This window comes from Micromonospora polyrhachis (assembly GCF_014203835.1).
Taxonomy (GTDB): domain Bacteria; phylum Actinomycetota; class Actinomycetes; order Mycobacteriales; family Micromonosporaceae; genus Micromonospora_H; species Micromonospora_H polyrhachis.
Window position 1 is genome coordinate 1 of sequence record NZ_JACHJW010000001.1, and the last position, 230,686, is coordinate 230,686.

A 230,686-nucleotide genomic window follows, 5' to 3' on the forward strand; every position below is an offset into this window, starting at 1 on the left:
TCCGGGACCGGATCCGGCTGCATCTGCTGCTGCCCGGTACCGGCGCGGAAGCGCTCGCCAGCCAGGCCACGGCGGCGGTCGCGGACGGCTTCACCGCAGTCAAGTTCGACCCGCTACCCGCCGACTACGGCGACGTCTCGCTGGCCCGGCTGGTGGCCGAGACCGAGGCCGCCACGGCGGCCGTACGCGACACCGTCGGCCGGGACGTCGACCTGCTCGTCGAACTGCACCGCAAGCTCACCCCGTTGCAGGCCGAGGCGGTCATTCCCGCCCTGGGTCGACACCATCCCCTGCTGGTCGAGGACCCGATCCAGATCGACAGCATCAGCAGCCAGGCGGAGGTCGCCCGCCGGGCCCTCGGCGTGCCGGTCGCCAACGGCGAACGGCTACACACCATCTGGGAGTTCAAGGAACTACTGGCCCAGGGCGGTGCGCAGTATGTCCGACCGGACATCGGGCTGGCCGGCGGGCTCAGCCACTGCCGGAAGATCGCCGCGCTGGCCGAGGCACACCACAGCGCGGTGGTCACCCACAACTGCCTCGGCCCACTGCTCACCATGGCCTCGGTCCACCTCGACGCAACCATCCCCAACTTCGTGGTGCAGGGGTACTCGCCGCTGGACGACCAACTCGCCGACGGGCCAGCCCGCGCCTGTGGCCGGCGCGAGGGGGGCTTCCTGCCGCTGCCGCAGGAGCCGGGCCTGGGCGTCACCCTCGACCTCGACGGGGCGGCACCGCTGGACCTGACCGGCCGGCCGCTGACCCGGATCCCGCTGCGCGCCGACGGGTCCGTGGCGTACGCCGTCTAGCGGCGCGACCAACCGACGACTGCCGGATTGACGACATTCCCTCGCCGCGCCCCGCACGGCAGGATGAGCGGGTGCGGACAGGCGCGGGTCGTCGATGGGTGTGGACGCTGGTCGCGGTGGGAGCACTGACCGCGGTGGCCGGCTTTCTCTACCTGGCCTTCCATCCATCGGCGCGACTGGACAGCGCGGACAAGGCCGCGAGCGTGATGTTCGGCTCTGCCGGCTTCCTCGTGGCCACCGTGTCGTTGTACCTGGCCCTGCGCCCCGTCCAGGTCGACCCCGAGACCGGCCTGGTCCGGGCCCAGGAGGCCCTCGCCCGTCAGGTCGCCCGGCAGTGGGAACGCGAATCCGCCGCACGCGGGCTGACCCGTCCGGACCCGCTGCCGGTCCGCTGGGCGATCACCAGCCGCCCCGTAACCGCCCGTCAGGCCACGACCGGCCGCACCACCCGTCGGCGGCCCGGCCCACCGACGCGGGGTGACGTGACCACCCTGGCCGCCACCTGGCGTCGGATGCCCGCCGGCCAACTGGTGGTCCTGGGCGCACCGGGGTCCGGCAAGACCTCGAGCGCGGCGCTGCTCGTCCGCGACCTGCTGACCGACCGGCATGCCGGGGAACCGGTCCCGGTGCTGGTGCCGCTGGCCGGCTGGACTCCGGCCGAGCACCTCGACACCTGGTTGGCCCGCCGACTGGCCACCGATTACCCCGTCCTCACCGACACCGCCGCATACGCTCCGCGAGCCCCCGGCCGCCTGGTCGAACGCCGCCTCGTGCTCCCGGTGCTCGACGGACTCGACGAACTTCCGACCGAATTGCACTCGTCAGCGCTGGCCGCCATCAACGCCACGTTTGCCGACCGGCCCTGGGTGCTCACCTGCCGGTCCACCGAGTACGCGGCCGCGGTGACCGCCGTCGGCGCTCCACTGGCCCGCGCGGCGGTGATCGAGCTGTCCCCGTTGACCGCCACCGAACTGGCTGACTACCTTCCCGCCGCCCAACTCGACGGCCCGGCCCGATGGGCACCCGTACTCGCCGCACTACGGGCATCCCCGGCCGGTCCACTGGCCGCCGTACTCTCCACCCCGCTGAACGCCTACCTGGCCCGCACCGCGTACGCCGTACCCGGCTCCGACCCCACGGCGCTGCTGTCCCCGGCCGAGCCCGCCGAGCTGGAAGCTCACCTGCTGGCCAGTTACCTGCCGGCCCTCTATCCGGCCGTACCACCGCCGACCGCTCCCGGTGATCGGCCCACCCCGGCCTACGCCGCCTCACAGGCCGCCCGCTGGTTCCGGTATCTCGCCCGCCACCTGGACCAACGCGGCACGCGCAACCTGGCCTGGTGGGACCTGATCACCGCACTGCCCAGCCGGACACTTGCGACGCTGGTGGGGCTGACCGTCGGGCTGGCCTGCCTACTGTTGTTCGCACTCTCCGACACCCCCACGCTCGGCCCGAGGATGGGGGCAGTCCTGGCGGTGATCGTCTACCTGGACGTATCACTCACCGTGGCCCGCCCGCACCACCTCGCCCTCCGGCTCAAAAGCTTCACCCCGGTGCTGGCCACGGCGGTCGCCGCTGGCGTCGCCTGTGGAGCCGCCGCCAGTCAGATCCCCGGCATGGGCCGGGGCAGCGCGCTCTCCCTCGGACTGGGTCTGGCCATCGGCCTGGGTGTCCGATGGGGTAAGCCCGCTCCGACATCCGCGCTCATCGACCCGACGGAGTCGATGCGGATGGAACGCGGGCTACTGCTCACCTCGGCGCTGGTCGGCGGAGCAGTCGGCGCCGTCCTCTATGGCCTGCTCGGCGGGCTGCCGGCCCTCCAGCGGGCCGTCGGGCCGCTCGGCCCGGGCGGACGGCTCCTCGCCGGGTTCGCGATAGGGGTCATGCTCGGCACGACCGTGGCACTCATGGCACGCATCGGACGCCTCTGGGTGGGATTCGTGGTGGCCCGGGGCTGGCTGACCGTCCGACGGCGGCTGCCATGGCGGCTGATGCCGTTCCTGCACGACGCGCACCGACGCGGTGTACTGCGGCAGGTGGGCGCGCAGTACCAGTTCCGGCACGCCCGGCTCCAGCAGTATCTGGCGGGTACGGACGGTACGACCGGGCCGACGTAGTCATCCCGACCCTGCTGCCCGCCCCGAGCCCGAAGAAGCTCCACAGGGTCACGGCGACCAGTGAGTAGAGCGCGCTGTAGCGTCCGTTGAGCCATTCGATCGCCAGCGGTTCGAGGCCCACTCCGCGCAGCATCGCGTTGAGCGGTCCGTCCGGGGCGAGGATCTGCCGAAACATGATGCCGACCACGATCGGCGCGATGGTGTACGGGATGAAGTAGACCGCCCGGAACAGCTTCCAGCCGGGGTCCGCTGGTGGATGAGCAGTGCCAGTACCAGCGGCAGCACGATCCACAGGGGCAGGGTGGCGACCACCAGCAACGCGTTGCGGAAGCTCGCCAGCACCATCGAGTCGTCGAGCATCCGGGTGTAGTTGTCGGCGCCCGCAAACGACGAGCCGTCGAAGCCGTTGGACGACTCCAGGCTGGTGACCACGCCCCGGCCGAGCGGCACCAGTTTGAAGGTGACGGCGAGTGCGACGGTCGGTAGCACCAGCGCGGCACCGAGCCACCATTCCCGTACCCGGTGGGCGCGGGCCGCCGGGTGGCCCGGACGCTCGCGTGGCGTCGCCCGGACGGTTTCAACCGCCGGCTCGGTCACCGGCGGGTTGAAATCGACATGGGGTTCCCTCCGGCCGTTGCCGGGTGGGGCGGCATCGTCGGCGCCCCACCCGGCAGGCTCACTTGCCCTGCTTCTTGGTCGGGCTACGCTCCAGCGCCTGCTGCATCTGCTCGGCCCACTTCTCGACGGTGAGCTGGCCGAGGGTGACCTGCTGCCAGCCCCGGGCCAGGGCGTCGGTCTCCGGGCCGGAGAGCATCACACCGGAGTGCAGGGTGGGCTGGGCGACCAGTTCCTGGATCTTCTGGAACGACGGCGAGGTGGGCAGCAGCGCCTTGTCGACGTTCTTGTTCAACGGCTGGCCCTTGCCGTACCTGACCCAGAGTTCGCCGTTCTCCTTACCGGCCAGCCAGGTGATGAACTCCAGCCCGGCCTGCTTCTTCTTGCTCCACTTGGTCACGCCGTAGACGGCACCCTCGATGCCGGAGAACTTCTGGGCCAGCGGCGCGTTCGGGTTGATGGCCGGCCACCGGGTCACGCCCAGGTTCTCGTCACCGATCGCCTTGCCGAACGCCTCCCAGTTCACCCCTGCCGCACGTCGGGGTGAAGATCTCCGGCCTGTACGCGGTCAGCCAACCCGCGCACGCCTATCCGCACGACTCGGCGGTGCCGTTCCTGGCGGTACTGCTGGACCGGTTCGGGCCGAATCGGCTTTACTGGGGGTCGGACTTCGCGCCCAGCCTGGACGAGGTCTCCTTCCGACAGACCCTCGACCTCCCCACCCTGGCTGGGCTGGGCTGGCCGAACCCGAGCGGGCCGCGATCCTCGGCGGCAACCTGCAGCGCGTCCTCGGCCCCAGGCCCGACCCGGTCCGACGGGTAGCATCGGCGGGTGACCTCTGATGCCACCCCGCCCGCGGGCGACCCGCACCGGGAGAGCCCGTCCCTCGGGCTGACCCCGCTGTCCCGGGTACGGCTCGACGAACTCCTGCAGGAGATGCTCGACCGCGTCGGCCAGGTGATGGCCAGCCGGGAACGGCTCCGCGCGCTGCTGGACGCCGTCGTCGGCATCGGCACCGACCTCGACCTGCACAGCACACTGCGTCGGATCGTCGAGGCCGCATGCGACCTGGCCGGCGCCCGCTACGGCGCGCTGGGGGTCATCGGTCCAGACCGGCAGCTCACCGAGTTCATCACCCACGGCATCCCGCCCGAGGCCCATGCCGCCATCGGTGACCCGCCGCACGGTCGTGGGGTGCTCGGCCTGCTGATCGCCGATCCCCGCCCCGTCCGGATGCCGGACATCACCCAGCATCCGCAGTCCTACGGATTCCCGCCGAACCACCCACCGATGCACAGCTTCCTCGGGGTGCCGCTACGCATCCGGGAGCACGTCTTCGGCAACCTCTATCTCGCCGACAAACAGGGCGCACGGGAATTCACCGAGGACGACGAGGAGATCGTGGTGGCGCTCGCCGCCGCGGCCGGGGTGGCGATCGAGAACGCCCGGCTCTACGCCGTCGCCCACCGGCGGGAACGCTGGCTCGCCGCCGCCGCCGAGATCACGGGCGTGCTGCTCGGCGAGGTACGCCGTACCGACGCGCTCACCCTGATCGCCCGCCGGGCCCGCCAGGTGGCCGAGGCCGACCTGGCGCTGGTGCTGCTCTACGACGAGGACGCCGAACAGCTCACCGTCGAGGTGGTCGACTCCGCCGAGGGCCGCTCACCCCGCCTGCTCGGCACCGTCCTGCCCGCCGAGGAGACCGCCTTCGCCGACTCGGTGACCCACCAACGCCACACGGTGATCGAGAGCCTCGCCAAGGCGGCGCCCTGGCCGGTGTCGGTGACCGCCGGACCGGCCGTGGTCTCGCCACTGGCCGCCGGCGACCAGCTCTCCGGCATCCTGGTGGTGGCACACGCCGACGGTAAGGCCCTGCCCAGCGACGACGACGTACCGCTGCTGGCCAGCTTCGCCGGTCAGGCCGCCCTAGCCCTGGAGCGGGCCCGGGCTCAGGAGGAACGCGAGTTGCTCGCCGTCCTGGAGGACCGGGAGCGAATCGCCCGGGACCTGCACGACGTCGTCATCCAGCGGCTCTTCGCCACCGGTCTGCAGTTGCAGAGCGCCGTCCCGCTGGGCAACCGACCCGAGGTGGTGACCAAGCGGATCAACGCCGCCGTGGACGACCTCGACTCCACCATCCGCGACATCCGCCGGGCCATTTTCGAACTGCGTACGCCGATGAGCGCCGCGCTGCGCACCGAGATCCGTGACGCCGTCGACGCGGCGGCCGGGGCCCTGGGCTTCCGTCCCGTCCTGGAACTGGTCGGTCCGATCGACAGCGCGGTGCCCGACACGGTCCGCCCCGATCTGCTCGCCGTGCTCCGGGAGGCGCTGTCCAACGCCGTCCGGCATGCCCAGGCGGAGAAGGTCACGGTGGGTGTGCAGGTCGACGGTGGTCGGCTGACCCTGACGGTGACCGACGACGGGATCGGCACCGACCCCCACCAGGCACGGGGTGGCCTGGTCAACCTACGGGAACGCGCGGCCGGGCACGACGGGACGTTCGAGATCCGCCGGGCCGAGCCGCGCGGGACGGCACTGTGCTGGAGCGTGCCGCTGCGCGACTGATCCGGGCGTCGGACCGCCCGGCCGCTCGCCGATCAGTGCCGCTCGCCGAGCAGCCGACTGCGTGCCGATCAGTGCCGCTCGCCGAGCAGCCGACTGCGTGCCGATCAGTGCCGATCGCCGAGCAGCCGGGTGGCCAACACCGCCGCCTGGGTACGCCGTTCCAGGCCGAGCTTGGCCAGCAGGCTGGAGACGTAGTTCTTCACCGTCTTCTCGGCCAGGAACATCTTGCCGGCGATCTCCCGGTTGGTCAGCCCTTCGGCGACATACTCCAGGATCCGCCGCTCCTGCTCGGTGAGCGACTTCAGCTCGCGGGGCTCCTCCACGCCGCTGCGGATGCGTTCGAGGACCCGCCGGGTGACCGCCGGGTCGAGCATCGACTGCCCGGAGGCGACCCGGCGCACCGCGTCGACCAGGTCCGTGCCCCGGATCTGCTTCAACACATAGCCGGCGGCCCCGGCCATGATCGCGGCGAAGAGCGCCTCGTCGTCCTCGTATGAGGTGAGGATCAGGCCGGCTATCGACGAGTCGACCGCGCGGATGTCCCGGCACACGTCGATTCCGTTGCCGTCGGGCAGCCGCGCGTCGAGGATCGCCACGTCCGGACGGAGCGCGGGGATGAGCCGGGTCGCCTCCTGCGCGGAGCCCGACTCGCCGACCACCTCGATGTCGCCGGCGCTCTGCAGCAGGTCGGCCAGGCCACGGCGGACCACCTCATGGTCGTCGAGCAGGAAGACGCGGATCATGCCATTGTTTCTACCTGACAACGGCCACGATCGCACAGGGCCGAAGGTCCCGGCCCCTCGATCCGCCGCCGCGAGGGCATGCCGGCAGAGCCGCGAGACGTGGTCAACCGGCCGCAGCTGCACCATAGGGGTAGGTATGCCCCACCGGTTCGGGACGTCCGGCCCTGTCAGGCTGGTCACATCTTGGGCAACCTGGAGTCCTGAGCATCGAGGAGGCGTCCGATGACTGGTAACACCGTACCGCCCTCCGCCGACGTCCCTGCGGCGCTGGCGGAGGCGGCGCGCCAGGCGCTGCGCGCACCGTCGGTGTTCAACTCGCAGCCATGGCGCTGGTGGGTTGGGCGGGACGCGCTGGAACTGTTCGCCGACCGGAGCCGGCAGTTGGCCGTGACCGATCCGGAGGGGCGACTGTTCATGGTCAGCTGCGGAGCTGCCCTGCACCATGCGCGGGTCGCGCTGGGTGCCGCCGGGTTCCGGGTCGAGGTGGCCCGCTTCCCCGACCCGGCCGACCCCGACCTGCTCGCCACCCTCCGGATCGTCGACCGGCAGCCCCCACTCGACGGGGAGGTACGGCTGCGCGAGGCCATCCCTCGGCGACGCACCGACCGGCGCGCCTTCGACACGCAACCGGTGCCGGCCGAGATGCTCGACCGACTACACCGCGTGGTCGAGGAGAACGAAGCCCACCTGCACGTCGTACGGCCGGACCAGATGCCGATGCTCGCCGTGGCGACCGCCCAGGCGGCAGCCAGTGAACTGGTCGACCCGGCCTACCGGGCCGAACTGATCCGGTGGACCAATCGACCGCCGTGGAGCGGCGACGGGGTACCCGCCAGCACCGCCGTGCGGCAGGGCCCGCGTCGGGTTCCGGTGCGCGACTACGCCCTCGACGGCCGGGCCGGGCTGGAGGTGGGCGAGGGCACCGACCGGGGTGCGACGTACGCCGTGCTGTTCGGCGCCACCGACGAGCCGGCGTCCTGGCTCCGGGCGGGTGAGGCGCTCTCCGCGCTGCTGCTGACCGCGACGGCCGAGGGGCTGTCGGCGGCACCGCTCAGTGATCCGATCGAGTTGGACTGGCCCCGGCAACTGATGCGGGACCTGCTCGCCGGCCTCGGCGAGCCGTACCTGGTTCTCCGGGTGGGACTGCCCGCCATCACAGACGAACTGCCTCCGGTGCCGCGTCGCGACCCGGACGAGGTCATCGGGTTTTCCGGCTAGGAGGTGGCCGAGTGCGACCGATCATCACGGTGGGGGTCGGCGGTAGCGGCGGATGGTCGGCGCTGGCCTGGGCGACCGAGCAGGCCGCCGCCACCCGCGCCAAACTGGTCCTGTGCCATGTCTGCCCGCCCGGTTCGGCGTTGGCCGACCGGCGTTCGGGCACCCCGATCCGACTGTTGGAACTCTTCGACCCGGCGTTGGCTCGGGCGGTGGCGAGCACCCGTACCCGGCTGGGTGATGCCCGAGTCCGGTTGCGTCTGTTGCCCGGCGACCCTGGTGACGTGCTGCTGGCCAACGCCCGCGACGCGGACCTACTGGTGATCGGCCCGTCCGGACGAACAAGCGTCGATGGCACGGCAGGCCTGGCCCACCGGGTGGCCACCCGGGCACCCTGCACGGTGGTGGTCGCGCGGCCGGTCAGCCCCGGGACGGATGCCCCCTTCGCCGGTCACGTGGTGGTAGGCGTGGACCCGACCATCGCCGGTCACGCGGCGTTGGAATTCGGCTTCCGCTACGCCGACACACATCGGCTGCCCCTGGCTGCGGTCCGGGTCACGCCGGTCGGGCAGCAGCCCACCGACCCGGCCGACCTGGCGCTGCTCGCCACCGAGGTCGATCCATGGCTGCACAAGTTTCCAGACGTACCGGTGCGATCGACGGAGTACGTCGGTGACCCCGGACCCGACCTGCTACGCGTGGCCACCGGGGCACGGCTGCTGGTCGTCGGCGACCACGGTCGGGAAGTACCGCCCCCGGTCGGATCCCCGTGGGCTCCGGTCACCCCGTTGGGCGAGGTCAGCGGCAGCGTCATCGAGCGCGCCGGCTGTCCCGTCGCCGTCGTACCCGGGTGGGAGCGACCAGGAGGCAGAAAATGAGCGACTCCGCCTACACCATCGCCGACCTGCGCGCCGCCGTTTCCGCCGCGGGTCGGGCGCCGTCGGTACACAACACCCAGCCGTGGCGGTTCCGGCTCCGGGATGGTGGCATCGAGGTGCTGGTCGACCCGCAGCGACGGCTGCCGGTGACCGACCCCACCGGCTGGGCCGCCCGTCTCAGTTGCGGCGCGGCGGTGTTCAACCTCCGGCTCGCGCTGGCGGTCGCCGGCACCCCCGCACAGGTACGGGTCCGGCCGTATCCCGAGGAGCCCGATGTGGTGGCCCGGCTGACCCCCGACCGGCCCCGGCCGCCCACCCCGGTCGACCAGAAGCTGTACGCGGCCATCGCGCGGCGGCACAGCAACCGGGCACCGTTCTGGGCGAATCCGGTACCCGCCGAGGCCCGTTGGCGGTTGATCGAGGCTGCCCGGGACGAGGGCGCCTGGCTGGACCTGATCATCGGTACGCCAGCCGTGAACGCCTTCGCCGAGATCGCCAACAGCGCCAACCGGGTGCTCAACCGCGACCCCCGCTACCGGGCGGAGATGGCCCGCTGGGTCCGGTACGAGCACGCTGTCGACGGGGTGCCGGTCACCTCGGGCGGGCCGATCGCCGAGTCTCAGGACCTGCTGCCCCAGCGGCCGTTCGGAGTGCACACCCGGGCACCCGGCCGGGACTTCGAGCCGGAACCGCTGGTCGCCGTGCTCGGCTCCCCCGGTGACTCGGCCGGTGACCAGATCACCGCCGGCCAGGCGATGCAACGGGTGCTGCTCACCGCCACCGACGCGGGACTGGCGGTGTCCCTGCTGTCCCAACCGGTGGAGGTGCCCGCCGCCCGGGAACAGTTGCGCCTGGCCTTGGGCCGGTTCGGCGCACCGCAGATCGTCATGCGGATCGGGTACGGCCAGCCTGGCTGGCCCACGCCGCGCCGGGACATCGACGAGCTGATCGACGAGGCGGAGTCCACTGCGGAGGAGCCTGTTCTGGCATCGACTGTGGAGGCCGACAGTGCGCGTCGATCTCGCCCCGAAGGGTGTGTCGCCGGTGGACCTGACGGGTACGGGTCCAAGGTCCCAACCGACCATTGACCGCCGACCCTAGAGCCGGACCTGGTCGAACACGTTAACTAGAGATAGCTCCTCCCAGGGAGCACCCCGATAATCCCGGGAAAGGACGTGGAGACGATGACCGCGCTGACCGAGCGGCCCACCACCCGGACGACAACCACCCCGACCCCCGCCGAGACCACTCGGCAGAAGGCCACCCGCTACGTCTGGGCCGCCGTCCGGCTGGCCCTGGGCTGGACCTTCGTGTGGGCGTTCCTGGACAAGACGTTCGGACTCGGCCACAGCACCGAAGCCAAGGCGGCCTGGATCAACGGTGGTCACCCCACCGAGGGCTTCCTCAAGTTCGGTGCCGAAGGCCCGTTCAAGGGCTTCTACAACGGCATCGCCGGCGCCGCCTGGGCCGACTGGCTGTTCATGCTCGGCCTCGCCGCCATCGGCACGGCCCTGCTGCTCGGCATCGGTCTCCGCGTCGCGGCGGTCGCCGGTGGCCTGCTCTACGTGATGATGTGGACCGCCGTCCTGCCCCCGGAGAACAACCCCTTCCTGGACGACCACCTCATCAACGCGATGGTGCTCGCGGGCCTGGCCCTGGTGGGCGCGGGCAACACCCTGGGCCTGGGTCGGCTCTGGGCACGCCTGCCACTGGTGCAGCGGATGCCCTGGCTGAAGTAGTCGCCGCACCATCGGGCGGGTCGGGCGAATACGCCCGACCCGCCCCTTTCGTTGTGCGAGGGCCCCGGGGCCGATAGCGATGTCTCAACCACCCCTCCCCCCGGCGGCATGGTGGTACGCGTCACAGTTCGCCACCCCGCCCCCGGTTGACGACTTGAAGACATCTTCAATTCATCAAATGATGGTTCCGCTGTACCAGGCCAAGGCAGAGTTCTTCCGGATGCTGGGCCACCCGGTACGAATCCGGGTGCTGGAGCTGCTGGGTGAGGGGCCGAAGCAGGTCCGGGAGTTGCTCGCCGAGATAGACATCGAGGCATCGAGCCTGTCCCAGCAGCTGGCGGTGCTGCGCCGGGCCGGCATCGTCCACTCCACCCGGGACGGCGCCACCGTCACCTACACGCTGGCCGGGCCAGACGTGGCCGATCTCATGCGGGCGGCCCGGCGCATCCTGACCGAGATGCTGACCGGCCAGGCCGAACTCCTCGGCGCGCTGCGTGACACCGCCGAGCCCGCCCCCGTCGACCGGCTGCCGGCCGAACGATGACACCCGCGCTGACCGCCGTACGCCGGCTCATGCCCACCCGGGCAGACTGGTTGGCGATGCGTCGCCAGCCCGGCCGGAACCTGCTCGCCGGATTGACGGTGGCGATCGTCGCGCTGCCGCTGGCGCTCGGGTTCGGCGTCGCGTCCGGCCTCGGGGCGGCTGCGGGACTGGCTACCGCGATCGTCGCCGGCGGCCTCGCCGCCCTCTTCGGCGGGTCAAATCTTCAGGTCTCCGGCCCGACCGGGGCGATGACCGTGGTGCTCGTGCCGATCGTCGCCGCGTACGGCCCCGGCGGTGTGCTGACCGTGGGCCTGCTCGCGGGAGTGATCCTGGTGGTGCTGGCCTTCGCCAAGGCCGGCCGATACGTGCGCTACGTGCCCGCTCCGGTGATCGAGGGGTTCACCGCCGGCATCGCGGCGGTGATCCTGCTCCAGCAGGTGCCCGCCGCCCTCGGAGTGACCGCACAGGGCGAGCGGGTAACAGCGGGTGCCTGGCACGCCGTGGTCGAATTCGTCCACCAGCCGCGCTGGCCCGCCCTGCTGCTCACCATCGCCGTCACGGTGATCATGCTGATCGGGGCGCGGTGGCGCCCTGCGGTTCCGTTCTCCCTGCTGGCCGTGGCCGCAGCCACCATCGCGACCGTCGTCTTCCGACTGCCGGTGGCCCCGATCGGCGCGCTGCCCGCAACACTGCCCAGCCCGTCGCTGGACTTCCTGGAACTGGCCGCCGTGCCGATGCTGGCCACCTCCGCGGTGGCGGTGGCCGCCCTGGCGGCGTTGGAGAGCCTGCTGTCGGCCACAGTCGCCGACGGTATGACCGTCGGGCAGCGCCACGACCCGGACCGGGAACTGTTCGGGCAGGGAGTGGCGAACCTGGTCACCCCGCTCTTCGGCGGGGTGCCGGCGACCGCGGCGATCGCCCGCACCGCGGTCAACGTACGGTCCGGTGCCGGTTCCCGCCTGGCCGCACTGACCCACTCGCTCGTCCTCGCCCTGGTCCTGCTGGTTGCCGCGCCCCTGGTCGCCAAGATCCCGCTTGCCGCGCTCGCGGGCGTGCTGGTCGCTACCGCGATCCGGATGGTCGAGGTCGGCTCGCTCACCGCGCTGGCCCGCGCTTCCCGCTCCGACGCGGTGGTCATCGCGCTCACCATGATCGCCACCCTGCTGCTGGACCTGGTGGCCGCCGTCCTCATCGGAATGGCCGTCGCCGGCGCGCTCGCCCTCCGCAAGATCGCCAATTCGGTACGGCTGGACCAGGTGCCGCTGGACGAAGGCGACCACCACCTGGAGGAACTGGACCTGCTGGCCGACCACATCGTGGCCTACCGGCTGGACGGTCCGTTGTTCTTCGCCGCCGCGCACCGCTTCCTGCTCGAACTGTCCGAGGTCGCGGACGTGCGGGTGGTGATCCTTCGAATGTCCCGGGTATCCGCCATCGACTCGTCCGGCGCGATCGTGTTACGGGACGCGATCGAGCGGCTGCAGCGGCGGGGCATCGTCGTCCACCTCTCCGGGATCCGGTCCGAACACCGCCGGACTCTCGACGTGCTCGGTGTCCTGGAGCCGCTCGACGCCCAGGACAGGATCTTCACCGACACCCCTGCGGCAATCGCCGCAGCCCGCCTACATCTGCGCGGCGCCGGCATCCTGGCAGCCGCCCAAGAATGAACCGGGCAGCTGCGGGTAACGGTCAGCAATGCCAGACCGCAGGTCAGCCGAGTCCCGCCCCTCGGACGGTGTCAAGGTCGTGGTGGTGGGTGCCACCGGCAACGTCGGGACCAGCGTGGTCCATGCGCTCAGCCAGGACCCCGAGGTGAGGTCGATAGTCGGGGTGGCCCGTCGACGACCGCGCTGGAGCGCTCCCCGCACCCAGTGGGTGGCCGCCGACATCGTCGACGCGGATCTGGTCGGGCTCTTCCAAGGAGCGGATGTCGTCATCCACCTGGCCTGGCTCTTCCAGCCCACCCACCGACCGCTGACGACGTGGCGCACCAATGTCGAGGGCGGTAGCCGGGTCTTCGAGGCGGTCGTCCGGGCTGGCGTGCCAGCCCTCGTCTACGCCTCCTCGGTAGGCGCCTACTCCCCCGGCCCCAAGGACCGCGCGGTCGACGAGAGTTGGCCGACGAACGGCTGGCCGACCGCGTCCTACACCCGAGAGAAGGCGTATCTGGAACGGGCCCTCGACGCCGTCGAGTACGCCAACCCGCAGGTACGGGTGGTACGACTACGTCCGGGTTTCATCTTCAAACAGGAGTCCGCCAGCCAGCAGCGGCGGCTGTTCGTCGGGCCGCTGCTGCCGAACCGGCTCGTCCGGCCCGGCATGGTGCCGATCATGCCGGACCTGCCCGGTCTGCGGTTCCAGGCGGTGCACTCAGCCGACGCCGCCGAGGCGTACCGGCTGGCCGCGCTGCGCGACGTGCGGGGCGCGTTCAACGTCGCCGCCGAACCGGTGGTGGACGCGCACCTGCTCGCCGACTGCCTGCGCGCTCGCACTGTACGGATGCCCAGCGGACCGGTACGGGCGGCGCTGGCCGCCGCCTGGCACCTGCGGCTGGTCCCCGCGTCACCGCACCTGCTCGACGCCGTGCTGCGGGTACCGATCATGGATGTCAGCCGCGCCCGGAACGAGTTGGGCTGGACGCCTCGGCACAGTGCCCGCGAGGCGATCGAGGAGTTCCTACGCGGCCTACGCGAGGGGTCGGGCATGTCGACGCCGCCCCTGGCAGCGCGCCTGCCCGGCGGCCGGGTGCACGAACTCGGCACCGGTACCGGCATCCATCCGTGACCGGTCCTCCGCCCCTAGCGCTCGGGCACTCCCAGCATCGTGCGAAAGCCGAGAATTTTTCGCCGCTCGTGTGACAACCGGTGTCCCTGACGCGGGGTGCCACGCCCCGGTCGGCGCGACCGGCCAACCTGTTCGCCAGCGCTGCTGCCAGGAACCTGACTATCGCTTGTAGCACCGCCGCTGCGCAGGTCATCGTCGTCGACATAACACCCGGCACGCCACCCGTTAGTCCATATAGGACCTCCAAGTTCGACGAGCGAACGGGTGAGTGCTCTTGACGCTCAGGAGAAGACCATGGAAACGACGATCGACATCGTCGAGGCGGACGTCACCCACTTCGGTGAGGACGACGATCCGGAGACCTTCATCGGCGATGAGATCGAATACGACCTCGGGATCGGCGAGGATCCGCCCGGAGAGGAAATTCCGGAGGGGCCGCCCACTCCCCCGGAACCGCCCAGCCTGCTTCCCGCCGTACACCTCGCGCCGACCCTGAAGGTGCTGCGCGACGAGATCAACGCCCGATGGCCCAAGCGCGACCGGGCCTCGGACGGCTGGATCGGTGACGCCGCCCACCAGAAAAGCAAATCGGACCACAATCCGGACGCGGACAACCGATCGGTCAACGCACTGGACGTCGACAAGGACGGGATCGACCCGTCACTGGTGATCCGCAAATGCATCGCCCACCCGTCGACCGAGTACGTGATCTACAACCGGACCATCTGGAGCCGCAGCCGAAGCTTCAAGTCAGCCCGCTACACCGGCTCCAACCCGCACGACAAGCACCTACATGTCAGCGTCGGACACTCGGCAACCCGCGAGCGCAGCACCCGGGGCTGGGGCATCGCCAACGCGGCCGTACCGAAGCTGGGCGACCGGACCCTGACCAAGGGCTGCACCGGCAGCGATGTGCGGGAACTGCAGAATCTGGCCAACAAGCTCGGCGCGAAACTCGTCGTCGACGGCGACCTCGGCGCCAAGACCGATGCCTGGATCCGAAGCTTCCAGAAGTCCAAGAAGCTCGCGGTCGACGGCGTGGTGGGCTTGAAGACCATCGCCGCCCTCCGCGCCGCCACGACCCCAGCCGTACCCATCTCCCAGCCGGCAAAGGCGAAGCCTGGCTCCCGCACCCTCCGCCGCGGCATGACCGGCGAGGACGTCTCCTTCGTCCAACGCTGGATCGGTGAGCGGCGGTGCGGCAAGCCGAACGGTGAGTTCAACCCTCAGACCGAGGCAGGGGTCCGCTGGTATCAGCGGATGCAGGGGCTCGCCGACGACGGAATCGTCGGCCCACTCACCTGGGGCAAGATGCGGGTGAAAGTCACGTACTGATTTGTGAGCAAATGTCCGGCCCGCTCCGCGCCGCACAGCGCTTAGGCGAGGCAGCGGGCCGGCGATTTCCCATGATCCACGATCGCCGTGTACAGTAAGCCCCCGAGCGACCCACCAGGGCCCAGCCGATGAGAAAGCGTTGGGCGGGCCAGGTAAGGTTGCCGGGTAAGTCCGGGTGGCGGAATGGCAGACGCGCTAGCTTGAGGTGCTAGTGCCCGTATAGGGCGTGGGGGTTCAAGTCCCCCCTCGGACACGTATTGTTACCCCACAGTAATCAGCGTCAGGCTCAGCCTCGACGCTGATTTTGTTTTGACCTGGGTCGTACGCGAGGGCGAGTCGTAGCTCGCGGTAGACGCTGCTTTTGGCCTTGCCGTCGGCGTCCCGCAGGGTGTCACGGATGTCATCGAAGCTGCCAATGATGCGTCGGATGTCGTCCGCGGCGAGGCGGCGGGGTGCCTGGTCTTGCGCTGCTGCTTTGTTGCGTTGCGCGACGGCAGTAGCTCATTGGGCGTTGACCTCGGCCGGCGCCGCGAAGATCGCCCAGGTCTTACGGCACTGGGGATATCGCGTCCACGTCGCGTCGGGCTCTACAGACGTCGGCTATCTCGACGGCCCCGCGTGAGCTGACCAGCTCGAACGCGGCCGCCCGACAGCCGTCACACTCGGACGGCGGCATGTGCGTGCACGTGATCTCGTATGTCTGCGAGGGCGCATCCGGAGGTACGTTCCGCTATCAGGAAGATTGGTTTCCGATTGCTGGGGGCAGCGGTTGGTTGCGTCCCACGGCCTTGACCCGTGCCCGATCGCCGTTGAAGTCCGGGTCGAGGCGGTCGGCCAGACAGGACCGGTGCGCGGCGAACGACGCACACCCTGGTCCCTCACTGCTGCGCACATCGACGGTGACGCCGTCGCCGCCGGGGCTGAGGATCGTGAGCTGGCCGCAGTATCCGCACGGCCAGCCGAACTTACGCAGGTCCGCAGCATGCATCGTAAGGCGGATCCAGACAGGCGGGTGGCACCGGCTGATCTCCTGGACGACCGCGTCGACCTGCTCGCCGACTGGCGGGTACTCCGCAGGCAGTGCCCGGGCGAGCCCGACGGGCTGTCGATGACGCTGGTGTCGACCGACGCCTGGTACTGCTCGTACCTTCGCGTCGCGGCAGCGACGGCGAGGACGATCCGTGCACCGACCTGCGGGACGACTTCCAGGAAACCGGTCTGCACATATTCCTGACCAACGAGGACCTAGGGGTCACTGCCGCATCATCTCGTCGCTGGACCTTCGCGCCGACAGAAACCCGCCAGAGCTGCGCCCTCTGGCTTCCGAGGTGCTCCGCATCGCCCACGCTCCCCCCGACGACACCATCGTCGCCCAGATCCGGAGCGGTGTCTGACCATGCCGGATTCGCTCGCTCGTCGACAGTCTCGCGCTGTGAGCAGCTGGCATCGCTGTCACGCCGTGTGACGCTCCGATCGCGGCATGAGCGAGCACCTGATCAAGCGCGCGTTCACACGGTCCCTCGGTGCGAGCCTGGCGTGCTTGAGAAGATGTTCGAGATCCCTACTCGGGTCAGGTATCAGGCGTCCTTCGCGATCTCGGCATGTAGTTCGAGCGCGAGGACATCGGTCTCCTCGCAGTAGTCGGCGGAGTTGTTGGTGACGAGGAAAGTCATCATGCGGAGCATGCCCCTACTACCCAGGCCTGCCGGTGCCCGGGAAGGCAACCACGGCGTGAGCCGGGATCTGCTCAACGGAGCCATCGGCCAACTGGCGGAACTGCTGACCGCCGGCTCGGCACCCTACCGCCGTACGCGGATCCGGTCGACTGACCGCCGGCCACCGGCGCCCGTCCTGGACCGTGCGGACAGCCGGAAATGCGTTTCTCCGATTGCAGGCACTCCATAGGATCTCCAGTGATCAAGGAGGATGACACAGTGGGCGATTTCCAGCAGTTCGTAACGGATGTAACTATACGTCTGTCCACGATGTCCAAGGGCGAGTTGTACGTCGTCGGCGACGGACTCGACCGGGACTCACTCTGGCTCATCTTTCTCGATTCCTTCCCCGCCGGCACCAATCTCCGGTTCCGCGAGCGGTCCGAGTACGACTGCTCGACCTGCCGCGGGTTCATCAAGAGCTTCGGTAACATCGTCGAGATCCACAACGGACAGGTTCGCTCCGTCTGGTCCGGGGTGTCTGCATCCGACCCGGTCTTCTCCGTCGTCGCCGCCGCAATGGACGAATTCGTCAGTGCGTTGCCCTTGTCCACCATTTTCCGGTCCACCGAGGCGCAGTACGGGACGAGGACAACCCGGACGCTGCGCGACGGCCAGGTCGAGGTGTGGCACCACCTGCACGGCCGGGTGGAAAATCGGCATCGCATCAAAGACGTCGGCGCGGCACGGGGCACCTTCGACGCCGCGGTGCAGGTGTTCCAGCGTGGCCTGGCCGAGCTGACCCAGCACGCTCTGGACACCGTCGTCGACCTCATCGACGACAACGCCCTCTACCGCGGCACGGAGCATCGTCGGGCGGTGACCGAGTTCCGGTCACTGCAGAACCGGTGGACGAAGGCAACCGACGGACAGTCCTTCATTTTCGCCAACGCCATGAACCCGGCGGCCCGGTTCCGCAACACGGTGATCGGCACCCTCGTCCAGGATCTGTCCGCAGGCGTCGACCTGGAGCAGGCGGTCCGGTCGTTCGAGACGAAGGTGGCACCGCAGAATTACCAGCGCCCCACGGCGTTGATCACCCCGGCCATGGTCAAGGCTGCCATGAAGACCATCGACGAGTTGGGCATCGAGGAGTCGTTGCAGCGACGGTTCGCCCGGCTGTCCGACGTGTCGGTCACCAACGTGCTATGGGTCGACAACGACACACAGTCGCGAATGAAGGACGGCATCGAAGGGCTGCTCATGCAGGCGGCCACCACGAAGTCGGCAGGTGCGCGCCTTCGTGACGCGAAGCCGGAGGAGATTCCCGTGGTCACCTTCATGAAAGACATCCTGCCTGGCGCCGCGACCATCGACCTGTGGGTCGCCAACAGCCACGAACCGCACTTCGTCAGTCTCACCACCGGCCGGCACCCGGCCGCCCCGCGGCTGTTCACCTGGGACAACGATTTCGGCTGGTCCTACAACGGCAACGTCACCGACTCGATCAGGGAGAAGGTCAAGCGGGCCGGCGGCAACGTCACCGGCAAGCTGCGGGTGAGCCTGTCCTGGTTCAACCACGACGACCTCGACCTGCACGTGTTCGAACCCAACGGTGACCACATCTGGTACAAGGACAAACGCAACAAGCTGGACGTCGACATGAACGCGGGCGGGACGTTCTCGCGCGAGCCGGTGGAGAACGTCACCTGGACCGACAACGTCCCCAACGGCGAGTACCGGATCGAGGTGAACCAGTTCAACAAGCGGGAAAGCACCGAGGTCGGCTTCGTGATCGAGACCGAGAGCAACGGGAAAATCGAGCATTACAGCCACGAGCGGGCGGTCGGCCACAAGGAGACCGTCGACGTGGGCCGGATGACGGTCGCCGACGAGGTGATCACCGCTTTCCGGCCGGGTAAGGACATGCAGCCGGGCACCGCAGGCAAGGACCTGTGGGGAATCACCACCGAACACTTCGTGCCGGTGTCCACCATCATGTACTCGCCGAACTACTTCGACGACGGCGAGGTCGGCAACCGCCACTACCTCTTCATCCTGAAAGGGTGCGTGAACGACCAGCCGACCCGGGGAATCTACAACGAGTTCCTCCGCGGCGACCTGCAACCGCACCGCAAGGTGTTCGAGGTTCTCGGCGATCGCACCAAGTGCGAGCCGTCCCCGGATCAGTTGTCCGGCCTCGGCTTCAGCTCCACGGTCCGCAGCTCTGTGGTCGCCAAGGTGACCATGACCGACGGCCGGCGCCACCTCATCAGTATCCAGTTCTGATTCCCTACCCAGAAAATCTGAGAGAGGCCATCGTGACCATTTTCGAAAAGGCCACGCGGGAGAAATTCCGCTACCCGTCGGCCAAGGGACTGCTGACCACGGAACAGCTGTGGGAGCTTCCGCTGACCGCCAAGTCCGGCTTCAGCCTCGACGACGTGGCCAAGGCGGTCAACGCCGAACTCAAGGCCATCGACACCGAGTCGTTCGTGGCCACCGAGACCAATCCGGCCAAGGCAACCTTGGAGACCAAGTTGGAGGTCGTCAAGCACGTCATCGCCACCCGCCTCGCGGAGGACCAGTCGGCGAAGGCAGCGGCAGCCAGGAAACTGGAGAAGGAAAAGCTGCTGGCAGTCCTGGGCCGCAAGCAGGACGCGGTCCTGGAAAACCTGACCGAGGCAGAGCTGCTGGCCCGAATCAACAACCTGTAGCCCGCTGACAATCAGCGCCTGCCAGCAGGCCCGCACATCGCCGAGAAGTACGGTCGCCATGCAAGACATGCGCGACCAGGCCGGCGCACACGGCCACTTCTCGGCGAACTCACATCGGTACAACAGCGAGCGCGACGCCCTCTCATCGGCGGTTCCGAACGTCCGATCGGCGGCAGCGATGCCGACGACAGCGCGTGCGGGCCGTGGGGCACCCGGTCGCCGGGCTCACCCTCGTGGCACCATGTTGCGCTATGGATCATCAGGGGCAGCTTCGTCGTGCAGCGCTCGCGTTGGGCATCCCGGCCGACGAGGTCAGCCGGTTCATCCAGCACCTCCGTTTGTCGATCCGGTTGAGCGGAGGATCCAGCGGTGTTCCGGTCGGGCAGTTCGGTGGGTTGCCCCGGCTGCCGGTGGGCATGGACTGGCCGTCCGACGGGGTCAGTCCGTTGCCGTTCATCTTCTCGGTCGACTGTGCGGCACTGCCAAGAGTCGACGGCTTCGGCCTGCCGGCAGACGGCTCGCTGCTGTTCTTCCTGGACCACGAGCAGGCCGCTGCCACCGGGGAGCGGAGGTACGGGCAAGTGGTGTATGTGCCGGCCGGTGCCGATACCGAGGTGGCGGCAGGATCCACCGGCCACGCGTTCGTCGACAGGCAGTACGACGTCGGCGCCACGCTGCGCGCGGAGTTCCCCGATTGGTTCGGGGCGGACGAGGACGACGAGGACGAGGAGGACGACCTGTCGCCCTTCCGGCAGCAGTTGGCCCGTGACCTCGAGCATGACCTGCCGCACCTTGACGAACTCTGTGCTCTGGCCAACGATCTCTGGCCGCCTGACAACGGGTACGCCAGCGCCTATATCGGCGGGTATGCCGACAAGGAGGTAATCAAGAGTATTGCGGAGCAAACCCTCGCGTGGCGTGAGAAGACCGGCGAGATCGTCATCCCGGTCGCGAAATGGTATTCCCATGTGGAGAAGGAGACGCACCGGCTGACGATTGAGTGGGTGTCGCTCGCCCGCTTTCCCGTAGATAACGAGTTCTACTACCGGAGCGATGGGAGTTTCGTGATCCGTCACGACGACCTGACCGCTGGTCGGCTGGACAAGGCGCTTTCCGTGGCTGAGTTGATCCCATAGAACACCGGCGGCGGATACGGCCACCATCTGCGTTGCCGGCGATGGCGACGCCAGATGCTGGGCCACTATTGCCGAAGTGTCGGCTCTTTACACACCGGTGCCGACCGCTGCGGTACTCAGATTGTCGAGATCCGCGTGGTACCAGGTGGATCGGATGAAGGCGTGCAACTCCTCGCCTCGGACGATGTACTCTATTCCGGCGGACGTGGACGTGGCCAATTCGGTATCGCTGACCAGCCTGCTGCTCTCACGTGGGTTGCAGGTCCCACACGGTGCCTCATACGAATGCTGATGAAGCGATTCAATGCGGTCAGGTCTGCCTCGGATCACCGGCGGAACCGCGAATGGGGTTCGGTCGGGCGGGGTGGCTCGGGCAGAATGTCGTGGTGATTTGGAGCAGACACAACAACGGGGCTACACCACCTTTGATGGTGGGAAAGGACAGGCTACTCGAGGCAGTGCAGGTTGCGGTCGACGAGGCTTGGGCGGGCCGGTGGGAGTCGTTGAACCGTCTGGTTGAGGTGCTGCTGGAGGTCGATGACGCGGGTGATGAGGTGGTGGGACGGTCGGCGTTGGCATTGGTGGCCAGGGCTCCGGGGTTGGTGGTCCGTCTGGACGAGCACGCGCGGTCGGGGCCGTGGTACGGCCCGTACCGGGAGCCCGCGTTGCGACGAATCTCGGAGCGGTTCGTAGACGTGTCGTCGGGGCACGTGGCGATGGCGCTGGCAAGCATGCATGGTGACGGGCGGATCCGACAGCGGGCGGTCGAGGCAATGGTTGGTCGTCCCTGCGTGGAAATAATGCCGTTCCTGGTGCTGCGTACCGCTGATTGGGTCAAGGTGGTACGGGATCAGGGTCGGGCCGGACTCGCGGTGCTGCTCGCCGATGAGCCTGCCGCATACTTGCCGGTCGTCTTGCCGATGGCGCTGCGCCTTGAGGCACGCGCGTGCTGGCTTCGCCGTCAACCAGGTACACGCAACCGTGCTGGCGGCGACAGAGCAGGTGTGGCGTGCCTTGCTCGGCTCGGGTGGTTGCCGAGAGCGACGGTTTATGTTCGACATCGTGATGGCGCTGGGACCGCTGCGTATCACAGATTTCGTAACCTTTGCTGAGTCGGATCCGGATGTGGGGATACGGACGCGGGCGGCGGAGGCGGCGTGCCGTGAGGCGGTCTGGACCCGCCGGCCCGACGTCCTGCAGCGTTTGGCTCGGTCTGCGCGGGCCGAGGTGCGGGTGGTGGCGTTGACCGGGCTGGTACGGGTCGGCCAGGACGCCTACGTTGCCGGGTATCTGGACGATGATGCGCCGTTGGTGCGGGCGGTAGCCCGGGACGCTACCCGTCGCCTCGGTGTCGACGTCCGGGAGCACTATCGGACCGCAGTCAACACCGATGTGCCTGCGTTGGGGGCGATAGCCGGGCTCGCCGAGACCGGCTCGGCCGCAGACGCGCCGCTCTTGCGACGAATGCTCGACCATCCAAGTTCGAGGGTCCGCGTCCAGGCGGTACGGGGGCTGCGTCTGCTGGACGAGATTCGGGCGGCCGACGTGGTGTTGGTGCGGGATCCGTCACCGGCCGTGGTGCGGGAGGCAACCCTGGCCCTGCGCCCACTGGTCAGCGCTCTGCCATCAGGCCTGCCATGGGAACTACTCGCAAACGATCGAATGGAGTTACGCCGGGCAGGCTACCGACTCCTACGCGGCTGCGGTATCGACATCGAGTTGTGTGCGGCTTTGATTCTGGCCGTCGACGCGGAGCCGCGCCTGGCCGAACGGGGCAGGGCTGATGCCACCCGCATCACTCGTGACGTGACGCGAACTGCCTGGCACTACGCCTCTGGGCCCGAGCTGCCTGTCACCGCGGCGAAGCACGCTGAGCTCGTGGCCTTGGCGTCCCGAGCCGCCGAGGCGATCGGAGAGGAAACCAGCCGGCAGCTCATCGGCTGGTTGGCTAACAGCCGCCCGGGCGAGTAAGACTTTTCCACACGGCCTTCCTTGGCAAGTTGCGACGGTACAAGCTCGGGTAAGGCCTTGTAGAGGGTGCTACGGGAGACACCGTTTAGCGTGGCGCTCGACGACATCGACCGGGTCCGGCTCGGCGAGCAGTTGCATCGCGTGCGCGACTTCTTCGGGGTCATAGCCGTGGGGTGGCCCAGTCGTTGGCCTTGGGCACGTCGCCGGGTCCGGTCGGCGCATCGCCCGCAATGGGCCTGCACGCCGACGATGCTGGCCAGGCCAGTGACCACCACTAAGCCCCCGCCTCCCCGCCGTTCAAATCGTCGGTCTATCAGGCCGATGGGGTGGATCAGCGGCTACGTCGGCATATGTATCGCGCGCGGGTCGCATGCTGGTTCACCGTAACGTCCGACGTCCGGCTCCAAGTAGCCGAGTAGCCGGGAGATTGGTCTCCCTCCGGCTACTCGGCCATCGGCAGGCCCTGATGCTGTGGACTTCAGTTGTCGCCGCCGAGGATGCTAACCCGGCGCCGACCTCGTGGCAGCGGAACCTGGCAAGTAGGCGTCGGCTCCGTCCGAACCACCACACGGCGGCGACAGCGAGTTCGCACGATCGCTGCCGACCGAAGAGGCCGGGTCATGCGAGTTCAGAGCGGCTGACACCGAAGATTCGTGCCAGAAGAACGTCATGTTCCTGGTAGATTGTGATCGTTTCGGCAGTGAACGCACGGAGCGGCTCACCTTCGCGCAGCCTGGGCCAGGGTGTAACCGGCGGGTGATGTAGAGCCTCGGAGGCGGTGTCGTCGTCCATCGCGATCAAATCGGCACCATAGGTCGATGCGACGACCGCCGCGATCTGTCTGCCTGCGGTGTCGATGTCACCGGCATACCGCAGACGCACGCCTTGCGAGACAACGAGTTGGAATAGGACATGCATCGATCGCGCGCAACTGGCCACTGGTGCAAGCAATCGGTTGTCGCACCCTGGCAGTAAAAGCGATCTCCAGGACCGACGGGTTCTCCACAACCGTCAGGGTTTGCGGCGCGAGAACGGGCGGATGTTGTACGAGGTCGAGCAGAGTAAGCGCCACCGGTGCTGGTGAATCACGCAGTCGCCGGTCGATAGGTCCGTCGCCGACAACCTTGACGTTGAAGAGAAGGACGGTCGCGGAGAGCCGGTCGGCAATGACACCGACGGTGGACAGCAGCGCACGCACAAAATCCGGCCGAGCCGGCTCGGTTTGGCCGACGCGCTCGGCGACCGCAGCCACGAAGAGAACGCCGTTACGGGTGGCCAAATCGAAGTAGTGCGGATCACCGGTGATGTCGTGGGCGAGCTTCGCCAGTGGTATCGGCGGCTGGGCCGGAATGCGTCGCAGGGCTGCGGCGAGCGCGGCGATGCTGTACCGGATCTCGGTGTCGTCCTCACCGACGCCGGTGGCCCGCATGCGGGCGACGAGCTGCGGCAAATCGGGAAGCTCCTCAGTTGCGTACTGCCACAGCTGTAGCGGTGGGGTCGGCCGCTTGTCGTCGGCGAGCCCGCAGCCCTTTCTGGCGGCGGAGTCTGGTCACATGACGAAGGCGGCCGGTTGCCGCTGTTTGGTGAGGCGGACACTGCCATGCGGAACGTCTTCATCATGGGTGAGGACGTAGCCGGCGCGTTCGTACCGCTTGATGTTGTGGATGCTGCGATGGCCGGTGAACAGTTCGTAGTACGCGGTCTCCTCCTGGGGGGCCTGCTGTTCGACGTATGAGAGGAGCCAGCTACCGATGCCGTTCCCGGCCTGGTCGGGGGCCACCATGAGGCGACCGATCAGCCACGCGCGCTCATGTGCCCGGGCTCTGACCGCTGCGACGAGGCGCCCTTGTCGGCGTACGCACCACACCTGCCAGGTTGACATCGATTCGCGCAGTTCGTCGAGTGTTTCCCGTAGCGGCGACAGGTCGAGCGTGTCGTTCGCGAGGGCCTCCTGCACCCAGCAGCACCGCTGGAGCACGAGCAACTCGGCGAGGTCGTCAGGCTGGGCCATGGTCAGCCTGAGTCCGTCGACCGGCCCGGCCACGCCGGCGACCTCGCCGTCGGGCTCGGTGCGCAAGGGCCTCATCGCGGAGGCCACTCGACTCAGTTCAAGCAGCATTCGGCGAGCGGATTCATCGAGTCCTGCGGATTGCAGTACCTGCCCGTCGTTAATGCTCTCGGCGATGCGTAGGGCAACGGTGGCGCCGATAGGCAACATTCTCAGGGTGGTGACGACCTGCTTGGTCATCTGTACCGAGCGGGTGCCGGCCGAGGTGTTGCCGTAGCTGACGAAACCTACCGGCTTCCACGCCCACTCGTGGTAGAGAACATCGAAGGCGTTCTTCAATGCCGCCGGCATGCCGTAGTTGTACTCGGGTGTCACCACAACGAATGCGTCAGCTGCGGCAACCTGTCGGCTCCACGAGCGGGTGTGCTCGTGTACATAGGTACCGCTGGAGGGATGCTCGGGCTCGTCGAGCAGCGGCAGTCCGATGTCGGCCAGGTCCGCGATGTCGAGGGTGACCCCACTGGCCGTGGCCGCCGGAAGGGCTGCCTGGACGAACCAGTCGGCGATTGCCGGTCCCAGCCGTCCGGGGCGGGTGCTCGCGACGATGACCAGCACGTGCCGTGGTGTCCTCGATAGATTTGATGACATGTCACAGACCTTAGCCAGGGTATCTATGACATGTCAATGAGGTGTAGGGTAACCGGGTGGACGCTGCCTGGCTGAGCGAGGACGAGGAACATGCGTGGCGCGCTTTTCGGCGTCTGCTGATAGCGCTGCCCGAACGACTCAGCCGGGACCTGGCTCGCGACTCAGGGCTGTCACCGGCTGACTACGAGGTGCTGAGCACCCTGTCGGAGAAGCCAAACCGGCGGTGGGCGCTCAAGGACCTCGCCGCCAAAATGGAGTGGTCACGCAGTCGACTGTCCCACCACGCGACCCGCATGCAGGCGCGGAGACTCATCGACAAGGAGCCCGATCCGCAGGACGCGCGAGGCTGCATCCTGCACCTGACCGACGATGGCTTCAGGGTGCTGGATGAAGCCGCCCCGCACCATGTCGTTTCCGTACGAGCGCGCTTCCTCGATCATCTAAATCCGGACGAACTCGCGGTGCTGCGCAAACTATCGACCCGGATCGCCGACCTGCCTGACTGATGCTGCGTGAATCCATACGCCGCGTTCAACCCTTACGGGCCGGTCGCTGCCGTAACCGTCTTCGGCAAATGGCCAGAACGGCGAGGACAGGCCACTGATCCGAGGTAACGGAGCGGGGGCAGCCAAGCGGCGAGGATGCTGACCGCGCCGTCGTGAGCGAGAAGTACCCGATTCAGGCCGAGCGCGGCGATGCGGAGCCTGTCCCGTTCGAAAACTCGGTTCGGCTACCCGGCCTTCCCCTCCTCGCTGGTCAGCTCGGGCAGCACTTTCCCGCGCTGCACCCACGCTGCACCCACGCTGCACCCCAGTTCCAGTATCAGGCTGCGAGCCTGTCGAGCCACCCGGTCACCGGTCGGGTTGGCCGCAGTGCCCAGCAGGTGGGGCCGCCGGGTCACCAACTCCATCAACAACACCGCATAGATGCCTATCAGGTCAATCGGCTACCGCTCCGCGTGGTGAGCAGCGCGCCAGGGCATCTTCGCCATCTATTTGAGTCTTGACTTAGTTAAGTCAAGGCTGACCCAGTGACCGGGTGGACGCGTTCGATGTCCTCGGCGACCCGGTGCGACGCCGAATACTGGAGTTGCTCGCCGATGGGGAGCAGGCCGTCGGTTCCGTCAGCGCGGTCATCCGAATCGAGTTCGGCATCTCGTCACCTGCGGTGTCGCAACACCTGTGAGTGCTGAGGGAGTCGGGTTTCGTCACCGTCCGTCCGGACGGTACGCGACGTCTCTACGCAGTGGAGGCAGCGCCTCTGCAGGAGGTCGACATCTGGCTGGAGCGCTTCCGGCAGTTCTGGGGCCAGCGCCTCGACGCGTAGGCCACCAAACTCGTCCGTGGCAAACGGGCCACCGAACTCGTCCGTGGCAAACGCCAACGCCGCGAGCGGCTAACCAACCATGACAACGCTGTCGGGACACCAGATCGTCGTCAGGAAGCTAAGTCCGATAGCGAGGGCGAAACATGTTCGACATCGTCAACCAGATCAATGCCACCCAGCGAGAGATCGGCAATCAGGCGGTGACCACCGGCGAAGGGCGATCGGTGCTGCTGAGCCGGGTCTACGACGCTCCTAGGAGGACGTCTGGAACGCCTGCACCGACCCGAAGCGGCTCAGCCGATGGCTGGGCCCGATCGAGGGCGACCTGCGGGTCGGCGGTACCTTCCAGCTCAAGGACAACGCTGGTGGCGAGATCCTGCGCTGTGAGAAACCCACCTGATCAAGGTGACCTGGGTCTTGGGCGAAGGCATGCCGACCGAGGTCGAGGTGCGCCTGGCGGCCGGCGACGACGGCGACACCGTCTTCGAGTTGGAGCACGCCTCACCCACCCAGATCGTTGACGAGCTCGTGCGTACGTACGGTCCCGGTGGCACGATCGGAATCGGCTGTGGCTGGGACCTCACGCTGCTCTGCCTCGACTTCTTCCTGCACGGCGTGCAGTTTGATCCCGCCACGTGGCTGGACACCCCTGAGGGAAGAAACTTCGCCATCCGCAGCTGCCACGTCTGGGGGCCCGTGATCCAGGCTGCCTGGGCAACCGGTGACGACGACATCGCTGCGGCCATCGCGTTCGCGGTGCAGCACTTCGCCCCCGAGACCAACGGTGACCGCTGATGACCCACAACATCACCTCCGCCGCCGGCGGAATCCCGGGGTAATCGCCGGATCAACGAGGACGGTGCTGACCTGTGGCATGGTCGCCGGACCGCTCTACATCGTCGTGGTCGTCCTGCAGATGCTCAGCAGGGACGGATTCGACATCGGCGGATGCGGGCCCACAGCGCGTCGTCGCCGGCACCCGGCCAGCATGCTAAGCAACGGCGACCAAGGGTGGATCCAGATCGTCAACTTCGCGACCAGCGGTCGTTGTTCCTGGTGTGTGCGATCGGGCTGCGCCGAGTCCTCGGCCTCGGCGGCGAATCCCGGAGGTACGTGGGAACCACGGTTGATCAGCGTCCTCGGTGCCGGGATGCTCGGCGCGGCCGCATTTCTCCACCGACTCCGTGGAGGGCTTGCCACTCGGCACCCCGAGGGGCACACCCACCACGATGAGCTGGCACGCAACGGTGTACCTCCTGGTCGCCGGCATCGCCTTCCTCACGCTCATCGCCGCATGCTTCGTCTTCGCCCGGCTGTTCGCCGCAGCCGGCCGGCGCGAAACCTGTAAAGACGAGTCGAAAGCGGAGTTCCCGGTTCCCGCCAGTGTCGTCGCACCGAGCAGCAGGCCGACGCCAGACCGAAGGTCCGCTGCGGTCCGCAGGGAAGGCCAAATCAGTCGAACTGTCGCGAGATGATCTCCACCTGGGACAGGGCGTGGTGAGCGCGTACCGTATCGAGACCCAGCCGGTCGATCTCCCGGATCGCGTCGGTCTCCTCTGGCTGAAACACCCGCAATGCCACGAGAGGGTCACCCGGACGCAGCTTCACATCATTACTCAGAACGGCATCCAGCAGAGCATTCGCCGCCTCCGGTGCAGATGCGTCCACGTCCATGTGAACCATGAGCTGCTCACTGTCGGATCCGCCCCAGCGGGCGTGAGCGAGCCAAACCGTTCGGACGGCGGGAAACGACAGTATCCGTTCGGCGAACGCTTGCCGCAGTGCCAGCGCCAGCGGATGCGTCGACCAGATCAGCTCGACGGTCTGCTCACCCTGCGTGCGCATGCCCCGGTCACGTAGCGTACGGGCCACCAGGCCGAGCGGTACCTTGGCCCATTGCTCGGTCGAGAAGACCGCCAGCGTGTGCACACCGGTGTGCTCGGCGATGTCGATCAGACGCAACGCGTCGCAGAGCACCGCGTCGGCTGATGACGGCAGCCACTGTCTAAGGCAGGTGTCGCTCACGTACCCCGGTAGGACCGGGCCGGAGTCATCGACGCCGACAAAGATGACCGAACCTTGCCCATCAACTGGGATGTACACGCCGCCGTCGATGATCGCGGCCAGCAGCACCTCCCCCTCTTCCTCGGGCCGTCCACGGTCGAGAATGGCGGCGAGGGTCGCGTGAAGATCGGACACGTCCCAAAGCCTAGACACAGCACCCGCACATGCCACCAAGCGGGCATCAGGGGCCGCACCAGCGGGACCGGCAAGTCAGCCGGCCGCACGTGCTGAAATGAATGCGTTGGCCGGGACCGCGTATGGTCGTCGCGCACCCGGGTCGCGGATCGCTCGGCACTGGACAGCGTTCCGGTCGTCCTGATGAAAGGCGAGCTGGCGTGGGCACCGATATCGCAGGCGGCTTAGAAATTCGGCCCTCCGGGCCGGGCTCACCGTGGCTACTTGCCGACCTCAGTCTGGATGCCCTACCTCGTCACTACGATGCCTTCGGACTGCTGTTCGGTGTGCGGAACTACGCCGGGTTCGCACCTGTTGCGTCCGGCCGTGGCCTACCGGAAGACGCAAGCTCCGACCTACTCGGTCTCCAACTCACGGACGGCGAACACGATCACACCTGGGTGGCGTGGGCGGAGTTGGCCCGCGTCGACTGGACGACGCAGGCGCCCCGCGTGGACGACCGGATCCACGAGTACGAGCTGACAGGCGAAGGCCCACGCTTCGTCGGCAAGTCCGCCCGCCATGGGAATGCCTGGCGGACGGTGGCCGGCGAGGACGCCGACCCTCGGGGTAGCAGCTACCCCGAGGGGACCGCATGGCGTACGCACGATCGATTGTGGCGTGTGGAGCGCCTATCCCACGGCGACGTGTTGCGCGTCGACCCGCAGTTGCGCGCGCTGTTCGACACCATGCGCAACCTTGCCGAGCGGCATGGCGACGACAATGTGCGGCTGGTTGTTTGGTTCGACAGCTGAGCAGGTGGCTGCCGGGCCCTGACGATGCGGCCACACCCCAACGTCCACTCATGCCGCCGAGCAGACGCCAGGGACCGCACCTGCGAGACCGGCCACTCACCCGACTACTCGTCCCGCTGACAGTGTGGTGGCCGGCTCAGCCACTTCGCTTGGCCGATGGCGGGAAATGGCTTGCGCAGCAGCTCACCGTTCTTCCCTAATCATCTGATGATCGCTGAAGACGTCCGACGCGTAGTGGGACTTGCCCGTCGAACTCTCGCGACAGCGACCCACCTCGACTGGCACACGCCGGCCGGCGGACTTGGCTGGAGTTGCTGGGAGACCGTCGAGCACATGAGCGACGACCTCTTCGTATATGCCGCTCAGCTCGGTCCGGCGAGCCCGTCCACGACCACCCACGTCCCGTTCGGCTGGTGCCGACGTCGCGAGGGCGCCCCGGCGTTGACGGTCTTCGTGGACCCGGCCGAGGGCCCGGCCGGGTTGGTGCAGGTGTTCGAGACCTGCGGGGCAATGCTGGCGGCCATAATCGAAACCGTGCCACCGGATCGGCAGTCATTTCACATGTACGGCCCGTCCGACGTATCCGGGTTTGCCGCGATGGGTGTGGTCGAGGTCCTAGTGCACATGTACGACGTGGCCGCCGGGTTGAATCTCACCTGGTCTCCACCTGCCGATCTTTGTACGGGGGCGTTGCGCCGGCTATTCCCCTCCGCGCCCACGGACAGCGAACCTTGGCCGACACTCTTGTGGGCCACAGGACGAGTAGCTCTCCCCGGCTTACCGGCGCCAGCCTCTTGGACGTGGAACGGCGCTCCCAGGCCCCTGCACACCGACCCGGCCTGACCAGAGTTGGGTACATTGGTCTGCCGCAATCAACGCGTCATCCGTCACCCGTCATCCGTCATCCGTCACCCGTCACCCGTCATTCGTCACTCGTCACCCGTCAGGCGTGACGGCTCGGATCGTCGTTCGGTGACGGCCCACGAGTGGGCGGTGTCGGAGATGAATCCCGGCCCCTGCCGGTGATCCCAACCGCCTGTTCACGCGCCCGGTTCAGGATCGCATCCGCCTCCCGCCGGGCGGCGGTCACGATCCTTTCGGATTCAAGCCGCGCCTCGGCGCAGTGGTCACCGGCCTGCTCCTCAGCTAGTTCGAGGATTTGTTCCACCCGGGTGCCCAGGCCGCCGAGTGTGGGGCTTTCGAATCCGCCGGCGTCGTTCCGCGGCGACCGCTGTTCCCGCAGTCGTCTCGTCGCCGGCCACCCCGGCATCCTCGTCGCGGTCGACCAGGTCATCCCCACGAGATCAGATTCCGTCGTACCGATTAGGGAGAGTCCGATGCCAAGCGCGGTAATCGCGACGCCGGACCGGACGGCGGCCGGCCCGAGGGACGGACCGACCGTGGCACCGACGCCCAGGCCGAAAAGGACCGCAGCAGTCCTGGCCGGCTTCCGATGCCAGTTCATGAACTGGATGCATCGCGCGGCGTGTCACGCCATGGGATGGAGGACCAGCTCCGCGATTTCCTGCACTCGTTCCACCGTGATGCCGGTGCGCTGTTCCACCGCCAGAGGATGATCAGTCGGTTCGAGGATCACATGCGGCCGGGTGCCGACCTCATCGGTGTGCACCTCGGTCTTGAGATTCAGCGTTTCCGCCGGATAGACAGGAAGCTGGGTGGACAGCCAGCCGAAGTACGCCGACTCCTGTTCCCGGCCGGGAGTCGTCCATAGATCCACTGTTCGGCGGAAGTTGTCCCTACTCAGCGACACCCAGACGCCCCATTCGAAGTCTGTGCCGACATCAAGGACGGGGATGACCAGGCGCGCCCGGACGAAGTAGTGCCGTGCCTGGATGATGCAAATCTCCTCCTCAAGAACGCTGCTCTCGTCCCCGGCAAGCTCGTCTTGCCAGTACGCCGGCGCCTGCGCACCGTACGAGAACGGAACACCTTCATGGCGCTGCCCGCAGCCCCGGCACACAAACCCTTGATCAATCACGACGTGACGGTACAGCCCTGTCGGTTCCCCATACCCGATACCGCCCGCTGCCGTTTCCGGATCTGCCTTGCCCTGACCATCTCCTCTGCGAAACAGTTCGGGACAGCCTGCTCGAGGTCCGGTCCTCGCCGCGGGCTGGCGCAGGCCGCGTGCGTTCGGCTAGCCGCTTGACGACGGGCGGCGCTTCATCTGGCCTCCCACCTGCAACACCAGCCCGCCTGTGTGAGCTGACGCGGTTCGGGGTTCGTCCATCAACTGGGCAGCTTTGTACCGAGGTGACGGCACCAAGCTGCCCAGTCGGACCGTAGGTACTGCCGGACTTTGTGCCGCTTACTTGCAGTCGATGCGACCCGACGCATTGGGGTCGGCTGCCAGTGCATCGCGAGCGACTTGCCAGGCGGGATCGCCGGGGTAGAGATGGCTGCGGAGATACGCGCTGGTGAGCAGGGCGATCGTCGCGACCCGGGCGGGGTTCTCGTCGGTGGTCTCGGCGACGTCGTATCCGGAAATTCCGCCCAGGCAATGTTCTGCACCGTAGAGGGTGAGCAGGGCTTTCGGGCCTGGGGCGAGGTGGTACGGGTCGGCGTGCCAGTCCGGGCCCGCGACCGTGAGGAAGGCGGAGTCATCCTTGTCTCCGGCCACCACGAGGGCAGGTGTGGCCATGGCGGAGAAATCAGTGGTCGTCAGGAACGGATAGTTCTCGGTCACGAATGCGGTGACGGCGTCGCCGCCCCGGCCGGTGGCTGCGAGCAGCACCCCTGCCTTGATCCGGTGGTCGGCTAGGTCCACGACCGTTGCGTCACGGGGATCAGTGAGGCGTGCGCCCAGCAGCAGGCTGGCAGTGTGCCCGCCCATCGAGTGCCCGGCCACCGCTACCTTGCCACGGTCGAGGCGCCCGGCCAGTTGCGGGACCGCGGCTTCGACAACGTCGAGTTGGTCGAGGATCTGGCTCATGTCCTCGGCGCGGGTTCGCCAGTGCTGCGGGTCGTGGCCGCTGGGGTTCACGGCGGGATTCTGGCTGAGCGTCTTCGAATCCAGGTGGGTGGGCTGGATCACGGCGAAGCCTTGCGCGGCCCAGAAGCCGGAAAGGGGGGCGTAGCCGTTGAGTGAGGACAGGTGGTGGGAAGAGCCCAGTCCGTGCGAGAGCAGGATGATCGGCAGGCCACTTCCGGTCATTGGGGCGGAGACCCGCACCTGCAGGTCCACGGCACGGCCGGGGGCGGGTAGCACTACGGGGTTGACTGAGAAGACGGGAGTGGGCGCCGATATTTTCATGGACGTGGATTCCTTTTCGTAGATCCGCTGTCCGCCACCGGTGGTCGTCTGCACGGCCGGGGCGACCGGAACGCTTCCGCTAGACTCGAAGCGGAACGTCGTTCCACAACGATACGGAACCTCGTTCCGTTTAGTCAAGTGTGATGCAGAGGAGACATGGTGGCCGCGAGTCAGCCTGCGCAAGTCCCGGCCCGAGGCAGGCGGGCTGATGCCGTACGAAACGAGCAGGCGCTTCTTGACGCCGCCGCCGCGGTATTCGTCACCTCCGGCGTCGACGCGCCGATACGTGAGATCGCCACCCGAGCGGGCGTCGGCATCGGGACGATCTACCGCCACTTCCCGTCCCGAGCCGATCTCGTCATTGCCGTCTACCGTCACCAGGTGGAAGTCTGCGCCGAAGCAGGCCCAGCCCTACTGGAAGCAGCCGAGTCACCGTTCGCGGCGCTGCGCCAATGGGTCGATCTGTTCGCTGACTTCCTGGTCACCAAGCATGGGCTGGCCAACGCCCTGCAATCGGGCGATAGCGGCTTTCAGGCTCTGCACACGTACTTCCTCGACCGGCTGCTTCCTGTCTGCGCACAGCTACTGCAAGCCTCAGCCGACGCCGGTGAGATCACCTCCGGCATCCAGCCTTACGAACTCATGCGCGGCGTCGGAAACCTGTGCATCGGGCACGACAGCGACCCCCGTTACGACCCCCGCCGCCTGATCGAACTGCTCCTGCAGGGAATACAGCGATCGCAGCGATAGTCACCCCGGTCACGCCTGACAGTCTGCCGCCTCCCGACGGACGACGCTCCTAGGCATCCCGCCTCGGTGCCCGCATCCCGCCGGCCAGCCGGGCAAGCCGATGACCCCGACGACGCAGCAACGTACGGCGGGGAAGCGAACCGGGTAGTTCACAGGCGTACGCGGAGTGCCGACGAAGTATTCGTCACACGTTGTGGCGGTCGTCGCCCGACGGATGCGGCGGCTCCGTAGACCGGTCGGGCTACCTAGCTACGCGATGTGGGTCGGGTCGAGGACCCGGGACAGGAACGAGCGGGTGCGCTCATGCTGCGGCGCGCCGAGCACCTCCTGCGGCGGCCCCTGCTCGACCACCACGCCACCGTCCATGAACACGACCCGGTCAGCGACTTCCCGGGCGAACGCCATCTCGTGGGTGACCACCATCATCGTCATGCCATCCTCGGCCAGCTTCCGCATGACGGTGAGCACGTCGCCGACCAGTTCCGGGTCGAGGGCGGAGGTCGGCTCGTCGAAGAGCATCAGCTTGGGGTCCATCGACAGCGATCGGGCGATCGCCGCCCGTTGCTGCTGCCCGCCGGAGAGCTGCGCCGGGAACGCCTCTGCCTTGTCGGCCAGACCGACCCGCTCCAGGTTGTCCCGCGCGGTCCGTTCAGCCTCGGCACGTCCACGGCGGAGTACTCGGCGCTGGGCGATGGTGAGGTTGGCCAGCACGGTCAGGTGCGGAAAGAGGTTGAACGACTGGAAGACCATGCCGATGCCGCGCCGTACGGAGTCGATCTCGACATCCGGGTCGGTCATCTCGATGCCGTTCACCCAGATCCGACCAGCGGTCGGCTCCTCCAGCAGGTTGACGCAGCGCAGCAGGGTCGACTTGCCCGACCCGGAGGGTCCGATGACGCAGACCACCTCGCCGTGGCCGACCTCGAAGTCGATGCCCTTGAGCACTTCGAGCGCTCCGAAGGACTTGTGCAGGTCGCGAATCTCGACTGCGGGTCGGGGTTGGGCCGTCGTCATGTGGGTCACCGAGCCTTCGCGTAGCGGAGTTCGAGGCGTCGTACCACCTGGGACAGGGGCAGCGTGATGACCAGGTAGGCGAGGCCCGCCACCAGCAGCGGGGTGGCGTTCACCCGGTCGTTGAGCATGTCCCGACCGAACTTGGTGACCTCGATGGTCTGCGCTGTCACGCCGAGCACGTAGGCGAGCGACGAGTCCTTGGTGAGCAGGATGAGTTCGTTCGTCAGCGGCGGGATCACGATCCGGAACGCCTGCGGGATGACGATGGTGCGCATCGCGGTGAAGTGCGACATGCCGAGTGTGCGGGCCGCCTCCATCTGCCCCTTCGGTACGGCCTGGATGCCGGCGCGAATGGTCTCGGCCATGTAGGCCGCGGCGGTCAGCCCGAGACCGATCGCAATCGAACCGAACACGCCACCCGGAATTTCCCGCTCCGGGAAGGCGATGGGGATGCCGTACCCGACGAGGAAGAGCACCAGCAGGGCGGGCAGACCCCGGAAGAGCTCGATGTACGCCGTCGCCACCCAGCGGTACGGGGCCACCCGGGACAGCCGCATCAGCGCGAGGATGGTGCCGAACACGAGGCCGAAGGCGAAGGCGCCCAGCGTGTAGAGGATCGTGTTACGCAGCGCGACGGTGATGATCTCCGGAAACATCGACTCGATGATGTCGACGCGGAAGAACGCCTCTTTCAGCCTGCCCCAGTCCGCGGCGAAGGCCACCACCGCGATGACGGCGAGGAAGGCCAGGTACTGGAGCCAGAGAGACAGCCGCTCTCGTTGGCGGCGTCGCAGCTTCACGGTTCGATGCTCCTTGCTACCCGAGGTTGCCGATCCGGAGGGCGCGCGGCGCGCGCCCTCCGGTCATGCGACTTCAAATCAAGCGGCCGGCCGCTTGCCGATCCACTTCTCGTAGATCGTGTCGTAGGTGCCGTCCTGCTTGGCCTTGGCCAGCACGTCGTTGATTTTCTTGAGCAGCTCCGGGTTGCCGTCCTTCTTCACCGAGAACCCGTACTGCTCGCCGGTGTCGAACTCGGCCGCGACCACGAAGCCGCCCGGGTTCTCCTTGAGGTACTCGGTCCAGACCGGCAGGTCGTTGATGCCGGCCTCCACCTGGCCGCTGGCGACGGCCTGCTGAAGAGCCGCGAGGTCCTCGAACTCCACGAGCTGGAGGCCCTTCTCCTTCTCGAACTTGCGGGCGTAGTCGCGGCCGGTGGTCGCCGCCTGGACGCCGAGCTTCTTGCCCCGCAGGTCGTCGAACGACTTGTACGGCTTGCCGGCCTTGACCAGCATTGCCTGCGTCGCGTCGAAGTAGGGATCGGAGAAGTCCATTACCTTCTTCCGTTCCTCGGTGATCGTCATACCGGCGGCGGCTGCATCGCACTTGCCCGTGTTGAGATCCTGGCCGGACTTGATGCCCTCGAACGGCGTGTCGACGATCGTCTGCTCGACGCCCAACTCCTTGGCGACCAGGTCCAGCAGGTCGACGTCGAATCCGACCACCTTGCCACCGGCGTCCTTCGACTGGAACGGCGGGTACGGCAGGTGGGTGCAGACGGTCAGCTTGCCCGCCGCGACCAGCTTGACCCCGCTCGCCTGGACCTCGCCCTCATCCTTCTTGGCGCATCCCGCGCTTAACGACAGGGCGGCGATCGCCACGACGAGGCCAGCCTTGCGGGCTGCGCTATGGAACCTCACGGCTGTGTCCCTCCGGTTCGGCTTCCCTCGTGCCGGGCAGCCAGGGTTGGCTCTAAGACAGTTGTGTCAGGGGACGCTACATCATCCGATCAGTCGTACCTAGACGTGCTGTCCAGGGAGTTGGTCATGGTGCTGTCTCTGCTGCTGGCCGGCGATCCGGACGGTAATCTACGGACCTGATTACGGCGGCCGAGTCGGACCCTGATGTGCGGATCCGCGTGCAGGCCGCGGAGGCGGCCTGCCGGCAAGCCGTGTGGACCCGTCGGGTCGACCTGCTGCACCGGCGGCCGACAGTCGCCACGCCGAGGTACGGGCGTACGCGGTGACCGGTCTACTCCGCACCGGTCTCGACGAGAAGGCAGCCGGCTATCTGGACGACGAGTCCCCGCCGGTACGGGCAATCGCCCGCGACGCCGCCCGCCGCCACGGCACGGACATCCTCGGGCACTACCGCACCGCCGTAACCGACGTGGCACCAACCGGGCCCGGCAGTATCGACGGGCTGGCCGAAACCGGGGCAGCAGCCGATGTCGCATTACTACGGCCGCTGTTAAGCCATCCCTCGGGGAAGATCAGATCCCACACCGTGCGAGCGCTACGAAAGTTGGACGGCGTCGAAATCGACGTGCTGACACCGCTGCTGCACGACCCGTCACCAGCCGTGATACGCGAAGCGACGGCAGCGCTACTCCCCCAGCATCACAGACTGCCCACCGCCTTGCCGTGGCAGCTACTGGCCGACCCACGAACCGAACTACGCCGACCCACGAACCGAACTACGCCGACGCACGAACCGAACTACGCAGAGCCGGCTACCGACTGCTTCGCCCGCAGGCGACCGCCGCGTGGCTACGCGCCGCACTGACCCTGGCCGTCGACCCCGACCCCCAGCTTGCCCGCCGCGGGCTGGCCGACGCCACACGACTGGCTCGCGACACCGCCCGGACCGGATGGCGGCGGACCACGACGCCCGAACTGGCCGTCACCACCACCGAGCACGCCGATCTGACCACCCTGATCGATCGTGCGGCGCCGATGCTCGGCGTGGACACCACGCGCCTGTTGACCGACTGGCTCGCGGCGCGAACCGATATCGACGGCACCGACCCAGGGTTGACGCCGCTGTTGCTCCACCCGCGACAGCGGATTCCGGTTCCACAACCACTGAATCGTCGACTCCGCCCCGATCCCGTGCGGCATGCCCCGCCCCACGAAGATTCAAAGGCGGATTGGCCGAGTTCAGTGCCGATCCTGGGCCAGCCGGGTGGGCTCTCTGGGAGCCCACCCGGCGGCGGACTGGTCAGTTCTGCCGAACCTCGGCGGCGGCCGCGACCAGGTGACGCAGCGACGTCTCGACCTCGGGGTAACCACGGGTTTTCAGGCCACAGTCCGGGTTTACCCACAACCGCGGGGCTGGAACGACTGCGCCGGCCCGCACCAGCGCCTCGACCACCTCGTCACGTGAGGGCACCCGGGGAGAGTGGATGTCCCACACCCCTGGGCCGACGCCCCGGCAATAGCCGATGGCGGCGAGGTCGTCGAGGACCTCCATCTTCGACCGGGACGCCTCGATGCTGGTGACGTCGGCGTCGAGGGCGGCGATCGCGTTGATCACCTCACCGAACTCGCTGTAGCACAGGTGGGTATGAATCTGGGTATCGTCGGCGACACCACTGGTGGCGAGCCGGAATGCACCGACCGCCCAGTCCAGGTACGCATTCTGGTCGGCCCGGCGCAGTGGCAGAGTCTCCCGCAGGGCCGGCTCGTCGACCTGGATCACTCGGATCCCGGCGGCTTCCAGATCGTGACACTCGTCGCGTAGGGCGAGCGCGACCTGGTCCGCGGTGTCGGACAAGGGCTGGTCGGTGCGGACGAACGACCAGGCCAGGATGGTGACCGGACCGGTGAGCATGCCCTTGACCGGCTTGCTGGTCAGCGACTGTGCGTAGATGGACCATTCGACCGTCATCGGTGCCTTGCGCGCCACGTCGCCGTAGATGATGGGCGGGCGGACGCAGCGGGAGCCATACGACTGGACCCAGCCGTGCTCGGTGGCGGCGAATCCGTCGAGTTGCTCGCCGAAGTACTGGACCATGTCGTTGCGTTCCGGTTCGCCGTGCACGAGCACGTCCAGGCCCAGTTCCTCCTGCAGCCGGATGACGTGCTCTACCTCGGCTCGCATCCGAGACCTGTAGTCGGCGTCGTCGAGGGTGCCGGCCCGGTACGCGGCGCGAACCTTGCGCAGTTCGGCCGTCTGCGGGAACGAACCGATCGTGGTGGTCGGTAGCTCCGGCAGTTCCAGCCTCTGCTGCTGGGCAGCGGCCCGGTTGGCGTAGTCGCCGCGCTGCCGGTCCGCCGGGCGCAGCGCGGCGAGTCGACCCCGTACGTCGTCGTGCCGCCACTTCGTCGGGGCGGGTGGCAGCGGTGCGGGCAGGTGGGCGGTGCGGTCGCGCAGCGCACGGCCGAGCAGGACGACCTCGTCGACCTTCTGCCGGGCGAACGCGAGCCGTGCATGCAGGTCGGGATCGAGGTGGGTCTCGACAGCGAGGTCGACCGGGAGATGCAGCAGCGAGCATGAGGTGGAAACGGCGATGTGGTCGGCCAACGCGGTGACCGTTGCCCCGGCGGCGACGGCGGCCCGCAGGTCGCTACGCCAGATGTTGCGGCCGTCGACCAGGCCGGCGACGATCGTCTTGCCCCGTAGCGGACCGGCGGCGGCGAGCCGGTCGAGGTTGCCGGGCCCGGCAACCAGGTCCAGGCCGATCGCCTCGACGGGGGTGTCCAGCAGCGCCGGCAGGGCGTCACCGAGCTCGCCGAAGTAGGTGGCGACGAAGATCCGTGGCCGGGGCGCGATCTCACCGAGTCGGGTGTAGGCGCGGTGCAGGGCGTCGATCTCGGCCGGGCTGCGGTCGACGACGTACGCAGGCTCGTCGAGCTGCACCCAGGCCACGCCCACCTGGGCCAGGGCGGTGAGGATCCCGGCGTACGCCTCGACGAGGTCGTCGAGGCGGGCAAACGGGTCATTGCCCTTGGCCAGTAGCAGGAACGTGCCTGGCCCGACCAGCACCGGTCGGGTGGTGATACCCAGTTCGCGGGCTTCGGTGTACTCGCGCAGTGCCTTGGTCGGGTTCGCGGTGAAGACGGTGTCCGGACCGATCTCCGGCACCAGGTAGTGGTAGTTGGTGTCGAACCACTTCGTCAGTTCCAGCGCGGGCTCGGCGTCGACGCCACGGGCCATCGCGAAGTAGGTGTCCAGTGGGGAAAGCCCGAGCCGGGCGAAGCGACCGGGGATCGCGCCGACGGCGACGGCGGTGTCGAGCATGTGGTCGTAGTAGGAGAACGTGTTCGACGGGATCGCGTCGAGGCGGGCATTGGCCAGCGTTCGCCACACCTCGGCGCGTAGCCCGGCGGCAGTCTTCTCCAGGTGGTCGGCGTCGATTCTGCCGGCCCAGTACGCCTCGACGGCGTTCTTCAGCTCCCGGTTGGCGCCGATGCGCGGATAGCCGAGCACGGTGCTCTGGCCGAATGCGGTACTGGTACTCATCAAAGGGGGTCCTTCCCTCGAGGTGCCCGGCGGGCACGGGAGGGGAAGGCAGGGTACGGCGAGGTACCGGCTTCCGCCCTGACCCTCCCGAGAGGCCGCCGGCGGCGCACACCGGGTGGTGTGCGCAGCGCTGGCAGGTCTTCGGACTCGCGGGCATGACACCAGGTCGCCTACTGGCCGTCGCTTCCCAGACCTTCCGGTCCAGTGCTTCGTTGACGGCGGTCGTTCCCACTCACCGCTGCGGGGCAGTCCCGGTCTCTCACCGGGTTCCCTCTTGCGACGCCCCACCCTGCGGGGTGGGGCGAACCAGCACCGTCCGCCATCGTACGGGCCTGATGGTGGGATCGGCGCCAGACTGTCCGATGTTCGGGACGGTGTCTGGGCGGTGTCGGGTTGACCTGTCGTTCGACGTCCGTGGCATCAGACGGTGCCACCTGGACCGGAAGGTCGATATGGGCGTCGTGACGTCCGGGCCTGTCCTGCGGAGATTCGCGCCATGGCCGATGTGTTCCGACCGGTGGCGGATGGCTGTGACCGGGTGGTTGCTGTCCTGGGCGGCAGCGCCGCCCAGGACAGCAGACCGGCCTCTCCGGTCAGCGGACATCGTCGAATCAGAGGATGCCGGCGAATCAGAACTCGTCGTCGAAGCTGACCGAGCCGGTCACGCCGACCTGGTAGGCGGACACCCGCCGCTCAAAGAAGTTCGACAGTTCCTGGACGTCCTGGAGTTCCATGAACGCGAACGGGTTGCGGCTGCCGTAGATCGGTTCGATGCCGAGCATGGCCAGGCGCCGGTCGGCGACGTGCTGTAGATATTCCCGCATGTCGGGCAGTGACATCCCGGATACGCCCTGTTCGAGCAGGTCGGCGGCGAACTGCACCTCGCATTCGACGGCTTCGGCCAGCATGTCCTTGACCTGCTGTTCCATGTCGGCGTCGAAGAGGTCCGGTTCTTCGGCGCGTACGGTGTCCACGACGTCGAAGGCGAAGGCCATGTGCATGGACTCGTCGCGGAACACCCAGTTGGTGCCCGACGCGAGGCCGTGTAGCACTCCCCGGGAACGCAGGAAGTAGACGTAGGCGAACGCGCCGTAGAAGAACAGTCCTTCGATGCAGGCGGCGAAGCAGATCAGGTTGAGCAGGAACGCCCGCCGGTCCTCGCGAGTCCTCAGCTCACGCAGTTCGGAGAGGGAATCGATCCATTTGAAGCAGAACTCGGCCTTGCGGGCGATCGAGGGGATGTTCTCCACCGCTGCGAACGCCGCGAACCGTTCCTTCTCGTCGGGCACGTACGTGTCGAGCAGGTTCAGGTAGAACTGGACGTGCACGGCCTCCTCGTACAGCTGACGGGAGAGATAGAGGCGGCCTTCCGGGGAGTTGACGTGCTGGTAGAGGTTGAGCACCAGGTTGTTGGCGACGATGGTGTCGCCGGTGGCGAAGAACGCCACCAGCCGGGACACCAGGTGCTGCTCGGCCGGGGACAGCTTGGCCAGGTCGGCGAGGTCGGAGTGCAGGTCGACCTCCTCGACGGTCCAGGTGTTCTTGATGGCGTCCTTGAACCGGTCGAAGAACCGCGGATAGCGCATCGGCCGGAGGGTCAGATCCATGCCAGGGTCGAGCAGCATGTGCCGCTCCCCCATCGTGGTGCTGGTGCTGGTGCGGGATTCGGGAATGGTGGTCACTGGCAGGCCTCACAGCTTTCGGGGTTTTCCAGGGAGCAGGCCAGCGCCTCCTCGTCGCTCACCGCGACGATCGGCTTGGCGGCCGGGGTGACGGCGACGGTGGCCTGCTGGATGCGGGTCGCGGGACGGGACCGCAGGTAGTAGGTGGTCTTCAGTCCCGATTTCCAGGCGTACAGGTACATCGACGAGAGTTTGCCGATGGTCGGCGCACTCATGAACAGGTTCAGCGACTGGGACTGGTCGATGAACGGTGCGCGGGCGGCAGCCAGGTCGATCAGGGCCCGTTGCGGCAGTTCCCACGCGGTGCGGAACAGTTCCCGTACCTCGACGGGGAGGTCGGAGATTCCCTGCACCGATCCATCCGCCCGTTTGATCTGGTCCCGGATCGCCGCCGTCCACAGCCCTCGCTGCTTCAGCTCATTGACGAGGTACGTGTTGATCTGGAGAAACTCTCCGGACATCGTCTCGCGCTTGAACAGGTTGGACACCTGCGGTTCGATGCACTCGTAGCAGCCGGCGATCGAGGCGATCGTGGCGGTCGGCGCGATCGCCACCAGCAGCGAGTTCCGCAGGCCGTGCGCCGCGATCGACGATCGCAACGCGGCCCACCGGTCGACCTGGGCTGGCTCGGCACCCCACAGGTCGGGGTGCAGTTCACCGCGGGCCGCACGGGTCTCGGCGTAGGCCGGATGGGGGCCGAACCGCTCGGCAAGCCCGGCTGAGGTCTCCAGGGCGGTCAGGAGGATCTCCTCCTGCACCCTGGTCGACAGTTCCCGGGCCTGCGGAGAGTCGAACGGCAGGCGCAGGGCGAAGAACGCGTCCTGCAGGCCCATCAGTCCGAGCCCGACCGGCCGCCAACGCGGATTGGACGCCGCCGCCTGCGCGGCCGGGTAGTAGTTGATGTCGATCACCCGGTCGAGGAACACCACGGCGGTGCGTACCGTTGCCCGTAGTTTCTCCCAGTCGATGCCCTCGGCGGTGAGGTGGGCACCGAGGTTGACCGAGCCCAGGTTGCAGACCGCGGTCTCGGTGTCGTTGTTCACCTCCAGGATCTCGGTGCACAGATTGGACAGGTGGATCGTGTTGCCCGGCGCTCCGGTCTGGTTGGACAGCCGGTTGGACGCGTCCTTGAACGTCATCCACCCGTTGCCGGTCTGCGCCAGGGTGCGCATCATCCGCCCATACAGGTCCCGGGCCTTGACCGTCCGGACAGCCTTCTTCTCAGCCGCCCGGTACGCCTCGTCGAAGGCGTCGCCGAAAAGGTCGGGCAGCTCGGGCGCGTCGGTGGGATCGATCAGCGACCAGTCGTCGTCTGCCTCGACCCGGCGCATGAACTCGTCCGGGATCCAGTTGGCCAGGTTCAGGTTGTGCGTACGCCGGGAGTCCTCGCCGGTGTTGTCACGTAACTCCAGGAACTCCTCGACGTCCGGATGCCACGGCTCCAGGTAGACGCAGGCCGCGCCCTTGCGCCGGCCGCCCTGGTTCACGGCCGCCACTCCGGCGTCGAGCGTCTTGAGGAACGGCACGATGCCGTTCGACTTGCCGTTGGTCCCGCGGATGAGGGCACCGCGGCTACGGACGCGGGACCAGGCGATGCCGATGCCACCGGAGAACTTCGACAGCTTGGCGACCTGGTGGTAGCGCTCGTAGATCGAGTCGAGTTCGTCGCGGGGAGAGTCCACCAGGAAGCAGGAGGACATCTGGGTGTGCCGGGTGCCGGAGTTGAACAAGGTCGGCGAACTGGGCAGATACGCCAGGCTGGACATCAGACGGTAGAAGTCGATCGCCTCACCCGGCGTCTGCGACAGCCCGCACGCGACCCGCAACAGCCAGTACTGGGACGTCTCTACCACCAGACGAGACTCCGGGTGCCGCAGCAGGTACCGATCCGCGACCGTACGCAGTCCGAAGTACTCAAACCGCAGATCGCCATCCGGGTCGACGGCGTCGTCCAGCTTGCGCGCGTTACGGGCGACGAAAGCGGCGGTCGCATCCCCGATCAGGCCAAGACCGTGCGCGTACCGGATGGACTGGCTGAAACTCGCCACCCCCTGACCGCGGACCTCCTTGTCCACGAACGCCGCGAGCAGCCGCGCCGCCAGCCTGGAATACTGCGGCTCCTCACCGATCAGCTCGGCCGCCGTCTGGATTGACAGCTTGTCCAGCTCCGCTGTGGTAGCCCCGTCGTACAGGCCGCTGATCGTCTTGGTCGCGACCCGCAGCGGGTCGACCTCTTCCAGGTCGGCGACCCAGCGTTCCACCGCCTTGACGATCTTGTTGACGTCGACCGACTCCAGGTCGCCATTACGTTTACGGACCTGCATCACCCGCCGACGCTGCTCCGACACTGTCTGATCGGACGCGGCATCATCCCGTGTCACCGTCATTCCCCCTCCTCACGCCTGTCCACAAGGTCGACGGACGCGCAGGAGGACGCCACCGGGTTCCCTACGGCACACGTACCGTGCCGGCCCGGCTGAAGGCGTCGGCCGTCCCACGCGGCCTTCGACCGCCACACGTACCCACGCGTGGCGCGCTGGCAGGTCTTCGGACTCGTGGGCGTCGTGCTCATGCCTACTGACCGTCGCTTCCCAGACCCTGCGGGTCCAGTGCTTCGTTGACGGCGGTCGTTCCCACTCACCGCTGCGGGGCAGCCCCGGAATCACACCGGGTTCCCTCTTGCCTCGGCCACCGAACCGGTAGTCGAACCAGCTACGGGTAGCACTATATATGGGCACACCCAAGGAATGACAACACCAGATGCTGTGCCGGGCGTGTCGTAGCGCTGCGGCACTTGAGCATCGAGGAATGCCGTCGCCCACCGTCGGTCATGTTCAATTCCAGCCACGGCGGCGACAACCCATCACGAACTCGCTGAGTCCATCAACCACCCGAGCATCCAGCTCCCAACGACCAGCGAAGGGCTATGGTCGGGGCTGTCCGAGCAGGTCCGCGATGCCGTCCTCCCAGAACCCACGCCAACACGCCATGTCGTGCCCGCCCTGGAACTCGCGGTACGTCACGGTGTGCGGGCTGGTCGCGAGTACCTCCCGTAGCCGGCGGTGCGGTTCCAGAAGCGTCCCCTCGAACGCGCCCACCGTGAGGAACAGGTGCACCGGGGCTGCGGTTGCGGCACGCCCGAGCATGTCGTGCTGCCACAGCGACGCCGACTGGCTGAGCGCCGATCCCACCGCCGCCGGATGGTCGAACACGGTCTTCAGCGCCGTCAGTCCGCCCAGGCTTTCCCCGGTCACCACGACGTCGCGCGGATCGGCACTCACCGGCATCTGATCGCGCAACCACGGCAGCAGGCTCAGGGCTATCTCGTCGCTCATGGTGCCGTCGATGCTGAGGTCGGACATCCGTCGCGGCGATGTCGCACCGGTCTCCACCATCGCGACGAACGGCGTACGGATCGTCCCTGCCGCGACGAGCCGGTCGGTGGCAGCCACGGCGTAGCCGGACGCCTGCCACACCTCCCCGTCCAACACGATGACCAGCGGATGGGAAGCGCCGTCGTCGCCGATCGGCGGGGAGAGCCACACCGTACGACCGGAGGGCGCGACCAGCTGCCGCATGCGGGGAGACGGTCCATCCGCAGGTGCGGCCTGCCGCGGCGCGGCGTCGAGTTCCGCCACGGACGCGGTCGAGCCGCCGTGGGTACGGGTACGCGCCGGGTTACGGGGATCGACGACGCCCTCCTCGCGGATGGTACGCATCGCCCACCGGGGTTCGTGCTCGTGCAGGGCGCGGTCCCCCGCCACGTCGGTTTCGAGCACCGTGTACGACCCGCGCCAGTCGGCGGGGAGCCGGAACGTGGCGTGCCAGACGTCCGTGCCCGGTATTCGCTGCATGCGACTGTCGTCGAGGTCGTGCGTCACCCGGTTGATGGTCACGTAGACGGCTGCCGCTTCGGTGGAGCGCCACAGGAACGTCACCCGGCACCCGCCGCCGGCGGCATCCTCGACGATCGGCGTGCGTCGCCCGATGGTCTCCCAGAACTCCGCCGTCGAACCGGCCGCCGTAAGGCGGCTGGCGAGCGTGCTTACGGTACGGCGGGACGGCGGTCTCGGCGGCGAGGGCGGCGCTGGACGCATCACGGGTGACGTCGGGCGCATCAGATCCCCTCCGCGAGGTGCCCGCGCAGCGTCGTGCCGGAATATGCGGTACGGAACCGTCCGGCGGCCGCGAGGGCGGGGACCACCTCCGAGGTGAACAGGTGCAGCGAGCCCCACGACGCCGCAGGCAGGGCGATCACGCCGTCGATCGCACCGGCGTCGGCGCGGCGGAGGATCTCGTCCACAGCATCCTGCGGGGTGCCGACGATCGTCCAGTGCCGCACGTGCGCCGGTGACGTCGGGCCCGGCTGGTTTTCGTTCGCCAGTTCCTCGGCCTGTGCACGGGTCGGCGCGAGGCACAGCGAGACGCCGGGCAACACCAGTGGGGCGCGTTTCCGGCCGGCGGCCCCGGCCCCGGCGTGCAGTCGCCCGCGTAGGGCGACGCCGTCCGACGTCTCGGCGGTCATGGCGAACACGGCGTCAGCGAAGCGCGCCGCGAAGTCCACCGACGCCGGTGAGCCGCCCGCGTGCAGCAGCGGCAGCGGCTCGTCCGAGAGCGCCGGCACGCTGAGCGGACCGGCCGAGGCGTACCGGCCGTGTGGCGGCACCTGCGACAGTGCCGCCGGGTCGGCGAACACGCCTGCCGTCCGGTCGTGGTGCAGCGCCCGGGCGGGAAACGACTGCCGCAGGCCCTCGACAACGGTCACGAAGTCGACCGCGTTCACGTAAGGGTCCGCCGGCACATCCCGGTCGGCGAAGTTCTCTCCGCCGCCGAGCGAGGTGACGACGTTCCAGCCGGCCCGTCCCGCGCTGAGCCGATCCAGCGACTGCAACTGCCGAGCGGTGGTGAACGGGTGCGCGAAGGTCGAGGACAGGGTCGGTACCAGCCCGATGCGCGTCGTCTCGGCCACGAGCGCGGCCATGAGCATCGTCGGGTCCAGGGCGCTGAACCCGAGGCCGTGCTCCACCGATGCCGGATCGAGGGTGAGCGCATCCGGCTTGAACAGGAAGTCCAGGTGCGCTGCTTCCGCCGACCGGGCGGCTTCGACGAAGAAGTCGGCGGTGAACAGCTCCTCGACCCGGCTGTCCGGCCGCCGCCACGAGCCGGCCCGCAGCCAGGTAGGTGACAGCGACAGTCCGATGTGCAGCAGGGTCACGCGTCCCCATCCCGGGCGGCGATCGGGATGACCAGGGGCGTGCCGAAGACCGGGTCGGCGATGACGCGCGCCTCCAGCCGGAACACGTCGCGCAGCAGCTGCTCGGTGAGCACCTCGCTCGGGGCACCGGCAGCGGCCACCGCGCCTTCGCGCATGACGATGAGATGGTCGGCGAAGCGCGCCGCCTGGTTGAGGTCGTGCAGGACCAGCACCAGCGTGCGGCCCTCCTCGCGGTTGAGCCGCCGGCACAGCTCCAGCACCTCGAGCTGGTGCGAGATGTCAAGGTAGGTGGTGGGCTCGTCCAGGAGCATCACCGGCGTGTCCTGGGCGAGCAGCATCGCGATCCACACCCGCTGCCGTTGACCGCCGGACAGTTCCTCGACGGCGCGGTCGGCCAGTTCTGTCACGCCTGTCGCCACCATCGCCCGCTTCACCGCCTCCTCGTCGGCCAGGCTCCACTGCTGGAGCATCCGCTGGTGCGGGAACCGGCCGCGTCCGACAAGGTCTGCGACGGTGATGCCGAACGGCGCGACAGACGACTGTGGCAGCAGCCCCAGCCGGCGGGCCAGCTCCTTCGGGGCCAGGCGCTGCACGTCCTGGCCGTGCAACAGCACGCGTCCGGCGCTGGGGCGCAGCAGCCGCGCGAGTGCGCGCAGGAGAGTGGACTTGCCGCACGCGTTCGGGCCGAGGATCACGGTCACCGCGCCGTCCGGGACCGGCACGTCGAGGTCGTGCGCGACCTGGCGCGACTCGTACGCGAGCGTCAGGTGTGACGCTTCGAGGGCTGGGGTGGGCAACTTGGGGTCCTTCACGGGTCAGACCTGCTTGGAGCGGGTCAGCATCCAGATGAGGTAGAGGCCGCCGATGATGCCGGTCATCCGCCCGATCGGAACGGCGGCGGTGATGGGCAGCAGCCGCGTGACCACGTCGGCGAGCACCAGCAGGCAGGCACCCATCGCGGCGGCGCTGAGTACCGGCATGGTGCGCCAGCGGGTGAGTCGTGCCACGAGTTGGGGGGCGGCCAGCGCGATGAACGCGATCGGCCCGGCCGCTGCGGTGGCGAGCCCGGCGAGGGCCACGGCAGCGAGCATCAGCAGCACTCGGGTGCGCTCCACCCGTACGCCGAGTTGCTGCGCCACGTCGTCGCCCATCTCCATCAGTGACGCCTGACGGGCCAGTGGCAGGACCAGCGGGACGAGTACGAGCGTGCCGACCGCTACCGGCAGGGCGTGCGTCCAGGTGCGTGCGTCGAGTGACCCTGACCGCCACAGGTTGGCCGAGATCGCCTGGTCCAGGTCTCCGACCACGAGCAGCAGGTCGTTGACAGCGGCGAGCACGGCGCCCACGCCGATGCCCACGAGGATCAGTCGGTACCCGCCGGAGGTGCCGCCCTTGCGGGAAAGCAGGTACACGACCGCCGCGGTGAGCAGGCCACCTGATACCGCACCCAACGCCACCTGCACAGCGTCGGCGTCGAACACCACGATCTGCATGATCGCACCGGTGGCGGCACCGGTGGTGAAGCCGATGACGTCGGGCGAGCCGAGTGCGTTGCGCGAGACCGATTGGAAGATCGCGCCGGAGACGCCCAGTGCCGCACCGGCGAAGATCGCGGTGACCACCCGCGGCAGCCGTAGGTTCTGCACGATCCGGTCGTACTGTGGGTTGCCGGACGTGCCGAACAGCGCCGCAGCCACCTCGCTGAACGACAGGCGCAGCGTGCCGACTGTCATCGCCACGATCCCCAGGGCCACGGTGGCCGCCAGCAGGACGACGGTGACCGTCACCAGCCGCGGCGAGATCACCAGCGAGAGTCTGCCCACCCGCCACACCTGTTGTTTCCGGGGCAGCCGACGTTGCGCGTTCACAGCCGCACCATCCGGCGTCGGCGTACCAGCATCACGAAGAACGGTCCGCCCAGGATCGCGACCATGATTCCGACCCCCACTTCGCCGTTCTGCGGGATGATGCGGCCGAGGGCGTCGGCGACGACGATGAGCACGGCGGCGAGCAGGCCCGCGTAGGGCAGCACCCAGCGGTGGTCGACGCCGACGAGGAGCCGTGCGAGGTGCGGCGCGGCCAGGCCCAGGAAGGTAATGGGCCCGGCTGCCGCCGTCGCGGCACCGGCGAGCACGATGACGACCAGTCCGGCCAGTGCCCATATCCGGGTGGGGTTTGCGCCCAGCGACCGGCTGAGGTCCTCGCCGAGCATCGCGGAGTCGAGTGGCCGGGCGAGTGCATAGGCGGCGACGAGTCCGACTGCGGTGAGTACGCCGACGGCGAGGAGCACGTCGGCGCCACGTCCGGCGAGCGAGCCGACCATCCAGTGCCGGTAGCGGTCGAACACGTTGTCGAGGCTGTTGACGAGCATGATCTGGGTGAGCGCCATGAGTACGACGGTGAGTGCGGCCCCGGCGAGCACCAGCCGCACCGGGTTGGTGCCGGTGCGTACGCCGCCGAGCAGGTAGACGACGGCTCCGGCGATCCCCGCACCGAGGATGCCGAGCCACATGTAGCCGGACGGATTGGTGATGCCGAAGAACGCGATGCCGGCGGCAATGGCGGTCATCGCTCCGGCGTTGACGCCCAGCAGGCCCGGTTCGGCGAGCGGGTTCCGGGTGAGGGCCTGCATGATGGTGCCGGCGACACCGAGGGCTATGCCGACCACGACGCCCAGTAGGGCGCGTGGGATGCGTTGGTGGACGACGAGCAGGTGCTCCGAGTTGGTCGGGTCGAACGCGAACACGGCCTGCCACGTGGTGGCGAGGGAGATGTCGCGAGTGCCGACGGCGATGCTGACGAACACGCCGATCACGAGTACGACCGTCAGCACGACCAGTCCGGTGCTCCGGTGACGCAGGCGCGGGGTGGGGGTGGTCTTCATCACGTGAGGGTGGCTTTCCTGAAGGTGACGGGGTGGGGGCGTCGCCGCCCCACCCCGCTACTGGACGGTCACTTGGCGAAGTTCGCCACGACGCCGTCGACGATCTCCGTCGCGCTGTACTTGTCCATCCGGAACGAGTTCAGGCCGAGACCGTGTACCTGGCTCTTCTTCACGGACGGGAGGTTCGCCAGCACCGGGTCCTTGGCGAACGCCTGCGCGCCCGCGTCGTCCTTGCTGAGGATGAAGGTGGTGTCGGCGGTGAGCTTGGTGAGGTTCTCGTACGCGGTGAACACAAAGTCCTCGCGCAGCTTGGCCTGCGTGTGCCACGCGGTGTTCGGGTCCTCGACGGTGAAGCCGAGGTCGGTGAGCAGGCGCCCCTGGGCGGAGCCGACGCGAGCGATCGGGTTGTCCTCACCTGCACCGTTGTAGGAGACGATGTTCACGGCCCCGCTGGGCACGGTGATCTTCGCTGCGGCGGTGCGGACGTAGTCGTCGAACGCGGTAACCGTCTTCTTGGCCTCCGCCTCCCGACCGGTGGCCTCGCCCAACTTCGCCGCAAGCTCCTGCCAGGTCTGCCCCCCGTAGTCGACGACGATGGTCGGGGCGATCGCCCGCAGCTCGCCGAGCTGGTCGGTCACCGAGTCGGCCCCGCTGGAGGAGACGACGATGAGGTCGGGCTTGTGGGCGTACACGGCTTCCAGCTCAACCTTGCCCGCCGGCCACAGGTTCGCGACGTTGCGCTCCGTTGCGACGTTGGCCCACTGGGCGAAGAACTTGCCGTTGCCGGCGGAGCCCGACGCGACCACCGGAGCGTCGAAGGCGAGCAGGGTGCCCGATACCGACACCGAGGTGGAGACGATGGCCGCCGGCTTCTTGGGAATCTCGGTGGTGGTGCCGTCGGCGTTCTTGAAGGTGCGCGGCCAGCCCGCCGTGGCTGTCGTGGTGGTGTCCTGCGACGTGGCCGCGGTATCAGCGGAGTCGGCGCAGCCGACCATCGTCAGGGCACCGATGGCGGCGACGGCGATGCCGGCTAGCGTTCGGGTACGCGCGGAAAGGGTGTGAGACATAGCAATCCTTGTCAATCGGAACGAAAGCCGCTCCGGCAGATACTAAGGTAAGGCTAACCTAGGGCGAGAACGCCCTGGTAGCAGCCCTCGCACACCCGGATTTCGCAGCCGCGCAGGGCGATACGCACGCAGCCGCGCAGGGCGATACGCACGCAGCCGCGCAGGGCGATACGCACGCAGCCGCGCAGGGCGATACGCACGCAGCCGCGCAGGGCGATACGCACGCAGCCGCGCAGGGCGATACGCACGCAGCCGCGCAGGGCGATACGCACGCAGCCGCGCAGGGCGATACGCACGCAGCCGCGAGGCTTGCGTGGCAGGGTTTCCACAGCGATGACCACCACTCGGTCACCCCACCGAAAAGCGGTCGCTGTCAACCTCTCGGTGCCGCCGAGGTGGAAATATCCATGACGGTCAGCTCATGTCGACGCCGTACGCCTCCTCGCGTACGTCGGCGTCAGGATGTTGACGCAACCGGAGCAGCAGGTCACGCCATGGGGACGACCAGCCGAAGGTCGCACCGGGCCGGACCAGCGCCATCGCGAACAGCCCACCCGCGAGGTCACCCCGCCCGATCAACCGGTCGATCATGTCCGGCAGGGTCGCCGGATCGATCGATTCCGGCAGCTCGCGTAGGCGGCTGCCGACGTGCTCGGCGGTCCGTACCGCGAGGACCGGACGTCTCGCGCAGAGGTCGGCGATCTCGTCAAGATTGTCCAGCTGCCCGAGGCCGACCAGCATCGCCGCAGCCGCGCCGGTGTATCCGGGCTGGCCCGCGAGCCAGCGCGCTGCGGCGATCGGCCCCGACCGGTCGGTCCCGGCCGGGCTGATCCTCGACCAGACGACGGTGGCAAGTGCGATCGCCTCGACACGTCGCCGGGCCGGGCGATCCGCCGCCGCGTCGCTCCGCAGATCGTCGGCCGGCAGTTCGTCACCCGGCAGTTCGTCGCCCGTGTCTCGTTCGACGAGACGGACGAGCGCACTGCGGATCCCGGCGTCGCCCAGGGCGCGCAGCAGCTGGGTGATCTCGATCGCCTGGGACTGCTCGCCAAGGTCGGTGAGCCGATCCAGGATCAGCTCGCTGACGTCGGCGGCCCAGTACGACCAGGCCGGCAACTGGGCGAACGCGGCACGGCGCACCTCCCGGTCGACGACACGGCAGGCGGCGACGATCAGCGCGGCGTATCGGGGACGGTGGCGTTCGGGAACCAGATGCGGATCGCCAGCCAGCACCGCGCGACGTTCTTCCCGGCTACCGTTGCCGGCCGCATCGAGGATCGTCCAGCTCGGCTCGGCATCGAGCCGTTGCCGGGCGGCGGCGACGACCGCCGCGCGCACGTCCCGGTGGGTGTCCGGCTGCGTGTACACCTGCAGCAGCGTCGCCATCACCTCGGACGAGCCATACCGGGCCAGCAGCCGGACAGCGGCCTTACGGCTGGTGATCTTGGCGGGACCGAACAGCACCCCACCGAGCAGTACGGGCAGCTGAGCCGGCGGGACGTGCCGGGCGGCCCGGCCGGCGGCGTAGAGGGCGACCCGGGCTCGGTCGCCGCCGGCGTACTCCAGCAGCACCGGCAGCGCCTCGTCCGGCCGGTCGCCCCAGACGAGCGCACCGAGCGCCGCCTCGGCGATCACCACCTCGGACGCGTCGACGTGACGCAGCACCACCGCACGGCCCAGGCCGGGCATCCGCGCTGCGGCGTGGATCGCAGCAGCCCGCTGCCACACCGTCGCATCGGCGTCCACGATGATCCGTTCCTGCAACGCCACGAACGCCGCGTGCTGCCGAGGCAGCCACCGCTCGGGGTGTCGCGCCGACCCCGGCACCCACCGCGTCCCCGCCTCGATGAACCGACCCCGCAGGTGCCGGTTGAACACCCGGTCGAGCAGATGCCGGTTGAACACCCGGTCGAGCAGGTCGGTACGAGACGAGCAGATCGTCTCCCACACCACCGGGATCGTCACGGTGCTCGGGTCGGTCGCGAGCACCTCGGCGACCCGTTCGCCACGGCTGCGCGGATCGTCGAGCCAGAGCCGAATCGCAACCTCGGCCACCCCGGCCGAGGTCCGCGGATGGATCGCCCGACGCAACATCTCCTGCAGCTGCGGCACCCGCCAGGCCCGCCGCCCGAGGGCGTGGGTAAGCGCGAACAGCGGACCATATTCGCCCCGGCCAGCGGCAGTCTCCACCCAGTCGTGCAGCCGCCGGACGACCATCGTCTCCTGTCCACGGCGCAGCACCCCGTCGAAGCGGCGCAACAGCGGCACGCGCGCACTGGTGCCCATCATGTCGATGGTGGCCAACGCCCATTCACGCAGCTCCGGTACGTCGACGTGGTGTTGCAGGGTGTCGACGGCGAGCGTACTCAGCGCCGCCGTGGTGGCGGCGGAGGCGTCGCGCGCCTCGACGGCGTCACTGGTCAGCTGCGCCAAGCCAGCTGCGGCGCCGGGGGTCAGTAGCCGAGCGACCTTGGCCAGGGCGGTGAGCGCGGCGACGCGAACCGGGTCCTGCTCGTTGCGCAGCCGGCCGAGCCGGGTCACCACCTCGGCCACCGCCTGCGGGTCACGCGAGCGGCGGGCGGCCTCCACCAGCAACACGTACGTCTGTGCCCGCTCGTCGGCGTCGCCGGAGCCTACCGCCGCATCCAGTGCGGCAGCCGCGTCCGGCCAGGCCAGGTAGGCACTCCATAGGAGCACCTGCGCCTCCCGCTCGCGGATCTTCGCCAGGCCCAGCACGCGACTCGCCTCCCGGATGCGGACCGCGACTGGCAACACCTCCATGACCTCGCGGGCCGGCACCAGCAGGGCCGTCTCCACGTCGGCCAGCGCCCGGTCGTACAGGTCGCCACGGCGGGCCGGTGGGACGGCATCGAGCAACGCCGCCAGCGACCAGGTGCACTCCCGTACCTGACGGGCGAGTGGGGCGAGCTGCTCGACGGAGAGTACGGCGAGGCGACGCAGCAGCGCCCTCGGCAGCGAGATGCGCCGCAGCCAGCCACTCCGGCTGGGCGCGCTGAGCAGAGTGACGACGCGGCCCGGATCGTACGCGGCGAGGACGCCGTACGCGGTGAGGTTGCCCGGCAACCACTTCTCCGGTGCGTACCGCTCCAGCAGTTCGAGCGCGCGGGCCGGGTCGCACCGCAGGACCGCCCGGCCTACCTCGGCCCAGATCCGGTCGCGAAGCTCAGGCGTGGCCTGGGCCAGCCGTTCACCCGCCCGGTCGAGCACCAGTCCGGGATGCCGGTTGACCAGCCTCTCAAGGTTGAGCGCATGCTCCAGCTCAGGTAGCAGCGCGCGGATGGTAGCCGGGCTGCAGGCGGGCAGCAGGGCAGCGGCCTCCTCGTCGCCGTAGTGCGACCGGACCTCGGACAGCAGTGCGTCCGCGATCTCCGGCGCGTTCAGCCGGCGCAGCGTGCGGTAGATCCGCCGCCGCTCCATTGCGGACAGCTCCAGGATGCTCCAGTTCAGGCTGCCGATACGCAGCGCCGCGTTGAGCGCGCTGGCCCGGATCGACGCGTACGGGTCCCGGGTGGCAGCCTCGACGCCCTCCACGTCCCTGGTCACCACGGCGGCGACCAGGGCGAGGTGTCGTTCGTAACTGCCTCGGCTGCGCAGGTCGGCGCAGACCTCTGCGCGGTCTGGCGCGGTCCGCGCCCACGCGACAAGATGTTTCATCCGCTGCGGGTACGACAACGGGTCGAGCGACACGAGCAGATCTCGGGTGGCAGCGAGCACGGCGATCATTGTGCCCACTCGGCCACTGCGGCGATACCCCATTCCGTCCACGGTCGCTGGCCACCACGTCCCGCCCGCGCGGGGGTTGCCGGCAAGGCCCTACCGGAGGAGGTCGCGCCACTGGACACCCGGACCGTCGCTGCCAGCGCAGATGGGTCAGTGGGACAGACGTGGCCGGAGTCGTTCGAGGTAGTCCGCTGTCAGCGACTCCGCCTCGGACTCGGTGAGCTGGTCGGCCATCAGGAGCGTTCCCAGGCCGTGCGCGAGACCCATGACCTCCAGGGCGAGCAGCCGGGCGGCTGCCGCACTGAGGTGCGTGTCGGAGCGGAGAGCGCGGACGAGGTGGTCCGCAAGCGCCCGAAGGTGCACCTGGTACGCCTGCCCCGCCACCCCGGGGTGGGTAATGGCAAGCGCTTCCAGTGAGACACCGACCCGGTGGAAGCCCCGGCTCGCCGCATCGGTGGGTAGCGCCTCGTCGAGGAACGCTTTGACCTGGTCGATCGCTGACCCGCTTGCGCCTTGGCGCTCGGAGCGGCTGCGCCACCGTTCGATGCTCCTGTCAGCGAGGCGGTCGAGGGTGGCGGTCAGGAGCGCGTCCTTGTTCTTGCCGTAGTACTGGACGAGCCGGAGCGACACACCCGCTTCGCTGGCGACTGCCCGCATGGTCACTGCGTTCACGCCGCCCCGTCCGAGGAGGCGTTCCACGGCATCCATGATTTCGGCTCTGCGCTCGTTCTCGGGCACTCCGCGAATCTCCTTTCCCCAACCTGATGATACGGTCGTACCACGTGATACACGTGTATCAAGGAGGGTGATGTCGCCTTCGTTGCAGCGGCTCGGGCTGTGGGCGTCCTGTCTGGCTCAACTGATGGTGGTGCTGGACATCTCCGTGGTGAACGTCGCACTGCCGTCGATTCAGACCGATCTAGATGATTGAGTCCTAAATCTTTGCTGGTGGGAGGTGCCGGCGTACTGGTACAGGGAAGGGTGTCGTTGTCTGCTCGTGACAGCTGACATCAACACCCTTCTGACCGCACTGTACGTGTTCGTAGACGATCACCTGGTACCGCGTCGCCGCCGTCCCGGCCGGCCCCAGCGGTTGTCCGACGCCGAACTGGTCTGCCTGATGATCACCCAGGTCCTGTTCGACTTCCCTCGTGAACGGCACTGGATCCGCTGGGCCGGCACCCACCTGCGCGACATGTTCCCGTACCTGCCGACCGCGTCCGGCTACGGCAAACGGGTCCGCGGCAGCGGTCAGCTCATCGCCACCGTGCTCCGGGCCCTGGCCCATGTCACCCCGACCAGTGCCCCGATCCTCAGGTTGATCGACTCCACCCCGGTACCGTGCGGCACCTCGCGGGAGACCACGAAACGTTCGGACCTGGCCGGGGACGCCGGCTACGGCTACAGCGCCTCACACTCCCGCTACTTCTGGGGCATGCGCCTGTATCTACTGGCCACAGCCGAGGGCATGCCCGTGCTGTGGTGCCTGGCCAACCCGAAACTCGACGAACGGGAGGTGATGGCCGCCCTCATCGAGGCCGACCACCACCTAATCGCCGACGGGCAGGTCATCCTGGCCGACCGTGGCTTCGCCAGCCCGGAGTTCGACCAGTTCTGCGACCTGCGGAGCATCCACCTGGTCCGCCCGAAACGCGCCAACGCCAAGGCCGACGCCCCACGCACCCCGGCCGAGAAAGCCCTGCTCCGCGCCCGCCAATGGATCGAGTCGATCTTCCAGAGCCTGAAAGGCCAACTCTCCCTGGAACGACACGGAGCCCGCCGACACGACGGCCTGTTCGCCCGCGTCGGTCAACGCCTACTCGCCCTGGCCGCCGTGATCTGGCACAACACCAACATCGGCGCACCCAACCCAAGATCACTCATCGCATACGACCATTGACCAGCAGGGATTTAGGACTCAATCATCTAGGACTCGGACGAGTCGCGGCATCGTGGGTGGCGTTGGCATACAGCCTCGGCTTCGCCGGGCTACTCCTGGTGGGAGCGAGGCTGGCCGATGTCGTCGGCATCGCACGGCTGCTCGCCTGGGGCATCGGGGCGTTCACCATCGCAAGCGCCATCGGCGGTTTCGCGACCGAAGGCTGGACACTCATCGCCGCACGGGCAGTGCAGGGCCTCTCCGCTGCGGTCGTGTCTCCCGCGACATTCACCCTGCTGACGACTACGCACGCAGAAGGGCCGACTCGGACGAGGGCGATAGCCATCTGGACGGCGGTCAGCCTGGCCGGGGGCGGCCTCGGCAACATCGCCAGTGGGACGCTCACCGACCTCATCTCCTGGCGCGCCACCCTGTTGATCAATCTGCCCATCGGCGCTGGCATCGCCATGACCGCCGCTGCCCTGCACCGGCGGCTCGTCGCAGGCCAACGCGGCGTACGCATCAGCCTCGTCGGTGCCGGACTGGCCACGGGCGCCTTCGCGTGCGCCACCTACGCGCTCTCGGTGGCCGGCGGATCGGCTGCTGAGGCGGCACCCGCCCTGGTCGGCGGAGTCACAGGTGTGCTGCTGTTCGCCCTACTCGTCGTCCAACAACGACACACAGCGCACCCGCTCGTGCCGAGCAGTCTGACGCGGAGCCGACTCATCCTCCTCGGCAACACCGCCACCGCGCTGACAGCGGCCTGCTTCCAAATCGGTCTGTGGTACTTCCTCACCTACCTGATGCAGGAGCAGCTGGGATACACGCCGCTCCAAGCCGGGCTGGCCTTCCTCCCGCTCACCGCCAGCATGCTCACCGTGAACCTCTGGGTCACCCCACAACTGATGAAGCGGCTCCCATCCCGGGCACTCGTCGTGGCCGGCGTTGCGATATCCGCTCCCGGGCTGATCTGGCTGGCGGTCGTCGACCAGGGGCCATTCGTACTCACGATCCTGCTGCCCAGCATCGCGATCGGTATCGGCGGTGGGCTCATGAACACGCCGCTGGCCACCATCGTGACCACCGGTGTCCCATCCGACCACGCCGGCGCAGCTTCCGGCCTGATGAACACGGCCAAACAGTTCGGCGGCGCCATCGGCCTCGCTGCGGCAACCACCGCAGGCGCCGTGGCGGGCACCGACAAGGCAGCCTTCGCTTTCATGGCGCTCGCGCTCGTCATGGCCGCCGCAATCACAACCGGGATTCCCAGGAGTCGCGACCGATCGAAGTCCGCCACAGCGGCGGAGAGCAGCTAGGTTCGGTCCTGCGGACCGCTCGGCATTTCCCGGCCGGCATCGGGCCCGACGGGCCCCTCCCCGGTGGCACCGTCCGACTGTCCACCGGCCGTTCCGAAGGTCAACTGGAAGTCACGCAATGCCAACGTGATCATCGGGCGGCGATGGGCCAGTCGTCCCATCGGTCCGCCCGGCTCGATCGTCCATCGTGCGGTGGCCGTCGTCAGTCCCGCTCTGCCTCGGACCGGAGTACTGCGAACGTCCGAGATGAGCAGTTGCGTCACGGTGAATCGGAACGGCCAGCGCCCGGGGAGTCGCATTCCTCGCTGAACTCGACCCTGGGCGATCATGCGTGACGCCGTATGGGCCGCTGCCTCGATCACGTCACGACCGGTAGGCACCGTTTCCGCCGCGATCTCCAGGTCGGCCATCTCCTTGGGGATGCCCCACAGCTCGCGCCCACCGTCACGGGAGACTGGGCTGTCCACCCAGATGTCGGTGATGGTCACCCCCGTCCGGGCCCTGGCCCGGACGAGCACTGCAGTCAGCAGTTCGCGGTACTGCAACACTCCGCCGGGTTGGTACTCGATCCAGGCGGTACCGACCAGCCCCCGGCCGCCGAGCGTCACGGGACGTACGACGTGACTCAGCCCTTCGGGGAGCGGCGGCAGCTCGGAGCGGGGAACCGACCAGACCGACAGGTACATCTGGCCGCGCAGGTGCCACGGCTCCGGCGGGTACGACACAGCTCCCCCTCCCAACTGCCTGGCTGACGCAGGCAAGGAAAGTTGATAGGGCCCTACCTTCGTACCACGACGAGACTGCCGCTCACCCCAGGTTGACCGGGCCGTAGCGGGTCTGGTCAGCCCCGGTGCTCAGCGCCCAGTAACGGTCACCGAACGACCAGTGCCACCACTCCGTCGGGTAGTTGACCATGCCGGCTGACCGCAGTGCCGCGCCGAGGAGGTCGCGGTTACGCCGAGCCTCCGCAGAGATGTCGGGTGATCCGGTGAAACAGGCATTGGCACTTTCCACGGGATTGGCGTTGACCGGCGTACCCATGTCGAGTTCGTACCCCTCCTCGGTACACAGCGTGAGGTCGACGGTGCCGCCGGTGCTGTGCGGAGCCACCTCGGGCGGCGAAACGTACTTGCTGGCCTCGACGTGCAGCCGCTCGGCATCCCAGTCCGGATAGTGCACACGCAGTTCGTCGCGATAGTCCTCGAAGTACTTCGTCTGCAGCCACAGAGGCCGGTAGCCCTCGACGACCAGCAGCCGCAGTCCATCCGGTAGGGAGCGCTGGGCGGCCAGCAACTTCTCGATCGTGGCTTCCCGTAGGTGTGCGTACGCCCCGGCCGCGTCCGCCAACCGGTCGTCCACCCGGAACTCCGGGATCTCCCGCAGATCGAGCAGAGCCTCCCCATTGTCACCGAGCGGGATGGCGGAAATTCGCTGGTCGGAGAGGAGGATCACGGGGCGGCTCCTATCAGGTCGTCGCCGGGCAGTGCCACCAGCGGGGTCGTTGTCGAGTTGTCCCCCGGACCGAACCCGGCTGCGGTCGGCCAACCGATAAAGACAAGGATCGTCGAGTGGTGGGAAAGTATCCCACCACAAGCACTCGAACCTGCCTGGCGGTTACTGATTTCAGCTCAGCAGGGCTGGTCGCAGCTCCGCACCCAGGTTGATCCCGCCCACCACCCGGGTACGGCTGAGGTCGTACACGTCGATGGTGTTGTTGCGGCGCATCAGTTCCCGGGTCGGGGGTGGCAGCGGCGGCGGCTTCTCCATCTCCGCTCGGATCTGTCGAGCGGTGGCGATCAGCCGATGTGCCAGGGCGGCTGCGTCGACGTCCACCGGGACCCGGCCGTACTCCCAGCCGCTGGCAGTGAGGTCGAGCACCTCGAACACGTGGGTCAGCAGCGGGTTCGGGTCTGTCATGCGCACGTATTGGGCGGCCTGGTTGCCGAGCGCCGTGACGGCGGCGGCCACCTGGACGTACGGGTGGAAGCCGCACGGCAGTGCGAACAGTGGCCACCGCAGTTGCGGCCCGGCCGCCTTCCACAGCGGCCGGTAGTTGCGGCGGTCGACGATGAACCGACGACCGGTTTGCCGGTAGAGGTCGGCAACCTGGGCGAGCAGCGCCGTGTTGGCCTCGTCGGCGAACTCATGAATGATCCTGGCCGCCACCACCATGCCGTCCGCACCGTCCAGCAGCCGCGTCACCGCGTCGACCTGGTCGGAGAACCGGACCTGGACGCTGGGGCCGAACCGATGCCGGACGTCCTGGAGCAGCGACTCCTGCCGGACTGGATCGTGCTGGACCTGCTTCCTGCCCAGCACAAACCGCAACCACCGCATGTCGCCTCGTTTCAACAGCCTCCTCAGGACCCGGCAATGCTACAAGACCACCCCTGACGGATCAGGACTCGGCGATCGTCCGACGCAGCTCCCGCTTGAGCACCTTGTGGCTCGGGCCGAGCGGTAACTCGGACACGAACCGGATCCGCCGCGGATACTTGTGCCGGCCGAGCCGCTCCCGCGCCCAGCCGACGAGTTCCTGGGCGTCCGGCAGGTCGGCCGAGGGGTCCGGCACCACCACCGCGCAGATCTCCTCCCCGTGCACCGGATCGGGTACGCCGATCACCGCGACCTGGGCGACCGCCGGGTGCCGGGCCAGCACCTCCTCCACCTCGCGCGGGTAGACGTTGAAGCCGCCCCGGATCACCACGTCCTTGGTCCGGTCCACGATGGTGACGAAGCCGTCGGCGTCCCGGGTCCCGAGGTCGCCGGTACGGAACCAGCCGTCGACGATCGCCTCATCGGTCGCCTCGGGACGGTTGAGGTATCGGGCGAAGACGTTGTGTCCACGGATCACGATCTCGCCCAGCTGGCCGGTGCCCAACAGCTCGATCCGCTCCGGCACCTCGGGGCGGGCGATCTCCACATCGACACCCCAGACCGGGTGGCCGACCGTACCGGCCCGGGTGCCGAAGTGCGGCTGGTTGGTGGTCGCGGTCGGTGAGGTCTCCGAGAGTCCGTACCCCTCGAAGATCGTGGTGTCGAAGGCCGCGTTGAAGCGTTCGAGTACGGCGACCGGCAGCGACGCGCCACCGGAGATGCAGAGTCGCAGCCGGGGCAGCCCGGTACGTCCGGCGGCGGCCGTCAGCAGCGCGACGTACATCGTCGGTACGCCGTGGAAGACGTCCACCCGTTCTTTGACCATCAACTCCAGTGCGGCAGGGCCGGTGAACCGGGTGAGCAGTACCAGGGTGCCGCCGATGCGGAAGGTGCCGTTCATCGCCACCGTCTGCCCGAAGCTGTGGAACAGTGGCAGACAGCCGAGCACCACGTCGGTGGTGCGGCTCTCGTTGGCGTCGAAGACGTTCACCATCGTGTTCATCACCAGGTTGAGGTGGGTCAGTACCGCGCCCTTCGGCTCCCCGGTGGTGCCGCTGGTGTAGAGGATCACGGCCGGATCCTCCGCGCTGCGCGAGGCGTACGACGGCAGCGGTTCCAGCCCGGCGCAGAGCTCCGTGAGCTGCTGGACCGACGACTGCGGCGGCGCTGCCGGATCCGACGGCACCTTTCCGACGGTGACCAGCGGGATGCCGGCCCGCTCGGCTGCCGCCGCGCCCATCGCGAGTTGGCTACCGTGACAGATCAGCAGGTCGGCCCGGCTGTCCCGGAGCACGTAGGCGGCCTCGTCGGCAGTGAGCAGGAGGTGGACCGGGACCAGCGTCGCGCCGACCGCGAGCGCCGCATAGTAGGCGCGCGGGAAGTCGACCACGTTCGGCGCGAGCAGTGCGACCGTGCCGCCGGGGCGGATGCCCAGCTCACGCAGTCCGGCCGCGTACGACCGGGCCTCCTGCCACAGGTCGGCGTAGGTAACCCGGATGTCGCCGTCCACGACGGCGGTCTTGGTCGGATACCGCCGGGCGGATTCGGCGAGTACGGCGGCGAGCGACAGGCTGGTCATCACGCCTCCCGGGCGAAGTAGAGTCGGCTCACCGTCTCGGCCACGCAGACCGGCTTGCCACTGTCACTGTCGCTGTCCACGGTGACCGTGTTGACCAGTTGGATTCCGTCGGCCACCTCGGTCACCTCGTCGATCCGGACGGTGGCCCGGATCCGGCTGCCGGTACGCAGTGGGGCGGGGAACCGTACCCGGTTCAGCCCGTAGTTGACCCCCAACCGGAGTCCCTCGACCCGGTAGACGTCCCGGACCAGGGCCGGCAGCAGCGACAGGGTGAGGTAGCCGTGCGCGACGGTGCCGCCAAAGGGGCCGGACGCGGCCCGCTCCGCGTCGACGTGGATCCACTGGTGGTCGTCGGTGGCGTCGGCGAAGAGGTCCACCCGGCCCTGCTCCACTGGATGCCACTGCCCCGGGCCGAGGATCTGCCCGGTCGCAGCGACGAGTTCGCTGGGGGTGGCGAACATCCGCACGCCGAATTCGAACGTCGTCATCGGATTCCTTCCGTGGATGCTCCGGCCTTCAGGCCGGACTCGAATACAAAGCCGACTGGTACGGCCGGAACCTGGTCGTGGTGGACCGATGGTTCCCGTCGTCCAAACTGTGCTCGACGTGTGGTGCGCGCGCTGAACGGATGCCGCTGGACGTGCGGACGTGGACCTGCCGATGCAGTCGGTGTCGAAGCAGGAAAACCCAAGGGCGACCAAGGGAATCCCCGCCCGTCAGGGCAGTGGAGGATGTCAAGCCAGGTGCCCTCCGAGCTTCGTGTAGCCGCGCAGCAGGTCGCGGGAGATGATCAGTCGTTGCATCTCGTCGGTGCCCTCGAAGATGCGCAGCAGTCGGACCTGCCGGTACCACCGTTCGATCGGCAGTTCCCGGGTGTAGCCCATGCCGCCGTGGATCTGCATCACCCGGTCCACCACCCGGTTGATCATCCCGGCGCCGTAGAGCTTCGCCATCGACGAGGCATGCCTCGGGTCGAGCCCGGCGTCGATGGTCCAGGCCGCCCGGAGCACCAGCCAGCGAGCCGCCTCCAGCTCGGTCTCCGAGTCGGCCAGCATCCAGCCGATCGCCTGGTTCTCGCCGATCGGTCGACCGAAGGTGTGCCGGGTGTTCGCGTGCTCGATCGCCATGCCCAGCGCCCGTTCGGCGATACCGAGCGCGTGCGACGGGATGACGTACCGCCCCTTGCCGATCCACTGCATGGCGAGCGCGAAGCCCTGCCCGACCTCACCGAGGACGTTCCGCTGCGGTACCCGGACGTCTTCGAAGATCAGCGACGCCGGCCCGCCCTCCCCCATGGTCTGGATGAACTCCGAGCGCCAGCCCATCGTCCGGTCCACGAGGAAGGCGGTGCTGCCGCCCTTGCGGACGTCCTTGTCCCGGTCGGTGACGGCGATGACGATGGCGAAGTCGGCCTCGTTGCCGCCGGTAATGAAGGTCTTCTCACCGTTGAGCACCCAGTCGTCGCCGTCCCGGCGGGCGACGAGCCGGATGTTGGCCGCGTCCGAGCCCGCACCGGGCTCGGTGATGGCGAAGCAGGAGCGACGTTCGCCCTCGATGGTCGGCAGCAGGTATTCGCGCTGCTGCTCGTCGTTGGCGTGGAAGAGGATGTTGTCCGCCTCCCCGCCAAACCGGAACGGCACGAAGCTGCGCCCCACCTCGGTCCAGATCAGTGACTGGGTCACGGCCGGCAGGCCCATTCCGCCGTACTCGTCCGGGGTGTCCAGGCCCCAGAAGCCGAACTTGCGGGCCTTGAGTTGCAGCTCGCGTAGCTGGTCGGGTTCCAGGCCGGGCTGGTGGGCGCGCTCGCGGCGGAGCACCTCCGGCTCCAGGGGTACGACCTCCCGGGTGATGAACTCCCGGGCGGTGTCCCGGATCGCCCGCTCCTCATCACTCAGTGCGAAGTCCACGATCTCCTCCTCCTGCTGCTCTGGTCGTCGAGCCGGTCACCCGGCGTGCCGAAAGTCGGGTGCCGGGTGCCGCCCGACGGTTCAGCGGGCACCGCCGTTGACGTAGAGGGTCTGGCCACTGACGTACGAGGCGTCGTCGCTGGCCAGGAAGGCGACCACCGAGGCGATCTCCGCTGGCTGGCCGACCCGACGCAGCGGGGTCAGCTCGGCGACCATCTTCTGGTGCTCCTCCGGGTTGGACCCGACCCGGACGGCGGTGGCGGCGGTCATCGCGGTGGCCACGTAGCCGGGGGCGACCGCGTTGACGGTGACGTTGTACGGACCCAGTTCGATGGCGAGGGTGGCGGTGAGTCCCTGCACACCGGCCTTGGCCGCGGCGTAGTTGACCTGCCCCCGGTTGCCGAGGGCGGAGCGGCTGCTCAGGTTGACGATCCGGCCGTAACGGGCGGCGACCATCCGCTTCTGCGCCGCCTGGCAGCAGTGGAACATGCTGGTCAGGTTGGTGTTCAGCACCGCGTTCCACTCGGCGGCCGTCATCTTGAACAGCAGGTTGTCCCGGGTGATGCCGGCGTTGTTGACCAGGATGTGCAGTCCACCGAGTTCGGTGACCACCTGTTCGGTCATCGCCTCCACCGCGTCGGCGTCGGTGACGTCGCAGCCGACGCCGATCGCGCGGCCCCCGGCGGCGGTGAGTTCGTCGGCGACGAGTTTGCTCCGCTCGCCATCGAGGTCGACGACCGCGACGGCGGCTCCCTCTGCGGCGAGCCGGCGGGCGGTGGCGGCACCGATGCCCTGGGCCGCGCCGGTGACGATGGCGACCCGGTCGGCGAATCTGTCCATGCTCTCTCCCCTGGTGCTGGTCAGTTGAAGGCGTTGACGCCGGTCAGCGCCCGCCCGATGAGTAGCTGTTGGATCTGGCTGGTGCCCTCGTAGAGGGTGGCGACCCGGGCGTCGCGCAAGTACCTTCCGACCGGATACTCGTCGATGTAGCCGTATCCACCGAAGACCTGTAGCGCGTTGTTCGCGGCCCGGACGGCGGCCTCGGTGGCGAAGAGCTTCGCCGCCGACGATTCGAGGGCGAAGGGCTGCCCCCGGTCGATCAGGTCGGCGGCCTGCCAGACGAGCAGCCGGGCGGCGGCGGTGTCGACGGCGATCTCGGCGAGCAGCTGCTGCACCAGTTGGTGTCCGGCGATCGGCCTACCGAACTGTTCCCGCTCGGCGGCATAGCCCAGCGCGGCGTTCAGGCTGCCCTGGGCGATGCCGACACAGCCGGCGGCGACCGACACCCGCCCCTTGGCCAGTGCGCCGAGGGCCAGTTGGAAGCCCGCACCTTCGTCACCGAGCCGCGCGCTGTCGGGCACCCGTACCCGGTCGAGGACCAGTTCGGCGGTGTCCTGGCCCCGGAGCCCGAGCTTGCCGTGGATCCTGCGGCGGGTCAGCCCGGCGCTCCCGGTGGGGATCAGGAAGGCGGTGATGCCCCGGGGGCCGGGATCACCGGTACGGGCGAAGAGCAGCAGCACGTCGGCGACGGTGCCGTTGGTGATGAACACCTTCGCCCCGCTGATCAGCCAGTCGTCACCGTCACGGGCCGCCTGGGTCCGCAGCGCGGCGGCGTCGGATCCGCTGTCGGGTTCGGTGAGCGCGAAGCTGCCGAGGAGTTCACCGGCGCAGAGTCCGGGCAGCCAGCGGGTCTTCTGCTCGGGCGTGCCGTGGGTCGCGATCGACTTGGCGACGAGACCGAGGGAGACCGAGACGATGCCGCGTACCGACGAGTCGCCCCGGCCGAGTTCCTCCAGCACCAGGCAGTACGTCAGGTGGTCGCCGCCGGAACCGCCGTCGGCTTCGGCGATGGTCAGACCGAGGAAGCCGAGGTCGCCGAGTTTCCGGACGATGTCCGGGTCGAGTGCTTCGGCGCGGTCGGCGGCAGCGGCGTGCGGTGCCACTTCGCGGTCGACGAACTCGGCCGCGAGCTGGCGCACGGCGGTCTGCTCAGCCGAGAGACTCAGATCCATGGCCATTAAACTAGCGGTGCAAGTTTTAACTCGTCCAGACCCCGATGTGAAAGAGTTCCGATCGCACCCATCCGGAGGGAATCCACCAATGCCACGGCCCAGTAAGGCCCTGCTCAGCCGGGAGCGAATCGTGACCACCGCCGCCGCGCTCATCGACGCCGAGGGGCTGGCCGCACTCTCCACCCGCCGGCTCGCCACCGAACTCGGGGTCCGTGGACCGTCGCTCTACAACCACTTCGCCACCAAGGACGAGATCCTGGAGGCGGTCGCCGACACGATCGTCGCCCAGGTCGACGTCTCGTTCTTCCACACCCACGACTGGCGGGAGGCACTGCGACTCTGGGCACTCTCCTACCGGTCGGCACTGGCCGCGCACCCGAACATCGTGCCGTACCTCGCCCAGGGGCCGGGCCGACGGCCGGCGTCACTGCGGATGGCCGACGCCGTCTACGGCGGCCTGGTCGACGCCGGCTGGCCGCCAGCGAGAGCCACCCACATCGGCGCCCTGATGCGCTATCTGGTCACCGGCTCCACCCTCGGCTCCTTTGCCAAGGGATTCGTCGAGGATCCGGCCCTCTACGACGCGCACCCGCATCTGGGGCAGGCGCACCGACTCGCCGAGCACCAGCACAGCGTCGACGATGGAGCGTTCGCGCTCGGGTTGGACGCACTCATCGACGGCCTCTCCCACAGTTACGAGAAACTCGCCCAACCTATGGATCGATGAAGCGGCGGGCATTACAGTCGAGAAAACTTGCAGCGCTAGTTATTGCGCCTCAAGCACACCGCTGCCCCCTGTAGCCCCTGTCATCCGCTGACCCGCTCACCTGATGTGAGAGGTACCCCGATGCAGCTCAGCCGTACCGAAATCCATCTCGATGGCCGATGGGCGCGGCCGGACGGGACCGAGAAGATCCCGGTGGAGAACCCGTTCACCGAAGAGATCATCGCCGAGATTCCCGCCTGTACCGCCACCGACGTCGACCGGGCGGTCACCGCCGCCCGCGCCGCCTTCGACGGTTGGGCCGACACCGACCCGCTCGATCGGGCCGCCGCGCTGGACCGGCTCTACGCCGCACTCGCCTCCCGCGCCAGCACCCTCGCCGAGACCATCAGCCTCGAACTCGGCACTCCACAGAAGTTCGCCACCCGGGTCCAGGTCGGCCTCCCGCTGACGGTCCTGAAGAGCTACGTGGACCTGGCCCGACAGCCCGATGCGGCGGAGACCATCGGCAACTCGCTGGTGCTCCGCGAACCGGTCGGCGTCGTCGGTGCCATCACCCCGTGGAACTACCCACTGCACCAGGTGATCGCCAAACTGGCCCCCGCGCTCGCCGCCGGCTGCACCGTGGTGCTGAAACCGAGCGAGCTGACCCCGCTGGTGGCCTACCAACTCTTCGACGCGATCGACGAGGCCCGGCTGCCGCCCGGGGTGGTCAACCTGGTCACCGGGACCGGCCCGGTCGTCGGGGAGGCCCTCGCCGGGCATCCGGACGTGGACATGGTCTCCTTCACCGGCTCCACCGCCGTCGGCCGGCGGATCTCCCACCTGGCCGCCGACCGGATCGCCCGGGTAGCGCTCGAACTCGGCGGCAAGTCGGCGAACATCATCCTCGACGACGCCGACCTCCCCACCGCGGTCCGGGCCGGCATCGCCAACTGCTTCATCAACTCCGGCCAGACCTGCACCGCCTGGACCCGGATGCTGGTGCACCGTAGCCGATACGCCGAAGCCCTCGAACTCGCCGCCCAATTCGCCGCCGGATACCAGCTCGGCGGCCCCTTCGAACCAGCCACCCGACTCGGGCCGCTGGTCTCCGCCACCCAACGTGACCGGGTACGCGCACACATCGAGCGCGGCCTCGCCGACGGCGGTCGCCTGGTCACCGGCGGACTGGACGCACCGGTCCCCGAACGGGGGCATTTCGTCGCACCCACCATCGTCGCCGACGTCGACCCGGACAGTGCGCTGGCCCAGGAGGAGATCTTCGGGCCGGTCCTGTCGGTCATCGCCTTCGACGACCTCGACCAGGCCGTGGCGATCGCGAACAACTCCCGGTACGGCCTCGCCGGTGCGGTCTTCGCCGGTGACGACGAACGGGCCCTCGCGGTCGCCCGCCGGATCCGCACCGGCTCGGTGGAGATCAACGGCGGCTCGTTCAACCCGCTCGCCCCGTTCGGTGGCTACAAACAGTCCGGCATCGGCCGGGAATTGGGTGGGCACGGCCTCGCCGAGTTCACCCAGCTCAAGGCAATCCAGCACAGGACAGTCCAACAAGAGGCGGGCCAACGAGAGGCGGTCCAGCGATGAGGGCGCTGGTCGTTACTGGCGTCGGTACCGAGCCAGCCGTCACCGACATCGAACTCCCCGCCCCCGGACCTGACGAGGTGCGGGTCCGGATCCGCGCCGCCGGGGTCTGCCACTCCGACCTGTCCATGATGAACGGAACGGTCGCGGCGGCGTACCCCCTGGTACTCGGACATGAGGCCGCCGGCGTGGTGACCGAGGTGGGCGACGACGTACGTCGAGTCGGTGTCGGCGACCACGTGGTGCTGAACTGGGCACCCCCGTGCCGGCAGTGCTGGTCCTGCCAGCACGGTGAACCATGGCTCTGCGCCCAGGCCGGCGCGCCAGCGGTGCCCCGGGGTCACACCACCGGTGGCGATCCGCTGCACGTCACGCTCGGTCTCGGTGCACTCGCTGAGGAAGTCGTCGTCAGCGAACGGGCGGTGATCGGTGTCCCGGCCGGACTGCCGTTCGAATCGGCCGCCCTGCTCGGCTGCGCGGTACTGACCGGGGTTGGTGCGGTCACCCGGACCGCCGCCGTCGCACCTGGCGAATCGGTGCTGGTTCTCGGGCTGGGCGGGGTGGGGTTGGCAACAGTGATCGCCGCCCGGGCCGCCGGTGCCGGGCGGATCATCGCCGCCGACCTCGCCGAAGCCAAGAGCGAGTTGGCCCGGGCCGCCGGGGCCACCGACTTCCTGACCTCCGACGACACGCTCGGTAAACAGATCCGGGCACTGACCGACGGGCGCGGGGTCGACCACGCCTTCGAATGCGTCGGACGGGCCACCACGATCCGTACCGCCTGGCGGGCCACCCGGCGTGGCGGCCAGGTGACCGTGGTGGGGATGGGTGCGAAGGACGATCTGGTCGCACTCAGCGCGCTGGAGATCTTCCACTCCGCCCGTACCCTGCGCTCCTCGGTCTACGGCTCCTCCGACCCGGACCGGGACGTACCGGAGCTGGCCGCCTCGGTGCTCGACGGGTCACTCGACCTCGGCCCGCTGATCACCGACCGGTGTGAACTTTCCGAGGCTCCGGCCGCCTTCGCCAGGATGGCGCGGGGCGAAGGTGCCCGTACCGTCGTGCACTTCGACTGATCGCCGACTCCCCTGGCAACTGCTCACCCCACCGGGGTGCCGTGTTCACCGCAGGACACGGGCCAGCTCCATCCGGGAGCGGAGGCCGAGCCGGTGGAAGATGTTGCGCATGTGATGGTCGATGGTGCGCGGGCTGAGGTGCAGGCGGGCGGCCACCTCCCGGTTGGTCGCTCCCTCCACCACCAGCCGGGCGATCCGCAACTGCTGGGCGGTCAACGTCCGCACATCCACTGTGGGGGCCGGGACGGTCGCACCGGCAGCCCGCAGCTCCGCCATCGCCTGCTGGGTCCAGACCGGGACGCCGAGCCGCTGGAACGTCTCCGCCGCCCGATGGAGATGTTCCCGGGCGGCACGGGGTCGGCGCGAGCGACGCAGTTCCTGGCCGAAGAGGAGTTCGGTACGGGCCCAGTCGAAGTCCGCCCCACCCGCCGCGTGCAGATGTAACGCCTCCCGGAAGTAGTCCTCGGCCACCCCGCCTCCCCGGGGTGCCAGCAGCGCATGACAGCGGGCCGAAACGGCCCGACGACCGGGATTTCCGGTGCCGCTGGCCCAGCGGTCGAAGACTGCCAACGCCCGTACTGCCCGCGCCCGCACCGCCGTCGGGGATCCCGGGGTCAGCCCGGACACCGCCGCTACCGACGGTGCCACCGCTGCGGCGGCACCGCTGTGGGCAACCGCCTCGATCAGGTACGGCGTGGCCATCACCTGTACGACGAGTTGCCCGCTGCCGGTGCCGGGCTGGGCCAGGGAATGCAGTCGGGCAGCGGCGTCCGGGCTGCGGCCGTCGATGAGGTCGAGCACCGCCAGCGCCCACTGGCGTAACGCCCACGGCCGCTGCCGTTCCGGTTGCGTTCCGGCTGGGAACTGGCCGTGCCGCAACGCCCCAGCCCGGTCGCCCCGGATCGCGGCCAGGACCGCGAGCATGCCTCGGTGGTTGTCGGCGCTGTTCTCCTGCCCACTCTCCCAGGCTGCTGTCAAACCTTCCTGGGCTGCTGCCACAGCTGTCGTCCCGGTCGGATCGCACCAGTAGTGGGCGTAACTGAGCAGTTCCAACGCCCTCGGCAGCATCGAGACATCTCCGCTGGCCCGTGCCCGCGCCACCGCCCGGGAAGCAAGGTTGCGGGCCGCGACGTCGTCGGCAGCGAGCAGGCTGGCGACGCTCGCCACGGTGAGCCCGGCCGGATCGGTCGACCGGGTCGCGATGGTGACCGCCCGCCGCAGGTGCGCCGCTGCGGCGTGGTGGTGCCCCTGGAAGGCCGCGGCGGAACCGGCGATGTGCTCCTGGGCCAACAGGACGGCATCCGGGGCGCCGGGCTGGCGTAGCCCGGCCGCCCGACGAGCGATCTCGGCGTACCGGTGGTATTCACCGGAGAAGCTGACCGCCTCCCCGGCCCGCAGCAGTGCCTCCAGGGCCAATTGACGGTCAGTCGGAGCCAATGATTCAGCGGCGGTCAGCAGACAGTCCAGTGCCTCGCCAGCCGCGCCCGCACGCAGTGCCATCTCTCCGCTGAGCAGCCAGGCCCGTCCCTGCACCGCCCGGTCCGTGCCGCCCGCCCGGACCCGGAAGAGCAACCGGTGGGCCCGCTGCGGGTTGCCGGCCAACCAGGCGTAGCGGGCTGCGGTCATCAACCGGTTCGCCGCGTTACCTCGCCCAGCACTGGTACGGGCGTCGCTGAGCTGGGCGGCGCGTTCCAGCGCCGCTGAGGCGGTCGCATAGGTCCCCGTCGGGGCTGCGGCGGCCTGCTCCAGTTCGGTGGCGAGCGGTTCGTCCGGCCCATCGGCGGCAGCGGCCAGGTGCACGGCGCGGCGTAGTCGTTGCTCCGGACCGGTGTCGATGATCCGGGCAAGCAGTAGATGCGCGGTGCGTCGGCGCGCCAGCGGTGCCTGCCGATAGACCAGGGCCCGGAGCAGTTGTGGCGAGAAGTTCACGCCCTGGTCATCGACTCGGATCAGGCCGGCGAGTTCCGCTGGCGCGAGGGCGGAGAGTGCCGTACCGGAGGCAACTGCGGCTCGGACGAGTCCGGGCTGGTCCAGTACGTCGTCGGCGGCGGCGAGCAGGAGCAGCCAGCGGGTCTCGGTGGGGAGCCGGCGCAACCGGTCCCGGTACGACCGGCCGAGCACCCCGTCGAGCGGCAGGGCTGTGGGCAGTGGCTCCTCGCCGTACCGTTGGGCGGGGGTGAGCGCCACGGCCAGGTCGGTGAGGGCCTGCGGGTTGCCCCGCGCGAGCCGGGCCAGGGTGGTGGCCGCGTCGCCTGGCAGGCCGTCGGGGATCAGGTCGGCCAACCGGGCCAGGCTGTCGGCCGGGTCGAGCGGAGTCAGTTGGAGCGCCGGTACGTCGGAGATGGTGGCCGACACCTCGCTGGTGAACAGCATGGCGACCCGGTATGGGCGCAGCCGACGGGCGGCGAAGGCGAGCACGTCGAGCGACGGAGGGTCGGCGGCGGGTACGTCGTCGAGACGGCAGAACAGGGGCTGCTCGGCGCTGGCCGTACCGAGCAGCCCGAGCACCGCCTGGCAGAGGACCAGCTGGTCCGGCTCGGGGCAGCCTTCTCCGGTGAGTGCCCGGGTGAGCACCTGGGTTTGCCGGGTGGGGAGGAGGGGGAGCTGCCCGACGAGCGGTTCGAGGAGCCGGTGCAGTACGGCGTACGGCAGGGTGGCCTCGTCGGGCAGACCTTTGGCGGCGAGGACGGTGAACCCGGCGGGATGGGCGGTGGCCGTCGCGCTGCCCTGATCCAGCAGTGTGGTCTTGCCCAGGCCGAGTTCACCGTGCAGCAGTAGGGCCCCGCCGGTGCCGCTGGCGGCCTCGTCGATCAGGTTGATGATCGCCCGGCATTGCGTGGCCCGTCCACGCAGGCCAGCTTTTTGCACTAATGATGCATCAATCATGCATCGAGTGTTACCTATTGGTGACGAGATCGGAAGGGGGCGATGACTGGGCTCGCGGCCGCGTGGCAGCTGCTCCGCGCCAACCGGCCGGTCACGCTGGCCCTCTTCGAGTCCGCCATGGCGGCCGGGCCGGCCAGCGGGCAGATGTGGCAACGGCTCGTTGCCGATACCGCCATGCTGCGCGACCACCTCGAGTACTCGCGGGATCGCGGAGGGCAGCTGCCGGGTGAGCCGACACTGGTGGCCGCCACGATGGGGGCGGTGCTGGTGACGCTGGCGTACGCACTGCCCACCGACGGGTCAGCCACCCCGGACGACGAGGTGGTCGACACACTTACGCGACTGTTCCTGCACGGGCTCGCTGGACAGGCCTAATCAGACCGATCATGGAGCTTCACCACACCCGGGCATCGAGTTCCACGAACTAGAACGGCACTAGCTGGGTCAACCCGTCCGGGTGGCCCGACTCGCTCAGTCGGATGCGGCGAGCAGCGCCAGGATGGTACGGGTCATCGTCCGACGGGCCTCGTCGACGCCGAGGCCCAGCCCGTCGCGCAGCATCGACCAGGCCGGCCACATGCTCGCCGCAATCAACGCGTTGAGCAGTTGTGTCCGGTCCTGCCCCGCGGCGTCGAGTTCGACGGCGAACAACTCGGTCAGCTCGTTCCGGAGCAACTCGATGTGCTTGGCCCGGTTGCGGCGCAGTTGTGCCGAGGTCGGCTCCCGCAACTGGGCTGCCCGCGCCGAGGGTGCGATCAACTGGAGCAGCCGGGCACGTTGCCGGCAGAAGGCGTCCACCCGCTTGACCAGTGGCAGATTGACCGGGATCGGCTGGTAGGCCGCCTTCTGCTCGGCGAGGACCCGCTCACCGCTGGCCTCGAAGAGGGTCTCCATGTCCTTGAAGTTGGTCCAGAGTGCCCGAAGCGAGACCCCGGCCCGCTCGGCGATCCGCTCGCCGGTCGGCCGCAGATCGCCCTCACCGATCAGCGCCAGGTGCGCGTCGACGATGGCTGTCCGGGTGCGTTCGGCCCGCGCGGTGCGGCCATCCACCCGCACCGGTACGTCGGTGTCGCTCATCGCCTGGTGCTCCCTGCTGACCGTCGGAATGTGCATCAGCAGTGTAGTAGCGATCAGCCGTCCGTTGGCTGGTGCCGGCGGAGTTCGCGCCGAGCCAGGGACCGACGGTGCACCTCGTCCGGACCATCGGCCAGTCGAATGGTCCGGGCCGCCACCCAGAGCCGAGCCAGCGGGGTGTCCTGGCTGACGCCAGCGGCACCGTGCGCCTGGATGGCCCGGTCCACCACCCACTGGGCCATCTCCGGCACCACGATCTTGATTGCCTGGATCTCGGTCCGGGCCCCCTTGTTACCCACCGTGTCCATCAGCCAGGCGGTCTTGAGCGCCAGCAGCCGGGCCTGTTCGATCCGGACCCGGGATTCGGCGATCCAGTCCTGGATCACCCCCTGGTCGGCCAACGGACCGCCGAACGCCTGCCGGTTACTGACCCGACGGCACATCAGTTCCAGGGCTCGTTCGGCCATGCCGATCAGCCGCATGCAGTGGTGGATCCGCCCTGGACCGAGCCGCGCCTGGGCGATGGCGAACCCGGATCCCTCGGTGGAGATCAGGTTCTTCGCCGGAACCCGTACGTCGACGAAGTCGATCTCGGCGTGTCCACCATGGTCGGCGTCGTCGAAGCCGAATGTCTCCATGCCCCGGCGGACGGTGACCCCCGGGGTGTCCCGGGGCACCAGGATCTGGCTCTGTTGCCGGTGCTGGGGCGCATCCGGGTCGGTCTTGCCCATCACAATGAAGATCTGACAGAGCGGGCTCATCGCCCCGGTGATGAACCACTTCCGACCGTTGATCACGTAGTCGTCGCCGTCGCGTTCGATCCGGGTCGCGATGTTGGATGCGTCCGAGGAGGCAACCTCCGGCTCGGTCATCGCGAACGCCGACCGGATCCGCCCGTCGAGCAGCGGCTCCAGCCACTCCTTACGCTGCTCCTCGGTGCCGAACTCCGCCAGCACCTCCATGTTCCCGGTGTCCGGAGCCGCGCAGTTCAACGCCGCCGGTGCCACGCTGGGACTGTGCCCGGTGATCTCCGCGAGCGGGGCGTACTGCAGGTTGGTCAGGCCGGCGCCGTACACGCCAGGCAGGAAGAGGTTCCAGAGCCCGCGACGGCGGGCCTCGGCCCGCAGGTCGTCAAGGATCGGTGGGTGCGACCAGCCCGACTCCCGGGCCTGATCGGCGAAGACCGGCTCGGCCGGGTAGACCCACTCGGTCATGAAGTCGAGCAACTGCGCACGCAGCTCCTCGGTGCGACCGTCGAATTCGAAGTCCATACGCCTACTCGCTCCGCTCGCTCATGCCGTCCACTCGTTTCGCTCGCTCATGCCGCTGCGCCCAGATTTCGCGCACTCATACCGCTGCGTCCAATGTTTCGTGCGCCTGCTGGACCAGTGGAGCTACCTGCGCCCCGATCCGGTCGAAGCCGGGGCCGACCGTCTGACCGTGTACGTACCGGTAGTGCACGCCTTCGAGGATCACCGCGAGCTTGAAGGCGGCGAACGCGACGTACCACCGCATGTTGCTGGTGTCGCGGCCGGAGCGTCGGGCGTAGTGCGCGGTGATCTCGGCGGTGTCGGGATGGCCGGAGACCGCGAGCGCCGAACGCGCCGGGCCGGCGACGGCGAGCATCGGGCGGCCGGCGTAGACCAGCATCAACGCGAGGTCGCTCAGCGGATCACCGAGGGTGGACATCTCCCAGTCGAGCACCGCGCGGATCTCGCCGGCCGGGCCGACCAGCACGTTGTCCAACCGGAAGTCGCCGTGCACGATCGTGCCGTCCGGACAATCGGGTACGGCCGTGGCCAACCGGTCGTGGAGTTGCTCGATCCCGGGTACGTCCCGGCTACGGGAGGCGTCCAGTTGCCGCTTCCAGCGCCGGACCTGCCGGTCGTTGTAACCCTCCACGCGACCGAAGTCGGCCAGCCCGACCCCTGCCGGCCGGACCTCGTGCAGGTCGGCGAGGGTCTCCACCAGGGATAGCACAAGGGCACGCACCCGGTCCGGGCCGAGCTGTTCCAACTCGTCCGGGTCCCGGTGGACCACGCCGTCGACCTGCTCCATCAGGTAGAAGGGGGCACCGAGCACCGCCGGGGCCGAGCAGAACAGCAAGGTCGTCGGCACGGGGAAGCCGACCGGGCCGAGCGCCCTCAGCACGCGAAACTCCCGAGCCATGTCGTGTGCGGTGGCGAGGACATGGCCCAGCGGTGGGCGGCGCAACACCCAGCGAGACGTCCCATCGGTCACCGCATAGGTCAGGTTGGATCGGCCGCCGACCATCAGGTCGGCCCGAAGTTCACCGTCGACCAGGTCCGGGGCGTGCTGGTCGAGGTAGCACCGGAGCCGGTCGAGGTCCAGACCGGGCAGGCTGACTGCGTCTCGCGCGCTCATGACGACTCCCTCTGCGGCGGTGCCGGTGCCGCCTGGGAGCGGGACCGATCCCGCGCTGTCTCGTGTCGCTGCTGCAGGCGGTTCATCGCGCGCAGCCACCGGTCCGGGTCGGCGGCCCGCCGAAGATAGAAGTCTGCCACTTCGGTGTGCGGCAGCACCAGGAACCGGTCGTCGGTCAGCGCCTCCAGCACCGCGTCGGCGACCTCGTCGGCGCTGAGGGCCCCATCGTCGAGCAGTGCGCTGCCCATCGTCCCGGACCGGGCGAGCATCGGAGTCCGTACGCCCTGCGGGCAGAGTGCCTGCACAGTGATGCCCCGGTGTTCGTAGCTGGCCCGAAGCCACTCGGCCAAACTGAGCGCGGCGTGTTTGGTGACCGAGTACGGTGCGTTGCCGAGCATGGTCAGCAGCCCGGCGGCGGAGACGGTGACCAGCAGTCGGCCCTGCCCGTCGGCGAGCCAGTTGGGCAGCAGGGCGCGGGCGGCGTAGACCTGGGAGAGGACGTTGACCTGCCACGCCCGCGCCCACGTCTCGTCCGACGCGTCGAGGCCACCGGCCGGGGCGATGCCGATGTTGGCGCAGAAGAGGTCCAGTGCACCGTATTCGGTCCAGACCCGTTCGACCAGCCGGTCGACGAAGTCGGCGTCTGCGGCGTCACCCGCGATGGCCAGGGCACCGATCCGGGCTGCGACGCGTTCGGCGGCGACCACGTCCAGGTCGTTGACGACGACCCGCGCCCCGGCAGCGACGAAGCGTTCCGCGAGGGCGGCCCCGATACCCGACGCGCCGCCGGTGACCACCACCACCGCGTCGTCGAGGTCGAGCCCGACGGGGGTCATTCGGCGACCCGGCCGGCGATGGTGAGTCCACCGTCGACGATCAGGCTCTGTCCGGTGATCCAGGCGGCGTCCGGGCTGGCGAGGAAGGCGACAGCGGCGGCGACGTCGGCCGGGTCGCCGAGCCGGGCAAGCGGATAACCTGCGGCGACCTCGGATTCCCGCCCGGCGTAGAGGGCGGCGGCGAAGCGGGTCTTCACCACCGCCGGGGCGACCGCGTTGACCCGGATCCGCGGGGCGAGTTCGACGGCGAGCGCGGCGGTCAGTTGGTGCAGTGCGGCCTTGCTGACGCCGTAGAAGGCGATGTTGGCGGCTGGCCGCGACGCCGAGACCGAGGAGATGTTGACTACGGCGGCGTCGCGGTCGCCGAAGCCGGTCGCGCAGGCCTGTTGGACCCAGCCGAGTGCCGCCAGGGTGTTGATCTCCATGATCTTCCGGGCCGCGTCCAGGTCCAGACCGGTGAGCGGCCCGTATACCGGGTTGATGCCGGCATTGTTGACCAGGATGTCGAGTGGGCCGAAGGTCCTGGTCGCCTCGGTGACAGCCCGCGCTCGGTGCTCGGGGTCGTCGGCTGCCCCTGGGACGCCATGGGCCACCGACGGGCCGCCGAGGGCGGTCACCGCCTCGGCGAGCGGCACCGGCTTGCGGCCGGTGATCACCACTCGGGCTCCTTCGTCGACGAACCGCTGGGCAATGGCCAGGCCGATGCCGCGACTGGCACCGGTCACCAGGGCCACCCGACCGGCAAGACGACCAACACACGGTCGCGCAGTTTTTGCAGTCACGGTGCGTATTTTAGGGACGGGTTGTCATGCCCGTCAATCACCGTGAGAAGTACCACCGAGGATTCAATGGACAGCCACGCCACAGTAAGCGCACCCTTAGTGCATATTGATCCTGAAGAGAGGACATCAGGAGCCATGCCCGAAGCTGTCATCGTCGCCGCTACCCGCTCCCCCATCGGCCGCGCCAACAAGGGCTCCCTGACCGACGTACGCCCCGACGATCTCGCGGCGACGATCGTGCGGGCCGCACTGGACGCGGTACCGCAGCTCGATCCACACCAGATCGACGACCTCATGCTCGGCACCGGTCAACCCGCCGGCGAGCAGGGTTACAACCTGGCCCGGGTGGTCGCCACCCTGCTCGGCTTCGACCACCTGCCCGGCACCACGGTCAACCGGTACTGCTCCTCCTCGCTACAGACCACCCGGATGGCGTTCCACGCCATCCGGGCCGGCGAGGGAGACATCTTCGTCTCCGCCGGGGTCGAATCCGTCTCCCGATACGCCCACGGCCGCAGTGACGGGCTACCCGAGACCACCAACCCGCGCTTCGCCACGGCCCGGGATCGCAGCGCACGCCGCGCCAGCGTCCCGGGTGCGGAGTCGTGGCAGGATCCCCGGGAGTACGGCGAGTTGCCCGACGTCTACCTCGCGATGGGACAGACCGCGGAGAACGTCGCTCAGCTCCGAGGCGTGAGTCGGGCCCGGCAGGACGCGTTCGCGGTCCGCTCGCAGAACCGCGCCGAGCAGGCGATCGCCAACGGCTTCTGGGCCCGGGAGATCACCCCGATCTCCCGACCGGACGGCACGGTCGTCACCGCCGACGACGGCCCACGGCCGGGGGTCACCCTGCCGGCGGTGGCCGCACTGAAGCCGGTCTTCCGCCCGGACGGTACGGTGACCGCCGGCAATGCCTGCCCCCTGAACGACGGCGCGGCCGCCCTGGTGATCATGTCCGACGTTCGGGCCCGCGAACTGGGCATCGACCCGCTGGCCCGGATCGTCGCCACCGGGCTCTCCGCCCTCTCTCCGGAGATCATGGGCCTCGGCCCGGTCGAGGCGTCCCGCCGGGCACTGAACCGAGCCGGCATGTCCATATCAGACATCGATCTAGTGGAGATCAACGAAGCGTTCGCGGTGCAGGTGGTGGCAAGCGCGGACGAGTTGGGCGTCGATTTCGACCGGTTGAACGTCAACGGCGGGGCGATCGCCGTCGGCCACCCGTTCGGGATGACCGGCGCCCGGATCACCACCACCCTGCTCAACTCGCTGCACTGGCACGACAAGACGATCGGGCTGGAAACCATGTGCGTCGGCGGCGGCCAGGGCATGGCGATGATCGTCGAGCGACTGGGCTGAGGTAGCAGATCGCCGCACTCATCGACGAGCGACCGGTGACCTGGACCGGGTGCCCTCGGCGGAAACGCGCCGGGGGCACCCGAGCAGCCGTTGCAACCAACTCAGGAGGTCGGGATCCCGTTCGCCGGGGGTGCCGGCGGCGCTTCCGGATACTCGTTGACCGGCCCGCCGGCCGAGTCGGTCTCGTAGGTGGGCCCGAAGTAGTCCTGCTTCCCCTGCTCCACCTTGATCATGCGCATTCCGCCATATCCGGAATGGTTCTCCTTGGAGAACCGGAGCGGAGCCAGACCAGGGCCTTTGAAGCCGCCCCGCTCGATCGCGTCGATCAGGCCCTGCCGGGTCAGGTTCTTGCCGGCGGCAAGCAGCGCCTGTACGAAGAGATAGCCGACCGCCATGCCGTAGACGATGTTGCCGTCGAAGGCAGCACCCCCGTTCCGCTCATCATTGATCTTGCGGAAGAGCGCAGTCCACTGGTCGTCACTGGCTGCCGCCGAGGGAAGGTAGTTGACCCCGAGCATCCCCTCCAGGAGGCCCTTGTTCTCCCCGAGCTGCGCGGCGAGCGTCGGGTAGTCACCGCCCACCCCGGAGACCAGCCACGTCGGCTTGAACCCGAGCCGGGCCGCGGTGCCGATCGCCAGCGAGGTGAAGCCTGGGACGGTGGCCAGTACGACCACCTGGCAACCGCCGGCCTTCAACTCACCGAGCTGCGGGGCCACGTTGGTGTTGCTGGTGACGTAGGTCTTCTTGACCGCCACAGTGGATGCGCCCAATACCTGCTCCACCCCGGCCAGGCTGTCCTCACCGAAATCGTCGCCCTGACCGAAGAAGCAGACCTTCTGACCAGCAAGGTTGCTCTTGATGTAGGTAGCAAGGATCTTGCCCTCGACGGTGTAGTCGGTGTTGAACCCGAAGGTGTACGGGTATCGCGTCGGCGCGTTCCAGGCCCGGCTACCGGAGGCGACGAAGAGATCCGGCACCTTGCTGTTGTTCAGGAAGTCGAGCACACCGCTGTGTGGTGGCGTGCCCAGCCCGTTGAGGATGGCGAAGACCTTGTCCTGCAGGACCAGCTCGCGGACCACCTGCTGGGTGGTGGCCGGGTTGTACCCGTCATCCATGATCTTGTAGTTGATCTTGCGACCGTGGACGCCACCGTTGGCGTTGACGTGGTCGAAGTACGCCTTGGTCGCCGGTGCGATCTTCGAGTAGCCGGCCGAGGCCGGGCCGGTCAGCGGCATGTGCGTGCCGACCAGGATCTCGGTGTCGGTGACGCCGGGGACGTTGCCTCCGGCCGGGCCGCCTTCGTCGCTCCCACAGGCCGCCAGGGCCGTGACCAGTACGGCGGAGGTGGCGATCGCGAGTGCGCGGTGCGCGATGCGCTGCATCGTCCGACCTTTCTCGGTCCGGCGGCGAGCCGCAGGACCGGTGACGAGGGATATGTGGTGGTAGTGGTGGAGCGGGTGCGGTGGCGCATCGGATCACCGCCCGGTCGGCACCCGCCACCGGGCTCCGACGAACCGGCCGACGCGGCGCAGCAGACCCTGCACACCGCCCGGCGCGGCGATCACCACGACGATCAACGTGACTCCGAAGATCGCCAGGGAGAGGTTTCCGTCCAGCCGCTGCGCGACCGCTGCCGACGGATCGGCCAGATCGGTGATCGTGCTGGTCAACGCCGGCAGGGCCACCAGAAGCAGGGCACCCCAGAGCGCGCCGGCCAGGCTGCCGAGCCCACCTATCACGATGGCCATCAGCAGATAGAGCGAGAGGGTCAGGGAGAAGGCACCGGGCGAGACACTCTGCGCCAGCACGGCCAGCAGCCCACCACCGAGTCCGGCACAGCCGGCGCTGACCACGAAGGCCAGGACCTGGGTACGTCCGACGTGGATGCCGGCCAGCCGAGCGGCGACCTCGTCGTCGCGGACCGCCCGAAGGTGACGACCGAACCGGCTGTGGATCAAATTCCCGAGCAGCAGCAGGGTCAGCAGAGCACCGATGATCGCGATCCAGGCCTGCCACCGTTCGTACGGAAAGTAGAGCCCAAGCGACTCCGGTGCCGGCGCCAGATAGACCGACAGCCCCTGCTCGCTGTTGAAGACGCCCCGGAAGGTGGTGGTCAGCGCCGGCACGACAACCGCGACGGCGAGGGTGACCCCGGCCAGGTAGGGGCCGCGGAGCCGGGCGGCGGCGGCACCGATCACCGTGCCGGCGACGACCGTCACCAGCACGCCGAGGGCAAGTGAGAGAAGCAGATATCCCCCGCTGACCCGCCCGGTGTCGGCCAGCGCGTTCTGGGTCAGGGCGACGGTGTACGCACCGGTGGCCATCAACGCACCGTGCCCGAGGGAGAGTTGACCGTTGAGCCCGGTCAACACGGTGAGCCCGGCAGTCGCACAGAGGTAGGCGGCGACAGTCGCCAACTGGTAGTTACGGAACGGCCCCAAGGCCCCGGTAAGCGCGAAGAGCCCGGCTCCGGCCACGACGGCGAAGAGCAGATGCCGCAGCAGGGTGGAGCGAATCAGCGGGTTCGCGTACCGCATCGGCCCTGGCATCGACAACCTGGCCCGCAGCTGGGAAGTGGTCATACCTGCCTCGCTTTGCCGATGGTGAAGAGGCCAGCCGGGCGGAGCAGCAGCACGGCGAGCAGCAGTACCAGGACCGCGAGCGGGGTGATGTCGCTGCCGACGTACCCGCTGACGTAGGAGAGGATCAGACCGACCGCGAGGCCCCCGACTACCGCGCCCGGAGGGCTGTCCAGGCCACCGACCACCGCGGCGGTGAAGGCCGAGACGAAGACCAGGTCCATCGCGTGTGGGTGCAGACCCAACTCGGTCGGGAAGACCAGCAGCCCGGCCAGCGCACCCACCGCAGCGGCGAGCGCCCAGCCGAGGGTGAGCATCCCGGCGACGTTGACGCCGAGTAGCCGGGAGACCTCGGGAGCGAAGGCCGAGGCACGCATCCGCAGGCCAACCGGGGTGTGCGTGAACAGCAGGGCCAGGCCGAGCACCATGACGCCGACCGCGCCGAAGACGAAGAGGTCGTAGCGGGACAGCAGGGCCAGGTCGCCGAGGGTAAGCGGGTCACGGGAGAACGGGGTGGCGACCGGGCGGAACTCGTTGCCGTAGAGCATTCCGAGGACAGCCTGGATGAGCAGGATCAGACCGAGCGCGACGATGACCGCGTTCAGCGGGGCCCGGTGGTCGACGAACCGCATCACCCCCCGTTCGACGATCGCACCGAGAAGCAGCCCACCGCCGAGGGCGGCGAGGAAACCGAGCCAGTACGACCCGGTCGCGGCGGTGACGCTGTACGCGACGTAGCCGGTGGCGACCGCCATCGCCCCCTGGGCGAAGTTGACCACCCGGGCGGCCCGCCAGATCAGCACCAGGGCGAGCGCGAAGGCGGCGTAGACCGCGCCCCGGCTGAGCCCGTCGACGGTGAGGAAGAGGAAGCGTTCCATCGGTGTGGCCCTTCCTAGAAGCCCAGGTACGCGTGTCGTAGGTCTTCGTCGTCGTGGAGCCGGGCGGCATCGGCGGTGACCACCACCCGACCGAGCGAGAGGACGACACCGGTGTCCGCGACGGAGAGCGCGCTGCGTACGTTCTGTTCCACCAGGAGCACGGTCAGACCGCTGCGGTCACGTAGGTCCCGCAGCAACGCCATGATCTGACCGGTGACTCGCGGCGCGAGGCCGAGCGAGGGTTCGTCGAGCAGCAGCAGTTTGGGCCGGGCGACCAGGGCCCGTCCCAGGGCCAGCATCTGCCGCTCGCCGCCGGATAGCTGATGACCGTTGGCCCGTCGCCGCCGAGCCAGCGGTTCGAAGAGTTGGTAGACCTCGTCGAGGGCACGTTTCGCGTCGGCCCGGTCGCGGCGCCAGAGCCCGCCGAGGCGCAGGTTCTCCTCGACGGTCAGCTCGGTGACCACGCCCCGGCCTTCGGGGACGTGGGCCATCCCCCGGCGGACCAGTCGCTCGACCGGCGTACCACCGATCTCCTCGCCGGCGAGCATGATCCGGCCGCTGGTGGGGGGAACAAGCCCGGAAAGGGCACGCAGCAAAGTGGTCTTTCCGGCACCGTTGGCACCGAGCACGGCGGTGATGGTGCCGGCGGGGATCGTCAGGTCGATGCCGTGCAGCACCGGTGCGGCACCGTATCCGGCGGTCACGCCCTGCACCTGGAGCAGCGGAATATCAGTCGCCTCGCTCCGCTCGCTCATGCCGCCGCCTCGCACCGCTCACCGTCGGCATGAGCCAACCCTGAGCCACCGATTCGCTCGCTCCGCTCACTCATGCCGTCGCCTCGCACCGCTCACCGTCGGCATGAGCCAACCCTGAGCCACCGATTCGCTCGCTCCGCTCGCTCATGCCGCCGCCTCGCACCGCTCACCGTCGGCATGAGCCAACCCTGAGCCACCGATTCGCTCGCTCCGCTCGCTCATGCCGCCGCCTCCGCGCTGGTGTGCTCGATGTCGTCGACGCCGAGGTACGCCTCGGCGACGGCCGGGTCGTCGCGGATCTGCTCCGGAGTACCGGTGGCGATGACGCGGCCGAAGTCGAGCACCACGATCTGGTCGCAGACCGACATCACCAGGTCCATGTGGTGCTCGACCAGGAGCACCGAGCAGGGCTCGTCTCCTCCGGCCCCACCGGCCCCACCCACCCGATCCGCGCGTCGGGGCAGGTTGACGATGAGTTCACCGAGTTCGGTGATCTCCTCTACGCCGAGGCCACCGGCCGGCTCGTCGAGGAGGAGCAGCTGCGGCCGGGCTGCCAGGGCTCGGGCCAGGGCGACCCGTTTGCGCACCCCGTACGGGAGGGTCGCTGGCGACGCGTCGGCGTGCTCGGCGATGCCGAGTTCGTCGAGCAGGCCGAGCGCCTCGGCGCGCAGCCGGCGCTCGTCGCGGTCGCTGCGGCCGAGGCCGAACAGGGCGGACAGGAAGCCGGCTCGGGCGGAGTTGGTGGCACCGGCCATCACGTTCTCGGCGACGGTGAGGCCGGTGAAGAGTCCGACGCCCTGCAGGGTGCGGGCGATGCCGAGTCGGGTGAGCTGATCAGGCCGGGGACGCAGTGGTCGCCCGTCCAGGGTCAGCGATCCGGTGGCGGGGCGGACGAAGCCGCAGATCACGTTGAAGAGGGTGGTCTTGCCGGCACCGTTCGGCCCGATGACGCCGACGACCTGGCCGGGTGACACCCGCAGGGAGACGTCGTCGAGGGCGACGAGGCCGCCGAAGCGTACTCCGATGCCGTCCAGTATCAGGCCCCCGCCGGGGACCGGCTGTGTCGTCGCTGCGGTTCCGGCCATCGGCCCTCCTTCACACAGCTCGTGCACCGTTCGCGGCGCAGACCGCGACCTCGCCTCGGTAAACTATTTGCACTCCCACTGCTATTTACACTGGGAGTGTACTTTTCAAGCGCCCTTCGTCAATACCTCGTTACGAACCGGTGACCTCTCCGGATCAGGCCGGTGGCAGATCGACCAGTCCGGCCAACGCACTCCGGTGCCGGTCAGCCGCGCCAAAGGCGACCGCCGCCGTCCGGGCCCGCTTCAGATAGAGGTGGGCGGGGTGTTCCCAGGTGAACCCGATCCCGCCGTACAACTGCACGCACTCCTCCGCGAGGCGTACCGCGATCGGGCCGCAATGCGCCTGGGCCAGCGCCGCCGCCACCTGCGCCTCCGTACTCGGACCCGCGCTCGGATCCGCGTCGGCAAGCACCCCGACGGCGTACCGGCTCACCGCCCTGGCCTGGGTGACCTCGACCCAGGCATCGGCGAGCCGGTGCTTGAGCGCCTGGAACGCGCCGATCGGCCGCCCGAACTGGTATCGGCTCTTCAGCTGGTCGACAGCCGCCTCCAGACACCACTGGGCAAGGCCGTACTGCTCGGCGGCGAGCAGCACCGCACCGGCGGTCAACCCCCAGTGCAGTGCGGCGCCCGCCGGTCGTCCGGCCGCGATCCGGTACGCGGGCGCGGCGTCGAAGGTGAGGTCGACCAAGGGCCTGGTCTGATCCAGCGAGACCACCGGTGACCGGCTGACCCCGACGGCGGTGGCCTCGACGATCCAGAGTTCGTCCCGGGTCGGGACCAGCAGCAGATCGGCGGTGGCGGCATCGGCGACGCCGGGCACCGTACCGGTGAGCCGGTGCTCGTCGGCCCGGACACCGACCCCGCCAGCGATTCCCGGATGGCTGCCCGTTGCTGCGGGACGGACGCCACTCGGCCCCGGCGGGGTGTCGATCGGCACCACCAGTGCCGCCCGGCGCGACCCGTCAGCGAGCTGCGTCAGCCAACGCTGCGCAGTGCAGGCAAGCAGGGTCTGGGTAGCCACCACCGCACTGGCCAGATACGGCACGGGGGCCACCGTTCGCCCCAACTCCTCGCAGACGATCGCGTTCTCCCGCAGCCCGGCACCGCCCCCGCCGAGGCGTTCGGGGACCGCCAGTCCGGCCAGCCCCATCTCGGTGGCGAGCAGTGACCAGAGCGCCGGGTCCGGGTCGGGGTTGGCCAGCACCGTCGGCCATGGACAACGCGCGGCGAGCATCGCCCGTACGTTGTCGCGAAGCTCTCCCTCCACCTCGCTGTAGCGCAGGTCGACGCTCATCGGGGCAGGTCCTTCCAGGCGGTGTGCCGGTCGGCACGGGGCTCGGCGGGCAGGCCGAGGACGCGCTCGGCGATGATGTTGCGCAGGATCTCGGAAGTGCCGCCCTCGATGGAGTTGCCCCGGGCCCGCAGGTAGCGGTAGCCCGGCGTACGACCGAGCATGTCGACCCGGTCCGGGCGCCGCAGGCTCCAGTCGTCGTAGCGCAGCCCGTCCGCGCCAAGCAGTTCGAGTTCCAGACTGGAGGCCGCCTGGGTGAGGGTGGCATACGCGAGCTTCACCACCGACCCTTCCGGACCGGGATCACCGGCGGCCAACTGTTGTCGCACCAACATCCCGGTCAACCGGACCGCCTCGGCCCGGACCCAGAGGCGGAGCAGTTCGTCGTGCAGGCCCGGGGTACGCCGGTCCGGCCGGTGTCGCCAGGCCTCGGCGAGTACGCCGATCATGCCGCCTTCGCGCGGCATCGGCCGGCCGCCAATGGTGATCCGCTCGTTCATCAACGTGGTCCGGGCCACCTGCCAGCCCTGGCCGACCTCGCCGAGGCGCAGTTCGTCGGAGAGTCGTACGTCGGTCAGGAAGACCTCGTTGAACTCGGCCTCGCCGGTCAGCTGGCGCAGCGGTCGAACCTCCACGCCGGGGGCGGTCATGTCACAGACGAAGTAGCTCAACCCCTGATGTTTGGGCAGATCCGGGTCGGTACGCACGAGCAGCAGCCCCCAGCGGGCCTGATGCGCCAGCGAGGTCCAGACCTTCTGCCCATTGATGATCCAGCTGGCAGCGTGGGCGGTATTCCCGCCGTCGGCATCGGCACCGTCGCCGCCGTCAGGCTCGCGGACCGCGCGGGTGGCCACCCCGGCGAGGTCGGAGCCGGCGCCGGGCTCGCTGAAGAGCTGGCACCAGATCTCCTCCCCGGTCCAGAGCGGACGCAGGAGTCGCTTCCGGAGGGCAGGGGTGCCGTATCGGAGGATGGTGGGCGCTGCCATGCCGAGGCCGATCCCGTTACGGTGCGGCGAGTTGTCGGGGGCACCGGCTGCGGCAAACGCCTCGTTGACCAGGGGCTGTAGCTCGCGGAGTGCGTCGAGGCCACCGAGGCCGACCGGGTAGTGGACCCAGGCCAGGCCGGCATCGAACCGGGCTCGGAGGAATTGGGTACGGTCGATCACCTCGGGGTCGTGCCCGGCCAGGAACTCAGCAACCAGGCTGGACAACCGGTCCTCCCACACGCCTACCTCCCGCGAAATAGTTGCACTGTCGGTGCAATATAGGCCGCCCGTCGTGCCGCGTCCAGCGCCCGGCACGACCGACCGGCGGGAGGAGAATGCTCCCGCCGGTCGGTCGTCATCAGGTCGTTGCCGGCACCAGCGTGGTCACCGCCGGGAGCCGGCGGGCGTCACTTCACGCCGCCCATCAGGTCGGGCAGGTGTTGCGATATTCCTCGATCGCCGAGCCGCCTGGACCCGGGCAGAGGAACTGCGAATAGCGGGTGTCGTTGTCCACGAATCGCTTCAACCAGGAGATCATCTGCTTGGCCATGGGTGTGTTCGAGGTCTGTGGGAAGAAATGGCTGGCGTTGTTCAACTCCAGGTACGCCTTCTCCGGCGCTGCCGAGATGCTGTTGTAGAAGGGCTCGGAGTGGGTAGCGACCGCCGCCACGCTGTCCGACTCGCCACCGATGATCAGCGTCGGCACCTGCAAGCTGGACCAGCTCTTGGTGGTGTGCCACGGTGCCAGCGGAATGGCCGCCTTCAGCGCAGGACGGGTTCGTGCCGCTTCCAGCGTGCCGCCGCCACCCATCGAGTGACCGGCGACCGCCAGCCGGGAGGCGTCCACTCGGCTCCGCACAGAGCTGCGGTTGACCAGGTAGTCGAGAGCAGCGAGCAACTGCCGCCCCCGGCTGTCCGGCTGGTCCAGGGTCGTGTTGGTCTCGATGCCGAAGACCACGAAACCGTGCGAGGCCAGCCGAGGCCCGAGCCAGTCCAGACTCGACCAGTACGCGGTGAAGCCAGGTGAGATGGCGACCGCGCCGAACGTACCGTCGCTGGTGGTGGTCGGGTAGTAGATCACGCCGCCGCCGAAACCGGTGACGACCAACGAGGAGACGTTGGTCGACGAGGTCGCGTACGGACCACGGGCCGCTTCGACGCTGGAGTCGGTCGGGTCCGGGCCCCGCTCGTACGGGTTGTCGGCGGCCTGTGCCGCCGGCCCGACAACGACCGCGCTGACGACCAGACCGGTGGCCATGGCCAGGCCGAGCAGGGCCCGCATCGGGCGGCGGGGCCGGGTGGGACTGGTGGTTGCTGACACGTCTGTACTCCCTCCGCGAGGAGTTATATCGACGTTCAACAGTTTCTGGCCTGGGATCGGCTGCCCGCATCGGCGAAACCACCGGCCTCTGACCGAAGCACACCCCCGGCGATCATCCGCACTCGGGCGCACATCCGTCAGGTCGGGCAGTACGGTGCCCGGTGCGGGCGGCAGACGGGCAACCCACCCACGTATCTGGTCATGCACCGTGGCACGCTATGTCCGAAAAGCAGCGACATACCCGCCGAAAACCGCGCGCCCGCTCGGGCAAATCCGGGCTCGACTTTCACGGATGCGAGTCGGACCACCCTGCTTCGGCGGTGTTACAAATTCAGGACAGATATTCACGATCCTCAGCGGCCGCAGAGGAGGTGTCAGGTGAGCGCAGCGGGACGGCAGCATCGGATTCTGGCGCTGGCCAGGCACCAGGGCGAGGTGAGCGTCGCCAAGCTCGCCGTCGACCTGGTTGTCTCGCCGGAGACCATCCGCCGCGACCTGCGCCAACTCGAACACCACGGGCTGGTTCGGCGTACCCATGGCGGGGCGCACCCGGTCGAGACCGCACAGTTCGAAACCAGCCTCGCGGCCCGGACGAGTCGGCGGGTACCGGAAAAGCGGCGGATCGCCGCAGCCGCCGTCGGGTTGCTGGGTGACGCCGAGACTGTCTTCATCGACGAGGGGTTCACCCCACAGTTGATCGCGGAGGCGCTGCCGATCGACCGGTCGCTCACCGTGGTGACCGCATCGCTGAACACCGCCGCAGCGCTGTCCGCCTCCACCGCGGCCACCGTACTGCTGCTCGGTGGCCGGGTGCGTGGCCACACCCTGGCCGCCGTCGGCCACTGGACCACCCAGATGCTGGATGGCTTCGTCCTGGACCTCGCCTTCATCGGGGCCAACGGCATCTCCCGGGAGCATGGCCTCACCACACCCGACCCCGCCGTCGCCGACGTCAAAGCCCAAGCGATGCGGGTCGCCCGCCGTAAGGTGTTCGTCGGCGTGCACACGAAGTTCGGCGTGAGCAGCTTCTGCCGGTTCGCCGACGTTGCCGACGTCGAAACGATCGTCACCGACTCGGGCCTGTCGGCTACCGAGGCACATCGCTATTCGCTGCTCGGCCCGGTGGTCCTGCGCACCTGAGCCCCCTCCGCCTGAACTCCAGGGCCCGAAAACACAAGCTCTACACCTATTACGCCCGCTATTGGAGGTTTACCATGCCTGTTTCCAGAAATACTCGGCGGGCCGCACCCGTGCTGGCAGCCGCCACTACCGCAGCGTTGCTGTTGACCGGCTGCTCTGGAGCTGGTGGGTCCGGCTCGGGAGACTCCGACGACGGCAAAATCATCACGGTGCTGATGGTGGGCAACCCGCAGATGGAGGACATCGCCAAGCTGACGGAGGAGCACTTCACGAAAACCACCGGGATAACGGTGAAGTTCACGATCCTGCCCGAGAACGAACTGCGGGACAAGGTGACCCAGGACGTCGCCACCCGGGGTGGCCAGTACGACGTGGCGACCATCGGCGCGTACGAGGCACCGATCTGGGCAAAGAACGGCTGGCTACACGAACTGGACAGTTTTACCGCCAGGGACCCGGAGTACGACGCGGACGACCTGCTCGATCCGATCGTAAAGTCGCTCTCCGGCGAGGACGGAAAGCTCTACGCGGCACCGTTCTATGGCGAGTCCTCGTTCCTGATGTACAACAAGGAGCTCTTCGCCGCCAAGGGCCTGACCATGCCGGAGCGCCCCACCTGGCAGCAGGTAGCCGACTTCGCCGCCAAGCTGGACGACGATGCCACGGGAACCGCCGGGATCTGCCTGCGCGGGCTGCCCGGCTGGGGTGAGCTGTTCGCTCCGCTGACCACCGTGGTCAACACCTTCGGCGGCACCTGGTTCGAGAAGGACTGGACGCCAAAGGTGAATTCTCCGGAGTTCACCGAGGCGGTCAAGTTCTACGTCGACCTGCTCCGCACACACGGCCAGGCCGGAGCGTCCCAGGCCGGCTATACCGAGTGCCTCAACCTGTTCGGCCAGGGCAAGGCCGCGATGTGGTACGACGCCACCGCTGCCGCCGGCACCCTGGAGGACACCTCCGCCAGCGCCGTGGCCGGCAAGGTCGGCTATGTGCACGCGCCCGTGACGAAGACGAAGACCTCCGGCTGGCTGTGGGCCTGGGCCTGGGCGATGCCGACCACCACCAAGCAGGCCGACGCGGCCTGGGAGTTCATTTCCTGGGCGACCAGCAAGGAGTACGAGAAGCTGGTCGGTGAGAAGCTCGGCTGGTCCCGCCTACCGGCCGGTAAGCGCACCTCGACCTACGCGATCCCGCAGTACCAGCAGTCGGCCAAGGCCTTTGCCGAAGTGACGCTGCGGTCCATCGAAGAGGCCGACCCGCAGAACCCGGGCGTGCAGCCACGGCCGGCCGTCGGTGTCCAGTTCGTAGGCATCCCGGAGTTCGCCGACCTCGGTACGAAGGTCTCCCAGGAGGTTGCCGCCGCGATAGCTGGCGGCACCACCGTGGAAAAGGCCCTCGCCAACGGGCAGAAACTCGCCGAAGAGGTCGCCAAGAAGTACCGGAAGTAGCCGAGCGGACGAGTGCCGTCGACGGAGGTACAGGCCAGATGACGCAAGTACTGACCGCGGATGCCCAGGCCACATCGCGCCGACCACGATCGGGCGGACCGGTCCCGGGTAGCGCCCGGGACCGATGGTCCCGACGAGGGCCACTGCTTCCCGCGCTGATCTTCGCGATCGTGGTGACCCAGGTGCCGTTCCTGGTCACGCTCTACCTTTCGACGCAGGGCTGGAACGCGCTACGCCCCGGCGAGCGCCGCTTCGTCGGACTGGACAACTACGGGACCGTACTCACCGACGGTCGGCTACGCGCCGCGCTGGTCAACACGGTGGTGCTGACCGCCAGCGCCGTGCTGCTGTCCGTACTGCTGGGGCTTGGCCTGGCCATTCTGCTGGACCGGAAGTTCCCTGGCCGGGGCATCGTGCGGACGCTGCTGATCACGCCGTTCCTGGTGATGCCGATGGCCGCCGCGCTGCTCTGGAAGCACGCCATCTACAACCCGGCGTACGGCCTGGTCAACGGCGTGTTGGGCGGCGAGACGGACTGGGTGTCGCAGTATCCGATGACTGCCGTGGTGGCTGCGCTGGTCTGGCAGTGGACTCCGTTCATGATGCTGATCATCCTGGCCGGGTTGCAGGCCCAGTCCACCGAGACGTTGGAGGCGGCCCGGGTCGACGGGGCGGGGCCTGGGCAGACCTTCACCCGGATCACCCTGCCGCACCTGCGGCCGTACCTCGAACTGGGTGCCCTACTCGGGTCGATCTACCTGGTGCAGACCTTCGACGCGGTCTTCACCATCACCCAGGGCGGCCCCGGTACGGCGACCACCAACCTCCCGTACGAGATCTACCTGACCACGTTCCGCAAGTTCGAGTACGGCGAGGCAGCGGCGGCCGGCGTCGTCGTGGTGATCGCCACCATGGTGGTCGCCACCTTCGCACTGAGGGTGCTCTCCGGCCTGTTCCGAATGGAGGAGTCGTCCCGGTGAGCGCGAGGAGTGAGCCGATCTTGCGAGCCCCGCAGCCGCGAACGAAAAGCGGCCCGGTGAGCGCGAGGAGTGAGCCGATCTTGCGAGCCCCGCAGCCGCGAACGAAAGGTCAAATCGAGTGAGCGCGAGGAGTGAGCCGATCTTGCGAGCCCCGCGAGCCCCGCGAGTCCCGCGAGTCCCGCGAGCCCAGCGAGTCCCACGAGCCCCGAGTCTCGCCCGGCGTCGGGGTGGGCAGGTGGTCTGGACGTCTGCTGCCTGGCTGGCCGGACTGGTCTTCTTCCTTCCGGTCCTCTGGATGGTGCTGACCGGCTTCAAACGGGAGGTCGATGCGGCCAGCAACCCGCCGAGCTGGTTGTTCAGCCCGACGCTGGACGGCTATCGACAGGTGTTCGACCGGGACATCGTGCCTTACCTGCTCAACTCGCTGATGGCCAGTGGCTTCGCCACCATCCTGGTGCTGCTGCTGGCGATGCCGGCCGCGTACGCGTTGTCACTGCGCCCGGTGGAGAAGTGGCGGGATGTGCTGTTCTTCTTCATCAGCACCAAGATGCTGCCGGCGGTCGCCGCGCTGTTGCCCATCTACCTGGTCGTGCAGCAACTGGGCATGTTGGACAACATCTGGACGATGGTCCTGCTCTACACCGCGATGAACCTACCGCTGGCGATCTGGATGATGCGGTCGTTTCTCCTGGAGGTGCCCCGGGAGGTGATCGAGGCGGCGGCCATGGACGGTGCCGGACTGCTGACGACCATCCGGCGGGTGATCCTGCCGATGGTCTCGCCCGGGGTCGCCGCGACCGCGTTGATCTGCTTCATCTTCAGTTGGAATGAGTTCTTCTTCGCGGTCAATCTGACCGCGACCCGGGCCGGTACCGCGCCGATCTTCCTGGTCGGCTTCATCTCCTCCGAAGGGTTGTTCCTGGCCCGACTCTGCGCCGCCGCCACGCTCGTGTCCCTGCCGGTGGTGCTGGCCGGCTGGCTGGCGCAGAACAAGCTCGTGCGAGGTCTATCGATGGGAGCAGTCAAGTGAAAGCCGCCGTTATCGTGCAGCCCGGCGAGGTCTCGCTGGAGTCCGTACCCGATCCGACCCCGGGGCCTCGCGACGTGGTGGTACGGGTCGCGGGCTGCGGTATCTGCGGCACCGACCTGCACATCATGGATGGCGAGTTCGCTCCCACCTTTCCGATCGTCCCTGGGCACGAGTTCGCCGGCGAGGTGGTCGAGGTCGGCCGGGACGTGACCGACGTACGGGTCGGCGACCAGGTGGCGGTGGACCCGTCGCTGCACTGCGGTGAGTGCTACTACTGCCGGCGAGCCCGGGGCAATCTCTGCGAGAACTGGAACGCGATCGGCGTCACCCGCTCCGGTGGTGCCGCCGAGTTCGCCCTCGCACCAGCGAAGAACTGTTTCCGGCTGCCGGAGGGCATCAACTTGGTCGACGCGGCACTGATCGAACCGCTCTCCTGCGCGGTGCGCGGCTTCGACGTACTGCCGCGCCGACTCGGCGACCACTACCTCATCTACGGTGCCGGCACGATGGGGTTGATGATGATGGAACTGGCCAAGCGCGCCGGTGCCGCGAGCATATCCATGGTGGACGTCAACGTGGAACGACTGTCGACGGCCGATCTGCTGGGCTGTTCGGCGGCGGTGGGCTCGGCCGACGAGTTGACCGCGCCGCGCGGCTGGGACGTCGTCATCGACTGCACCGGGGTGGAGGCGGCGATCACCGACGGGCTGGGTCGGGTCGGGCGCGGGGGAACCTTCCTCCAGTTCGGCGTCGCCGAGTACGCCGCCCGGGCCACCATCGAGCCGTACAGGATCTACAACCAGGAGATCACGATCACCGGGTCGATGGCGGTACTGCACAGTTTCGAGCGCGCCGGGGAGTTGTTTGCCGCCGGGATACTCCAGCCGGGGGTACTCATCAGTCACCGGTTCCCGTTGGCCTCGTACGCCGAGGCGCTGACGCAGTTCCGGGCCGGCGTCGGCCGCAAGATCCAAATCACCGCCTGACTCAACTCGCCGGTCGAGTTCGACCAGTCGGGCGATAGCAGCAGCAGTGGCGAGGGCTTGGAGCGCCAGCGTTGATTGTGGCCGGACGGGCGCCAGCCGCCGGAGCGCCTTCCGCGCTCCGGCGGCACTGACGTCTGTCAGCCGTTGTCGATCAGGCTGCTGATCTCGTTGTAGATGAGGTGGGCCTTGGCACCCTGGTTCGACGGACAGCCGCCGAGGTGGTGCAGGGCAATCACCCGGTGACTGCCGTTCAGCACCGGTGAGCCCGAGTTACCACCCGAGGTGTCACAGCTGTAGCTGATGTTATAGGTGTTGTAGTTGGCGTTCTTCACGGTGCACAGCGTGCCGCCCTGGGTGTCTTCGTAGATCGACAGCCGCTTCGGGCTGCCGTCGCCGTGACCCGGGATGTACATCCGCGTGCCGGTGGTGGTGGCGGTCGTCGCCAGGTACAGCGTGCCGAATCCCTGGATGCTGGCGAAGTTGTTCACCGAGTACAGGGTGTAGTCCAGCTGGCTGGACCCGCCGGTGCTCACCTTGTACAGCGTGGCACCGCTGACCTTGGTGCCCGCGCCCGGGTTGTTGCCACCGCAGGTGGCGCACTGGTAGTTGAACTGCATCTCGCTGCCGCTGACCTGGGCCTGGGTGGAGAAGCAGTGCTTGTTGGTCAGCATCCGGTTGGTGTTGCCGACCCGCCAGGTGGTGCACATCCCGCCACCGCTGATCAGCAGCCGGGCCACGGCGTTGCCCTTGGCGAACTCGGTGGGGTGGCTGCTCTGGTAGCACACCACGTCGCGGCGGGCGTCGGTGCTGCAGACCGACTGCGTGGAGAAGTTGTGCTGGCTGATCTCCGCCTTGTCGTAGCCGCGCCAGAGCCGGTCGATGGTCGCGGCTGTCCCACCCCAGCGGCGGCTGCTGTGCAGCGTCACCACCGCCGTGTCGCCGTCCACCGACATGGCCCAGAAGCCCGACTGTCCGTCGGTGGTGTAGTCGGACCCGGTCGACCGGCTCATCAAACCGTCGTACCGGTAGCTCTCCCGACCGTCCTGGCCGGACACGGTGACGTAGTCACCATTAGCCAGTCGCAGCGCGCTGAAGTGCACCTTCACGTAGGTCGCGCCGGGGTGCCGGATGATTTGCGTACGGCCGTCGCGAGCGTACGTCAGTGAGCTGTCGACCGTACGGAGTTCACCGACCGTGGTGACGCCCTCCGCCGAGAACTGCTCCGACTCGGGTGCCCGCTCGGACTGCGGCGCGAGCGGCTGATCCGATTCCGCCGCGACGGCGGGCGCTGACACCAGGCTCAGCCCGAGCGTGCAGGCGGCGAGCGCGACTGCCGCCGTTCGTAGGCGGCGTCGGGATTGGTTCATCGTCGCTCCTCCCCAAGCGGGCGGCACTGCGCCGCCCTTTCAGCCTTCATACACGACTCAATCGATACATACAAGATTATCAATATTGAACCCCGGCGACAGTTGCCCCACCGCAACTACCACATCCGAACAAAACCTTCAGGATGCGCAGGTATCGTCGTCAGAATCTTTCGCGTGGCATCGACATTCGTTATAGTCTCGGCCATGATCCAACCGCAGACCACCTGCGCTCTGCCTGCGGCGGCGGCCAGAACCGCGTCGCTGCCACGGCGTCCGCCGTGCTCCTCTCCCGGCAAGCGCGCGCCTCGCTCCGCTCCGGCAGACCGCCAGTAGCCTGTCGTCCCGCCCCGCCAGGACTGTGACAACGACGTCCCACGCCTGATCGGATCTCTGCCGCCGGCGCACCCACGCCCCATCCGTGCGCCGGCGCCCTCCCGCACAACGCCGTGAGTGCGCCAACCTTCGCGTACGACACACGGCGCGGCACCCCCGTACCGGCGAAATCCGACCGCGGCTGCGGTCGACCCGTATTACCCCCACCCACCCCCCACCCCATGAGGTGTTCATGCTCAGCAACCCGACCGCACGACGTCGTACCCTGCTGGCTGCCGCCGCCGCTGCGGCCGGTGCCATGGTGGCGCCGCTCTCCCTCGCAGGCCGGGCGCTTGCCGCGACTCCCAAGGTCTACCTCGACCCGGGTCACGGCGGCACGGACCCCGGTGCCGTGGGCAACGGCCTGCAGGAGAAGGCCCTCACCCTGGCCATCGCCCTGCAGACCCGCGACATCCTGCTGGCCAACTACAGCGTCGACATCCGGATGTCACGTACGACGGACATCACCCGCGAACTCGCCTACCGCACAAGTGACGCCAACGCCTGGGGCGCCAACCTGTTCGTAAGCATCCACATCAACTCCGGCGGCGGCACCGGATTCGAGAGCTACCGCTACACCACCGCGAGCAGCGGAAGTGTCAACCTGCACAATGCGCTGCATCCGCAGGTCCTGTCCGCGATGCGAACAGTCGGCACGGTCACCGACCGAGGCAAGAAAACAGCCAACTTCTACGTGCTGCGCGAAACCAACATGCCGGCCGTTCTCACCGAGAACCTGTTCATCGACACCCTCGCCGATGCCAACCTGCTCAAGCGGGCCGACTTCATCACCGCCGTCGCCCGGGGACACGCCCAGGGCATCGCCAACTACCTCGGGCTCACCAGCACGCCGCCGACATACAGCACCATCGTGGACAACGCTACCGCTGGCCGCTTCACCGCGAGCGGCAACTGGGGTACGTCGTCGTACTCCAGCCAACGCTACGGTGCCGACTACCGGTTCGCCGACCCGGTGCTCGCCAGCGACGCAGCCTGGTTCAAGGTGAGCATCCCGCAGACCGGCAACTACCGCGTCGAGGTGCGCTACCCCGCCGACGCGGGATACAACAGCTCGACGCCGCACGTCATCGTCACCGCCTCCGGAAACCAGACGGTGAACGTGGACCAGCGCAGCAACGGTGGCACCTGGCGCTCCCTCGGCACCTTCAACCTCGCCGCCGGTGACCGCGACCTGGTCGGGGTGAGCCGCTGGACCAGTGCCGCCGGATACGTGGTGGCAGACGCGGTACGCGTCACCCGGGTCTGAGCCGTCGGCCAACGCACGTCGTAGACAGGTGCGGAGAGTGGCGACCAGCCGACCCGCACCTGCCACGTCCTAGCATTCCCGAGCGTCCGACGACGGGGCAGAATGCCGTCAGCGAACGCCTGCCAGCAGCGCCGTGATGAGGGTACGGGGGTCGATGGTGGCGGGACGGTCGCTGACCTGACCGTCGCCCATCTCGATGACGCGCCACCGGCCGTCGGCCCGTTGGGCGAGGTCCACGGTCACAAACGGTAGGTCCAGGGCGGCGACCAACGGTGCGATCTCGGTGAGGTCGACATCCACCGGCGGCAGGTCGGTGGGGGTGTCTGGATGTGCCCCGACCATCGCGCACGTCCCGTCGATCCACCACGTGCGTATCTCGGCGGTAGTGAAGTGTTCGAAACAGCGCAGGACGATCCCACCGGTGAAGTCTTCTGCGCGCAGCTCCAGAAATCGGCTGGCCACCTGCCATGCGGCTGCGGCGTCGGTGAGGTCGGGGATGAATGCCGCCTCCTGCCAGTAATGCTTCATCGACTTGGTGTAGTCACGTAGGACGGCGGATCCCGTACCGAGTTCGGCGCAGGCCTGGTCAAACGCGGCACGGTCGCTGCCGATGGTCCAACTCGATGTTGGGGTGACCGTTGCCAGAGCTTGGTACCAACCGGGTAGCTCGTGGGCCTGCTGATACTGCTCGGCGCTGGTTCTGAGGATCACGTCGCGGGCCGACAATGCCGCGGCGAAGGAGTCATACTGCACGCTGTTCAACATCCAGCCGCGGTAGAGCGCCCTGTCTCCACCCGGAACCGCGGCGACAGCGCGGAGCGCGTCACCTCGTGCCAGAGCATCATGGTCGACCAACGCGACCTCCAGCCCGATCGCGTGAGCCGCTTCCGCCTCAGCCGCGAAGTGGTCGTCGGGGCGGCGGGGTCGTAGGGGGTTGGCCGGGACCAGCAGGATCATTCGGCGCAGCGTAGCCGGTGACGGATTCAGGGCTGATGCTGGCCGGAGGGCAGGACACCGCTTGCTGCTGGCGGCTACCTGCACGATGATCACTAACGGCTGTGCGATGTTCCAACAGGCGAGCGGTTGGGGGCGGTGGTGGTCGACGAGGTCGCTCCCCAAACCGGTATGGCGGGACCAGACGTCGACGGAGTTTCCGTCCCGCTGCTGATCGGTCGCGAGGACGAGCTGACGCGCCTGGGACAGGTCCTCACGAACACCTCGGCACTGGTGCTGATCGAAGGGGAGGCCGGCGTCGGCAAGAGCCGTCTGCTGGACGAGTTCCTGTCCTCCCCCACCGGCTCCGTACATTCCGCGCTGACGGCGGTCTGTCCGCCCCTTCGGGAGCCGTACACATTGGGACCGATCGTCGACGCGGTGCTGACCACTGGCGTCGACGCGCTTGCGAACCTGCGTCTCAGCGGCCTGGCTGGCGCTCTACGGCCGCTGTTTCCCGAGTGGGCCGAGCACCTTCCGCCGGCTCCCGAGCCGGCCGAGGACGCGAGCGCCTCGCGCCACCGGGTGCTCCGGGCGCTGGCCGAACTGCTCGACAAGCTCGGTGTGGACCTGCTCGTCGTCGACGACGCACAGTGGTCCGACGACGCGACCCGCGAATTCCTGCTGTTCCTGGCCGAACGGGACGGACCGGGCCCCAGCCTGGTCGTCGCCTACCGCCCGGAGGATCTGGTCGGGGATCCATGGCTGCTGCGCCTGTCGGGACGCCGCAGACCGCGCCGCGCGCTGCTACGGCTCGTCCTCGACCCGCTCGACCTGTCCGAGACCGCGGCGCTTGCCTCGTCGATGTTGGCCAACCAGCAGGTCTCCGACGAGTTCGCCCAGCACCTGCACGCACGCACCGAAGGGTTACCGCTCGCCGTCGAGGAGTGCGTGCGGCTGATGGCCCGTCGTGGCGATCTCATCCGCCGCGACCATGGCTGGAAGCGACTGCCGCTAGACGAGATCGTGGTGCCACCGACGGTGCGCGACACCGTGCTGGAGCACGCCAGCCGCCTCGACGTGGGTACTCGATCGGTGTTGCGAGCTGCCGCAGTCGTCGCCGACCCCATCGCTGAACGCCTTCTGCTGCAGGTCAGCGAACTGTCGCCGGCCGAGTTCGACGCCGGTCTGGCTGAAGCCGTCGCGCACCGCCTGCTCCACCAACGCGACGGGATACGGGTCTCCTTCCGGCACGTGCTGGCCGGTCGGGCCATCTACGACGCCATTCCGGAGCGGGAGCGTCGTGCGCTGCACGAGCGCGCCGGACAGGTTCTCGAAACCGTCGTGCCCAGGCCGTTGGCGCAGCTTGCGAACCATTTCCGCCTCGCCGGTGACGGCGAGAAGTGGGGCAGGTACGCGGAGCTGTCCGCAAACGTGGCGTTGGAGACCGGCGACGAGGCGACAGCGGGCGCGCTTCTGCACGACGTGTTGACCAACGGTCACGTACCGGCCGAACAAATGTGCGCGCTGGTGGACAAGATGCCGTTCGGCTCGTTTACCGGGCCAGGTCACCTGCGGGACCTCGCTGCCGCCGTGCGTCGGGTACTCGATGAGGGCACTCCCGATTCGGGGGTGGCGGCGAACCTGCGGTTCCAGCTCGCCCGGATCCTCAACGACATGGAGGAGTTCGACGAGGCACACGCCGAGTTGGAACGGGCACTACCGCATCTCGATCGTCGACGCGCCTCCCCCGCTGTCGCCATGATGGTGCTCGGCTGGCCACGCGGACGCACTCCAGCAGCTCGACACCTGACCTGGCTGGACCGGGCGGCGGAGTTCGCCCAGTCACTGGAGCCGTCGGACCGGCTACGGGTCGCGGCCGGCCGGGCAGCCGCGCTGCTGCAACTCGGCGACCCGCGCGGTTGGACGGAGGTCGCGCACATCCCGCCTGCGGCCCAGGCCGCCCGGGACCGCCGGATCGTCACCGTCGGTCACCTCAACGTCGGTGACGCGGCCATGCGCTGGGGACGATACGTGGAGTCCGCCCGCTGGCTCGCCAACGGTCGCCGACTCGCGGTCGAATACGAACAGTTCAAGATCAGGGATCTCATCGATTCCACTCAGCTACACCTCGACTGGTTCACCGGTTCCTGGGACGGCCTCGCGGAGCGAGCAGCCGCGCTGGCGAACAAGGCCGACTTCCATCCCGTCAGTCGGGTCGAGCCCATCATGATCAGCGGCCTGCTCCGGATGACGGCCGGCGACCTCGCCCAGGCCGCCCGGGAGATCGAACGTGCCGTCGATGGCGCACGCGATGCCGGTGCGTGGGACACCGTCGCCGAGGCGGTGGCGACGTTGGTGCAGATCAGACTGCGCGAGGGCCAGCCGGACGGGGCGTTGGAGATCTCTCGTGCCCCCTGCGACGTCCTGGCGCGCAAGGGCGTGTGGCTCTGGGGTACCGACGTGGTGCCGGCGCGGGTCCAGGCTCTGCTCGCCGTGGGCGCGGTGGCGCAAGCCCGGAACTTGGTGGTCGCGTTCGCACGCGGTCTACGGGAAGCGGAACTGCCGGCACCGCAGGCGGCCGTGGTGGACTGCCGGGGACTACTCGCCGAGGCCAATGGCGAGGACGACCTGGCTGCCGACCTGTTCGCACAGGCCGCGGCGGCCTGGGCGGCGCTCCCCCGGCCATACAGCGCGGCCCTCTCGCGGGAGCGGCAGGCACTGTGCCTAATCCGGGCCGGCGCCCTCCCGGACGGGCTCGATCTGCTCACCGATGTCCTCGGCGCGTTGTCGTCGCTGCCGGCGAGGCACGATGCGGACCGGGTCGCCCGCGCCCTCCGTACCCATGGTCGGACGGTGCCCCGGGTGTGGCGTGGCGGGCGGAAGGGCTATGGGAGGGAGCTGTCGCCTCGCGAACTGGAAGTCGTCGCCCTCGCGACCGAAGGGCGAACGAATCGGGAGATCGCCGAGGCTTTGCACCGCTCCCACCACACGGTGGCCACCCAGCTGAAGTCGGCGATGCGCAAGCTCGGGGTCTCCTCGCGAGCGGCACTCTCCGCACGGGCGATCGCGACGGGACTCGCCACCGAGCCGGGAACGGCGTCGAGCGACTGAACCCCGAGCTAGCCGGGTTGTTTCACTCACCTGAGGGATCGCAGGGCATCCGACGGTTGACCACGATGCTGGCATGCCGCATCGAGATGACCCCGACGAGGACGAGACGACGTCGTCGGAGACCGCCCGCCCGGTCGACGCCCACGTCGCGGACCCGCCCGGGGCCGAACCGGGCAACCCGCCCGAGGTCGAGGACGACGACCGCTACCTGCCGTTGTGACCGGTCACGACCGAAGCCCGCACCGCACTCCCAGACAAGGATCCCTCATGCGCCCTGCCCGTCCATCGAGACGAAGAATTACGACCGTGGTGGTGGCCACCGTGGCCACGGTGCTCGCCCTCACCGGTGCCGCCACCGCCCTACCGTCGACCGGTCCGGACCCGCAGGCGACAGCCGCGGCGAAGGCCAAAATCCGCCCGCAGCTCCAGACCCAGCTACAGGCCCAGGAGTCCCCGGTGGACTTCTGGGTCTACTTCGACGCGAAGGCCGACCTGTCCAAGGCCAGTGCCATCAAGGACTGGAACGCCCGCGGCGCGGCGGTGGCCAAGGCACTGAAGCAGGCCGCCGACGAGAGTCAGCGGTCGGTGCGTGCGGAACTCACCGCCTCGGGCGTCACGTACCAGAGTTTCTGGGCGACGAACGCGATCAAGGTGACCGGCGGGTCCGACCTCGCCACGCGACTGGCCGCCAAGAGCGAGGTCAGCTCGCTGCTGCCGGCGTTCAAGGTCGACCCTCCGGCGGTCACCAAGGGGGTCAGCCGACAGGCCGTCGACCCGGTCGAGTGGGGCGTCGCCAACATCAACGCCGACGAGGTGTGGACCCAGTTCGGCGTACGCGGCGAGGACATCACGGTGGCCTCGATCGACACCGGCGCCCAGTTCGACCACCCGGCGCTGGTGCGGCAGTACCGCGGCAACAAGGGCGACGGTGTGTTCGACCACAACTACAACTGGTTCGACGCGGCTGGCACCTGCGGTGCCGCGCCCTGTGACAACGACGGACACGGTACGCACACGCTGGGCACCATGGTCGGCGACGACGGTGCCGGAAACCAGGTGGGGGTGGCCCCCCGGGCCCGCTGGATCACGGCGAACGGCTGCTGCCCGACCGACGCCGCATTGATCAGCTCTGGCCAGTGGCTGCTGGAGCCGACCGACCTGAGCGGGCAGAACCCGGATGCCAGCAAGCGGCCACACATCATCAACAACTCCTGGGGCACCACCACCCCGTCGGATGCCCCGTTCCTGGAGGACATCAGCCTGGCGTGGACCGCCTCGGGCATCTTCGGTGTGTGGGCCAACGGCAACAACGGACCGGCCTGCCAGACGAGTGGTTCGCCGGGCAGCCGTAAGATCAACTACTCGGTCGGGGCATACGACGCCGACCACACCATCGCCGACTTCTCATCCCGGGGCGCCGGCCAGGACGGTGAGATCAAGCCGAACATCGCCGCGCCCGGCGTGAACGTGCGATCCAGCATGCCGGGGAACGCGTACGCCACCATGAACGGCACCTCGATGGCGACGCCACACGCGGCGGGCGCGATCGCCCTGGCCTGGTCGGCGGCAGCGGCGTTGGTGGGCGACGTCGACGGCACCAAGTCCCTGCTGGACGGCACCGCCACGGACAACCCGAACAGTCAGTGTGGTGGCACCGACGACGACAACAACGCCTTCGGTGAGGGTCGGCTCGACGCACTCAGGCTGGTCACGCAGGCCCCGAGGGGTATCACCGGCCGGCTGGGCGGCACCATCACCGACGCCGAGACCGGAAAGCCGATTCCCGGTGCCACCGTCACGATCACCGGTCCGGTCAGCCGTGAGGTGACCGCCGACGCCGACGGCGCGTACCAGTCGGGTGCCCTGCCCATCGGCAGCTACACCATCGACGCCCGAAAGTACGGCTACGCGTCCGGCACGGCGCAGGCGCAGGTCCGCGAGGCAACGACCACGACGGCCGACGTCACACTGGTGGCCCAGGCGATGTACACGGTCAGCGGCACCATCACCGACGGGTCGGGGCACGGCTGGCCGCTGTACGCCAAGGTCGTCATCGGCGGTTATCCACTCGGCCCGATCTTCACCGATCCGGTGACCGGCCGGTACAGCGTGCGGCTGCCCGGATCTGCCCCGTACACGATGCAGGTCACCGCCCAGTACCCCGGATACCAGGTCGCCCAGCGGACGTTCGAGCTGGGCAAGGTGGACGTCGTCCAGGACGCGGCGCTGACCATCGACGCGTCGACCTGCACCGCGCCCGGCTATCGCTTCAGCGGCGTCGGCGAGGACTTCAACAACTGGACCGACACGGGTACCCGGAACGGCTGGCAGACCTCGGGCAAACCGAGCTGGCGGTTCGACAACCCCGGCTACCGGCCGGTGCCCGAAGGCGGTGACGGTCGGTTCGCCATCGCCGACTCGGCGGCTGGCAACGGTAAGCGGCTCGACACCAGCCTGACCTCACCGGTGTTCGACCTGTCCGGTGACGCCTCCCCGCAGCTCGCCTTCCACACGTCCTACTACCCGGACGACGCCAGCCAGCGGGCCGACGTCGACGTGAGCACCGACGGCGGCCGGACCTGGAAGACGGTGTGGCGGCAGACCAGCAACCATGCATTCGGGCAGGTCACCCTGCCGCTGCCACAGGCAGCCGGCCGTAAGGATGTCCGGATCCGATTCCACTACCAGGGCCGCGACGCATGGTGGTGGGCGGTGGACAACGTGTTCGTGGGAACCCGCGCCTGTCGGCCGGTCGAGGGTGGACTGGTCCTCGGGTTCGTCAGCGACCGTGACAGCGGCGCGCCGGTCTTCGCCACCGTGGCCCGTACCGGGCAGCCACAGGAGTCCGGCACGGGCGTCACCACGCCGGTGGACCCGGCCGTCGGCGACGGCCTGTACTGGGTGTTCAGCTCCGCGGTCGGGCGCACCGAATTCACCGCGAGTGCGTCCGGATACCAGAGCGGTACCGCGACGATCTCGGTCCGCAAGGACGCGATCGTGACCCAGGACTGGTCACTGGCGCGGGCAGGTGGCTGACCTGTCGAACCACACCGTGCAGCGAGATCCCGCCAGCTCACCTGAAGCAAGGAGCCATCCGTGATCAGATCACGCAGCAGTTCCCGCCCCCGAAGAGAACATCGACTACGGCTACGCCTGTTCGCCTCCGCCGCCGCGATCCTCACCGTGGTGGGTACGCCCGCCGCCGCAGCCGCACGGCCCTACGAGCCAACCGATCCGGTGCCGGCACCTGCCAAGGCCACCGCAGCCGAAGCCGGACTGCGAGCGGTCTCGCTTCCCGGCCTGACCCGGTCGACCTACACGGTCACGTTGATCACCGGCGACGAGGTCACGCTGACCCGGGACGGCGATCGCTACACAGTCACCGCCAGCCCCACCCGGCGGGCCGACGGCACCCACCCGACGATCGACGTCAAGGTCGGCATCGCGCCCGATGGGACGACCACCCGGCTCCAGGCCCTGCCGAGCGACGCGCAGGCCCTGGTCGCCAGCGGCGTCATCGATCAGAAGATCTTCGATGTCGCCTGGCTCGCCGCCCATCTGGAACGCGGCGAGGACACCTCCTTCGCGGTCACCGTCAAGTACGGTGACCGGCTGGACACGGCGACCCTGGACAAGCGGGTCGCGGATCTGTCCGGTGTGACGACGGCCGCGAAGCGCCCGGACCTCGGTACGGTCGACCTTCGTATCGATCCGCGCCGGGCCGCCGCCTTCTGGACTGCCATCAAGCCCCACTCGAAGGTGGGTGAGCTGAGCAACTATCTGTTCGACGGCGCCACCCCGAAGCTCGGCGGTGACGCGGTGGCGATCTGGCCCACCGGCCTGCGCTCGGTGAAGGCCACGCCGCAGACCGACACCGGACAGCCGAAGTACCGGGTCACCCAGCTCATCAAGCGCAAGAGCGCCGACGCCAACTACTGCGGCGCCCGCATCATGACGCTCTGCCCGACGGGCGGTTTCACACTCGTCCAGGTCGCCGGGTCGGCGGTCGGCTCCGCGTACGACTCCATCAGTGCCCGCTGTCTGGACGAAGATCCGTGCACGACGTTCGAGGCGACCTACGAGGTCCCGCCCGGCACCTACGAAGCCGGCGGCCATGCCGTCTTCTGGATCGACCACCGCGAACAGCACATCAACCTGGAGTTGCCGGAGTTCCAGGTCGCCGGGGACACCACCATCACGCTCGACGGCGACACCGCCCAGCAGTTGACCGTCGGCACCCCCCGCCCCACCGAGGTCTTCATCGGTTCCCGGACCACCTTCCGTACCTTCGCCAACGGCGGGGGCGGAGCAACCCTCAGCTTCACCTGGTACGGCAACTCCCGGTTCTGGGCCATTCCCAGCCCGCCGGTGACGGCCGGCACGTTCCACCTCGGGGTGAACTGGGTGCTCGGCAAGCCGATGGTGACCATGGCGGTCACCGCGCCGAAGCGGGTCGCGCTGACCCCGACGCTGGCGGCAGACTGGTACAAGCGCCCCGGCCATGAGGTGATCCGGTTCAGCGGCCGGCAGACCCTCAAGCTGGTCGACGGCGGGCGGGGCCGGGACGCGGACCTCCGCCAGATCGACGCCCGGGGCAAGCTCCTCCTGCTCCAGATCGACGCCGACAAGGACGTCGGCGGGCAGTGCCGCGTCGGAGGCGAGCAGCTGGCCCGGGCGCGGGCCGCCGGTGCCGCCGGGGTCCTCCTCGACCCGGTCTCGACCGGCGGGCCGTGGGAGACCACGACCTGCCACCTCCCGGTCCAGCCGGACTGGTGGTACAACCCGCAGGACGTGCCTGACATCCCGTACGCCACCATCCCGCCGTCGGAGGTCGAGAACCTGCGCGGTCTGCTCCGCCGCGGCACGGTGAAGATCGACGTCTCGGGTTACGACTCGGTCAGCCCGTACGTCTACACCCTGCACACCTATCACGAGGGCCGGATTCCGACCTCCCTGCACACCGAGGTCACCGATCGGCAGCTCGCCAAGGTCGACACCGTGCTACACGGCACCGAGGCGGAGCCAGCCAGCCTCGTCTACTCGGCCTTCCGACCGAACGAGACCGTTGCCGCCGGTGTCCCGTACAACGGCATCACCGACAGCGTCCAGTTCACGACCTATCGTGGCCCGGTCTCGCCGGACCTCGTGCGGAACCAGTTCTACGCGCCCTCCGGTTCACAGCGGGAGGCCCGCACCGTCGACGTCACCGACCGGGCGGGAGCGGCCACGGCACGGTGGGGTGCACGGCCCCTCGTGCCCGGCGCGCCGGAACTGGCACCTCGGGTCTTCCAGTCCCAACCGGGCAAGTGGGAGGGTGACTGGTCCACCGAGCTGTGTGCCTTCTGCCGGCAGGGCAACACGTTCTACCCGATCACCTTCCTGGTCTCCGGGGCCAGCCCGGAGCAGGCGATGGGCGTGTACATGTTCGAACCGGAGAAGCTGCGCATGTACGCGGACGGCAAGGAGCTTCCCCAGGCCAACTCACCCTGGTGGGGGGCCACCTACGAACTGCCGGCCGAGCCGCGGCGATACCGGTTGACGGCCGGCAACGCCGACGGCAAGACCACGACGGAGTGGAACTTCACCTCCACCGCGCCGACCGGGAACGAGCCGCCGAAGGGGTTCCTCTGCCCCGAGGGATCGGGCGCGCCGTGCCACGCCGACCCGCTGCTGTTCCTGCGGTACGACGTCGGCGCGGACCTCACCGACGCAGTCGCGGCTCCGGGCCGGCACCAGATCAAGGTCGCCGCATACCACCAGGTGCCCAACGCGCCGGCGGTCAAGAGCGTCACGTTGTCGATCAGCACCGATGGCGGGGTCACCTGGAGACAGCTCTCGACGACCGCCAAGGGAGGCGGAAACTACATCGCGAGCTACCAGGTCCCGCGCCTGGCGGAGACCACGGGCACGGTCAGCATCAGGGCCAGCGCGGCGGACGCCGCCGGCAACACCATCGAGCAGACCATCGTCGACGCCTTCACCCTCACCGGTAGGCGCTGACCGTCATCCCTACACCCGCCGGGTACGTCCACGACGTGCCCGGCGGGCTGGCATCCGGGCTGGCATCCCAGCCGCTGGTTGTCGGGTAGTTCACGTGAATACCGGCAGCGGTTGAACAACCATCGCGGATAACAAGTTCATATAGCCAACTATCCCTGCCTCCCGGCGCGATATCCATTGGCGGGCATCGCGAACTGCGGTGCCCGCCAACTACTTTGCGCGCCGCGGAGGTTTGGGATGCAGGACAGCGACCTGAACGCATCGGATCGCCAAACCTCGGATTTGCTGCGCAGCCTGCGGCGTACGCGCCGCTCGCCAAAGCCGATGTTGGCGATCGTGCTGGCCGCGACGTTGGCGCTCATCGTCGCGACGGACGGGGTGGAAGGGCTCCCGGAACCCCCGGATACGAGTTCGGCTGCCACGGCGGGTGCGGCCCGAGACGGGAGCACCGGGGCGCAACCCGCACCTCGGCAGCGGTGGGACAGCGCATCAGGCAACGGTCAGGCTCCGCAGCAACGCGTGAACACGACGATCCCCGCCTCCCAGCAGTCGCGCTATCCGCAGCACAAGCTGTCCCAGCAGCCGACCGTACCGGCCAACACCGCCAGCCAGCAGAAGCCGCCGGCGACGCAACTGCGGGGCTACCAGCCGGCCAGCAGCCAGGAGTTGGCGCAGCAGCGCGACGCCTACCAGCAGGTCTACACCAACACCGACGGCACCCAGACCACCGTCTTCTCCACCGCACCGGTCAACTACCGGACCGCCAGCGGCGGCTGGGCACCGATCGACCCGAGGTTGACCGCCGACGCCGGTTCAGGCTGGCGCAACACGGCCGACGCGGTGCAGGTCCGGCTCGCCGCCCGGGCCGACGACCCGACGCTGGCCCGCTTCACCGTCGCCGACGGGCAGGCCGTGTCGTACGGGCTGGCCGGGGCCGCACCGGTGCCGGGACGAGCCGATGGCGCGCTGGTCACCTACCGTGGCGTGCTGCCCCACGTGGACCTCGAGTTGGAGTCGCGCCCCGGGGCTCTGAAGGAGACGCTGGTACTGCGTTCCGTCGACGCGCCGAGGGTGTACGACTTCCCGCTGCGCCTCGACGGACTCACTGCGGCACTGCGCGACAACACGGTGGTGCTGACCGACGCGGCGGGCACGGTGCGCGCCGTCATCCCGCCGGGCTACGTCGTCGACGCCGCCCCCGTTCCGGTGACCTCGACGGCCGTCACCTACCAACTGCTCACCGTCGCCGGTAGGCCGACGTTGCGGGTCTCCGTGGACGAGAAGTGGCTGCGTGACCCGGCCCGGGTCTACCCGGTGCGCCTGGACCCAACCGTCGAACTGCCGGTCGCCAGCGGCGCGGCCGATTCGGCCATGTACGTGCACGGCTCCAGCTCCGCCTCGGGCAGCAGTGAGCTGCGGGTCGGCACGGTGGACGGGGCCAACGCCGCGTCGTACCTCAGGTTCGGTGGCCTGGTGGACCGGCTGCGCTACCACACCATCTACGGCGCGCAACTACAGGTGGTCAACTACGACTCCGACTCCTGCCGGCCCCGAGAGGTGACCGTGCACCCGGTGACGGCGGCCTGGTCGGCCGGCACCGGCTACTCCTACCCCGGCCCGGCGGTCGGCGCGGCGCTGGCCAGCAAGTCGTTCGCGTACGGCTATGTCGAGTTCGGTGCGGACCGGTCGGCCTGCCCGATCGCAGCCGAGGCGCTCGACCTGGGTGGTGCCGGCGCCAACCTGGTGCAGCGGTGGGTCAACGGAGAGCAGGCCAACCACGGTCTGTCGCTGCGCGCCTCGACCGATCCGCTCAGCGGCAAGCGGTTCACCGGCCCCGGGACGGCCAACCCGCCGAAGCTGTACGTGACGCACAGCCCGTACAACGCCTCGTACGCCATCCCGAAGCCGGTGCCCAACCCGCCGGTGCTGCAGAACCAGGACGGCCGGGTCGCGGTGACGGTGACCAACCGCAGCGCGGAGGCGTGGACGGTGGGCAACTACTACCTGGCCTACCGTGCCTACCACGCGCAGACGGGGGCGGCGGTGACCCAGCAGCGTGCGGCCAACCTGACTGCCTCGGTACCCCGTGGCGCCAAGGTGACCCTCGACGCGACCATCAAGGCCCTGCCGCCGGGACGGTACTTCCTCGACTTCACCATGGTCCGCACCGGCGGCGTGGTCTTCACCGACCACCAGGTACCACCCGCCCGGATGGTGCTGGAGGTCACCGACATCCCGCCGGTCGTGCAGGAGCTCTACCCGCCGAACGGATACGCCGCGTCGACGCTGGCCCCGCAGCTGTGGGCCCGCGCGTTGGACATCGACGCGCCCCCGGGTTCGTCGCTCTCCTACAAGTTCGAGGTGTGTGAGCAGACGGCCTCCGGTGGCACCACCGGGTGCTTCGACTCCGGCTTCCAGGCCAGGACCGCGTGGACCGTGCCGGCCGGCAAGCTGTACTGGAGCAGGACCTATCGGTGGCGGGTGATCGTCAAGGATGGGGGCAACGAGGTCTCGTCACCGTCTTCGACGCTGCTCACCGCCGTACCGCAGCCGGAGATCACCTCGCGGATCGCGGGGGCGACGACGGCCGCGAACGACCGCGAGTTCGACGCCCAGACCGGCAACGTCTCCACCACCGCGATGGATGCCACGGTCACCACCGTCGGCCCCGAGCTGAACCTGGTCCGCACCTACAACAGCCTCGACCCACGGCGGGACGGCGCGTTCGGTGCCGGCTGGTCGACCCGCTACGACATGCGGGTCGTCGCCGACGCGGACGGCACCGGCAACATGCTGGCCACCTACCCGGACGGGCAGCAGGTGCGCTTCGGAAAGAACCCCGACGGGACCTTCGCCGCCCCGTCCGGCCGTACCGCGTCGCTGACCTGGAACGGCACCATCTGGACGTTGGTCGACAAGGCACGGATGACGTACCAGTTCTCCTCGACCGGCCGGCTGACGAAGATCACGGATGCCGCCCTGCGGTCGATCGTGCTCACCTACCGCACCACCGACGGGAAACTGGCCCGAGCCCGGGTCGCCAACAGCCAGACCAACACCGCCGGCCGGTCGCTGACCTTCATCTGGTCCGGTGCGCACGTGGTCAGCGTCGCCGCGGACCCGGTCGACGGCACAGCGCCGACCTGGACCTACACCTACAGCGGTGACCTGCTCGCCTCGGTCTGCGCCCCCGGCAACGCCTGCACCCGCTACGACTACGCGGCCGGATCGCACTACCGTACCGGCGTGCTCGACGCCAAGCCGGAGTCGTACTGGCGGCTGGGCGAGGCCCAGGGCACGGCGGTCGGTAGCGAGGTCGCCGTCAACCTGGGTAAGGACGCCGGCACCCACACGGGCGTGACCCTCGGTACGGCCGGTGCGCTGACCGGCACCGGCAACACCGCCGCCACCTTCAACGGCACCTCGTCGGTGGTCGAGCTGCCCAAGGGCGCGGTGAAGAAGTCGCGCGACGGCGCGGTCGAACTCTGGTTCAAGGCCAGCATCACCGGCAGCGGCGGCCCGCTGCTGGGCTATCAGACCAAGGCGCTCGGCGAAGCCTCCACCACCGGGGTCCCCGTGCTGTACGTAGGCACCGACGGCCTGCTTCGCGGTCAGTTCAACGGCCCCACGGTCGCGCCGCTGACCTCGACCGCCGCCGTCAACGACGGGCGCTGGCACCATGCGGTGCTGTCGGTGATGGGCGGGGTGCAGACGCTCTACCTCGACGGGGCCAAGGTGGCCGAGCGGAGCGGCACGACGGTCGAGCACTCGCTGCTGACCTTCAACCAGCTCGGCGCGGCGTACGCGACCACCCCGGCATCCTGGCCGGGCTGGGGTACGACGGCACGCCGGTACTTCACCGGTGCGATCGACGAGGTGGCGGTCTACTCCCACCCGCTGGGCCAGGCGGCGGTCACCGCGCACCATCGGTACGCCACCGGCACCAACCAGATGACGGCGGTAACCCTGCCCAGCGGCAAGATCGCAGCTCAGTTCACGTACGACACCAACGCCGACCGGGTCACCAAGCACACCGACCGGCACGGCGGCGTCTGGACCGTCGGGGCCCCGCTGGTCTACGGCGGTGACACCGACCTGCGTCGCAGTGTGCAGGTGCTGGACCCGGCGAACCGACCACACCTGTACGAGTACGACGCGCTCACCGGTCAACTGCTGCGCTCGGGCACCCCGCTCGGCCTGGAGACCCGGGAGGAGGACCGGCCCGGCTCACCCACCCCCTCCCCCACGACACCGCCAACCGAGGTGTGCTCCACCCCCGACCCGGACGACCCGGCGTTCTGCACCGTCATTCCCGGTGGATCGGGCGGGCCGGTGTTCGTGCGGCACCCGCTGGAGGGGATGGCGATCCGCACGTTCGAGTACGACGACCGGGGCAACCAGACCGTGGTCACGAACGAGAACGGCGACGCCGTGCGGATGACCCACGACCAGCGCGGCAATGTCACCTCGAAGCGGACCTGCCGGGCCGCCGGCGTCTGCCACACCACCTACACGACCTATCCGGCCACCGTGACCGACCCGTTCGACCCACGCAACGACCTGCCGACCGAGGCGCGGGACGGACGCTCGGCCGGCGCCACCGACAACACCTACCGGACCACCTACAGCTACACCCCGTTCGGTGAGCTGGCCACCCAGGTCAACCCGGACGGCAGCACCGTCCGGCACACCTACACCACCGGTGGTGAGGGCGCGTACGGCGGCGGCACCGTGCCCGCCGGCCTGCTGCTGACCACCACCGACGCACTCGGCAAGATCACCCGCTACGCCTACTACCAGAACGGGGACCTGTACCGGGTCACCCAGCCGTCGGGAATGGTCACCAGCTACACCTACGACGCGCTCGGCCGCACGCTCACCACCACGGAGATCTCCGACTCCTACCCGGCCGGTGTGGTCACCAGCCACACCTACGACGCGTTGTCCCGCCCGGTCGGCACCACCGAGCCGGCCACCACGGACGCGGTGACCGGCCAGGCACACCAGAAGCGCTCCACGACGACGTACGACGTGGACGGCAACGTGACCCGCGTCGAGGTCGCCGACGTGCACGGTGCCGACGCCACCCGTACCACCTCCTGGGAGTACGACCAGCACAACCGCCCGGTCAAGGCCACGGACGCGGAGGGCAACGAGACCGTCAAGAACTACGACCGGTTCGGCAACGAGACCAGCGTCGTGGATGCCAACGGCAACCGGTACGACTACGCCTACACCGCGCGCAACACGTTGGCCGAGGTCCGGCTGCGGGCGTACGCCGGGGACGAGGGGCCCACCACCGGCGACTACCTCGTGTTGCACACCTACACCTACGACTACGCCGGCCGGATGGTCAGCGACACCGACGCCATGGGCCGCCGGCTGGAGTACCAGTACTACGGCGACGACCAACTGCACCGCATCGTGCTGAAGAACTTCCGCAATCCCGACGGCAGCACCCGCGACTACGTGGTGGAGGAGAACACGTACGACGGTGCCGGCAACCGGACCCGGCAGGCAGCCGCCAACGGCACCTCCGTCACCCAACAGACGTACACCCGGGCCGGCAACGTCGCCACCGTCGTGGTCAACCCCGGTGGTGCCGCACTGACCACGTCGTACACGTACGACGCGATGGGCAACGTGACCCGGATGACCCGCACCGGCCGGGCATCCAACGTGCCGTGGACCATGTCGACCACCCCGGAACAGGTCGACTACGTGTACGACGACAGCGGCAACCCGGTCCGCCAGACAGTCGTCGCCGGCCCGGTCAGCCGGGTCACCACCAGCAGCTACGACCAGCGTGGGCTGCTGACCGACGCCACCGACCCACTCGGTCGGACGATCCGGTACGGCTACGACGAGCTGGGGCGCCGGGCTCGGGTGATCGCTCCACCGGTGGCCGCCGAGGAGGACGGTGATGCGCCGACCACGGTCACGCCGACCACCGTCACCGGCTACAACACCTTCGACGAGACGGTGCACACAGCCGATGCCCGGGGCAACGTCACCAGCTACGCCTACAACCGGCTGGGTCGCCAGGTCGGCCGGACAGCTCCGACGTACTGGCCGCCGGCCGGGATCGGCTCGTTGCAGCCCACCACCTCAACCCGCTACGACCCGGCGGGCAACGTGGTCGAGACCGTCGACGCGCGGGGCAACCCCACCCGCTACTCCTACGACCAGTTGGGCCGGCTGGTCAGCCGGGACGAACCGACCGGCGTCGCGGACCGGGCGGTGACCCGGTACACCTACACCCGCACCGGCCAACTGTTGTCGACGACCGGCCCCACCGGAAGCCGGGTCGAGGCCACCTACGACGACCTCGATCGGCAGGTGACCGCCACGGTGCTGGAGCGGTACCCGACCGTCCGCGCGCTCACCATGGGATACCGCTACGACGACAATGGCAACGTCACCTCGGTCGTGTCGCCCAGCGGTGCCACCACCAACAACGTGTACGACACGCTGGGCCAGCTCACCCGGGTGACCGACCCCGCCGGGGTGGTCACCAGCTATGGCTACGACTACGCCGGTCGCCAGGTGCGGGTCAGCGACGCACTGGGCCGCACCGAGCGGATCGACTACGACCTGCTCGGGCTGATCACCGCCGAGTCGGACCTGGCCGCAGACGGCACGGTCCTGCGTACCCAGACCTATGGCTACGACGCGGCCGGCAACCTGACCTCGGCGGTCAGCCCCGGCGGCGTGACCACCAGCTACGAGTACGACGCCCACAGCCGGCTGGCCCGGCAGGTGGAGCCGGCCACCGCCAACTCCTCGATCACCACTGGTTTCGGCTACGACGTGGCCGGCAACCCCACCCGGTACACCGACGGCCGGGGCAACCGCACCATCTCCACGTACAACAGTTGGGGTCTGCTGGAGTCGCAGATCGAGCCGGTCACCACCGCCCACCCCAACGCGGCCGACCGCACCTGGACGCTGGCGTACAACATCACCGGCCAGCCCACCAAGCTCACCGCCCCCGGCGGGGTGACCCGGATCCGCAGCTACGACGCGGCGGGCCGGCTGACCAGCGAGACCGGCGCCGGCGCGGGCACCCCGGAACGCTCACTCGGCTACGACCTGGCCGGCCGGCTGGTCCGGGCCACCGCACCGGTCGGCACCGACACGTACCGCTACGACGACCGGGGCAACCTGCTCAGCGCCGCCGGCCGGTCCGGCTCCGCCAATTTCGGCTACGACGCCGACGGCCAGCTGACCAACCAGACCGACGCGTCCGGCAGCGCCACCTACACGTACACCAAGCGGCGGCTGACCGCGATCCGCGACGGCATCACCGGCGTCACCCAGAACTACACCTACGACGCCTCCGGGCAGCCGACCAGCATCGACTACGGCTCCGGCCGCACCCGCACCTTCGGCTACGACAACCTGGCACGCCTCACCAGCGACGTCACCCGCAACTCGACCGGACAGTCGGTCAACTCGATCAGTTACCGCTACGACGTCGACGACAAGCTGGTCGCCAAGACCACGACCGGAACCGCCGGGGCGGGTAACCACACCTACGCCTACGACCTGGCCGGGCGCCTGGTCACGTGGACCGGGCCGCAGGGCACGGTGGCGTACGCCTGGGACGCCTCCGGCAACCGGATCCGGGCCGGCGCGAAGACGGCCAGCTACGACGAGCGCAACCGACTGCTGTCCGACTCGGACTACACCTACACCTACACGGCACGGGGCACGCTCGCCTCGCGGACCAGCTCCGGCCTGACCGAGCAGTACGCCTTCGACGCGTTCGACCGGCTGACCACCGCCGGTTCGGTGGGCTACACGTACGACGCGTTGAACCGGGTGGCGAACCGGGGCACGACCTCGTTCGGCTACGCGGGCCTGGCCGACGACGTGGTCACCGACGGCACCGGCCGCTACTCGCGGGGGCCGACCGGTGAGGTCGTCGCCGTCGGCGAGGGCAACGAGCAGCTACTGGCCCTCACCGACGGGCACGGCGACGTGGTGGCCGGCATCGAACCCGCGGACACGACACTGGCCGCACTCACCGACTCGAAGGCGTACGACCCCTTCGGTCAGGTCGTGGCCACCGAAGGCGATACGGGCGACCTGGGCTTCCAGGGCGACTGGACCGACCCGACCACCGGCCAGGTCGACATGGGCGCACGCTGGTACGAGCCCGGCACCGGCGCGTTCCTCTCCCGCGACACGGTCAACTACAGCACCGGCGACGCGATCCTGGCCAACCGGTACACCTACGCGGCGGGCGATCCGCTGGCGCACATCGACCCGGACGGGTACTGGCCGTCGTGCGGTTGGTGCAAGTCCGTGGTCAACAAGGTCAAGAAGACGGCCTCCAACGCCTGGTCCGGGGTGAAGCGGGTCGCCTCCACCACCTGGTCCGGGGTGAAGAAGGTGGCCAGCTCTGCCTGGAACGGTCTGAAGGCGGGGGCGAGCTACGTCTGGTCCGGTGTGAAGAAGGTGGCCAACTGGGTCGGTTCGGGGATCAAGAAGGTAGCCGCAGCGATCTCCAACGGTGCCAAGTGGCTCTACAACAAGGCCCGTACGGCGGTCACCTGGGTCGGCCAGAAACTCAGGGCCGCCGGGGCCTGGGTGGCCGACAAGGCGTCCCGAGCCTGGAAGACGGTGACCGGTGCCGTCTCGGCGGGAATGAGCTGGGCGAGGCAGAAGGCCGAGCAGGCGCGGCAGGTGATCCACGAGATGAAGCGGAAGGTCACCGAAACCGCGCGTCGGGCCATCGAGTACGTGGCCAAACACAATCCGATCAAGGCGGTGGCCGCCGCGCTCAAGCCGATCGTGTCGACCATCAAGACGGTGGTGTCGGCTGCCGCACACATCCCGGCCGCGGTGGTCGCCACCGTCCGGGACGTGGTCGCCGACACGGTCCAGGCGACCAAGGTCCTCTATCAGGCGGCCGTCCAGGTGGCGGGCACGGTCGTCGAGGAGTTGTCGAAGGCGACCGAGGCGGTGGTGGACTTCGCCCAGGCGGCGGCACCGTACGTGAAGGACGCGCTGAGCCTCGCCGCCGAGGCGGTCGGCATCACCGACCTGGTCGACTGTGTGAGCAAGGGTGACCTGGAGGCCTGCGCCTGGACTGCGGCTACCGTCGCCGGCTTCGCCCTCGGAGGTGCCGGTGGTGGCACGATCCGCGCGGCACGGGTGGCGAGCCTCGCCGCCAAGCACGGTGACGAGGTGGTCGACGTGGTTCGGGGCGGATCGCGGCTGGTCACGGCGCGGCGCGCGGACGACGCCGCCGACATCGCCTCCTGCGCCACGGGCAACAGCTTCACCGGCGACACGCTGGTGCGGATGGCCGACGGTTCGACCAAACCGATCAGCAAGGTCAGGGTGGGCGAGAAGGTGTTCTCCACCGACCCCACCACCGGCCGTACCGGAGCCTTCGCGGTCACCGGAGTCATCGTCGGCGAGGGTCGGAAGGAACTGGTCGAGGTCGAGGTGGACACCGACGGCCCCAGCGGTTCGGCCAGCGCCACGGTCACCGCCACCGAGGGCCACCCGTTCTGGTCAGCCGAGGAGAGGACCTGGGTCGACGCCGGCGACCTGACCGGCGGCGAGCGGTTGCAGACCTCCGCCGGGGGGACCGCGACCGTGCTGGCCACCCGCGAACGGACCGAGCGGACGCGGGTCTACAACCTCACCGTCGACACGACGCACACGTTCTACGTGCTCGCCGGTGGGCTGGACCTGCTGGTGCACAACACCGACGCCGGCTGCCCGGTACACGGTCCGTCCGTCCTGCCGGAGTCGACCACCGGCAAGCGGCCCCCGGGCAGGTGCAACTGCGACGACTCGAAGCTGGACGACGCCGGCACCGACCTGCGCGCCGGCACCGCGCAACGGCAGAACGACGACCGGATGGAGGAACTGCGCAGGGTGCTGGAGGACCGGGGGAAGCGGGCGGAGCTACCCAAGAGCGTCATCGGGCAGGCGGACGAGTTCTTCGACGTTCTCGACACCTGGCTTCCACCCGGTTTCTGACAGTTGTCCACCCTCCGGAATCGGCTGCCCCGACCGGCTGCTGATCCAGGGCGACCGCCGGCACTCGACGCCAACTCGACTAGGACGAAGGAAGTGAAGTGTCTACTACCGAAGGCACGTACCGATTGTGGCCGGCTCGGCTGCTGACCGTGCTGACGCTGCTGGTGGCGGCGGTGGGTGTGGCTGTCGCCCGCCCGTCGCCGGCGGCCGCTGACGCGGCCGGGTTGGGTGGCGACTACGTACCTCTGACCAGCGGCGCTGCGTTGCTCGACACCCGTACCGGACTCGGCGGGCGCACCGGCGTCGTCGGGGCCGGTGGTGTGGTGACGTTCCCGGTGCTGGGTGTCGGCGGCGTCCCCTCCTCCGGGGTCAGCGCGGTCCTGATCCGGCTGGTGACGACGGACGGCACCGGTAACACCTACCTGCGGGCCTACCCCGACGGCACCACCCCGAACGGGGTCTCGATGCTCAACAGCTTCGTCGGCGAGCAGGTCTCCAACACTGCTGTCGTGCAGCCGGGTAGCAACGGCCGGATCGCCGTCCGCAACGACGTCGGCAACGTCCACGTCATCGCCACCGCACAGGGCTACTTCCGCTCCACCGTCGGTGGCGGTGGCGGGTTCGTCCCGGTGTCGCAGAACAAGCTGGTCGACACCCGCGACGGCACCGGAACCACCAAGGCGAAGATCCCCGCGAACGGCACCCGTACGGTGACCCTGACCGGTGGTGTGGTCCCGACCACGGCGACCGCCGTGCTGGCCAACGTGGCCGCCGTCAACGTGACCGCCCCCGGTTGGCTCGGTGCGATGCCGGCCGGCGGTGGCAGCCCGGTGAACTCGGCGCTCAACTTCGAGGAGACCGGGCACCACTCGCACCTCGTCTCGCTGCCGCTCTCCTCGACCGGCCAGGTCACGTTCACCAACCGCAGTGGTGCCGCCGTCGACCTGATCGTCGCGCCGTACGGCTACGTCACCGGTGACAGCAGCCAGGGTGCCGGCTTCCGGCATTTGACGGCGACCCGGCTCTACGACAGCGGCAGCACGATCGTCAACGGCGGTGTGGTCGACGTCCAGGTCACCGGCAAGCTCGGCATGCCGACCCGAGGTGTCGCCGGGGTGGTGCTCAACGTGACGGTCGCCGGAGCGAGCGCCACCGGCGGCATCAAGGTGTGGCCGACCGGCGGGGCCGAGCCCAACGCCGGCCAGGTGCATGTGCGCAAGCCATACACGGCAGCCGGTCTGGTGATCGTCAAACCGGGCACCAACGGCCAGATCCGGCTCAAGAACACACTGGGCGGATCCGCCCGCATCATCGTGGACATCCAGGGATACCTCACCGACCCGATCCCGTCGGTGCCGGTGCAGTCGTACGCGGCGTCGGTGGGTGTGCAGGCCGGACCGGTGGTGGGTGCGTCGCTGGGCATGGTCGAGTACGCGTACACGGACAACATCGGCCGGGTCCTGGTCGGACACCAGACCGATGTGGACAACTTCGGCTCGGTGCAGTGGACCGTGCTGTCGGGTAACGAGGCGTTCTCGGGCCGACCGTCGCTAGGGGTGCTCGGTGACGGCCGGGTGCAGGTGGCCGCCCACTACTCGGATTCGGACGTGTGGGCGCGTACGCAGACGGCGGTGGGTTCGGCGACGTGGAGTGCCTGGGCGGACTTCGGTGGTTCGATGGCCGCCGCCCCGGCGGTGACCCGACTGCCGTCCGGAACGATGGCCGCGTTCGCCGTCGACGTCGACGGCAAGCTGTGGGTCTACCAGCAGACCGGCACCATCCCCGGCTGGCGGGCGCTGACCGACCAGGACTTCGTCGGCACGCCGGTCGTCGCACAGACCCGCACCGGGGTACGGCTGTTCCTGCGCACCACCGCCGGCACGGTGACGACGGCCGAGTACGTCGACGGCACCCTCTCCACCTGGACGAACCTGGGTGGCACCGGCACCAGCGCGCCAGCGGTCGTGGTCTACCCCGGCTACCGGATGCGAATCTTCGTGCAGTCCCTCGACGGCACCATCGCCACGAAGTACCAGGACGCGGCGGGGACGTTCCCGACGGCGTGGACGTCGCTGGGCTCGTACGTGTCGGCGGGTGCCCCGGCAGCGGTGCTGGATCCGGTGTTGGGTCGTACGGCGGTGGTCACGCGTAGTCCCACCGGCCAGGTGATGCTCTCCTGGGAGACCGCGCAGGGTTCGGGTGTCTTCACCGGGTGGTCCGCCGCGATACCGGACCTGTTCGAGTCGGCGGCGACCGATCCGACGATCGTGCCGGTGACCAACAGCGCCGGACAGACGTGGTTGATCCTGTTCCGTACTCAGAACAACGCGAGTCGGATCTACGAGCGGCAACCGATGACGACGCTGGCCGCGGCGGCCGGACGGACCCTGTCGACCCCGGCTGGGCTGGCTGGAATGGCCAACCTCGACCTCGTGCCGATCGCGAACCGGGTCTTCGCCGCCCACACCCTGCCTGCCCCGCCACCCGGCGCGTGACCGGTGGGCACCGCACCTGTTCCCAGAGTTCCCAACGGGTTTCCCGGCCGTCGCCAGCAAGCGTCGATGGCGACCGGCTCCACAACGTCGGCTTAGTGGAAGGTATGTCATGAAACGGTCACAATGGCGCGGGCGGCTGGCCGCCGCCCAGGTCACGGTGGTGGCGGCAACGTTGCTGGCGACAGCGCAGGCGGCACCGGCGTACGCCGCCGACACGGTGAGCTGTGCCACGCAGACGTCGGTCTTCGCCGCGGACGCCAGCGGCAAGCTCTGGCGCTACCCGCTCAACGCGCCCGGCAGCACGGGCTCCAGTTGGTCGACCGCGAAACACATCGGGAACGGCTGGCAAACCTACGGCCGGGTCCTCGGCGGTCCGGGCGGGCGGGTCTACGGCATCAACAGCAACGGCCTGTACCGTTACCGCTGGACGAGCAGCGGCTGGGAGATGACCAACGGTAGCGCTGCTCAGCGGATCAGCACCGGCTTCACCCAGTTCGCGACCGCGAGCGCCCGAAACAAGATCACCGTCGACGAGCGGGGTGACTTCTACGCCGTCGACGCCGAGGGGCGGCTGCGGACCTACCGGTACGACGAGGCGGCCGGCGCGTGGAGCTTCTCAAGCCGTCTACTCGACACCGGCTGGGGCCGGTTCAACCTCATCGTCGCCGCCGGCCCGGGTGTGCTGTATGCCCGGGACGCCACCGACGGTCGGCTCTTCCGTTACCGGTACGACCCGGAAAGCCAGCGTTGGATCGACTACCAACTACAGCTCGGCACCGGTTGGAACGCCTTCAGCAAGGGGATCTTCTCGGCCGGTGGGGACACGCTGTTCGGTATCGAGGGCAACGGCACCCTGGCGCAGTACCGCTTCCGTGAGGACACCAACACCTGGGTGATCCTGCGGCGAACCATCGGTAGCTCCTGGCACAACTTCGGCAACGTGGCCGCCACCACCGACGCCTGCAAACTGGCCGTGTCGCACGTACCGGCTCGACCGTCGGTGCCGGTGGCCCAGAACGCGGCCACGACGGTGACGCAGGCCGCCTCGAACAGCATCGAGCTGACCCACACCGACAACATCGGCCGGCTGTTGCACGGCCGGATGAGCCCGGACAACTTCAGCTCGCTACAGATGACCGCGGTCTCCGGTAACGACGGATTCAGCGGGGTTCCGGCGCTCTCCGAGAACACCCAGAACCTGGTTCGGATCACCTCCCGGAACATCAACAGCGACGTCTGGACCCGTACCCAGTCCACCGCCGGCAGTCCCGGTTGGAGCGCCTGGACCGATCTGGGCGGCCGGATGGCCTCCGGTCCTGCGGTCGTGCGGCTGTCCAACCAGCGTGAGGTGCTGTTCGCCGTGGACGCGGGCGGTGCGCTGTGGGCCCGGTGGCAGGACCCGGTGCACGCGGACCTGCTGGCCTGGCGCAAGCTCGGTGGCAGCGGCCTGGTCGGCACCCCGGTAGCGGTGCCGCTGGCCGACGCGAGCGCGCTGGTCGTCGTCGCGGACAACACCGGCACGCTACGGGCGGCCCGGTACTCCGGCGGAGTTCTACAGGAGTGGACCAGCCTCGGCGGCAGCGGCTTGACCGGCACCCCGGCCGTGGTGGTCATGCCCGGCTACCGCCTGCGGATCTTCTCCCGCGACGCCCAGGGTCGGATCGTGGCGACGGAGCGGCGCACGGACGGCACGTTCACCGGGACCTGGGCGACGGTCGGCGGCACGGGTGTCACCCCGGCTGGTTCGCCGAGCGCGTTGCTGAGCCCGGTCACCGGCCGGATCGGGGTCTACGTGCGGGGCACCGACGGATACATCCACTACGCCGCCGAGACAGCTCAGGGCAGCGGCACCTGGGGCGACTGGATTCCCGCCCAGGACGCGTTCGAGACCTACGCCACCGACCCGACCGCGTTCAGCTTCACCAACGCCAACGGCCCGAACGTGGCCTACCTCGCCCGTACGCCCAGCGGCACACTGCGGTTGTACACCGTGCATGAACCGGCGAGTTGGGCTGCTGGGGCCGACGGGGCCCGCCGGACCGCCGACCCGGCTGAGCGCCCGGTCTTCCTTCGGCAGGAGCTGCCCGACACGATCGTCGACTGATCGAGGACCGGTACGGGTAGTCGTGGTCAGCCGGCCATGACTACCCGTACCAGCTTTGTGGGGCGTCCTGGAACAGTGATCTGTACAGACTCTGTACGTCGTTTGTGCCCAGCCCTGGCGACATCGCGATAGGTTCTGCCCCGCCCATCCGAGCCAACCGGTTCTCGGATGGCTGTAGTCCAGCGGAGGGCAGGATGACGTGTCCTGGGCGGTGGCAATGAGCGACGGCACAGTGGAGCATGCCGCGCCGGTGGAAAGCCGGCTTGAGGATGTGCTCCGGCGTATCCGTAGCGACATCACCTGGGTGGATGTCGATCTGCTACGGAAAGGACTGTCTCCCCGGCTCGACGGAATCGACACCACGCACGTTCGACACCTGGCCGGGCTACCGGAGGAGCTGCCGCCCCTGGTGGTGCACCGGGCCACAATGCGGGTGATGGACGGGCTACACCGGCTGGCCGCGGCGCGCAGTCGCGGCGAGCGACAGGTGCCGGTGGTGTACTTCGAGGGCAGCAACGACGAGGCCTTCGTCGTCGCGGTACGACTCAACGCGGTGCACGGCCGGGCGCTACGCACCAAGGATCGCGCGGCGGCGGTACGGCGCATTCTCAGCACGCACCCCCACTGCTCAGATCGCTCGATTGCCGCCATGTGCGGGGTCGCGCCACGCACGGTCGCCAGGCTACGGCAGGAGTCGGCCGACGACTGCCAGCGGCTGACCACCCGTGTCGGGCGTGACGGCCGGCGACACCCGTTGTCCGCCCAGGAGGGACGCCGCGCAGCCGAGCGGATCATGCGTGAGGAACCGGAGGTGAGCCTGCGCGAGGTGGCGCGCCGGGCCGGCGTCTCCGTCGGCACCGCGCTGGACGTACGGCGGCGGTTGCTCGCCGCAGCCCCCGAGGTAATCGGGCACCCCAGCACCGGAACGCCGCTCGCGCAACGGCAGTGGGCTACGGGGGACGCCGGCCGCACCACCGTGCCGAGGATCCGTGAACAGCTGGAATGGTTGGCCCGGGAGCCGGCGCTGCGCTACACCGATCAGGGTCGGGCGCTGCTCCGCCTGGTGTCGACCACGTTGGCCTTCCTCGACAGCCCCGGGCCGACCGCGAAGGCGGCTCCTCATCACTGCCGGCGTTCACTGCAGGCGGTGGCCCGCGCCTGCGCCAGCGGCTGGCTCGACTTCGCTGAACGACTCGACGACGAACAGGTACCGTCCCGGGCAGCTTGACCGCAGTGCCCCACGCCACCGATGGCGCTGCTGGGTGATCTCGTGCCGTGCCGGGACCGTGTCTCGTCCTGGCCGTCTCACCGGGGTCGGCGCGACGACGTCCAGCCCTGCTGTTGCAGCCGCTCGATGCCGTCCAGCAGCAGGTCCAGCGCGAACTCGAACTCGAACTGGTCGTCGCAGCCCTGCCCCACGACCGATGCGTCGTCGTGCAGCGCTGCCGTGGCGATTTCGGCGAGATGCGGAAACCGGGCCGCGGCTTCCGGCGGTAGGCCCTCCGAGGGCTCCGGCTGGGTCGTGCCGGACCGACCGGCGCGCCGGGAGACGTCGAACAGCTCCTGGCTGAAGCCCAGGATTCGGCTGCCCATCGCGTGCATCACGTGGTGGGTGAGATCTGCGGAGAACCCGCCGGCTCGAAGCGTCCCGACCATCGAGTCGAGGTAGGCCAGGACGGCCGGCGTCGCCATGTTCCGCGACTCGATCGCGAGCGGCGCCCAGGGGTGGCGTCGCAGCATCTGCCGCGCGGAGAGGATGCGCTCCCGGAGCACGTGTTTCCAGTCGGCGTGGCGTACTGGCGGATCGATCTCGTCGACGACCACGTCGATCATGCCGTCGAGTAGTTCGTCCTTGTTGGCCACATGCTTGTAGAGGGCCATCGGCACGACGCCCAGTTCCTGGGCGAGGTTGCGCATGCTGAGGGACTCGATTCCGGCCTCGTCGGCGAGCGCGACGGCGGCGTGCAGAATCCGGCCCCGGCTCAGCGGCGTCCGGCGCAGCACTTCAGCCTGCTCAGCCATCTCGGTCCTCGTCTTTCGGCAACGTTTGACACCATAACCGTATTGACAGGTGTACGGCGTACACCTAGATTGTGCCCATGAGGTGTACGCCGTACACCCGGGGAGGAAAGAATGAAAGCGATCGTCCAGGACCACTACGGTCCGCCGGAAACGCTCCGGCTCGCGGAGATCGACGTGCCGACACCTTCGGTCGACGAGGTGCTCGTACGGGTCGAGGCCGCCGCACTCAACGCGTACGACTGGCATGCCATGCGTGGCGATCCACGGATAGCGCGACTGGCCATGGGTCGCTCACGGCCCCAGGCGCGCATCCGTGGTCGTGACTTCGCCGGCCGGGTCGAGGCCGTTGGTGCCCACGTGCGACAGGTACGCCCCGGCGACGCCGTCTTCGGTGACCTCGGCGATGCCAACGGCGCATTCGCCGAGTACGTACGCGTGCCCGAGAACCTGATCGCACCGAAGCCGGCGAACCTGACACCGCAGCAGGCAGCCGCCCTGCCCCTGGCCGGTGTCACCGCACTCATGGGACTGTGCGACGTCGGGCAGGTCGAACCCGGCCAGCGTGTCCTCATCAACGGCGCCTCCGGCGGCGTCGGCACCCTGGCCGTCCAGTTGGCCAAGGTCCTCGGCACGACGGTGAGCGCGGTGTGCAGCACACGCAACGTGGACCTGGTCCGCTCCCTCGGTGCCGACCACGCCGTCGACTACACCCGCGACGACTTCAGCCACGATGCCCGCCGCTACGACCTGGTGTTCGACCTGGTCGGCAACCGCTCACTCACCGCGCTCCGGCGGGCGCTGACCCCGACCGGGACGCTGGTGCTCTCCGGTGGCGGGGTCTACCGTGGCGGCAGCCTCATCGGACCGGTCGGGCTCATCACGCGCGGGCGGCTACTGGCCCCCTTCGTGCGACACCGCATCGTCACACTCACCGCAACGCCCAGCCAACCGCACCTCGACACGCTCCGCACCCACGCCGAGGCCGGCCACCTCACCCCGGTGATCGACCGGACCTATCCGCTACACGAGGTTCCCCAAGCCATCCGATACCTCGAAGGTGAACACGCACGGGCGAAGGTGGTCATCACCATCTGACGTGCCGACCACGAACGCGGCTGGCCCACCTGACCAGTGGCTGGACCATGGCGGGCCATCTACGCGATCTGGCCGTGTCCTACCAATGGTCTAGCCTTCGGGGGCCGTTTGATCGATTAGGGAGGGTTCATGCCGAAGTTCGTGCTGCCGGACGAGGACGCCTGGGTGCTGCCCAATGTGTGGCGCAAGGTGCTGCATCCTCGCCGGGGTGGGCACCCCGCACCGGAGCGGACCATCCCCCTCGACGCGGACGTTCGGCTGCGCACCCGGCTGAGATCAGATGAGGTCTCGAGGTCCCTGGCAAGGGCATCGGAACGCGATGTGCTGTACGACCCGGCGCTGCTGGCCGAAGGGCAGCGCTACCTGCGCAGCTGGCGGGAGCTCGACGATCCCGGCGACGAGGCGAACGTGGTCGGAGCCGCGGTAGCCACCGTGCTCATCAGCAGGGACTACGAGACCCCAACATGTTCCGTTGATGTGTGGGTGTCCCGGTACGGGATCGAGTTCGCCGCCCGGGTCATCGGGGAAATGACCAGGCTCGTCGTCGACAGATCACTCTGGGCGATCGACCCCCGCCCGGAGAAGACCTATGAATCCCTGTGGCGCGGAGATGACCGGAACAGTCTCGTCCCGATGGCTCATGCGGTACGAACCCAGCTGGCCGTGGTGACCGATGCCGAATACGAGCGGGTCTGCGAGATCCTCGGCGAGTACCGCACCTCACCGGTCGGCCGGATCGTAACGTCGTACCTGGTGCCGACGCAGGTGGCGTGGGTCGACGAGGACTGCGCCGCAGCCGCGGCCTGGTCCGCTGATCCCGAGGGCGAAGGCTTCGGCCGAGACAATTATTTCTATCTGAGTGGGCTGCTATTCCTTGCGGCCAGCACGGTCCACCACCTCGAACTGCTCGACGGCAACATCAGGGACATGGCGTTCGTCATGCACCTGTTCGACCGGACGGCCGGTCCGGTGAGCACGGTCCTGGACGGGGTCGGACCGGCCGCCGCCCCGATCCTCATCAACCCGTTCTACCGCAACCTGCTGCGACTGGGAGACGACAAGTGGAAACATCGCGAGCGGCTGGGGCTTGATGGCATCCGGATGCTCTCGCTGATCCCGACCGACGAGGCGTTCCGACTGCTGTGCCGGGCAGCGCTCGCTGAGGAATCGGTACGCCCCGGCGCGCTCCTGAAATCCGGGGTGCTGTCGCGCTATCCGGTGCGGGCGCTACGGATACTCAGCGAACTCGAAGCAGCGCCGCCGGCGTACAAGCAGTGGCACGACCGTCAGGTTATGGTCAATCCCCAGGAGACGGCGCTGTACACGGATCTGCTGGGCACTCAGGTGCTGGCCGATCCGCAGCTGCTACCGGCTGCGACCACGGTGCTGCCGGCCGAGGCACGGGCCAGAGCCGAGGAGATCGTGGCCAGCGGCGGCGCGGGAATCGGCGCGGGCTGGGCAGCCCTGCTGGACCGTCACGAACAGACCCGGTACTACAACTATCTCGACAGTGCCGACGACGAGAAACGGGCGGTCGCCGCGCTGGCCGCGATCCCGACCGAGGAGGCGCTCGGCCGTCTGGTGGACCGGGTCGCGCGTAAGTACTTCCGCCCAGCGCTGCTGACCGCCACCAAACGCGACCCGCAACTCGCGCTACGCGTGCTGCTGGCGAAGTCCGCCGAAGCGGTGGACGCCGATGCCACGGTGTCGGAGTTGCTGCGCAACCACGTACTCGCCTACCCGGAGGCGGTCGCGGATGCGCTGCCGGCCCTCGACGCGGCAGCGCGGGCCCGGGTGGAGGCCATCCTCGCGAGCGCGGCGACGCCCTCGACCGGCGGCACAGTGGGCGCGACATTGCCGGTGCTCGCCGGCCCCCCGCGCAAGCCCGACGGGAAGCCGATGCGGGTTCCCGAACTGCCGGAGTGGCTGGTCATCGCGGCCCTTCCCGCCGTGCGGCTTGCAGATGGCGGCGAGGTGCTCTCCCCCGACGCGGTCCGCCAGTTGTGTGCGCTGCTCGCCGTCTCGAAGATCACCGCACCCCACCCCGGGATCGCCGAGGTACGCGCGCTCTGCGAGCCGCACAGCCTCGCCGCCTTCGCCTGGACGATCTTCGAGCAATGGCAGGCCGCGCAGTATCCGGCAAAGTCCCAGTTCGCCATGGTGGCCCTGGCCCTGATCGGTAACGACACCATCGTTCCGGCGTTGACGTCGCTCTTCCCCGCCTGGGCGACCGGCAGCAGCCTGCGCGTACGCACCGGCATGGACGTACTCGCCGCGATCGGCACCGACCTTGCCCTGACCGCTCTGCACCGGTTGTCACGCAAGGCAAAGACCAGCGGCTTCCGCCGCTTCGCCGAGCAGCGCATAAACGCTGCTGCCGAGGCTCGCGGCCTACAGCCCGCGCAACTGGCCGACCGAATCGTGCCAGACCTTGGTTTCGACACCGACGCCCGGACCACACTCGACTACGGCCCCCGCCAGTTCACCGTCGGCCTCGACGCACAACTCCAGCCCTGGATCACCGACCAGAACGGCAAACGCCTCACCCGGATGCCCCGGCCAGCGGCCACCGACGATCAGACGTTGGCGCCGGCCGCCCAGCAGCGGTTCACGGATCTGAAGAAGGAGGTAAAGACCATCGCTGCCGACCGGACCCGCGCCCTCGAAGAGGCGATGGTCACGGGCCGTCGCTGGACCGCAGAGGAGTTCCAGCGCCTGTTCGTCCAGCACCCCCTGATGTGGCAACTCACCCATCGGCTGCTCTGGGCCACCTTCGACGAGCAGGGAACCGTCGTCACCATGTTCCGCCCAGCCGAGGACCGCACCCTCGCCGACATCGACGACAAGACCGTCCCCCTCGACCCCACCGCGACCGTGGGGATCGTCCATCCCTGGCACTTCACTGATGACCGGGAGACGTGGACCACGGTGTTCGCCGACTACGCCATCACCCAACCCTTTCCCCAACTCACCCGAGAGATGATCAACCTTTCCGAGGCCGAGGCGAACGCCGAGTTGAGTTCCTTCGTCGGCATCAGCGTCGAGGGGCGGAAACTGTTCGCGTTGACCGCCCAGGGCTGGCGGCGTTACGAGAACGACTACCACAGCGCGGTGCTGCGGGACTGGCCCGGCGACCGCACCGTCGAGATCGAGTACTCGCCCGGCTTCCACTGGCAGGAACCGGACGCGGCTCAGAAACTGACCCGCGTCCGGGTCTGGACGACCAGCGTCTCGCCGGACGGGGCAGCCGGTCGTGACCAGGCCGAGGACCCGGCCAGGTTCGCCGACCTCGGCCCGATCGCCATCTCGGAGGTCGTACGGGACCTGCGCTTCCTGTCTAGCTGATCGGTCGCGTCGCACCGGTCCGGCTCGGCGTCACAGGCATTCGTCGGTGACGCCGAGCCGGATCTGCGCATCTATCCAGGACGCTGCCGCCGCCCCGCCCGGATCCGGGCCGAGAACCGCAGCCAGATCGTCGAGACACGCGCTGGCCCGGTGCAGCCCCAACTGAGCCAGGGTGGCGGCCGCAGCGGCAAGTCGACTGGCAAAGGTCGGAGGCAGCCGCCGAAGTCCATGGTGCGCGGCCTCCGCCAGCAGGGACAGCGCCACCTCGACCGCCGCTTCGAGCGGATCGGAATGCCGAATCGACTCGCCGGCGTCCAAGGTGCCGAAGCCGTCCCCTGGGGCCAGGTCGAGGACGACCAGCTTCGAGCCGACCACCACCGCCAGCGGGTCGATGACGATTTCGCCCCGCGTACGACGCAGGATGCCGCTGACGTAACGCGGCTCGCCGTGGGCTCCGCCCAGGGTCTCCGCGAGCGCGTCCAGGGCCCCCGGGCACACCGACCGGTAGCTGGCCGAGATGGTGGCGCGCGTACCGGCCGGGTCCTCGATGATCGCGTCAAGCCGTTGGTCGCCGGGGAGGTAACCGACCTTACCGACCCTGCCTATCTCCACCGCCCGGACGAACTCGGCCGCCACCCGAGGTCGGATCAGCCGGGGCGGAAGCTCCCGCATCCTCCGATACTCCTCGGCGAGGTCGCGGACCAGCAGGGCAGCGGGCAGCTCGGCCCACCTGTCGTCGTACGGGAGGATCGTCGACCTGGCCGCCCGAGCACCGCCCAGTCGCACCATCCGGCTGGCGCTGCGGACCGCCGACGCACTGACCACACTGCCGGCGGAGAGCATGCTCAGGGTGCCCCCGCCGATACGTCTGTGGCCGAGCTCGGCACCGGTCAGCGGCTGGTCGTCCGACGCCCCCCAGCCACGCCGCAGCACGAGTACGGACGCGGTGTCCGGGTGCACGAGGTAGACGTCCGCGATCCGCTCCGCTTCTGGGCCGGTGCCCTCGGTGACCCGGCAGCCGAGGCTGATCAGGCGTACCTGCCGCAGGGTCGTACTCGCCGCCTCCTGCGTACCCAGTACCCAGGCCGGGGGGTGGGACGCCCGCCCGGCCGCGGCCCGGTGCCGGGCATGTACCTCGGCGATCAACTGGGCCACGGTCTCGGGGCGGTACCGGGCGTTGCGTGAGCGGTAGCGGTCGAGCTGTTCCGCCAGTTCGTCGACGGCGAGCAGCGGCCACCGCAGACCCGCGGCGTCCAGGTCGCGCCGGACTCGGGCGATCGTCGCCGCCTGCGCCGTACCGGTGTGGACGATCCCGTCGAGCAGGATCTCCTCGGTGAGCCGCAACGCGGGGCCGAGGCCGGAACCGGCTCGCGTGCCGGCGGACCTTTCGCCGACCTCGACCAGCACCTCCTCGGCATCGGGGGCCTGCTCGTCTGCGACGCGGAAGGCCCAGACCGCCAACGGTATGAACCGGTCCCGCGCCCGGTCGGCGGCGTCGGTGTGCACGTAGCTCAGCTCACGGGGCACCAGGAACCGGACATAGCAGGCCGGGAGCTCCACCGACGGTGCCGGATCCGACCCGGTCGGCCGGCGTACCCGCGCGGTGAACCCGGTCCGCAGGGTACGACGAGCGGCATCGAAGGCTCGCGTACCAACCAGACTCCGCAGCGCCTCGTCGGTGAACTCCCCCGGTGACCACGCCGTAACCGTCGGGTCCGGGGCCGACGTCGACTCCCCCGGCCCGGCTGGTCCGCTCGTCAACGCATCGGCCTGTCGCTGATAGATCAGTACCAGGGCGACCATGTGCCGGCAGGCACCGATGGCCGCGCAGGTGCAGGTGGCGCTCTCCAGACCGGCTCCGGTGGGCAACACGACCCGGACCCCATCGGGATACGCACCGGTGACCGTGCCGTCGGCACTGACCTCCAGCGTCGGCCCTGCGGCCTCCTCCACCTCCCTGGTCGCGCGTTTCACCAGCCCCCGGTTGGTCAACGCGGTCAGCGAGTCCGGCGTCAGCGCCAGCAGGTCCGCTCGGCTCACCGTCCCACCTTCTCCGCCACGAAGGTGGCCAGCTCACCAGGGGTCATCGCACCGATGTGGGCACCGACGTCGGCGAGTTGCTGGGCCAGCCCTCGCTCGTAGGCCGGCTCCGCCTCCTCGTCCAGGGCGGCGAGCCCGAGCACCGTTGTGCCCTGCTCCACCAGGTGGCGTACGGTGCGCACCAACGCGGCAGCGTCACCGCCTTCGAAGAAGTCCGTGATCAGCGCGACGATCGTCCGGCGAGGGTTGTCGATCAGGCTCGCACCGTATCCGACTGCTCGCGCGATGTCGGTGCCCCCACCCAGTTGGACTCGCATCAGCAGCTCGACCGGGTCCTGCACCTGCTCGGTCAGGTCGACGATCGTGGTATCGAAGGTGACAAGATGGACCTTGACGCCGGGCAGCCCCCACAGGCAGGCTGCGGTCACCGCCGAATGGATCACGGATCCGGCCATCGAACCGGACTGGTCCACCAGCAGGATGACCTGCCACTGGCGCAGCCGGCGCTCGTCGCGGGCGACGAAGTACGGCGTGTGGACGTAGAGCTTCCGCTCCTCCGTCTGGTAGTTGGCCAGGTTGGCACGTACGGTGCGGCGGAGGTCGAGGTCACGGGCCAGCTTGAACCGGCTGCTCCGCCGGGACCGTGCCCCGGCGAACGACCGGCGCACCTCGGTGGCCAGCCGCTGCACCAGTTCCCTGACCACGGCGTCGACCAGTTGCCGGGCCAGTTGCAGCACGTCCGGGCTCATCAGGTATTTGGTCCGCAGGACCGCCTTGAGCAGTGTCGGGTTCGGTGCGATACGTTCGAGTACGACAGGATTGGTCACCACGTCGTGAATGTCGTACCGCTCTACGGCGTCCCGCTCCAGCCGTTCGATCGTCTCCTTCGGAAACAGCCGGGAGATCTCGTCGAGCCAGTCGACGGTGGTCATGACCGACGCGCCGCTGCCGCCCTGCCGGTCACCGGCTCTCCCCTCCTCCACGACCCGCCTCACACCGCTACCACGAATGTCCCTGCTGGTCAGCTCCTTGTCCCGGCCATAGAGCCAGCCCAGAGCGGCATCCTGGGCGGCAGCGTCCGCACTGAGCGGGTGGTCGCCGCAGCATGACTGGGCGGCCGGGCCGAGCACCAGTCGCCAGCGTTCCAGTGTCGGCTCAGGGTGGGCAGGCGGGCCCGCCATCGGGTCAAGGGTCACGCCGGTGCTCCGTTCTCCCCATCCAGCAGTCCGGCCCCATCCAGCAGCCCGGCCCCGTCCAGCAGCCCGTCGACCCGGGCCTCCAGCTCGCGGCCTCGGCGCAGCACCGCATCATCGATCTCGGCGGGCAGTAGCGACTGCCCGGGAGTCGACAGCCCCCGTCGCGCCAGGAGCTGCTGGGCGATCATCTCCTGCTCCCGGGGTGGGAAGAACCCGAACGCCTGCCGCAGCGCCGGCAGGGCGAGCAGAAAGTCGTGTTCGGTCATCGCCGCCAAGATCTCGTCCAGGACGTCGAGGACGGCCTGCTCGCCGGCGAGCACCCGCTCTCGGGCCAGCGCGAAGAGCCCGGCCAACCAGTCACCCAACAGCGCGGGGGTCGCGACCCCACGAACCGTACGGGTCACGTCGCGCCACAGTGGGTCCCGCAGCAGGTCCGGCCCGCCCAATGACCAGCAGAAGCCGAACCCGGCCCCCCGCAGGTCCGGTGATACGGCGTTGTCACGCGCGACCCGGGACATCACCGCGATGGCCGCGCTTCGGTCCAGGCCGAGCGCGACGTCGGCGTGCACGAACGCGTCCCTGGTCGCGACGATGGCCGCGAGCCGAGGCAGGTCGGCACCGACCGCCCTACCGGGTACCCCTTCCAGCAGCCACAACACCCGGGCGACCACCGCGACGATCACCGCACCGAGGGTCGGGCTGTGCGCCGTACCCAGAAGCCGGTCATGACGCCAGAGGTCGAGCACGGTGGCGATGACCCGGCCGAGCTGGCCGACGTCCGATACCGTGCCGATCGCCGTGGTGATCGCGTCCAGCACCCGGGCGGACAGTTCACCGACGCCACAGAGCGCCGTGTCGAACAGCACCGCCGCCAGCTCGTCGATCGCGCCACCGGCCTGCCCGACCCGCTCCTCGAGTACGGCCGCCGCCGCATCGATCAGCGTCGCACCGTACGCACCCGCCTCAATCAGGGCCGGCAGCCGCAGCTCGGTACCGGCGCACGTCCAGTGTTCCGTGAGCACCGGATCGACTCCGGTGCTCGGGCCCGAACGACGACCGAATCCGGGAATGGCCAGCACCCGCAACCGATGCAGGATCCGGCTGCGGTTCCGGTCCCGCTCCACGGTCAGGTCCAGGTGCACGTCACCAGGGTCGGCCAGACCGTACCGCTCCACCTCGGCGGTGGCGTCGTGGACCAGCGGTGGAGCCGGGGTGTCGGGGTGCAGCCGACCGACCCGGTCGCCGGCGAGCACCGTGACCATCTCCGTCACGACGGGATGGGTTCCCGGCATGGGCCGTCCCCGCCCGGCCCGCGACGCCCGGCCCGTCCACGGCGGTGGCACGTCCATCGGCTCGCTCACCAGGGCACTGACCAGGCCGTCGAGCAAGTCGGTCCGGGTGGGGCTGCGGTGGCCACGAAGCCGGGCCAGGCCGGTCACCATGGCCCGAGCGACGATGAGGTCAGCGGTCGACACCACCTGTCGCCGCTCGCGCAGCCGGCCCACCACCGCTGCGATGGTGTCCGCTGTCGCGCCGGCCGGACCGTCCTCCCACAGTCGCTGGTAGTACCCGGGAGATGGCATGCCGGCCTGGTAGCCGTCGAAGGAATCCATCCGCCGGAACGAGTACGGCACCAGATAGCTACCCCCGTGCGCGTCCTCCGGCAGCCCTGGCACCTCGGGCCACCCCGACCCGGGGACGTCGGCCTGCTCCGGCCCGGCGTGCGCCCGGCCTGTCCGTTCCTGCTCGGCCAGACGTTGCGCCACCAGGCGGACAAGCGCGGGGCGGTGGAACCCGCCGGTCACCACCACGACCGGCCGGTCGCCGGCCGCCGCGACCGCGGCACAGACCCAGTCGGCCAGGTACGCCTCGCGCACGGTGTCTGCCCGGCCTGCATCGGAGTCGCCGCGCACCACGTCGAAGTAGCTGGCCAGCCGCTCGCTGAGCCCGTCGAGCGGGTCGCCGGCCTCATCCGGCTCGGCGGACTCGAACAGCTGGTCCCGGAATCCGTCGACAACGTCGGCGGACTCGAACAGGTGGTCCCAGAGTGCGTCGACGTTGTCGACGGCGAACGTCTGGCAGAGCCGCTCCACGGCGTCGGCATACCGCTGTTCCGCGTCGGCGTACCGGTTGCGCCGTCCGGCCAGGGCCGGGTGCCAGGAGGGCAGGTCGATGAGACGTACGTCGGCACCGACCTCGCGCCCTGCGGTGAGCGCCACCCACTCCGGGGAGTACTCGCACAGCGGCGTCCACGCGGTGTGGACCCGGTCCCGATCCCGGTACGAGCTGAAGATCGCGATCGGCAGGTCATGGCCGAGCAGCAGCTCGTTGAGCCGGTCGTTGACATCGGCGGGGCCCTCGACCAGCACGTACGCCGGGCGCAACCGTTTGATGGTGGCGGCGACGAGACGGGCACACGCCGGACTGTGGTGACGAACTCCGATGAAGGTCGGCAGCATCAGCCGGGCAGCAGGTTCCGGGCCTCGTGGAACGCCTTCCACTGCGGGCCGTCGCGCCGGGACGCCTGCTGCTCCAGATAGCGGCGCAGCCTGGCGAGGTCCTCCGGATCGTCCTTGGCGGCGGTGCCCGCGAGGCAGGCCACGATGTCGGCTGCGCTGCCGGCGTCCCGGCGCAGGAACCAGCCGCGCAGACCGACGGCGTGCGCGACCGAAACCGCCTCAGCCGTGCTCATCACCGAGGAGAGGCGATCCATGGCGTCCCCCCGGTCGGTCCTACCGCTACGCAGTTCCCGGAAGGTGGTGACGAGCACCTCCAGCACGTCCCGACGGGGCGGGGTGCGCACTCCCGAGCGTTCCAGCAACGACCGGGCCTCGGTCTCGACCAGGTCGAGTTCGGTGGCGAAGTCCGCGATCGGGAAGACGGTCTCGAAGTTGAACCGGCGCTTGAGCGCGGCGCTCATCTCGTTGACGCCCCGGTCCCGGGTGTTCGCCGTGGCGATGACGTTGAAACCTTCACGTGCGAAGACCATCGCGTCCGGTCCGATCAGCTCCGGTACGGTCAGCACCCGGTCAGAGAGCGGTGACAGCAGACAGTCCTGTACCTCCAGCGGGCACCGGGTGATCTCCTCGAACCGGACGATCCTGCCCTCTGCCATCCCGCGCAGCAGTGGCGCCGGCACCAGCGCGCGGGTCGACGGTCCCTCGGCGACCAGCAGCGCGTAGTTCCAGGAATATCTGATCTGGTCCTCGGTGGTCGCGGCTCCCCCCTGGATGGTCAGGGTGGAGCTGCCGCAGACCGCCGCCGCCAGCAGCTCCGACAACAGTGACTTGGCGGTGCCCGGCTCTCCCACGAGCATCAGGCCCCGACTGGTCGCCAACGTGACCAGCGCCCGGTCGATGAGTGACGGGTCACCGACGAACTTCCTGGTGACACCGAGCTTGTCATCCCCCACCACGAACCGACGGGCCGCGTCGAGGCTCAGCGCCCAGCCGGGTGGCCGCTCGTGCCGGTCACTGTCCCGCAGCCGCGCGAGCTGGTCGGCGTACCGGATCTCCGGTGGTGGTCGTTGGATGACCTCGGTGTCCACGTCCTCGTCTCCCGCTGCGCCGTCGTCCCGCCCACATCGCCATACCTGCATGTGGGACCGCCGGAATGTTCATCGGTGCCGCACCGCACCGCACCAAGGCATGAACCCTGCGCGGCACCGGATCACGTTCCTTTCTGAAATGATCTCATTTGGTGATCGCGAGGCGAGCCCACCACCACCCGAACGGCGTACGTAGTCACGGAGTTCGCGCGGTCCTCGATAGGATCAGGGCCCCGATCCTGGCCCGGAGGCGACAACAGACATGGGCAACCCGGAACAGCCACCGCAGCAGTACCTGGCCCCGCCACCGGGATCACCACCGGTACCGCCCCAGATGTCCGGACCGCTACCGCCACAGCCCGGCTATGGAAACCCGCCGGGGTACGGGGCGCTACAACCCGGGTACGGCCAGCCGCCCGGGTACGGTCAACCTGGCTATCCGCAGCCCGGACCGGTGACGCCACCTCCACCGGCCAGACGAACCGGGCTGATCATCGGGATCGTGGCCGGAATCGTCGTACTGGTGCTGCTCGTCGCCTGTGGGGTGGGCGGCTTCATCTGGTACCAACAGGGCAAGGACGAGGGCACCCTGGCCGGGGTGATCGACTATCGCAAAACGAACCCGGGGGCGTTGGCGCAGGACCACGTGGAAGTGCCCTCCACGTATCCGATGACTCCACCGGCCGGCGGCCCACACTTCTCCATGTGGCAGAACTGCAACGGCGACGTCTACTCGGCCCCCATTGTCGACGGTAACGCGGTGCACAGTCTCGAACACGGAGCAGTGTGGATCACCTACCTGCCGAGCCTTCCGGCGGCCGACGTGGAGCGGCTCGCCAAGCGGGTACGCGGGCAGTCGTACCTGATGCTCAGTCCCTACCCGGGACAGGAGTCGCCGATCTCACTGCAAGCCTGGGGCTACCAGCTCCGGGTCAACGACGTCGGTGACGCGGCGATCGACGAGTTCATCCGGACCTACCGGGAGACCGCGTCAATGGAACCCGGAGCAACCTGCGGCGGCGGGGTCACCACGACGCAATGATCCACCACCGGATGGCGGAACCTGCTCGTACCGCCGCTCTGGCGGCGTTGGCCGACCTGTGGAGTCAGGGATGCCCCGTCGCCGGACCGAATGGCCGCGAGCGCCTCGTCGACGTTGGCCTACGACGTTGGCACAGTTTCCATCGGCGACACTCTCGCGTCCGTCCGCCCACACACGAGGCCAGAATCCGCGACTTGGTGCGCGGGTTGGTCGAGGCAGTCGAGCCCGAACCGCGTCTGGTCGGGCCGCTCGTCAAGGACTACGAGTGCGTCGCGGAGGCGATCACCGCAGCGGTCTCCCTCTCAGACCGGTGATCGACACTGGGTACCCCGGCTGGTGGGGAGAGGGCGGCAGCGAGTTCCCCCGCGACGCGATCGAGTTCGTCGGCCGTCGCGAGGGCGAAGACGAACCGGTCTGGCCGCAAAATCACCAGGTCTGTCTGGTGATCGCGTAACCAGCTACCGATCGTCCCGTCGACATCGACGACGTCCACATGCCGATCGGACTCGACCGACGTGGACAGACTCTCCAGTGGCGTGTCGGCCGGGTGTACGGCGACGAGCCGTACCGGCAGCCCGCGCCACCGGGAGTCGTCCGGGGGGTCCGCTGGCGCACCGTATTCGAGCACCGCGAAGCCAGAGCCCAGCGCCTTGTCGAGCAGCTGTGGCTCGGCCGAACCCGGGAGACCCACCCGTGGCTGGGGAAACATCGTCCCCACCGCACCGTCCCGCCGGCCACCGGCCAACAGACCCCGCTGATACGCCGGTACTGGCTTGAACTCGAAGTGCCGGATGAACCGGCGCACCCGGGGCACCAACTGGGCGGCCCGCAGGGCGGTGTCACGGAGCCAGGCGGTGGTGCGGCTACGAGCCAGGAAGACCCGTCCCATTCGTACGCTCGTCCGCGCCATCGCCACGGTGTGCGGGCGCCGTTCCATCTCGTATGTGTCGAGCACTGCCGGGTCGGCGGCACCGGACAACACCATGGCGAGTTTCCAGGACAGGTTCGCCGCGTCGCGCAGGCCGCTGCACAGGCCCTGACCGAGGAACGGGGGCATCTGGTGGGCCGCGTCGCCCAGCAGGAACACCCGACCCCGGCGCCATTCCCGTGCGACGAGGTGGTGGAAGGTATAGACCACCGCCCTGGTGATGGTGAACCGCGCCGGGTCGACGTACGGCTCGATCAGCCGGGTGAGGGTCTCCGGCCGGAGCATGTCGGCCTCGGTCTCACCGGGGCGCAGCATGAACTCCATCCGGTAGCTGCCCCGGGCTCCGGGCGACACGAACGCCGGCCGCTGCCAGTCACACACGAATGTGGTGTGGCCCAACCGTACGGCGTCCGGCGGGATGTCGCCGGAGACGGCCAGCCACGGCTCGGCGTAGCTTGCCCCCACCAGTGGAATCCGGACGGCCGACCGGGTGGTGCTGCGGGCTCCGTCGCAGCCGAGCACGTATCTGGCCCGGATCGGACGGGACTGCTCGGTGGCCACGTCGCGCAGCACCAGGTGCACCGAGTCGTCGTCCTGCTGCAGAGCGACCAGCTCGGTACCGAGGGCGAGGTCGACGTGGTCGAACCGGCCCAGGCCGGCGCGGAGTGTCTGTTCCAGCAACGGCTGGTCGAAGAAGTTCAGCGCCGCATGCCCGAAGCCGAAGTCGACCTCGGACAGGGCGATGCTGGCGAAGGTCCGACCGGCACGGTTGACGTAGTCGGCCCGCGATGGCTGGTGCATATCGCTAAGGACCTGGTCAAGCAGCCCAGCCTGCTGGTAGATGCGCAGTGCCTCGTCGTCGCAGGAGAACGCCCGTGGCTGGCCGTGCGGGGCGCTGCAGCGCTCGACCACCAACGTACGCAGGCCACGCGCACCGAGCAGGTTCGCCGTCAGCGCGCCGACCGGGCCGCACCCGACGACGACCACATCGACCTCGTGAACCGTTTCATGACCCGACAGCTGATCTGGACGCATGGCAGAACCCCCCGAAACGAACCTGACTCACCGGGACGGCCCGACCGTCCCAGAACGGTGGCCACGACATCAGGCGGGTGTGGAGAAGCTATGCAGAGCGCATGGAGACCGACGTCAGCCCAGGGGCCGACCGAGGTCGGCTCATGGTCCGTCCGGCGTGGTGAAGCGGGCCAGCAGCAGCCCGGCACCCTGTTCGGCAGCGATCCGGGCACCGAGGACCAACTCCGCAGGGTCGTTGGACGCGATACCCCGAATCCGATGTAGCTCGGCGGTGAAGACGGACTCCCCCAGCCGATCGGCCACGGCCAGCGCCTCGTCGGCCAGGACCGCTGCGGTCGTCAGCTCGCCCGCGGCCAGGTAGGCCTCGGCCATCGCACTGAAGGTGACGGTCCGGGTAGCCCGCAACCCGGGGCGGTAGATCCCCTCGGCTGCGGCACGCATCGCGGGCAACCGCGCGCTATCCCCGCTTCGGGCGGTGGCCCACTCGAAGAAGAACGTGCCGGTCGCCACGAAGTGCGGCATACCGTTGGCCTCGCCGATCTCGCGACACCGACGGGACGCAGCCAGAGCGGTGGCCACGTCGTGTTCCTGCATTGCCATCCAGGCGGCGTAGAGCGCGGCGTTCGCCCGCCCGTACGGGTCACCGAGTTCCTCGGCGAGCTGGTCGGCGTCGCCGATGTCCGCGCGGGCAGCGGCGGCGTCGCCACGCAGCGACCGGACCAGCGCACGGAAGTTGTACGCCGCCAGTGCTGGACGACGGCCGATCTGCTGGCCGAGTAGTTGCGGATCGGCAGCGCGCAGCCGGTCGATCGCCGAGGTGAGCCACTGGTCGGCCGCAGCCAGGTTGCCGGCGAAGTAGGCGACCGAACCCAGTAGGTATTCGCCGGCCGCGACGGTAGGGCCGGTTTCGCCGTCCTCGGCCCGGACCAGGCGCTCGGCCAGCTCGGCACAGATCGCGTAGTCGGCCCGGTTGGCAGCCAGCTCACCCAACGCCCAGAGGGCAGGCCGGATGTCCGCCTTCGGTCCGACCAGTGCCAGCAGGTCCCGGGCGCGGGAACAGACGCTGTCGACCGCGTCGGCACCGATGCCCACCGTCATCTGTAGCAGGGCGGCCCGATGGAGCTGGACGGCGAGTTCGATCTGGGCCGACGACGGCGAACCGGCGGAGACCGGCGACAACTGGAGCGCGGCGCGGTCCAGCTGACTGAGCGCATCCTCGTAGGCGAACCGCCGGGTCGCGTCGTCGGCTGCCGCCAGCGACCACCGCAGGTGGTCCGCGCCGTGGCCGAGCCCGAGCGCCTGGCCGTAGTGGTGGGCCAGCTCGGCCGGGGCGACATCACCGGCCCGCTCGTAGGCCATGGCCAGGCGGGCGTGCAACGCGGCCCGGCGCGGCGGGGGCAGTTCGGCGTAGGTGACCTCGGCGAAGAGCGGATGGCGGAACCGGGTGGTCGCCGGTCCGGCCTCGATGACCAACTCCGCCGTGTACGCCACCACCAGCCCGTCGGTGATCTCCTCGGCCGTCATCTCCAGGACCGTCGCCATCGTGTTCACGTCCAGCTGGCGATCAGCCACGCCGAGCAGATCAAGACAGGCACGGGCCGGTTCGGGCAGTTCACCGAGCCGGAGCCGGACCGTGTCCCGGATGCTCGGCGGGAGGTCTCCGATGCCCGGGTCAGTCCCCGATCGGAGTAGTTCGGTGATGAAGAACGGGTTTCCACTGGTACGGGTCACCAGGCGGGCCACGAGCCGCTCCCCGGGCAACACTCCGGTCCGTCGGTGGACCAGGTCGGCGACCGACGGGGCAGCCAACCCGGCCAGCCGCAGTTGGGTGAATCCGGGGCCCCGGGCCAGTTCCGCCACGGTCGCCGCCAACACCGGGTGATGCTCGTACGGCCGCAGGGTGGCGAGGACCAGAGCGCGGGTGCTCGACAGGACCGTGGCGAGGAACCGCAGCAGCAGCAACGAGTCCGGGTCTGCGGCATGTAGATCGTCCAGGACGATGAGCAGCCCGTGCCGGTCGGCCACCGTGCGTACCAGTTCCGCCACGGCCTCGTACGCGTGGAACCGTGCCACCGGATCGGGGTCGGCAACACCGTCCAGCCCGTGTAGAGGTCCGGTAGTGAACCCGTCCAGTGACGCCGCCGATCCGGTCGTACCGGCCTGCGGCATCGCGGCGAGCGCCCGCACCACCTGTCGCCACAGCCAGAACGGCGGTGACTGGCCGACGTTGGGGCAGTGTCCCCACACCACCGGGACACCGTCGGCAGTCGCCTGTTCGCTGATGGCAGCGGCCAGGCTGGTCTTGCCGATTCCCGGCTCGCCCACCACCGCGACCACGCGGCCACCCCGACGGCTCGCCTCGGTTAGCGCGTTTTCCAGTAACGCCAGTTCCACCTGTCGGCCGACCAACTGTTCCGCCCCGCCGACCGGCAGGGCCGTCGTCATGGTCGGCGGCGCGGCCCGTGCCGGGTCGGATGCAGCCGGCACCACCGGACCGGGTACCACCACCGCCGGTGGGACCGGTGCGGGCGGTACGGCCTGTTCGAGAATCAGCCGGTGCAGGTCGCGGGCCTGGGCACCGGAATCTAGCCCGTACTCGCGGGCCATGATGCGCCGTCCCTCTTCGAAGACCGCCAGCGCCTCGGTCTGCCGTCCGGACCGGTACAGCGCGAGCATGAGTTGCACCCGGGCCGCCTCTCGTAGCGGGTTGGCCGCCACGAACTGGTGCAGGTCCGGCAGGAGGCTCGCATGCCGGCCGGCGGCCACGGCCGCCGTGAACCGGCCCTCCTCGGCGCTGAGCCGTAACTCGGTCAGCCGCGTCGCCTCCGGCCGTACGGCGCTCAGCTCGGCCGCCCCGGCCAGTGCCTCACCGCGCCACAACGCCAGTGCCGTCGCGTAGCCGTGTTCCGCCGCTGCGGCATCTCCCGTGGCGAGCGCGACCGCGGCTGTGTCCACCAGATGAGCGAACCGGTTCGCGTCGATCGCGTCGGGGTCGACGCGGAACTCGTACCCCTTGAGGTGGCCGCGCAGGAGCTGGCTGGGCGCGCGGTGCGAACGGTGCGGCTCCACGGCCCGGCGCAGCCCGGCGACATAGCTACGCAACGTCATGCCCGCGCTGGCGGGCGGACGACCGTCCCAGAGCGCGTCGATCAACCAGTCGGCGGTGACGACCCGGTTCGGTCGCAGCAGGAACAGGACCAGCAGGGTCTGCTGTTTCGGCGCGCCGACCGGCACCAGCCGTCCGTCCCGGATGATCTCCAGTGGACCTAGTACTCGGAACCGCACACCATCACCGCGACACCCAGCCTCGACAGATTGATGCTTGAGTATGACAGCGCGGCCCGGCGGCGACCGCAGACAGATCCGATCGGATGCGTGTGAGCTGCGGTCGTGTCGGCGTGTCGCACTGCTCAGCTGCCAACGATCATGGCTCGCCTGATCCAGCCACCGCCGCAGTCGACGAGAGGCTCAGAGTGCGTCGTGGGTGCCGATGATCGATGGTGGTGCGTCGGTGTCGCGGTTCCAGTCCGCCTGGTCCTGATCCGACCAGGCGGTGCTGCCGTCGGCCAGCCGCGGGTTCAGCCGCGTGGCCAGCCACACCTCACGGTGTACGGGGACCTGCGCCGCCGCCTCTTGCAGTTCCCGGTACGACGCGGCGCACGCCGATTCAGGATGGAGCGTCGCGGCCGGCAACGGTCGATGGCGGACGACAAGTTGAATCGAACTCGCCGGCAGTGCCGGCTCAGCGGCGAGTTCGGCCAGCCGGGATGGTCTTATCTGGACGCCACCACCACCGGACACCGCGGGCGTCGGGAGGACCGCGACCGCCGCGAACCACCCCAGCGGGTCCTGTCCCACGCCGAACGCCCCGGAGCGGTGGGGGACGGTCGTGACCGTGAGCCCGGGTGCCACTGCGACAAGGCGCGGGTCGGGCGTGGTGTCCCGCATCGCCAACTCCGCTGTCTGGCGCGCGGCCCTGCGTGTGGCTCGGCGCCGGCGGACCAGTCGCGACCGGGTGCCCAGCGTCTCGTAGACCCATCGACCGCGCACGCGACACAGCACCCCGATCGCGATCAGTAGCGCCGTGCCGACCACGATCCCGCCAAGTGCCGGGGTCAGCATGTAGGCGGCGGCGCCAGCCATCGCGGTGGCCTCGATGGCAACCAGCTGCACCGCGCCGAACCGGCCAGCCGTACGATCAACCTTGGTCGATCCGGACATGCGGACAGCTTACGTGACCTCTGCAGTACGGTCGCAAGGATCGTCGGAGGCTGGGCATCGGGGGGCATGGATGACGGAGCCGGGGCCGGTCCTTGACGGCGAACCCGCGATTGCCTGGTGGTGTTCTCCGGGCTACCGGAGACCTCACCGGGACCGGGAGGGTCAGGGCTGCTCCCACCAGTTGAGGTCGGTCGAGTCGGAAGCGGCGATCTTCTCGGACGGAGCGGCCGGCACGGGCTGCATCCGACCGATGAAGTGGCTGATGTCCTGCGCCAGGTAGACCAGTCGCTGCTCCCGGTCCGCAGCGCCCGCACTGGCGGTGGGAGCCCACCGGTCGTCCTCGGGCAGAAACCACACCGCGTCACCGTACGGATGGTTCACCTTGACCGCCAGCAACCCGCCGGACGGTACGGCGATCACCAGATACTCCCGGCTCAGCCACCGATCACGGTGTAGTTCCTGGGCCGCCACCAGGTCGATCGCCGGATGGCGGGGGTGCACACCGAGCAATGGGGTTTCCGGCAGCAGCCGGAACGGCAGACCGGCACCATGGTGCTCGACGGCGGGCGAGGCACCGTTGTTCCTGGCCAGCCAGCGCCGATACCTCGGTGGTAGGTCCTGCCCCAACGCGGCCTCGACCGAGGCCAACTGCTCTTCGCCGAGGCGGCCGTAGGGGTTCAGCCGGGCCGGGTCCCAGACGTACCCGCGCGGTGGGTCCTGGGGCTCGTCGGCGTCCACCCGGCGGACGGTGACCTGCCACTGATTGGCGTTGTCGAAGTTGACGTCGGCGAAGCGCCAGACCTCCTCGCCGACCGGAAATGTCTCGCTCAGGTTGACCACGACGTCGTAGCTGTCCGGACCGCTGGTCGGCATCACAATGATCTCCGCCGAGACCGGTGGGCCCGGGGCGACCCAACCCACGCCCAGCCGTGCCGGCCCCAGATCCACCGGTACGTTGTTGGGAATCACCTCGACATTGGTGAACGACCTCATGGGAATCCCCTCCGGCTTCCTCATCGGGCCTTCACCCGCCCAGCATCGCGAGCAACGTCGGCTCGTCCGGCAGCGTAAAGCCGAGCACCTGCTGCGCGATCCGCTCCGCCTCGATCCGGCCAACCGGCGGCGTGCCACCGGCGTCGGCGGCGGGATGGCCGGTCGTCCAGCCGGTGGACCGTTGGCCGAACGCTCCCGTCTGCACCACGGTCAAGCCCTCGACCGTGCCGCCGGGCGACGTCTGGGCGAAATAGGCGAAGGTGGAGTCAGGGTCGTCCTCGTCGGGCCGGAACTGGGTGTTGGCATGGAAGGGCGGCGAGGTAGGCGGCTGGGCGGGGGCAGTCACGGGTACGCGGTCCAGGTATGTGTGTTCCGGTGCCATGAGGTCGAGGAACTCCCGAATCGGGATCGGGCTCGGATGGCGGCGGTTCCACGGATTGTGCAACCGCACGAATCCGCCTTCGACCTTAATCACCTCGTACGCATGCGTCATGATGAGATCGTGCGGCAGCTTCTGCTGCTGGTGCTCCGGGTAGTCGTCCTTACCCATGGTCCCCACCACCACCGGACTACCGGCGGCGAGTAGCGTCGCCAACCGGGCCTCGACAGCCTGCTCCTGCCCCGGGGTTGAGTCGAATCGCCCCATTCGAGCGGGTTCTCCGGTCAACTGGGTGAGCACCTCGGCCACCAGCCACGCATTCAGGCCGCTGCTGAGCCGGGCGTAGCCGAGCGGGGCGGCGCTGCCCGGGTCAGTGACCTTGTGCACGGTTGCCCAAGTCTGCTGCCAGTTATCGCGTCGCTGGTCGGTCCAGGTCCGGTCAACGGCCGCCAGGGCCTTCTCCAGGATCGATGCCCAGGACGCGCCGACCGCGTTCTGCGTCGCGTAGGCCGCCTGACCGGGTGCGCTGGCGGTCTCCGGCACCTCGGGATAGACCGTGATCCGTAGCCGGCGGCCCGTGGGCTTGGTGTGCTCACCCGGCGGCGTGCTCTCATGCAGGACCACATCGACGCTGCCGTCGGGGTGTGACTGAAAGAGCCCGAGGATGGTGTCCGGGCTGTGCGAGGCCACCGCACCTATGCTCGCCACCATGGGGCAGTTGTTGAGTCGACCCTGCTGGACCTGCTCACGACCTGGAATGCCGTTCCACAGTGGTATCGACTGGCCGGTTTCGGAATCAACCGGCCGACCGTAGCCCAGCGCGGGCTTGTTGGGCGACGGTGGCAGTGACACCCGGTGCGCGAGCGCGCTGGTTTCGTCCTGGTCTGTCTTGGTCGCGCTCCCCTCCTGGTAGTGGCCCGCAACCGGCGGGAAGAAGGTACGCAGCGCCGAGGTCAATGCGTCCGACACCAGCACCATCACTCGGGAGCCGCCCACGTAGTGGAAGTTGTGGGTGGACAGGACCGCCAACCCCGTGGGGTCCCCGGCGTACCGGGCTCGTAGGGTCGCGCGGGCCCGCGCCCGGTCCTCTTCGAGCAGCGACTGCCGCCCCGCCTCCGTACGCAGATCGAAGGCCGGCTCGGCACCACGCACCTTGACCTCTGGCGGGCCCGGCGGGACGTACGGCCGCAGGTCGAAGCGACCGGTCAGGTCGATGTACACCCCTTCCTGGGCGACCTGGTCGGCCAACTGGGGGTTCACCGCCCGGATCTGGGCCAGCAGGTTGTCGGGAAGCCGGAGGATCTGCCCGGCGTACGCAGGCAGCCTCGGCAGGCTGGCCTGGGTGTCCTCGGCGGACATCGCCAACTCGTGCAGCCGGGTTCGCAACTCGGCCCCGGACAACACCGTTCCGGAATCGGTCAACCGGGCCCGATAGTCGTACCTCCGGTAGCGTTGCAGCTCGGTGAGATCCGACTCGCCGGTGACCACCGCCGCAACCTGCGACCGTGCTATGGGTGGCACGGTGAGCTGGTTCAGGTATGCCACCACGTCGAGCGGCAGTAGCTTGCGGCGGGCAGCCGCGTCCTCGCTCGTGGGTACGAGCCCCAGGTGCTCGGTCAGGGCGGCGAGTTCGGCGCGAATACTCTGTCGCCCATCCGCGTCGGCGGTGCCGTACTGCGCGGCGAGGAGGCGAATCTCTGCCATCCGGCCGTGGTCGTGGGCGCTGAGCCCAGCTGGATCGATCGGCCCGTGGACGTTGCCTGGTTCAAGCGGAGCAGCCAACTGCCCCATGACCTGCAACGCCACCAACTCCGCCGCCTCGTGGGCCACGGCGCGGGGCACCGCATTGTCACCGGCTCGGTCCGACACCGTCACCGTGAACGTCCCATCGACGTTTCGCACGGTCTGCGCCACGACCCCACCGTCCAACGGCCCCACCGCGAGCCGGACCCGAATCGAGGGCGATCCAGCGGGCCGGATCTCGTACTGTCCCGAACCAACCTCGACGATGTCGGTGGCCCCCACCATCCCGGACACCATGGGGAACACCGTCCGGGCCCGGTTCCAGACCGCCGCGGGATCGGCGGTCGGACGGCCCAACCCATGGAACGTCGAGCCGGGCACTGCGGCGGCGGTGCTCCGCCCATCCGCAGTGGAACCGTCTCCATCCGGCTTCCCGTACGTCGAAACCGGTTCTATCTGCGGCGAGGGGCCACCAGGCCGATCGCGCTGGGCACCGCTGAGTCCTTTGGACGGTTCGGGTCGGGTCAGTGTTTCCGTCACGTAGTGGTCGTGCATGGTGAGATAGGCACGGCCGATGATCGGACCCAGTTTTTCGCTGCTTCTCACCTGTTCACCGAGGTTACGCTTGACGACCACCTCCTCGAGGGTCACCTGGTAGCGGAGTTCGAGTGCGACGACCGTCACCGGGCCCTTCTCGTTGTTGGTGGTCTCGTTGCGGACGCCGGCACTCATCGACCGGCCCACGCTGGCGTTGTCGCCAAAGTTGACGCCCTGGCTGGATTCGCCAATGGCCGTCTGTGTATCGCCGAAGTTCGCGGTGACCGGAACGAGATGGTCACGCCCACTACTCTGGCTGAGCAGGTGCTGGCTCCGATCGACCTCACCCATTTCGACCTGTGGACGGTGCCGCCGATCCTCGTAGTTCCCCTCTGCTCCGGCGTTGGGCTCGGCTTCGGGGATGTGGTCGGTTACGACCTTCTGGGCGATCCGCAGGTCATGCGCCGTGGCTTCGACCCGCACTCGCCAGGCTCGGCCTGGCTTGCCCGGTACCGGCAACGTGACCACGTCGTGCCCACCCGGGCTAGTGATCTTCTCCAGCATCGAGTTGTGCACGATGGCGGAGAACTGCCGGGTCAGGTCAGAATCTCGGGCAGCCATCCCCGCCTTGCCAAGCCTGCTCTTGTCGGCCAGATGTTCCCGGATCGTGGCGAGCAACTCTCCAGCGGCTACCGAGCTGACCTTGTAGCGTTCCGGCAGTCGGGCCACACTCGTAGGCTCCGGCTTCCTTCGGGGTGCGGAACGGACCTCAGGCGGGCTGACCTTCGCGTCTTGTGTGGCCTGAAAGATCCGCCTCGGTACGGCCAGACCCGCCGGGACCAACAACTCGGCTGAGGCATCGAGAGATGCCGACGAGATATACGGTACGCCGCGCCGTCGGAGCAGATCGGCGGGGAGCCGCAGAAGCCGCTCCACCGGGCGGGGCCGGGACCGGGTCACTTCGACGGTGAACTGGTAGTTTCGGCTGAACATGTCGACGCCGCCGTCGAAGTATCCGGCGCGTTGGACCCGGGTGAGCTGTTCACCTGTGGTGCCGCTGCCGGACCGGCCGCGACCGGTGCCGACGCCGCCCGCCGGGGTGTGGTCGAAGCCGCCGCCCGGGTTGCCATCGCCGGACAGCGATCCGCCGGGCCCCCGTCCGGTGCTCCCGGTCCGCCCCGACTCCAGGTAGCTGTAGTCCTGGCTGATCACACCGGTGGTAGCACTGTGCCCGGTCCGTACCCCGCCGTCGACGGGAGTCGCGGTTACCCGGATTGTGACCATCTCGGTGAACCACCTGGTCAGCGGCACCTGGAAGGAGAGTTGGAGCCCATCCGAGGAGAGCATGTTGTCGATGTTGCCGGTCCACCGTCCACCGGCCAGGATGCTGGTCAACCCCTGGTGCAGGCCGGGCAGCTGGTCGGTGGCGTACGGCGCGACCGTGTTCAGGACCTCCATCACCTGATCGAACATCTCCACCGAACGGCCATCGGTGTCGGTCAGGTCGACGGCTCCGAGCCCGCTGTCGCCCACCGCGTCGCGCAGGTGCTCCGGCAGTGCCAGATCCTGCATGGGGATGATCGTTGGTGCCCGCAGCACGAGATAGCGGATTCGGGTGGTCGGATCGGTGTGCTCCGGCGGGACCGTCACCTCGGGGTACGCCTCGGCCAACCGGTCGGCCAACCGGTCGGCAAGCCCGCCATCGGTCTGGAACCGGGCATCGGGCAGGCCGAGTTCGGCTACCACCTGTCCACCCACTGCCCGCACGTCCTGGCGGTAACGGCCCAGCACGTCGACGACGATGGACCGATCGAGCTTGAGGTCACCGTTGGCGTACCGCGTGATCGCGTCCGCGACGACATCCAGTGGTACGGACTGCTCCCCGGACGCGTAGAACGCCAGCGCGATCCGCTCCGGTAGCGCATACACCACCGATCGGGTCACGGTACGGGAGTCGGTCCGCGCCCCGGTCAGGTGATGCTCCGTACCGGTGACCTCGAAATCCACCGGCATCCGGAACACGTACGCCATGTCGGTGTCGATGACCAACCGCTCACGCGCGTTGATCTGCAACGAGCTGAGCGACTCGCCGCGCAAGTGAGAACTGGAGTAGCCGAGCTTGGTGTTGCCATTTTCGTCGTCGTCCTTGTTGGTCGGGTCCGCGCCGGTGCCGCGAATGCCTCCCGTGCCGGACCCGCCCCAACCGGCGCCATGGTTCGCCGCGAAGGTGTGGCCCTGGCTGGCCAGGGTCATGTTGATGTCACCGAGGATGAGGCCCGACGCGGAGACGAATTCGGAGCCACCTGGGGTACCCCGGAACGACAACGTCGACCGCAGCGGTCGCGGCCCGCTCGGATCCACCGCCAACTCGGTTCGGTAGTCGGTGGACGACCACTCCGGATGGGCGAGCATGTTCCGGATACCGGCGAAGCTCCGCAGGTGCAGGTAGCCCGGAGAGCCGGGCTGGCTGGCCTTGGGGAGCACCGCTTGCACCTGCTCCCAGAACCGCCCATCCATGTGCATCATGGTGGCCGCGCGCAGCACCCGCCGTGACGTGATCGGTGCCGTTCCGGGCGCCGGGACACTCGATTGCTGGCGAGAGCCGTCCTCCGGCAGCAGGTCGGCCGGCAGCAGCACCCGTGCCTCACCCGAAGCGCGGGCCAGCTCGGTCGCCGTACCGTTGTCATCGAGCCGCTCGACCCGTAGCCCGTGCCCTACCCGGAAGATCGCCGACGGGCCCGCACTCTCCACGAGGGTGACCTGGTTGACCGTGTCACCGACCGACCGGCCCGCGCCGCGTCCCCGGTTGCCGCCCCCCTCGGCCCCTCCCCCGGTCGGTGCCCCCTCGCCGCTGTCCAGCGCGACGCCGCCGCCCGCATTCCCGAACGATGAGTGACCCCGCGACTCGTTGCTGCTACGGCCGAACGAGTCCGACCCGATGTCCAGGCCGACCACCGTGTCCGCGCTGGTCAGCCCGACGTACGTGGCAGTGTCGAAGTCCTGGGTCAACTGGACCCGCAACGTGATGTGCTCCGGCGCCAACCCGGTCCGATAGCGCACGAGCGACATGGTGATCCCATCCTGGGCCACCTGGTCGTACCGGGCCTCCAGATCGGCTGCGGTCAACTCCGACACCACGCGCAGGTTCGCCGCCTCGTATGCCGCCTTCAGCAGGTTGCGGGAGAACTTCGGGAACCCGTTCTCGTCTCGTTTCGGCAGCCACCCGTCTTGTTCGAGCTTGGCCTGAAGCGTCGCCCGGAGACCTTCCGGCCCATCCACGCCAGCCAACCGTTGCACCAGGGCCGGCCCCGCCCCCGGCGCCCCCGCACGCCCCAGCCAGCTCGGCAGCTCGGCGTTTCGTCCCGGCGGAGGGCCATCGACCGGATCATCACGGAGCATCGCCACACCGTCCCGATGCCCCACCACGGCGGCCTCGTCGACCGGCAGCCCGAACCGGGCGGCATCCGACTCCGTGGTGAAGAACAGGGCGTCACTTGTGGTGCTCAGGGTCACCGGCCCAGCGTTGCGTTTCAACCGCTGGACTCGCAGCGTCACCGTCATGTTCCGCAGCTCGTAGCCCTGGTTGTGACCGGACTTACGATTCACCGTGGGCTTGATCCCGGTCACCCCGGTGTTGGTCGTGAAAGCTCTGTTCCTGCCTCGCGAATACTTGCCGCCGAAACTGAACTCCGCCCCATCCGGCAGACCATCCTCTGCGGTGGCCTTCCCACCGAGGGTGGAGTACCACGAACCAGATCTGCCCTTCGTCACTGACCCGAAGGCGTTGTCGAACGAGACTCTCAGCCACTCCAGGAAGGTCCAACGACTCGCCCTGCCGACCGGTTCCGCATCCCACCGGCGGTCCGCCGGATCAGTACCCTCCTGAACTCCCAACTCCACCTGAGCCTGCACCACCGCCACCGGACGGCCACCAGCGGTGATCACCCGCAACAGCCCGTTCGGGCTGTTGACCGCCTCGGCGAGCCGCGCCGGAAGCTCCTGGGTCACCAGGTCACGCACCTGCTGCCGAGCTACGTCGAAGTCGGTCAACTGGAGCGCGTACGCCGCCTCGTCGCTCAGGTCCGCCAACCCGGTCATCCCGGTCGTCACGCCCTCTGGGAACGACGTCGGCTCGGCATTGGACGCTGGTGTGATCCGCACCGTACCGGCCGGGCTGTGCTCGGTGTAGACGTGCCCGACCCTCAGCCGCGCACTGTCCCGGTCACCGTCGACACCGCTGTCGACCGTCTGCGTCGGGGACCATCCCCCACCACTCCTGTCGCGGCTGGCCTTCCGCATCGTGGCCGGGGTACGGATGGCCACCTCCCAGACGCCATCCACGTCGTACAGGGTGGTGTCACCACGGTCGTCGGTGACCGCACCCAGTAACGAGTGGCTGTTCCCGCCGCCGTAAACGGAAGTGGTCCAGCCGCGTCCGCCGCCGAGATCGAATTTCACGAAATTGGCGAGTTGTCCCACCGCGTCTCGCCAGCTTCCGTCGCCCGAGTACGATGCCAGTAGCCTTGCGATGATCTTGCTAGCCGGGATGTTGACGGACCAACCGGAGGCAGTGGAGCTGGTGGCATTCTGCGCCAGGTTGCCCTGCGGCAACTGGCCGATCATCATCTCGGACGGTTTCGTCGGCGGGTCGAGCAGTTCGACCGGGGTACCCGGCCGGAACCGGATGCGGACCTCGCCGACGGTCCTGATGCCGAGCCGCATGACGGCGCCCTCTGGGCCCGACACCTCACGCCACCGTGACCGCAACTTCCAGCCGAACGTATCCGGCCGCACCGTGGCGTCGACACCATGCTGTTGCAGCAGGTCGTTGACCCGGTCAGTCAACGCTCTCTGGAACGGCAACCACCCGGTTGGTACCGCCACATGTAGTGCCCGGGCCGGCGGTTGGGCCGCGTCGAGCGCGTCCCGGTACTTCCCAAGCTGAGCTGCCGCTGCTCTTTCCTGCGTCACCAGACTCGGGAGGTGCTCGACCCGGCCGGCAGAGTCGAGATCGCCGAGTTCTCGAACCCTGGCCACCCCGGCTGCGAGCTCGCGGTACGCGTCGCGTGCCACAACGGCCTGAGCCGACGCCCGCCGGTACGCATCGGCAATCCGCTTGTGCCGAGCCGCGTTGTCCCGCTGCTGATCGGCCTCCTTCATCGCGTCGTTGCGTCGCCGGGCGGCACCCCGATCGCCGCGATTCGGACCCGCCAAATCCGCCCGCTTCTCCGCCTCCTCCTTCCGGGCCTCCTCCGCCTGCTTCAGTCGCCTCGCCACCCGCCGGTCCAACGCCGCGCTGGCCTCGTCCAGCGCCGCCGCCAGTCGCACGATCGGGGTCGGCAGCGCCGCGACGAACGCGTCGGCCCTCAACACATCGCCACTGTCCAAGCCGGATCGAATCACGGCGACCTGCTCCGCGATCGCCGCTGCGTCAGCGTCGTACTGGTCGAGCCGCAGCGTTTCGAGCAGGTCCGGCGAGGTGTCGGTGTTGCTGACCAGCCCGCTCTGATCCGCCTGCCGATCGGCTCCGACCGACTGCGCATCGTCGACGGCGATCTCCCCGGGCGTGATTGGAGCCGACCGCGCGGCCTGATCTGCGGGCTGTGGGGACGGCTCAGCGCCCCTTTCGCCAACCTGTTCCTCGCGCGATGATTCCGCTTCCGGATCATTCGACCGTCCGCCTTCGACCCCGGAAGCTGGCGTTTTGCGGTCCTGTTCGGATCCGACGTGCTCGCCCTGCGCTGCACGGAGTGGGCTCGGATCCGTGGCCTCGGGGTTCACTGTCGGCTCTGGTACCGCTTCTGGTTGCGTTCTCGGCGGCGACGGGCGGCGCGCGGCAGTCTGTGCCGGTGAAGTGCGCTCGGCGGGATGGCCAACATCGGGGGTGGGACGAAGCTGGACACCGGTGGGACCCGGCTGGGCTGGCTGGTCGTGATGCTCCGAGCGCCCGGTTTGGTTGCTGTCCGAATCTGTTGTGGCTTGCTCGATAGGAGCTTCAGCCGGCGGCACCGCATCGGCCGGGGGTGCGGCGTCCGTCGGAGGTGCGGCATCCGTCGGAGGTGCGGCGTCCGTCGGGGGTACGGCATCCGTCGGGGGTACGGCATCCGTCGGGGACGTCGCCTCGGTTGATGTCTCCGACGCTGCGGAAGGCTCGTCGTGGCCGAGGTCCGACTCTGAGCCCGCGTGGCTCGACGCGCTGTCGGTGTGCTCCCCAGTTCCCGAAGCGGTTTGGTTCGAGCCACCAGGAGCGTGCTGCGGCGTGCTTCCGCCAGCGCGGGACGATGTGGAGCTGCCCGCTGCGGACGTAGTGGGCGACGCCGTCCCGGTCACCGCTGTAGGGCTGGCTCCGGCTACCTGATCGGTCCGGTCCGCCGGTGGTGACCCGGTCGAGCTGGAGTCATTCTCCTTGCTGCCCGCACCGGCATCGGCACCATGGCCAGACTCAGACTCAGCAGCGGAGCCCGATGTGGTCTGGCCAGATGACTCCGACGCTTCGTTGCCACCGGAGTCGGCAGCCGACGGTCCCGCCCCGCTGTCCGACATCTCGCCCCACACCGGAGACACGCGTTGCGGCGGATCGTCAGGTGGCTTGTCGTCATTTGCCGAGGCGTCGGCCTGCGGCGTGCCGGTATTCCCCTCAAGCTCATGTACGACGTCCGCCCACGTCGGCACCGGATTTCCGGTGTGATGCTCGTACAACTGACCGCCGGCGACCTGGCCGGTCGTACGCATCCCTGCCATCGAGCCGGCGACTACCGCATTACCGAGGTAGGCTTCCCCACTCGGCAATTCCCACTCTTTGTAAACCGCCCCTTGCCCGACTGCACTGGCAAGCGGCGACGTCGCACCGTTGACAACAACCGCGTTGGTGCCTTTACTCACATACGGGGCCAGCTTCTTCGAAATGTTCTTGTCAACCACGTCCCCCAGTTTTGCGGTAAGTCGATGCATCCCAGCCTTGTTGACGGCGGTGCCCATCACTCCCCCGGCGGCACCACTCACGGCAGCGGACAGAGTCTGCCTGGCATCGATGCCGCCGTAGCCGCGCACCATGCTCGCGGCCTGGGAAGTAAGGTCGATGAAGGTCTCCTCGGCAGCCTCCTGCACCATCTCGCCCACGAGTTTCACACCAACCCGACTGAGCCCACCCAACCCGTTCACCGACCGACCGACACCGGCAGCGAAGGAAGCCATCCGCCCCGAGATCAACCTGGCCATCCTGGCCGCAAACATCGTCGCCCCAGCCGGCCCACCGAAGGCCGAGGCGAGCGCGAAGAGCCCAACGTTGATGCCTATCTCCACCCAGATCGCCATCTTGGCGTCGCTGATCTGCTTGGCGTAACCACGACAATCGGCCGCTATTCTCTCCAGCGCGGTAACGACCGGGCCGAGACTTTCCTGGTTGTATGAGTCGATGTTGTGGTAGATGTGGAAGCCCGCCGCGTCCCGCCACGTGTCGGCAGACATGCTCCTCGCGGCGGCACCTGATTCCTCGATGGCCTTCTTCAGGGCGGCGGCAAGACCACTGAATACGTCGGCCAGGGCACTGACCTCCGATTCGCTGTCCGGAGGCCAGAGATATTCGAAAGCCGCAACGCCTGCGTTCTTGACCGCGTCCCACAGGTCGCTTATGGGCTCCGGAACATCCACCATGTCAAGGCTGCGAGTTCCGCGGGAACTCTTGAACGGCTTCGTCGTCCGCACCCTGGTATATCTGCGCCGCCTTGTAGCCCCAATTCGCCAACTGCCGATAGTCGTCGGGAATCTTGTCCAGGATCGAGCGCAGCTCCTTGACGTTGGGCTCGAAGCCCTCCATGAACTTCCGGCCCATCGGTCCCCCGCCGATCTCGGTACTGTCGATCACCCCAAGAGCGGTGCGCCAGGTGCCTTCGAACTCTTCGCCGACGTTGTGCACTGTCTTGAGATGGGTTCTGGTCTCGTCGGGGAGCATGTCCATGACCCCGTCACCGTTACGGTCGATCGCGTTCACGGCCGGTCATCTCCGGAGACCTGGCGGTCGAGCTCGTGCAGGAACGGGTCGAACCGCAGGTCGGTCGTCTCGGCCGTGGCACCGGGGGGCAGGTACGCTCCCGCGATGGCGACGGCCTCCTCCTTGGAGAGCGCTACCGCGTGACGGATGGTGTCGGTGATGACCTGCGCCAATGCGGTCGAGTTGGGGGTGCGGTAGATGCGCGGGTCGAGCCACAACTCGATCAGCTCACCCGCACCGCCGACGGTTGCGCTGATCAGCCCGTCGCCGGAATCGGCGGTAACCCGGATCTCGGCCGACCGCTTCTGTATCGACCGGACGTCCTCGGCCATCCGTTCGTACTCGCCGTACATCTCCAGGTGCAGGGATGTATCCACGGTGCGCCTCCCGAGATCGCTTCCGGTCCAGTTTCAGGCCGGGTACGACGTGGCAGGGACGGTTGACCTGTTGCGGCCACGTGGGAACACTGCGGAGCCCGACACCGCGACGATCCATGGGTGAGACCACGTCAGGTGCCCACTGCCGCCGCCGTGTTGGCTGCGACCGTGCTTCATGTCATCGGCGGCGCGAGCGGGGCGGCCGCGGCTCCGCCCGCCGGTGCTTGCCACAATCCAGATCCGGGCCGCAACCAGGTACGGGCGCAGCCCTGGGCACAACAGATCCTCGACCCACAACGGGCATGGCCGCACAGCCGGGGCGCCGGGGTGCTGGTCGCGGTGGTCGACTCTGGTGTGGATGCCGATCACCCGCAGCTACGCAGGCCCGGAAAGGTGCATCGGGGCCGCGACTTCTACCTGGCGGGTGCGCTGCCGGGTGCGTTCGACTGTGTGTCCCACGGCACCGGCGTGGCCGGCATCATCGCCGCCGACCCGGTGCCCGGCATCGGCTTCCACGGGGTGGCCCCGGACGCGCAGATCCTGCCGGTGCGGATCAACGACAGGGATGTCGGCGGCCAGGGCGAGTCCCTGCGGATAGATCCGCAGGTCGTGGCCAACGGCATCCGTTATGCCGCCGACCGGGGGGCGAAGGTGATCAACCTGTCGCTCGCCGGCCTTGACGACTTTCCCACCATCCGGGCGGCGGTCGCGTACGCCGTGGCCACAGATGCGCTGGTGGTGGCTGCGGCGGGCAACGCGCAGCGGGACACGACCACCGAGCTGCCGGCCTACCCGGCCGCCTACGAGGGCGTGCTCGGCGTCGGCGCGGTGGACATCGATGGGGCCCGGATGGCCGGCTCGCAGATCGGCCGGCACGTGGATCTTGTCGCCCCGGGGGCCAAGGTGCTGGCCACGACCAGGGTCGCCGGCCACACCTATGTCGACGGCACCAGCTATGCCGCGCCGTTCGTTGCCGGAACCGCGGCACTGGTGCGCGCCGCCTGGCCCGAACTCACCGCTGGCGAGGTTGCTCGGCGGCTGGTGGCCACGGCCAGTCCGGCCCGTGGAGGTCGAGACAGCAGGTCTTACGGTGCCGGTGTGGTCGACCCCTATCGGGCCGTGACCGATGGGCTCGACCCTGACCGGCCGGCGGCGCTGCCCGCGTACGTCCCGCAGCCGCCGGACCAGGCGCAGCTCGACCGGGCCGCATGGGAGCACGATACTGCGGACACGGCAAAGTTGCTGGCCACCGTCGTGTCCGGCGGGATCGTGCTGGCCGGGCTGGTGGTGGCGATCGCGTCACGCGGTCGCCGGCGTCGTTGGCGAGCGGGCTGGGCCGCTACGGTGCCTACCGAGCCGACCGTCGTCGAGCCGCCGGAGCAGATATTCCTCATCTCCGAGCCAAAGCGCGAGTAGCGAGCGCTACCGGCGGATGCCCCGGGAGCTCCAGGGCTCTTCCGGGGCATCCGCCTCGCCTGACCCACCGATCAGAGTCGACCCATCCCCATCTGGGCCTTGCGCACCGCGTCCATCAGGTGCTCGTTGGCGTTGATCACGGCTCGCGCCTGTGCTGTCTCGGTGTCCCAGGTCTCGTTGGACGTCGCCTGGGCCTGGCCCGACTGCTCGTAGTAGCTCTGGCCGAACGAGTCCGTCAGATCGTTCTGGTAGATGAACTCCGCGCCGCGGTGGTGGTCGTCGGTGTACTCGCGCTTTTCCTGTGCCCCCCTGTTCAGGGCGTCCGCCATGCCGTGGTTGGTGTCACTGTGGGCGGTGATCCGAGATGACGAACTCATCGTCGTATTCCTTTCCGGGTCAGATCTGGGCGGCGATACCGTGGCCGCCGGTGCCCCCGAAGGTCACCCGGCTCGCCTCTTGCGTCGCGGCGTCGTCCGCGTCCTGGTAGTAGCCGACGGCCCGGTACATCCCGTCCGAATCATCCTGGTACATCGGAGCGATCCGACCGGTGACGAAGCCGTGCCTGCTCTCCTCGGTGTTCATGAGCCCGTCGCGCCACAAACCGGAACTGACGGCCACACCGTCGCCGACCGAGTTCGTCACGCGCTGGGAACTGTTCTGCAGATCGGTACTGGCGTCGGACGAGATCTTCGCCTGCCGCTGCATGGCGGCGACGTCACCGTCGATCTTGCCGCTGGTCGGACCCATCATCGAATCGTTCCTCCGAATCGGTCTGCTCGGTGATACAGCGCTCTTCCTCGATGGTCGAGCCCCAGGCTAGGCCGCGAGGAAGCGCCGCCAGTGGCTCGCGGCACTTTCCTGCCATCGCGCCCCACCGCCGCCGGTGCTCGCGGACGATCGCGGACGTGGCAACAGTCGTGGTGCAGAGACCGCCCCGCCGGCCGGCTCCGGAAATGCCGGCCGGCGAGCTGATCCTCCAGGCTCCACCGGAGATCCCACCGCCACCCGCACGCCAGTGGACGCAGTTGCTCATGGTGCTGCCAATGGTGGCCATGACGGCGTCGATGATGCTGATGTTCTCCGGCTCGCTGGGCGGGTCAATCCGCTTCGTCATCTACGGGCTGATGGGCGTCGGCATGCTTGGCATGATCGTCATGGGTTTCGTGCAGGGCGGCGGCCCGAGCAGGCGGGAGATGGGCAACGCCCGACGCAGGTACCTCCGGCAACTGGCCCAACACCGGCTGCGACTGAGGCGCTCGGTGCGCAGGCAGCGTGAGGCGATGGAGTACCTGCACCCGGACCCGGCCGCGCTGTGGTCGCTGGCGGCGAGCTATCGGCTCTGGGAGCGACGCAAGGACGCCCCGGACTTCGGTGTCGCACGGATCGGCCGCGGCGCGCAGAACCCGGCCACCACGCTGGTCACCCCCGACACCAAGCCGCTGGAAGAACTCGAACCGCTGTCCGCACTAGCGCTACGCCGGTTCATCACCACCTACGCCACCGTCGACGGGCTGCCCATCGCGATCGCGGTGAACGGGTTCAGCCGGATCTACCTACGTGGGCATCGAGACGTCGCACTCGGCATGCTACGCGCGTTGCTGGCACAGTTGGCCACCCTGCAGTCACCGGACGACCTGCGGATCGCGATGTGTGTCGGCGACGAACGCCGCGCCGACTGGGAATGGGTGAAATGGCTGCCGCACGCGTTGCACCCGGAGCGGACCGATGCGCTCGGTCCGCTGCGTCTGGTGGCACCGGCGATTCCGGCACTGGAGTCGATGCTTGAGGAGGAACTGGCCAAGCGGCCACGATTCGACCCGGAGGTGGCTACCCGGCTCGCCGGCCCGCACCTGATGGTGGTGCTCGACGGCGGTTCGGTCGCCGGCTCCGACCACCTGATGACCGGCGGAGGCGTCGAAGGGGTGACCATCGTGGACCTGACCACGATGCCGCCGCGAGCACTGGACCGGACCACGGTGGTGCTCGACCTGAACACCGACGGCACGCTCGCCAGCGAGACCATCGACGGCGAAGCCCACCTCGGTCGGGCGGACACCCTCGGTGCGGTCGCCGCCGAAGGGCTTGCCCGACAGTTGGCACCGCTGCGGCTGACCGCCGGCCTACATGGCGATGCACCGATGACCACGGAGCTGGGCCTGGCCGAGCTGCTGGAGCTGGGTGACCCGTACGAGTTCGACCCGGCCGAGACATGGGTGCCACGGCCCAACCGGGACCGGCTGCGGGTCAAGTTCGGCATCCAGGCCGACGGAACCCCGATCGAAATCGATCTCAAGGAATCAGCCCAGGACGGCATGGGCCCGCACGGTCTGCTGATCGGGGCAACCGGCTCGGGTAAGTCGGAACTGCTGCGTACCCTGGTCCTGGCACTAGCCGTCACCCACCCACCGAACTCGCTGAACTTCGCGCTGGTCGACTTCAAGGGCGGGGCCACGTTCACCCGGCTCGACGCCTTGCCGCACACCAGCGCCGTGATCACCAACCTGGCCGACGAGCTGCACCTGGTCGACCGGATGACCGACGCCATCAACGGCGAGCTAATCCGCCGCCAGGAGCTGCTGCGGGCGGCCGGAAACTTCTCGTCCCTGCGCGACTACGAGAAGGCGCGCGCCGCAGGTGCCCCGCTGCCCGAAGTGCCCACGCTGCTGGTGATCTGCGACGAGTTCTCCGAGCTACTGTCCGCCAAACCTGACTTCATCGACATGTTTGTCCAGATCGGGCGCGTTGGTCGTTCCCTTGGCGTGCACCTGCTGCTCGCCTCCCAGCGACTCGACGAGGGCAGATTGCGGGGACTGGAGACACATCTCTCCTATCGGATCGGTCTGCGGACCTTTTCCGAGATGGAGAGCCGGGCAGTGCTCGGGGTAACCGAGGCGTTCCAACTGCCCCGGGCCCCGGGCCACGGATTCCTCAAGGTCGGCACCGATCCGATGAGCCGGTTTCGTGCGGCCTACGTGTCGGGTGTCTACCAGCGCACCGCTCGCGGTGGGACGGTGGCCGCATCCGGGGAGCATCTGGTGCTGCACGAGTACACGACGGCCTACCTCGCCCCCGTACTCGACGTCGACGAGGACGAAGAAAGCACGCCGGAGCCCGACGAGGACACCGCCACCGGCGAGACCCTGTTGGACGTCCTGGTCGACCGGTTGCACAGCCGGGGCACCCCGGCACACCAGGTGTGGTTGCCACCGCTGTCCGACTCGCCGACCATGGACCGGCTCCTGCCTCCCCTGATCACCCACCCCCAGCGGGGCCTGACCGCCGACTCGCCCGCCCTGGCCGGATCACTGCGACCGGTGCTCGGCATCGTGGACCGGCCGTACGAGCAGCGCCGTGACCCGCTGGTGCTGGACCTGTCCGGCGCGGCCGGACACGTGCTGGTGTTGGGCGCCCCGCAGGCGGGTAAGAGCACGACACTGCGCACGCTGATCGCCAGCCTCGCGCTCACCCACACGCCCCGCGAGGCACAGTTCTACTGCCTGGACTTCGGCGGCGGCACGCTCGCCTCGATCGCCGGCCTGCCCCATGTCGCCGGCGTATCCGGCCGGTTGGACACCGGAGCCGTCCGGCGCACCGTCGCCGAGGTGGCCACGCTGCTGGTAGCGCGGGAACGGCTGTTCGCCGAACACCAGATCGACGGCATCACCACCTACCGCAGGCTGCGCGCCGAAGGCCGGTTCGCCGACCAGCCACACGGTGACGTGTTCCTGGTGATCGACGGCTGGCAGACCCTACGCAACGACTTCGCCGAGTTGGAGGAGATGGTCGGTGACATCGTCGCCCGCGGACTGTCCTACGGCGTGCACGTGGTCGCCAGCTGCGCCCGCGCCTTCGACCTACGGATGAACGTCCGGGACCTGTTCGCGAGCAGGCTGGAGCTGAGGGTCGGCGATCCGATCGACTCCATCATCGACCGGCGGGCCGCGTTGACCGTGCCCACCGATGCCCCGGGCCGGGGGATCTCGATGAGCGGGCACCAGATGCTGGTGGCATTGCCCCGGATCGACGGAGTCGCCGAAGCCGAAGACCTCACCGCTGGCATCGGCGCACTGGTGGAGGCGGTCCGGAACGCCTGGCCGGGCGAGCCCACGCCGTCGATCCGGCTGCTGCCCGGGGTACTCCCGTTCGAGAAGCTGCCCGCCGTCGACAAGCTCACCGGAGCCGAGGTCGGGCTTACCGTCGGCATCCACGAGCGGGACCTCTCCCCGATGCGGCTGGATTTCGCTGCCGACCCACACTTCTTCCTGCTGGCCGACACCCAGTGCGGCAAGACGTCGTTCCTGCGGGTGCTGGCCAGCCGGATCCAGCACGCCTACCGGCCCAGCGAAGCCCGGATCATCCTGGTCGACCACCGCCGGAGCCTGCTCGGGGAGGTCGGCGAAGACTACCTGCTCGGCTACGGCACCAACGACGAGCACAGCGGCGGACTACTCGCCGAGACAGCCGAGGCGCTGGCCAAGCGGTTGCCCGGTCCGGACGTCACGCCCGAGCAGTTGCGGGCCAGGAGCTGGTGGCAGGGGCCGGAGATCTTCGTGCTGGTGGACGACTACGACATGGTGGCCACCCACAAGGCGCACCCGCTGATGCCGTTGCTGCCCCTGGTCGCGCAGGGCGGTGACATCGGCCTGCACGTGGTGCTGGCCCGGCGTACCGGCGGTGCCGGCCGAGGGCTGTTCGAGCCGTTCCTCAACCGGGTACGGGAGGTCGGCACACCCGGTCTGATGATGTCCGGTGACCGGGACGAGGGCCCGCTGCTCGGCGGCATGCGCGCTCAGGTGCTGCCCCCCGGGCGCGGCTGGTTGGTGGACCGCCGCGGCCAGAAGGGGCTGGTCCAGATCGCCTGGCTCCCGCCTCGTGAGTGAGCCGGCCCGATGGCCGGTTGCTGTCGCGGCGGGCATGACAACCGATGAACATGCTTGGCTTGTACAACACAGCCTCGTAAGGATTGGGGAGCGGGATGGGCAACGGATATATCGACGGTGCCCCGGAACCGATGAGAGAATCCGCCGGCAACTTCACGGCACCAATTGTTGGATTTTTCCCGCCTCTCATTAGCGAGTCACTGCCGGCGTGCGGGGATGAATTTGCGGAGTGCGTCAAGTTGACCGGAGCCAATCATTCCGCCAGGGACGCGACACAGGTGATGATCACTCACATAATGCAAGGATTCGAGGCGTACAAGTCAATAATTCTTTCTGCTGCCGACTGCTACGAAGACGCCGGCAATATGAGCTTCAGCGAATTCCAGAACATCCTGAACCGTCGGGAATACAACCTGCCTGACAAGGCTCAGATTTTCCTCCAGCCCGCTCCAGCGAACGACGCCTGAGGTTTTGTGCCGTGACCGAGTTCACTGACTACCGTATTGGCTACAGCCTGGAAACACTCGACAACATTGCTACCCGCGAGCTGGACAATCACATCAAGAATTGCGCTGCCGAAGCTGCTAGATGGACCGAATTGATCCGCTACTTGGACGAGACAGCCCACACTCTCCGCAATAGGATCGACAACGTAGGCAAACACTGGGGAGATGCGGCGTTCTCGGAGCTCGAAGGGCGAGTCAAGACTAGCATCGACGGACTTATCAGTGTCCGCAACGCAATTGCATCTGCCTCCCTCGACAAGGTGTTCAACGACCACCTTCCCGTGTCCATCAGGTCCACCCAGGATCGAATTCGCCTGCAAAATGCCGCCTATCAGCTAGAGCGTGAGCCTTTCGAGCGGAATGGCCAGGTACTCGACAAGCGGCCTTTCGAAGCGGCATCTGGGGTGGCGCTGAACGAACTGGCCCTCGAATACCTGGTGGCCGAGCAGGCAGTACGGCAATTGACCGAGAAGCTGAAATGGGTCGGACCACGCGCACACCTGTCGGAGGTCGGTCCGGGTGGTGTCATGCCCGGCCCAGGGGCCATGGGAGGTCCGAACTCCGCAGGCCCGGAGGAGACCGGCGGCGTCGATCCTGCGTCGGTGCCCGATACGGCCAACGGTCCGAACCCGTCGCCAACCGATCCGGCCGCTGACTCGCCGGATCAGGCCGAGTCGTTGCTGGACGGAGTACCGGAGGCACTGAACGCACTGAGCCAGGCGATGCAGTCGCTCGCCGGTACGGGATCGGAGGTACCCAATCCGGTGACCCTGCCCGTAGGCGAGTTCGACCCGGCGGACCTGGCCTCGATGTCCCCCGAGGAGTACGCGGACTACCTGGACCGGATGGGCGCTTCGGGCCTGCCGAGCCTGGCCGGGGGTGGGACTGGCGGTGGTGGGGCCGCCGGCATGACAGCCGTCTCGCCAGTGGCGAACCCGGTGCCGGTCGGTGGGTCGAGCGGCACGCCGCTACCGTCCAGCGCAATGCTGGCCACCACGGGTACGCCTACCGGGACCACCGGCCCGGGGGCGATGCCGCCGATGTATCCGCCGAACACCCAACGAACGAACAGTGGCGGCGGAATCGCGCCGGGAGCCGCCGAGCAGGCTGGTACGGGCAGTCCACGGAAGCGGAAACCCAGCGGAACCCCGGGGGTGTCCCTGTTGGGCCGGGCTGGACGGGTGGACCCGGCCAAGGACAGCCTCGCGTCGCCATCGTCCGTGGCACCGCATCGACGATGGGACACCGCAACCGACACCGAGCCCGACACCGGCCCACTGCTCGACGAGGAGTTGTGGCAGGTGAACCAGCCAGACCGCAGACCGACGAGACACCGCGCCGGACATTGAGGAGAGGCAGATGCCCCCAACGCACATCAGTGGCGACACCGAGGCGATGAACGCATACTCCGGCCAGCTCACCGCGCCACCCATGCCACCCTCGTTGGCACGCCTGGGCACACCGCCGAACCTCACCGGGATGTTCGAGGGCATCGCGATGTCCGTCCTGGACAAGGCGGCCACCGCCGAGCTGGCCACCTTTCTGACGAAGATCATTGAGGATCTCGTCACCGATTCGGCGAAGGTCAAGGCTGCCGCCGCGGGCTACACCGCCGCGGATGTCACCAGCGCCCTGGAACTGGCCGCCGCCGGCGTCAAGGTCGTGAAGCAAGGAGTCGATCTCGTCAAGCAACTGGCTGGCTCCCAGGCCCTGCCCTCCGGGGAGCCCGACACCACCAAACCCACTGAGTCTGCGGGCGACGCCCCGCAGCCCACTGTCTGAGGGGCTTCCATGGCCATTCCCTACAACATGCTCCCCATCGAAGTGCACCTGGCGATGATCACTGCCGAGCAGGCGAACGTCCCGGTCCTCATCGACGCCGCACGGATGTGGACGGAGGTACGCGAGTGGATCGAGGCCGCGCGAACGGAGTTACACACCCGCGTGGGCGAGCTGGCGCCGACCTGGACCGACGACGCCGGCCGGGCACACGAGGAGAAGGCACAGCGGACCCTCGCCGAGCTGAAGATGTGGGGCGACCGGCTCGATGTGGCCCAGGTGCCCGAGACACTCACCACGCTGGCGAGCGCGATCCCGGAGGCGCTACAGACCGTGACCGGTCTTCACCAGGCCTATACCGCTGCCCTCTCGAACCCGTTGACCGCGTGGGCGGCGCTCGGATTCCAGCAGGCGGCGGGCGCGCGGATGACCGCGCTGGGTACGCAGTTCGACATGTCGATGCTCAAGGTGGTCTCGGGTGCCGGTATCCAGTCCCCCGCCGACCTGCTGCCCGAGTCAACGGGCGGCGCCCCACCGGCCGAGGGCAACTCACCGGCCGACTTCATCGAGGCGGCCACCGCAGGCGTGACCGTGTTGTCGGAGCTGCAGACCCTGGCCTCGTCGATCAGCAGCGGAGTGACCGGCGTGACCGACCTACCTGGCTTGAACGATTCGGCCGGGCCATCGCTGGCCGGGCTGACACCCAGCCCTCCGGTCCCCGATCCGTTCTCCGGAGCATCGCTTGGTGGGGTGCCGCCAACAGGCGGCCCACCGGTAGCGGGCGGGGCGGGCGGGGCGGGCACGGCCGGCGGGACCGGGCTGATGCCGCTCGCGAAGCCGGTTGCCGGCAGGCTGGCACCGACCCTGGCCGCAGAGGTGAAGCCGGGCGTGGCCGCCTTGGGCGCGACAAAGCCGGCGGGTGGTGCGGTGCCGCCGATGATGCCGCCGATGGCCGGCCAGCAGGTGGCGGGCACCCTGCACCCCGGACCGGGTGAACACCCCACCGCCCGCTCCCGTGGTGGGCGCCGGCCCTCGGCCGGCACCGATGGCGTACCGGTGGCGCTGCGTGGCCGGTCCGGCAACGACGACCCCTCCACCGTTACCCGTACCCGAGGTCAGCATCCTCGGGTCACCGGATTCGGCTCCGCCTGACTGCGCGATGGATAGCCGTGGCCCCGGTCACCGCTGGTCCGGTCGACACCGCCGTGCTCGTCGGCGATCGGGCCAGCGAGATGGCCGGAACCGGTCGCAGCGGCCTCTTCGCGCCGGCTGCCCGTAACGTATGACCCATGCCGACGCGTGCTCGTCCACGGTGGATATACCTGGCCGCTGCGGCGGTGGCGATCACGCTGGCCGTCGTCGTCCTCTCCCGGCTGGGCGAGCCGGACCTGATTCCGGTCGGCCCGTCGGCCGGTGAGGTGACCATCGCGGGTCGGCTCGCCGTCGAGCCGGCGGTGTCCACTGCCGGCAGTACGGTCACGGCTCGCGCCGCCATCAGCGCGGACCGCGCGGTCACCCTACGCAGGTTGACCGTCCGGGTACGCGACGAGGCAGGGGCATTCCACGACTTCCCGGAGCAGGAGGACGTCGCGCTCGGCACGGTGCCCCAGGAGATCCTGTTCCACCGAGACGTTCCCAAACCTGGCGTCTACACCTACCACCTGGCCTACCAGCTCGACGGCGAGTGGGTCGACCTGCCGCCGTGGCAGCAGTTCACGGTGCGCTGACCGGAAGGCTCAACTCGAAGATCGCGCCACCCTCGTCGGCGTTGTAGACCGACAACGTGCCACCGTGTGCCTGTGCCACCCAGCGCACGATCGACAGTCCCAGGCCGGATGATCCGCCGGTGCTCGAAAACCGGTCGAACGCCTCGTCCGCGAGTGCGGTGTCGATGCCCGGCCCGTGGTCGGCCACCGTGACCGTGCCGCCGGCCACCGTGATGTGCACGATCGCCTCAGCACCCGGCTGACGCCCGTACCGCACGGCGTTGTCCAACAGGTTTCCAATGGCCCGCTGTAGCAGGGCCGGGTCGGCGTCCACCTTCGTCGGTGCGGCGGTGACGGTGATTCTCGCGCTGTCGGCCGGCGCGTCCTCGACCACGCCTGCCACCATCTGATCGAGCCACACCGGTTGGATGGCCAGTTGCTCGACTCCGGCCGCAAGCCTGGCGCGCACGAGCAGGCCGTCGATGATCCCGCCCATCCGGACGGCCAGCCGGACCGTGCGCGGCAGCAGGTCGGCCCGCTGGGTCGGATTGTCCAGCGCCGTCTCGGCGAGCGCGCGCAACGCCGCCACCGGGGTACGCAGGTCGTGTGCGGTCTCGGCGAGTAGCACCTCCTGCTGCTGCAGTGCGGCGGCCGCAGGCCGGATCGCCCGCCCCGACAGTACGTGCCCCACCACCCCGAGACCGCCGATCAACACGAGGCAGCCGCCGACCACCATCAGCACCAGACGATCGTGCTGCCGCTGTTCCGGCCGCATGTCGGCGACCGCGACCACCGCACCGATGGGCTTACGAGCCCGGTCCAGCAGGGGTTCCACCCGCACCCGAACCAGCTCGCCACCGATGCCCTTCTGGTAGCCGGTGACGACGGTGCCGGAGCGTACGCCGCTGGCCGCCAGTCCGCTGATCACCGCACCGTCCATGCGTACGCATTCCGTCCTGGACAGGTACGCCTGGAACGCGGGCGCACCGCCGGGCATGATCGCGAACTGCGGGCACCTGTCGTTCAGCACGTCGGTGTTGACCAGGCTGAAGTCGATGGTCTCGTCGAAGATGACGGTTCTGCTCACCGACGAGGTGACCCGGTGCAGTTCGGCATCGGTCCGCGCGACACCCTGCCGAGCGTCCTCTCTGATCATCCACGAGGCGAACGCCACGAGCCCGAGCATGTTCGTCGCGGTGAACACCGCGGTCAGCACCCAGCGCAGCCTGCGCAACCGGTCGGCGGAGGACCCCGTCACGCGTACGCCAGCCGGTAACCACGGCCACGTACGGTATGGATCAGCTCTGGCTCGCGTAGTTTGCGCCGTAGTCGCTTGACCACCGCGTCGACCACGTTGGACATGGGATCGGTCTCCGAGTCCCAGCAGTGCTCGATCAGCTCGGCCCGATCCACCGCATGCTCGGCGCGGGCGAGGAGGAACTCCAACACCGCGAACTCCTTACTCGACAGGGTCAGGAGAATGCCGGCTCGGCGTACCTCGCGGCGCGCGCAGTCCATCTCCAGATCGGCGTGGCGCAACACCGATGGTCGGCCGGTCCCGGACCGGCGGCAGAGGTTGGCCACCCGGGCGGTCAGTTCGACCATCGAGAACGGCTTCACCAGGTAGTCGTCGCCGCCGTGCTCGAACCCCGCCACCCGGTCGGCGAGGGCATCGCGCGCGGTGAGGAACAGCACCGGCACGCCCCAGCCCTGCTGGCGCCGCGGGTACACGTAGTCGATCGCGTCGCCGTCCGGAAGCATGCGGTCGAACACCACACAATCGTAGTGACCGTCGTGCAGTAGCCGATCCGCGGTAGCGATGTCGCGGACGGCGTCCACGTGCAGGCCCTCGGCGCGCAACTTGACGGTCACCGCCACCCGCAGATTCTCGTCGTCCTCGACGACCATCACCCGTGTCATCGAAACCTCATCTGTGGCAGCGGAAGGTGGGAGGCATGCAGTTCCACGTTCTCGGTCCGCTCGAAGCGCACACCGCACCAGGTGCGCCGGTCAAGCTACGGGCAAGAAAGCCGGCGACGCTGCTGGCGGTGTTGCTTCTGAACGCTAACGCGGTGGTGAGCGTAGACCACCTGATCGACGCGATCTGGCATGAACAGGCCGCGCCCCCGTCCGCACTACGCAATCTGCGCAGCTACGTGTGGCGGCTGCGAGTGGAGCTTGGCGACCGGGTGGAGAGCCGGCCGGAGGGCTATCGGATCAGGGTGCTGCCCGGGGAGCTGGACACCGACCGGGTGGAGTCGCTCGCCGCAGCGGCCCGGCTGGCGACCTCCGACGGCGCGTACGCCACGGCGGCGAGGCAGCTCGCCGACGCGTTGGCGTTGTGGCGCGGCAGGCCGTTCGACGGGCTCACCTTCGATGCCGCGCGGTCACAATCAGCCAGGCTGGACGAGCTACACCGGGAGCTGCGCGAACTCCAGGCCCAGGCGTGGCTCGCCCTGGGCAGGCACACCGACGCGACGGCGATGCTCCGTGACCTCGTCGAGGAGGACCCGCTGCGGGAGGGGACCTGGGCCCGGCTGGTGAGTGCGCTACACCGGGCGGGGCGACCGGCCGACGCGTTGGCCGCCTACGACCGGGCCCGGCGGGTCATCGTCGGCGAGCTGGGCATCGAGCCAGGGCCGCACCTCGTCGCGGCCCAATGGCAGGTCCTCCTTGGCGACGACGCGCGGCAGCCTGAGCAGCACACGGAGGCGGTGACGGCCGAGCGGAAGGACACCGACCGGCCCCGTACGACTCGACGTGCAGCACGTCGGACCTGGACAGAAGCGGTGCCGGACGCCTACCCGGACCTCGACCCTGCCGCGCTCCTCGGCCCGTACCGGCGGCTGCTCACCGGTGCCGAGCGTGCGGTGCTAGAGGACATCTGCGATCGGATACGCGGCCGGCTCCGCGAACGCCGGTGTGCCGACGCCACCGAGCCCGACCTCGGGCCCGTACGGCGAGATCAGCGGTCGCTGATAAGTAGCCGAGTTGCCTGACCCGCCGTCAACGGAGGAGTTCTGTCTTGAACACGCTACAAACCGGCAGGCTCAGCCTGGTCGCGGGGAACGGTCACACTCCGGGCCACGCCGGCTACGACGCGCTGCTCGCGTCGGCTGTCAGCGAAGTTCTGGTCATGAGTACCGGCGCGGGCACGTCGCCATTTGGGACGTTCCGGTGGACCGATCGCGAGAACCTGCGCCGTGGGGTGCGCTACCGGGTGTTGTTCCCGGATTCGGCGCGGCTGTCCAGAAGGCTCAGTAGCCTGTCGCTCGCCGGCGCGGAGGTGCGCACCGACGTCGAGGTTCCGATGGAGGCCGTGGTGATCGACGGAATGACCGCCCTGTTGCCGGCGGAACGGTCGGGCCCCGAACGCCTCGGCTGCGTGGCGGTCTTCCGGCTGCCCAGCGTGGTTACCGCGGCGAGGGAACTGTTCGATCGGATCTGGCCCGCCGCGGTGCCGCTCACCCCGATGGAGCTGCCCGACGACGCGGATGGCTCGGCCTTGACCGACCGGGAGCGGGCGCTGCTCACCCTGCTCTGCTCCGGCAGTACCGACGAGTCGGCCGCGGCAAGGCTGGGGATCTCGGTCCGTACGGTCCGGCGGATGGTCGCCGGCATCATGAATCGGCTCGGTGCCCGCAGCAGGTTCCAGGCCGGCGCCAAGGCAGCCGACCGTGGTTGGTTGTTGGAGCGGGCAAGCTAGCGTTGTTGCCCATGCGGGTTCTGGTCACCGAGGACGACGACAACCTGCGGCTGGCACTGGAGGCGGCCCTGCGTGGTGCCGGTTTCGCGGTGGACACCGCGCCGGACCTGCCGGTGGCCGACGAGGCACTGTTCGTGAACTCCTACGACTGTGCGGTCTTCGACCGGATGCTGCCGGCCGGCGACGCCCTGCGGTACGTGCACGGCCGGCGCGCGGCGGGTTGGCAGTTGCCGGTGCTGTTCCTGACCGCGCGGGACAGCGAGGCCGACCGGGTCGACGGCCTGCGCCTCGGCGGTGACGACTACCTGGTCAAGCCCTTCGCCATGCCGGAGTTGGTGGCCCGGGTACGCAGCCTGTGCCGGCGCGCGACGGTGGGGCGGCCGGCGGTGCTGCGCTGCGCGGATGTCGAACTGGACGGCGGCAGGCACCGGGTGACCCGAGCCGGGGTGCTGCTGACGTTGACACGCAAGGAGTTCCTCGTCCTGGAACGGTTGATGACGGTGCCGGGGCAGCCGGTGTCGCGTCACGAGCTGATCTCCTATGCCTGGGACGAGATGGCCGACCCGGCGTCGAACGTGCTGGACGTCCTGATCGCCCAACTGCGTCGCAAGCTCCGCGACCCGCCGCTGATCCACACGCTGCGCGGAAGTGGCTACCTGATCACCCTTTGACCACACCGAGCGGCAGGGTGGCCGCCACTCCCCAGGCGTGCCGGCCGTCGAGGCGTTCCATGCCGACGTCCCGCTCCCGAGCCAGTTGGGCCAGTTCGTCCGCTGCGCTCTCCAACGCGGCAGGGCTGGTTGCCGCGATCCGCAGTGTGGCGCTCACCAGGGGCTCGGCCTCGGCCGGCGTACGGTGCGCGGTGACGGCTATTGTCACCGCCGCCTGTGGTGCGGCGGTGAGCAGCCAGCGCAACAGTTGTGGGGCGGTCGCCGGGGGCAGCTCGGCCCAACCGTCGAGCCGAAACACCGCCTGCTCGATCGGTCCGCTCCGCCACCGTCGCCACTGTTCTCGGACCTCGCCTCGGCCAGCGTTGACATGGGCGAGGGCGGCGAGGGTCCCCAGCGTCTCGTGCTCGGTGAGCGTCCTTGACGGCAGGCCGTCGCGGCGGAGCCTGCGTTGCACCCGCCGGACGGTGTTGCCGAGCGTCTGCCGGACGTCGGCGTCCCGATACCACTCGGCCGTACGCAGCGCCTGCAGGGCAACCCAGGTACGCGGCGGACGTGCCCGGTTGATGCCGGCGTGATGGACCACCTGTACGGCGACGGCCGGTACCTGCTCATCCGTTGCGGGCAACAGCGTCTGCGGAGCCGGCATCGCCCTCACCAGGTCACGTACGGTCGATTCCGGTTGCAGTACGGCGGTGATCCCCTCGGTCCGGCTGATCATGAACACTGCGTCTTCACCGTCGTCATCGACGGTGCCGATGATTCCCACCGCCTCCGGCGAGACCATGCGCAGGAGTGCCCTACCGGTCTCGCCCGCGCCGGGCAGGTCCCGGTCGCGGTCTCGCAGTAGGTATCCCGACGACGACACGAGCCACTCGTACAGCCATCGGCCACGTACACGTACGGCGGTCAGCGCCACGACGACGACGGCCACCAACCCGGTCGAGGTGATCACCGGCCACTGCTCGTCGAGGGCCAGGACACTGGCGACCAGCACGATCTGCCAACACATGAGCTGAAGCACCCCGACTCCACCGAGGGGTCTCCGGGGTCGGCGCGGGGCCGGCCCGGGTCGCGGCGGCACCGGCTCGCGCTGCTGTGGTCTTTCTGCCCGATCGACCGCGACCGGCATGGTCGCGGGTGCCCACGGCTGATGGGCCCCGGATCTTGCGGCGGTCAGCGCGGCGCGGGCTGCCGCGCGCGCCGCGCCCAGCGGAGCCGTCGTGACGTCGGACGTTACCCGGACCGTCGCATCGGAGGTGGTCATCGGCCGTACGGTTGGTGGCGGCACCGGTGCGCCGGCCTGCTCACCGGTCTGGGTCGCCCCGAAACTGGTCACCGCCCGAGCCTCACGCGACGGACATGAGGTTTCGATGACACTTCGTCTTCGGCGAATAGCGACGAGCCGCGGATCGGTCTTCGTTCGGCTCCGCTCATCGATGTATCGCGGGTGAATCAGCCCGCGATAGGGTCGCGGTGTGTCCATGGACTTGAGGCACCCGAGAGGTCCCGGCCGCCGCAAGCTCAGCGCTACGGCGCGGACCCGCATGACGATCGCGGCCCTGGTCGCGAGTTGCGTGGGACTTGTCGGCATGGCCGTGGCAGGCCGCTCCCCGGCCTCCCCTGACCTGCAGTTCATCCAGATAGGCCACTGGGTCTACAGCAGCGAGTTCCAGTCGGCGTTCCACGTCGACGGCTCCACCGGTCGGGTCGACGCCCGGGCCATGGTGCCCGGTGCCGCGCAGGGTAGCCAGGTCGTGCAGGGCGAACGGTCCGGCTATGTGGTCGAGCGCTCCCGGGTGACGGTGTTCAGCAAGTCCACCCTGAGTGTCGAGGACACCCGTACTCCGCCCGCCACCGAACAACCGGTGGTGCTGGAGGTCGCGGGCGGTCCGTACCTGGTCTACCGCAACGCGGGGCAGGTGGTCCGGCTCGGTGATCCGGCCGCGACGGTGCCCGCCGGCGGTCCGCTGTCCCGGCCTGCGGCGGCCGGTGACGGAACAGTCTGGCTACACCGGACCGACAGCGGGTCGTTGTGTGAGCTGACCCGGGTCGCCACCCGATTGGTCTGCCACGCCCGGATGACACAGGGACACAGCGGCTCGCTCACCGTCGTCGACGACCAGCCGGTGCTCGTCGACACCACGTCCGACACACTGCATACAGTCGGTGAAGGCGGACTCGGCGAGCCGGCCACCATCGGCGCAGACCTGCCCGCATCGGCCCAGGTCGCGAACAGTGCCGTGGCCGGACGGCTGGCCGTCGTCGACCCCGAGCACAACCGCCTGCTCCTGGTCGACACCGCCGGCCTGCACAAGCGCCCGGCAACCCAACCGGTCGTCGTCGAACTCCCCAAGGACGGCAAGTTCTCCGAGCCGGTGACCACCTCGAACGTCATCGCGCTGGTCGACCAGACCCGCAACGTACTGCTGACCTACGACGGCAGCGGCGCACCCAAGGACCGCACCGAGATCCCCGGCAACGGCGGATCACCCAGGCTGGGCCGGGGCGAGGACAACCGGATCTACGTCGACAGCCCGGATGGCTCACACGTGCTGGTCGTCGACGGCGAGAACGGTTCGGTCACGAACGTGCCGATCGACGGCGAGGACCCGAAGCAGCCGACGGCCCAGCCGACCGGCGCGACGACGACGCCGCCGAGCCCGACAGCGACTCCTCCGGGCGTACCGGCGAATCCTCCGGGTGCGCCCGGCAGGGTCAACGCGGCCGCTGGTAACGGGTCGGCCACCGTCACCTGGCGGGCCGCCGCCCCGAACGGGGCAAGGATCACCGCGTACCACCTGTCCTGGCCCGGCGGGTCGACCACGGTCGGCGGAGGGACGCTGCGCGCGACCGTCTCCGGCCTGACCAACGGCACGTCATACGAGATCACCGTGGTCGCGGAGAACGCGGTGGGTCGGGGCCCCGGCGCGAGCGACACCGTCATCCCGCAGCGTCCGGCCACCGCACCGAAGGTCACGGTGAGCACCGCCTCCGGTGCGTATACCGTGACGTGGAACCAACCCGACCTCGGTGGTGGCACGCTCGTGCACTACCTGGTGAGCGCGTCTGGCCAGGCCGACCGTCGGGTGACCAGCCGAACCACCCAGTACACCGGGGTCTCCGGTACCGTCACGGTTCGCGCGATAACCAGGTTCGGCCCGTCCGGCTCGCCGACGGTCCGCGGGGCAGCCGGCTCCGCGAAGTTCCCCGCTACGCCGCCGACCGTGGAGATCCTCCGCGTACGGGCTGTGCCGGTCGGCCTGCTCGTGACCGTGCGGGCCGACAACAAGGGCTCACCCGCGACCTGCCAGGCACGCTTCCTCGAACGCGTATCCGCTTCGGTCTCCTGCAACGGCGTCACGGACCTCACCCTTTCGAACCTCGCCTGGTTCGGGAGCATCACGGTCACGGCCACCATCAAGAACCCGGCTGGCGACAGCACCGACACCTGGACAGGTGTGCCGCAGGTAGGTACGTGACCGGGAGACTCCGCCGGGCCCACCCGCTGGATCGGACCTGCCGGACCGGGCCGGACACCGCGTCAAGCGTCGAACGAAAGGTGCAGCGTCGTGACACCAACCCCGGGGGCGGCCTACCAGCTCATCGCCGACAACGTCCAGTTGGTCGTACGCGGCAAGCCGGAGGTTGTCCGGCTCGCCACCGCAGCCCTGTTCGCCGAGGGGCACCTGCTGATCGAGGATGTGCCCGGCGTCGGCAAGACGACCCTGGCGCGGTGTATCGCCGCCAGCATCGGCGGCCGGTGGCACCGCATCCAGTTCACCCCTGACCTGCTGCCCGGCGACATCACCGGCGTGACGGTGTACCAGCAGAGCACCGAACGGTTCCAGTTCCACCCCGGTGGAATCTTCGCCAACGTGGTGTTGGCCGACGAGATCAACCGGGGCACGCCCAAGACCCAGGCCGCGCTGCTGGAGGTCATGGCCGAGCGCAGGGTGACCGTCGACTCGGTCAGCTACGCCGTACCCCGGCCCTTCCTGGTCGTGGCCACGCAGAACCCGATCGAGCTGGAAGGCACCTACCGGTTACCGGAGGCGCAGCTGGACCGGTTCCTGATGCGACTGTCGGTCGGCTATCCCGATCACGATGCCGAGAAACGGATCGTGCTGGCGGACTGCGCCGAGGTGAGCCCCGACGGGCTGAAGCCGGTGCTGGACATCGCCGACGTGCAGCGGGTGATCGGCGAGGTACGCAAGTCCCGGGTGGCTCCGGAGATCGTCTCCTACGCGGTCCGGCTGGCAGCGGCGAGCCGAACGCATCCGGCGGTCCGGTACGGTGCCAGCCCACGCGGCAGCATCGCCCTGATTCGGGCAGCCCAGGCGATCGCCGCCACCCACGACCGTGACTATGTGATCCCGGACGACGTCAAGGACGTGGCCCACCCGGTGCTGTGCCATCGCCTCGTGCTCACCCCGGACGCGGAGTTGAACCAGCATCAGGCCAGCCAGGTGGTGGACGAGTTGCTGTCCGATATCGCCATCCCCACGGCCGTGACCGGGCGATAGGCGTGCGGCTCACTCGCCGTGGCGTCGCCGTCCTCGCCGGTGCCGTCTGCTGCTACGCCATCGGCGAGCTGGCCGGCTACGCCTTCTTTCGCGTGCTGGGTGGCGTCGCGGTGGGGTGTCTTCTGGCCGCTGTGGGGGGCACGATGTTCCGACCGAAGGTCGAGATTGGCCGGACCGTCTATCCGGACCGGATCGAGCGGGGCAGGCCCGCACTGGCGACCCTGGTCGTACGTAACCCCACGGCACGGCGGCAGGGCGGCCTCGCCGCAGGTGACCGGGTCGGGGTCGCCCTGCACCGGATCCAGGTCAGACCACTCGCCCCCGGCGCGGAGGCCACCTACCACTACGAACTTCCCACGGCGGTGCGGGGCCAACTCCAGGTCGGTCCGCTCGTGCTGACCCGGTTTGATCTCTTCGACCTCATCCGCACCGAGCAGACCGTCGGCGGCACCGAAGGTCTCTGGGTCTATCCCCGTCGGCATCAGGCACGTCCGGCGCAGGTGGCACACCCCCGGCACCACCATGCCGGGCCGATCACCGATCCGCCGCTGCGCGGCTCGACGGACCTACGCGCGGTCCGGGAATACGTGCCCGGCGACGAGGTGCGTCACCTGTACTGGAAGGCGACCGCCCGGACCGGTCAGCTCATGGTGCGCGACTACGCCGACCCGGCCCGGACGAGGTGCACCGTCGTGCTCGACACCCGAGTAGCCGTACTGAGCCCCGCCATGTTCGAGGAGGCCGTCGAGGTGGCGGCCTCGCTGCTGTACGCCTCGGCGGCGTCCGGACAGCAGTGCCGGCTGGTCACACCGACCGGCACCGCCACCCCGGTGGACAGCGGCCTGCGCGCGGCCCGGCTGCTACTGGACGAACTGTGCCTGGTCAGCCAGGACGCGGCGGACGATGCGGCGCTGGTGCCGCCAGCGCTGGCCACGGTCCGGCCAGGTGGGGCCGTCGTCGTGATCACCGGCCCGGACGCCGAACTCGGCTCAGCCCGCCGGTGGCGGCCGGACACCGTGATCCGGCTCGGCGGCACACCGCCGGCAACCCACGGCGGCACCGGGTCGATCACCGCGGTGGACGCCGCCGACGCCACAGCCAAGTGGAACGCGTCGCGGGCCGGCTCCGCATGAGCGGATCCGACCGGCCTGCTCTTACCGACGGCCAGGTGCCGGGCGGCCTCGGTAGGGGGCACACCGACCGCAATCGGCTCGCGGTCGTCGGGCTGCTCGGTTCGACAGCGGTGGCCGGTCTGCTGTTCGCGCCGGTCTTCGGCCTGACGGCGCTGCTGCCGCCGGTGCTCGTGGTCATCCTGACGTCCTACTGCTGTGTGGAACTGGTCGCGCGCTGGCCGCGCCTGGCAGCGGCGCGGCCACTGCTCGTGCTGCTCGTCGGTGTGCTCGGGTTGGTCGAGTCCGTGTCGTTCTCGACCACCGTCGCCGGCCTGCCCACTGCGGCGTCACTGCGGGCGTTGTGGCGTGGGTTCACCGAGGGCTGGCTGCTCACCCTGCAGTCCACCTGGCCCGCCAGGCCGGATGCCGAACAACTGCTGTTCGTGCCGCTGGCCGTGTTGCTGGCGGCGCTGCTCGGCATCGAACTCCTGCTCCGGCTCCGCAACCCGATGGCGGCGGTGCTTCCCGGCCTGGCGGTGGCCGGGCTCGCCCAGGCGTACCAGGCACTGACCGGCGGCACGGCAGCGCTGGCCGCGGCATGCTACGTGATCCCCGTCGCCCTGCTGCTGAGCGCCAATCGTCCGAGTCGGTCCCGCCCGCGCGACGGCGGCAGCCGGATGCCCCGGCGGCCCTCCGGGTTGCACATCCGACTGGCGGTGCCGACCGTGCTCGCGATGGTGGCGGGTGCCGTGGTCATCGGCAGCCTCGACCCGGCCGGCCGGGATCCGTACCGTCTCAGGGACGGGCACACGGCACCGCTGCGGCAGACCCGGATCAGCAACCCGTTGCAGGAGATCGCGCAGCGGCTGGCCGACCCGAACCGGGAGGTGTTCCGCTACCGCAGCGACCGACCGGTCGACCGGTGGAGCCTGGTCGTGCTGGATGGATTCGACGGCGTCAACTGGTCGGCTGACACGCGGCTGTACCGGCTGGGAGCCCGCCTGGAAGGGGCACCGGGCAGCGCCACCCGGTCGGCTGAGGTGCACGTACGGGACCTGGCCGGGCCCTGGCTGCCGAGCCAGCCGATCCCGTTGGCCGTGGACGGACTCGTGCCGCTGGTGGACCAGTCCGCCGGTACGCTGCTCCTGGATCAGCCCACCGCTGCTGGCGAGGACCGACGTTATCGGCTGACCTGGTCCGAACCCGAGGTCGACGCTGCCGCTCTCGGCGTCGGCTCGGTCGACACCGAGACGACGGGGGGACTCGGTGACTTCGGCGACGTACCCGCCGACATCCGCCAGTTCGCCATGGACGCGGTGCAGGGTCTACGGCCGAGCTTCCAGTCGGCGCTGCAACTGGATCGGTTCCTCAGCGACAACTACCAGGTGGTGATCGGCGGCAACCTGTCGACCGGGCATGGCTGGCCGCAGCTGCGGCACTTCCTGACCGAGAGCAAACGCGGTACCAGCGAGCAGTTCGCCGCCGCGTACGTGGTCCTGGCACGGTTGACCGGTATTCCGGCCCGGTTGGTGGTCGGCTATCGCGGGTCGACCGAGACCGATGGCGACGCCTACGTCGTACGCAACCGCGACGTGCTGGCCTGGCCGGAGGTGGCGGTGGCCGGAGTGGGATGGGTGCCGCTCAACCCGACCGCAGCCGGGACCAAGATCAACGGGCCGGACAAGGCACCGTCCGGCCTCGCCAAGGCCGCCGCGCAGGCGCGGGCACAGCTGCCGCCGGAGCAGGAATTGCGTCCGCCCCAACTACCACCGCCACCGCAGCAGGTCGGAGACGATCAGGTTGCCGCCCTCGATCTCCGCGAGGTGGGGCTGATGGTGGCGACCGTGCTGTCCGGGCTACTGCTCGGCTGGCTGCTCGGGGTGCCGTTGGCGAAGGCGGTACGCGCCGGGCGACGACGTCGCCGGACCGGCACCGACGGCGTGATCTCCGCCTGGACCGAGGTGTACGAGCAACTGCTGGCCTACGGGGTGCCGTACCGCATCGGGATGACACCCCGAGATCTGGCCAGGTCGGCAGCCCCGGTGGCGGGCACGACGACCACGGAGTCGATCATCAGGCTGGGACACGTGTTGGACCGGGCGCTGTGGTCCGGGATGGAGGTGACCGACGACACCGTTGCGAGCGCCTGGGCCGAGGTGCGATCCATCCGCCGAGGTCTGGCCGGGCAGCCGTTCCCCACCCGACTACGGGCAGCCCTGGATCCCCGTACCCTGTTGCCACTGACCGGCCCAGGGCGGCTCGCTGACCGAGTCGACCGGACGGCACGCTGACCGGCACAGGGCGGCACGCTGACCGGGCCAGGGCGACGTGCTGACGGAGTCGACCGGGCGGCACGCTGACGGAGTCGACCGGACCACGATCCGGCCCGGCCCGGCCCCTTGTGAGCATCGTTGAAGGATCATCCGCCAAGCGACTGGCGCGCGGCGTCGGCCGGGTCGAGGCTGGGACCTTCCGGAAGGCGCGCAACCAGGCTCGCCGGCAGCCGCACCGGGCGGACCGCCGAATAGCCGAGCATCGCCAACACCTCGGGCGTGGCCACCGGATAGCGCCGGCCCATGTCGGTCACCACCGTCAGGGTGCCGACCGGCGCGAGCGCCGACGGCATCACCTCGATCACGACGGCCCGACCCGGCGGTACGTGGACCCGGTCCGCAAGCGGGGTGCCGTTCACGCTCCGACGCGTAGTCGTGGTCAGCGGATCTGCCGGCGGCAGTGTGGGGCCGACACTGAGCCGGGGCACCGCCGTACCCGGGTCGAAGATGGCGCAGACGGTCGCCTCGTCGTCCGGTGACCGGAACATCGTGGGCCGCGTGGCGGGTGCCGCCCCCTCAGCAACGTCGACGAGCGGGAGTTGGCGGGCCGTGGCGGCCAACGACGGCGCCAGCGGAACCGCCCTTGGCTCGCTGCCGGGATAGGCGGCCAGAATCGGCGAGTACGCCCGTTGGATGTCGTACTGCAGTTCGGTGATCGGACGCAGCGAATCCCGCTCGGCCAGGTAGTACTGCTGTCCACCGCCGGAGGTGTGCACCACCAGCAGCGTCCCGACCCGGATGTCGGTACGCCCCGACACGGCGGTGGACGGGGTTCCCGCCTGGGGTACCTCGATCGGTCCGACCGGTGCCCCTTCCGGCAGTACGTCCAGCCAGGACCGGCCCACCCTGGCCCACGGCTGTGTGGTCAACGCAAGCCCGGTACCGACCGCACCATAGTCGTTGATCCGGTGTCGGTGGCCGCGCCAAATCATGAACCGGTCGCCGGTCGGCACCAACTCCACCAGCAGCGCCTGCTCCCCCAGGCCGAGGCCGCCACCCGGCACGGTACCGACCAGCAGCACCGACTCCTCGATCCGACTGCCGGCCACATCGCTGGCCGGCGCCGAGCACAGTGACCACGCTCCGGGCAGCAGCCGGTCCTTGCCGGGTAGCGCGTCCGGCGCGTCCGGGATGCCGATCCGGGGACCGCGTGGAACGTCGACCAGGGAGTTCCTGGACACCCGCTCGGTGCTGCCATGACTACCGATCAGCAGCAACGCGGAGGCATAGTTGGTGACCGGGTGCAGCCGCCCGTTCAGGTAGACATAGCGGGTGCCGGTCTCCTTCTCCACGATGACCACGTTGTCCTTGCGCCAGGCGTTGTTGCCGCCCGGCACGATCATCCCGTACAGGCCGACACACGCCAGGGCCACGATGGCCAGCGCGACACCGGCGAGCGACGCGCTCGCCGGCCGGCGAAACGGCGGCTGCTCCGGGTCGGTCTCCCTGATGACCAGTGCCGAGGTCGCCCGCTGGACGAGAAACTGGTAGGCCTGAAGCTGGTCCCGTTTGGACGCCATCGGCTCAGCCCCCCAGCCCGCGTACGTAGCCGTAGAGGCCGAGCACCGAACAGGCCACCGGCACGATGGCGGCCATGATCAGCATTTCGGCGTACTCAGCGAACCGCCCCAGATAGAGGTTAGGGGTGCGGGTGCTGTACCCGACGCCAGCCACGATGACGCCGGCGCCCAGGGCGAGCAGCAGCGGCCCGGTGGAGGCCAGCAGCGCACCTCGATCGGCCATCACCGGGCCCGCGAAGAGGCACCCGACGCCGAAAATCCCGGTGGCCAGCAACGGTGCCCGGTGGCGCAGTATCGGATACAGCCGCGCACGCAACAGGAAACCGGCGGCAAGCACCCCAACCAGCACCACGGCGGCCACACTGTCGCTGCGGATCAGCACCACCTGGCAGCACAGCACCGCCACGCACGACCCGACCAGCATGCCGGTAAGCAGCCCTTCCGCCCTGGCCACCGCGGCGTGGACCAGCTCAAGACGCGGCTGCGGATCGTCCCGGACCAGGTCCGCAGCGGATCGCGGCAGCACCGGCATCGGCACCCGACCGAGCCGTAACGCCAGCGGGGCGAACGTGGTGGAGAGCGCCAGAAGACCGCCTCCGACCACGGCCGCAGCCTCGTACGACTCGACCTCGTCGAGGGTGGCCAGCCAACCGCCCACCACCCCGAGCAGGCCTACCGTGGCCGCCCCGGCGAAGACCGCCGGAGCGGTGGTCACCCCAATCTGGCCCACCAGTGCCACCAGCAGCAACATCGCCCCGGCGACCAGCAGATGGCCCGCAGACAGCCCGGTCAGCGGCTTGTCGTCGGCGAGTAGCAGCCCGCCGCCGGTAAACGCGAACGGCAACGCGATCGCCGCGAGCACCGTACCCACGCCGGCATCACCGACCGCACGGGCCACCACCACGGCGGCGACCAGGAGCAACGCGGACACGGCGAGCGCCCACAGCGCCGGTGGCGTCCACGGGGGGCCCGCTCGCAGCACCGCGACCAGGCCAAGCAGCAGCGCGAAGGCCCCAGCCGCCAACCCGGCGTGCCGGGTATGCCGCGGACCCCACGCGTGTCCGATACGACCCGAACCGGTGGCGATGGCATCGACCAGGTCGTCGTACTCCAGTTCCGGCCAGTCGATCCGCCGCTGCGCCAGGTGCAGGATCTCCCCGTCCCGCACCCGATGTGACGCCAGCGTCCGGTCCAGGTCGAACGCCATGCCGTCGGCCCGGCGCAGTAGCCAGCCACCGTTGGCGACGCCGTCGTCGGCCAGTCCCTCGCCAGCCCGGGCCAGCAGGCCAGGAAGAATCTCGGCGACGGCGGCGTGCTCCGGCAATGCCATGTCGATCCGTCGATGCGCAGTGGCGACGGTAACCCTGACCAGGCCGGTAGTCTGCATGAGAGCAGCTTCGACCAGGACAGCCGACAGCGGTTGGCATAGGCAGGAAGCTGCCGTGCCGCACTGGCCGCTGGTCGCCGTACCTAGATTGGGTTTGTGCTAGCGCCGACGGTGAAGCCGAAAGGGTATGGACCGGTGGACATTGCGACAGGCGGTGTCGTCATCGACCCGACGGTGCTCGCCACCGGCCCTGTCGCCACCGTCCACACAGGTCGACTTACGGACACCGGCACCGAGGTCGCGGTCAAGATATTCGCCGACAGGTTCGACCGCGACACCGCCACGCGGCTCGACCGCGAGCGCCAGGCGTTGCACACCGTACGGTCGGTACGCTCGATCCTGCCCATCGACGGTGTCGTCGACGATGCGGACGGGCGATCAGGCGTACGGATGGAACGGTGTCAGGGTTCGCTGGCTGAATCGCTCGACGTCGGCGACGCCCGGCTGGCCGTACCCGAAGTGCTCGGCATCGGATGGGCGGTCGCCAGCGCTCTGGCAGCGGCCCACCGCGTGGGTGTCGTACACGGCGGGGTGACGCCGCACAACGTGCTGTACCGACGGTCCGGCGAGCCGGTCCTCGCCGACTTCGGGCTGGCCCTGCGGGAGCGGTTTCCCCGCGACCCGATGCACGCCCTGGAATACACCGCCCCGGAGACACTGCGCGACGACGTCCGATCCGCGGCCTCCGACCTGTACGGACTGGGCGCGGTGCTGTACGCCGCGTTGGTCGGCACGCCGCCGTTCCCGCACCGCATCGGTCAGCCGCCGGGCGAGCGGATCCTGCGGGTGTTGCGGGAGCCGGTGCCGCCAGCCCAAGGCGTGGGCGTCCCCGCCGAACTCTCCGACCTGATCGGCAGGCTGTTGGCCAAGGACCCAGCGGATCGGCCATCGGGCGCGGCGAGCGTGGCATCGTTCTTCCAGGATTTGCACCGGGCAGTGACCGCCCCGTCCGCTGACCAGCAGGCGCTGCCCGCCCAGGTGCCGGCAACCACCCCGACCAGCACTGACCCCGCTGAGGCCACCCACTCGGACGATACGAATGACCGGACCGGCGACTCGCAGGACGATCAGGACGCCCCCGACGCCCCCGACGACCCGGACGACTTCGACTTCGACGACTTCGCTGGAAGCTATCCTTCCGGCCCAACTCCCGGCGGGTCCGCACCGCCAAATGGGCCACCTGCGTCGTCAGAGGGGCCACCTGCGTCGGCCGTGACGACCACCCCAGTCGGGCCGACTGACACCGCGCTGCCTGAAGATGCCGGGGTTGGACGCGTCCTTGTCTATCGCACCGGTGAGGACACCTCGTCCGCCCGGTCCAAGCGGCCGGGTACTCGCTGGCGACCGGGCCTGCTGGTCGGCCTCGGTGCGGTCGTCGTGGGGCTGGCCGTCGTACCGCTGGTCCTGCAACAGGGTGGCCCGGCGCAGCCGGTTGCTCCCCCGACGATCGCCGAGGAAGCCGCACAGGCACCACCGTCGGCCGCACCTCCGAAGGTGAACCTCGAACTGGCCCCGCCAGCCGACCGGGGCAGCCACGTCGACCTGACCTGGCGCGCCGATGGCGACCTGGATTTCGCCGTTGTCGTAGCGGGTGAACGGATCGACACGATGGTGCTGGTCGCCAACCGGCAGCGCACCATGCGGGTGCCGGTCGACCCGACGCGCCGATACTGCTTCCAGGTACGGGCCACCGACGGCCGCCACATCTACACCACCGACCCGATCCCGATCCGGGGCGCTCAGTGCAAGCTCTAATACTCCAGCAAGTGCTGTCGGATATGAGGTCCCAGTTGCGGGTCCACGCACCATGCTTCGGCTGTGAACGCCGCGCGCCGGCAGACATTCGCGCTCGGGGTGGCAGCTATCGGCGAGATCCTCACGTTCGTTCCCGACGGCGCGGATGCCGTACCAGAATCCTGTGTCTGGACTCCACCCGGTCGAGCAAGGTACGAGAAAAACCACGGACCCTTCAGCCGCAAGTACCTTGAACGCTCGCACCAGAGCTTCCAGTACGAGATGGCCGAGGTTTCTACGACCTCTGGCCACAACACCAATCCCGCGCCAGGAATCCGTCTCGGATGCCGCGCTAGTCAGCCTTCTGGAGCTGCTCGGCCAATGCGATCATGATGCCCTCTGGCCCGCGTACGTAACAGAGCCGATAGCTGTCCTCATACTGCTCCAGCTCGCCTACGAGTTCGGCACCATGGGTCCGCAGGCGGGCAAGGACGTCCTCAATGTCATCGACGGCGAACATGATGCGACGAATGCCCGGCGTGTTCGCCGGCGCGTTTTTCGGCTCGGCACTGATTGCCACTGGCGTATGAAACTTCGTCAGCTCAAGCCGGCCGTGGCCGTCCGGGGTCCGCATCATTGCGATGTCGACTCGGACGTTGTCGAGCCCGACGATACGGTCCACCCAACGTCCCTCGATGGGCGCCTCGCCCTCCAACTCCATGCCAAGCTCGACGAAGAAGGCAGTGACAGCCTCAAGATCGCCGACAACGATGCTGACGTTGTCCATCCGTTGAATCGCCACATCCCCGAGCATATGGGATCGGCCCGTCTCATTCCATCGATCGGGTCGGTGGCGGGCTAGGGCGTAGCCGAGGATCGCGGCGGCGGGCGGCTGCGCCAGGAGAGCGTTCACTACTTTCGGCGCGTACTTTGCCGACGATTAGATGATGGACGACGACGCGTCGATGACTTCACCCGGGATCGGCCGACTGTCGCGGACTGCCGGCGGGCGAGCCGCGCGGATATCAGCATGCTGCCGCCGACAAGGGCTATGACGATGCCGTACGGGATTCCGCCGTTGGAGTTGAAGAAGAACACCGAATCATCGGTGCTGCCGTTGTTGGTGACGAAATCTTCCGGCTTGGCCGGGTCTATCCGTACGAAGATCTCCGGCGGCGGATTCCGATCACAGCCGTTCGGACCAGCGCAGAGGATTCGCTTCGTGTACGTCGTCCCCTGGTATGCGTAGCTGACCACAATGGTGTCCCGACCACCGCCCCGGCCCATCGTATTCCGGCGCTCCAGCACCTGCGCCACGACCGGCACCCCATCGGCACGCAACCGTTCCGCCTTGCTGGCCTGATACCACCGGTATCCACCGGTGACTCCCGCGAGCACCAGACCAAGTACCAGCACGATCAGCGCCAGGACGGAGGCCCAGATCCGATCCTGTCGGATGCCCTCTGCGGCACGGGCGGACCTGCCGCGCTTCTTGGCCATCAACCGTCGTCCTCTGCTTCACTCGCGCCCGGCAGTCCAACCGTCCGCCGTCGCCCCAGATCTGCCTGTGCCGCCACGCCCGATCAGGTACGTCGCCGTCAGTGGTCGGCGTTCAAGGTACTGCCGCGCTGCACATCATCGTCGGCCACGACCATCCGCCTCCATCGCCTACCTGCCGCCCAACACGCACGGCTGACCGTGCTGGACCGAGCTGCCCGCAGACCCCAAGCGAGACCAGTAATGCCGGTACCGGCTGCTGTCACCCAGGCGTGTCATGCCCGTGACCACGGATGCGTAACCTCGCGCCTATGCGATCCCCTGCGGCTGTCCTGGCGGCCACGATCTTGACCGTGCTACTCGGTCTGGTCGCCCTTCTCGGCTGCCTTCTCACCCTGGTGACATTCGCGCCCTCAGCACCATGCCCGAACGACACGATCGATTCTCTCCAACAAGAGATGACCACCCGAGCCGTGCTCAGCGCACTGATGACGCTGACCGCCATCCTGTCCCTCGCCGTAGCCTGGTGGGGTCTTTCGGGCCACCGCAGGAATCCCTGGCCCTGGCTGGCCGCCTCGACACTGGGTTTGGTCTTCACCGTGGTCCTGGTCGTACCCATCGACCGGGCGAGTACATGTTGATGTGCACCACTTGAGACCCGCTACGTCGCCCTTGTCGGCTCGTTGCCAGCCCGTCACGACCGGCAGCGCGACCGGGCACACCACTGTCGAAAAAGACAGCGAACCCCTGGCCCTTGAGGATGGGGCCAGGGGTTCGAGAGAGTCGTCGCTGCGTTAGCGAAGCTCGAACGCGCCGGACTTGGCGGAGGCGACGAAGCCCGCCCAGGCGGTCGGGCCGAAGGTCAGGGTGCCGCCGTCACGATCCTTGGTGTCCCGAACCAGGACGACACCAGATAGATTGTCGGCAACCTCGACGCAGTTGCCGCCGTTGCTCCCGCTACGCGTGCTCTTGCGCCAGTGAGCGCCCGTCATGTTCATAATGCTGCCGCCTCTTTGATCATCTTGAGGGATTGCAGGCGCGGGAGAGCTACCGCGCGAACCCGCTCCCACCTGGCTTCGAGGGTAGCAATATCTTCGATGCGATCCGTGATCTGCGCCGAGAGGTGGCCATCTGCACACGCCACCCGGCCACCATTGGGCAAGCCGGCGAGCACAAACGGACCGCTGATGCCGGTGTAGAGGCCGGTTTCAGCCGGGACAATGTGCACTTGTACGTGTGGCAGTTCCGCGCACTTCGCTAGGTGGGCAAGCTGGGCCGCCAGCATGTGACGCTGATGTGCGGCCGTGCGCCGGATGACGTTCTCGTCCAGCACAAGGGTCAGCAAGGGTGGGGGGTCCCGGTGCAACAGCGCTTGGCGGCTGAGCCGGGATGAGACGAGACCGTCGACCGCAGCCACGCTGAGCATCTCGTCGGCAAGGGTTGCCCTGGCGTACTCCTCGGTTTGCAAGACGCCAGGCACCCATGCTGGCTCGTACCAGCGTAGGGACACGGCGCGCTGCTCGTCTTCGATCCACTCGCGCAGCCAGATCGGGGCGCCCAGCCTCTCGAACAGCCGCAGGTAGAGGCCGCCGGTGTTCAGTGCCTGATCCACTGCCCGGATGTAGTCCGCCTTGACCGGGCGGTGCCCACTCTCGACGTTGCCGACATGCGCACCGCTGTAGTTGATGAGCCGCCCGAACTCCTCTTGCGACATACCACGGGATACCCGCGCCTCTCGCAATTCCGTGATCAAGAAGTCGATTCCGGTTCTCACCCGCGCCTTCCCCCTGCCTTCAGTTCGCATTCAAGTCATTCGGCGAGCCCTTCAGCCACTAACAACCGGCCCGATCCACACTCGCCGACCTCGTAGGTATTCCGAGCGTAGTCGTTCGCATACCAACATGTCTCTATCGGATGCGGTGGCCACAGGAAGCCACGAGAGGGAACGCATCAGATAGGGGGCCACCGCCCCACTCCCGCAAAAAGGGCGGCGGCCCCCACCCAATTTATGATCGAAAGGTGGTTTGTCATGTACAGCGGTGACTACGAGCCGGTCCCGAATCCACCCACCAAACCCCTACTGCAGCCGGACCCCACACCTGACAAGAAGACAGCACCCACACCAGACGACAACGAAAGCGACGGTGAGAGCTGATGGTCAGCGCCCACGCCCCCGTCGTACGACGTGCCCGATACGCCGAGGTCGCCACGATCGCCGCGCTCGTCACCGAGGCCGCCCACGACCTGCCCCTGGCCGACTGGCTCGTCCCCGACCAGCAGCAACGCCCCACTGTCCTCGCTGAGGCCATCCGGATCTGGGTCGAACATGCCCTCTTCTTCGGTGAAGTCGACATCCTCGCCGACACTGATAGGCCCATCGGAGCCGGCGTCTGGTTCCACCGCTACCGGCAGATCCCACCACCGGCCGCATACGAGGCCCGGCTGGCTGCTGCTTGCAGCGAGCACATTGAGCGGTTCACCACCCTCGGCCGACTCCTCGACGGGCAACGCCCCGAGATAGGCCACGAACACCTCGCACTACTGGCCATCCACCCCGATCATCGCGGCACCGGCATCGCCACCAGACTCCTCGATCATCACCACAGCCGGATCGACCGCTACGGCACCGCCGCCTACACCGAAGCCTTCAGCGACGCCCACCGGGACGTACTCAGCCACCACGGCTACCAGGCTCGGCCACCGTTACATCTCACCCGCCGCCACACCATCCACCCCATGTGGCGACCCGGCCGCACGCCGCAAGTCGACAGCTAACCATCCCTGGGACTCCCGTCGACCTGCGCGGCAACGCAGCCCGACGGGCACCCGAAACCGGCGGGGCCGCCGCAAAGCCAACCCTTCAGCGGCGGCCCCGCCGCATTCCCCGACCGCCCCATCGTCCCCACTTCGGATGTGATCCGATGACACCGCAGGGCTCCACACACTCCGTACCTCCGACAGCAGCAGACAGCCGCACGGCACCGCCACCAGACCGGGAAACCTGCCGCCTGATCTCGGACTACGCCGCCATCGCCGCCGAACACGTACGCGATGTTGCCTGGCTCGTCCATGCCACCCACGGCGACCAACCCACCGGCCGGAACGCCACCAACGCCCTCCGCGACACCGCACACGCCCTCGACCGCGCGCAGAACATCTACCGCACCTGGTACCGGAAGTTCGATCTCTTCATCATCACCGGAATCGGCGTAGCCGCCCTCACCGGCACCGCCGACCAGTCCGGGGCCTTTTCCGCTGCCCTCGGCATCCTCGCCGGCCTCCTGGCCGTCACCAGCGTCGACAAGCTGGAACGCCACCGCACCAAGGTCCGTCGGGCGCGACTACCCGCACCAACCTGCCTGCCCGACCCGGACAGCCCCATCGACAACATCATCGAGTACGCCGCACGCGAAGCACTGGCCGCACACCTGCTGGTCTACGAACTCGTCGCCATGATGAACGAGCTGATGCCCGTTGAGCTTCCGATTCCCCACCCCGCCTGGGAGCGTCGCCTCCTCGACACGGGTAGCGCTGTCCTCGCCGCCGAACGGATGCTCCACCAGGCCCGTACCCACATTGTCCAGCTCGTTGATCCCAGCCCTGCCACATAGGCCCGGTAGGCGGTCATTCAGCAGATAGCCGCGTACCGATCGGTCGGATTTGGCGGGGCCAGGGATGCCCCCCAAAAGGAGGTGTGGTGACGTCCGTCAATCATCCATGATGGACGACCGGTATAGCATGACGCGCCTGAATACGGCCGGTTTCACCACTTCGTACCGGCAAGTGATGACAGCCCTCAACCGGGAGAAAGCGTCTGTATGAATCATCTTCGAAGGCCGGGTACCGCGCCCCGGCACCGTCTCCTGCCGGCGGCTGGTGCACTGCTGGTGCTCCCGCTGCTTGCCCTGACCGCTTCGGCGGTCCCGCCGGACTTCCCCAACGCCCGCACCCCTGCGGCCATGCCGGTCGACGGCACGCCCACCAGCCAGGCCACCACCCGGCAGACTCCTGCCGTTCCGGCAAGCACTACGGTCGCTCGTGCCGCTGCCACACCCACGATCACTCCGGCTGCTGCCACACCCCCGGCATCGAAGGGTGCCGCCCCGCAAGCCGGTACGGCTATTCCCGGCAGCTACATCGTCACCGTCAAGGCGAAGGAAGCGGCGCGGATCCGCTCGGACGCGCGTGACCTGGCCGCCGACTACTCGGGCAAGCTCGGCAACGTCTGGACTACGGCGCTGCACGGCTTCTCGGCGCGCATGTCCGCGGCCGATGCCGAGCGGCTCGCCCGCGACACGCGCGTCGCGTCCGTACGGCCGGACCTGGTGGTCACCGCCGCCGGCACCCAGACCGATCCCTCCTGGAGCCTGGACCGGGTCGACCAGACCGGCCGCACCCCCAGCGGCACCTATGACTACGACAATGACGGCTCCGGCGCGCACATCTACGTGTTCGACACCGGCGTACGCGCCACGCACTCCGAGTTCGCCGGCCGGATCGGTGACAGCACCCCCGGCACCGACCACAACGACTGCGGCGGGCACGGCACCGCCGTGGCCAGCGCGGCCGCCGGCACGGTCTACGGCGTGGCGAAGAAGGCAACCGTGCATCCGGTGCGCGTGCTCGGCTGCGACGGCGCGGGTGCGGCCGCCGACGCGCTGACCGCGATCGACTGGGTCACCAGCACCGCGCCGCGCCCGGCCGTGGTGAACATGAGCTGGTCTACCGGCCCACAGGATGCGCTGGACAACGCGATCCGTGCCTCGACCGCGTCCGGCGTCACCTACGTCATCGCCGCCGGCAACTCCAACAACGGTGCCTGCGCCACCTCGCCGCAGCGCGTCTCCGAGGCGATCGTGGTCGGTGCCACCGATGACCGGGACCGTCGCGCGGGCTTTTCGAACTACGGCTCGTGTGTCGACATCTTCGCGCCCGGCACCGACATCAAGACTGGCGCCTGGACCGCGGACGACGCAACCGTGACGTCCGGCGGCACGTCGCTGTCCGCGCCGATCGTGGCCGGTGCCGCCGCCGTCTACCTGGCCACGCACCCGTCGGCCACGTCCGCGCAGGTCCGCGACGCGCTGGTCGGCTGCGCCACCACCGGCCTGATCTCCGACCCCGGCGTCGGATCGCCGGACCGGCTGCTGAACACACGCTGCGGCAGCGGCCCCGCCGTGACGAACCCGGGCGCGCAGTACACGGCGGTCGGCCAGGTCGTGACGCTGAGGAAGATCACCGCGCCGACCGCGGTCCGCTTCGCCGCCACCGGTCTGCCCGCCGGGCTGTCGATCAACGCCACGACCGGCGTGATCAGCGGCACCGGAACCACGGGAGGCAGCAGCATCGCGCAGGTCACCGCGACCGACGCGGCCGGCGCCAGCACCACCACGTCGTTCCGCTGGAATGTGATCCTGGGCCGTGGCGCGTTCGGCGGGCCGGGCTCACTGTGCGTGGACAACAACAGCAGCAACACCACGGACGGCAACCCGCTCCAACTCTTCCCGTGCATGACCAACAACGGTGCGCAACTGTTCACCGCGCACGCCGACGGCCGGTTCGAGGTGCAGGGCAAGTGCATGACCGCGGGGTCTCAGGTGGTGCTGCGTACCTGTGACGGCTCCTCCGCTCAGGTCTGGACCGCGCGGAGCAACGGCGAGGTGGTCAACCCAGCCACCGGCCAGTGCCTGACCGCCGCGTCCACGAACTGGAGTGCGCGGCTGTCGCTTGCGACCTGCGCAGCGGGGACCCTCCAGACGTTCAAGGCGCCGTCCGGCCTGGGCCAGGACGTGATCTCGGTGGAGAACCCGGGCTTCCAGGGCATGGTCAAGGGCACTGTGGTCCGCAAGGCGGTGTTCGCCTCGAACCTGGACACCACGCAGCGGCTCACCTGGTCCGCGACCAACCTACCGGCCGGCCTGTCGATCAACGCCTCGACGGGGATGATCAGCGGTACGGCCACCACGCGTACGACGTCCGCCGTCACGCTCACCGTGGCGAACGAGGCGGGCCAGACCGGCACTGCGTCCTTCACCTGGCAGGTCGGCGACGGTCGGATCCTCGGGATCAACGGCTACTGCGCCGACTCGGCCAACGCCAGCAGCCAGAACGGCAACCCGATCCAGCTCCACCCCTGCAACGGCGCCGCCGCGCAGATGTGGACGGTCCGGTCCGACGGCCGTCTTGAGGTGTTCGCCAAGTGCATTACCGTGGCCGACGACGGTGTCTCCGTCGTGTTGAGCGACTGCGGTACCGCGGCGGCGCAGGTCTGGGCGGTTTCCGGCAGCACGCTGCGGCACACCGCGACCGGGAAGTGCCTCACGGCGCCGACCGGGGACACCTACGCAAAGCTGACGATCGCCACCTGCGCCACCCGCGCCGGCCAGGCCTGGAACCTGCCGACCGCCCCGGTCACGCTCGATGCTGTCACGAAGCAGCAGTGGACGACCACCACCGCTCCGACGCTGACCATCGCCGCGCAGTCGGCCAAGACCATCAGCCAGTACGCGGCCACCGGCCTGCCATCCGGCGTCACCCTGAACGCGTCGACCGGCGCACTCTCCGGCACGCCCACCGCCATCGGATCCGGCGAGGCGATCGTCACGGTCACCGACTCGGCCGGCGGCATCGGTGCCACGTCGTTCCAGTGGACCGTCTTCCACGGTCAGATCCGCCACGCGAGCGGCTGGTGCCTGGACAACTCGCGCGGCAGGACCGAGGACGGCAACCCGATCCTGGTCTGGGGCTGCAGCGACAGCGGCACCCAGCAGTGGATCGTCCGCACGGACGGCGCACTGGAGGTGCAGGGCGGCTGCATGGTCGCGGCCACGCTCGTCACCTGGGGCAGCTGCGACGGTGCCGCGAACAAGGTGTGGCAGGCGACCGAGAACGGTGAGCTGCGCAACCCGGCTTCCGGTAAGTGCCTGACCGCGCCGTCGCTGAACTACGACGTGCAGTTCACGCTCGCGAACTGTGCGGCGACGGAACTGCAGATGTGGGCGCTGCCGACCGCACCGCGAATCATCACGCCGGTCCCGCAGCAGTCCGTCACCGGCACGGCCGTGTCGCTGGTGCTCGGCGTCACCTACAACGGCGGCCCGACACCCACCGTGACCGCGACCGGGCTGCCGGCCGGCCTGACCGTCTCCGGCACCACGATCGCCGGCACGCCGACCACCACGGGCAGGTACCAGGTGTCGGTGCGCGTGCAGTCGACGTCCGGCGTGACCACCGCGTCGTTCGTCTGGCTGGTCATCGCGCCGGGCGCGGCCGGGCTGATCATCCACCCGGCCGGCAACTGCGTCGACCGTGGCGGCCCGAACAGCAGCCTGTGGCTGTTCGGGTGCAACTACACCGGCGCGCAGATGTTCACGATCCGCACCGACGGCCGTATCGAGGGACAGAACAGGTGCATGATGCCGCTCGGTGGCGGCACGGCGTCCGGCACACAGGTCGGCAGCGGCCCGTGCAGCACCACGGACGCGACGCAGGTCTGGACCGTCGAAGCCGGCAACGCGCTGAGGAACACCGCGTCCGGCCTGTGCCTGACCGCGCCCAGCCCGAACGGCCTGTCCGGCCTCTACCTGGGCTCCTGCTCGGGTAGCACCTGGGCGCTGCCGGTCCGAGCCTGACAAGCGTTGGCCGGGTCGCTCCACGCGACCCGGCCAATCGGCGGACGAGCCCCGGTCGATCGCGGTTGGATCGACCGGGGCTCGTCGTTCACGGCCGGATCAGGCGAGGTCGAACCGGTCGAGTTCCATGACCTTGGTCCAGGCCGCGACGAAGTCGGTCACGAACCTGTCGCGCGCGTCCTGGCTGGCGTAGACCTCCGCGAGGGCCCGTAGCTGGGAGTTGGAGCCGAAGATGAGGTCGACCGCGGTGGCGGTCCACTTCACCTTGTCGGTGGCCAGGTCGCGAATCTCGTACACGTGCTCGTCGGACTCCGACGCCTTCCACCGGGTGCCCGGGGAGAGCAGGTTGGCGAAGAAGTCGTTGGTGAGCACGCCGGGACGATCGGTGAGAACGCCGTGCCGCGTGCCACCGACGTTGGCACCGAGGACACGCAGACCGCCGATGAGTACGGTCATCTCGGGCGCGGTCAGGTTGAGCAGGTACGCCCGGTCGAGCAGCAGCGTCTCCGGCTGGATCTTCTCCCCGGCCCGCAGGTAGTTGCGGAAGCCGTCGGCGCGCGGTTCGAGGACCCGGAAGGACTCGACATCGGTCCGCTCCTGGCTGGCATCGGTGCGGCCCGGATGGAACGGTACGGTCACCTCGACGCCCGCGTCGCGCGCCGCCTTCTCGACGGCGGCCGAGCCAGCCAGCACGATCAGGTCCGCCAGCGAGATCTTCGCACCGCCGCCGGAGTTGAACTCCTGTTGGATGCCCTCCAGGGTTGTCAGCACCGACGCGAGTTGGTCGGGCTGGTTGACCCCCCAACTGCGCTGCGGCTCGAGGCGGATCCGGGCGCCGTTGGCCCCGCCACGCTTGTCGGTGGAGCGGAAGCTGGCCGCCGAGGCCCAGGCGGTCGAGATTAGCTGGGCGGTCGTCAGGCCGGACTCCAGGACCTTCGCCCTGAGAGCGGCGATATCGGCGTCACCGGCGAGTTCGTGGTCGACGGCCGGCACCGGGTCCTGCCACAGTTGGGGCTCCGGGACCCACGGTCCGAGGAAGCGGCTGACCGGGCCCATGTCGCGGTGCAGCAGCTTGTACCAGGCCTTGGCGAAGGCCAGCGCGAACTCGTCGGGGTGCTCCATGAATCGGCGTGAGATCTGCTCGTACGTCGGGTCGACGCGCAGCGCCAGATCGGTGGTGAGCATCGTCGGCTTGTGCTTCTTCGACGGGTCGTGGGCGTCCGGGACGATCGCCTCGGCGTCCTTGGCGACCCACTGCTTCGCGCCGCCGGGGCTCATGCTGAGTTCCCACTCGTAGCCGAAGAGGATCTCGAAGAAGCGGTTGCTCCACTGCGTCGGCACGTCGGTCCAGGTCACCTCGAGACCACTGGTGATCGTGTCGCCGCCCTTGCCGCTGCCGTAGCTGCTCAGCCAGCCCAGGCCCTGTGCCTCCAGCGGGGCGGCCTCGGGCTCGGGGCCCACGTGGTCATCGGCGAGGGCGGCGCCGTGGGTCTTGCCGAAGGTGTGGCCACCGGCGATGAGGGCGACGGTCTCCTCGTCGTTCATCGCCATCCGGGCGAAGGTCTCGCGGATGAAGTGGGCTGCGGCGGCCGGCTCCGGGTTGCCGAGAGGGCCTTCCGGGTTGACGTAGATCAAACCCATCTCGGTCGCGCCGACACCGGCCACCATCTCCTTCTCGGAGACGTAGCGCTCGTCACCGAGCCAGGCGTCCTCCGGGCCCCAGAAGATCTCCTCGGGCTCCCAGAGGTCCTCCCGGCCGAAGCCGAACCCGAAGGTCTTGAAGCCCATCGACTCCAGGGAGACGTTACCGGCGAGCACGAGCAGATCGGCCCAGGAGATCTTCTGGCCGTACTTCTGCTTGACCGGCCACAGCAGCCGGCGGGCCTTGTCGAGGTTGGCATTGTCCGGCCAGCTGTTGAGCGGGGCGAACCGCTGACCACCGTCGCCGGCACCGCCCCGACCGTCGTGGATGCGATAGGTGCCCGCCGAGTGCCAGCTCATCCGGATCATCAGGCCGCCGTAGTGGCCGAAGTCGGCCGGCCACCAGTCCTGTGACGTGGTGAGGACCTCGACGATGTCCCGCTTCAGAGCCTCGACGTCGAGCTTGGCGAACTCCTTGGCGTAGCTGAAGTCCTCCCCCAGCGGGTTGACCTTGGACGATTGGGCATGCAACACCGAGAGGTCGATCTGGTTGGGCCACCAGTCCCGGTTGGTACGCGGACGGCCTCCGGTCTTGGGAGTAGGCGAATCGATCGCCGGGTTCTCGCTCTCGCTGCCGTGCGCGGTCACGGAGTCGGGCGCGACCGGGCAGCCGGCCGCTTCCTTCTTGTCCACGCCCTGCGCGCTGACCGGGGCGTTGTCCTGAGAGTCGCTCATCTACTTCCTTCCGAGCCGGCGGATCGCTGGGAGGTGCGGGTGGTCGCGCAGCGCTGCGAGCACCACCAACCGGGGTCGGGTCACGCGCAACGAGACCGTTCGTCGCTGGGTCTCGAGGTCGGACGTCACGTGCTGAACCTAAACCACTCTTCCGGACTTAAGCCTCAATCCGCACACCTTCGCCGCAAACCTTGGTCGTCTGGTGGGAAGAGGCGGGAACCCCGTCCGGCACGTACTCCATGGGCGGGCGGAAGCGCAACCGGTCGGCCGAGCGTCGGGTATCGAGCCTCAAGGGCGACAGAGCAAGACGGCCAGTGCCTTCGCCTTGCCGACGATGGCAAGGCGAAGGCGCGTGGCGAGAGGCACCGACGGTGACTACTCACGTCGACCTGCTGACGGCACAGCCGCTTGGCCATGCCGCTGACCGGCGACCACGTCAGGAGGTCCAGCCTCCGTCGGAGGCGACGACGGCCCCGTTGACGTTGACCGCCTCGTCGGAGCCCAACCAGCAGATCAGAGTGGCGATCTCGGCGGGCGTGGCCGTCCGGGTGACCCGGCCGAATGACCGCTCCAGACGCTGGTAGGCCCACGGGACCTTCGGCGCGGCACTGCGGCCGATGTTGGTCTGGACGCCGCCCGGGCAGACCGCGTTGGCCCGAATGCCGTCCTCGGCGTAGAGGTTGGCGATCGAGCGGGTCAGGCCGACCAGCCCGTGCTTCGAGGAGACGTACGCACTGCCGGCGACCGCTCCGGTGAGGCCCCCGATGGACGAGACGTTGACGATCGCACCTCGGCTCCGCGCAATCATCAGCGGCAACAGCGCCCGACACAGCCGCATCGGACCGGTGAGGTTGACCGCCAGGACGCGGTCCCAGGTGGCATCGTCCAGTTCCGTCACGGGAAGGAAGTGGTCCATGACCCCCGCCACGTTGGCCAGCAGGTCGACGCGCTGGTCGGGCAGCGCGGCGACGATCCGGTCGATGTCGGCCGATGCCGTGATGTCGACAACGATCATCGTCGCGGTGTGTCCGTCCTCCTCCACCAGCTTGGCGGTCGTGGCGAGACCCTCGGCATCGACGTCACAGCCGATGACCACGGCTCCCTCCACCGCGAGCTGACGGGCGACCGCCTGGCCGATACCCGATCCGGCTCCGGTCACGACCGCGACCCGTTCGGCAAAGCGCTGCTCGCTCATGATCCATTCTCCGTCCCGGCCCCTGCGGCGGACTCATCCGCCAGTTTTCAACGGGAGCCTCCCCTTTCATGCTGCTCAGGAGCGACTGCGGCCCGCAGGGTCGAAGGTCCCGGGCGGGTGGAGCCGAAGGGCGCGATCCTTCGCGCCGGCACTTGGGCGTGTGGCAGTTCCGCGCAATTCGCCAGGCGGGCAAGCTAAGTCGCCCGCTGAGCATCTCGTCGGCGAGCGTCGCCCTGCCGTGCTCCTCGGTTTGCAACACACCGGGCACCCACGCTGGCTCGATTGCGTACCGCGCTGTCGATGTTGGCAAACTTATCTCATGACAGGTCTGACCGCCGAACTCGTGGTTGACGGTCACGCCCCGCAGACCCCGGCCCTCGCCCCGAACGGGCGTCTGCTCTGCTACGTTCTCGCTCCCTTGAGCCGGACCGGTGACCACCTCGACACCGAAGTCTGGCTCACCGACATCGATGACGCCGCCGCATCACGCCGGGCAACCGCCGACACCGCAACGGAGTCTCGGCCACGCTGGTCAGCGGACTCGGCCATGCTGTTCTTCCTGTCCGACCGCGCCGAACGCGGTGTCTCGCAGTTGCACCGGCTCGCCCTCGCCGATGGCACGGTGAGCGTGTTGACCGGTTGGCGCGCTGGCGTCATCGACCACCTGCCACTCGCCCACCCCCACCTGGTCGCTCTGCTCGCCATGGACGAACCCACCGAGCAAGACGCGCGCCGTGCCCGGGACCGCGACGACGCCGTCGTCGTTGGCGAACGCGAACCGCGTGCCCGGCTGCGCCTGCTCGACCTGCGCACCGGCCAGATCAGCACACCGGAGGTGTTTGGCGACCGGCACGTCGTGGAACTGCGGCAACGGCCCGACGGTGGCCCGCTCGCCGTGCTCACCCGGGCCAGCGCCGACAACGACTACGGCCCCCGTACCGGCGAACTACACCTGTTCGACCCCACCACCGGGACCGCAGAGGACCTCGGACCGGTCGAGACCGAAGCACGCTCCCTGGCCTGGTGGCCGGCTGAGGACGGTTGGCACCTCGGTTACGTCGCACTCACCCCACCGGTTCTCCAGGCCGGCACCGCCGTGTTCGACCTGACCCTGGCCAGTCGCGCCCTACGCAACCGGACCACTGGTCTCTTGATGTGCCCCACCGAACTGTGCCAGACCGGTGCCGCCCCGCTGGTGGTGTTCGCCGACGGCCTGAACACGACCCTGGCCCGGCTCGACCCCACCGGCCCCACGAACGTGTCGCAGCACTCCGGACGCCTAGACGACCTCTCCACCACCCCTACCGGCGCAGAGATCGCGGCGCTTACCGGCACCCGTCACCAACCCGCCAACGTTCACGTCGGACCTCCAAGCGGGCCGCTGCGACGGATCACCGACACCCGCCCCGAACTGGACGGCATCGCTCTCGGCACGCAGCAACCGCTGGCCTACCGGGCCGACGACGGCCTCGACCTGGACGGCTTACTCGTACTCCCGATCGGACAAACCGCATCCGACGGCCCGTTCCCACTGATCACGATCGTGCATGGTGGCCCGTACGATCGCTACTCCGACCGGTGCCAGTTGTTCTGGTTTCCCAGCGCACAGTGGCTGGCCACCGCTGGATACGCAGTGTTCCTGCCCAATCCGCGCGGTGGTCAGGGCCACGGCCACCAGTTCGCCGCAAGCGTCGCCGGCCGGGTCGGTCAGGAAGAGTGGACCGACATCCTGACCGGCATCGACCTGATCATTGCCCAGGGCATCGCCGACCCCGACCGGCTGGGCATCGCCGGTTGGAGCCACGGCGGCTTCATGTCCGCCTGGGCCGTCGGCCAGACCGACCGGTTCCGCGCCGCGCTGGTCGGTGCCGGCGTCATCGACTGGGGCATGCTCGCCGCCACCGGGGAGAACGGCCAATTTGAAGCCGCGCTCGGTGGCAGCACCGGCTGGTCCGGCATCGGCCCGCACCCGCATGACGCGATCAGCCCGATCTCCTTCGCCAGCCGCATCCGCACCCCGGTGCTCATCCTGCACGGTGCCGAGGACACCAACGTCCCCCTCGGACAGTCCGTGTACCTCCATCGGGCGCTGCGCCACTTCGGTGTGGAGCACGAACTCGTGATCTACCCCAGAGAGGGCCACTCGATCCGGGAACGCCGTCACCAGCTCGACGTCCTGCGCCGGACCCGCTCCTGGTTCGACCGCTGGCTTCTCCCCTGACTGCTGGTACTCGTCCTGGTCTTGCTCCGCATCGACAGCGCGAGCTAGCGCGACGAGGCCGTCGCTGCCTCGTCCACGTGGCGCTCGCCGGCCGGCTGGTCGCCGAGGCCATCGGCCGGGACGGGCACCAGCACGATGTACCAGATGGCGTCCGGTCCCGCGTCCGCACCGGCCCGGTCGGCCCATCCGCCGAACATCCGCATGCTGCCCGTGCCGGTCCGGTTGCGACTGGGCTCGTACCAGCGCAGTTGCGTGGTGGGTTGGACCACCCCGGCGGCGACCATGGAGCCGGCCACGACCAGCACCCGGGCTCCCACCGGCGGATCGGCCGGCCGGTTGCGGGTCGGCCGCGCCACGGTGAACCCGAGACTGGGGGCGGCGGCCAGCAGGTCGGCCATCATGGCGGCGCGCTGCTGTGGGGTGTACGCCAACCAGGCGGCGGCTACGTCGTCGGAGTCGTTGGCGTTCACCGGACCAGCCGGCGGCGCGCCGGTGGATGCCGGCCAGGGCGCGGTGTTCAGACCGGCGGTCAAACTCCGGAGGCCGACGGCGTCCATCGGCGGAGTGTTCTGGGTGACCCACTGGTAGGCCAGATACCCCTGGTGCCGGTTCAGGTTCTCCACCAGGGCGGTCACGCTCTTAGCCCAGTCGTCCAGTGCCTCGATCTCCGCCTCGTGCAGGATCTCCAGTCGGGACCTCACCTCGGGCCGGTTCCGGTGCGGGGCCAGATCGTCCTGAACACGCTGGGGCAGCCGATCCAGGGCGTCGTCCAGGGTCTCGGGGCGGCCGGTGGCGTCCAGCCGCACCACTTCTCCGCCTGGGTAGGCGAGGTACGGCCGCACCGGGATGCTACCGCCGCTGATCCGCAGTTCGACCAGGACACCGAGGCTTGCGGCAAGGTCCCGGCCAAGCTGGACCCGGTCCAGTCTGTGCACGGCCTTCTCGTCCGGCGGGGCGGCTGTGACGTTGTTCGCCTGCCTGGTCGGGTCGGTGCGCAGCACCACCCGTGATGGCCGCGTACCGCCGGCGCTGGCGCGCACCCGGCGGTCCAGTTCCTGGACGGCGGACGGGCCGTAGCCGGAGTTGGCGATCTCGGCCAGCGCCGTGTCCACGTCCATGATCGGATTACCGGGCGGGGTCGGCGGGAACGACAGCGCCAACTGGTCGACCTGGTGTTGTGCCGCGTCCCGGGCCGCCTCGCGGGCCGTCCTGGCCTCGTCGAGCACCCGGACCTTGTTGACGTGTGCCTGTGCCGAGACGTCGCGGGCGTGGAACTCCTCCCCCGCGACCTCGGCCTGTTGACGCAGGTCCGGCAGCTTCGAGTGGAGCCGGTCGAGGTCCTGCCCGGCGCTCCGAAGGTCGCTCTCCGCCTTGGCAACCGCCGCTCGGGCCTCTCCCAGTTCCCGCTGCGCCTGGTCGAGCCTTGCCTGGGCAGCAGCGAGCCGCTGCTCGTCCTGCCTGGTGGCAGGGTCGTTGACCGCCTGCTGGGCCGCCAACTCCAGCTTCTCTCGCCGGGTCACCTCTGCTTCGAGTTCCGGTTTCGTACGGGTGAGATCGTCGATCTTCTGCTTGATTCCGGCTAGTTCGGCTTCGGCTTCGGTGACGGCGTTCCTGGCGTCGTTCAGCGACGCCGCTGCGGCGTCTCGGGCCTGCTGTGCGCGCTGTTCCTCCCGATGTGCCTGCCCAAGGGCGTCGACGCTGTCCTGGAGGTCGTGTGTGGCCTGCTGAAGGCGTTGTCGGGTGACCTGCCGCACCGTGGCGACCGGGGTCCCAGCCGAGGTTGGGGCTGGTGGCTGGGCAGCGGTGTACAGCCGGTCGGCGAGGTGACGCAGCGCGGGGCGGCGGGTGCCGGTGGCGTTGTCACCAAGGTTGCGAATCACCTCGGCCCACCGTTGCCGCTGTTGCACCGAGAAGGTTTGGCGCGCGTTCTGCACCAACCTGGTGACGGCGGCAGCGGAAACGTTCAGCCCGGCGAGCATGTCGGCAGTCAACTGCAGGATCTCCGCGTCCACGGCGTCGACCGGGCCGGGCAGGGAGGCGGCCAGGTACCCGAGGGCCGACACGCCGGCCGGGTCGGCCAGGTCCGGCCGGGCCAGTAGATCCATCAGCATCTCCTGCCGCCCGGTCGGCGCATCCGGTGTCGGAGTCGGTGCAGCGGTCGGCGTCGGGGGCGGCGTCCCGGCCACTGCCGACACTGACGTGGTGACTCCTTGCAGGTACCGGTAACCGTCCTCGATACGGCCGTACCGGGCCAGGGTGAGCAGCGCGTCGCGGGCGGCGAGATCGGCGTCGTGGGGCAGCCCCGCCCGTCGGACCTGAAGTGCGCTGTGCATCCGGTCCGACAGCAGGTCCGACCGGTGGGTGTCGAGGAAGTCGTGGGAGTTGTCCCAGTTGTCGATGGCGAGCCACCGGTCGAGGATGTCGGTGCCGGGTGGCATCGGATGGTGCACGACGTGGGCTGGGCCAGGGGTGGTGACCGCCGTACCGGCCCAGGTGCCAGACGGTTGGGGCAGCGCCGGGACCAGCCCGGTGGCGGTGGAGACGTCCCGCCAGGCGCGGGCGAGATCGGTCGCGGTCGCCCCGGACGCGCCCACTGCCGCGGCAACCTGGTCGGCCTCGGCCGGGGGCAGCTTGCCGAGCAGGTCATCGACGCCGTGGTGCAGGATCCGCGCGTTGACTTCGATTGTGGTGCCCAGCGTCGCGATGTCGGTGCCCGGTCCCGTGGGCAGCCGGTCGGCCAGGGCCCGCAGGGTGTCCGGCCAGCCTTGCTGGGGGGTGATGGTCCATGCGGCGGAGGCGATGGCCCGGTACGTCGCCAGCGGTCCGACCGCCGGGTCGAGGATGTCCGCCACGGCCCGCAGGATGCCCGCGTCGGAGCGGGCCTGCGGCTCGGACGTGGACTGCGGCCCGGACGTGGACTGTGACACCCGGGGGTCGGCGGCGATGAGGTCCGCCAGCGCCCGCAGGCCGGCCGGGGCGGCCGGGTCGGTTGGTGTCACCGCCGCCACCGCCTCGGCGAGTACGTCGTGCCGGGCCGCCGCGTCGGTGGCGTCGAGGTAGTCGAAGGCCGCCGTCAGTTGCCCGGCGCGGATCGCGTTGAGCAGGGCATGGTGCAGGTTCAGCGTCGGGTCGCCGCTACCGGGCGGTACCGGTGCCACTGCGGACTTGGCCGACTCGCCCGGTTGCTCCGGGGGCGTCTGCCGGGCCTGCTGCCGGGCCTGCGCCAGTCGCGTCGTGGTCGAGTCGGCACGCAGCATCGCGAGGTGGTCCTGCGCGAACTGCCGGGACGCCGCCCAGTTGCCGTCGTGCAACAGCCAGCTTGTCAGCACGTCGGGTTCGACCGGGGTGATGGCCTGCGCCTGCGGTCGCAGCTCGCCCGGTGTCTGGTCGCTCCCGTGCGTGGACGAGATCAGCCGCCGGGCACCGAGTTGGGCACGAAGCCATTCACCGAACGGGGTGGCCTGTCCGGGACCGATCCATGCCGCGTCCCACCAGACCAGCATGATGTCGGGTGTGTCACTCCCCCGCTCCCGCGCCTGGGCGACGGCGTGCTGCCAGGCCGGCGAGGTGGTGAGCGTGCGCAGGAACAGGGCTTGGCGCACGGGGTCGTTGGCCAGTTGCGCGGCCAGGTTTCGGTGCCCGGCAATGGTGAACGACCCATCCACCGGCGGCAGCGCCCGCGCTGCCGCCCGGCCCGCCGCCGCTGCGTCGAGATCCGCAACCCTCGGGTCCGCGAAGTACACCCCACTGGGCGTCTCCGTCATGGCGACGTCCCGGGCTGCCTCGAAGAGCTGGGGCAGCACCCCGGCCGGCGATGGCGGGATGCCGATGTCGGCGGCGAGTTGGCGTAGCTGGGCGTCGGTGGCGCGGCCGTGCCCGTCACTGGCGAGATTGTGGATTCGTTGCGCGGCCGTCATGCCGGCCGGGCCGACCACGGTCGCGGGGTCGAGTCCGAGCACGGCGCGGATTCGCTGATCCGCCGACATCCCATGCTCGTCCAGCACGAGATGCGGCGTACCGTCCCGGTCGATCCGATAGACCCGCCCGGACGGGTCGACCCAGTGCGTGCGGTGCCCACCGTTCTGGTCGACGTGGCGCACCTGCATGTGCCGGCCGAGCAGCTTTCCGACCATCCGCACCAGGTGCACCGGATCCATCGCCAGCGCCGGAACGGCCGGTGGCAAGGCCCGAGGGGGCGTGTCTTCCTCTGCCGGCCCATTCACCGCGTTGATCAACGTGGTGACTCGGCCCTCGTAGTCGCCCACCGACTCGTGCCGGGGTGAGGTGTCCTGGCCCTCGGCCATCCGTCCCTGGTAGGTCGCGTCGGTCTCCGCCCTGGTCGGTTCCGGTGGCCGCAACGCCGCCACCACCTCCGGTTGGCTACGCGCCTGTTGGTCGAGATGCTCCTCCGCCCACGCCTGCACCACCCGCAGGGTGCGCGCCGCGCGGTCCCCCTCGTCGACCTGGAACGCCACTGGCCTACCGTCGTCGGGCAGTGTGGTCCGGAGGTTGGCCGCGACCTCGGCCGGGACCTGCCACGAGTCCAGCCCCTGCCGGCCCGCCTGCTCCACCAGATGCAGCAGGTCCGACCGGGGTGTGGTGTCGTCGATCGCCGGTGGCAGCGCGTCGACGATGGCGGCACCATCGCCGGTGGCGGCCGCGTCCGCAAGCGCTCGGGTCGCCCGTGCCTCCTCGTGCCGGCGGAGCAGATCGTGAATCTCGTCCTGGTGCGCCATGATGTAGACGTGGCCGAAGAACGGTTTACTGGTGTGTGATTCCTTCTGTACGGAGCCCCGCCACAGGTGGTGCTTGCGTGGGGATCCTTCGATGGCAAACCGTGTCAACGCGCGGACCAGAAACGTCGGCCCCTGGTGTTTGATGTGCTGCTCGGCGCGGCGGGAGTCGGCACCCCTACTGCTCTGACTCAGCGCGGTCGTGCGGTCCGCACCGGTGTTGCCGTCCATGGTGTGCGGGATGGGCGGCCCGTCGGCTTGCTCACGCCCTCCAACCGTGCCTGCCTGACCCGCACTGCCGTCCAGGGTGGCCTGCCAGGTGTCGTTGCTGCTGCTGGTGCCGAAACCCTCCTGCACCTTGGCGTACCGGCCGACGCCGGTGGCATTGACGATCGGCGCAATGATCTCCAGGTCGACCATCTCACCCTTCAACCGCAGCGTCGCCCGGTTGCTGGAGTGTCCCGGTTTGGGCAGTCCACGCGTCAGCCGGTACCCGCGGGGTGTCAGGGCCTTCTGCAGATGGTTTGTCAGGTGCGAACTGTTCAACTGCTCCTGTAACGACCGGCTCTGCCGGTACCGCGGATCATTCGCCTTTTCACCGAACATCTTCGCCATCAGGTCCTGAGCGACCCCACGCGCATCGTCCAGAAACACCGCAGTCACGTAGTCGCCCTTGAGAGGCTTGATCGGCGCGAGATCCGCCGGCTGGGCCGCCCCCTGGTACGGCTTGGCCTGCGCCAGTCCCCGCGGAATCTTGAACACGATCTCACCGGTGTGTTCCTCGCGTACCGCGACACTGTGCTCGGTCACCTTCTGGTACAACGCTACCAGCGAGTTGTTGATCGGCCGACCGCTGATCTTCAACCGTCGGGCGCTCACGGTCCACCTAGCGTTGCCCTTGGCTCGGTAGTGCCCGGACCAGTCATAGATCGTCTGCTCGGCGGTGTTCACCTTCGAATGGCTCGTGGCACGCTGATAGCCCCGATCGGTCCGCGCGGCCGGCGTGCCCGATGTCGGTGTGCCCGGTGTACCCGGCTCGTCGTGGGAACCCGTCAGGTTCAGATTCGCGCTGACTCCGACGCTCTCCCCGTATGCCTTCGACTCCGAGTACTCGGTGTAGCCGTGCCCGTAGTTCTCCAGACCGTTGTCGGGGATGAAGTCGGTGTACTTCGGCACCGAGGTCAGATCCATCTGCACGCTCACCTCGATGGCATCCTCCAGCGCCCACCCGATCGCATTGGGGAGGATGAAGGTGAAACCGTCCCGCTGCATCAGGTCATCGAGGCGCGCGTGCTCCCGCCCGCCCGCCAGGATCGCCTGCAACGTGTCGATGCCACCCGGCAGCCGGCCTACCACCGCCTCCCCATCGTTGCCCCAGAACCGCCACCACACCTGTGTGGTGGGCTTCCAGTCGTCGTGCCCCTTTCCGATCAATCCGGGCGCGACCTGGTCCACCACGCTTCGCACCACATTCAGCAGGGACCGCCCACTGTCCAGGGTCACCTCGTGCACACCGTGGTGTCCCGGCCTCCGCGAACCCGGCTGAGTCAGATACGGCGGCACCCACATGTCGGCATACGGGTCCACCGGATCATCGGCGGGTGCCGTGCCGGCGAACTTCTGGTACCAGTCACCCTCGCGCCGTGGATCTGCCTCCGGTGGGAACGCCGTCGGCTCCGCCAACATCGGCCGGAACGTGTCCTGCAGTCTGGTCCACACCGGGTCGTTGACCACCCGGTTCACCGACGGGACCGCATCCGGATCCGGCTCGGCCTTGGCTGTCGACGCCTGCCCATCAGCATCGGCCGGCGGCGTCGCCACGGCTGGGGTCGTAGCCGGCGAAAGGGCCGTGTGGTGCTCCTTCGCCAACTGCGCCACCCAACGGAGCCGGTCCGGCTGGTGTGCATCCGGCGTCTTGTCCTCGGTGTGGCTGGCCTGCCAGCGGGTCAACACCCGCCCCACCGTCGAGGCCGACAACAACAGCTCGCCCGTGCTCCAGCGCTGCATCGCATCGGCCAACTGAGAGTCGTCGACCGGCAGGTCACCCCGGCCGTACAGGTCGAGCGCCTCGACCTCGGACAACAGATACAAAACCGTACGATTGGTAAGATCCGCTGGCATGGGTATCCGCACCGAGTGCGGCAAAAGCTTGGCGTTCTTCTCCTGCACGGCGCGCAGGTTGAGATCGATCGTGGTCGCGTACGCGTACGTGCGATGGAAGTCGAGCTCCAACAACTCCTTACCACCGGTGTTCTTTTGACTCTTCGACTTCGTCCACGTACTCGTCCAGGTGGGGTTCACCAGATCCGAGCCCAGAGCGCTCAAGTCCGGATTGTTCCAGGAACCGCCGACATTCGGGTTGAGGATGTTCCATTTGAGCCCGTCGGACTTATTCGAACTCTGGGCGCCCTGGGAAAGTGCCAGCTTTATCAAGCCCAGGGTGTACTGGTCCTCCGTCGCCCCAACGAACCTCGACGCACCCAACCGCCCCGACACCGACAGGCCACCCTGCTTATCACGCCCCAACAGCAGGCTCGGATCAAAGAACTGGTCCGTCGTGTATTCGCCCCGCAGAATCTCCTTCAAATGCGCGTTGATGTTCACGTTCTCGGTAAAGTTGACTACCTCCTGGTCAGCCCGACCGCCCGGCCTCGTCAGATCCGGCAACATCCGCCGTGCCTCCGACAACAGACCGTGACTGTCCACGAAGTAGACGACAGCCTGGTCGATCGCGTGTGGCGGTGTCGGCTCCGCCGGAGCCGTAGTCGGCACGTTCGTCGTGGTCTGGGCACTCGGCGGCGGCTCCACCGGGGCCGTAGTCGACGCGTTCGTCGTGGTCTGCGCACTCGGTGGTCCGGCCGATGCGTCCTCGGCCGGCTTGTCGTTCGACGTCTGCCGCCCTGCGGCGGTGTTGAACTGTGGCAGCAGGTGGACAGTGCTCTTGCCGTCGACCGGCTCACCGGTCCAGGTGTCGCCGTTGTCGTACTCGATCGTCACCTGCCATCTACTCGGCAGCCGATACTCGTTGACATGTCCCGGATACTCCAGCAACTCCGGTCGGTTCGATATCTGGGTCACCGCGTCGGCAGCGCTGATCGACCGGTTGTACTCCAGGCTCGTGCCCAGTCTCTTCAGATAATCGAGGAAGCCAGAAAAGCCAGCCGACACCCCGGCCGTAAACCGCTTTCCGCCCTCCGCGGCCTGTGCCGCGATGTTCAGCGCCATGCCCAGGTTCACTACGTGCCACTCGTCCGTGCCCCGCACCCAGTAGATCGAGTTGCCGTGCTCGTCGACATCCGGCTTCAGGTCCTGCACCGCCTTCACCGTCACCCGGGCACTACTCATGCTCAGCCGGTCTCGCCGCCGCAGCGTGAAGACCATTCCATCCTGGTGCGTCGTGTCGTAGCGCGACTCCAAGCCCGCGTGCGAGAGCATCTTGTCGATCAAACCAAGATTGTCGATCTGGCTGTTCGACTTCTGCCCTGACGCATGCCGGAAGATCCGGTCCAGGTGCTTGGGCAGGAAGCCGGCGCGCTGCAACTCGCTGATCGCCGGATCACGTACCTGCGACACCACGTCTGAATCCACCCGCACCAGCGCCTGGCCCACCCCGCGCCCCTGGCGTACGTGCTCCGGCAGGACGTTGTTCTGGTTCTCGGGCTTGTCTGCCGGACCGCGGCCCGTGTTTCGCACCGCATCCGGTGCGAACGCCACCTTGTCGACCCCCTCGGGCGGCTGTTCCTTCAACGCGGCTCGGTCCACCGGCCAACCCCGCTCGAACGCCATCGGCTCCGGCACCCGCACCACACCGGTGCCGACCACAGGTTTCGCAACTGCGATCCGATCCGCGTGCTTACGCACCGTCACCGTTGGCCGATGCTCCATCCGCAACCGGTATCCCGACGTCCACCCCGCGTACCGAGGTACCATGACCCACAGGCCCAGACGGGTCGCGGACGCCGAGTCCTTGTTACTCGCCCCATAACCCACGTACGGTTTGATCGCGAACTTCAGCAGCGGGGTCCCCGTGCCGAACTCCGCGAACCCCTGAACCCCGGTCTCGTGACTCAACCCATAACTACCGCCCACCCCGGCAATCGCCGTGCGCACCTTCTCGATATGGATCTTGTCGCTGGCGGCACCAACCTGAACCGGTGCCTCCTGAATCGTGGAGTGCACGACCACCGACGCGAGCACCCTGCCTCGCTTACTGATGGTGAACCGGTAGCCGCGCGGATTGTTGATCGCCTTGTCCAGGTGGTTGTCCAGGTTCTGCACCGCGTACACCACCGCCTTGTGCAGCTTGCTCCCCGTCGGCACATCCAGGCCCGCGTCCCGCAGCCCGGCCACGATGCTGTCGGTCAGGTCCGGGAGGCCGGTCAGCCCGGTCGCGTAGAAGTACTCGGGAAGTTGCGTCTGGTTCCTCGCGAAATCCCGAGCCAACCGTTGGGCATCCGCCAACGCCTCACCGGTCAGGCCCGGCGCCACCGACGGTGCCGTCGCCCGAACTTGCGGCGCGGTCGGCTCCAGGTAGGGGTCCGGCATCCACAGGAACAACCGCTCCTCCGGCACCGGTATCCGGTGCGCCGTCAGCCCGTCCCACCGCATGGCGTTGCTCTGGCGGACCTTGACCCGCCACTCGCCCCGCAGGCTCAGCATCGTGGAGTCGGCACGATAGTCGTGGACGTGCCCCTCCTCCGCCTCCAATACCGTGTTGTTGCCCCGCGATACCGCATTCATCTTCACGTTCGCGCTGCCGCCGAACTTCACGACCTGTAGGCCAACCGGCGAAATACCGATGCCCGGCCCGCCGCCTGCCCGCAAGCGGAACGCACCAGCCTGCGCGGACGTGGACTGCGAATGCGCACCCACCTGGAACTTGCCCTGGGTCGCCTGATTCGCATGGAACCGGCCGGCGTCGATGGTGTCTCGGCCATCCAGGTCGTCCACGGACGGGGCCGACACAGGTAGGTCCGTGGAAGCGGCCGGATTGTGCACCTCCTCCGGGTCGCTCAGATGCAGGCTCACCAGAGCCTCTGCGCCGTTGCCCAACGGCACCTCGAACCCACCGAGCAACAGCGGATAGTTGCCCAACAGGTGATGTGGCATCTCGTCCACGCCGATGACGTCCAACGGGCTGCCCATTGCCGCAGCCTGTCCCTCCAGGTGGGAGACCACCTGATCCAGGCCGGGCAACGTCGTCTTGGGAATGCCCAACGCGTACACGGCGGGATCGACCGAAGCCTTCTGTCCACCGGATTCGGTACCCGGGGGGACCAGGGCCGGCGGCTCGGACGTCGGCGGAACCGGCGCCGGCAACTCAGACGCCGGCGGTGAGCCCTGCACAGGCGTGGTAGGCGCGTCAGGTGGAACAGTTGGTGGTGGTGGCGTGGTGTCGACAGGATTCGATTCCGCCATCGGCTCGATGTCGATACGAATGTCATCGTCGCTGAGCAGATCTTCGCCGTCATCGGTCTGTCCATGCTCATCCCGCGCGTCCGCGACAGGAGCCCCCAGGGCGGGATCCTGCGAGGGAGGCTGCTGAGCGGGATCCTGCGAGGGAGGCTGCCGAGCCGGACTCTTCGGCTCGGGTGCCCGCACCTCGGGCGGCTCAGTGGCCGGCGGCACCAGATACGCCACCACCGGCCGCGAACCATCCGGAGCCGGATCGCCGAGGACCAGCTGCGACCGAGCCGTCAGCTCGCCACCGGTAAGGCCGGGAGAAAGCAGCACCGGCACATCCGCGAAATCCGCCAGGCTCCGAGCGAACGTTTGGTCCACTCCGGACAGCAGACGCAGGTCGAGCAGCAGTTGCTCACGCATCGATGCCGGCAACGTACGGGCGTACTCCGCCGCATCCAACGGTGACACGGTCGGATCCACCACCAGCAGCACATCGTCACCGAAGGCCGTCTCCGCACTCTTCGGCACCTGCGGGTCAGGCAACCCTGGAGCGTGGTGGTGTAGGAAAATACCAGCCGGCACCCGGCGCACCCGCTGATCCGAACGCCGTGGCTGCGGCACCGGCCGCTCCGACGCTGCTGATTCCGTTGACCAGGCCGATCGGAACTCCACTGCGACCCACGGCGGCAGGTTCTGCAGCATCCGGCGGATTACCGGCCGTGCTGCCTCGGGCATCGGCACACCGTGTTCGCCGACAATCACCGGCAAACCCGCCTCTGAGACGTCCGCAGAGCGCTCCGTCGGGGTGGTTTCGCGCCCAGCCGGGCCGATACGCAACTCCCCCGGGGTCGGTGCGACGGCCGTCCAGCCGCCCGGTATCTGAAAAGCACCGCTGGCCGCGTCCCACGCCAACCGAAGCGGCGGACGCAGTTCCCGCACCTGGTCCGGCGGGAAGAAGATGAACCGTTGCGCCAACACCGGGAAGGTGACCTCCCCGTCGGCGACCGGCAACACGTGTGTCGTATGCGCCGCCAGCTCCGTCAATGCCGACCGATGCACCTCCACCGGCCGCACCACACCATCCCTGCCCCGCAGGTCGGTAGCGAGGCTGGCGGCAGCTTTCGGCGTCAACCCGGGGCCGCCGAGCACCTCGACGATCACGCCATCCCCCATCGCCGGCGGCAGCCCATCGAGATAGGTCCGCAAGGCCGCGCTGTCGGCCGCAACCTCCAATGTCACGAAGACACGGGTACGGCCACCCGCCGGAACCGACCGCGCATACTCGAGCAGCGCATCTGGTGCCGACCCCCGATGAAGCACGGCACCGGCGGCGACCGGCTCAACCCCGTACCCCGGCGGCGCGGCAGCCACCAACGCGGCACGTCGCGACTGCTCCCGCTCGGCCTCGACACGTTCCTGTCGCGCCCAGTTGGCCGTGTTCCGCTCGATGATCTCCCGCACTCGCTGGCTCTCGCTACTGACGCGACCACCCCCGTCCGTACCATCGGCGGTATCCGACGAGGTACGACCGGTATGGCTCCAATCGGTGGTGGTGGCCTGCGTCTCGGACGGGTGCGTCTCGGGCGCGCGTGCCTCGACCACCGGCACCGTGGTGGTCTCCTGCGCCGTGATGGTCTCCTGCGCAGTGATGGCCTCCTGCGCCGTGATGGTTTGCGAACCGCCTGGCTTGACACCCAGGGCGACGGGAGCATCGCCTGGGGTAGCTTCGGTGTCGTCTTCAGTGGCGGTGTCGGGCCGCGCGTCGGTCTGCGCTGAGGTGTCCCTGGTGAAGACGACGCTGACGTCACCGACCGTCGTCGTCGTCGACCCCTGGTGCCGGGTACGTTGCGCGGTGCCGCCGCCCCTCGACCCGCCATGGCCAGCACCGCCACCACCAGAACCAGAACCAGCGTCGTCGTGCGTCGGGCTGTCGTGGCTGCCGGCCGAGGAGGGCCGGGTGCCGAGCAGACCGGTATCCGGATCGAAGCCCAACTGGTCGGCGGTGACCTCCACACCGATCGGATCCACCAACTCACCCGTGGTGTTGAGCACCAACCTCGACCGTTCACCACTGTGTGTGACCGTGGCGGCGAACGTACCCCGCCGCAGATCGCCGCTGCCGAGCACCTCCACCACATCGAGCTGCGCCGGCCGGTGCGGTACCTCTATCAACCCCCCGGACTCGGCATCGAGTCGGTAGTACCGCGCCTCGTCGGCCGGTCGCTCGGGCGGTGTGACCGTGGTCCGGTCGAGTACGGTCCACAGCCCGGTGCGCTCATCACGCACCAGCACCGACACCGGAGCCTCCGAGTCCTTGACCGGCCCGGGGGCCCGTATCTGCCACGTGGTGTGCTCGCCGCCCCAGACGTCGCCCCGCCGCCAGCCCGTACCGGAGCCAAGCTCGTGGTACTCGTACTCGGTGCCGGCCTGCGGTGAACCCGCCGACTCGTCCGGCACGGAGGTCTCCGCCAGCGCATGCACCGCCGGTCGCTGCTGGTAGGTGACCAGGTCGATCTGCCCGTCGTTCGGGTTGCGCCGCAGCACCTGGTACGGCCGCTTCCGGGCCGGCGACTTCGGATCGGAGTGGCCGGTCTTGCCCAGGGTCTCCGCGGTTGAGACGTGCCAGGTCTGCGTCTGCGGGTTGTACGTGACCAGGCGCTCAACCCCACGTCCGGCGCCGGCATCGAACCGGGAGGTACCTACGGCCGGCTTCCGCCCGCTCGCCGGCTCAACCACGCGGACCTGGGCGTCAGGCGCCAACCGTACCGGCACCTGCGTGCCGTCCGCCTTCAACTCCAGGTACGACGGCCCCGCCGGGGCCCGCAGCCCGGTCGGCTGCGCGTCTGGCGCAGCCTGATGCTCCGCCGACGATGCCGGCTGTTCCGACGATGTCGTCTGTTGCCCGGTTGGCACGGACTGCTCCGCCGGGATCGGCTCGATCACGGCGGCGCGTGGGTCCGCACCGGACGGCCGTACCGTGACAAGGGCGGCGCGCCCCGTGCTGTCCACCCGCAACAGGGTCCGCTCGCTCCCATCAAACGGCGGACTGGTCACCGGCGTCGACACTGGCTCGACTCGCCCGCCGTCCAGCCGGTGCCCGCTCCCCTGCCATGGCCGTGGCGTTCCAGTCCCACCGGTGGCCGCCGTGCCCGTCTCCGATGTCCCCTGCTCGGCCAGATGACGCTGTTGTCTCCGCTGCTGTTCGGCCCGCAATTCACGGATTTCCGCATTGGGGTCGCGCCGGGTGCCTCCCGGCTCCGGCTCCGACGATGACTCCGACGACACCGACGCCGACGCCGACGACAGCTTCGGTGGCGCGGGCGGCTGGAACTGCGGCTGCTGCCAGGTCAGTGGTGGCTGCTGGGACGGTCGTGGCGGCGGTGCGGCCGGTACGGAGGCGTTGTAGTGGTTGTAGTGGGTGGGCTGCTCCGGGCTGAGGGCCACGTGGTAGAGGGTCACCGGCTGGCCGGCCTGCGGCCCGTACTGCTGCTCGACTTGGCGAACCCCATGCCCGGTGGGTTGCAGGACGGTAATCCGGCTATCGGTGGCATGGGCCAGCAATGGCAGCAGTATCGGCCCGGTCCGCGGGGATGACCATGCCGTGGCCCAATTGTCGACGATGAAGCGGATCTCGGTCATCTCATGCGGCGCTAGCGGTCCCTCGGACCTGTTCACCAGATCGACCAGATAGTCACGGGCCCGATCTGGTGCCAACTCCGCCGTCGGAAAACCTCCGTGCTGGTTGACGAAGTCCAACTGCTGCTGCGGCACTGTCGTCAGCGGGTCGAGATTCTGCCCCGACTTCATCAGCTCGGTACGCACCTCAAGATATCGAGACCCAAGCCGTTGCCGATCCAGGAATCCAGCGTCGGTGACATTGTCGGCCCCACGCTTTGCCAGCTCCGCCACTACCTCCTCGTCACTGAGCGTCTGGACCCACCGCTCCCCTTGCCGCAGATCCGGCCGCTGCCTCACCACATCGGCTGGCAGCCGCTTGGCGTTGACGTCCAAGTAGCGCCGAACGTGGTTTCGCAACAACTCGGTTACCTGGGCAATTTCGGACGTCGGGAGCACCCTGTTGCCGGCCATCCCGGCCACGGCGGTCCGGACCCGACCGGGGTTGGACAGGAACTGTTGCAGAGCTTCGGGCAGCGCCGTGCCCAGTGCGGTCCGGACCAGGCCCGGGTTGGTGGCGATGAAGGCGTACAGCAGGCAGTAGCCGTCTCCGGGCACTGAAAGCATCGAGGTGGGCGACTGCGTCGCGAGCATCGCCGTCGTCGGTGCGGCTGGTCCACCAGTGGAGGCGAGGCCGAGGTCGGCCAGGCCGCTGGCGTCGGTCCGGCCAACCGTGGCGTCCGGCCACGGCTGGCCGGCGGCAGTCCCGGGCAGTAGGTCGGTGACGGCGGTGGGCCGCCCGGTCCCGTCGAAAGCCGCGACCCGGGTACTCGGCACGTACAGGTGCCGCAGCCAGGGATCACTGAGTGGGTTACTCGGCTCGGGGCGGTCAAAAGCGCCGTATACCAGGGTGTCCAGCACCCTGACCAGCGGCGGTCCGGACGGCTGCGGCTGGCTGTAGAGGGCGAACACATGCTGTGGCTCGTTCGACGGTGCGGCCCGCACCACGACCATCGACCCCGGGGCCGCCTTCAACGCAGCCAGCACATCCGCCGGTGCCACCCCGTCCGGCCGGGCGACCCGCTCCGGCACCGCGTCGAGCATCTCCAACAGTTGCGTCCAGCTCACATTGGTCGCCAGGCGGCCATCCGGACCGACGATCCGGTCGTCGAACGTCGTCTGGTTGCCCAACCGCCCGTACGCCGCGGCAAAGGCAGCGAGGGTGCGTGGTACGCACGACGACGGATCGCTGCTGCTTCCGGGGCGTACCTGCTCCCGAACGACCCAGCCGGCTACCTGCTGCGCAGACTCACCGAGCTTGCCGAGGCCATCGGCGATCGGCTCGTCCAGCGACGACACGTCACTGACCGACGCCGTGTCCCGTGCGTCAACGGTCGGGGCGAACATCTGGCGATACCCGTCCAGCCACTCTGCCTGGAACGAGGTGGCCAGCGTGGAGTGGCCCGCCGGATCGATCCCGTACCGCTTGGTCAGCGCGGTGAACTGGGTGTCCGCCAGACCGGCAGCCGCTGTGGCGTGCTCCTCGAACACCGTCGGCGCGGACGGTGCGCCATCCCGGTTGGATGCGACGCCGGCCGGGGCAGTGCCGGCCGGGACGGAGACAGCGGGGATGGAGGCGGCCGGGGCAGTGCCGACCGGAACGGCGGCGGCCACGAAGCGGGCGGGCAGGTCGACGGTCGTCTGCCGGACCAGGTTCGCAACGGCGCTCACCTGCGCGGTGCCCACCTGGGCCGGTACGGCGGGCAGCGCGGTGGTACCGAGGATCGCGTCGACCCCCCGGTCGATCTGGATCCGTATCTCTCGCTCGACTGTCTCACGCACAGCGGACGGTGTCGGCACATTGGTCACCTGCGGTGAGCCGGCGATCCCCGGTGCACCTGCCATCCCCGGCGCACCAACAGTTGCCGGCCTGCCGATGGCGAAATGCTGGTCGATGCGATGCTGGGCGGCCAGGTGGGCGGCCGAGCGCAGCGCCTGCCGGTCGAACTCGGTCGGCAGAGCAACCGTGACCTGATCGGGGGTGGCGAGCGATCGCGCCAGTACCTCGGTCATCCGGGCCACGGCTCGGTTCCGGACATCGGTCAAGAACTGCTCGCTGAGGGCGGTACCGGGCAGGCCCATCTTGGACAGCATGGTGGCAAGGGCCGCGTCCCCACGCCGGGCGTCGACCCACCCGGCGAAGGTACGTGCGACCGACACGGGCAGTGCGGCCAGGCTCTGCCGCGCCTGCACCACCCCGGCCAGCAGCCCGCCGTAGCGGTCCATGAGCTCCCGTTGGAACCGCTGCCACTGCTCGGTCATGGCGGCGGTGGCGGCGACCCAGTTCGGTACCGGCACCGGCGGTATCGACAACGACGGCGCGGGCAGCGGCGGGCTGTCCGGGCCGGACACCGGGGGCGGCGGGACCTGTTTCCCAGCGGTCTCGGTCGCCGGATCGTCGATTCCCGGGGAGTACGTCGTCGAGGTCTTCGAGTCGATGGGTGCTGGTATCGGGTCCAGCACCGGCGTTCCCGTCGCGGAGAAGCCGGTGCCACCGGGCAGCCGCAGCCGGGGCAGGGTAGGCGTGAACCCGAGACGGATGGCACCGCGACGCCCACCGAGCCCGGCCCCGGTGGCGGCCAGGCCGGTACCTCCCGACACCGCCCCGGAGATGGCGTCCGGGCCGGCGTTGTCGGTGTCATAGTGGTGATCGACGATGTAGCTGGCCCCGATACCGCCGCCCACCTCCATGACGATCTCGATGCCGGGCCGCATCACCATGCCGGCCAGCGGGTCACGCCAGGATTCCTTGATACCGATCTTGCCGAAACCCTTGACGACGACGGGGACAGCGCGGTTCAACGCTGGCCCGACCACCGTGGTGATGCCCGCCACCGCCAGTCCGTACAACGCCTGCTTGCCGACCACCTCCCAATCGACGTTGGACCTGATGCCCTCGGCCATCTGCCAGAGTTGGGCCAGCAGCGAGGAGCCCGGCATGAACAACATCTGGATGGCCGTGCTGCGTACCGCCGCCTTGGTGAGCGAGGAGCGCAGGATCGTCTGGATGATGGTCCGGGTGGTGGCGACCCGTCGCGCCGCGTCCACGGGGGCGAAGAACGCCTCCACAGCGGCGATGGCCAACTCGATCATCATGAAGGTGAACATGATGAGCGCCTGGCGTTCGAGGTAGTCCATCTCGACGAGGTAGCCGCGCATCGCCTCGGCCACCTCGTTCTGCAGGGTGGCCACCTCGGCCAGGATGGTCACGAACGGGGCGGTCTGGGCCACGAACCGGGCGGCGGTCCGGCCGTCCACCGAGTTGCCAACCGCCTTGATCGTCTGGACCAGTTCCGGACCGAGCAGATTGCGTACCCGGTCGGCCAGCGCGTCGAGCATGTTCGCGTCGCTCAGTAACAACGGCAGCTTCGCCCGGGGTATCTTCATGGCGGTAAACACCTCCAGCGCCCGCTTTGTGCTTTCGCTGGTCTGGAGGGTCGTCATGGTGGTGAAAGCCATCGCGCTACGCTTCTTCCCCGCCCTGGATCATGGGTACTCGGTGCGGATCCGTCAGCCGCGGTGACCGCCACCCCAGCCGCCGGCGGCCTCGGCGTTGCTGGCCTCGGTGTTGTCTCCGATCCTCCGGACGACGTCCAACTTCTCGCCCTGGAGTCCGACCGCCCCACCGAGTGCGGTGTACGACGGAAACACGTACTTCACGAGCATGTCGCGCACGGCCTTGCGGGCCTGCAGGGTGACCTTGTCGTCCCCGGGTGCGTCGTCCGCCCACCGGCAGGCGGCGATGTCGACCAGGGTTTTCACCGTTTCCTCCAGGTCACTCTGGAACTGGCCCAGCAACGGCACCCGCCGGGCCAGGGCCTCCCCGGAGAACTCGATCCGCGACGCACTCATGATGCCGAGCGTCCCCGCCGCCGGTCGTCACCTGCGGAGACCAGACCGACGATGCCCTCGACGAGTTGCTCCATGCTGGTGGCCGTCCGCGCGGTGTCGCCGAGTTGGGAAAGGTCACCGGTCAACTCGGCGGTACCGGCCATCACCTTGCGCTGGGCACCCTCCCGGGCGGTCCGCACCGTGGTCACGATCAGATCGGCCAGTTCGGCCGGCGCGAGCTGCCGATAGGCGTCCCCGTTGAAGGCAATCTGGGTCAGCTCGCCATGCCCACCCACGGTCACCGACAGCAGCTTCTTCTTGTCCTCCACGGTGGTCTTCGCCTGGTTCACCCGCCGACGTACCCGATCGGTGGTGGCCCGTATGTCGTCCAGGGCCGACCGCATCTCGGCCAGCAGTTCCTCGTCGCCCAACATGCTCATCGCAGTACCTCCTTTGCTACCGCACGGTTGGGACGTGGTGCCGGGTTCACCCCGGCACCACGGTGGTTCACCGTCCCCAGTACGGGCGGCGTTCGTCCTGCGTACCGGTGCGCTCGTCGACGGGCTTGTCGTAGTCGTCGTAACCGTCGTCGTCGCTTCGGGTCTTGCGGCCACGTCGGCCGACCACCGCGGGTGCGCAGTCCGGATCGGTACCCCAGACCTTCTCGTCTTCCTTCAGCCAGGTGGTGCGCTGGCGATCGCGGTCCTGTCCGGATCGGTGTCCGCCGCCGCCGTACATGCCTGGCGCTCCGCCCAACATGCCTGGCATGTACGGCATTCCGCCGAGCGAGTTGTCCCCGGTTGTCTGTGTGGTACCAGTGCCCGTCGCGCCGGTAGCCGCCCCGGCACCACCCGGGCCGCCCACGGGCAGGCCCAACTTGTCCTGGCTCAGCACCCCGGCCGACCCGGAGATCCCGGGCACCGACGACAGGCCCCCGGTGCCGACCTGCACCCCGGGAAGGCTCGGAAACGTAGCCACACCGGGTATGGTGACGTCGCCGAAGGTCGGTAGGCCACCGGTGCTGCCCTTGCCCGGCTTGGGCGACACTTCCAGACCGTCGACCGTGGTCGGGAACGGGTTGATGTCCACCGGCGGCTTGGGGCTGGTGTAGTACCACGGCAACTTGCTCGGATCCAGGCCCGGTACGGACGTGGCCCCGCCGGACTGACTCGACGGGTCGACCAGCCCGAGATGCGACCGCGCCGCCTCGGTGAGCGGGATATCGTCCAGCAGCCCGGCCCGGTGTAGAGCGGCGAGCTGCTTCGGAGTGAGCTGACCCAGCATCGTCGTACCATCCGGCACCGACAGGCCGTTCTCCCGCAGGTAGGCGGTCTGCTCGGCGGTGAGCGGCACGTCGTCCAGCAACCCGTCCGAGTGCAGTTGCCGCAACTGGTCCGGCGTCAGGTCCCCCAACTCCTGCGGATCGACGAAGTTGCCGCCTGGCTGCATGGAAAAGCCGGGTCCCAGGTTGGCGAACGGGTTGCTCGATGTGGTGAACGCGGAGCCGCCGCCGGGACCGTTGGCGAACGGATCGTCCAAGCCGCCGTACACAGACGAGCCGCCGCCGGGACCGTTGGCGAACGGGTTGCCCGACGTGGTGAACGCGAAGCCACCGCCGGGACCGTTGGCGAACGGATCGTCCAGGCCGCCGTACACAGACGAGCCGCCGCCGGGACCGTTGGCGAACGGATCGTCGATGCCGTCATACCCGAACGTGTTCCCACCGTTGGGAAACATCTTGTCCCAGTCGACCCCACCCCAATTGGGAAACATATTGTCCCAGTCGATTTTGTCCCAGTTGGCAAACATCTTGTCCCAGTCCGGAACCATCTTGTCCCAGTTGGGGTGGCCGTCGGGGCCAATGTCGTTGGGCATCGGCAGGGGTGGCACCGGGTCCGGGTCGGCAAGATACATCGGGTTACGCGCGTCGGAAAACGCCGTCACCATGGTCTTCGCCGAGGTCAGCACCGGAGCAAAGGTGCCGATGAGATTAGTGACCCACCTTTGGCGCAGGTGCAAATCCAGCTTGTTCCACTCGGTGAGATTGAAGGCATCAAACGCGGGATATTCCAGCCACTTCGGCGGCGTCCACAGAACAGTTCCTACGTCTTTTCCTGAGCGCGATTGTCGAGGATTACTACTATCATTTCCCGCCGTGTTACCGGTGTTGGCGTACTGACTGCCGAGATCCCAGGCATTCGACTGACCATTGTGCACGTCGGCGTACTGGAGCGTGCTCTGGTTGAACATGGCGGCGATGACCCGGTACGGATGTTGCCAGGTGCCGGCCGGAGTGATTTTCGACCAGTTCGCGTTGGCCTCCAGCAGCGCCTTGATGAAGCTCTTCGTCTCCGTCTCGACCTGGTAGAGCACGCTGTCCCAGCGCTTGAACTGGTCATGGATGTCGCTGACGTGCCGGTTCGCGCTCTGTACCCGGTGGTACCAGGCCGATTCGGCGGAGCCCTTGAACTCGGGGTTCTTGACGTTCACCGAGTTCATCTGGTCGGTCAGCTGACCCGAGATCTTCATCGCGTGGTGGGTCAGGACGCCCAGGATCTGGCGCACCGCCGCAATCGAGTTCGGGTCGAACGACGTGCCGACCCCGGCCACCAAGGGGATCTCCTTGTGGATCGTCTCCCACGCGGAGCCGAGCACGATGACCGGGTTTTCCGTCGGTTTGACGGTCTTCGTTGGGTCGGTGGTGTTGCGGGTCTGCCCCTGAGCGTTGTCCCGGTTGGTCACGCCCACCCATACCGTCACCCGGGTGATTTTCTTCTTCGCCCCAGCCTGGGTCCACTTGTAGAAGGTGACCGCGTCCTTGTTGTACTCGGGCGCCCAGCCGCCGAAGTGTTCGAGCGTGCTCGACTGGGCGATCAGCCATGGGCCCTTGATGTTCGGGGGACGAAAGGCGTCGTTGACGGAACTCTTACCCCCGGACTGGCCACCTCCGCTTCCGGAGGTGGCCAGCGTGTGCTGTCCAGGGGTACCACCGAGAACCAGCCCCAGAATGCTCTCCAGGACATCCTCGATCGTCTTGATGTTCGTCATCACGAGACCTTGGGCATGAAATGCTCGAACTGCTCGGCGCTCAACGTACTCACCTGCTCGGTGGCCTCGGAGTCGGCCAGCAGGAACCTGATGCCGTGCTCCAGCGTGCTGAGTTCGCCCCGTCCGCTCTTGAAACGCGCGGCCAGCCCCGACCGGGTGGTGTCGATCCGCTCCACCAGCTCCACCGCCTCGCTGAAGCCCGCCCCACCGAGGCGCAACGTGAACGGCTTCGTGAAGTCGACCCGCGATTCCGGCAGGTGACCGTACGGGTAGATCTTCCCGTAGATCCGATCGATGTCATCGACCAGATCGGTATAGATGGCCTGCAGTTTCCGCAGGTAGCTCTCGTTGATGACGATGTTCTGCATCGGGTCTTCCTCTCGACGGAGACGGCGCCAGCGGGGACGACGGCGCCCTAGCCGCCGAAGACCGCCGCGCCCCGGTTGTCGCCATGGACGTAGGTCTGGGTGATCTCCTGGAGGCGCTGTTGCCCCATGGCCAGGGCCTGGCGCATCTCGAGCTGTCCCTGCTCCCACAACCGCTGGGCGGCGGCGTAGGTGTCCGGTGCCTGACCGTTGTTGGCCACGATGAACCGCTGCACCGAGACCTGGAGGTCGGCCAGTGACTGTTCGAGCTGGCGGGTCACCCTGGCCATCTCGCTGGCGACCTCCTGTGCCGCAGCGGGGTTGATGCTGTAGTTGGCCATTGTCGGCTCCTTCACGTTCGTCGGTCCGGATCTCCTCGATCCGGGTCTTGGTCAGTGGGATGCTCGACGGTCAGGGGGTGGCCCAGCCACCGGCCTGAAGCGCCGTGTCGTCCTCGGTCGTGGTGGTCAGTCGCGCGTAGGTCTGCATGTTGCTGTTGAGCATGTCCAGGCCCTGCCGGACCCGCCCGAAGCCGGCCAGCCACTGGTCTACGGCCTGGAAGAACCGCGGCGCGGCCGAGTCGCTCTGCCACTGGGTAGCCAGGTTGCTGCGGGCGTTCACCACGGTCTGCTCGCTTGCCATGGCCTCGCTCTGGCACTCGCCGAACGCGATGACCATGGCGCTGATGGTGCCCTCGTCGGCGACGATCCCGCTGTTGCTGAATGACATGACGCTTCCTGTCTGTCGTCCGGCGCACTGTCGCCGGAAGGTGTGCGAGTTGGCTCCGCCGTCACGGCGGCGTGCTCGAATGTCGCGGCGGCGTCACCCCCCTCCCGGCCGGACCACCGCCGGCCCGACGGGCACCATGGCGACCAGCGCGGCGGGCATCACCGCAGCCCGGTCCAGGGCGTACCCCAGGGTGGTGACATCGCCGCCGTTGACCGGGTACGCGATTCCCCGCTCGTCGACCAGCAGCCCCTGCTGCCGGTTGGGATCGACGCCTGCCCTCGCGGGGGGCATCAGCAGCGCTCCCCCGCCCGGTGACACCCGCACCAGGACGGAGGTCTTCGGTCCACTGCCACCGGACGGCTTGTCGGTCGCGGTGGCCAGGACGACCCTGGGTTTCTCGTCGGCCCGACCCGCGTACTCGACACACACCACGGCGTCCTTCGATGTGGACGGTGACTGGGGCGGGGCGGCCGGCAGCGTGGTCAGCGGGCGCACCGGACTACGCTGGCCGGCGGCTACCAGATCGGCCGCGCCGATCGGGGTCTCCCGGACCGAGCCCGGCATGGCCCGCTTCAGCAGGTACTCGGTCTCGGTCAGCGGGGCCAGCCCGCCGGCGGTCATCAGGTAGTGGCTGATCGTGCCGTTGCCCATGTCCACGGCGAACATCTGACCGATCGACGTCGGCCGGCCGGCCACCGTCGGCCCCGCGCTGCCGGCCTCGGGCACGCTCGGCGGGGCGACCGTACCGTCCAGCGGGATCAGATCCAGCCAGGCGGTCGTCACCGGCACCGGAACGAGCAGCCCCAACCCCAGCACGTCAGCCACCCAGGACTGGGTGAGCAACAGACGTCGCCCGCCCCACAGCAGGTAGGTCTTCCCATCCGCGGTGACCGGCACCGCCTGCCCGTCCCCGAGCGGTTCGGGGGCCGCCGGCACCCCGATGTCCAGGACGATCCGACCCGCACCCAGATCACAGGCACGCCACACGCCCTGGTTGATCCGACTGGCCGCGGGCAGCACCTGCGGCCCGGCCGGGGTACCCACCGCCGCACCCCGTGGCACCTTGGCCAACTGGGACGAGGACACGGTGATCGGGGTGAGCCGGCCCCCGGCCAGCAGGGTGGCCGTCGCCACGTCGTCGACCGGGCTCAGCCGCCCGTCCACCAGCACGTATCGCGCCCCGGTCGAGGAATCCACCACCAGCGTCCGCGGCTGTCGCCAACGGGTCGAGCCGGATCCCGGGATCAGCGCCCAGATCGCGACCACGCCCAGCAGCACGATCCCGAGCACGACACTGACGACGGTCCCCGTACGGTCCCGGCGGGTCGGCAACTCGGCGGTCTCCGGCTCGGCCCGCACCAGGGCACCGGTCACCCGGCCCATCATGTACCGCTGGGCGTCCACCTGGTCACGACGCGACGACATGTCACCCCACCCGAGCCCGGATCACGTCGATCAGGCCGGTGATGACCACGACGATCGGTACCAACGCGGCCACCGCCCCGGTATGTACCCAGTCACCCAGCCGGCCCCAGATCGGGGTGAACCGCCGGCCGGCCGGGATCCGCGCGGCCAGCCCGCACGCCACCACCAGGACCAGGCAGCAGCCGACGGCCAGTTGGGCGGCGAGTGGGCCCCGGACCACCGTCGCGGTCAGGCACCAGGTCGCCATGGCGAGAAGCGCCGGACCGGCCAGCGCCAACCGGTGCCAGGTGCTCGTCATCGCGCGGGTGACCAGGATCTGGGCGACGGCGGCGAGCCAGGCGGCCAGCGGTGGGGCCCAGCCGGGTGTCGCCGCCAGCCACACCATCGCGGCCCCGGAGACCAGACCGAGTGCCGCGTACAGGGCGGTCATGAACCGGTCCGCGGCGGCGGCCCGGGTGAGCACCTCGGCCGCCGGTTCCGGGTCGATGTCCTTCTGCAGGTCCGCGGGTTCGGCCGGCATCTGCGGCAGGGCGAACCCGGCAAGCTTGAAGGCGAGCGCCGGCACCGCCGAACGCAGCACGGTGGTGCCGGTGACCACGATCGCGGCGATCGCGGCCCAGTCCAGCGTGGTCTGGGCCCGGACCCCGAGCCCGACGGCAACCAGCAGCCACGCCGCCAACAGGCCGACGGTGATCTGTCGCCAGTTGGTGCGTGGGAAGACGAACACGACTACCAGCAGCGCGGCAAGGATGCCAGCGGTGGCACTGGCGAAGATCACCTGAGGTACGAAATAGGTACCGGCCGCGCCGGCCAGCGAGACGTACGGCACCAGCGCGGCCAGGGTGGTGAGCACCGCCGCGGCCACGCTGGCGGCACCCAGGATGCCGGCCGTCGCGCGGTCGGCCAGCTTGCGTACCACCGCGAAGCCCGCGGCGAAGCAGAGCAGCGCCGTCCCCGCGAGCAGCGTCGGACGCCCGGGTACGTCCGGCCACATCCACATGCTGGCCAGCCCGGCGGCCAGCCAGGCGGCGAACAGCAGCAGTGCGGTGATCCTCGTGGTCTGCGGGGACCACCGCCCGGAGCGCTTACGGATGCCGGTCGAGATGCCGTCGACGAGGTCGTCGTAGGCCAGCGGCGGAATCTGGTCGGTGCGGGGGCGTACGTGTACGACCTCACCGTCGAGCAGGTCGAGGTCGTCGACGGTGCACGACTCGTCGAGGGCCGGCCCGCCCAGCCGTTGCACGATCCAGCCGCTGTGCTCCAGCCCTCGGTCGGCGAGGTCCGACCCCAACGCGCTCAGCAGGGCCGGCATCAGGTCGGCCAGCGGGATGTGGGTGGGCAGACTCACGTCGACCCGGCTGGTCGGTCCGACCACCAGCAGCCGGCAGAGTTCCCCGCGCGCGGTGCTCATATTCCGAGCACGCCTTCCATCTCGCTGAAGTTCACAATTGGTCGCCCGCTGTTCTGCGGGCCGTCGTTCTGCGGGCCGCCTGTGCTCGTGGCGGGCAGCAGTCGGGCCGGAACCGTGCGTTCGCCCAGGAACCAACACTCCTGGCCGGCTGTGGCCGCTGACCCGGCTCCGCTAGCGTCACCGGCCGTGGTCGCCGGTGTGACGCCGGAACCAAACCAGGTGGCCGGTGTCGCGGTACGGTCCAGCAGCGCCTCCGCCTCGGGTGGCAGTACCACCACGTCGAGGCTCTGGTCCTGGTTGCGTCGCCGGTCGGTGACCGACGTGACCGGGCCGAGGTCGACGGACAGGTCCCGGAACGCGAGCAGCAGGGCGGTCCACGCGGTGTCCGGGTCGGCCAGCCCGCGTACCAGTGGGGCGACCACGGTGAGGCACAGGTCCCCGGAGCGCGACAGGTGCTGCCAGCGCAGCAGATTCACGCAGGCGATCAGGGTCGGTAGCGGGTCCGGGTCCGGGCAGGCGACCGGTGGTTGACCGTCGACCGGCGGCAGCCAGCTCAGTTCACTGTGCCCACACACCGCCGGTGCCGACTTGACCAGGTCGGCCGCACCGATGCCGAGCCGGGCCAGCAGCCACTGGTGCACCCGCCCGGTACGCATCGCGGTGACCGCCCAGGTCCAGGAGACCGGCTCCCCCCGCCACCCGGGCGCGGCCGGGTGGGCGGCGCGGGCGGCGTACAGGTCGCGCGGGTCGCGCAGGTAGTTGTATCGCGCTCCCTCCAGCCACAGGGCAAGCGCGGGATGCCCCGCCGGGGCCGCGATCACGTCGTTGAGGACGATCTCGTCGGTGAGCGCGTGCAGCGTGAACCCGTGCGCCGACGCCGCGACCCGGTCGAGGAGTTCCGGCAGCCGGGCCGGCCCGTCGGCCTCCGGCCGCCCGTGCCACCGACCACGGAACAGCCGGTATCCACCACCGGCCGGGCCGCCGGCGGATTCGTCCGCCGGTACGTCGGCGGATTCGCCGGGCGGAGGCTCCGCATCCGGGAAGAGGTGCAGGTCACCGTCGGCGTACAGGCCACCGAACCGGTGCACCACCTCGACCCGCAGGTGGTCGCTGGCCGCGGCGAAGCCCTGCGGTAGCCCACGGTCCAGTTCCAGGGCGTACGGGGTGTGCAGGGTCATGGGCGCGGTCGCGTGGAACAGTTCGGCCACGCTCACCAGGTGGATGCCGTGGCGGCCGGCCCAGGCCAGCAGGGCACGTACCGGGGCCATCGGATCGGGCCGGCCGGCCGGCGCGGGCGGGGTGGTGCGGGCCGCGTGGAAGCGGGCGCGGGGGATGTCCGTCCACAGTACGAAGTCGACCTGGCCGGCGTAGCGGTCGGCCGCAGCGCCGTAGTTGGCCCAGAAGCCGTTCGCCTCGGGCAGGGGTCGGCCCAGCCAGATCCCGTGTACGACATGCGGGATGGCGGTGGTGGCCGGCAGCGGTGGCGCGTACTCCGGTTGGCCCCACCGCCGGGCGGCACCGTCGCGCCGGAACGTGCTGACCCGGCCGGCGTCGGCGGCCAGGGCCTCGGGCGACAGTTCGGCGGCGCTCGGGGCGGGACGGGTCATGCTCACCCGCCGCAACAGCGGCGCGACCAGGTGTGGGGCGAGGCGACGTACGTCGGTTCCGGCGAGGAACTCCGGTGCCGGCGGCAGTCGACGGGAGCCGAAGATGTCGCCGCCGATCCAGCGGCGCGCCAGGTTCTCCTCGGCTGCCCAGGTGTAGAGCCCCGGGTAGGTCATCCGGCGCAGCCAGGCCAGCAGCACCGCGTCGTGCGGCCAGGCGGTCGGTGCCGCGGACGGCCCGGGCAGGCAGGCCGCGATCCGCAGCCGCCGCGCCAGTTCCTCGGCGGCCGGCTCGACAACCGGCCCGACAGCTTGCTCGGTTTCCGTCTCGGCAGTCTGTCCGGCGGAACGGGCCGGCGGCGAGGGCGTACGACGTGGACGCATCGCGGTGTGGATCATCGGTCGACCCCGGTGGGTACCGTGGGCCCGGGAACCAGTGCCGTCTGGATCAGCCGGCTGCCACGCCGGGTGCAGAGTAGCGCCCGTCCCCGGGGCAACGATCGAGGCTTGATACCCCCCAGCAGCGGTCCCTCGGTCGGCGGGCAGGACAGCGCCACATCCGGGGTGTTCAGCTCCTGGATGCGGCGCAGCAGCGGGTCCATCGACAGCCGCATCGCCCCGGCCGCGGCCCGTGCCACGATCATGTGCAGGCCGATGTCGCTGCCCTGGGGCAGCAACGGGATCAGGCCGGCCAGCGGATTCTCGTGCCCGGCGAGCAGTTCGTAGTCGTCGACCAGGATGTAAAGCTCCGGGCCGGCCCACCAGTCGCGGGTACGCAGTTGCTCCGGGGTGATGTCGGAGCCGGGCACCCGCGGCTTGAGGCCGGCCAGTGCCTCCGCCGCCGTGGCCCGGGTGCTGTCCGGCGAGACCGAGTAGCCCAGCCGGTAGGCGTCCGGTACGTCGTCGAAGAGCTGCCGCCGGTAGTCGACTGCCATGATGCGCGCCTGGGCCGGGGTGTGGCTGGCGACCACCGCTCGGGCGATGAGGCGCAGCACGTTCGTCTTGCCACTCTCGGTGTCGCCCAGCACCGTCAGATGCGGCATCACCCGGAAGTCGTGCCACACCGGCGCGAGCTGGTCCTCGTCCACGCCTAGCGCGATCCGGGTGTCCTGCGGCACCGGCAGCTCGGCCACCGGTAGCGAGGCCGGCAGGGTACGTACCGCAGCCGCCCGTTCCCCGGCCCAGTTCTCCGCTACCGCTTCGACCAGTTGCTCGGTCGCCGCGGTGAGCCCCTCGGCCGACTGGACGCCGTCGATGCGCGGCAGCGCGCCGAGGAAGTGCAGCTTCGCCTCGGTCAGCCCGTGCCCGGGTGCTCGGGGCACCTGGGCCGCCGCGCGCAGGTCGATCCCGGACTCCACCGGATCACCCAGGCGCAGTTCGAGGCGGGTGCCGACCTTGTCCCGCATGGACATGTGCAGCTCCGTCCAGCGCCCCATGGAGACCATCACGTGTACCCCGTAGTTCAGACCGCGCGCGGCGATCTCCCGGGCCATCTCCTCGGTCGCCTCGAACTCCTGCCGCAGCGTGAACCACCCGTCCACGACCAGGAACACGTCGCCGAACCGATCCTCCGGAATGCGGCCGTCGGCCTGGGCCCGCCGGTACGCCTCCCGGCCGTGGATGCCCAGATCCGCACAGCGGCGCTCCCGGTCGACCAGGATCGAACGGACCTCGGCCACGGTGCGCCCCACCCGCTCCGGCTCGTGCCGGCCGGCCACCCCGCCCACATGTGGCAAACCGGTCAACCCGGTCAGCGACCCGCCACCGAAGTCGAGGCAGTAGAACTGCACCTGTCGCGGTGAGTGGGTCAGGGCCAGCCCGCACACGAGTGAGCGCAGCAGGGTGCTCTTACCGCTCTGCGGCCCGCCGGCCACCCCCACATGCCCTCCGACCCCGGCCAGGTCCACCACGAGCAGGTCACGCATCTGCTCGAACGGCTTGTCGATGAGGCCGACCGGTACGTGCAGGTACGTCTGCTCCCCGACGCCGACCGGACGCAGCCCGTGCTCGGGGTCGGGCAGCAGCGGCGGCAGCACGTCGTCCAGAGTCGGCGCGGCCTCCAGCGGCGGCATCCACACCGGGTGTGCCGGCGGCCCCTGGTCGACCAGCCGGTCCACCAACGCGTGCAGCACGGTGGAACCGGTGTCCTCCGATGCCTGGTTCGGCGCCTGGTTCGGGGCCTGGTCTGGGGCTTGGCTGGGCGGGGCCGCCGGGACGGCTGGCCGGGCGGTGAACGGCACGACCTGGCTCGCGATCACCTCACGACGTAACCCGGTGCCGCGTGCCCGATGCGGACCGGAGACGTACGCGGCCTTGAACCGGGTGATGCTGGTGACGCTGGAGCGCAGGTAACCGTTGCCCGGGTCGGCCGGCAGCTCGTACGCGTCGGGTACACCGATGACCGCCCGCGACTCCATCGCGGAGAAGGTACGCAGCCCGATCCGGTAGGACAGGTGTCCCTCCAGTTGGTGGATGCGTCCGTCCTCCAACCGTTGGGAGGCCAACAGCAGGTGCACCCCGAGCGACCGGCCGAGCCGGCCGATCATCACGAAAAGCTGGATGAAGTCGGGGTTGGCGGCGATCAGCTCGCTGAACTCGTCCACCACCACGAACAGGGTGGGCAGCGGGTCGAGGTCGGCACCCTGGCCGCGGGCCTTCTCGTAGTCCCGCACCGAGCTGAAGTTGCCGGCCCGCCGCAGCAGTTCCTGCCGGCGCACCAGTTCGCCGTGCACGGCGGCCTGCATCCGGTCGACCAGCGCGGCCTCGTCGGCGAGGTTGGTGATCAGCGCCGAGACGTGCGGCAGCCGGTCCAGCCCGACGAAGGTGGCACCCCCCTTGAAGTCCACCAGCACGAAGTTGAGCGTCTCCGAGGAGTGGGTGGCCGCCAGCGCCAGTACCAGGGTGCGCAGCAGTTCGCTCTTACCCGACCCGGTGGCGCCGATCAGCATGCCGTGCGGACCCATCCCGCCCTCGGCTGACTCCTTGATGTCCAGCTCGATCGGGGAACCGTCGGCGGCCACGCCGATGGGTACCCGCAACCGGTCCGCGGGGGTGCGGGCGCGCCACCGGGCGCGGGCGTCGAAGCTGTCCAGATCGGTGATGTCCAGCAGGTCGGGCAGGTCGAGCAGGGAGCTGAGCCCACTGGCCGGCTGCTCGCCGGTGACCTTCGTGGCGTGCCGGGCCATGAGCCGGGCCACCGTCCGCAGCCGGGTCAGGTCCAGGTGGTCCGGCGCGGCCAGCCGAGTACGCACCTCCCGGCCCACGTGGTCCTTTTCGATCATCTCCACGTCGGTGGCGCTCACCTCCAGGTTGAGCACGTCCTCCCCGGCGGCGAAGCCCCGGCCGTCGAAGTCGACGAGGACGGCGTTGCGGTACCCGGATACGGTGAGCCGGGCACCCGGCGGGATCACGCCGCCGTCGCAGACCACCACGACGAACGGCTCCTCGCGGGAGGGTTGGGCCTCGTTCTCGTATCGGGAACGTGCCGCGAACTCGCTGCCCAGCAGCCGTTCCACCTCCTCCAGGGTGCCGCCGAACAGCCGCACCGGCCCGGCCACGTCGACATCGGTGACGTGCTTGGCGTGGGGCAGCCACTTGACCCATTCCCACTGCGCCGCCTGCTCGGCACCCGTGCACACGGCCAGCCGCAGCTCGTCGGGGGCGTGGAAGGTGGTCAGTTGGGCGAGCATGGCGCGCACCATGCCCAGTGCCACGTCCCGGTCGCCGCTGATCCGCACGTGGGAGAAGCCCGGCAGGCACAGCGCGACGGGCTGGTCGGGGATGGTCGTGTACGCCTTGACGAAGCGACGCAACGCCTTGGCACAGACCGGTTCCAGGTCCTCCACCGGCTTGGTCTGCAACGGGGTGATGCGCACCGCGAGCCGCTGGGCACCGGTGCCGACCCGGATCTCGCCGAAGTCCGGGTGCGTCGGCCGCCGCTCCCACAGCCGGCTGGTCATCGCCAGCGACCACAGCGACTTCGGGTCCGGGTGCCGCCAGGCCAGCGCGTCGCGCTGCTTGGCCGCGTACGCCCGGACCTGCCTACGGGTCTGTGCCAGGTAGCGGAAGTAGTCCCGCCGATCCCCGTTGATCTTGTCACTGCGGTTACCGGAGGACATCGTCATCTGGAAGACCACCATGCTCAGCATGCCGCCGCCCATCATGACGAGCATGACCATGCCCATCGGACCGTTCAGCGAACGACCGAGGAACATGAACATGAACCCGCCGGTCATGAGCAGCGTCGGCAGGATCATCGCGAGCGAACGGAGGCCGGCGGGTTGGACCTCCGGGATGACCGGCGGCTCCTGCAACGAGATCTCGCCGTGCGGTAGTTCTGGTCCGTTTCGGCGGGCCGGCCGCCGGTAGGGTCTGGTGCTCACATCTGTCACACGGCTATGAGCCGGGAAGGGTTGACGGGCATCGCTGTCCGATCGGCCGATCCGCGCCGGGGACCATCGCGGCCTTCGGGTTCCGCGGTACGCATCGGGTCGGTCACCCCGCCAGGGCCGCCCGCACGTCGGCCGCGTACAACTGGCGCATGTCGTCGACGGTCGGCGCGACGGTCCCGCGCAACCGGTTGGCCTGCTTGGTGATGGCGCGTTCGAGCAGCTGGCGCGCGTACCGGCCGTTGCCGAAGGTCTCGTCCCGGACCAGGCTCTCGAAGTGCTGGTACAGCAGCGGAAGGCTGTCGTTGCTGAAGTCGAAGCCGCCGTCGCGGGCCAGCGTCTGCACGATGGACACCAGCTCCGAGGCGGTGTACGACTCGAACGGGATCTGTCGGCTGAACCGGGAGGCCAGCCCCGGGTTGTTGGCCAGGAAGCGGCGCATGTCCCCGGTGTACCCGGCGGCGATCACCACCACGTCGTCGCGGTGGTCCTCCATCAGCTTCACCAGTGTGTCGATGGCTTCCCTGCCGAAGTCGTTGCCCTGGCCGGCCAGCGCGTACGCCTCGTCGATGAAGAGCACACCGCCGCGCGCCCTACCGAACACGTCGGTGGTCTTGACCGCGGTGTGCCCGACGTACTCGCCGACCAGGTCGGCCCGGGAGACCTCGACGAGCTGACCGGTACGCAGCACGCCCATCGCGTTGAGCAGTTGCCCGTACAACCGGGCCACGCTGGTCTTGCCGGTGCCGGGCGGCCCCGCGAAGATCAGGTGCCGGGAGATCGTCGGGGTGGGCAGACCCGCGCGGGCCCGGGTCTCGGTGGAGGCGATCAGGTCGATGACGTCGGTCACCTCGCGCTTGACCGCGTCCAGACCGACCATCGAGTCCAGCCGCCCGAGCAGGTCCTGGACCGCCTGCGCCGCGCCGGCCGGAGCCGACGGACCGGCCGCCTGCTCGCCCAGGTCCTCCGGCAGTAACTGGGCCAGTTCGATGTCCGGGACCTGCGGATTGCGCGAGAGCCGGTACGCCTGACGCCCCAACATGTCCTCGAAGACCTGTCGGGCCACCCGGGCGTTGCCGAAGGTCTCGGTACGGGCCATCTCACCGAAGTGCCGCACCAGCGCCTGCCGTGTCTCGTACTCCAGCACGTAGTGATGGGCCCGGCAGAGCCGGTCGATGATCTCGGCCAGCTCGTCGTCCGAGTAGCTGTCGAACTGGATGGTACGGGCGAAGCGGGACTCCAGGCCCGGGTTGGCGGCCAGGAAGGTACGCATGTTGGGGCTGTAGCCGGCGACCACGACGACCACCTCGTCGCGGTGGTCCTCCATCAGCTTGACCAGGGTGTCGATGGCCTCCCGGCCGAAGTCGTGACCGCCGCCTCCGGTCGAGAGCGTGTACGCCTCGTCGATGAACAGCACCCCGCCCAGGGCCTCCTCGAACCGCGCGGTGGTCTTCACCGCCGTGCCGCCGACGTGCTCGGCGACCAGGTCGCTGCGGGACACCTCGACCAGTTGCCCGCTGGAGAGCACGCCGAGGCTGGCCAGGATCCGGGCGAAGATGCGGGCCACCGTGGTCTTGCCGGTACCGGGCGGCCCGGCGAAGACCAGGTGCCGGGACATGGGCGGTACATGCAGCCCGGCTTCCCGGCGACGCTTGGCGATCTGGTTGAGCCCGACCAGGGTGGCCACCTCGTGCTTGACCCCGGCCAGGCCGACCAGACTGTCCAGCTCGCGCAGGAGCGCGGCCACCGGCCCGTCTGCTTCCCCGTCCCCGCCTGCCCCGACACCCGACGGTCCGTACCCGGCACCCGGCGGCCGGTCGCCGGACACGCCGGTACCGGTGCCGCCGTCGGCGGTCGCGACCTGATCCGGCAGCCTGACGTCGGACTGCGCGGGGTGTGCCGGGCGAGTGCCGGACGGGTTCCGGGGCGGGACGACACCCGGCACGGTGGGCTCGGAGACGGATCCCGGGGCGCGGTCGGTCACCGGTGTGTCCGGTCGTCCGGGCATCGGCGGGGAAACCGGCCGCCCGTTGTGCCCGATGTCCACATTCGACAGCTCGACTGCGGCGGTCGGGCTCGGTGCGTCCACGGCGACGCCGGCGTTACCGCGCACCACCCCACCGTGCAGCCGCACCGGCGCGTTGGTCTCCACCAGGACACCCGGTCCCTGGTTGCCCACGATCTCACAGTCCGTCGCGGTTACGGTGCTACCGGCGCCGGCCCGGATCCCCGGGCCGTGACTGCCGCTGATCCGGCTACGGGACATGGTGACCGCGCTGGAGCCGGTGGTCACCATTCCCGCACCGCCGGAGTCCTCCACGGCGATCGAGGACAGCTCGGGACGGGCGGCCCCGGTCACCTCCAGGCCGGTCCGGCAGTTGGCGAACCGGGAGTTGACCAGCGCGGTGCTCGCGTCCTCGGCGAGCTTCGCCCCGGCGGCCCGCGCCCCGGTGACCTGACCATCGGAGAACCGGCCGCCACCACCGGTCGCGTGCAGGCCGTACCGGACGTCCTCGATGGACAGGCCGCGCAGTAGCGGAGCGGCCTCCTGCTCGATCGCCACGCCGATGGGGACGTCACGCACGCCGACCCCGTCCAGCCGCGCCTTCGACCGACCCGTCAGGAACACGCCCGCGTCGGCACAGCCCGCCACGGTACCCCCGGTGAGGTGCGGTGCCGCCGCATCGGTGACCAGTACGCCGGCCGCGCCGCAGTCGCGTACCTCGCAGCCGGTCAACTGCGGCGCCGAGGTACCCAGGCAGTCCAGTCCGTGGCCGCGGGCCCGGGTGATGAGCGTGTTGGACAGCACGGGCGCGGCCTGTGCCATGGTCACCACGGCGTGCACCCGGGCGTCCCGGATCTCGCAGCGGTCCAGCACCGGGGCCGCCTCGTCGTTGACGAGCAGCCCGACGTCGCCACCGAGCACCGTGGTCCCGGCCAGGTAGGGGCGGGCGGCCTGCTGCGCCACGACGGCGTACTGGCCGACCTCGTCGATGCGGCAGCCGGTCAGGTGGGGGGCGCTAACCCCCACGGCCAGCAGCGCGGCCTCGACGATCCCGGTGAAGGTACAGTCCCGGAACACCGGGCTGCCCGGCCCGGTCGCCAGGATCGCGCACTTGGCGATGTCGTGCAGGCGCACGCCGGTGTACTCGCCGGTGCCGGCCTCGTGGACGATGCCGGCCCCGCCGGAGTTGCTGACCGCGCCACCGCGCATCTCAACGGCACCGCCACGTACGTGGATCGCGGCCGGTGCCGCCGCGTCGATGGTGCACGCCTCCAGGCGAACCCGGCCGGCGGCCACCTGCAACACCGGCATCCGTTCGTCGCCGCCGCGGATGGCGATGTCCTGGATCAGGATCTCGCCCCCGGCAGCCAGGATGGCCGCGCCCGGGGGCACCTCGATGATGACGGTGCCCGTGCCGTCCTCGGCCACCAGGACGACATCCTGGTGGAACAGGGGTGCCTCACGGTACACGCCGGGACGTACCGCCACGGTGTCGCCGGGGGCCGCCGCAGCCAGGGCCCGGGAGATGTCGGTGAGGCAGCCGGTGTCCCTGGCCGACACCGACAGCACGCTGGTGGTCACGGAACTACTCCTTCATGACTGTCGCTGCCTGGGGATACCGGCGCGGGGCGGGCCGGTCCGCTGGGGTCGTCCCGGAGGGCACCGGCCGGGTCGAGTTGGAGCGCGAACGGGCGGTCGCTGGCCGCGAAGCCCAGCGGCCACGGCAGCGGCGCGGGTGCCGCGCGTGGTGCCTGCGCGGCGAGCGCGTCCCGCAGTTTGCCGGCCACCCGCTCGTCCAGCGCGCCGCCGCGGTGCTCGAAGACGATCTCCCGCAGAAGTACGCACGGCGCCCCGTCCGGACCGTCGTCGACGCCGAGCACCGCGAAGCGGGTACCGGCGGCGAACATGGCCTGGCCGACCTGGGCACCCGGGATACCGAGTTGGTCCAGCCGGCGCGCGGTGGCCGACCAGATCGCGTACCGGCCCGCACCGCCCCCGCCCCCGGTGCCGCCCCCGCCCCCGCCCCCGGTGCCGGTGCCGGTGCCGGTGCCGACAGTGCCGCCGGTCAACGACACCGTGGTGAACCCCGGCTCCACCACCAGATCCCCGGGACGGTACCGATCGGTCACCTCCAGCCCGTCGGGTACCGCGGCGAAGACCGGTCCGCCGATGGCCGGCAGCTGTACCAGCCCCGCACAGGCACATCGGGCCAGCAACTGGACGTCCTCGTCGGGTGTGCCGCCCCGCAGCGTGTCGTCGACCCGCTCACGCATCCCGTCGAGCAGGGCGAGCACCGCGACGAGTCCGGCCATCACGTCGTGCGCGCCGACCGCGTTGCGTAGCCCCGGGTGCAGCGACAGCGCCCGAACCACCGCGCGGGAGTGGGCCTGGAATTTCCAACCCAGCACGACACGCAGCCGCTCCCGGTCTGCCTCCTCGGTCCGCGCCCGTACCCCGAGCCAGGCCGCCTCCCGCCGGGCGGCGGGCGACACCGACGGCGGGCCGGCGGCCCCGCCGCCCCCCGGCGTATCGGCGGTGTCCGGGCTGCTCGGCGGGACCACGGTGACAGCGGCCGGCATGGCGGCGACAGTGGCCGGCGTGTCCGTCGCAGGTGCCTGGCTGTCCGTTGTCCCGGCGGCCACGATGGTGTCCAGCGGCCGGTGGGTGTCCAGTTCCAGCCGGGGCGGTGGGAACTCGGGCAACACGATGCGCCGGAGACCGAAATCGGGTTGCGGTACCTCGATCACCGGAACCGTCAGGCCACGCACCAGGTGCGCCGTCTCCAGCTCCGACGGCCGACCGGGCT

At 69.0% G+C, this 230,686-nt stretch carries 158 protein-coding genes, 1 tRNA gene, 4 pseudogenes and 2 riboswitches (1 of these 165 cut by a window edge); of the genes and pseudogenes, 72 read left to right on the top strand and 91 right to left on the bottom strand.

Going from position 1 to position 230,686, the window contains the following annotated elements; genetic code table 11:
- Positions 1-809, top strand: an 809-nt coding sequence (locus FHR38_RS00005) for a mandelate racemase/muconate lactonizing enzyme family protein (protein ID WP_184531632.1), incomplete at its 5' end; no start/stop codon positions are given.
- A 71-nt stretch (positions 810-880) separates the two neighbouring features.
- Positions 881-2,926 (top strand): NACHT domain-containing protein, encoded by a 2,046-nt coding sequence (locus tag FHR38_RS00010; protein WP_184531635.1) that lies wholly within the window; start codon positions 881-883, stop codon positions 2,924-2,926.
- Between the two features lie 48 nt (positions 2,927-2,974).
- On the opposite strand, the gene FHR38_RS00015 is transcribed toward FHR38_RS00010, so the two are convergent.
- Positions 2,975-3,523, bottom strand: coding sequence for a carbohydrate ABC transporter permease (locus FHR38_RS00015; protein WP_184531637.1), 549 nt, complete (start codon positions 3,521-3,523; stop codon positions 2,975-2,977).
- Between the two features lie 79 nt (positions 3,524-3,602).
- Positions 3,603-4,067, bottom strand: a complete 465-nt coding sequence (locus FHR38_RS00020) for a type 2 periplasmic-binding domain-containing protein (RefSeq protein ID WP_184531639.1) — start codon at positions 4,065-4,067, stop codon at positions 3,603-3,605.
- 17 nt (positions 4,068-4,084) lie between these two features.
- Between FHR38_RS00020 and FHR38_RS00025 the strand changes: the two genes are divergently transcribed.
- Entirely contained in the window at positions 4,085-4,363 is a 279-nt protein-coding gene (locus FHR38_RS00025; RefSeq protein WP_184531641.1) for an amidohydrolase family protein, read from the top strand.
- Between the two features lie 69 nt (positions 4,364-4,432).
- Complete coding sequence (locus FHR38_RS00030) at positions 4,433-6,109, top strand: sensor histidine kinase (protein WP_376771454.1); 1,677 nt, start codon at positions 4,433-4,435, stop codon at positions 6,107-6,109.
- A gap of 104 nt (positions 6,110-6,213) precedes the next feature.
- Here the strand turns inward: FHR38_RS00030 and FHR38_RS00035 are convergent, their stop codons facing one another.
- Entirely contained in the window at positions 6,214-6,852 is a 639-nt protein-coding gene (locus tag FHR38_RS00035) for a response regulator (RefSeq protein WP_184531643.1), read from the bottom strand.
- 222 nt (positions 6,853-7,074) lie between these two features.
- Between FHR38_RS00035 and FHR38_RS00040 the strand changes: the two genes are divergently transcribed.
- The 10 genes and pseudogenes from FHR38_RS00040 to FHR38_RS33685 form a co-directional block, all read left to right on the top strand.
- Positions 7,075-8,070, top strand: coding sequence for an Acg family FMN-binding oxidoreductase (locus FHR38_RS00040; protein ID WP_184531645.1), 996 nt, complete (start codon positions 7,075-7,077; stop codon positions 8,068-8,070).
- Between the two features lie 11 nt (positions 8,071-8,081).
- Positions 8,082-8,945 (top strand): universal stress protein, encoded by an 864-nt coding sequence (locus FHR38_RS00045; RefSeq protein ID WP_184531647.1) that lies wholly within the window; start codon positions 8,082-8,084, stop codon positions 8,943-8,945.
- Positions 8,942-9,898: pseudogene (locus FHR38_RS00050) on the top strand (Acg family FMN-binding oxidoreductase); the annotation flags it as partial. The gene FHR38_RS00045 and the pseudogene FHR38_RS00050, both read left to right, overlap by 4 nt.
- 222 nt (positions 9,899-10,120) lie before the next feature.
- A complete protein-coding gene (locus tag FHR38_RS00055) occupies positions 10,121-10,684 on the top strand; it encodes a hypothetical protein (RefSeq protein WP_376771362.1) in 564 nt (187 codons plus the stop codon).
- Positions 10,685-10,862: 178 nt separating this feature from the next.
- Positions 10,863-11,228, top strand: a complete 366-nt coding sequence (locus FHR38_RS00060; protein WP_184531649.1) for an ArsR/SmtB family transcription factor — start codon at positions 10,863-10,865, stop codon at positions 11,226-11,228.
- Complete coding sequence (locus FHR38_RS00065; RefSeq protein ID WP_184531650.1) at positions 11,225-12,895, top strand: SulP family inorganic anion transporter; 1,671 nt, start codon at positions 11,225-11,227, stop codon at positions 12,893-12,895. The genes FHR38_RS00060 and FHR38_RS00065 overlap by 4 nt, the downstream gene beginning before the upstream one ends.
- 28 nt (positions 12,896-12,923) lie before the next feature.
- Entirely contained in the window at positions 12,924-14,012 is a 1,089-nt protein-coding gene (locus FHR38_RS00070) for an NAD-dependent epimerase/dehydratase family protein (RefSeq protein ID WP_184531651.1), read from the top strand.
- Positions 14,013-14,306: 294 nt separating this feature from the next.
- On the top strand, positions 14,307-15,347 hold the full coding sequence (locus FHR38_RS00075) for a peptidoglycan-binding domain-containing protein (protein ID WP_184531652.1): 1,041 nt from the start codon (positions 14,307-14,309) through the stop codon (positions 15,345-15,347).
- Positions 15,348-15,516: 169 nt separating this feature from the next.
- Positions 15,517-15,600 (top strand) — tRNA-Leu (locus FHR38_RS00080).
- A 270-nt stretch (positions 15,601-15,870) separates the two neighbouring features.
- A pseudogene (locus FHR38_RS33685) lies at positions 15,871-15,969 on the top strand (cyclic-phosphate processing receiver domain-containing protein); the annotation flags it as partial.
- A 111-nt stretch (positions 15,970-16,080) separates the two neighbouring features.
- On the opposite strand, the gene FHR38_RS00085 reads toward FHR38_RS33685, so the two are convergent.
- Complete coding sequence (locus FHR38_RS00085; protein ID WP_184531654.1) at positions 16,081-16,335, bottom strand: hypothetical protein; 255 nt, start codon at positions 16,333-16,335, stop codon at positions 16,081-16,083.
- A 946-nt stretch (positions 16,336-17,281) separates the two neighbouring features.
- On the opposite strand from FHR38_RS00085, the gene FHR38_RS00090 reads away from it, so the two are divergent.
- The 4 genes from FHR38_RS00090 (at position 17,282) to FHR38_RS00105 (ending at position 22,826) form a co-directional block, all read left to right on the top strand.
- Entirely contained in the window at positions 17,282-19,291 is a 2,010-nt protein-coding gene (locus FHR38_RS00090; RefSeq protein WP_184539021.1) for a DUF8224 domain-containing phage-derived protein, read from the top strand.
- Between the two features lie 32 nt (positions 19,292-19,323).
- Complete coding sequence (locus tag FHR38_RS00095; RefSeq protein ID WP_184531656.1) at positions 19,324-19,719, top strand: hypothetical protein; 396 nt, start codon at positions 19,324-19,326, stop codon at positions 19,717-19,719.
- A 251-nt stretch (positions 19,720-19,970) separates the two neighbouring features.
- Positions 19,971-20,855 carry a DUF1963 domain-containing protein gene (locus FHR38_RS00100; RefSeq protein WP_184531658.1) on the top strand — a complete coding sequence of 295 codons (885 nt, stop codon included), beginning with the start codon at positions 19,971-19,973 and terminating at the stop codon, positions 20,853-20,855.
- A 1,125-nt stretch (positions 20,856-21,980) separates the two neighbouring features.
- On the top strand, positions 21,981-22,826 hold the full coding sequence (locus tag FHR38_RS00105) for a hypothetical protein (RefSeq protein WP_184531660.1): 846 nt from the start codon (positions 21,981-21,983) through the stop codon (positions 22,824-22,826).
- Positions 22,827-23,444: 618 nt separating this feature from the next.
- On the opposite strand, the gene FHR38_RS32695 is transcribed toward FHR38_RS00105, so the two are convergent.
- The 3 genes from FHR38_RS32695 to FHR38_RS00115 all read right to left on the bottom strand — a co-directional run bounded on the left by FHR38_RS32695 (position 23,445) and on the right by FHR38_RS00115 (position 25,482).
- Positions 23,445-23,708, bottom strand: coding sequence for a toprim domain-containing protein (locus FHR38_RS32695; protein WP_312881677.1), 264 nt, complete (start codon positions 23,706-23,708; stop codon positions 23,445-23,447).
- Positions 23,686-24,276: a TIGR02679 domain-containing protein gene (locus tag FHR38_RS00110; protein WP_281384763.1), complete on the bottom strand. Its 591-nt coding sequence runs from the start codon at positions 24,274-24,276 to the stop codon at positions 23,686-23,688. Before FHR38_RS00110 ends, FHR38_RS32695 begins: the two co-directional genes overlap by 23 nt.
- Before the next feature lie 99 nt (positions 24,277-24,375).
- Positions 24,376-25,482: a bifunctional NAD(P)H-dependent oxidoreductase/GNAT family N-acetyltransferase gene (locus FHR38_RS00115; RefSeq protein WP_184531663.1), complete on the bottom strand. Its 1,107-nt coding sequence runs from the start codon at positions 25,480-25,482 to the stop codon at positions 24,376-24,378.
- Positions 25,483-25,538: 56 nt separating this feature from the next.
- Between FHR38_RS00115 and FHR38_RS00120 the strand changes: the two genes are divergently transcribed.
- Positions 25,539-25,988, top strand: a complete 450-nt coding sequence (locus FHR38_RS00120; RefSeq protein ID WP_184531665.1) for a MarR family winged helix-turn-helix transcriptional regulator — start codon at positions 25,539-25,541, stop codon at positions 25,986-25,988.
- 224 nt (positions 25,989-26,212) lie between these two features.
- Here the strand turns inward: FHR38_RS00120 and FHR38_RS00125 are convergent, their stop codons facing one another.
- The gene (locus FHR38_RS00125) at positions 26,213-26,392 is read right to left on the bottom strand and encodes a hypothetical protein (RefSeq protein ID WP_184531667.1); all 180 of its coding nucleotides are present in this window, start codon (positions 26,390-26,392) and stop codon (positions 26,213-26,215) included.
- A 128-nt stretch (positions 26,393-26,520) separates the two neighbouring features.
- Here FHR38_RS00125 and FHR38_RS00130 point away from each other — a divergent pair.
- From FHR38_RS00130 to FHR38_RS33425, 4 genes and pseudogenes are all read left to right on the top strand, one after another.
- Positions 26,521-26,805: pseudogene (locus FHR38_RS00130) on the top strand (ArsR/SmtB family transcription factor); the annotation flags it as partial.
- 307 nt (positions 26,806-27,112) lie between these two features.
- Positions 27,113-27,208 carry a hypothetical protein gene (locus FHR38_RS31730; RefSeq protein WP_246446806.1) on the top strand — a complete coding sequence of 32 codons (96 nt, stop codon included), beginning with the start codon at positions 27,113-27,115 and terminating at the stop codon, positions 27,206-27,208.
- A gap of 5 nt (positions 27,209-27,213) precedes the next feature.
- Positions 27,214-27,603, top strand: coding sequence for a hypothetical protein (locus tag FHR38_RS31735; protein WP_246446206.1), 390 nt, complete (start codon positions 27,214-27,216; stop codon positions 27,601-27,603).
- 79 nt (positions 27,604-27,682) lie between these two features.
- Entirely contained in the window at positions 27,683-28,156 is a 474-nt protein-coding gene (locus tag FHR38_RS33425) for a DUF998 domain-containing protein (protein ID WP_376771455.1), read from the top strand.
- Between the two features lie 104 nt (positions 28,157-28,260).
- Here the strand turns inward: FHR38_RS33425 and FHR38_RS00145 are convergent, their stop codons facing one another.
- Complete coding sequence (locus FHR38_RS00145; protein ID WP_184531671.1) at positions 28,261-28,941, bottom strand: hypothetical protein; 681 nt, start codon at positions 28,939-28,941, stop codon at positions 28,261-28,263.
- 266 nt (positions 28,942-29,207) lie between these two features.
- On the opposite strand from FHR38_RS00145, the gene FHR38_RS00150 reads away from it, so the two are divergent.
- Entirely contained in the window at positions 29,208-29,801 is a 594-nt protein-coding gene (locus tag FHR38_RS00150; protein WP_184531673.1) for a hypothetical protein, read from the top strand.
- 362 nt (positions 29,802-30,163) lie between these two features.
- On the opposite strand, the gene FHR38_RS31435 is transcribed toward FHR38_RS00150, so the two are convergent.
- The 3 genes from FHR38_RS31435 to FHR38_RS00165 all read right to left on the bottom strand — a co-directional run bounded on the left by FHR38_RS31435 (position 30,164) and on the right by FHR38_RS00165 (position 33,099).
- On the bottom strand, positions 30,164-30,325 hold the full coding sequence (locus tag FHR38_RS31435) for a hypothetical protein (RefSeq protein ID WP_221448848.1): 162 nt from the start codon (positions 30,323-30,325) through the stop codon (positions 30,164-30,166).
- 965 nt (positions 30,326-31,290) lie between these two features.
- Positions 31,291-31,800, bottom strand: a complete 510-nt coding sequence (locus FHR38_RS00160; protein WP_184531677.1) for a DUF2199 domain-containing protein — start codon at positions 31,798-31,800, stop codon at positions 31,291-31,293.
- A 330-nt stretch (positions 31,801-32,130) separates the two neighbouring features.
- Positions 32,131-33,099 (bottom strand): alpha/beta hydrolase family protein, encoded by a 969-nt coding sequence (locus FHR38_RS00165; RefSeq protein WP_376771456.1) that lies wholly within the window; start codon positions 33,097-33,099, stop codon positions 32,131-32,133.
- A gap of 132 nt (positions 33,100-33,231) precedes the next feature.
- Between FHR38_RS00165 and FHR38_RS00170 the strand changes: the two genes are divergently transcribed.
- Positions 33,232-33,825 (top strand): TetR/AcrR family transcriptional regulator, encoded by a 594-nt coding sequence (locus FHR38_RS00170; protein WP_184531679.1) that lies wholly within the window; start codon positions 33,232-33,234, stop codon positions 33,823-33,825.
- Positions 33,826-34,074: 249 nt separating this feature from the next.
- Here the strand turns inward: FHR38_RS00170 and FHR38_RS00175 are convergent, their stop codons facing one another.
- The 3 genes from FHR38_RS00175 to FHR38_RS00185 form a co-directional block, all read right to left on the bottom strand.
- Entirely contained in the window at positions 34,075-34,839 is a 765-nt protein-coding gene (locus FHR38_RS00175) for an amino acid ABC transporter ATP-binding protein (protein WP_184531681.1), read from the bottom strand.
- Between the two features lie 5 nt (positions 34,840-34,844).
- Positions 34,845-35,639 carry an amino acid ABC transporter permease gene (locus tag FHR38_RS00180; protein ID WP_184531683.1) on the bottom strand — a complete coding sequence of 265 codons (795 nt, stop codon included), beginning with the start codon at positions 35,637-35,639 and terminating at the stop codon, positions 34,845-34,847.
- Between the two features lie 78 nt (positions 35,640-35,717).
- Positions 35,718-36,536 carry a basic amino acid ABC transporter substrate-binding protein gene (locus tag FHR38_RS00185; RefSeq protein ID WP_184531685.1) on the bottom strand — a complete coding sequence of 273 codons (819 nt, stop codon included), beginning with the start codon at positions 36,534-36,536 and terminating at the stop codon, positions 35,718-35,720.
- A gap of 322 nt (positions 36,537-36,858) precedes the next feature.
- Here FHR38_RS00185 and FHR38_RS00190 point away from each other — a divergent pair, with 322 nt between their 5' ends.
- Complete coding sequence (locus tag FHR38_RS00190; protein ID WP_184531687.1) at positions 36,859-37,401, top strand: HEAT repeat domain-containing protein; 543 nt, start codon at positions 36,859-36,861, stop codon at positions 37,399-37,401.
- Here FHR38_RS00190 and FHR38_RS00195 read toward each other — a convergent pair.
- The 13 genes from FHR38_RS00195 to FHR38_RS00255 all read right to left on the bottom strand — a co-directional run bounded on the left by FHR38_RS00195 (position 37,386) and on the right by FHR38_RS00255 (position 55,407).
- Positions 37,386-37,736 carry a hypothetical protein gene (locus tag FHR38_RS00195; RefSeq protein WP_184531689.1) on the bottom strand — a complete coding sequence of 117 codons (351 nt, stop codon included), beginning with the start codon at positions 37,734-37,736 and terminating at the stop codon, positions 37,386-37,388. The two genes, FHR38_RS00190 and FHR38_RS00195, sit on opposite strands and share 16 nt — an antisense overlap.
- Before the next feature lie 100 nt (positions 37,737-37,836).
- The gene (metE, locus tag FHR38_RS00200) at positions 37,837-40,080 is read right to left on the bottom strand and encodes a 5-methyltetrahydropteroyltriglutamate--homocysteine S-methyltransferase (protein ID WP_184531691.1); all 2,244 of its coding nucleotides are present in this window, start codon (positions 40,078-40,080) and stop codon (positions 37,837-37,839) included.
- Between the two features lie 115 nt (positions 40,081-40,195).
- A riboswitch (cobalamin riboswitch) is annotated at positions 40,196-40,406 on the bottom strand.
- 303 nt (positions 40,407-40,709) lie between these two features.
- Positions 40,710-41,720: a ribonucleotide-diphosphate reductase subunit beta gene (locus tag FHR38_RS00205; RefSeq protein ID WP_221449273.1), complete on the bottom strand. Its 1,011-nt coding sequence runs from the start codon at positions 41,718-41,720 to the stop codon at positions 40,710-40,712.
- Positions 41,721-41,758: 38 nt separating this feature from the next.
- Positions 41,759-44,149 (bottom strand): ribonucleoside-diphosphate reductase subunit alpha, encoded by a 2,391-nt coding sequence (locus FHR38_RS00210; RefSeq protein ID WP_184531695.1) that lies wholly within the window; start codon positions 44,147-44,149, stop codon positions 41,759-41,761.
- 134 nt (positions 44,150-44,283) lie between these two features.
- Positions 44,284-44,490: riboswitch (cobalamin riboswitch) on the bottom strand.
- A 196-nt stretch (positions 44,491-44,686) separates the two neighbouring features.
- A complete protein-coding gene (locus tag FHR38_RS00215) occupies positions 44,687-45,880 on the bottom strand; it encodes an enterochelin esterase domain-containing protein (RefSeq protein WP_184531697.1) in 1,194 nt (397 codons plus the stop codon).
- Entirely contained in the window at positions 45,880-46,977 is a 1,098-nt protein-coding gene (locus tag FHR38_RS00220) for an LLM class flavin-dependent oxidoreductase (RefSeq protein WP_184531699.1), read from the bottom strand. Before FHR38_RS00220 ends, FHR38_RS00215 begins: the two co-directional genes overlap by 1 nt.
- Positions 46,974-47,744, bottom strand: coding sequence for an ABC transporter ATP-binding protein (locus FHR38_RS00225; protein WP_221449274.1), 771 nt, complete (start codon positions 47,742-47,744; stop codon positions 46,974-46,976). The genes FHR38_RS00220 and FHR38_RS00225 overlap by 4 nt, the downstream gene beginning before the upstream one ends.
- Positions 47,745-47,792: 48 nt before the next feature.
- On the bottom strand, positions 47,793-48,845 hold the full coding sequence (locus FHR38_RS00230) for a FecCD family ABC transporter permease (RefSeq protein ID WP_184531701.1): 1,053 nt from the start codon (positions 48,843-48,845) through the stop codon (positions 47,793-47,795).
- Positions 48,842-49,861: a FecCD family ABC transporter permease gene (locus tag FHR38_RS00235; RefSeq protein ID WP_221448849.1), complete on the bottom strand. Its 1,020-nt coding sequence runs from the start codon at positions 49,859-49,861 to the stop codon at positions 48,842-48,844. The genes FHR38_RS00230 and FHR38_RS00235 overlap by 4 nt, the downstream gene beginning before the upstream one ends.
- Before the next feature lie 68 nt (positions 49,862-49,929).
- Positions 49,930-50,928: a Fe2+-enterobactin ABC transporter substrate-binding protein gene (fepB, locus tag FHR38_RS00240; RefSeq protein ID WP_184531702.1), complete on the bottom strand. Its 999-nt coding sequence runs from the start codon at positions 50,926-50,928 to the stop codon at positions 49,930-49,932.
- A gap of 53 nt (positions 50,929-50,981) precedes the next feature.
- Positions 50,982-51,272, bottom strand: a complete 291-nt coding sequence (locus tag FHR38_RS00245; protein ID WP_184531704.1) for a hypothetical protein — start codon at positions 51,270-51,272, stop codon at positions 50,982-50,984.
- Between the two features lie 70 nt (positions 51,273-51,342).
- Entirely contained in the window at positions 51,343-54,672 is a 3,330-nt protein-coding gene (locus tag FHR38_RS00250) for a hypothetical protein (RefSeq protein WP_184539030.1), read from the bottom strand.
- A gap of 147 nt (positions 54,673-54,819) precedes the next feature.
- On the bottom strand, positions 54,820-55,407 hold the full coding sequence (locus tag FHR38_RS00255; RefSeq protein ID WP_184531706.1) for a TetR/AcrR family transcriptional regulator: 588 nt from the start codon (positions 55,405-55,407) through the stop codon (positions 54,820-54,822).
- A 70-nt stretch (positions 55,408-55,477) separates the two neighbouring features.
- Here FHR38_RS00255 and FHR38_RS32700 point away from each other — a divergent pair, with 70 nt between their 5' ends.
- The 3 genes from FHR38_RS32700 (at position 55,478) to FHR38_RS00265 (ending at position 57,864) form a co-directional block, all read left to right on the top strand.
- Complete coding sequence (locus tag FHR38_RS32700; RefSeq protein ID WP_281384764.1) at positions 55,478-55,600, top strand: hypothetical protein; 123 nt, start codon at positions 55,478-55,480, stop codon at positions 55,598-55,600.
- 66 nt (positions 55,601-55,666) lie between these two features.
- Positions 55,667-56,569, top strand: a complete 903-nt coding sequence (locus FHR38_RS00260; RefSeq protein ID WP_184531708.1) for an IS982 family transposase — start codon at positions 55,667-55,669, stop codon at positions 56,567-56,569.
- Positions 56,566-57,864 (top strand): MFS transporter, encoded by a 1,299-nt coding sequence (locus FHR38_RS00265; RefSeq protein ID WP_281384765.1) that lies wholly within the window; start codon positions 56,566-56,568, stop codon positions 57,862-57,864. The genes FHR38_RS00260 and FHR38_RS00265 overlap by 4 nt, the downstream gene beginning before the upstream one ends.
- On the opposite strand, the gene FHR38_RS00270 is transcribed toward FHR38_RS00265, so the two are convergent.
- The 5 genes from FHR38_RS00270 to FHR38_RS00290 all read right to left on the bottom strand — a co-directional run bounded on the left by FHR38_RS00270 (position 57,861) and on the right by FHR38_RS00290 (position 62,307).
- A complete protein-coding gene (locus tag FHR38_RS00270) occupies positions 57,861-58,589 on the bottom strand; it encodes an acetoacetate decarboxylase family protein (RefSeq protein WP_312881683.1) in 729 nt (242 codons plus the stop codon). The genes FHR38_RS00265 and FHR38_RS00270 overlap by 4 nt on opposite strands.
- An 82-nt stretch (positions 58,590-58,671) precedes the next feature.
- Positions 58,672-59,316 (bottom strand): M15 family metallopeptidase, encoded by a 645-nt coding sequence (locus FHR38_RS00275; RefSeq protein ID WP_184531711.1) that lies wholly within the window; start codon positions 59,314-59,316, stop codon positions 58,672-58,674.
- A gap of 171 nt (positions 59,317-59,487) precedes the next feature.
- Positions 59,488-60,201, bottom strand: a complete 714-nt coding sequence (locus tag FHR38_RS00280; protein WP_184531713.1) for a hypothetical protein — start codon at positions 60,199-60,201, stop codon at positions 59,488-59,490.
- A 61-nt stretch (positions 60,202-60,262) separates the two neighbouring features.
- Positions 60,263-61,819 carry a long-chain-fatty-acid--CoA ligase gene (locus FHR38_RS00285; protein WP_184531715.1) on the bottom strand — a complete coding sequence of 519 codons (1,557 nt, stop codon included), beginning with the start codon at positions 61,817-61,819 and terminating at the stop codon, positions 60,263-60,265.
- Entirely contained in the window at positions 61,819-62,307 is a 489-nt protein-coding gene (locus FHR38_RS00290) for a MaoC family dehydratase (RefSeq protein WP_221448852.1), read from the bottom strand. Before FHR38_RS00290 ends, FHR38_RS00285 begins: the two co-directional genes overlap by 1 nt.
- Between FHR38_RS00290 and FHR38_RS33430 the strand changes: the two genes are divergently transcribed.
- Entirely contained in the window at positions 62,292-62,609 is a 318-nt protein-coding gene (locus tag FHR38_RS33430) for a zinc ribbon domain-containing protein (protein ID WP_376771457.1), read from the top strand. The two genes, FHR38_RS00290 and FHR38_RS33430, sit on opposite strands and share 16 nt — an antisense overlap.
- Here the strand turns inward: FHR38_RS33430 and FHR38_RS00300 are convergent.
- The 3 genes from FHR38_RS00300 to FHR38_RS00310 all read right to left on the bottom strand — a co-directional run bounded on the left by FHR38_RS00300 (position 62,554) and on the right by FHR38_RS00310 (position 65,738).
- A complete protein-coding gene (locus tag FHR38_RS00300; protein WP_184531717.1) occupies positions 62,554-63,726 on the bottom strand; it encodes an acyl-CoA dehydrogenase family protein in 1,173 nt (390 codons plus the stop codon). The two genes, FHR38_RS33430 and FHR38_RS00300, sit on opposite strands and share 56 nt — an antisense overlap.
- Before the next feature lie 81 nt (positions 63,727-63,807).
- Complete coding sequence (gene fabG / locus FHR38_RS00305; RefSeq protein ID WP_184531719.1) at positions 63,808-64,566, bottom strand: 3-oxoacyl-ACP reductase FabG; 759 nt, start codon at positions 64,564-64,566, stop codon at positions 63,808-63,810.
- Between the two features lie 20 nt (positions 64,567-64,586).
- Positions 64,587-65,738, bottom strand: coding sequence for an acyl-CoA dehydrogenase family protein (locus FHR38_RS00310; RefSeq protein WP_184531721.1), 1,152 nt, complete (start codon positions 65,736-65,738; stop codon positions 64,587-64,589).
- Positions 65,739-65,826: 88 nt separating this feature from the next.
- Here FHR38_RS00310 and FHR38_RS00315 point away from each other — a divergent pair, with 88 nt between their 5' ends.
- The 3 genes from FHR38_RS00315 to FHR38_RS00325 all read left to right on the top strand — a co-directional run bounded on the left by FHR38_RS00315 (position 65,827) and on the right by FHR38_RS00325 (position 69,122).
- Positions 65,827-66,465: a TetR/AcrR family transcriptional regulator gene (locus tag FHR38_RS00315; RefSeq protein WP_184531723.1), complete on the top strand. Its 639-nt coding sequence runs from the start codon at positions 65,827-65,829 to the stop codon at positions 66,463-66,465.
- 120 nt (positions 66,466-66,585) lie between these two features.
- Entirely contained in the window at positions 66,586-68,049 is a 1,464-nt protein-coding gene (locus FHR38_RS00320) for an aldehyde dehydrogenase family protein (RefSeq protein ID WP_184531725.1), read from the top strand.
- Positions 68,046-69,122, top strand: coding sequence for an alcohol dehydrogenase catalytic domain-containing protein (locus tag FHR38_RS00325; protein ID WP_184531727.1), 1,077 nt, complete (start codon positions 68,046-68,048; stop codon positions 69,120-69,122). The genes FHR38_RS00320 and FHR38_RS00325 overlap by 4 nt, the downstream gene beginning before the upstream one ends.
- Before the next feature lie 45 nt (positions 69,123-69,167).
- On the opposite strand, the gene FHR38_RS00330 is transcribed toward FHR38_RS00325, so the two are convergent.
- The gene (locus tag FHR38_RS00330) at positions 69,168-71,990 is read right to left on the bottom strand and encodes an AAA family ATPase (RefSeq protein ID WP_312881685.1); all 2,823 of its coding nucleotides are present in this window, start codon (positions 71,988-71,990) and stop codon (positions 69,168-69,170) included.
- A gap of 60 nt (positions 71,991-72,050) precedes the next feature.
- Between FHR38_RS00330 and FHR38_RS00335 the strand changes: the two genes are divergently transcribed.
- Positions 72,051-72,383, top strand: coding sequence for a hypothetical protein (locus FHR38_RS00335; RefSeq protein ID WP_184531731.1), 333 nt, complete (start codon positions 72,051-72,053; stop codon positions 72,381-72,383).
- Between the two features lie 96 nt (positions 72,384-72,479).
- On the opposite strand, the gene FHR38_RS00340 is transcribed toward FHR38_RS00335, so the two are convergent.
- The 5 genes from FHR38_RS00340 to FHR38_RS00360 all read right to left on the bottom strand — a co-directional run bounded on the left by FHR38_RS00340 (position 72,480) and on the right by FHR38_RS00360 (position 77,085).
- Positions 72,480-73,085 (bottom strand): TetR/AcrR family transcriptional regulator, encoded by a 606-nt coding sequence (locus tag FHR38_RS00340; protein WP_184531733.1) that lies wholly within the window; start codon positions 73,083-73,085, stop codon positions 72,480-72,482.
- A 53-nt stretch (positions 73,086-73,138) separates the two neighbouring features.
- Positions 73,139-74,353, bottom strand: coding sequence for an acyl-CoA dehydrogenase family protein (locus FHR38_RS00345; RefSeq protein ID WP_184531735.1), 1,215 nt, complete (start codon positions 74,351-74,353; stop codon positions 73,139-73,141).
- Between the two features lie 76 nt (positions 74,354-74,429).
- The gene (locus FHR38_RS00350) at positions 74,430-75,467 is read right to left on the bottom strand and encodes a phosphotransferase family protein (RefSeq protein WP_184531737.1); all 1,038 of its coding nucleotides are present in this window, start codon (positions 75,465-75,467) and stop codon (positions 74,430-74,432) included.
- Complete coding sequence (locus FHR38_RS00355) at positions 75,464-76,303, bottom strand: SDR family NAD(P)-dependent oxidoreductase (protein WP_184531739.1); 840 nt, start codon at positions 76,301-76,303, stop codon at positions 75,464-75,466. Before FHR38_RS00355 ends, FHR38_RS00350 begins: the two co-directional genes overlap by 4 nt.
- Complete coding sequence (locus tag FHR38_RS00360) at positions 76,300-77,085, bottom strand: SDR family oxidoreductase (RefSeq protein WP_184531741.1); 786 nt, start codon at positions 77,083-77,085, stop codon at positions 76,300-76,302. The genes FHR38_RS00355 and FHR38_RS00360 overlap by 4 nt, the downstream gene beginning before the upstream one ends.
- A gap of 135 nt (positions 77,086-77,220) precedes the next feature.
- Here FHR38_RS00360 and FHR38_RS00365 point away from each other — a divergent pair, with 135 nt between their 5' ends.
- Positions 77,221-78,444, top strand: a complete 1,224-nt coding sequence (locus FHR38_RS00365) for an acetyl-CoA C-acetyltransferase (protein WP_184531743.1) — start codon at positions 77,221-77,223, stop codon at positions 78,442-78,444.
- 101 nt (positions 78,445-78,545) lie between these two features.
- Here the strand turns inward: FHR38_RS00365 and FHR38_RS00370 are convergent, their stop codons facing one another.
- The 8 genes from FHR38_RS00370 to FHR38_RS00405 form a co-directional block, all read right to left on the bottom strand.
- Positions 78,546-79,826 (bottom strand): ABC transporter substrate-binding protein, encoded by a 1,281-nt coding sequence (locus tag FHR38_RS00370; RefSeq protein ID WP_184531746.1) that lies wholly within the window; start codon positions 79,824-79,826, stop codon positions 78,546-78,548.
- A gap of 93 nt (positions 79,827-79,919) precedes the next feature.
- Complete coding sequence (locus tag FHR38_RS00375; protein WP_376771363.1) at positions 79,920-81,026, bottom strand: branched-chain amino acid ABC transporter permease; 1,107 nt, start codon at positions 81,024-81,026, stop codon at positions 79,920-79,922.
- Positions 81,023-81,901 carry a branched-chain amino acid ABC transporter permease gene (locus FHR38_RS00380; RefSeq protein ID WP_184531748.1) on the bottom strand — a complete coding sequence of 293 codons (879 nt, stop codon included), beginning with the start codon at positions 81,899-81,901 and terminating at the stop codon, positions 81,023-81,025. The genes FHR38_RS00375 and FHR38_RS00380 overlap by 4 nt, the downstream gene beginning before the upstream one ends.
- A gap of 14 nt (positions 81,902-81,915) precedes the next feature.
- Positions 81,916-82,656 (bottom strand): ABC transporter ATP-binding protein, encoded by a 741-nt coding sequence (locus FHR38_RS00385; RefSeq protein WP_184531750.1) that lies wholly within the window; start codon positions 82,654-82,656, stop codon positions 81,916-81,918.
- Between the two features lie 218 nt (positions 82,657-82,874).
- Complete coding sequence (locus FHR38_RS00390; protein WP_184531752.1) at positions 82,875-83,741, bottom strand: ABC transporter ATP-binding protein; 867 nt, start codon at positions 83,739-83,741, stop codon at positions 82,875-82,877.
- A gap of 154 nt (positions 83,742-83,895) precedes the next feature.
- Positions 83,896-85,038 (bottom strand): acyl-CoA dehydrogenase family protein, encoded by a 1,143-nt coding sequence (locus FHR38_RS00395; RefSeq protein WP_184531754.1) that lies wholly within the window; start codon positions 85,036-85,038, stop codon positions 83,896-83,898.
- Positions 85,035-86,261: an acyl-CoA dehydrogenase family protein gene (locus FHR38_RS00400; protein ID WP_184531756.1), complete on the bottom strand. Its 1,227-nt coding sequence runs from the start codon at positions 86,259-86,261 to the stop codon at positions 85,035-85,037. The genes FHR38_RS00395 and FHR38_RS00400 overlap by 4 nt, the downstream gene beginning before the upstream one ends.
- A gap of 184 nt (positions 86,262-86,445) precedes the next feature.
- On the bottom strand, positions 86,446-87,279 hold the full coding sequence (locus FHR38_RS00405) for an alpha/beta hydrolase family protein (protein ID WP_246446810.1): 834 nt from the start codon (positions 87,277-87,279) through the stop codon (positions 86,446-86,448).
- A 441-nt stretch (positions 87,280-87,720) separates the two neighbouring features.
- Here FHR38_RS00405 and FHR38_RS00410 point away from each other — a divergent pair, with 441 nt between their 5' ends.
- The 5 genes from FHR38_RS00410 to FHR38_RS00430 all read left to right on the top strand — a co-directional run bounded on the left by FHR38_RS00410 (position 87,721) and on the right by FHR38_RS00430 (position 92,926).
- On the top strand, positions 87,721-88,482 hold the full coding sequence (locus FHR38_RS00410; RefSeq protein WP_184531758.1) for a DeoR/GlpR family DNA-binding transcription regulator: 762 nt from the start codon (positions 87,721-87,723) through the stop codon (positions 88,480-88,482).
- A 74-nt stretch (positions 88,483-88,556) separates the two neighbouring features.
- Positions 88,557-89,930 carry an ABC transporter substrate-binding protein gene (locus tag FHR38_RS00415; protein WP_184531760.1) on the top strand — a complete coding sequence of 458 codons (1,374 nt, stop codon included), beginning with the start codon at positions 88,557-88,559 and terminating at the stop codon, positions 89,928-89,930.
- A gap of 38 nt (positions 89,931-89,968) precedes the next feature.
- Positions 89,969-90,910, top strand: coding sequence for a carbohydrate ABC transporter permease (locus FHR38_RS00420; protein ID WP_184531762.1), 942 nt, complete (start codon positions 89,969-89,971; stop codon positions 90,908-90,910).
- A 235-nt stretch (positions 90,911-91,145) separates the two neighbouring features.
- A complete protein-coding gene (locus FHR38_RS00425) occupies positions 91,146-91,940 on the top strand; it encodes a carbohydrate ABC transporter permease (RefSeq protein ID WP_312881687.1) in 795 nt (264 codons plus the stop codon).
- Positions 91,937-92,926, top strand: coding sequence for a zinc-dependent alcohol dehydrogenase family protein (locus tag FHR38_RS00430; protein WP_184531764.1), 990 nt, complete (start codon positions 91,937-91,939; stop codon positions 92,924-92,926). The genes FHR38_RS00425 and FHR38_RS00430 overlap by 4 nt, the downstream gene beginning before the upstream one ends.
- Before the next feature lie 137 nt (positions 92,927-93,063).
- Here the strand turns inward: FHR38_RS00430 and FHR38_RS00435 are convergent, their stop codons facing one another.
- Positions 93,064-94,293: a trypsin-like serine peptidase gene (locus FHR38_RS00435; protein ID WP_184531767.1), complete on the bottom strand. Its 1,230-nt coding sequence runs from the start codon at positions 94,291-94,293 to the stop codon at positions 93,064-93,066.
- Between the two features lie 565 nt (positions 94,294-94,858).
- Between FHR38_RS00435 and FHR38_RS00440 the strand changes: the two genes are divergently transcribed.
- Positions 94,859-95,932, top strand: a complete 1,074-nt coding sequence (locus tag FHR38_RS00440; RefSeq protein WP_221448854.1) for a golvesin C-terminal-like domain-containing protein — start codon at positions 94,859-94,861, stop codon at positions 95,930-95,932.
- A 108-nt stretch (positions 95,933-96,040) separates the two neighbouring features.
- Here FHR38_RS00440 and FHR38_RS00445 read toward each other — a convergent pair whose 3' ends face one another.
- Positions 96,041-96,889 (bottom strand): ATP-grasp domain-containing protein, encoded by an 849-nt coding sequence (locus FHR38_RS00445; RefSeq protein ID WP_184531769.1) that lies wholly within the window; start codon positions 96,887-96,889, stop codon positions 96,041-96,043.
- Positions 96,890-97,057: 168 nt separating this feature from the next.
- On the opposite strand from FHR38_RS00445, the gene FHR38_RS00450 reads away from it, so the two are divergent.
- The 8 genes from FHR38_RS00450 (at position 97,058) to FHR38_RS00485 (ending at position 121,808) form a co-directional block, all read left to right on the top strand.
- Positions 97,058-99,979 carry a helix-turn-helix transcriptional regulator gene (locus tag FHR38_RS00450; protein WP_184531771.1) on the top strand — a complete coding sequence of 974 codons (2,922 nt, stop codon included), beginning with the start codon at positions 97,058-97,060 and terminating at the stop codon, positions 99,977-99,979.
- 73 nt (positions 99,980-100,052) lie between these two features.
- The gene (locus tag FHR38_RS00455; RefSeq protein WP_184531773.1) at positions 100,053-100,199 is read left to right on the top strand and encodes a hypothetical protein; all 147 of its coding nucleotides are present in this window, start codon (positions 100,053-100,055) and stop codon (positions 100,197-100,199) included.
- Between the two features lie 47 nt (positions 100,200-100,246).
- Positions 100,247-103,015, top strand: a complete 2,769-nt coding sequence (locus FHR38_RS32705; RefSeq protein ID WP_184531775.1) for a S8 family serine peptidase — start codon at positions 100,247-100,249, stop codon at positions 103,013-103,015.
- A gap of 60 nt (positions 103,016-103,075) precedes the next feature.
- The gene (locus FHR38_RS00465) at positions 103,076-105,979 is read left to right on the top strand and encodes a hypothetical protein (RefSeq protein WP_184531777.1); all 2,904 of its coding nucleotides are present in this window, start codon (positions 103,076-103,078) and stop codon (positions 105,977-105,979) included.
- 237 nt (positions 105,980-106,216) lie between these two features.
- Complete coding sequence (locus FHR38_RS00470; RefSeq protein WP_184531779.1) at positions 106,217-115,981, top strand: polymorphic toxin-type HINT domain-containing protein; 9,765 nt, start codon at positions 106,217-106,219, stop codon at positions 115,979-115,981.
- A 98-nt stretch (positions 115,982-116,079) separates the two neighbouring features.
- Positions 116,080-118,476 (top strand): DUF8189 domain-containing protein, encoded by a 2,397-nt coding sequence (locus FHR38_RS00475; RefSeq protein ID WP_184531781.1) that lies wholly within the window; start codon positions 116,080-116,082, stop codon positions 118,474-118,476.
- 109 nt (positions 118,477-118,585) lie between these two features.
- Positions 118,586-120,580 carry a tachylectin-related carbohydrate-binding protein gene (locus tag FHR38_RS00480; RefSeq protein WP_184531783.1) on the top strand — a complete coding sequence of 665 codons (1,995 nt, stop codon included), beginning with the start codon at positions 118,586-118,588 and terminating at the stop codon, positions 120,578-120,580.
- A 217-nt stretch (positions 120,581-120,797) separates the two neighbouring features.
- A complete protein-coding gene (locus tag FHR38_RS00485; protein ID WP_184531785.1) occupies positions 120,798-121,808 on the top strand; it encodes a ParB/RepB/Spo0J family partition protein in 1,011 nt (336 codons plus the stop codon).
- Between the two features lie 77 nt (positions 121,809-121,885).
- Here FHR38_RS00485 and FHR38_RS00490 read toward each other — a convergent pair whose 3' ends face one another.
- Positions 121,886-122,602 carry a TetR/AcrR family transcriptional regulator gene (locus tag FHR38_RS00490; RefSeq protein WP_184531787.1) on the bottom strand — a complete coding sequence of 239 codons (717 nt, stop codon included), beginning with the start codon at positions 122,600-122,602 and terminating at the stop codon, positions 121,886-121,888.
- A gap of 111 nt (positions 122,603-122,713) precedes the next feature.
- Between FHR38_RS00490 and FHR38_RS00495 the strand changes: the two genes are divergently transcribed.
- Positions 122,714-123,697, top strand: a complete 984-nt coding sequence (locus FHR38_RS00495) for an NAD(P)-dependent alcohol dehydrogenase (RefSeq protein ID WP_184531789.1) — start codon at positions 122,714-122,716, stop codon at positions 123,695-123,697.
- A 129-nt stretch (positions 123,698-123,826) separates the two neighbouring features.
- Positions 123,827-127,042, top strand: coding sequence for a DUF4132 domain-containing protein (locus FHR38_RS00500; RefSeq protein WP_184531791.1), 3,216 nt, complete (start codon positions 123,827-123,829; stop codon positions 127,040-127,042).
- A 30-nt stretch (positions 127,043-127,072) separates the two neighbouring features.
- On the opposite strand, the gene FHR38_RS00505 is transcribed toward FHR38_RS00500, so the two are convergent.
- Genes FHR38_RS00505 through FHR38_RS00520 form a run of 4 tightly spaced genes read right to left on the bottom strand, consistent with a single transcriptional unit; the run spans position 127,073 to position 133,876 of the window.
- Positions 127,073-129,082, bottom strand: a complete 2,010-nt coding sequence (locus FHR38_RS00505; RefSeq protein ID WP_184531793.1) for a YehQ family protein — start codon at positions 129,080-129,082, stop codon at positions 127,073-127,075.
- On the bottom strand, positions 129,079-130,263 hold the full coding sequence (locus FHR38_RS00510; protein WP_184531795.1) for a VWA domain-containing protein: 1,185 nt from the start codon (positions 130,261-130,263) through the stop codon (positions 129,079-129,081). Before FHR38_RS00510 ends, FHR38_RS00505 begins: the two co-directional genes overlap by 4 nt.
- An 11-nt stretch (positions 130,264-130,274) precedes the next feature.
- Positions 130,275-132,737: a DUF5682 family protein gene (locus FHR38_RS00515; RefSeq protein ID WP_184531797.1), complete on the bottom strand. Its 2,463-nt coding sequence runs from the start codon at positions 132,735-132,737 to the stop codon at positions 130,275-130,277.
- Positions 132,737-133,876: an ATP-binding protein gene (locus FHR38_RS00520; protein WP_184531799.1), complete on the bottom strand. Its 1,140-nt coding sequence runs from the start codon at positions 133,874-133,876 to the stop codon at positions 132,737-132,739. The genes FHR38_RS00515 and FHR38_RS00520 overlap by 1 nt, the downstream gene beginning before the upstream one ends.
- Positions 133,877-134,087: 211 nt before the next feature.
- Here FHR38_RS00520 and FHR38_RS00525 point away from each other — a divergent pair, with 211 nt between their 5' ends.
- Positions 134,088-134,867, top strand: coding sequence for a thioredoxin-like domain-containing protein (locus FHR38_RS00525; RefSeq protein ID WP_184531801.1), 780 nt, complete (start codon positions 134,088-134,090; stop codon positions 134,865-134,867).
- 259 nt (positions 134,868-135,126) lie between these two features.
- Here FHR38_RS00525 and FHR38_RS00530 read toward each other — a convergent pair whose 3' ends face one another.
- The 7 genes from FHR38_RS00530 to FHR38_RS00560 form a co-directional block, all read right to left on the bottom strand.
- Positions 135,127-136,830: a bifunctional 3-(3-hydroxy-phenyl)propionate/3-hydroxycinnamic acid hydroxylase gene (locus FHR38_RS00530; protein WP_184531804.1), complete on the bottom strand. Its 1,704-nt coding sequence runs from the start codon at positions 136,828-136,830 to the stop codon at positions 135,127-135,129.
- Positions 136,831-136,971: 141 nt separating this feature from the next.
- Positions 136,972-140,115, bottom strand: a complete 3,144-nt coding sequence (locus FHR38_RS00535; protein ID WP_184531806.1) for an ATP-binding protein — start codon at positions 140,113-140,115, stop codon at positions 136,972-136,974.
- 183 nt (positions 140,116-140,298) lie between these two features.
- Positions 140,299-141,051, bottom strand: coding sequence for a hypothetical protein (locus FHR38_RS00540; RefSeq protein WP_184531808.1), 753 nt, complete (start codon positions 141,049-141,051; stop codon positions 140,299-140,301).
- A gap of 162 nt (positions 141,052-141,213) precedes the next feature.
- Positions 141,214-142,044: a DUF6406 domain-containing protein gene (locus FHR38_RS00545; protein WP_184531810.1), complete on the bottom strand. Its 831-nt coding sequence runs from the start codon at positions 142,042-142,044 to the stop codon at positions 141,214-141,216.
- 31 nt (positions 142,045-142,075) lie between these two features.
- Positions 142,076-152,353 carry a WXG100-like domain-containing protein gene (locus FHR38_RS00550; protein WP_184531812.1) on the bottom strand — a complete coding sequence of 3,426 codons (10,278 nt, stop codon included), beginning with the start codon at positions 152,351-152,353 and terminating at the stop codon, positions 142,076-142,078.
- A 4-nt stretch (positions 152,354-152,357) separates the two neighbouring features.
- Positions 152,358-152,693, bottom strand: a complete 336-nt coding sequence (locus FHR38_RS00555) for a hypothetical protein (protein WP_184531814.1) — start codon at positions 152,691-152,693, stop codon at positions 152,358-152,360.
- Positions 152,690-153,070, bottom strand: coding sequence for a YbaB/EbfC family nucleoid-associated protein (locus FHR38_RS00560; RefSeq protein ID WP_221448855.1), 381 nt, complete (start codon positions 153,068-153,070; stop codon positions 152,690-152,692). The genes FHR38_RS00555 and FHR38_RS00560 overlap by 4 nt, the downstream gene beginning before the upstream one ends.
- Positions 153,071-153,190: 120 nt before the next feature.
- Here FHR38_RS00560 and mycP point away from each other — a divergent pair, with 120 nt between their 5' ends.
- Positions 153,191-154,486 (top strand): type VII secretion-associated serine protease mycosin, encoded by a 1,296-nt coding sequence (gene mycP / locus FHR38_RS00565; protein WP_221448856.1) that lies wholly within the window; start codon positions 153,191-153,193, stop codon positions 154,484-154,486.
- Between the two features lie 71 nt (positions 154,487-154,557).
- Here the strand turns inward: mycP and FHR38_RS00570 are convergent, their stop codons facing one another.
- Positions 154,558-154,863, bottom strand: a complete 306-nt coding sequence (locus tag FHR38_RS00570; protein WP_184531816.1) for a hypothetical protein — start codon at positions 154,861-154,863, stop codon at positions 154,558-154,560.
- Between the two features lie 19 nt (positions 154,864-154,882).
- Positions 154,883-155,236 (bottom strand): hypothetical protein, encoded by a 354-nt coding sequence (locus FHR38_RS00575; RefSeq protein ID WP_184531818.1) that lies wholly within the window; start codon positions 155,234-155,236, stop codon positions 154,883-154,885.
- Positions 155,237-155,391: 155 nt separating this feature from the next.
- On the opposite strand from FHR38_RS00575, the gene eccCa (FHR38_RS00580) reads away from it, so the two are divergent.
- The 6 genes from eccCa (FHR38_RS00580) (at position 155,392) to FHR38_RS00605 (ending at position 163,378) form a co-directional block, all read left to right on the top strand.
- Entirely contained in the window at positions 155,392-159,366 is a 3,975-nt protein-coding gene (eccCa, locus tag FHR38_RS00580) for a type VII secretion protein EccCa (protein ID WP_184531820.1), read from the top strand.
- Positions 159,367-159,461: 95 nt separating this feature from the next.
- Positions 159,462-159,833: a hypothetical protein gene (locus tag FHR38_RS00585; protein ID WP_184531822.1), complete on the top strand. Its 372-nt coding sequence runs from the start codon at positions 159,462-159,464 to the stop codon at positions 159,831-159,833.
- Positions 159,834-159,844: 11 nt separating this feature from the next.
- Positions 159,845-161,221 carry a hypothetical protein gene (locus FHR38_RS00590; protein WP_184531824.1) on the top strand — a complete coding sequence of 459 codons (1,377 nt, stop codon included), beginning with the start codon at positions 159,845-159,847 and terminating at the stop codon, positions 161,219-161,221.
- A 10-nt stretch (positions 161,222-161,231) separates the two neighbouring features.
- Positions 161,232-161,654: a hypothetical protein gene (locus FHR38_RS00595; protein WP_184531826.1), complete on the top strand. Its 423-nt coding sequence runs from the start codon at positions 161,232-161,234 to the stop codon at positions 161,652-161,654.
- Between the two features lie 9 nt (positions 161,655-161,663).
- Positions 161,664-162,803, top strand: coding sequence for a WXG100 family type VII secretion target (locus FHR38_RS00600; RefSeq protein ID WP_184531828.1), 1,140 nt, complete (start codon positions 161,664-161,666; stop codon positions 162,801-162,803).
- A 137-nt stretch (positions 162,804-162,940) separates the two neighbouring features.
- Entirely contained in the window at positions 162,941-163,378 is a 438-nt protein-coding gene (locus tag FHR38_RS00605; RefSeq protein ID WP_184531830.1) for a hypothetical protein, read from the top strand.
- Here the strand turns inward: FHR38_RS00605 and FHR38_RS33025 are convergent.
- Positions 163,365-164,615, bottom strand: a complete 1,251-nt coding sequence (locus FHR38_RS33025; protein WP_221448858.1) for a sensor histidine kinase — start codon at positions 164,613-164,615, stop codon at positions 163,365-163,367. The genes FHR38_RS00605 and FHR38_RS33025 overlap by 14 nt on opposite strands.
- Positions 164,612-165,277: a response regulator transcription factor gene (locus FHR38_RS00615; protein ID WP_221448859.1), complete on the bottom strand. Its 666-nt coding sequence runs from the start codon at positions 165,275-165,277 to the stop codon at positions 164,612-164,614. The genes FHR38_RS33025 and FHR38_RS00615 overlap by 4 nt, the downstream gene beginning before the upstream one ends.
- A gap of 35 nt (positions 165,278-165,312) precedes the next feature.
- Between FHR38_RS00615 and FHR38_RS00620 the strand changes: the two genes are divergently transcribed.
- From FHR38_RS00620 to FHR38_RS00630, 3 genes are read left to right on the top strand one after another with little or no spacing between them, the layout of a single operon-like run.
- Positions 165,313-166,356, top strand: coding sequence for an AfsR/SARP family transcriptional regulator (locus FHR38_RS00620; RefSeq protein WP_184531831.1), 1,044 nt, complete (start codon positions 165,313-165,315; stop codon positions 166,354-166,356).
- A 26-nt stretch (positions 166,357-166,382) separates the two neighbouring features.
- Complete coding sequence (locus FHR38_RS00625) at positions 166,383-167,063, top strand: helix-turn-helix transcriptional regulator (RefSeq protein WP_184531833.1); 681 nt, start codon at positions 166,383-166,385, stop codon at positions 167,061-167,063.
- A gap of 11 nt (positions 167,064-167,074) precedes the next feature.
- On the top strand, positions 167,075-167,734 hold the full coding sequence (locus tag FHR38_RS00630) for a response regulator transcription factor (RefSeq protein ID WP_184531835.1): 660 nt from the start codon (positions 167,075-167,077) through the stop codon (positions 167,732-167,734).
- Here FHR38_RS00630 and FHR38_RS33030 read toward each other — a convergent pair.
- Entirely contained in the window at positions 167,724-169,070 is a 1,347-nt protein-coding gene (locus FHR38_RS33030; protein WP_221448860.1) for a type VII secretion protein EccE, read from the bottom strand. The genes FHR38_RS00630 and FHR38_RS33030 overlap by 11 nt on opposite strands.
- A gap of 208 nt (positions 169,071-169,278) precedes the next feature.
- Between FHR38_RS33030 and FHR38_RS00640 the strand changes: the two genes are divergently transcribed.
- The 4 genes from FHR38_RS00640 (at position 169,279) to FHR38_RS00655 (ending at position 175,660) form a co-directional block, all read left to right on the top strand.
- The gene (locus FHR38_RS00640; protein ID WP_221448861.1) at positions 169,279-171,213 is read left to right on the top strand and encodes a fibronectin type III domain-containing protein; all 1,935 of its coding nucleotides are present in this window, start codon (positions 169,279-169,281) and stop codon (positions 171,211-171,213) included.
- Between the two features lie 90 nt (positions 171,214-171,303).
- Positions 171,304-172,257 (top strand): AAA family ATPase, encoded by a 954-nt coding sequence (locus FHR38_RS00645; protein ID WP_184531839.1) that lies wholly within the window; start codon positions 171,304-171,306, stop codon positions 172,255-172,257.
- 2 nt (positions 172,258-172,259) lie between these two features.
- Positions 172,260-173,390: a DUF58 domain-containing protein gene (locus FHR38_RS00650; protein WP_184531841.1), complete on the top strand. Its 1,131-nt coding sequence runs from the start codon at positions 172,260-172,262 to the stop codon at positions 173,388-173,390.
- Positions 173,387-175,660 carry a transglutaminase TgpA family protein gene (locus FHR38_RS00655; RefSeq protein WP_184531843.1) on the top strand — a complete coding sequence of 758 codons (2,274 nt, stop codon included), beginning with the start codon at positions 173,387-173,389 and terminating at the stop codon, positions 175,658-175,660. The genes FHR38_RS00650 and FHR38_RS00655 overlap by 4 nt, the downstream gene beginning before the upstream one ends.
- 128 nt (positions 175,661-175,788) lie before the next feature.
- Here FHR38_RS00655 and eccB (FHR38_RS00660) read toward each other — a convergent pair whose 3' ends face one another.
- Positions 175,789-177,222, bottom strand: a complete 1,434-nt coding sequence (eccB, locus tag FHR38_RS00660; RefSeq protein ID WP_184531845.1) for a type VII secretion protein EccB — start codon at positions 177,220-177,222, stop codon at positions 175,789-175,791.
- A 4-nt stretch (positions 177,223-177,226) separates the two neighbouring features.
- Positions 177,227-178,609 (bottom strand): type VII secretion integral membrane protein EccD, encoded by a 1,383-nt coding sequence (gene eccD, locus FHR38_RS00665; RefSeq protein WP_184531847.1) that lies wholly within the window; start codon positions 178,607-178,609, stop codon positions 177,227-177,229.
- 135 nt (positions 178,610-178,744) lie between these two features.
- On the opposite strand from eccD (FHR38_RS00665), the gene FHR38_RS31445 reads away from it, so the two are divergent.
- On the top strand, positions 178,745-180,364 hold the full coding sequence (locus tag FHR38_RS31445; RefSeq protein WP_221448862.1) for a serine/threonine protein kinase: 1,620 nt from the start codon (positions 178,745-178,747) through the stop codon (positions 180,362-180,364).
- 331 nt (positions 180,365-180,695) lie between these two features.
- On the opposite strand, the gene FHR38_RS00675 is transcribed toward FHR38_RS31445, so the two are convergent.
- Together FHR38_RS00675 and FHR38_RS00680 are read right to left on the bottom strand one after the other, a co-directional pair.
- Positions 180,696-181,145: a VOC family protein gene (locus FHR38_RS00675; RefSeq protein WP_312881691.1), complete on the bottom strand. Its 450-nt coding sequence runs from the start codon at positions 181,143-181,145 to the stop codon at positions 180,696-180,698.
- 110 nt (positions 181,146-181,255) lie between these two features.
- A complete protein-coding gene (locus tag FHR38_RS00680; protein WP_184531849.1) occupies positions 181,256-181,843 on the bottom strand; it encodes a DUF3592 domain-containing protein in 588 nt (195 codons plus the stop codon).
- Between the two features lie 308 nt (positions 181,844-182,151).
- Here FHR38_RS00680 and FHR38_RS00685 point away from each other — a divergent pair, with 308 nt between their 5' ends.
- Positions 182,152-182,481 carry a hypothetical protein gene (locus FHR38_RS00685; protein ID WP_184531851.1) on the top strand — a complete coding sequence of 110 codons (330 nt, stop codon included), beginning with the start codon at positions 182,152-182,154 and terminating at the stop codon, positions 182,479-182,481.
- Between the two features lie 153 nt (positions 182,482-182,634).
- Here the strand turns inward: FHR38_RS00685 and FHR38_RS00690 are convergent, their stop codons facing one another.
- Together FHR38_RS00690 and FHR38_RS00695 are read right to left on the bottom strand one after the other, a co-directional pair.
- Positions 182,635-182,832, bottom strand: coding sequence for a DUF397 domain-containing protein (locus FHR38_RS00690; RefSeq protein ID WP_184531853.1), 198 nt, complete (start codon positions 182,830-182,832; stop codon positions 182,635-182,637).
- Between the two features lie 2 nt (positions 182,833-182,834).
- Complete coding sequence (locus FHR38_RS00695; RefSeq protein ID WP_184531855.1) at positions 182,835-183,614, bottom strand: helix-turn-helix domain-containing protein; 780 nt, start codon at positions 183,612-183,614, stop codon at positions 182,835-182,837.
- 380 nt (positions 183,615-183,994) lie between these two features.
- Between FHR38_RS00695 and FHR38_RS00700 the strand changes: the two genes are divergently transcribed.
- From FHR38_RS00700 to FHR38_RS00710, 3 genes are all read left to right on the top strand, one after another.
- A complete protein-coding gene (locus tag FHR38_RS00700; RefSeq protein ID WP_184531857.1) occupies positions 183,995-184,615 on the top strand; it encodes a GNAT family N-acetyltransferase in 621 nt (206 codons plus the stop codon).
- A 146-nt stretch (positions 184,616-184,761) separates the two neighbouring features.
- Positions 184,762-185,451: a hypothetical protein gene (locus FHR38_RS00705; protein WP_184531859.1), complete on the top strand. Its 690-nt coding sequence runs from the start codon at positions 184,762-184,764 to the stop codon at positions 185,449-185,451.
- Between the two features lie 207 nt (positions 185,452-185,658).
- Positions 185,659-189,471 carry a ricin-type beta-trefoil lectin domain protein gene (locus FHR38_RS00710; protein ID WP_184531862.1) on the top strand — a complete coding sequence of 1,271 codons (3,813 nt, stop codon included), beginning with the start codon at positions 185,659-185,661 and terminating at the stop codon, positions 189,469-189,471.
- Between the two features lie 99 nt (positions 189,472-189,570).
- Here FHR38_RS00710 and katG read toward each other — a convergent pair whose 3' ends face one another.
- The 3 genes and pseudogenes from katG to FHR38_RS00725 all read right to left on the bottom strand — a co-directional run bounded on the left by katG (position 189,571) and on the right by FHR38_RS00725 (position 193,042).
- Positions 189,571-191,847 carry a catalase/peroxidase HPI gene (gene katG, locus FHR38_RS00715; protein ID WP_184531864.1) on the bottom strand — a complete coding sequence of 759 codons (2,277 nt, stop codon included), beginning with the start codon at positions 191,845-191,847 and terminating at the stop codon, positions 189,571-189,573.
- A 30-nt stretch (positions 191,848-191,877) separates the two neighbouring features.
- A pseudogene (locus FHR38_RS31765) lies at positions 191,878-191,976 on the bottom strand (transcriptional repressor); the annotation flags it as partial.
- 307 nt (positions 191,977-192,283) lie between these two features.
- On the bottom strand, positions 192,284-193,042 hold the full coding sequence (locus tag FHR38_RS00725) for an SDR family NAD(P)-dependent oxidoreductase (protein WP_184531866.1): 759 nt from the start codon (positions 193,040-193,042) through the stop codon (positions 192,284-192,286).
- A gap of 319 nt (positions 193,043-193,361) precedes the next feature.
- Between FHR38_RS00725 and FHR38_RS00730 the strand changes: the two genes are divergently transcribed.
- Entirely contained in the window at positions 193,362-195,263 is a 1,902-nt protein-coding gene (locus FHR38_RS00730; protein ID WP_184531868.1) for a S9 family peptidase, read from the top strand.
- A 44-nt stretch (positions 195,264-195,307) separates the two neighbouring features.
- On the opposite strand, the gene FHR38_RS00735 is transcribed toward FHR38_RS00730, so the two are convergent.
- The 13 genes from FHR38_RS00735 to FHR38_RS00795 form a co-directional block, all read right to left on the bottom strand.
- Positions 195,308-212,533 carry a hypothetical protein gene (locus tag FHR38_RS00735; protein ID WP_184531870.1) on the bottom strand — a complete coding sequence of 5,742 codons (17,226 nt, stop codon included), beginning with the start codon at positions 212,531-212,533 and terminating at the stop codon, positions 195,308-195,310.
- 51 nt (positions 212,534-212,584) lie between these two features.
- A complete protein-coding gene (locus FHR38_RS00740; RefSeq protein WP_184531872.1) occupies positions 212,585-212,926 on the bottom strand; it encodes a hypothetical protein in 342 nt (113 codons plus the stop codon).
- The gene (locus tag FHR38_RS00745) at positions 212,923-213,345 is read right to left on the bottom strand and encodes a YbaB/EbfC family nucleoid-associated protein (protein ID WP_184531874.1); all 423 of its coding nucleotides are present in this window, start codon (positions 213,343-213,345) and stop codon (positions 212,923-212,925) included. Before FHR38_RS00745 ends, FHR38_RS00740 begins: the two co-directional genes overlap by 4 nt.
- Positions 213,346-213,412: 67 nt before the next feature.
- Positions 213,413-215,953 (bottom strand): glycine rich domain-containing protein, encoded by a 2,541-nt coding sequence (locus FHR38_RS00750; RefSeq protein ID WP_184531876.1) that lies wholly within the window; start codon positions 215,951-215,953, stop codon positions 213,413-213,415.
- A complete protein-coding gene (locus tag FHR38_RS00755) occupies positions 215,953-216,321 on the bottom strand; it encodes a hypothetical protein (RefSeq protein ID WP_184531878.1) in 369 nt (122 codons plus the stop codon). The genes FHR38_RS00750 and FHR38_RS00755 overlap by 1 nt, the downstream gene beginning before the upstream one ends.
- A gap of 47 nt (positions 216,322-216,368) precedes the next feature.
- Positions 216,369-216,659, bottom strand: coding sequence for a WXG100 family type VII secretion target (locus tag FHR38_RS00760; RefSeq protein ID WP_184531880.1), 291 nt, complete (start codon positions 216,657-216,659; stop codon positions 216,369-216,371).
- A 70-nt stretch (positions 216,660-216,729) separates the two neighbouring features.
- Complete coding sequence (locus FHR38_RS00765) at positions 216,730-217,047, bottom strand: hypothetical protein (RefSeq protein WP_184531883.1); 318 nt, start codon at positions 217,045-217,047, stop codon at positions 216,730-216,732.
- Positions 217,048-217,140: 93 nt separating this feature from the next.
- A complete protein-coding gene (gene eccB / locus FHR38_RS00770) occupies positions 217,141-218,472 on the bottom strand; it encodes a type VII secretion protein EccB (RefSeq protein ID WP_184531885.1) in 1,332 nt (443 codons plus the stop codon).
- Between the two features lies 1 nt (position 218,473).
- A complete protein-coding gene (gene eccD, locus FHR38_RS00775) occupies positions 218,474-219,883 on the bottom strand; it encodes a type VII secretion integral membrane protein EccD (protein WP_184531887.1) in 1,410 nt (469 codons plus the stop codon).
- Entirely contained in the window at positions 219,880-221,886 is a 2,007-nt protein-coding gene (locus FHR38_RS00780) for a hypothetical protein (protein WP_184531889.1), read from the bottom strand. Before FHR38_RS00780 ends, eccD (FHR38_RS00775) begins: the two co-directional genes overlap by 4 nt.
- Entirely contained in the window at positions 221,883-225,869 is a 3,987-nt protein-coding gene (gene eccCa, locus FHR38_RS00785; protein WP_184531891.1) for a type VII secretion protein EccCa, read from the bottom strand. The genes FHR38_RS00780 and eccCa (FHR38_RS00785) overlap by 4 nt, the downstream gene beginning before the upstream one ends.
- Positions 225,870-225,981: 112 nt before the next feature.
- Positions 225,982-229,461 (bottom strand): AAA family ATPase, encoded by a 3,480-nt coding sequence (locus tag FHR38_RS31780; RefSeq protein ID WP_184531893.1) that lies wholly within the window; start codon positions 229,459-229,461, stop codon positions 225,982-225,984.
- On the bottom strand, positions 229,458-230,686 hold the 3' portion of the coding sequence (locus FHR38_RS00795; protein ID WP_184531895.1) for a hypothetical protein. 727 nt of this gene lie beyond the right edge of the window; the window shows 1,229 of its 1,956 coding nt (coding positions 728-1,956); the start codon falls outside the window, past its right edge; the stop codon is at positions 229,458-229,460. Before FHR38_RS00795 ends, FHR38_RS31780 begins: the two co-directional genes overlap by 4 nt.

Bases quoted from the DNA above. Each gene is read 5' to 3' on its own strand.
- FHR38_RS00035 (WP_184531643.1), bottom strand. From the start codon at position 6,852: ATGATCCGCGTCTTCCTGCTCGACGACCATGAGGTGGTCCGCCGTGGC.
- FHR38_RS00040 (WP_184531645.1), top strand. From the start codon at position 7,075: ATGACTGGTAACACCGTACCGCCCTCCGCCGACGTCCCTGCGGCGCTG.
- FHR38_RS00060 (WP_184531649.1), top strand. From the start codon at position 10,863: ATGATGGTTCCGCTGTACCAGGCCAAGGCAGAGTTCTTCCGGATGCTG.
- FHR38_RS00065 (WP_184531650.1), top strand. From the start codon at position 11,225: ATGACACCCGCGCTGACCGCCGTACGCCGGCTCATGCCCACCCGGGCA.
- FHR38_RS00070 (WP_184531651.1), top strand. From the start codon at position 12,924: ATGCCAGACCGCAGGTCAGCCGAGTCCCGCCCCTCGGACGGTGTCAAG.
- FHR38_RS00075 (WP_184531652.1), top strand. From the start codon at position 14,307: ATGGAAACGACGATCGACATCGTCGAGGCGGACGTCACCCACTTCGGT.
- FHR38_RS00085 (WP_184531654.1), bottom strand. From the start codon at position 16,335: ATGCATGCTGCGGACCTGCGTAAGTTCGGCTGGCCGTGCGGATACTGC.
- FHR38_RS00100 (WP_184531658.1), top strand. From the start codon at position 19,971: ATGGATCATCAGGGGCAGCTTCGTCGTGCAGCGCTCGCGTTGGGCATC.
- FHR38_RS00115 (WP_184531663.1), bottom strand. From the start codon at position 25,482: ATGTCATCAAATCTATCGAGGACACCACGGCACGTGCTGGTCATCGTC.
- FHR38_RS00125 (WP_184531667.1), bottom strand. From the start codon at position 26,392: ATGGAGTTGGTGACCCGGCGGCCCCACCTGCTGGGCACTGCGGCCAAC.
- FHR38_RS33425 (WP_376771455.1), top strand. From the start codon at position 27,683: ATGGTCGCCGGACCGCTCTACATCGTCGTGGTCGTCCTGCAGATGCTC.
- FHR38_RS31435 (WP_221448848.1), bottom strand. From the start codon at position 30,325: ATGGCCGCCAGCATTGCCCCGCAGGTCTCGAACACCTGCACCAACCCG.
- FHR38_RS00170 (WP_184531679.1), top strand. From the start codon at position 33,232: ATGGTGGCCGCGAGTCAGCCTGCGCAAGTCCCGGCCCGAGGCAGGCGG.
- FHR38_RS00175 (WP_184531681.1), bottom strand. From the start codon at position 34,839: ATGACGACGGCCCAACCCCGACCCGCAGTCGAGATTCGCGACCTGCAC.
- FHR38_RS00195 (WP_184531689.1), bottom strand. From the start codon at position 37,736: ATGCCGCACGGGATCGGGGCGGAGTCGACGATTCAGTGGTTGTGGAAC.
- metE (WP_184531691.1), bottom strand. From the start codon at position 40,080: ATGAGTACCAGTACCGCATTCGGCCAGAGCACCGTGCTCGGCTATCCG.
- FHR38_RS00205 (WP_221449273.1), bottom strand. From the start codon at position 41,720: ATGGGGGAGCGGCACATGCTGCTCGACCCTGGCATGGATCTGACCCTC.
- FHR38_RS00210 (WP_184531695.1), bottom strand. From the start codon at position 44,149: ATGACGGTGACACGGGATGATGCCGCGTCCGATCAGACAGTGTCGGAG.
- FHR38_RS00215 (WP_184531697.1), bottom strand. From the start codon at position 45,880: ATGCGCCCGACGTCACCCGTGATGCGTCCAGCGCCGCCCTCGCCGCCG.
- FHR38_RS00235 (WP_221448849.1), bottom strand. From the start codon at position 49,861: ATGAAGACCACCCCCACCCCGCGCCTGCGTCACCGGAGCACCGGACTG.
- fepB (WP_184531702.1), bottom strand. From the start codon at position 50,928: ATGTCTCACACCCTTTCCGCGCGTACCCGAACGCTAGCCGGCATCGCC.
- FHR38_RS00250 (WP_184539030.1), bottom strand. From the start codon at position 54,672: ATGATCGCCGTGCTCGCTGCCACCCGAGATCTGCTCGTGTCGCTCGAC.
- FHR38_RS32700 (WP_281384764.1), top strand. From the start codon at position 55,478: ATGTCGCCTTCGTTGCAGCGGCTCGGGCTGTGGGCGTCCTGTCTGGCT.
- FHR38_RS00280 (WP_184531713.1), bottom strand. From the start codon at position 60,201: ATGCGGTGGTTGCGGTTTGTGCTGGGCAGGAAGCAGGTCCAGCACGAT.
- FHR38_RS00285 (WP_184531715.1), bottom strand. From the start codon at position 61,819: ATGACCAGCCTGTCGCTCGCCGCCGTACTCGCCGAATCCGCCCGGCGG.
- FHR38_RS00290 (WP_221448852.1), bottom strand. From the start codon at position 62,307: ATGACGACGTTCGAATTCGGCGTGCGGATGTTCGCCACCCCCAGCGAA.
- fabG (WP_184531719.1), bottom strand. From the start codon at position 64,566: ATGGACAGATTCGCCGACCGGGTCGCCATCGTCACCGGCGCGGCCCAG.
- FHR38_RS00310 (WP_184531721.1), bottom strand. From the start codon at position 65,738: ATGGATCTGAGTCTCTCGGCTGAGCAGACCGCCGTGCGCCAGCTCGCG.
- FHR38_RS00315 (WP_184531723.1), top strand. From the start codon at position 65,827: ATGCCACGGCCCAGTAAGGCCCTGCTCAGCCGGGAGCGAATCGTGACC.
- FHR38_RS00320 (WP_184531725.1), top strand. From the start codon at position 66,586: ATGCAGCTCAGCCGTACCGAAATCCATCTCGATGGCCGATGGGCGCGG.
- FHR38_RS00325 (WP_184531727.1), top strand. From the start codon at position 68,046: ATGAGGGCGCTGGTCGTTACTGGCGTCGGTACCGAGCCAGCCGTCACC.
- FHR38_RS00335 (WP_184531731.1), top strand. From the start codon at position 72,051: ATGACTGGGCTCGCGGCCGCGTGGCAGCTGCTCCGCGCCAACCGGCCG.
- FHR38_RS00340 (WP_184531733.1), bottom strand. From the start codon at position 73,085: ATGAGCGACACCGACGTACCGGTGCGGGTGGATGGCCGCACCGCGCGG.
- FHR38_RS00345 (WP_184531735.1), bottom strand. From the start codon at position 74,353: ATGGACTTCGAATTCGACGGTCGCACCGAGGAGCTGCGTGCGCAGTTG.
- FHR38_RS00350 (WP_184531737.1), bottom strand. From the start codon at position 75,467: ATGAGCGCGCGAGACGCAGTCAGCCTGCCCGGTCTGGACCTCGACCGG.
- FHR38_RS00355 (WP_184531739.1), bottom strand. From the start codon at position 76,303: ATGACCCCCGTCGGGCTCGACCTCGACGACGCGGTGGTGGTGGTCACC.
- FHR38_RS00365 (WP_184531743.1), top strand. From the start codon at position 77,221: ATGCCCGAAGCTGTCATCGTCGCCGCTACCCGCTCCCCCATCGGCCGC.
- FHR38_RS00370 (WP_184531746.1), bottom strand. From the start codon at position 79,826: ATGCAGCGCATCGCGCACCGCGCACTCGCGATCGCCACCTCCGCCGTA.
- FHR38_RS00375 (WP_376771363.1), bottom strand. From the start codon at position 81,026: ATGACCACTTCCCAGCTGCGGGCCAGGTTGTCGATGCCAGGGCCGATG.
- FHR38_RS00380 (WP_184531748.1), bottom strand. From the start codon at position 81,901: ATGGAACGCTTCCTCTTCCTCACCGTCGACGGGCTCAGCCGGGGCGCG.
- FHR38_RS00385 (WP_184531750.1), bottom strand. From the start codon at position 82,656: ATGAGCGAGCGGAGCGAGGCGACTGATATTCCGCTGCTCCAGGTGCAG.
- FHR38_RS00390 (WP_184531752.1), bottom strand. From the start codon at position 83,741: ATGGCCGGAACCGCAGCGACGACACAGCCGGTCCCCGGCGGGGGCCTG.
- FHR38_RS00395 (WP_184531754.1), bottom strand. From the start codon at position 85,038: ATGAGCGTCGACCTGCGCTACAGCGAGGTGGAGGGAGAGCTTCGCGAC.
- FHR38_RS00405 (WP_246446810.1), bottom strand. From the start codon at position 87,279: ATGGCCACCGGTCTGGTCGTCAGCGCGGTCGTTGTCGGGCCGGCGGCA.
- FHR38_RS00415 (WP_184531760.1), top strand. From the start codon at position 88,557: ATGCCTGTTTCCAGAAATACTCGGCGGGCCGCACCCGTGCTGGCAGCC.
- FHR38_RS00420 (WP_184531762.1), top strand. From the start codon at position 89,969: ATGACGCAAGTACTGACCGCGGATGCCCAGGCCACATCGCGCCGACCA.
- FHR38_RS00435 (WP_184531767.1), bottom strand. From the start codon at position 94,293: ATGAACCAATCCCGACGCCGCCTACGAACGGCGGCAGTCGCGCTCGCC.
- FHR38_RS00440 (WP_221448854.1), top strand. From the start codon at position 94,859: ATGCTCAGCAACCCGACCGCACGACGTCGTACCCTGCTGGCTGCCGCC.
- FHR38_RS00445 (WP_184531769.1), bottom strand. From the start codon at position 96,889: ATGATCCTGCTGGTCCCGGCCAACCCCCTACGACCCCGCCGCCCCGAC.
- FHR38_RS00450 (WP_184531771.1), top strand. From the start codon at position 97,058: ATGGCGGGACCAGACGTCGACGGAGTTTCCGTCCCGCTGCTGATCGGT.
- FHR38_RS00455 (WP_184531773.1), top strand. From the start codon at position 100,053: ATGCCGCATCGAGATGACCCCGACGAGGACGAGACGACGTCGTCGGAG.
- FHR38_RS32705 (WP_184531775.1), top strand. From the start codon at position 100,247: ATGCGCCCTGCCCGTCCATCGAGACGAAGAATTACGACCGTGGTGGTG.
- FHR38_RS00470 (WP_184531779.1), top strand. From the start codon at position 106,217: ATGCAGGACAGCGACCTGAACGCATCGGATCGCCAAACCTCGGATTTG.
- FHR38_RS00480 (WP_184531783.1), top strand. From the start codon at position 118,586: ATGAAACGGTCACAATGGCGCGGGCGGCTGGCCGCCGCCCAGGTCACG.
- FHR38_RS00485 (WP_184531785.1), top strand. From the start codon at position 120,798: ATGAGCGACGGCACAGTGGAGCATGCCGCGCCGGTGGAAAGCCGGCTT.
- FHR38_RS00490 (WP_184531787.1), bottom strand. From the start codon at position 122,602: ATGGCTGAGCAGGCTGAAGTGCTGCGCCGGACGCCGCTGAGCCGGGGC.
- FHR38_RS00495 (WP_184531789.1), top strand. From the start codon at position 122,714: ATGAAAGCGATCGTCCAGGACCACTACGGTCCGCCGGAAACGCTCCGG.
- FHR38_RS00500 (WP_184531791.1), top strand. From the start codon at position 123,827: ATGCCGAAGTTCGTGCTGCCGGACGAGGACGCCTGGGTGCTGCCCAAT.
- FHR38_RS00510 (WP_184531795.1), bottom strand. From the start codon at position 130,263: ATGGCGGGCCCGCCTGCCCACCCTGAGCCGACACTGGAACGCTGGCGA.
- FHR38_RS00515 (WP_184531797.1), bottom strand. From the start codon at position 132,737: ATGCTGCCGACCTTCATCGGAGTTCGTCACCACAGTCCGGCGTGTGCC.
- FHR38_RS00520 (WP_184531799.1), bottom strand. From the start codon at position 133,876: ATGCAGGTATGGCGATGTGGGCGGGACGACGGCGCAGCGGGAGACGAG.
- FHR38_RS00525 (WP_184531801.1), top strand. From the start codon at position 134,088: ATGGGCAACCCGGAACAGCCACCGCAGCAGTACCTGGCCCCGCCACCG.
- FHR38_RS00530 (WP_184531804.1), bottom strand. From the start codon at position 136,830: ATGCGTCCAGATCAGCTGTCGGGTCATGAAACGGTTCACGAGGTCGAT.
- FHR38_RS00540 (WP_184531808.1), bottom strand. From the start codon at position 141,051: ATGTCCGGATCGACCAAGGTTGATCGTACGGCTGGCCGGTTCGGCGCG.
- FHR38_RS00545 (WP_184531810.1), bottom strand. From the start codon at position 142,044: ATGAGGTCGTTCACCAATGTCGAGGTGATTCCCAACAACGTACCGGTG.
- FHR38_RS00570 (WP_184531816.1), bottom strand. From the start codon at position 154,863: ATGAGTTCGTCATCTCGGATCACCGCCCACAGTGACACCAACCACGGC.
- FHR38_RS00575 (WP_184531818.1), bottom strand. From the start codon at position 155,236: ATGATGGGTCCGACCAGCGGCAAGATCGACGGTGACGTCGCCGCCATG.
- FHR38_RS00585 (WP_184531822.1), top strand. From the start codon at position 159,462: ATGGGCAACGGATATATCGACGGTGCCCCGGAACCGATGAGAGAATCC.
- FHR38_RS00595 (WP_184531826.1), top strand. From the start codon at position 161,232: ATGCCCCCAACGCACATCAGTGGCGACACCGAGGCGATGAACGCATAC.
- FHR38_RS00600 (WP_184531828.1), top strand. From the start codon at position 161,664: ATGGCCATTCCCTACAACATGCTCCCCATCGAAGTGCACCTGGCGATG.
- FHR38_RS00605 (WP_184531830.1), top strand. From the start codon at position 162,941: ATGCCGACGCGTGCTCGTCCACGGTGGATATACCTGGCCGCTGCGGCG.
- FHR38_RS00615 (WP_221448859.1), bottom strand. From the start codon at position 165,277: ATGACACGGGTGATGGTCGTCGAGGACGACGAGAATCTGCGGGTGGCG.
- FHR38_RS00620 (WP_184531831.1), top strand. From the start codon at position 165,313: ATGCAGTTCCACGTTCTCGGTCCGCTCGAAGCGCACACCGCACCAGGT.
- FHR38_RS00630 (WP_184531835.1), top strand. From the start codon at position 167,075: ATGCGGGTTCTGGTCACCGAGGACGACGACAACCTGCGGCTGGCACTG.
- FHR38_RS00640 (WP_221448861.1), top strand. From the start codon at position 169,279: ATGACGATCGCGGCCCTGGTCGCGAGTTGCGTGGGACTTGTCGGCATG.
- FHR38_RS00655 (WP_184531843.1), top strand. From the start codon at position 173,387: ATGAGCGGATCCGACCGGCCTGCTCTTACCGACGGCCAGGTGCCGGGC.
- eccB (WP_184531845.1), bottom strand. From the start codon at position 177,222: ATGGCGTCCAAACGGGACCAGCTTCAGGCCTACCAGTTTCTCGTCCAG.
- eccD (WP_184531847.1), bottom strand. From the start codon at position 178,609: ATGCAGACTACCGGCCTGGTCAGGGTTACCGTCGCCACTGCGCATCGA.
- FHR38_RS00680 (WP_184531849.1), bottom strand. From the start codon at position 181,843: ATGGCCAAGAAGCGCGGCAGGTCCGCCCGTGCCGCAGAGGGCATCCGA.
- FHR38_RS00685 (WP_184531851.1), top strand. From the start codon at position 182,152: ATGCGATCCCCTGCGGCTGTCCTGGCGGCCACGATCTTGACCGTGCTA.
- FHR38_RS00690 (WP_184531853.1), bottom strand. From the start codon at position 182,832: ATGACGGGCGCTCACTGGCGCAAGAGCACGCGTAGCGGGAGCAACGGC.
- FHR38_RS00700 (WP_184531857.1), top strand. From the start codon at position 183,995: ATGGTCAGCGCCCACGCCCCCGTCGTACGACGTGCCCGATACGCCGAG.
- FHR38_RS00705 (WP_184531859.1), top strand. From the start codon at position 184,762: ATGACACCGCAGGGCTCCACACACTCCGTACCTCCGACAGCAGCAGAC.
- FHR38_RS00710 (WP_184531862.1), top strand. From the start codon at position 185,659: ATGAATCATCTTCGAAGGCCGGGTACCGCGCCCCGGCACCGTCTCCTG.
- katG (WP_184531864.1), bottom strand. From the start codon at position 191,847: ATGAGCGACTCTCAGGACAACGCCCCGGTCAGCGCGCAGGGCGTGGAC.
- FHR38_RS00725 (WP_184531866.1), bottom strand. From the start codon at position 193,042: ATGAGCGAGCAGCGCTTTGCCGAACGGGTCGCGGTCGTGACCGGAGCC.
- FHR38_RS00730 (WP_184531868.1), top strand. From the start codon at position 193,362: ATGACAGGTCTGACCGCCGAACTCGTGGTTGACGGTCACGCCCCGCAG.
- FHR38_RS00735 (WP_184531870.1), bottom strand. From the start codon at position 212,533: ATGGCTTTCACCACCATGACGACCCTCCAGACCAGCGAAAGCACAAAG.
- FHR38_RS00740 (WP_184531872.1), bottom strand. From the start codon at position 212,926: ATGAGTGCGTCGCGGATCGAGTTCTCCGGGGAGGCCCTGGCCCGGCGG.
- FHR38_RS00745 (WP_184531874.1), bottom strand. From the start codon at position 213,345: ATGAGCATGTTGGGCGACGAGGAACTGCTGGCCGAGATGCGGTCGGCC.
- FHR38_RS00750 (WP_184531876.1), bottom strand. From the start codon at position 215,953: ATGACGAACATCAAGACGATCGAGGATGTCCTGGAGAGCATTCTGGGG.
- FHR38_RS00755 (WP_184531878.1), bottom strand. From the start codon at position 216,321: ATGCAGAACATCGTCATCAACGAGAGCTACCTGCGGAAACTGCAGGCC.
- FHR38_RS00760 (WP_184531880.1), bottom strand. From the start codon at position 216,659: ATGGCCAACTACAGCATCAACCCCGCTGCGGCACAGGAGGTCGCCAGC.
- FHR38_RS00765 (WP_184531883.1), bottom strand. From the start codon at position 217,047: ATGTCATTCAGCAACAGCGGGATCGTCGCCGACGAGGGCACCATCAGC.
- eccB (WP_184531885.1), bottom strand. From the start codon at position 218,472: ATGTCGTCGCGTCGTGACCAGGTGGACGCCCAGCGGTACATGATGGGC.
- eccD (WP_184531887.1), bottom strand. From the start codon at position 219,883: ATGAGCACCGCGCGCGGGGAACTCTGCCGGCTGCTGGTGGTCGGACCG.
- FHR38_RS00780 (WP_184531889.1), bottom strand. From the start codon at position 221,886: ATGATCCACACCGCGATGCGTCCACGTCGTACGCCCTCGCCGCCGGCC.